This is a genomic window from Pantoea sp. V106_11 (assembly GCF_029967885.1).
Classification (GTDB): Bacteria; Pseudomonadota; Gammaproteobacteria; order Enterobacterales; family Enterobacteriaceae; genus Pantoea; species Pantoea ananatis.
Map to the genome: position 1 here is coordinate 115344 of NZ_JASCAK010000031.1, position 205308 is coordinate 320651.

The following is a 205308-nucleotide window of genomic DNA, read 5'->3' on the forward strand; positions in this document are numbered from 1 at the left end:
CCGCATCTTCCGTGCACGTGAGGCCATTGATAATAAAGTTCAACCGCTTATCCAACGTCAGTGATAACGGCTACTGGAAGGGTATTAGGCATGCAGAAAGAAAAACTTTCCGCTTTAATGGATGGTGAGGCTTTAGACAGTGAGCTGTTTTCAGCGCTGTCCAAAGACGCAGAATTACAAAAAAGCTGGGAACGCTACCATCTTATCCGCGATACCATGCGCGGTGACGTGGGCGAGCACCTGCATTTTGACATTGCTGCACGCGTCGCTGCTGCGATTGAAAAAGAGCCTCAGCGCAACGTCACAACCTTGATCCCCGAAGCACAGCCCGAACCTTCTCGCTGGGAAAAAATGCCGTTCTGGCATAAAGCTCGCCCGTGGGCGGCACAGATTACCCAGGTTGGTGTCGCCGCCTGTGTTTCCCTGGCTGTTATCGTTGGCGTTCAGCACTATAACCAACCGGGTAGCGGCAGCGTCGAAAGTTCTGATTCGCCGGTCTTCAACACCTTACCTGTCATGGGTAAAGCCTCTCCCGTGAGCCTTGGCGTGCCATCGGATGCCTTTGGCAACGGTAATGCGACTCAGCAGGTGCAGGATCAACGTCGTCGCGTGAATGCCATGCTGCAGGACTATGAACTCCAGCGTCGCCTGCATGCGGATCAGCTGCAGTTCGAAACCAATGCGCCTAAACAAGCGCAGGCCAATGTCCCTGGTAATCAGTCATTAGGAATGCAGCAGCAGTAATGAAGCCGCTATGGTATGCCGTCAGCCTTCTGGCAGGCAGCCTGTTGTGGTCATCTGCCGCCCCAGCGCAGGTTTCTGCGTCTGGGGCGTTATTGCAGCAGATGGAGCAGGCAAGCCAGACCCTCAACTACGAATTCGCCTACATTAACGTTTCCCGCCTTGGCATGGAATCTCTGCGCTATCGTCATGCGGTTATCGACGATCGCGTTTATGCGCAGGTGCTGCAGATGGACGGTCCGCGTCGTGAAGTGATTCAACGTGGCAACGACATCAGCTATTTTGAACCTGGCATTGAGCCTTTCTCGCTACCGGGCAACCACATTGTGGATGCGCTACCGTCCATTATTTACGCCGACTTTGGCAAGCTGGATACCGCCTACGATTTTATCACCGTGGGCCGTTCACGCATTGCCGACCAGATGTGCGACGTAGTGCGCATCGTTTCACGCGATGGCACGCGCTACAGCTACGTTGTCTGGCTGGACGTGGATACCAAGCTGCCGCTCCGGGTCGATTTGCTTGACCGGGATGGTGAAACGATGGAGCAGTTTCGCGTTATCAGCTTCGCGGTGGACGATGGCGTTCGCAATCTGATGCAGGGGCTGGAGAAAGCGAATTTGCCGCCATCGCTGTCGTTAACTAAAACCGATAACGTTTCGTTAGACTGGCAGCCCGCCTGGCTCCCCGCCGGCATGACGCTGGTCTCGCAAAGTCGTCGCACCATTCCCGCGTTAAATAAATCGGTTGAATCACGGCTCTACAGCGATGGCCTGTTTAGCTTTGCGGTCAATGTCACTCCGGCAGATAAAAACAGCACCGCACAGACATTGCGCACGGGACGTCGTACGGTGCAAACCGTAATACGCGATAATAACGAAATTACGGTCGTCGGCGAACTACCGCCCGTGACGGCCAAACGTATCGCAGACAGCGTCGAATTCGGGGCAAAAAAATGATGAGAGAATGGGCCACTGTGGTGGCATGGCAGGATGGCATCGCCACGCTGCACACTGAAGCTAAAACGTCCTGCAACAGCTGTCAGGCACGTAAAGGCTGCGGTAGCCATATGCTGAATAAGCTGGGGCCAAAGAACGCGCACGTGATGCAGATCGCCAGCAGCAAGCCGTTGACGCCGGGCCAGCGTGTTGAACTCGGTATCAAAGAGAGCAGCCTGCTGGGTTCCGCGCTGCTGGTTTATATGACGCCTCTGTTTGGCCTGTTCCTGTTTGCCGGCCTGTTTCAGGCGCTGTTTGGTAGCGACCTCGCGGCGGCCTGCGGCGCGCTGTTAGGCGGCGTGGGGGGCTTTATCGTGGCCAAAGGTATTTCGATGAAATTTGGCGATCGCGAGGCATTCCAGCCCGTTATTTTAAACATCGCTTTGCCGCCAGATGCACTGCGCGTTGAAAGCGAAGCCTGATCCTCACTCAAGCCGCACTTGCTGCGGCTTCTGTCATTATGGCGCCTCGCCAAAAACTGTTTCGCTTCCACAACGTTCCATTCTTTTATGCGCGGCCTTAACAGTGTAATATGCGTCGTCATTAATGAGGCTGACAGGATTGTGGGTTAAGAGCGATCTTCCTGAATGTGTCTGTGCTCAGGTTTCTAACTGATTCTCTACGTGAAGATATTCCTATAAATGAAGCACATAAGAAATTTCTCCATCATCGCCCATATTGACCACGGTAAATCCACGCTCTCTGACCGCTTAATTCAGATTTGCGGGGGATTAACCGATCGCGAGATGGCCGCGCAGGTTCTTGACTCAATGGACCTGGAGCGTGAACGTGGTATTACTATTAAGGCGCAGAGCGTAACGCTCGATTACAAAGCAAAAGACGGCGAAACTTACCAGCTCAATTTCATCGACACGCCGGGACACGTTGACTTCTCGTATGAGGTTTCCCGCTCACTGGCCGCCTGTGAAGGCGCACTGCTGGTGGTTGATGCCGGACAGGGCGTTGAAGCACAAACCCTGGCCAACTGCTACACCGCGATTGAGATGGATCTGGAAGTAGTGCCGGTGCTGAATAAGATCGATTTGCCAGCCGCCGATCCCGATCGTGCCGCGCAGGAAATCGAAGACATCGTAGGCATTGACGCGACCGACGCCGTGCGTTGCTCAGCCAAAACTGGCGTGGGCGTACCTGAAGTGCTGGAGCGTTTAGTTCGCGACATCCCGGCACCAGAGGGCGATCCGGACGCCCCTTTGCAGGCGCTGATTATTGACTCCTGGTTTGATAACTACCTCGGCGTTGTATCGCTGGTGCGCGTGAAAAACGGCACTATGCGCAAAGGCGACAAAATCAAGGTGCTGAGCACCGGGCAGGTCTACAATGCTGACCGTCTGGGTATCTTCACGCCGAAGCAGGTTGACCGTACCGAGCTGAACTGCGGTGAAGTCGGCTGGCTGGTGTGCGCCATCAAAGACATTCTTGGCGCACCCGTGGGCGATACGCTGACCACGGCACGCAACCCTGCGGATAAAGCCTTACCCGGCTTTAAAAAAGTGAAGCCGCAGGTTTATGCCGGTCTGTTCCCCATCAGTTCTGATGATTACGAAGCGTTTCGTGATGCGCTGGGCAAGCTGAGCCTGAACGATGCCTCGCTGTTCTACGAGCCAGAAAGCTCAACGGCGCTGGGCTTTGGTTTCCGCTGTGGCTTCCTTGGGCTGCTGCACATGGAGATCATTCAGGAACGTCTGGAACGCGAATACGATCTGGATCTGATTACGACCGCGCCGACGGTGGTGTACGAAGTGGAAACCACAAGCGGTGAAGTCGTCTACGTGGACAGCCCTTCGAAGCTGCCACCGCTTAATAATATTGAAGAGCTGCGCGAACCCATTGCCGAGTGTCATATGCTGCTGCCGCAGGAATACCTGGGCAACGTCATCACGCTGTGCATCGAGAAACGTGGCGTTCAGACCAACATGGTTTACCACGGCAACCAGGTGGCGCTGACCTATGAGATTCCGATGGCGGAAGTGGTTCTCGACTTCTTTGACCGTCTGAAATCAACGTCTCGGGGTTATGCCTCACTGGACTACAATTTTAAACGTTTTCAGGCCTCTGACATGGTGCGCGTTGACGTTCTGATTAACTCAGAACGTGTTGATGCGCTGGCGCTGATTACCCACCGTGAAAACGCACCTTACCGTGGACGTGATCTGGTTGAGAAAATGAAAGAACTCATCCCACGTCAGCAGTTTGATATTGCGATTCAGGCGGCAATTGGCAACCACATTATCGCTCGCTCAACCGTTAAACAGCTACGTAAGAACGTACTCGCCAAGTGTTACGGCGGTGACGTCAGTCGTAAGAAAAAGCTGTTGCAGAAGCAGAAAGATGGTAAGAAGCGAATGAAGCAGGTCGGTAACGTTGAGCTGCCGCAGGAAGCATTCCTCGCCATTCTGCATGTCGGAAAAGACAGCAAATAAGGATCTCAAATGGCTAATATGTTCGCCCTGATACTGGCGATAGCGACGTTGATTACCGGCATTCTTTGGGTGATCGATCGTATTAAGTGGGCACCAAAGCGCCGTGCGTTGCAGGCGGCGGCGCAGGCGCAGGCCGGCGGAACACTCGACAGCAAAGCGCTGGCGAAGATGGCCCCTAAGCCGGGCTGGATTGAAACCGCCGCATCGGTGTTTCCGGTGCTGGCCGTGGTGTTCTTTGTGCGCTCGTTTGTGTATGAGCCATTCCAGATCCCGTCCGGTTCCATGATGCCAACCCTGCTGATTGGTGACTTTATTCTGGTTGAAAAGTTTGCGTATGGCATTAAAGATCCCATTACGCAAACGACGCTGATCCCTACCGGGCATCCAAAACGGGGCGATATCGCGGTGTTTAAATACCCGAAGGATCCCAGCCTGGATTACATCAAGCGCGTGATCGGTCTGCCTGGCGATCGGGTGACCTACGATCCGTACAGTAAAACGCTGACCATTAATCCGGCCTGCGATAACGGCAAGCCCTGTAGCAAAGCGCTGCCCGTCACCTATAGCAATATTGAACCCAGCAAATTTGTTCAAACGTTTAGCGGGTTTGATGGTAACGAAGCGGGTAACGGTTTCTATCAGCTACCGCTGAATGACACCATGCGGGGGGGATTACGTCTGGCCACGCGCAAAGAAACCCTGGGCGATGTAACGCATGACATCCTGTTGGTGACAGAAGCACAAAGCCAGGCGAGCATGTACTATCAGCAGCCCGGCCAGCCGCAGGCCAGCTGGGTCGTGCCGCAGGGGCAATATTTCATGATGGGTGATAACCGCGATAACAGCGCCGACAGCCGCTACTGGGGCTTTGTTCCCGAGCGTAACCTGGTGGGTAAAGCGGTCGCCATCTGGATGAGTTTCGAAAAACAAGAAGGTCAGTGGCCAACCGGCGTACGACTCAGTCGTATCGGTGGTATCCACTAACCATAGCCTGACAGTCAGGTGAAAAGGGTGGCCCTCCAGGTGGGGGGCCACTGCACACCAAACAGAATGAGTTGGTTCTCCAGCCCTGTTTGGTATGCAGAGTGACAGACGCAAAACAGAACTGGAATCGCATGAACCCCATCTTGATTAACAAGCTTCAGCGCAAACTGGGCTACACTTTTACACATTCTGAACTTTTACAGCAGGCCCTGACCCATCGAAGCGCCAGCAGTAAACATAACGAACGTCTTGAGTTTTTAGGCGATTCCATTCTCAGCTATGTGATTGCTAACGCGCTCTATCACCGTTTTCCACGCGTGGATGAAGGGGATATGAGCCGTATGCGTGCAACCCTGGTCAGGGGAAATACGCTGGCAGAGATGGCGCGCGAGTTTGATTTGGGAGAATGCCTGCGTTTAGGCCCCGGTGAATTAAAAAGCGGGGGCTTTCGCCGTGAGTCCATTCTGGCGGACACCGTCGAAGCGCTGATTGGCGGCGTTTTCCTCGACAGTGATATTCAGACGGTGGAAAAACTGATCCTCGACTGGTATCAGACGCGCCTGGACGAAATCAGTCCGGGTGACAAACAAAAAGATCCCAAAACGCGCCTGCAGGAGTATCTGCAAGGCCGGCATCTGCCACTACCCAGTTACTTAGTCGTGCAGGTACGTGGCGAAGCCCACGATCAGGAATTCACCATTCACTGTCAGGTGAGTGGCATGGCAGAACCGGTGGTGGGCGTAGGCTCCAGCCGCCGTAAAGCCGAACAAGCAGCCGCCGAACAGGCGCTGATTAAACTTGGTCTGGAATAGTATTATCTCGGCGCTTTAACAGGCGCTAAAACCTCAGGATTCGAATGAGCGAAAACGTTACATACAGCGGCTTTGTCGCGATAGTTGGCCGACCCAACGTCGGTAAATCCACCTTACTGAACCAGTTGCTGGGGCAGAAGGTTTCGATTACGTCGCGTAAGCCGCAAACCACTCGTCACCGCATTATGGGTATCCATACGGAAGGCGCCTACCAGGCGATCTATGTGGATACGCCAGGCCTGCACATGGAAGAGAAACGGGCGATTAACCGCCTGATGAACCGTGCTGCCAGCAGTTCTATCGGTGACGTTGAACTCATCATCTTTGTGGTGGACGGCACGCGCTGGACGCCGGATGACGAAATGGTATTAAACAAGCTGCGCGATGGCAAAGTGCCCGTGCTGCTGGCGATCAATAAAGTCGACAATATTCAGGACAAAAGTATTCTGCTGCCGCACCTGCAGTTCCTGAGCCAGCAAATGAACTTTATCGATATTGTGCCGATTTCAGCAGAAACCGGTAAAAATGTGGATACCATCGCCGCCATTGCCCGTAAGCATCTGCCGGAATCTGACCATCACTTCCCGGAAGATTACATTACCGATCGTTCGCAGCGCTTTATGGCCTCAGAAATCATCCGTGAAAAGCTGATGCGTTTTCTGGGGGCTGAACTGCCTTACTCGGTCACGGTTGAAATCGAACAGTTCGTGTCGAATGCGCGCGGCGGTTATGACATCAACGGTCTGATTTTGGTCGAGCGTGAAGGGCAGAAGAAAATGGTGATTGGTAACAAAGGCGCCAAAATCAAAACCATCGGTATCGAAGCCCGTAAAGACATGGAAGAGATGTTCGATGCGAAAGTGCATCTCGAACTGTGGGTCAAAGTTAAATCCGGCTGGGCGGACGACGAACGTGCGCTGCGCAGCCTGGGTTACACAGACGATCTCTGATTAAATGGAAGGCTGGCAACGCGCCTTTGTGCTGCATAGTCGTCCTTTCAGCGAGACCAGCCTGCTGCTTGATCTGTTTAGTGAAAGTGAAGGCCGCGTACGTGTTCTGGCAAAAGGGGCACGTTCACGGCGTTCCCAACTGAAAGGCACCTTACAGCCTTTCACGCCTTTACTGGTGCGCTGGAGCGGGCGTGGGGAAGTCAAAACCCTGCGCAACGCTGAAGCGGTCTCCCTGGCATTACCTCTCAGTGGCATCACGCTATACTGCGGCCTGTACGTTAACGAGTTGTTATCTCGGGTACTGGAGCAGCACATTCCCTTCTCTGAACTGTTTTTCGACTACCTGCAATGCATTCAGATGCTGGCGGCAGGCGAAGGATCACCAGAGCCTGCGCTGCGCCGTTTTGAGCTGGCGCTGCTGGGTCATTTGGGTTACGGCGTAGACTTCCTGCACTGTGCGGGCAGCGGTGAACCGGTCAGCGAAGCCATGACCTACAGCTACCGTGAAGAGAAAGGCTTTATTGCCAGCCTGGTGCTGAACCAGCGTAGCTTCACCGGGCGTGAACTGCAGGCGCTGTTTACCCGAGAATTCCCGGATGCAGAAACCCTGCGCGCAGCCAAACGTTTCACGCGTATGGCCCTCAAACCCTACCTGGGCGGTAAGCCGCTAAAAAGCCAGGAGCTTTTTCGCCAGTTTACCCCGAAAAAAAAGCCCACTATTTCTGACGAGACAGAGCACTGACCGTAGCCTGGCCTTATCTCTGCGCGGTACACTCAACGCAATGACCATAATGAACCGAGGATTGTCATGGCTGAGTTACTGTTAGGCGTGAATATCGACCATATCGCTACCGTTCGCAATGCGCGTGGAACCCATTATCCCGATCCGGTACAGGCGGCGTTTATCGCCGAACAGGCGGGTGCAGACGGCATTACCGTGCACCTGCGCGAAGATCGTCGCCACATTACCGACAGGGATGTGCGCATCCTGCGCGATACCATTGAAACGCGCATGAATCTCGAAATGGCCGTGACCGAGGAGATGCTGGCTATCGCCTGTGAAATCAAACCGCATTTCTGCTGCCTGGTGCCGGAAAAGCGCGAGGAAGTCACCACCGAAGGCGGACTGGACGTCGCGGGCCAGCAGGAGAAGCTGAACGCCGCGGTGAAACAGCTCAGCGAAGCGGGCATTCTGGTGTCCCTGTTTATCGATCCCGATCACCGCCAAATCGAGGCGGCGGTGACCAGCGGCGCGCCCTATATTGAAATTCATACCGGTGCCTATGCTGAAGCGCCTGAAGGCCCAGCGCGCGACGCTGAGCTGGCACGTATCCGTCAGGCCGCCACCTTTGCTGCCAGCCGTGGGTTAAAAGTTAACGCCGGTCATGGGCTGACTTACCACAACGTACTGCCAATCGCCGCCCTGCCGGAAATGCATGAGCTGAATATCGGTCATGCGATTATTGGACGTGCCGTGATGAGTGGTCTGCCTGAGGCGGTGAAAGCCATGAAAGCACTGCTGCGAGAAGCGCGTCGCTAATGGCTATCCTGGGACTGGGCAGCGATATCGTCGAAATAGAACGCATTGCCGATGTGATTTCACGTTCAGGCGATCGTCTGGCGCGGCGTGTCCTGAGCGAGGCCGAGTGGCAGCAATATCAACAGCACCGTCAGCCGGTTCGTTTCCTGGCCAAACGTTTTGCGGTTAAAGAGGCGGCGGCAAAAGCCTTTGGTACCGGCATTCGGGGCGGGCTGGCTTTTAACCAGTTCGAAGTTTATAACGACGCGCTGGGTAAACCGCTGCTGCGTTTCTTCGATCATGCCGCCGAGGTGGCGCAACGTCTTGGCGTGCAGCATGTGCATGTCACGCTGGCAGATGAGCGTCACTATGCCTGCGCAACGGTGATCATCGAAAGTTAACCGTGCAGCTGCACAAACTTATCCCACAGCGCATCGCGTGATTCGATGTGCTGTGGATCTATGACGATCGTGTTATCAATCGGGCAAACGCGCTGACAGGTTGGAAGATCGTAATGACCCACGCACTCCGTGCAGCGACTCACATCAATTTCATAGATTGCCTCACCCATCGCAATCGCCTGGTTCGGGCATTCAGGTTCGCACATATCGCAGTTAATGCATCGTTCGGTAATCAGTAGAGACATCGCGGCTTCTTAATCGATAAATAATTTTTGTCGTTTATGCGTAGCCTGGCAAAGACGGCGATCGAGACAGCCTGCCATGACACTTTCATTTCCCGACATACCTTACAATATTGCCTTTTTAAGCTAGCAGACTGTGTCAATGACCTGCAAACTGGATTCGGCTGTGATAAACGTGGCGAACAGTATCATATTCTGTCTTAAGCAAAAATGACGGCGAGGGGCTAAAGTGACAAATGCTGCTACAGCATTGCATAACTCAATGTTTATAAATTTCTTTTTTTGTGGATGAAGTGCAGGGCTGAATTTTATGATGAATGATGGCTTTCTTTGAGCAGCAACCTGAGTGGTTAAAGAGAGAGAAGGCGTTAAAAGTGCCTCACGTCATCCCGTCCACCATTTGTAAGGATTTAGCAGGGAAAATGTTCAATAGAAATATTTTGTCATAGAAAATGCGAAGAACAGATGCGGGCTTAGGATTTTTCCGATAATATCTATTCATCAACAATATCGATGGATTGTGTCAGGTGAAAAAAAGAATTCTTTTGATTGTGGGCGTAGCTGTTCTTGCCGCAACAACCGCTTACGGAAGCCTGTCAGCGGGCGGATCTCGACCAGATTTCGTTGCGTCGGCAGAAAATAAAACGAATAATTTCCTGCAATACACCTATGGAAAGGGAAAATGTAAAGCGACACCTGGCTCGACTATTAGCTGGGACATGGAATGTAAGTATGAGGGTGGAAAGAAAGTCGTAAAATTCGCGCTTTATTCCGCAGATCACGCTCCGCATTCTTATGCTGACACCTTCTATCTGGTTGCTAAAAACAAGGCTGCTGTGGATTCTGCCAGCACCGGTATGAGCCAGTACCTGCCTATTTCGACGCAAGATACCAGCGGTAGCTAATCCGTTCATACCGGTTAACAGTTAAAGTTCTCTGAGAAGCCAGCGCGAATGCTGGCTTCTTTCGTTATGTTCTCGGCAAAATATCTGCGTTGAGCTTTCTGGCTAGATCAGTTTCTTAACCAGAGCTTCGCTGTGACGAATATGGCTGGATGCTCGCTCAGGATCGTTCTGCACCAGGGCCATAAACAGCAGGTCCGTCAACGCCAGCTGCGCGGTGGTAGATGAGATGGCGGCGCTGCGCGTGCTCTGCTCTTCTGCCACGGTGTACAGGCAATGGGTGGCGCACTGCTGCAGTGTGTTAGGCGTAAAGCCGGTAAAGGCCAGCACATCCGCCCCTACGCGAACGGCTTCCTGAGCGGCAAGGTTGATTTCACGTCTTTCGCCGGTGTAGGAGATCGCCAGCAGCACATCGCCAGATGACATAGCCTGAACACTGGCCAGCAGCGCGTGCATATCCTGTTCCGCCACCGCATTGATACCAATTTTCATCAGCTTCCATGAAAAATCCTTTGCCACCAGGCCGGACGCGCCAATGCCGACCAGCAAAATGCGGCGTGCGCGCTTGAGCAACTGCAGGACGGCGTTTAATTTCTCTTCACTGTTGATATCCAGCGTGGCGCGAATCGCAGAGAGCTTCTCCGTGAGTAATTTTTCACCCACGGCTTTGAGCGGATCGTCGCTCAGGATCTGGTTGTGCACGGTGATGGCATCTTTATCCGCCAGCGACTCACTCAGCGCCAGCTTAAGAGCCGGAAAGCCTTTGTATCCCAGTTTTTGTGCGAATTTAACCACGCTCGACTGGCTGACCCCGGATTCTTCCGCCAGCTTTTGTGAACTCAGATGCCGTGCCCGATCCGGTTGTGACAGTAAAAAATCCGCCAGCCGACGCTCGTTCAGCGCCAGAGAGGGATAAAGCTGGCGAATGCGCAGCAATGAACTCATGCTCAATCCTTATGATTTAGCGGATGTTCCGCATGGAATAAATGATTCTATGCGCATTGTAGTCACTGGAATAAAAAATGACAGCCATCGCCTCGTTGGACGAAGATGACTACAATAGAGGCTGTTGATGCCAATTAGGTAAAAAGGAGTGTTGTTTGACCAACGATATACAACGTCGCGTGGTGTTTTTCGACCTTGATGGCACATTGCACCAACAGGACATGTTTGGCACCTTCATGCGCTATCTGCTGCGCCGCAAGCCGCTTAATCTGCTGCTGGTGGTGCCGTTGCTGCCGGTTGTGGGCGCGGGTTTATTGTTTAAGGGACGCGCCGCGCGCTGGCCGATGAGTTTGCTGCTGTGGTCGATCACCTTTGGCCGCTCTGAAGCCACACTGCTGCGGCTGGAAGCCGAATTCGCGCAATGGTTTCGACAACGCGTTAAAGCATTTCCCGTGGTGCAGAAACGACTCAGTGAATACCTTAGTAGCGATGATGCCGATGTCTGGCTGATTACGGGCTCACCGCAGTCGCTGGTGGAGCAGGTCTATTACGACTCCGCATTTCTACCGCGGGTGAAGCTCATCGCCAGCCAGATGCAGCCCGGTTTAGGCGGACGCATATTGAAAATGCGCTGTCTCGGCCATGAAAAAGTGGTGCAGCTTGAAGAGCAAATCGGCACGCCCTTACAGCTGTATAGCGGTTACAGCGACAGCAAACAGGATAACCCGCTGCTGTTCTTCTGCCAGCATCGCTGGCGCGTCACCCCGGGTGGCGAATTACAACAGCTGGAATAACCGCTGTCACGCTTCGGTTTTACGGATTCGATGGTTATAATGCGCCGCTTTTTTGCTGCCGGGAGTGGTCTGCGTGACTCAAGAACAAGATGAATACTGGATGCGCCGGGCGCTTACGCTGGCGCAGCGCGCATGGGAGCAGGGCGAAGTGCCGGTGGGTGCGGTGCTGGTTCAGGGCGATCGGGTGATAGGCGAGGGCTGGAACCGGCCTATCGGGCAGCACGATCCCACCGCCCATGCGGAGATCATGGCCTTACGTCAGGGCGGGAAAGTGCTGGAGAATTATCGCCTGCTCAATACCACGCTTTACGTCACGCTGGAGCCCTGCATTATGTGTGCGGGCGCGATGGTGCACAGTCGCATTGGCCGTCTGGTTTATGGCGCGCACGATGTAAAAACCGGCGCAGCCGGCTCACTGATTGATATTCTGGGACATCCGGGAATGAATCATCAGGTGGCGCTGCATCAGGGAGTGCTGGAAGAGGAGTGCGCGGCAATGCTGAGCGACTTTTTCCGCATGCGCCGCCAGCAACAAAAAGCGCTGCGTCAGGCGCAGCGCGAAAGTTAATTCATTGCCACCTCAGGCGTGACGGCAGGATAACCTTTGCCCAGCTCTGCCTCCAGGGCCGCCTGTTGGGCAATGCGTTTTTCCTGCTCCTGCAAATAACCCACCAGGCTAATTTCATATTTGCGGATATTCTCCACGTAATTATAGGCTTCCTGCCCGCGTGCATAGCCATAGGTGGTTTGTGAGTAGTAGCGCTTCTGGCTCAACATGGGTAGCCGCAGTTTAACATCTGCCCAGCTGTCGGGATTTCCACCCTGTTTAGCCGTGAGCTTACGCACATCCAGCATATGCGCATAGCCCATGTTATAGGCCGCCAGGGCAAACCAGATACGCTCATCTTCCGGAATCGTTTGTGGCACCTTTTCCATCATGTTTTGCAGATACTCGCTGCCGCCACGGATGCTCTGCTCAGGATCGGTACGGTCACCTACGTCAACGCTGTCAGCGGTATTCCGCGTTAACATCATCATGCCGCGGACGCCGGTAGGCGACGTCGCCTGCGGATTCCAGTGCGACTCCTGATAGGAGATCGCCGCCAGCAGCCGCCAGTCGATATTTTTGGCGTACTTTTCAAACAGGGGTTTTATATCGGGCAGCACGTTGTCAATGGAGCGCAGGAAGGTGCGGGTATCCACGTAGTCGAAGGTGCCGACGTGACCGAGATATTTCTCTTCAAGTCTTGCCATCGCCCCTTCTTCTCCCATGCTGTTAAAGAAATCCAGCATGGCGGCGTTCAGGCTGTCATCGCTTTCGTGCGGTAAATACCACGTTACCGGTTCTTCATCGGTGACGTCGAAAGCCACAGCCAGTTGGGGATGAATGCGCTGAAGCAGGGCAATCGTCACGGAATCGCCAATCGTATAATCCAGCTTGCCTTCCGCCACGGCTTCCAGCAGGGCTTTCGGACTTTGATCGGTCGAAATGGCCCAGTCGAGATCGGGATAGTGATTCGCCCGGGCGTTTTTAAGCGTCGACAGATAAGCCGATCCAGAGGCAACAACCAGCCGCCCCTTTAAGTCACCCAGGTTTTTTGGCCGCGGTTTGTCCACGCGATAGACCAGCTGCTGCGAAACGCTGTAGTAGCCCGGACCGATCTGATAACGCGACAAACGCTCATCGTTATAAATCAGACCTGCCGCCAGCAGATCCGCTTTGCCGTCGTCGAGCGCATCGAACAGATCGCTGAGGTTGGCGCGCACCGTTATATCAAGCTTAACGCCCAGATAATCGGCAAAACGCTTCGCCAGCTCGTAGTCCATCCCGGCCGGTGCTTTATTCACGGTGTAGTAAGTCAACGGCGAGTTTACGGTACTGACGCGTAGCACTCCCCGTGATTTAATCTGTGAAATCGTATCTTGTCCTCCCCCGTACCAGGGAATAGACGGCCACAGTGCCAGAGCCAGCAGCACGGTAAGCAGACCGATAACCAGATAATTAAATTTTAGGCGTTTCAAATAGTTATCTCTCGATGGCTCCAAGGCCTCTGTCTTTTAAGGCAGTATTGATCTTGTTTTAACTCCCAGAGCGAGGGGCATTTTGCGCAACAAACACCGGCAGAGCAACTTATAAAGCAATTTTTGCGCAAATTTCAGGCAAATCTTGATGGCCATAAATTTTGCGCAAACGGTTTCGTCGCGGAGTGGGTTTCTTTATAATACGCCCCGTTTTCCCCTGTTGCGCCCAATGAAGCGTCGCCCGGCGCTTCGAAGACGAGAGATCTTATGATGGAAATTCTGCGTGGTTCGCCCGCCCTGTCGGCATTTCGTGTAAACAAATTGCTGGCCCGCTTTCAGGACGCTCATCTGCCGGTGAGTGATATTTACGCTGAGTACGTCCATTTTGCCGATGTCAGCGCGCCGCTGAGTGAGGATGAAAAATCCCGTCTGCAGCGCCTGCTCAAGTACGGTCCTTCTCTCGCTGAACATGCGCCACAAGGGCGTTTAATTCTGGTCACGCCACGTCCTGGTACGATATCGCCGTGGTCATCAAAAGCCACAGACATTGCTCATAACTGCGATCTTTCGCAGGTGCGTCGTCTGGAACGAGGCATGGCCTTTTATGTCCAGGCACCTCAGCTTTCTGAAAGCCAATGGCAAACACTCTCCGCACTGCTGCACGACCGCATGATGGAGACGGTTTACAGCGATTTCAGCGAGGCTGAGCAGCTGTTTGCTCACCATGAACCTCAGCCGGTCAAAAGCGTTGATGTGCTGGGTGAGGGCCGTCAGGCGCTGGTTCAGGCCAATATGACGCTCGGCCTGGCGCTGGCCGACGACGAAATTGACTACCTGCTGGCGGCCTTTACCCGGCTGGGACGCAATCCGAACGACATTGAACTTTATATGTTTGCCCAGGCGAACTCTGAGCACTGTCGCCACAAAATCTTTAACGCTGACTGGATCATCGACGGCGAAAAACAGCCTAAATCACTGTTTAAAATGATTAAGAACACCTTCGAGCAAACGCCGGATTATGTTCTGTCAGCCTATAAAGATAACGCGGCGGTAATGGAAGGCTCGGAGGTCGGTCGCTTCTTCGCGGACGCAGAAAAGGGTGAGTACGCCTATCACCAGGAAGCCGCGCACATTCTGATGAAGGTTGAAACGCACAACCACCCAACCGCGATTTCGCCCTGGCCTGGCGCGGCAACCGGCTCCGGCGGTGAAATTCGTGATGAAGGCGCCACGGGGCGCGGTGCCAAGCCGAAAGCTGGCCTGGTCGGGTTCTCGGTGTCGAACCTGCGCATCCCCGGCTTCGAACAGCCCTGGGAGGAGGATTTTGGCAAGCCAGCGCGCATCGTCAGCGCGCTGGATATTATGACCGAAGGCCCACTGGGCGGCGCAGCCTTTAACAACGAATTTGGTCGTCCGGCCTTAAACGGCTACTTCCGGACCTATGAAGAGCAGGTTAACAGCCACAACGGGACTGAACTGCGCGGCTACCACAAGCCCATTATGCTGGCTGGCGGCATCGGAAACATTCGTGCGGACCACGTTCAGAAAGGTGAAATCACCGTCGGGGCCAAACTGGTCGTGCTGGGCGGGCCGGCGATGAATATCGGCCTGGGCGGCGGTGCGGCATCATCCATGGCATCAGGCCAGTCCGATGCGGATCTCGACTTTGCATCGGTGCAGCGTGACAACCCTGAAATGGAGCGTCGCTGCCAGGAAGTGATTGACCGTTGCTGGCAACGGGGCGATGACAACCCGATTCTGTTTATCCACGATGTGGGCGCGGGCGGCCTGTCCAACGCCATGCCGGAACTGGTCAGCGACGGTGGACGCGGCGGTCGCTTCAACCTGCGCGACATCCTGAGTGATGAACCGGGAATGAGCCCGCTTGAAGTCTGGTGTAACGAATCACAAGAGCGCTATGTGATGGCCGTGGCCCCTGAAAAGCTGGCCGAGTTTGCTGCCATTTGTCAGCGCGAACGTGCGCCGTATGCGGTGATTGGTGAAGCCACCGAAGAGCAGCACCTGACCCTGAACGACAGCCACTTTGATAACAGCCCGATTGATATGCCGCTGGACGTCCTGCTGGGCAAAACCCCGAAAATGACGCGCGATGTGGTGAAACTGCAGGCGAAGGGCGATGCCCTGCAGCGCGAGGGCATTACGCTGACGGACGCGGTAAATCGCGTGCTGCACTTGCCAACCGTAGCGGAAAAAACCTTCCTGATCACCATCGGCGATCGCAGCGTAACCGGCATGGTGGCGCGCGATCAGATGGTGGGCCCCTGGCAGATCCCGGTTGCCAACTGCGCCGTGACCACGGCCAGCCTCGACAGCTATCATGGTGAGGCTTTTGCGCTGGGCGAGCGTGCGCCTGTCGCACTGCTGGACTTCGCCGCCTCGGCCCGCCTGGCGGTTGGTGAAGCGCTGACGAACCTGGCCGCGACGCCGGTCGGTTCGTTGAAGCGCGTGAAACTTTCGGCTAACTGGATGTCGGCCGCGGGCCATCCGGGTGAAGATGCGGGCCTGTATGACGCTGTAAAAGCCGTCGGTGAGGAACTGTGTCCGGCGCTCGGCATCACTATCCCGGTGGGTAAAGACTCTATGTCGATGAAAACCCGCTGGCAGGAAGGCACCGAACAGCGCGAAATGACCTCGCCGCTGTCGCTGGTGATCACGGCTTTTGCAAGGGTAGAAGACGTACGTCGCAATGTGACGCCACAGCTGGTCGCCGATCGGGACAACCTGCTGCTGTTAATCGACCTTGGCAACGGCGCTAACACCTTAGGCGCGACGGCGCTGGCTCAGGTTTATCGTCAACTGGGCGACAAGCCTGCTGATGTCCGTGATGCAACGCAGCTGGCTGGCTTCTTTAATGCCATTCAGGCCCTGGTCAGCCAGCAAAAACTGCTGGCTTACCATGACCGCTCAGACGGCGGCCTGCTGGTTACCCTGGCGGAAATGGCTTTCACTGGTCACTGTGGCATCGAAGTCGATATCGCGGCGCTGGGCAGCGATGCACTGGCTGCGCTGTTCACCGAAGAGCTGGGTGCGGTGATTCAAATCAACGCGGCGGATCGCGAAGCCGTGGAGCAGATTCTTGCTGAACATGGCCTGGCGCACTGCAGCCATGTGCTGGGCAGCGCACAGTCGGGCGATCGCTTTGTGATTCGCTCAGGCGACAGCGCGGTTTACAGCGAAAGCCGCACCACCTTGCGGACCTGGTGGGCAGAAACCACATGGCAGATGCAGCGTCTGCGTGATAATCCGGCCTGCGCCGATCAGGAACATCAGGCAAAGCAGGATGACACCGATCCCGGACTGAACGTTAGCCTGACCTTTAAGCCAGACGAAGACGTTGCGGCACCGATGATTGCAACGGGTGCGCGTCCACGCGTTGCCGTGCTGCGCGAGCAGGGCGTTAACTCGCATGTGGAAATGGCGGCCGCCTTTGATCGGGCAGGTTTTACGGCGGTTGACGTGCATATGAGTGACCTGTTGGTGGGCCGGATCGATCTGGAACCTTTCCAGGCGCTGGTGGCCTGTGGCGGTTTCTCCTACGGTGACGTATTGGGCGCGGGTGAAGGCTGGGCGAAATCCATTCTGTTTAACACGCGCGTACGCGATCAGTTCGAGTCGTTCTTCCATCGCCCACAAACGCTGGCGCTGGGCGTGTGTAACGGCTGCCAGATGATGTCTAACCTGCGTGAATTGATTCCGGGTAGTGAGCTGTGGCCGCGCTTTGTCCGTAACCAGTCTGAACGTTTTGAAGCACGCTTCAGCCTGGTTGAAGTAGCTGCCAGCCCGTCGTTACTGTTGGATGGCATGGCCGGTTCCCGTATGCCGATCGCCGTATCGCACGGCGAGGGCTTCGTGGAGGTGCGTGATGGCGCGCACCTTGCCGCACTGGAATCGAAAGGGCTGGTGGCGCTGCGTTATGTCGATAACACAGGCAAAGTGACGGAAGCCTATCCGGCAAACCCGAATGGCTCACCAAACGGTATTACTGCGGTGACCAATGAAAGTGGACGCGTCACAATTATGATGCCGCATCCAGAGCGTGTGTTCCGCACGGTCAGCAACTCATGGCACCCGGCTGAATGGGGCGAAGACAGCCCCTGGATGCGCATTTTCCGCAATGCACGGAAACAATTGGGTTAAGAACAGCGAAAAAAGACCGGGAGGCCTGAGTGCCTCCCTTTTTTATTCCCCACTTGTTGGCAAAAGGAGACATACGTCACCTTTTGTTGTCGCCGATTGGTGACATCTATCTTTATGATTTTTATAGATTGAAAGGGAAAGGCAAAATTGTGTTGGTATCTGGCGACACTTTTAGCGGACCAGACAGTCTGAAATGAGCGAAGTCAGCTGAATGGTTTTTCAAGATATTGATTATAAATGAATTTTAAAAACTGGCATGAACCTTGCTATACTATGCCTGTTGCTCATTCATCTGTTTATGATCGCCACCCCACAGCGGGCAGAGCTCATAAAATCCGAATGACGCACCAAACGGAGCCTGTCGTCCACCCAACCGATAATCGTATGTTCTGCATCGTTATCAAGCATCGGACGCAACGTTGAGTTAGGCTCCACCCATTCTCGCGTACTGCTATGGCGGTGCGTCAACGGCAGGCCGTCGCGCCTGCCGTTTTCTTTTCTGCCTCTTCCTTCTCTGGGCTGACTCCGCTAGCATCCGGTAAGCGTATCTTTAAGGAAGCCGTCGCGTGAAAAAATGGCGTTTATTTCCCGGGTCCCTGCGCCAGTTGGTGCTGATGGCCTTTTTGCTGGTGCTCCTGCCGCTGTTGGTGCTGGCCTGGCAGGCCTGGGAAAGTCTCTCAGCGTTAAGTAATCAGGCTGCCGACACTAACCGAAATACCTTTACTGACGTCAGGCGCAGCGAGGCGATGGCACGCACCGCTATCGAGCTGGAACGGAGTTATCGCCAGTACTGTGTGCTGGGCGATACGTCTCTGGCAAAGCTCTATCAGACGCAGCGTATCCGCTATGGTCAGATGCTCAGTTCCCATGCCGACAGCCTGCCCGATTTACCGGCGTTTAAAACGTTGCAGGCCATTTTGCCGCAGCTGGAAACCATGCAGTGCGATAACGGTAATCCTGTGACCGGTGCGTCACAGGCGCTGGAAAAATTTTCAGCGACAAACGTGCAACTGGTGCAGGATACGAGAGAAGTGGTGTTTGCACGTGGTCTGCAACTGCAACGTGAAATAGCCGACCGTGGTCAGTTTTTTGGCTGGCAGGCGCTTATCCTGTTCATTATCAGCCTGACGTTAACCCTGCTGTTTACCCGCATGATCATCGGCCCGGTAAAAAGCGTAGAGCGGATGATTAACCGACTTGGCGAAGGACGCGAACTGGGCAGCAGCATGGTGTTTCGCGGTCCGCGCGAGTTACGCTCTTTGGGGCAACGCATTATCTGGTTAAGTGAACGCCTGGCCTGGCTGGAAACCCAGCGACATGAATTTTTACGTCATCTTTCACACGAACTTAAAACGCCGCTTGCCAGCCTGCGTGAAGGTACAGAGCTGCTGGCTGATGAGGTTGCGGGCATACTGAATCCTGAACAGAAAGAAATCGTCTCAATACTGGATAACAGCAGTCGCCACCTGCAACGCCTTATCGAACAGCTACTTGATTACAACCGCAAACTGGCTGATGGCCCGATTACCCTGGAAACGGTGGATCTGACTGACATCGTGTATGACGTTGTTAATGCGCATGCACTCTCAGCCCGAACCAAGCTTATGCATGTCAATATCGATCTGAAAGCCACAGATTGCCTGGCAGAACCTATGCTATTGATGAGCGTGATTGACAACCTCTACTCTAACGCCGTGAACTATGGCAATGAATCCGGTAACATTTGGCTGCACAGCCAGCGGCAGGGCGATCGGATAATCATCGATGTCGCTAACAGCGGTACGCCCATTCCCGAAAATGAGCAGGAGATGATTTTTGAACCTTTTTTCCAGGGCAGTCATCAGCGTAAAGGGCCAGTCAAAGGCAGCGGACTGGGGTTAAGCATCGCAAAGGATTGTCTGCGCCGCATGCACGGTAGCCTGCAACTGGTTACCCGTGACGACGCTGATGTTTGTTTTCGCATCGAACTGAACACCACAGCCGGGAAAGTCTGAAGCATGAAATTTTTCACCGCCCTCGTGATAAGCGCACTGAGCAGCATGATGCTCAGTGGGTGTGCCTCATCCCCGGTCACCACAACAGCCCAGCCCGCTTCGGGCAGCGTTGTGGTGCCCGAAGCACGGCTGGTCGACTATCTCACTATGCGCTGCGTCGATATCTGGCGTATTGAGAATAGCGCCGCCATGACGAATCCCCTTTACTGGATGCGCAGTATAGACTGTGCCGAACGACTTTCTCCCGCTGAAGCACGAGCGGAGGCCCACCGCTGGCCGGTGGACAGCTGGTCGCGCGCCTTTAAGCAGGGGGTGTTAATGGCAAACGGCAATGTGACGCCACTGGAACGCCGCGACTACATCAACGTGCTTGATGGCTACAGCGAGCAGTTCCCCCCCAATATGCGTGCGTTAATTCAGCTCTGGCGCAGTAATCAGGTCGCCCAGCTTGAACTCAGCGCCATGCGGTCACGCTACGCCCATTTGCAACAGAGCAGCGATGCCCAGTCAGATTCGCTGCGTCAACAACAGATAAAACTGCGTCAGCAGCTCAGTGATACCCAGCGCAAACTGGAGCGGCTAACCGATATTGAGCGCCAGCTTTCGTCGCGCAAAACCTCTGATATGCCTGACGGCAGTCACGGAACGGCACTGCCACAAGAGGAAGATCAGTAATGGTGAAACAAGCGGCCCACCTGCTTTTAGTGGATGATGATCCCAGCCTGCTCAAACTGTTAGGTATGCGCCTGACCAGTGAGGGATATCAGGTGACGACCGCGGCCAGTGGGCCCGATGCGCTTCGGCTGTTGCAGAAAGAAAAGATCGAGCTGGTCATCAGCGATCTGCGCATGGATGAAATGGACGGCCTGGCATTATTTGCTGAAATTCAAAAGCGTCACGCGGGTTTACCGGTCATCATTTTAACGGCGCATGGTTCAATTCCGGAAGCCGTAGCGGCAACGCAGCAGGGCGTGTTCAGCTTCCTTACCAAGCCCGTGGATCGCGATGCACTGTATAAGGCGATAGACGAAGCCCTGGCGCAGCGAGCGCCAGTCAGCGACGACCGCTGGCGTGAAGCCATAGTGACCCGTAGCCCGCAGATGCTGCGCTTACTTGAACAGGCACACATGGTTGCCCAGTCAGACGTCAGCGTGCTGATTAACGGGCAAAGCGGCACGGGTAAAGAAGTCCTGGCAAAGGCTATCCATGCCGCCAGCCCGCGCGCGCAAAAGCCGTTTGTGGCCATTAACTGCGGTGCCTTACCTGAGCAGCTTCTGGAATCAGAGTTGTTTGGTCACGCCAAAGGCGCCTTTACCGGCGCGGTCAGCGCGCGTGACGGCCTGTTTAAAGCCGCAGAAGGCGGCACGCTGTTTCTGGACGAAATTGGCGATATGCCGCCTGCACTGCAGGTGAAGTTACTGCGCGTGCTGCAGGAGCGTAAAGTCCGGCCGCTGGGCAGCAATAATGATATCGATATTGATGTCCGGATTATCTCGGCCACGCACCGGGATCTGCCGAAAGCGATGGAAAAGAATGCGTTTCGCGAAGATCTCTTTTACCGCCTGAACGTGGTGAACCTGAAAATCCCCGCGCTGCATCAACGTACCGAAGATATCCCACTGCTGGCTAACCATTTGCTGCGTCAAACGGCAGAACGGCATAAGCCGCAGATACGCAGCTTCTCCGTCGATGCGATGAAGCGCCTGATGTCTGCCAGCTGGCCAGGTAACGTGCGTCAGTTGGTTAACGTCATTGAGCAGTGTGTCGCACTCAGCTCCTCGCCCGTTATCAGCGATGCGCTGGTAGAGCAGGCGCTGAGTGGCGAAAACAGCGCGCTACCGACCTTTGTTGAAGCACGGAATCAGTTTGAACTTAACTATCTGCGTAAGCTGTTACAGATGACCAAAGGGAACGTCACCAACGCCGCGCGTCTGGCTGGACGTAACCGTACCGAATTCTATAAGCTGCTGTCACGGCATGAACTGGACGCCAGCGACTTTAAAGAGTAATTTTTTGCCCCCATAGTCTGCGGCGCTGCCAGCGACATTTATACTTTAATAACCCTCTAACCATGGAGGGCTCGAGGAAAGGATCTGACATGAAAAAGATCGATGCAATTATTAAACCCTTCAAGCTCGATGACGTGCGTGAGGCACTTGCTGAAGTCGGCATTACCGGCATGACCGTGAGCGAAGTAAAAGGATTTGGTCGCCAGAAAGGCCATACGGAACTCTACCGTGGCGCAGAGTACATGGTGGACTTCCTGCCCAAGGTGAAAATCGAAATGGTTGTCGGAGATGATATCGTTGATACCTGCGTCGAAACCATCATGCGCACCGCACAAACCGGAAAAATCGGCGACGGTAAAATCTTTGTTTTCGATGTTGCCCGCGTAGTGCGCATCCGTACTGGCGAAGAAGACGAAGAAGCGATTTAATTCACTTTAGATGCAAAATCTTTAGCTGAAATCCCGGCGATGTTGGAAAAGTTTCATTCGTCGAGATCTCGCCCCGTCCTGATATGAGGGAGGGGCGAAAAGCTGTCTGTTTCACCACAAAGTGTTACCCCCGCCCGCGTTAACGCAGCACTGCACACCGAACGGCTGGCGCCACTGCTTCAAGGGCGCCGTTCGCAGTCGCCGATTCATATCTCTTTATGTGGACCGAACAGCTCATAGTGAATTCTGTCCGCCGTAATGCCGACCGCATGCAACTGCTTAACGATAAATTGCATAAAGCCAAGTGGCCCGCAGAGATAAAAGTGGGTATTCACATCCCGCAGCCGCGCTGACAGGGTCGCCAAATCCATCATACCTTGCGCATCGTAGCGGCCTGCATCGGGTTCGTCCGGCTCGCGATACCAGATGTGCTGTGCAAAATCAGGAAGCAGGGCACCGGTGGTGGTCACTTCGTCTGCGAAGGCATGCTGTTTGCCATTTTCGGCGGCGTGAAGCCAGTTGACGGGCGCCAGATGCCGCTGTGCAGCCAGCGCGTGGAGCATTGCCAGCATTGGGGTTTGTCCAACGCCGGCGGAAATGAGGGTGACCGGCGTTGTCGGGCTCACCTGCAGGAAAAAATCGCCGTGCGGGGCGGCCAACTGTACTTCACTGCCGACTTCTGCATGCTGATGTAGCCAGCCGGACAGGATTCCCTGCGGCGCCTGTTTCACCGCAATACGGTACATTTTCTCGTTGCTCCCTGTGGTTAGTGAGTACTGACGAATTTGATGATATTCACAACCTGCGGGCTGCAAGTGAAGCGTCAGATACTGACCGGGTTTAAAGGGGGCAACCGGACCCCCGTCCACAGGCGTAAAAGTAAAGCTTTTGATCACGGCACTCTGCTGCTCAATCGCGCTGATGCGAAACGGCCGCGTCCCGCGCCATCCGCCTTTTTGCTGCTCCGATGCCTGATAAATCGCTTCTTCGCGCTGGATAAACACATCCGCCAGTACGCCGTAAGCACGTCCCCATGCTGCCAGCACGTCATCACCGGGATTCAACAGGGTTTTGATGGTAGCAAGTAAATGCTCACCCACAATTGCATACTGCGCGGGCTGAATATTCAGGCTGGTATGTTTTTGCGCAATTTTTTCAACGGCCGGCAGTATCGCCGTCAGGTTTTCGAGGTTTGCGCCGTAGGCACATATCGCATTGAACAGGGCTTCACGCTGCCCGCCGTTACGTTGATTATTCATGTTAAAGACATTTTTTAGTTCAGGATGCTGAGCAAGCATGCGGTCATAGAAATGAGCAGTCAGATCGGGGCCGCAGGCGGCAAGGGCGGGAAGGGATGATTTCACGGTAGCAATAGTTTGAGCATCAAGCATGGCAACACCTCATTTAAAGTTGCATTTTAAATGCATCTTATGATCGTTTCTTTCATGCTGTAAATCTCATGCTGGGTATTACTGGCAGCAACTGGCCGGTTTTCGCGATAAAAGCGCAAAAAATCTTTTACAGAGTGAAAAAATGATATTGGCGGGCAATCGTTGCAAAAAAGGGATAAAAAGGCATGGCGTCTCGGTAGCCAAACGTTTGCGTAAAAAGAGGGAATTCACCCTACCTTACCCCGATAAAACGGTTTACACTGTCTGCCTTCGCCCTCAGGGGGCGTAAATTGCCGATTTAAAGATAGCCAGTCAGGAGATGCGGATGTTAAAGCGTGAAATGAACATTGCCGATTATGATGCCGAGTTGTGGCAGGCGATGGAGCAAGAGAAAGTGCGTCAGGAAGAGCACATTGAACTGATTGCTTCTGAAAACTACACCAGCCCGCGTGTTATGCAGGCGCAAGGTTCTCAGCTCACTAACAAATATGCCGAAGGCTATCCGGGCAAGCGCTACTACGGTGGCTGCGAATACGTAGACATTGTTGAACAACTGGCTATCGACCGTGCTAAAGCCCTGTTTGGCGCTGACTATGCGAACGTGCAGCCTCATTCTGGTTCTCAGGCTAACTTTGCCGTTTTCACCGCGCTGCTGCAGCCCGGCGATACCATTCTGGGCATGAACCTGGCACACGGCGGTCACCTGACACACGGTTCACCGGTTAACCTGTCGGGCAAACTGTACAACGTTGTGCCTTACGGCATCGACGAAACCGGTAAAATTGACTATACCGAACTGGCCGAGCTGGCACAGACTCATAAGCCTAAAATGATCATCGGCGGTTTCTCGGCGTATTCCGGGATTTGCGACTGGGCTAAAATGCGTGAAATCGCTGACAGCGTTGGCGCATGGCTGTTTGTGGATATGGCGCACGTTGCCGGTCTGATTGCTGCGGATGTTTACCCTAACCCGGTTCCACATGCACATATCGTGACCTCCACGACGCACAAAACCCTGGCTGGTCCGCGCGGCGGTATCATCCTGGCGCAGGGCGGCGATGAAGAGCTGTACAAAAAGCTTAACTCAGCCGTCTTCCCTGGTGGACAGGGCGGCCCGCTGATGCACGTGATCGCCGGTAAAGCCGTGGCCTTCAAAGAAGCCATGGAGCCTGAGTTTAAAGCCTACCAGCAGCAGGTCGCCAAAAACGCTAAGGCAATGGTAGAAGTGCTGATCGCGCGTGGCTATAACATCGTATCAGGCGGCACCTATAACCACCTGTTCCTGATCGATCTCGTCAGCAAAAACATGACCGGTAAAGAAGCCGATGCCGCACTGGGCCGCGCGAATATCACCGTAAACAAAAACAGCGTGCCAAACGATCCGAAAAGCCCGTTTGTCACCTCTGGTGTTCGAATTGGTACGCCTGCCGTTACGCGCCGTGGCTTTAAAGAAGCAGACGTACGCGAACTGGCCGGTTGGATCGCGGATGTGTTAGACAACATCAACGATGAAGCCACCATTGAGCGTACCAAGCAGAAAGTACTGGATATCTGTGCGCGCCTGCCGGTTTACGCATAATCCTTTCTGTTGAAAACACAGTCTGACAAGAGGATGGCCATGGCCATCCTTTTTTATTGCCTGCATAACCCGGCTCTGACAAAGTAACGACCACATATCATTGCCTGGACGCATCATTGCTGGAGGGAACATGGCAATCGGCTCCGCCAAGTGGCTTGGACTAAGCTACTTCACCTACTTTTTCTGCTACGGCATTTATCTTCCTTTCTGGGGCGTCTGGCTCAAAGGTGTGGGCCTGAATGCTGAACAAATTGGCCTGCTATTGGGGTGCGGCATGGTGGCGCGCTTTGTGGGCAGTTTATTCATCGCCTCTCAGGTTAAAAATCCCGGACAATTGATTACGGCATTACGCCTGCTGGCCCTGCTGACCTGCTTTATTGCGGCGGGCTATTGGGTTGGGCAGCAGTGGATGTGGCTGCTGTTAGTCATGACCGGTTTTAACCTGTTTTTCTCGCCGCTGGTTCCTTTAAGCGATGCACTGGCCGCCACCTGGACGCAGCAAATTGGCCTTGCCTACGGGCCCGTTCGCTTGTGGGGTTCGCTGGCGTTTGTGATCAGCTCAGCCCTGACCGGTATGCTGGTGAGCGCCATCTCTTCGCAGGCGATCTTAATGCTGCTGTCGGTTGGGTTGGTCAGTATGCTGGCAGGAATGCTGCTTACCCCGCGTACCCATCCCCAGGGCAGCGAAAGGCAGGGCAGAGTCGGTGGAGGCTGGCAGGCCTGGCGCGATCTGATAAAGGAAAACGCGGTCTGGCGCTTTATGGTGTGCGTGACGTTATTACAGGGTGCGCATGCGGCTTATTATGGTTTCAGCGCCATCTGGTGGCAGGAGAGCGGTTATTCTGCATCGGTAGTGGGTTATCTGTGGTCGCTGGGCGTGGTAGCGGAAATCATGGTGTTTGCCTTAAGCCATCGACTGTTTCACCGCTGGCGCGCACGGGATCTGCTGTTGCTGTCAGGCATCTGTGCGCTGGTTCGCTGGGGACTGCTCGGCGCCAGCACCGCGTTGCCGCTGCTGATTGTGGGGCAACTACTCCACTGCGGTAGCTTTACGGTATGTCACCTGGCCGCAATGCGCTTTATCGCTTCACGGCAGGGGGCGGATGTGATCCGTTTGCAGTCGCTCTATTCGGCGCTGGCAATGGGCGGCGGAATTGCCGTCATGACCATGATTTGCGGCGTACTCTTTACTCACCTGCACGGTCATCTCTTCTGGGTGATGGCGCTGGTGGCACTGCCCGCACTGTTCCTGCGGCCGCGTCAGGATTCCAGCAAATAGCGAATGCGTTGCTGATGGTATTCAGTCAGCGGCAGTTCGGCGTGGATAAGTGGGGGAGAGAAAAGGGGCAGCGAGGTGACATAAGGCGAAATAATGACATCGACTTCGCGCGGTGCGCCGTCGCGCTGGAAATCTTCAACGCGCTGATAGGTGATGTTAACAGGCAGCAAGGTGATCTCGCGGATTTGCTGCTCGACATCCTGTTCCAGTTCGGGATCGTCACCGGTAAGCAGCAGCACCTGTTTTTCCTGCAATGCGCTGCTTTGCATCAGCCACGCACCGAAAATCACCGTCACCAGGCTGACCTCTTCCGGCGCGAACTGAACCTGAAATGTCTGCTCGAAAGCGTCCAGTGCCTGCTGTGTGGTGCGCAGCAGGCGCGGATAAAGCCTGGTTACGTCTTGTGCCACACTGTCATCAATAGCCATTGTAAAGTAGGTGCGATCCAGCGCCTGTGTCAGGTGGGTATATAACTGCTGCTGGAGTTCGGTGCGGTCATGAAAAGTGGTGCCGGCGACGTGCTCAAAATCATCAATGAGCCGCTGTGTGGCGCGCATCAGTCGCTGCTCGCTGGGATGGTGGACACGGTTGGCGTCCGGAAAATGGATCAGGCTAAATAACAGTGTCCAGAAATCCGTTTCGCTGGCGTCCGGCGTCAGATGACAGCGCTTTTGCCAGTGATGAATAACATCTTTTGCGGCCTGACGTTCTGCTTTCGCTGACAGCCATGCCTGTTGCTGCGCCGTAAAGATCGCAGGCTGGCGCTGGCACAGGCCGTATTTCATAAATATTTGTAAAAAGAGTTGATCGCGCGTGCTGAACGGGCGATTAAGGCACAGGCTGCAGTGCTGGATCAGCGCCTGTAAATTGGTTTCATCGTACAGCGCTTTTTCAATTTTCATCTGCTTCAGACGCAGGCGTAAGGGCGCGGCAAAATGCTCGCAGACAAAGGCCTGCGACAGTCGCAGGCTGCGTCGCAAATTATGGATTAAGCAAATGCGTCGATCCAGCTCTGTACCTTGAATGCGCAGGCTGCCATCCACCATCTGATGAAGTTCCAGTCGATGATAGCGCTGTATCTCATCACCCACTTCCGCGAGGTCCTGTCTCGCGGTGGCGATGTCCACTCCGTTTAGCAGGCTTAATCTTTTAAGCGTCAGTGCGGGAGCGGGCAGAAACAGCAGTAACAACAGATGACAGCGACGCTGTGAACCGGTGAAGAGTGGTGCTGAAGATGTAGCAGAACTCATCAATCATTATTCCAGCAGGCTATTTTTAGCTAAGAATAGTCAACCTCCTGAACCCTTGAACGGTTTACCCGTTTTTTTGTTCAGAGGTTTAAGGCGGGTCACAAAATTTTGTTACTTAAGAAACCTTTTCATCAGGAACGTTACTTTATAACATTATGAGACGCATTTTTTTTGCACTATTTACCCTGGTCAGTTCGTCAGCGCTGGCACATCCACACAGCTTTATCGATATGAAAACCGAGCTGGTCACGAAGGACGATCGTTTTACCGGCCTGAAAATGACGTGGACCATGGATGAGATTACCTCCGCCGACCTGCTGTATGACGCGAGCGATGCCAAACCGGGAACGGTGGTATGGAAGAAACTGGCGGCGGGTGTGATGGCGAACGTGCTCGGGCAACATTACTTTTCCGAAATCTGGCATAACAAGCAGCGGGTGAAGTTCTTGAATTTACCAACGGAATACAATCTGTCGCGCAGCGGCAACAAGGCGGTACTGGAATTTGTTCTGCCGCTGGCCGAGCCGCCTTTACTCAAAAATGAACGCTTTGAGATTTTAACCTTCGATCCGACCTACTTCGTGGATATGTTCTACGACAAACCTGAGGCGTTAACTGTACCGCAAGCTTTACAGTCACGCTGTGCATTCACCTTACATACGCCCAAACCGGATGACTCTTTGAAACAGTATGCGCTCTCGCTCGACAAGGCAGATGCGCCGCCTGAGGATATGGATCTGGGAAGGCAGTTTGCACAAACGGTGATACTGACATGTCACTGACGCTCACGACCCAAGCCAAAAAACGGCTGTGGCCGCTGGCACTGTTTACGGCAGGGTTGGTTACTCTGGGCGCGGCCATCTGGCTGCACTGGCCCCAGATACTTCTGCAAAGCGTGCTCTGGCAAAAAGTGCTGCATCGCCAGATGACTCAGCTCCTGCAGCAGGTTGCCGAGCAGCCTCATCATGCCGGACTGTCGTTACTGGCATTCAGCCTGATCTATGGTGTCCTGCATGCCTTAGGGCCAGGTCACGGTAAAGTCGTGATCACGACCTTTCTGGCAACGCATCCGGCAAAACTGAAAACCAGCATGAAACTCACGCTACTGGCCTCGTTGCTACAGGGCTCAGTGGCTATCATCCTGGTCACGCTGATGCTGGTGGTGCTGAAAACCTCATCGCGGCAGCTGCACCTCAGCAGTTTCTGGCTGGAGAAGAGCAGTTATGTGTTGGTTATTGCCTTAGGTATCTGGATAGGCTACCGGGCGATAAAGGCGCTTTGGCTGCTGTTGCGTCCTCAGCCGACAATGAGGATTCATGCGCTGCGCCCTCATCATCAGCATGATGAACACTGTGGCTGTGGCCATGCGCATTTGCCCAGCGCACAGCAAATGGCGGGCGCCGTTAATGGCAAAACGCAGCTGTTGGTGGTGATCTCCATGGGGCTGCGTCCCTGTTCAGGCGCGATCATGATGCTGCTGTTTTCTAAAGTGATTGGCGTGTATCTGTGGGGCGTCCTTTCTGCCGCCGTTATGGCGGTGGGGACCGCCCTGACCATTTCTGCCATTGGCTTACTGGTGCAGCGTTCCCGCGCGCTGGCGCAGCGTCTTGGCGCGGACAGCCAGGTGGGTAAAGGTGCGCGCAGCCTGTTGCCTGTGCTGGCGTTAGTGGGCAGCCTGACGTTGATTGTTGTGGGCTGTGCGCTCTGGCAGTCTGCTCAGCCTGGTTTTACCGGCGGTATCCGACCCTTTTAATTTCTGCGGCGGCGGAAGATATTCCCCGCTGCCGGGATCCTCGCATTTTCGCATCGCAACTATTTTTATTTTCTCTTGCACGTTGAGTGGTGAAAATAGTTTTCACTGACTACGCTGTTTATAGTTATTGCGAACCCCTGTCTGGGAATGAAAAAAACGACACTCACCTGCTATGTGTTGCGAGGGAAATATCTCATGGCTGATACCCGTATTAATAATGGCTACAACGATCCGCTCGTCACCGGAGCGGCAGGCTTACCCCTTAAACGCATTTCCTGGAGTGCCGTTTTTGCCGGTGTAATTTGTGCTTTGATTATTCACATATTATTAACCTTGCTGGGTACGGCAATTGGTGCTACCACCATTGACCCTTTGCAGGAAGATAATCCATTTAAACATCTGGGAACGGGTGCCCTGGTCTGGACGGCCATTGAAATGCTGATCGCTATTGCCGCCGGTAGCTACGTCGCCGGTCGCCTGGCGCAGCGTGAAGGCGCACTGCACGGCTTGCTGATGTTTGGTATTAGTACCGTCTTAACTATTTACCTGGCCGTGAGCCTTGCCAGTAGCGTATTAGGCGGCGCCATGAATATTCTTGGTACGGGTTTCCAGGCAGTAGGAAGTGGTATTTCAGCCGCTGCGCCATCGGTTACCCAAATGGCTAAAGAAAAACTGCAGCAAAATAATATTAATTTAGACAATATGCAGCAAGAACTGGAAACGACGCTGCGTCAAACGGGTAAGCCTGAATTACAACCGGAAAATCTGAAGCAGGATGCGAATAATGAAGCGCAGAATGCCGAAAATCAGGCAAATAACACGGCTAATCATCCACAAACGGCAGACACAGATTTAGCAAACTGGTTTAAAGGCGTTATTGCTCGTCATTCAGATACTTTACAGGCCGCCGATCGTGATGCTTTAAAAAATATTATTAAAGCGCGGACCGGAAAAAGCGATCAGGAAGCTGAACAGATCGTCAATCAGGCAGAACAAAGCTATCAACAGGCTATGCAGAAATATCAGGAACTGAAAAAACAGGCAGAGCAGAAAGCGCGTGAAGCCGGCGAGCAGGCGGCGAAAGCAACCGCGAAAGCCAGCTGGTATGCTTTCTTTATCCTGATTATTGAAGCGGTACTGGCAGGCGTGATGGGAATGGTAGGACGTCGTACTCAGCCACGTCAGGTGTTAACGCACGAACGTCGTTAATCCCAAGGCAATAAGAAAGGGCGGCACGTTATCGTGCCGCCTTTTCTTTTAGCGCTTCAGCGCTTCGCTCAGCTCTTCGCGCATCGCCGATAACAGCGATTTCACCACGCGAGGGTTACCGGCAACGATGTTGCCTGAATGCAGGTAGCCGTGGTTGCCGGTGAAGTCAGTGACCAGTCCGCCCGCTTCGCGCACCAGCAGTTCACCCGCCGCGAAATCCCACGGTTTCAAACCAATTTCAAAGTAGCCATCAACGCGGCCTGCGGCGACGTACGCCAGATCCAGCGCAGCGGAGCCGGTGCGACGGAAATCGGCACACTGCGTAAACAGCTTGGTCATGATGTTCATATAAGCTGGGGCGTGCTGTTTGAGCTTGAAGGGGAAACCGGTGGCAAGAATGGTGCCATCCAGATCGCGAGCGATACTGCCGCGCAGGCGGTAACCATTCAGCTGCGTGCCCTGTCCGCGTACGGCGCTGAACAGTTCATTACGCATAGGATCGTAAACGACAGCCACTTCTGTACGGCCTTTAATACGAACGGCAATAGAAACAGAGAAGTGGGGCAGGCGTTTAATAAAGTTGGTGGTGCCATCCAGCGGATCGATTACCCATTGAATATCCTGATCTTCGCCCTCAAGCTCACCGCTTTCTTCAGTGATGATGGTATGTTTTGGGTAAGATTTACGAATGACTTCGATAATCAGGCGTTCTGCGTCGCGGTCAACATTCGTTACGAAGTCGTTGCTGCCTTTCTGGCTGGCCTCGACAGCGTCCGGGGTTTCATAATTCTTGGCAATTAAATTTCCGGCCTTGCGCGCTGCGCGCACGGCAATGTTGAGCATTGGATGCATCGGTATCTCTCGCTGGATGTTAAAGAACGGGGAAAACGGCGCGGAGTATAGCAGGGTGTTCGGTAAATGTCCTGCTTTATGTTAGAGTACGCGTCATCATTTTCTGACCGATCCCAACTCTTATGCTGCAAAATATTCGTATCGTGCTGGTGGAAACTTCTCATACCGGCAACATGGGCTCCGTAGCGCGCGCCATGAAAACCATGGGGTTAACTAACCTCTATCTGGTGAATCCGCTGGTGAAGCCAGACTCTCAGGCTATCTCTCTGGCAGCGGGTGCCAGTGATGTTATCGGTGAGGCAAAGATTGTAGACTCCCTGGATGAAGCCATTGCCGGGTGCAGCCTGGTGGTCGGCACCAGCGCCCGCTCGCGATCTCTGCCGTGGCCGATGCTGGACGCCCGGGAATGCGGCGTGAAAAGTATTGAAGAAGGGCAGCAGGCGCCTGTCGCGCTGGTGTTTGGCCGTGAACGCGTCGGACTGACAAACGACGAATTGCAAAAGTGTCACTACCACGTGGCCATTCAGGCGAATCCGGAATACAGCTCGCTGAATCTCGCGATGGCCGTGCAGATCATTGCTTATGAAGTGCGTATGGCCTGGCTTCAGGCGCAAGAGAACCAAACCCCAAAACCGCAGTACGACGCTTCCCCTTATCCGCTGGTGGACGATCTGGAACGCTTCTATCAGCACATGGAAAACATGATGCTGGAAAGCGGGTTTATCCGTGAAGCCAACCCGGGCCAGGTCATGAGCAAACTGCGTCGTCTGTATACGCGCGCCCGTCCTGAACGCGATGAGCTCAATATTTTGCGCGGTATGCTCTCGTCTTTCGAGAAGCGAAAAGGAACCAGAACGGACGGCGAATAATAGTTGAGTAAATTACCAGGTTAAATACTTGAGTAATTTACTTGGTTAAATAGTTGACCAAATTACTCAGGAATGTCAGACTTGCTGCCATCTTCGCTAATCCTCCGATAACCGGACGCTATTGAGGTTGTATGCTATGAGACTGACATCCAAAGGACGTTATGCTGTTACCGCCATGCTGGACGTTGCCCTTCACTCTCACCAGGGCCCGGTTCCACTGGCAGATATCTCTGAACGCCAGGGCATTTCGCTCTCCTATCTGGAGCAGTTATTCTCGCGTTTACGCAAGCATGGCCTGGTAGCAAGCGTCCGCGGGCCGGGCGGCGGTTATCTGCTAGGTAAAGAAGCCAATGCGATTGCGGTGGGAGAAGTGATCACGGCGGTAGATGAGTCCGTAGACGCCACCAAGTGTCAGGGCAAAGAAGGCTGCCAGGGCGGCGAACGCTGCCTGACTCACGTCCTGTGGCGCGATCTGAGTGTGCGCATTAGTGAGTTCCTGAACAACATTACGCTGGCTGAGCTGGTGAATAATCAGGAAATCCTGGATGTGGCCGACCGTCAGAACGCCAATGACAACCGCCGTTTCCAGAACTCCCGTTCTCAGGAAATCAACGTGAACCTTCGCGCCTCGTAATCCTCCTCTTCTCCGGCCCTTACTGCTAACGCGGTAGGGGCTGAATCTGCTATAAATACGTATGATTTTCTATACGGAGCTGTAGCGCAATGAAATTACCGATTTACCTGGATTACGCCGCTACCACGCCGGCCGATCCGCGTGTGGCCAGCAAAATGATGCAATTCCTGACGCTGGATGGCACGTTTGGTAACCCGGCCTCTCGTTCACACCGTTTTGGCTGGCAGGCCGAAGAAGCGGTAGACGTTGCGCGTAATCAGGTGGCAGAGCTGGTGAATGCTGACCCGCGTGAAATCGTGTTTACCTCCGGTGCCACCGAATCCGACAACCTCGCCATTAAAGGCGCAGCCCAGTTTAATCAGGCGCGCGGCAAGCACATCGTTACCAGCGTAACCGAACATAAAGCGGTGATTGATACCTGCCTGCAACTTGAACGTGAAGGCTTCGACATTACCTGGCTGACGCCCGCCGCCAATGGTCTGATCGCGATTGAGGATTTGCGTGCTGCACTGCGCGATGACACCGTTCTGGTGTCGATCATGCACGTGAACAATGAAATTGGCGTGATTCAGGATATCGCCGCGATGGGCGCGCTCTGCCGCGAACGTGGCATCCTGTTCCATGTTGATGCCACACAGAGCGTAGGTAAGCTCGCTGTCGATCTTAGTGAACTCCCTGTCGATCTGATGTCCTTTTCCGCCCATAAAGTGTATGGCCCCAAAGGGATCGGCGCGCTGTATGTGCGCCGTAAGCCGCGCGTTCAGATCGATGCACAAATCCATGGTGGCGGCCATGAACGCAATATGCGCTCGGGCACCTTACCTGTGCACCAGATCGTGGGGATGGGTGAAGCCTATCGCATTGCCCGTGAAGTCCGCGAAGAAGAGATGGCCCGCTTGTCTGCCCTTCGGGATCGGCTGTGGCAGGGGCTGCGCCAGACCGGCGGCGTCAGCGTAAATGGCGATTTGCAGCACAGCTGTCCCAACATTCTCAACGTAAGTTTCACTGACGTTGAAGGTGAGTCATTGATCATGGCGTTAAAAGATCTTGCGCTGTCGTCTGGATCGGCCTGTACTTCTGCCAGTCTTGAACCCTCCTATGTCCTGCGTGCGCTTGGCCTGAACGAAGAGCTGGCACACAGCTCGCTTCGCTTCTCGCTGGGCCGTTTTACCACGGAAGACGAGATCGATTATGCCATCGCGCTGGTGCAGAAGTCCGTTACGCGCCTGCGTGAACTCATGAAGTCATGATGCATTTGCCAGCCGAGGCTGACAAACTGTGCGCCGACAACATCTGCGGCGTGCAGCGTAACATCTGAATGAAAAAGCCGTCTTAAAACAGGCTGGATGAAACGAATAACGAATACGGAGCCCTACAATGAATACACAACCGATGAATATTACGCTCAGCAGCCAGCCCGCCGATGCGCGCTGGGGCGAAAAAGCGCTGTTAAGCAGCAATGATAACGGCATGACCCTGCACCTGCGTGAAGCGGATGCCTTGATGACCATTCAACGGGCCGCCCGTAAACTGGATGGCCAGGGCATTCGTCATGTTTCACTGGCTGGCGAAGGCTGGCACCTTGAGCAGTGCTGGGCATTCTGGCAGGGTTATCGCGGGCCTAAGGGCAAAAACCAGGTGGACTGGCCGCAACTGGGTGAACACGAGCAGGCGGAGTTCGATCGCCGCCGCAAAATTGTTGGCTGGGTGCGCGACACCATTAATTTACCAGCCGACGATCTGGGCCCGGAAACGCTGGCGCACAGCGCCATTGACTTACTCAGTGAGCTGGGTGGTGAGGCCGTCAGCTATCGCATCACCAAAGGCGACGACTTACGCGAACAAGGCTACATGGGCCTGCACACCGTGGGTCGCGGCTCTAACCGCCCGCCGGTCTTTCTGGCGCTGGATTTCAACCCAACCGGAGACAGCGAGGCGCCTGTTTACGCCTGTCTGGTGGGCAAAGGCATTACCTTTGATACCGGCGGCTACAGCCTGAAACCGAGCGCTGGCATGGACTCAATGAAGTCGGACATGGGCGGTGCGGCCACCGTCACCGGTGCGCTGGCGCTGGCGATCGCGCGCGGGCTGAATAAGCGGGTTAAACTTTACCTCTGCTGCGCGGATAACATGGTCAGCAGCAATGCCTTCAAACTGGGCGACATCATTCGCTACCGTAACGGCAAGTCGGTAGAGGTGATGAACACCGACGCTGAAGGCCGCCTGGTACTGGCTGATGGCCTGATTGATGCCAGCGAGCAGAACCCGACGCTTCTGATCGATGCGGCAACCCTGACCGGGGCCGCGAAGACGGCGGTCGGCAATGATTATCACGCGCTGTTTACCTTTGACGATGGCCTGGCGCAGTCAGTGATGGGCAGCGCAGTCAGCGAAAACGAACCTTTCTGGCGTTTGCCGCTGGCGGAATTCCATCGCAACCATCTGCCATCGAACTTTGCCGATCTGAACAACATTGCCAGTCCGGCGCATTCGGCAGGTGCCAGCAGCGCTGCCGCGTTCCTGTCGTACTTCGTCAGCCACTATCAGCAGGGCTGGTTACATATTGACTGCTCAGCGACCTATCGCAAAAGCGCGGTCGATCAGTGGGCTGCCGGTGCAACCGGTCTGGGTGTCCGTACCCTTGCCAACCTGTTACTGAAATAAGCGCAATCCAGCGGTGACCTGGTCACCGCTTTCTCAAGGTAGAAGTAAACTATGAACCGTCTTGAAGAGGTGCTGAAGCTGGCCGCGACCGAGCCTGCGCACCGGCCTGAATTTTTCCAGCTGTTGCTGGAAGCTGACGTCTGGGTGCCCGGCGAAAGCACCAGCCAGCAACTGGATGCCAGTACGCCGGTGGATCTCCAGCACTGGGAAAAAGAGGATGGCAGCAGCGTCATACCGTTTTTTACCTCCGAACAGGCGATGAGCGAAGCCGTTGAGAGCGAACAGGCGTATTTACGTTTACCCGTGCGCACCCTGTTTGACATGACGCGTGGCGAAACCCTGTTTTTGAACCCAAAACTGCCGACGGGAAAAGAGTTCTCCGCAGCGGAAATCAGCCATCTGCTGGGCGAAGAGGGCAGTGCACTCACTCAGCAAAGCGTGCTGGAAGGTGGGCAGTCACTGCTGCTGTCGGAAGTGGCAGAACCGCCTGCCCAGATGATTGACTCTCTGACCCAGCTGCTCAGCAAATATAAGCAGGTGAAACGCGCCTTTGTTGCCAGCATTCGTGAACGCGCGGATGAGGAACCTAACCTGCTGATTGGGATTGAAGCGGACAGCGATATTGAGGCCATTATTCAGGCCGCTGGCAGCGTCGCCAGCGACACGTTACTGGATGACGCACCCATTGATATCTGCGAGGTCACGGCAGACGATCGCGGCATCAGCCACTTCTTTACCGCCCACATCACGCCCTTTTATGAACGTCGCTGGGGGAGTTTCCTGCGCGAGTTCAAAGGCGGTCAGCGTATTATCTGACAACGCGCGCGGCCTCACCGGCCGCGCGTCTTCTTATTTCGCAATCGGCAAATCGTCCCGGCTTCCCCATTCGCCCCAGGAACCGTCATAGAGCGTAGCCTCCCGAACGCCCAGCGACGTCAGCGCCAGAATCAACACGACCGCCGTAACGCCTGAGCCACAGGTGGCGACAACGGGTTGCGTCAGGTCCACGCCCGCCTGGGCAAACAGGGCGCGCAGTTCGGACTCTGGCTTCAGTTGTCCCTGTTCAACCAACAGGTTCCACGGCAGATTCAGACTGTTGGGAATGTGCCCGCGATGTAAACCAGGACGCGGTTCATCTACCTCGGCATTGAAGCGGTTAGCCGCACGGGCATCCACAATCTGTGCGCCACCTTCATGGCTAATCAACAGCACGTCAGTCAGGCGTTTCACCAACCCGTCATCGAACTCAGCCTCGAATTCGCCCTCAGGCAGGCTCACTTCCCCCTCCGCCAGCGCAAAGCCTGCGGCTTTCCAGCCCTGCAAACCGCCAGCCAGAATGGAAACCCAGGCGACGCCGAAAGCGCGCAGCATCCACCAGGCGCGCGGGGCAGAAAACAGGTTGCCCTCATCATAAACAATCAGATGTTTATCACTGTTGACGCCAAGCTCGCGCATGGCCACGGCAAAGCTTTCAGCGCGCGGGAGCATATGCGGATAGGGGCTGGTGTGATCGGAAAGTGCTTCAATATTAAAGAAAGGTGCCTGGGGCAAATGACCCGCCAGGTATTCAGCCTGGATATTGCGAACCGCATCCATGCCTGGCGGCAGCATACGTGCGTCCAGTACCTGCAGCGTTTCATCGTTGTAGTGTTCTTGTAACCAGTCGGCGGACACAAACAGTGGCGTCGTCATAACAACCTCATCTCAGCAATCTGTCATGCCAGTGTCGGGTAATGTGCACACCATCTCAAGAGAAGCGTTGATTAAATGCGAGCGTTGATGTGAAATTGCCCAGCGTTATATAACAATTCCCCTGGGGCCCGGTGAAGGATTTACCATGAAAAAACGCATTAACCGGCTGCTGTTCAGCATGCTGATCGGTGGTTCGCTGCTGTCTGTCGCCACCTTACCTGTTTTTCCTGTCAGTGCAGAAACCCCTGCAGCCAGCGCGCAGGCCAGCAAACCACTCACCATTATCGATCTCTCTGAATTACAGCTTGATGGCGCGGCGGCGCTGGTTTTAACCTTTAATCAGCCGCTGGATGACAAGCAGGATCTGGCGCAAAAGGTCAGGTTGATCGACGATAAACACGGCAAAGTCGATGGTGGTTGGGAGCTTTCCAGCAATCGTAAAGCCCTGCGTTTTCGCCATCCTGAACCCTCTCGTCAGTTCACCGTGACCGTCGATTCGGGCTTGCGCGCCGCCAGCGGTGAGACGCTGACAACGGCCTACAGCAAAAAAATCACTACCCGCGACATTGAGCCGATGGTGGGCTTTGCCAGCCGAGGCTCCCTGTTGCCGTTGCGTATCGCGCAGGGGCTGCCGGTACTGGCGTTGAACGTAGACCAGGTGGATGTGGATTTTTTCCGAATCAAAAATGCGGGCCTGGCGGAATTCCTTTCCCAGTGGAATTACGGTAACAACCTCTCTACCTGGCAATCTCAGGAACTGCTGAAAACCAGCCAACTGGTGTATACCGGCCGCTTTGAACTCAACCCGGCCCGTAACACGCGGGAAAAACTGCAGTTGCCGCTGAAAGACATTAAGCCGCTTCAGCAGCCAGGGGTTTATCTGGCGGTCATGAAGCAGGCGGGCACTTATCACTACAGCATGCCTGCGACGCTGTTTACCCTGAGCGATATCGGCCTGTCGCTGCACCGCTTTCCCACCCAGTTTGAACTCTTCGCACAGAGTCTGGAAAACGGCGCACCGCTTTCCGGCGTCAGTATCAGGCTGTTGAATGATAAAGGCCTGGTGCTGCAAAACGGCACCAGCGACAGCAGCGGTCATTTGCGCCTTAATGCAGACGAAAAAGGCAAGTTCCTGCTGGCCATGAAGGGCGAACAAACTTCGCTGATCGACCTGGCGCGCCCTGCTCTGGATTTAGCCGAATTCCCCGTAGCGGGGCCCGAAGGCTATGACAAACAGCTCTTCGTCTTCGGCCCACGAGATATTTATCGGCCTGGCGAAACAGTGATCGTCAATGCGCTGCTGCGCGATGCGGACGGCAAGCCTTTACCTGCCCAACCGGTTAAGGCTGAGCTGGTACAGCCCGACGGCGAGGTAGTGCGCACGGTGGTCTGGCAGCCGCAGGACGGTTTCTATCAGCAGCGGTTTGCTTTACCGGCTTCGGCGATGACCGGCGGCTGGATGCTGCGGCTGAATACCGGTGATAACCAGCTGCGGCAGTGGCATTTCCGCGTTGAGGATTTTCTGCCTGAGCGCATGGCATTAACGCTGAAAAACGATGAACAACCCCAGCCTGCGGATGCCGATATTACGTTCGACATTGAGGGGCGCTATCTGTATGGCGCGCCTGCGGCAGGGAATCAGCTGCAGGGACAGCTCTATCTGCGTCCGGCCCGTGAGGCGGTTGCTGCGCTGCCGGGCTACCAGTTTGGTGACATCACCGAACAGGGCCTGAAGCGCAGTCTGGACGATGTCGATCTTAAGCTTGACGCCAACGGCAAGGCGCAACTGACCGTGGATAATCAGTGGGATCAGCTTCACTCACCGCTGAACCTGATACTGCAGGCCAGCCTGCTGGAAACCGGCGGTCGTCCGGTCACCCGACGTGCTACTCAGGCCATCTGGCCGGCGGACGCGTTGCCCGGTATCCGTCCGCTGTTTGGCAATAAGGCGATCTACGATTACCGCAGTGACAGCTATCACGATGAGCCGACCGTGCCGGAAAACAGCCTGGCAGAATTCGATATTGTTTATGCCAACAGTCAGGGCGCTAAGCTGGCGGCAGATAAGCTTGACGTACGCTTAATTCGTGAACGGCGTGACTACTACTGGAGCTTCTCGGACAGTGAAGGCTGGCAGTCACGTTACGATGCCAAAGACCTGCAGGAAGATGAGCAATCTGTCAGCATTCCCGCTGACGGCAGCACCAAGGTCAGCTTCCCGGTCGAGTGGGGCAGCTACCGGCTAGAGGTCCAGTCGGGTGAAAAAATCATCAGCAGCGTGCGTTTTCAGGCGGGCTATGACTGGCAGGATAATACCAATGGTACAGGCGCGCTGCGTCCGGACCAGGTCAAACTAAAGCTGGATAAAGCCGCGTATCAGCCGGGTGAAACCGTCCATTTGCAGGTCGAATCGCCCACGGCCGGGAAAGGTTATCTGATGGTGGAATCCAGCAGCGGGACGCTCTGGTGGCAACCCTTAACGGTGCCGCAGGGTGGAACCCAGGTGGACGTGCCGATCGCGGCCAACTGGCAGCGCCACGATCTCTATTTCAGTGCCATTGTGGTGCGGGAAGGGGACAAAACCAGTGGTGCCACGCCGAAACGGGCGGTCGGACTGTTACATCTGCCGATGGCGACCGAGGCGCGACGTTTAACGCTGACGCTGGACGCACCCGATAAGGTCCGTCCTGAGCAGAACCTGACGGTGAACGTTCAGGCCAGCCGTGAAGGCGGCCCGCTGCCTGACAAGGTGCACGTCCTGCTGTCAGCGGTAGACAGCGGTGTGTTAAGCGTGACGGATTATAAAACGCCCGATCCCTGGACGGCTTTTTTCGGTCGCAAGCGTTATAACGTCGATCAGTACGATGTGTTTGGTCAACTGATTGAAGGCGGTGGACGGCTGGCTGCTCTGCGCTTTGGCGGAGACGGTGAAGACGAATCCATGACGCGCGGCGGTAAAAAACCGGTCACCCACGTCAATATCGTGGCGCAGCAACTTCAGGCCGTTACGCTGGATAAAAACGGCAAGGGCGCCATTACGCTGCCCATTCCGGCCTTTAACGGCGAGTTGCGCTTAATGACGCAGGTCTGGAGCGATGACAGCTTTGGCGCTGCCGAACGTAAGCTGGTGGTGGCTGCCCCGCTGGTCAGCGAACTGGCCACGCCGCGTTTTCTGGCCAGCGGCGACAGCGCTTCACTGGCGCTGGATATCACCAATCTGACGGACCTGCCGCAAACGCTGAAGGTCGATTTGACTGCCCAAGGTCTGATAGCGCTGTCGGGCGCGGCCACACAAAATGTGACGCTGGCAAAAGGCGAAAGGACCACCTTGCAGGTGCCCGTGACGGCGAAAACCGGGTTTGGTGACGGCGAAGTGCAGGTGCAGATTTCAGGACTGAACCTGCCCGGTGAGACGGTGCGGCCCAGCCAGCAGACGTGGAAGATTGGCGTCAGGCCGCCTTATCCAGCGCAAACCCTCAATTTTGCCGCTGTGATTGACCACGATCGCCCTTGGCAGGTCACGGCGGCGGCGTTTGCGGGTCTGGATGCAGAAACCCTGAGTGGACAACTGACCCTGAGTAATCGTCCGCCTTTAAATATCGCCAGCTACATTAGTGCGCTTTATGCCTATCCCTATGGCTGTCTGGAGCAGACCACCAGCGGTCTCTGGCCGTCGCTCTATACCAGTCAGGCGCAGCTCAGCGCTATGGGGATAAAAACCAGCAGTGATGACGTTCGTCGGGCCGCCGTTGACACCGGCATCGCCCGTCTGGCCGGGATGCAGCGTGCTGACGGCAGCTTTGGGTTGTGGAGTAAGCAGAGTGAAGAGGAGTTCTGGCTCACACCTTACGTTACTGACTTTTTACTGCGCGCCAGCGAAGCGGGCTATGCCTTGCCCCCTGACGTGATTGATCGGGCTAACGCACGGCTGCTGCGTTATTTACAGGACCCTTCACAAATTACCGCTAGTGGCAGTGCCGACACCGATGCATTGCGTTTCAGCGTTCAGGCTTATGCCGGCCTGGTGCTGGCGCGTCAGCAGCGTGCGCCACTGGGCGCGTTGCGTGCGCTTTATGAAAAGCGTGACAAGGCCAAATCGGGGCTGGCGCTGATGCAGTTGGGTGTCGCGCTGAAGCTGATGGGGGATGGACAGCGTTCGCCGCTGGCTGTGATGCAGGGCGCCACGCTGTCACGACCTGAAAGCAGCTGGTTTGGCGACTACGGCAGTACGGTGCGCGATGAGGGGATGATGATCGCCCTGTTAGCGGAATATCAGCTGCAGCCGGAACTGCAAAACAGCCTGCTGCTCTCTTTGTCGAAAGAGCTGAACGGCAAGCGCTGGCTCTCTACCCAGGAGAACAATGCGCTTTACCTGGCGGCGCGCACGCTGCAAACCGCACAGGGTAAGGATTGGCAGGCGATATTACAGGGTGATCAACCGCCCGTAAGCAGCAGTGGGCCTGTGAATAAAGGGCTGGATAGTCAACAGCTGGCGCAAGGCGTTGACGTGAGCAATCCCGGCACGGCACCGCTGTATGGCAGCCTGAACGTGGTGGGTTATCCGCTGACGCCGCCGAATCCGGTCAGCCATATGCTGTCTGTTAAGCGAGAGTACTTCACCCTGGACGGTAAACCGGCGGATCTCAATAATCTTCGCAGCGGTGAATTGCTGGTGGTCCGTCTTACCGTGGCCGCGAAACGCCGCATCAGCGATGCGCTGGTCGTGGATCTGTTACCGGCCGGACTGGAGCTGGAAAACCAGAATCTGGCAGACAGCAGTGCCAGCCTGGGTGACAGTGCGGATGCGTTAAAAGAGAGCATGATGGATATGCAGCAGGCCAACATCCGGCATATTGAGTTCCGTGACGATCGCTTCGTTGCCGCGCTGGCAGTGGATACGTATCGTCCTGCAACCCTGATGTATCTGGCGCGCGCAGTGACGCCGGGCAGCTACCATATGCCGCCACCGCAGGTGGAATCGATGTACGTACCTGAGTGGCGGGCGATTGGTGCGACGCCGCAACAGCTGCATGTACAACAGTAGCCGGGCCGGGTTGTGATCAAAAACAGGCACATCAAAAAGCGGTGGGTAGCCCTGCCGCTTTTTATTCTGGCCTTACTGCTTATCCCGCTGATTCTGGATCGGTTATTCCCCTTGCCCCTTAAAGAGGTTCAGCCCGCACGTGTGGTGGTCGCCGAGGACGGCACACCCCTGTGGCGCTTCGCTGACGACCAGGGCATCTGGCGCTATCCGGTCACTCCCGCTGACGTGTCGCCGACGTACATACAGGCGTTGCTGACCTATGAAGATCGCTGGTTCTGGTACCATCCCGGGATTAATCCGCTCGCCCTGCTTCGCGCGGCCTGGCAGGACCTGCGTCATGGCAGCGTCATTTCGGGTGGCAGCACTTTAACCATGCAGGTGGCCAGAATCATCGACCCACAGCCGCGAACGCTGCGGGGCAAGCTGATTCAGGCTTGGCGCGCTCTGCAACTGGAGTGGCATCTCTCTAAATACGATATCTTAACGCTTTATCTTAATCGTGCGCCCTTTGGCGGCACGCTGGAAGGGATTGGAGCGGCAAGCTGGAGCTGGCTGGGTAAAGCGCCGTCACAGATGACAAGGGGCGAGGCGGCGCTAATGGCCGTATTGCCACAGGCACCCAGTCGTTTGCGGCCCGATCGCTGGCCAGAGCGGGCTGAAGCGGCACGTAATAAGGTGCTGGATCGGCTGGCGCAGTATCATGTCTGGTCGCCCCGACGGGTCGCTGAAATCCGCCAGGAACCGGTCTGGCTCCCGCCGCGCCAGATGCCGCAGATGGCGCCGTTACTGGCGCGGCGACTGTTATCGATGACTACGCACGATAAAATCGTCTCTACGCTGGATCCGTCGCTGCAGCGCGAGCTGGAAAGCATGGCGCTGAATGTGAAAAACCAGCTTCCTCCGCGCACCTCACTGGCGATACTGGTGGTGGATCACACCACTATGGCGGTGCGGGGCTACGTCGGTTCCGCCGATTTCGGCGACGACAGCCGTTTTGGTCATGTGGATATGATTGCCAGCGTTCGCTCGCCGGGATCGGTCCTGAAACCCTTTGTCTATGGTATGGCGCTAGACGAGGGGCTCATCCATGCCGAGTCTTTACTGCAGGATGTTCCGCGTCGTTTTGGCGATTACCGTCCGGGTAACTTCGATACCGGTTTTCATGGCCCGGTCAGCGCCAGCGAGGCGCTGGTGCGATCACTCAATCTGCCCGCCGTGCAGCTGCTGGAGGCGCTGGGCCCAAAAAATGTGGCCGCACGCCTGCGCAATGTGGGGCTAAATCTACGTTTCCCACCGGGTGCAGAGCCTAACCTGTCGTTGATTCTCGGCGGCACCGGAGCGCGCATGGATGATATCGTGGCGGCCTATAGCGCCTTTGCCCGACATGGCAACGCCGGTCAGCTGCGCTGGATGGCAGACCAGCCCTTACAGGAACGCCCACTGCTTTCGCCCGGTGCGGCCTGGATTATCCGCCGTATTCTGGGCGGTGAGGCTCAGCCTGCGGGTAATGGCAGCGCGCCTGCGGTGGTACCGCTGGCATGGAAGACCGGCACCAGCTACGGCTACCGTGACGCCTGGGCCGTGGGAATCAATCCGCGTTATCTGATTGGCGTTTGGGTCGGACGACCCGATGCAACGCCGGTTGCGGGGCAGTTTGGTTTCGCGTCTGCGGTTCCCGTCATGAATCAGGTTAACAACGTACTGATGAACCGCCTGGCCGGGCGGGCAATCCCCACCGATCCGCGACCGGCGTCGGTCAGCGTGGCAGGCATCTGCTGGCCCGGCGGGCAGCCGCTGCCCGAGGGAGACGAAAACTGCCGACAACGGCGGCAGAGTTGGGTGCTGAACGACACGCTGCCGCCGACCTTGCTGGCACCGGGGCAGGAAAGCCTGAGTGGATTGCACCTGCGTTACTGGCAGAACGAACAGGGCTTACGGGTTGCGGCGGATTGCCCGCGAGCCATCAGCCATGAACGTCTGGTGTGGCCTTTGCCGCTGGAAGCCTGGCTGCCGCCGCAGGAGCGTCGGGCGCAGCGCTTACCGGCGGTTGATCCCCGGTGTCCGCCCTTGCAGCAGGGCAGTAGCGCGCCGCTGATTGTGACTGGCGTTATTGACGGGCAGCGCGTTCAGCCGCTGCCGGGCAATACTACGCTGGTGATACCGGTTGCGGTGCAGGGCGGTCAGGGCGTTCAGCGCTGGTGGTTTTTAAACGGCGAGCCGCTCGAAACGCAAAGTCAGAACGGCACCCTGTCGCTACCTCTTGATCGGGCTGGGGACTATCAGCTGGTGGTCATGGATGAGGCCGGTCAGCTGGCCTCTGTCGTTTTTACCCGTGGGTGAGTGTTTTTTGCGCTAAATCAGAGTTGAAAAGTATTAGCTCCGACTCAGATCAAGATTTTTCAATAAATTATGGGTTCGGTGATAGGCAACGTCACACTCAACCCCTATAATCGGCGCCGTTTCTTAGCCGGGGCGCGCGCCCTCGGTTTCTTCAGAACGTCAAGACAGAGGTCATCATGGCAATCGAACGTACTTTTTCTATCATCAAGCCAAACGCCGTCGCTAAAAACGTGATCGGTGCCATCTACAACCGTTTTGAAAGCGCAGGCTTCAAAATCGTTGGCGCAAAAATGCTGCAGCTGAGCAAAGAGCAGGCTGAAGGTTTTTACGCAGAGCACCAGGGCAAGCCGTTCTTCGACGGTCTGGTTGAATTCATGACGTCTGGTCCGGTTGTGGTTTCTGTACTGGAAGGTGAAAATGCCGTTCAGCGTCACCGTGACCTGATGGGTGCAACTAACCCTGCTAACGCGCTGGCTGGCACACTGCGTGCAGACTACGCTGACAGCTTCACCGAGAACGCAACCCACGGTTCAGATTCTGCCGAATCAGCCGCCCGTGAAATTGCCTATTTCTTCGGCGAAAACGAAATCTGCCCGCGCACCCGTTAATTGCTTAACGACTGACGCGTACAGGGCTTTACAAAAATCTGCTGAACACGGGCAACTCTAGCCTGTTATCAGGCAGCAGATGTTGTACAATATTGCGCCTTCATTGAGCCAGCTTAGTGAAGGCGCAATTTTTTTCTTTTCCCAACAGCGCCATAACGTGTAACAACGAGGCCAGAGAACATTATGTCCGAACAGATTGTGACGTCCGCGTCCACCTCGCCTATTTCCGTCTCACCCAAAAGCCAAAAAATCAACCTGCTGGATCTCAACCGTCAGCAAATGCGTGAGTTTTTTGTCTCGCTCGGTGAAAAACCCTTCCGTGCCGATCAGGTGATGAAGTGGATTTACCACTACTGCTGCGATGATTTCGAGCAGATGACCGACATTAACAAGAAGCTGCGTAACCGGTTAATGGAACTCACCGAAATTCGCGCCCCGGAAGTGGCTGAAGAGATGCGCTCAACGGATGGCACCATTAAATGGGCTATTCGCGTCGGCGATCAGCTGGTTGAAACGGTGTATATCCCGGAAGGGGATCGCGCCACCTTATGTGTCTCCTCTCAGGTGGGTTGCGCGCTGGAATGTAAATTCTGCTCGACGGCGCAGCAGGGCTTTAACCGCAATCTGCGCGTGTCAGAAATTATTGGTCAGGTCTGGCGTGCCGCAAAAATCGTTGGTGCGGCCAAAGTGACCGGTCAGCGTCCTATCACCAACGTGGTGATGATGGGCATGGGTGAGCCGTTGCTCAACCTGAATAATGTGGTTCCGGCCATGGAAATTATGCTGGATGACTTCGGTTTTGGTTTGTCGAAACGCCGTGTCACCCTGTCGACCTCGGGCGTTGTGCCTGCCCTGGACAAGCTGGGCGACATGATCGACGTTGCCTTGGCGATTTCGCTGCATGCGCCAAACGACAAACTGCGTGACGACATCGTACCCATTAACAAGAAATACAATATTGAAACCTTCCTGGCGGCGGTTAAACGCTATATTGGTAAGTCCAATGCGAACCAGGGACGCGTCACGATCGAATACGTGTTGCTGGATCATGTTAACGACAGCACCGATGACGCGCATGAACTGGCGGCATTGCTGAAAGAAACGCCGTGTAAGATCAACCTGATTCCATGGAACCCCTTCCCCGGGGCACCTTATGGTCGCAGCTCGAACAGCCGCATTGACCGCTTCTCCAAGGTGTTAATGGATTACGGCTTTACCACTATCGTGCGCAAAACCCGTGGCGATGATATTGATGCCGCCTGCGGCCAGTTGGCCGGGGAAGTGATTGACCGTACGAAACGCACCCTGCGTAAGAAAATGGCGGGCGAAGCCATATCTGTGAAGGCGCTCTGAAAGGCTGACTAACAGGGTTTTCCATTCCGTCTCTGCGTGGCAGGCTGCTGCCAGCCACAGCGATAACAGGATGGAAAGGCGATGGGCAAAGGGATGTGCACGGCATTACTGGCCGTTTTTGTTGTAAGCGGTTGTGTCCGTTCGCCGACCCAACCGGGGGCAGCGGAGCTTCGTTTGCAACTGGGTATGCACTACCTCGCGGTAGAGGATTATCCTGCTGCGCGCCGTAATCTCTTACGGGCGCAGGCGGCCGCTCCCCAGGATTACCGCGTGCCCCTGGCATTGGCCCGGCTGGCTCAGCGGCAAGGGCACACTGCCGCAGCGCATTATCATTTTCAGCACGCGCAGCGAATTGCGCCACATAATGGTTACATCCCTAACAATTACGGTGCGTTTCTTTGCGCTTTAGGGCAGTATGATGAAGCGCATCAACAGTTTATCCGGGCGAAGGGTGCGCAGGAAGGAGACGCCCGTATCGATGCGTATGAACTGTCGGGGTATTGTTATCTGCGGGCAGGAAACAGAGAAGCAGCGCGTGCTGCTTTGTCGTATGCGCTCGATGCGGACCAGAGTAAAGGAGCGTCGCTACTAGCCGAAGCTGAAAGCGCGGTCGAAAATGACCAGTGGGCTAACGTAGCGCTATTATTAGAGCTTTACCAGCCGCTGCCGGAGACGGCACGCAGCCTGGCGTTACACATACGTTTCGCCGCGCAACAGGGAAATGCCGCAGACGTTTCACGTTATGGCGACCAGTTAGCGCGACGTTTTCCGCAATCGATACAGTACCAGCGTTATTTAGCTAATGAATACTGAAGCCACTCAAGAAAATTCTGCAGTTCATTCCACAGGTACACGCCTGCGTCTGGCCCGTGAACAAATGGGACTCACGCAGCAACATGTTGCTGAACGCCTGTGCCTGAAACTTACTACCGTACGTGATATTGAAGAAGACAAATCACCTGCGGATTTAGCCTCTACCTTCCTGCGCGGTTACATCCGTTCTTATGCGCGTCTGGTGCACATTCCTGAAGAGGAACTGCTGCCGATGATGGAAAAGCAGACGCCGGTTCGTGCCGCAAAAATTGAGCCGATGCAAAGCTTCTCCCTGGGCAAACGGCGTAAGAAACGCGACGGCTGGCTGATGATTTTTACCTGGCTGGTGGTCTTTGTCGTGATCGGCCTGACAGGCGCCTGGTGGTGGCAGAACCATAAAGCCTCACAGGATGAGCTGGTGTCGATGGCCGATCAAAACGGCAGTAACAGCGACAGCAGCCAGTCTATCCCCCTGGGACAGACGAACGGCGCATCAACCGATAACAGCACCAGCGTGCCGTTGAGCAATAATGCCGCCAGCACACCGGCGAACGCCGATGAATCCACCGGCACGGCGCCTGCTGAAAACAGTAACAGCACTGCCGCGGCTGCCCAGCAGGAAGAGAATAACGCCGTTGTTTCGCCTTCTCAGGCACCGACTTCGACCAGCCCCGCACCGGCCAGCACCAATACGGCGCAGCAGATGCCAGTGGGCGCGGCGGCGGTTAGCGAACCGGCGGCGGATCCGAATGCCGTGGTGATGACCTTTACCGGCGACTGCTGGCTGGAAGTCAGCGATGCAACGGGTAAGAAACTGTTTAGCGGTATCCAGCGCAGCGGTGGCAAGCTGAGCCTGTCTGGCACGGCTCCCTATCGTCTGAAAATTGGCGCGCCATCCGTGGTTCAGGTGCAATATCAGAATAAACCCGTTGATTTAAGTCGCTTTATCCGTAATAACCAGGTTGCTCGCCTGACGTTGGGTGCGCAATAACAGCGTATCGCGTGTACCGGGCAATTGTGGAGAAGAAATATGCATAACCAAGCACCCATTATCCGTCGTAAGTCTAAACGTATTTACGTCGGCCAGGTGCCCATTGGCGACGGTGCGCCAATCGCCGTTCAGTCGATGACCAACACCCGCACGACTGACGTAGCCGCGACGGTCAATCAGATCAAAGCCCTTGAGCGCGTAGGCGTCGATATCGTCCGTGTCTCGGTGCCCACCATGGATGCCGCCGAAGCGTTTAAGCTGATTAAGCAGCAGGTGAACGTCCCCCTGGTGGCTGATATCCACTTTGACTACCGTATCGCGCTAAAAGTCGCGGAGTATGGAGTGGACTGCCTGCGTATCAATCCGGGTAATATCGGTAATAACGAGCGTATTCGTGCGGTGGTTGACTGCGCCCGCGATAACAATATCCCCATTCGTATCGGTGTTAACGCCGGATCGCTGGAAAAAGATCTGCAGGAAAAATACGGTGAGCCTACACCGCAGGCCCTGCTGGAATCGGCGATGCGCCATGTCGATCATCTGGATCGTCTTAACTTCGATCAGTTTAAAGTCAGCGTGAAAGCCTCTGATGTTTTTCTGGCGGTTGAATCCTATCGTCTGCTGGCAAAGCAGATCGAGCAGCCGCTGCATCTTGGTATTACCGAAGCGGGCGGTGCACGTGCCGGTGCGGTGAAATCGGCGATTGGTCTGGGGCTGTTACTGGCCGAAGGCATTGGCGACACGCTGCGTATTTCTCTGGCAGCCGATCCGGTTGAAGAGGTAAAGGTTGGCTTTGATATCCTGAAGTCGCTGCGCATCCGCTCTCGCGGGATCAACTTCATCGCCTGTCCGACCTGTTCACGTCAGGAGTTTGACGTCATTGGCACGGTAAACGCGCTGGAGCAGCGACTGGAAGACATTATCACGCCGATGGACGTCTCCATCATCGGTTGCGTGGTGAATGGGCCTGGCGAAGCCACCGTTTCTACGCTTGGCGTGACCGGCAGTAATAAGAAAAGCGGCTTCTATGAAGATGGCGTGCGCCAGCGCGAACGTCTGGACAATGACGATATGATCGATCAACTGGAAGCGCGCATTCGTGCCAAAGCGGCCATGCTGGATGAAACCCGTCGTATTGACGTGCAGCAACTGGAAAAATAATCCGTTGCGTGTACGGCGTGCATGACTTTTTTAGCTGAACCTGTGCGGTTTCATCCTCATGAGGTATGATGCCGGACAGGTTTTTTTGCATTAAGAGATTTTAACGTGGCGAAGAATATTCAAGCGATTCGCGGGATGAACGATTTCCTGCCTGCGGATACGGCCATCTGGCAACGGGTTGAAGATGTACTGAAGTCAGTGCTGGCGAGTTATGGTTACAGCGAAATTCGCTTACCCATCGTAGAGCAGACTCCTCTTTTCAAACGCGCAATTGGTGAAGTCACCGATGTGGTTGAAAAAGAGATGTATACCTTTGACGATCGCAATGGCGAAAGCCTGACGCTTCGTCCGGAAGGCACGGCGGGCTGCGTGCGCGCAGGTATCGAACACGGTCTGCTTTATAACCAGGAACAGCGCCTGTGGTACATGGGGCCGATGTTCCGCTACGAGCGTCCTCAGAAAGGGCGTTACCGCCAGTTTCATCAGATAGGCGTTGAAGTCTTTGGTCTGCAGGGGCCGGACATTGATGCCGAACTGATCATGCTGAACGCACGCTGGTGGAAAGCGTTGGGCATCGCCGACCATGTTCGTCTGGAACTGAACTCCATTGGTTCGCCTGAAGCCCGTGCCAACTATCGCGATGCGCTGGTGGCGTTTCTGGAACAGCATAAAGAGGCGCTGGATGAAGACTGTAAGCGCCGTATGTACAGTAACCCGATGCGCGTGCTCGACAGTAAAAATCCTGATATTCAGACGCTGCTGAACGATGCGCCTCAGTTGGGCGATTATCTGGATGTGGAGTCACGCGAGCATTTTGACGGGCTGCGCGCGCTGTTAGACGACGCGGGTATTGCTTACACGGTGAATCAGCGGCTGGTGCGTGGGCTGGATTATTACAACCGCACGGTGATTGAATGGGTCACCGACAGCCTGGGTTCCCAGGGGACCGTTTGCGGTGGCGGTCGTTATGATGGGCTGGTAGAACAGTTGGGTGGCCGTGCCACACCGGGTGTCGGTTTCGCAATGGGAATGGAACGCCTGGTGTTGTTAGTGCAGGCGGTGAATCCGGAATTTGAACCCGCGCGCAATGTCGATGTCTATGTTATCGCTTCAGGTCAGGGCGTTCAGTCAGCGGCGATGCAGCTGGCAGAAAAACTGCGCGATCACCTGCCTGAAATGAAACTGATGACCAACTTTGGCGGCGGTAACTTCAAGAAGCAGTTCGCCCGTGCGGATAAATGGGGCGCCCGCATTGCCCTGGTGCTGGGCGAAGATGAACAGAAGGCCGGTCAGGTCGTGATTAAAGACCTGCGCAATGGCGAACAGCAAACGCTGGCGCAGGCGGACGCGGCTGCTGCACTGCGCACGCTGTTGCAGTAAGCGTGTCAAAGCACAACCATTGAAAGGAGAAGGATTGCGTGGAAGTTTATAGCAATGAGAACGAACAGGTTGATGCGCTGCGTCGCTTTTTCGCCAACAACGGTAAAGCCTTAGCCGTAGGCGTGTTTATCGGGATTGCTGCACTGGGCGGCTGGCGCTACTGGTCCAGCCATCAGCAGGATTCCGCGAAAACCGTATCGGCAGAATACCAAAAAGTCACCCGTGCGATGCAGGCCGGTAAGCCAGAAACCCTGGAAGCCGTCAACACGTTCGCCAGCGAAAACAGCAATACTTACGGTGCCCTGGCGGCCCTGGATCTGGCTAAGCAGTATGTCGACAGCAATCAGCTGGACAAAGCCGCCACCTTGCTGCAAAACGGATTGAAAGATACTAAAGATGCCAACCTGCAGGCGGTTATCAACCTGCGCCTGGCACGCATTCAACTGCAACAGAATCAGGCTGATGCGGCACTTAAAACCCTTGACAGTGTGAAGGGTGATGGCTGGACAGCCATTGTTGCTGACATCCGCGGCGAAGCGCTGCTCAGCAAGGGCGATAAGCAGGGCGCGCGCGATGCATGGAGCAAAGGCGTAGAATCTGACGCGTCTCCTGCACTGAAGCAAATGATGCAGATGAAGATGAATAACTTAAGCTAAGCCAGTCAAGAGAGAGCGCATGGAATTACGTAAATACCTGCTGCCGGGGCTGATCTCAGTCACCTTGCTCAGCGGTTGCTCGCTGTTCAGCGGCGAAGAAGATGTAGTGAAAATGGCCCCATTGCCGAAGGTGGAAAACCAGTTTACGCCTCAGACGGTATGGAGTACCGGCGTGGGTGATGGTATCGGTGATTTTTACTCCAACCTGCACCCCACCTGGCAAGACGGCACCGTTTATGCTGCTGACCGCTTTGGTATCGTAAAAGCGCTCGACGCGGCCGATGGTAAAGAAAAATGGAAAGTCGATCTCTCTGAGAAAACCGGCTTCTTCTCGAAAAACCGTTCTGCCATGCTGTCCGGCGGTATCACCGTGAGCGGCGATCGCCTCTATATTGGCAGCGAACGCGGGCAGGTCTATGCACTGAACACCAGCGATGGTGCCATTGCCTGGCAGGCGAAAGCGGCGGGTGAAGCCCTGTCGCGTCCTGTGGTCAGCGATGGTCTGGTATTGATTCATACCAGTAACGGCATGTTGCAGGGCCTGGATCAGGCCACGGGAGCGGTGAAGTGGACCGTCAACCTGGATATGCCTGCGCTGTCACTGCGCGGAGAATCTGCGCCGTCTGTGGCCTTTGGTGGCGCCATTGTGGGCGGCGATAACGGCCGTGTCAGTGCCGTTATCCTGAACCAGGGCCAGCTGATTTGGCAGCAGCGTATTTCACAGCCCAGCGGCGCAACGGAAATTGATCGCCTGAGCGATGTGGATACCACGCCGGTCATTGTCAACGGCGTGGTCTATGCGCTGGCTTACAATGGTAACCTGACCGCACTGGATTTACGCTCAGGTCAGATTTTATGGAAACGTGAAATCGGCGGCGTTAAAGATCTGATTGTCGATGCGGGTCGCATCTACCTGGTCGATCAGGACGATCGTGTGATTGCGCTGAATGCGGATGGCGGTGTCGCTATCTGGCGTCAAAGCGAGCTGCTGCATCGTAATCTGACTTCACCGGTTCTCTATAACGGCTACCTTGTGGTCGGCGACAGCGAAGGTTACCTGCACTGGATGAACACCACCGATGGTCGTTTTGTTGCCCAGCAAAAGCTGGACAGCTCAGGCTTCCAGACTGAGCCAGTCGTCGCCAGCGACAAGCTGCTGATTCAGTCAAAAGACGGTGAAGTTTACGCCATTACTCGCTAACGGGTAAGTTGTCAGGCAGGGTGGTTCCCTGGCACAACGGCTCCTGATTTCATCAGGGGCCGTTTCGTTTTTAGTCAGGCATGGTATCCTTAGCGCCTTAAGCCTGAACTGAGCGGCTAAAGCCGTTATAATCACGCCATTCGGGCGATTTAATACATTATTGAGGCATTGTTATGGTACCTGTGGTCGCGCTGGTTGGGCGTCCCAATGTGGGAAAATCTACGCTATTTAACCGTTTAACCCGCACACGAGATGCGCTGGTAGCGGATTTTCCTGGACTGACTCGCGATCGCAAATATGGTCGCGCCGAAGTGGAAGGGCGCGAATTTATTGTTATCGATACCGGCGGTATTGATGGCACCGAAGACGGTGTTGAAACGCGCATGGCGGAGCAGTCGCTGCTGGCGATCGAAGAAGCCGATGTTGTGCTGTTTATGGTCGACGCTCGCGCAGGCATGATGGCCGCCGATCAGCAAATTGCAAAGCATCTCCGCTCTCGTCAAAAAGCAACGTTTCTGGTGGCGAATAAAACCGACGGACTGGATCCGGATCAGGCGGTGGTGGATTTCTATTCTCTGGGCCTGGGTGAAATTCACGCCATCGCGGCCTCGCACGGTCGTGGCGTAACCAGCCTGCTGGAAACGGCGCTGCTGCCGTGGATGGAAAAGGTCGATCCGGTTGAGGTCACCGAAGAAGATGAAAACGAAGCTTACTGGGCAGCCTTAGCGGCAGAAGAAAACGGTGAGGAAGAGGAAGAAGAAGACGATTTCGATCCCACAACCTTACCGATTAAGCTGGCGATTGTTGGCCGTCCTAACGTAGGTAAGTCTACGTTGACTAACCGCATCCTCGGTGAAGATCGCGTGGTCGTTTACGACATGCCGGGCACCACCCGTGACAGTATCTACATTCCGATGGAACGTGACGGTCGCGAGTATGTGTTGATCGATACGGCGGGCGTACGTAAGCGCGGTAAAATTACGGATACGGTAGAGAAATTCTCAGTCATTAAAACGTTGCAGGCGATCGAAGATGCCAACGTCGTCATGCTGGTGATTGACGCCCGCGCCGGCATTTCCGATCAGGATCTGTCGCTGCTGGGCTTTATTCTCAACAGTGGACGCTCCCTGGTTATCGTCGTGAATAAATGGGACGGCCTGTCGCAGGAAGTGCGTGACGAAGTCAAAGAGACGCTGGATTTCCGCCTGGGCTTTATCGATTTCGCACGCGTGCACTTTATTTCTGCGTTGCACGGCAGCGGCGTAGGCAACCTGTTTGAGTCCGTTACGGAAGCCTACGACTGCTCTACAAAACGTGTCAATACCTCCCTCCTGACGCGCATCATGAATATGGCGGCGGAAGACCATCAGCCACCGCTGGTTCGCGGTCGTCGCGTTAAACTGAAATATGCCCATGCGGGCGGTTACAACCCACCGATTGTGGTGATCCACGGTAATCAGGTTAAAGACCTGCCGGATTCCTACAAACGTTATTTGATGAACTATTTCCGCCGTTCACTTAACGTGATGGGAACGCCCATCCGCATTCAGTTTAAAGAGGGTGAAAATCCTTATGAAGGCAAACGCAATCTGCTGACGCCGACGCAACAGCGCAAGCGTAAGCGTCTGATGGCGCATATGAAGAAGAATAAGCGTTAATTGATCGAGGGCCAGGTGGCCCTCTTTTTTTTGCCCTAAGATTGCGTTTATTTGCATAGTCGGATGAAAATATGCGCGCAACGTGTGAAAAATGTTATCAACCCCTGGCCCCTGACGAGATCGATCTTATCTGCACCGGGTGCGGTGTTCGTTATCGCTACCAGCCTGTCTGCCCCGACTGCCATCAGCCCCTTGAGCAACTCAAAAGTTGCGGCGCGACCGACTATTTTTGTCATCATAGTCACGGCTTAATTTCCAGACGTCGTCTCACTTACAGGATTTTTCCTGTCTGACGCCTGGCCACTTCAACCTGCAACACATGAAGATCCCAACGCTGCGAACCGTAACGGCGTAAAAATTTGTAGCGAAAATGCTATTGCTTCGTAACAAACCCGTTTAAACCTTCACGGGATAACGTACCAGGTGGTACAATTTTGCCGCGTCATGACGGGGGCGCCCCGTGCGGTCTGTCTCCGGAACACATCATTCATTTCATGAACGCGGGTCCGCTTTAATTGGAATAAAACAACGCTGCTTCTTTTACCTGCAACGTGACCGGCGATGAGCCGGGTCGCGCACAGGGCTGGAGCGGTTTTGTTTATCAGGAGAGTAAGTGTTATGGCTGAAACATCATCTCGATCCGGTAAAGGGTTGAGAATATGGTCCGTGCTGCTCGGGCTGGTGCTACTGGCAACCGGCCTGTTCTTTGCGGTTGGCGGGGGACAACTCGCGACGCTTGGCGGCAGTTGGTATTTTCTGGTTGCAGGCATCGTTACGGTGCTGTCAGCCATTCAGTTTTTCCGTGCGAAATCCTCCGCGGTTGTCCTGTTCCTGCTGGTGTTTGTAGGAACGTTAATCTGGGCCGTCATTGACGCCGGACTGCAATTCTGGCCTCTGGTTTCCCGCCTGATGGTGCCTGCAGGTCTGATGATTCTGGCGTTCATCACCTGGCCTGCGCTGCGCAAGCGCGAAAACAAGCCTTCGCTGGCAAAAGTGTCGTATGCCTTTTCTGCCGTGATTGCCGTAGGCATGGTCGCTACCTTAGTTCAGATGTTTCAGCCCCATCCTACCGTTGCCTCAACCGGTCAGGAACTGCCGCTGATTCCGGTAGATAAGTCAAAGCAACAGCAAAACTGGGATCACTACGGGAATACCGCAGGGGGAAGCCGCTTTGTTGCGCTGGACCAGATTACTCGCGATAACGTGAAAGATCTGCAGGTCGCCTGGACTTATCACACCGGCGATATCCCTGAAAGCCCAACCGGCAATGGCGCTGAAGATCAGCAAACGCCGCTGCAGGTGGGAAATACCGTTTATCTTTGCACCCCGCACAACAACGTGATCGCGGTGGAAGCCGACAGCGGTAAGCAGATTTGGAAACGTGAGATTAATGCTCAGGCAGAAGTCTGGCCGCGCTGCCGTGGTCTGGCCTATTTTGATGCGACCAAACCGCTTACCCAGCCGACCCAACCGGGTTCTACGCCGGTTCCTGGCGTTACGCTGGCGGCCGGAGACAGCTGCCAGCGCCGTATTCTGATGAATACCATCGATGCGCGCCTGATTGCCATTAATGCTGATAACGGCGAGTTCTGTGAGGACTTTGGTGACCACGGCATTGTGGATCTCAAAAAGGGCCTGGGCGATGCGCCCGATCCGCTTTATCAGCTTACCTCTGCACCCACGATTGCCGGTACCACCGTTGTCGTAGGCGGGCGCGTGGCTGACAACGTTAAAACAGATATGCCTGGCGGCGTGTTACGCGGTTTTGACGTGATCACCGGCCAGATGCGTTGGGCCTTTGACCCGGGCAATACCGATCCGAATGCTATTCTGATGCCGGGCAAGGACTATACGCGGAGTACGCCAAACTCATGGGCGCCGATGTCCTACGATCCGGCCATGAACACCGTGTTTATTCCGATGGGAAGCTCATCGGTTGACCTGTGGGGCGCAAACCGCAACGCACTCGATCATAAATACGGTGCCTCCGTACTGGCACTCGATGCAACAACCGGTAAAGAGAAGTGGGTTTATCAGACCGTGCATAACGATCTGTGGGACTTCGATCTGCCGATGCAGCCGAGCCTGATCGACTTCCCGATGAAAGACGGCAGCACCAAGCCTGCGGTCGTGATCGGCGGCAAAACCGGCATGATCTTTGTGCTGGACCGGATGACCGGCAAGCCACTGACCAAAGTGGAAGAGCTGCCAATGCCGCAGGGACATATCCCTAACGAGCAGTACACCAAAACCCAGCCGCATTCGACCGGTATGCCGATGATTGGTAATCAGACGCTGAAAGAGTCCGATATGTGGGGGGCCACGCCGTTCGATCAGCTTGCCTGCCGTATCGCCTTTAAATCTATGCGCTATGACGGCCTGTTTACCGTGCCGGGTACGGATAAGTCGCTGAGTTTCCCAGGTTCGCTGGGCGGTATGAACTGGGGCAGTATGTCCACCGATCCGAATAACAACCTGTTGTTTGTTAACGACATGCGTTTAGGATTGTGGGTACAGATGATTCCGGTTGATACCAGCAAGGTTTCCCGTGGCAGCAACGGCGGTGAGGCGATCAATACCGGCATGGGCGCCGTTCCACTGAAAGGTACGCCTTATGCGGTGAATAAGAACCGCTTTATGTCACCGCTGGGCATTCCTTGCCAGGCACCCCCGTTCGGTACCTTGTCTGCTATCGATATGAAAACGCAGAAAATCGTCTGGCAGGTTCCGGTGGGTACCGTGCAGGATACCGGTCCGTTCGGGATCAAAATGCGCGCGAAAATGCCAATCGGCATGCCAACGCTGGGCGGCACGCTGGCAACCCAGGGCGGCCTGGTGTTTATCGCCGGTACGCAGGATTACTATCTGCGTGCGTTTGATAGCGCAACGGGTAAAGAAGTGTGGAAAGCGCGTCTGCCCGTTGGCAGTCAGGGCGGCCCGATGAGCTACGTCTCGCCGAAAACCGGCAAGCAGTACATTCTGATCTCTGCAGGCGGCGCGCGTCAGTCACCGGATCGCGGTGACTACGTGATTGCTTATGCGCTGCCAGACAGCAAGTAACAGCGATAACGGGTAAAATAAAAGGGCCGCTCGCGGCCCTTTTTTTGTGCTTATTTTCCGTCCCGGAAGAGCGACACCAGCTCCGGCGGGGCCGACTGTTCCGGTATCAGGATCACCACCGTACCGGCCTCACGGCGCGTGGCGTACTGGATCTGGATACGAAAATAGCGCTGATCCCCGCATCCTACCTTAGTGGCTTTATCCTCTGACTCGCCCAGCGGCATCGCCTGCTCCAGCACTTTGCAGACGCGCTGTTTCTCTGGCGCAGGAAGTTCACCTAAGGGAAAACGACGCTCGCTGCGTAAGCCGGGGATAAAAGCAAAGCCACCTTCGCGCGTCACCACAATGGTGGCGTCGTCGGTAAGTTCGGGGAGTTGACTCATAATACGCCTACCTCTTTCCACGCCTGTTCAATTTTGCTGCCGACGGAACGATCAAAGCGCTTTTCACCGTGCTGCACGGTCAACTGTGCAAAGGTTTTGAAGTCAGCATCCTGATGCAAATTATCATCACACAAGGTGTCATACCACGCTTGCCCTGCCTGTTCCCAGGCAAAACCACCTAGTGCTTGTGCTGCCAGATAAAAGGCACGGTTAGGAATGCCAGAGTTCAGGTGCACGCCGCCGTTGTCTTCTCGCGTTTTAATATAGTCGTCCATATGGCCCGGTTGCGGATCTTTACCCAACATTGGGTCGTCATAAGCGGTGCCGGGGTGCGACATCGATCGCAAGCCTTTGCCATTGATGCCTTTCGCCAGCAGGCCTTCACCAATGATCCAGTCGGCCTTATCGGCAGTCTGTTTTTTACTAAACTGCTTCACCAGGGAGCCAAAGACATCGGACATCGATTCATTTAGCGCGCCAGCCTGTTCAAAATAGATCAAACCGGCTTCGGTTTCTGTGACACCGTGCGATAACTCATGCGCAACAACATCGATAGCGATAGTAAAACGGTTAAAGATCTCACCATCGCCATCGCCGAACACCATCTGCTGTCCGTTCCAGAAAGCGTTCTGATATTTTTCACCATAGTGAACGGTTCCCGCTAATTTCAAACCGTTATTGTCCAGAGAATTGCGTTTATATATCTGCCAGAAGAAATCGTGTGTGACGCCAAGATAGTTCCAGGCCTCGTCGGCGGCAACGTCACCATTTGAAGACTGGCCTTCTTTACGCACCAGGGTTCCCGGCAACGTTTCCTTGTTTTTGGCATCATAGATTTCACGCTCAATCTTCCCGGCCTGCGTGGTTTTCGGCGCAGCCGTCTTTTGCCAGTGCTCCGCCATCAGGTGCTGAACGTGGGTGAGGGTACGGCGCGCCTGCTCCTGCTGATGACCGGAACCGTGGGCGATAATCTTACGGAGAATATAGGGAGGGATAACGCTGAAAGCCATTGTAGACTCCTTGGCACGAGGGATGTACCAGGAAGTATAGTTAAGAAATGCTTTTCTTTCGTTTCGGTTTTTCGGGAATAAGCTGCGTGACCTGACTTTCTACCCAACCATCATCGAGACGGGTACGCAGTAAATCGCCTGTGCTCACCTGACGCGTTTTCTTCACCACCTGGCCAGCGTTGTCGGTCGTGACGCTAAATCCACGCGCCAGCGTGGCTAACGGACTGACGCCTTCCAGTTGGGCCGCAAGCTGACCGAAGCGGTTTTTGTCACGGTTAAGCAATTTTTCCATGCTTTGTTGCAGGCGATAGTGCCAGCTTTGTAGGCTTTTTTGCGTCAGATACAGGCGCTGCTGTGGCTGCTGCTGCGCCAGGCGCTGTGACAGGCGGTCCTGCTGGCGAGTGGCATTGCGAAGCCGCTGTTCCATCGCCTCGCCCAACCGCTGCTGCAGGCGAAACAGTGCGGTTTGCTGGCGGGCCAGACGCAGTTGAGGATGCTGCTGCTGCAGGCGATGATCCAGGCGACTGAATACCCGCTGCTGGCGCGCCAGATAATAATCCATTGCCATCTCCAGCCGCTGTTGCTGTGACTGCAGCTGGCGCAGGAGTTCAAGTTGATTACGGCTGACAATCTCTGCCGCAGCGGAAGGCGTTGGCGCGCGCAGGTCAGCAACAAAATCGGCAATGGTGACGTCGGTTTCATGGCCAACCGCGCTGACCACGGGAATGCGACTGGCAAAAATCGCACGCGCAACGCGCTCGTCATTGAAACTCCACAGATCTTCCAGCGAACCGCCGCCGCGACCCACGATCAGCACGTCGCATTCGGCACGCTGGTTCGCAAGCTCAATGGCGCGCACGATAGCGGCAGGCGCATCTACGCCCTGAACGGCAGTGGGATAAATCACAACGGGCAGTGAGGGATCGCGACGATGCAGCACGCGCAGAACATCGTGCAGGGCTGCGCCCGTCGCAGAGGTGACCACGCCAACCTGCTTAGCCGGCTGTGGTAAGGGCTTCTTGTGTTCGGGTTCGAACAAGCCTTCCTGCGCCAGCCTGGCTTTCAGTTGCTCAAACTGCTGCTGCAGCAGGCCTTCACCAGCGGGATGCATACTTTCAATAATCAGCTGATAATCGCCGCGCGGTTCATAGAGTGTGATATTTGCGCGAACCAGGACCTGCTGGCCGTGCTGGGGACGGAACGTCACACGACGATTACCGTTACGGAACATGGCGCAGCGGACCTGGGCGCCATCATCTTTCAGGGTAAAGTACCAGTGGCCAGAAGCGGGCTGGGTGAAATTGGAGATCTCGGCGCTGAGCCAAACCAGGCCCATCTCATTCTCCAGCAGCTGACGCACTGTCGTATTGAGACGGCTGACGGTAAAAATATTGGCGTTTGGCGGCAGCGACATGTGACGAAGATCAAATTCCAAATCAGTAGGTTAATCAGTCGATACTACATTGCTGATTGCGCGGATCAAGACTTTTTCTCAAATAATAGTGGAGGCAATCGATTACGGCCTGTATAATGCCGCGGCAATATTTTATCTATTCTCACGCACCCGAGGTGGAGTATTGCCATGTTAAGAATCGCTAAAGAAGCACTCACTTTTGACGACGTCCTGCTCGTTCCTGCACACTCCACCGTCCTGCCGAATACGGCCGATCTCAGCACTCAGCTGACCAAAAACATTCGTCTGAATATTCCCATGCTTTCTGCTGCAATGGATACCGTGACCGAAGCGGGTCTGGCTATTGCGCTGGCGCAAGAGGGCGGTCTGGGCTTCATTCACAAAAATATGTCGATTGATCGCCAGGCAGATGAAGTGCGTAAGGTTAAAAAGCATGAAAGCGGCGTCGTCACCGAACCGCAGACCGTGTTGCCCACCACTACGCTGGCGGAAGTGAAAGAACTGACCGAACGCAACGGCTTTGCCGGTTACCCGGTCGTGAACGCGGATAACGAGCTGGTGGGCATTATCACCGGTCGCGATGTGCGCTTCGTCACCGATCTTACCCAGCCCGTGACGGCCGTGATGACGCCAAAAGAGCGCCTGGTGACAGTGAAAGAGGGTGAAGCCCGTGATGTCGTCCTGCACAGAATGCATGAAAAGCGCGTAGAAAAAGCGCTGGTCGTGGATGACAGCTTCCACCTGCTGGGGATGATCACCGTTAAAGACTTCCAGAAAGCCGAACGTAAACCTAACGCCTGTAAAGATGCGCAGGGTCGTCTGCGCGTCGGTGCGGCTGTAGGCGCCGGTGCGGGCAACGAAGAGCGCGTAGATGCGCTGGTTGCTGCCGGTGTGGACGTACTGCTGATTGACTCGTCGCATGGCCATTCAGAAGGCGTACTGCAGCGTATCCGTGAAACCCGCGCTAAGTATCCTGACCTTGAAATCGTCGGCGGCAACGTTGCAACAGGTGCGGGCGCGCTGGCCCTGGTTGAAGCTGGCGTGAGCGCGGTTAAAGTCGGTATCGGCCCGGGCTCCATCTGTACTACGCGTATCGTTACCGGTGTGGGTGTCCCTCAGATCACCGCCGTTTCAGATGCCGTGGCCGCGCTGGAAGGCACCGGCATTCCGGTTATCGCGGACGGCGGTATTCGTTTCTCTGGTGATATCGCGAAGGCGATTGCCGCGGGCGCATCCTGCGTCATGGTGGGATCGATGCTGGCAGGTACCGAAGAATCACCGGGTGAAATCGAACTTTATCAGGGCCGCTCTTTTAAATCCTACCGTGGAATGGGCTCGCTGGGCGCCATGTCTAAAGGTTCGTCGGATCGTTACTTCCAGACCGACAACGCTGCTGACAAGCTGGTGCCAGAAGGTATTGAAGGCCGCGTGGCTTATAAAGGCCGCCTGAAAGAAATCGTGCATCAGCAAATGGGTGGCCTGCGTTCCTGCATGGGCCTGACCGGCTGCCAGACCATTGATGATCTGCGTACCAAAGCCGAATTCGTGCGCATCAGCGGCGCGGGCATCAATGAAAGCCACGTGCACGACGTGACTATCACCAAAGAGTCACCGAACTACCGCATGGGTTCATAACCCCGTAAGATTTCCCGCCCGGCAACAGCCGGGCGCTTTACTTTAAGTCACCGTTCTGGAAACCCCTCAATGACGACGGAAAATATCCATAAGCACCGCATTCTGATTCTCGATTTTGGTTCTCAATATACGCAGCTGGTTGCGCGCCGCGTACGTGAGCTTGGCGTGTACTGTGAACTCTGGGCCTGGGATGTTACCGAAGAGCAGATTCGCCAGTTCAATCCAAGCGGCATCATTCTGTCTGGCGGCCCGGAAAGCACAACCGAGCATGGCAGCCCGCGCGCGCCTGACTATGTGTTCACGGCTGGCGTGCCGGTTCTGGGTGTTTGTTATGGCATGCAGACCATGGCGATGCAGTTGGGCGGCAAGGTGGAAGGATCCAACGAGCGTGAGTTTGGCTATGCGCAGGTTGAAGTCAACACGGCAAGCGCCCTGATTCGCGATATTGAAGACGCCATCAGCGCAGCCGGTAAACCGTTACTGGATGTCTGGATGAGTCACGGTGATAAAGTGACCGCTATCCCTGCTGACTTTGTTACCGTTGCCAGTACAGAAACCTGTCCATTTGCCATCATGGCGAACGAAGAGAAACGCTTCTACGGCGTGCAGTTCCATCCGGAAGTGACGCATACGCGTCAGGGGCTGCGCATGCTGGAACGTTTTGTTATCGATATTTGTGAATGTGAAGCGCTCTGGACACCGGCAAAAATCATCGAAGATGCCGTCGAGCGTCTGCGCGTGCAGGTCGGCAACGACAAAGTGATTCTGGGCTTATCTGGCGGTGTGGATTCGTCAGTGACCGCCATGCTATTGCATCGCGCCATCGGTAAAAACCTGACCTGCGTATTCGTCGATAACGGCCTGCTGCGTCTGAACGAGGCCGAGCAGGTGCTGGACATGTTTGGCGACCATTTTGGTCTGAACATTGTTCACGTTGATGGCGAAGCGCGTTTCCTGGACGCCCTGGCCGGGGAAAACGATCCGGAAGCGAAGCGTAAAATCATCGGCCGCGTCTTTGTTGAAGTCTTTGACGAGCAGGCACTGCGCCTGGAAGACGTGAAGTGGCTGGCGCAGGGTACCATCTACCCTGATGTGATCGAATCGGCTGCCTCTGCTACCGGTAAAGCGCACGTGATCAAGTCGCACCACAACGTCGGCGGCCTGCCGAAAGAGATGAAGATGGGCCTGGTCGAGCCGCTGCGCGAGCTGTTTAAAGACGAAGTGCGCAAGATCGGTCTGGAGCTGGGCCTGCCTTACGATATGCTCTATCGTCATCCGTTCCCGGGGCCAGGCCTTGGCGTGCGCGTACTGGGTGAAGTGAAGAAAGAGTACTGTGACCTGTTGCGTCGTGCGGATGCCATCTTTATTGAAGAGCTGCATAAAGCCGATCTCTACAACAAAGTCAGCCAGGCCTTTACCGTGTTCCTGCCTGTACGTTCTGTTGGCGTTATGGGCGATGGCCGCAAGTATGACTGGGTCGTTTCACTGCGCGCGGTAGAAACCATCGACTTCATGACCGCCCACTGGGCGCACCTGCCGTACGACTTCCTGGGCCGCGTGTCCAACCGCATCATCAACGAAGTTAACGGTATTTCCCGGGTGGTTTATGATATTTCCGGCAAGCCACCGGCGACGATTGAGTGGGAATGATTTACAGCCTTTTGCTGACGATTGACACCGATTTGTAAAACCCTTGAGCCATCAGCGTTTGCTGGTGGCTTTTTCTTTTTATCGATTGATAACGATTGCTGAAAGCCACAATTTACCGTCGGTATTTTTGACGGTATGGCCGATCCGTTGTACGCTCCAGATCCTTTTTTACCGTTACCAGATTGGTAGCGGTGACGGTATTCGGAGCCGACCATGCTTACAGACACAAAGATAAAAAACCTCAAGCCGCGCGATAAGGCGTACAAAGTTGCAGACCGTGAAGGGCTCTATGTATCCGTGCTGCCGCGCGGCACGATCTCATTCCGCTATGACTATCGATTCAACGGGCGCCGCGAAACCCTGACGATCGGCAAATACGGGCCTGACGGTATTAGCCTGGCCGAAGCACGTGAGCAACTCAATACCGCTAAAAAGCTCATATCTTCTGGCGTGTCGCCGTCTGCGGCGAAACGTGACGGTAAAAAACAGATTGCCGGTGCGGACAGGCTGAACCATTTTACCGTCAAATACATGGAGCATGCCCGCCTGGCTGACAGCACACGCGCGATGAAACAGGCAGTTATCGACAGGGATATCCTGCCCGCGCTTGGCAATAAGTTGATGACGGAGATAAACACGGCTATGGTTCGTGACCTGTGCGACAGGATTGTGGCGCGTGGTGGCCGGGCAACAGCCGTTCAGGCCCGCGAGATAATCGCCAGCATTTACCGGTATGCGACTGACCGCGGGCATGAGTTCATTAATCCCGCCGAACGTATCCGGGCTTCATCGATCGCTACGTTTGAGCCGCGCGTCACCACGCTTACACCTGCAGAAATCGGACTGTTCTTCCGCGCGCTCGATAACGTCTCCACGATGGCCACGCTCAAACTGGCCGTAAAATTTGTCATGCTGACCATGGTCAGGAAAAGCGAATTCACGCACGCTGAATGGGATGAAATAGATTTCAAACGGATGTTATGGAAGATTCCGGCCGAGCGGATGAAGGGATCAAGAGAGCATGTAATCCCGCTTTCAACACAGGCTAATGATTTGCTGGTTGGCCTTAAAATGTGTGCTGGTGGCAGCCATTATCTTTTGCCTGGTCGATATGACATGGCTAAGCCGCTGTCAAATGCAGCGCTTAACAGGGTGTTGACGATAACTATTGAGGCTATAAGGGAGTCAGGGGAAAAGATAAAGGATTTTACAGTACACGACATCCGCCGGACGGCCAGCACGCTTTTGCATGAGGCGGGTTATCCGTCTGACTGGATAGAGAAGAGTCTGGCCCATGAACAGAAAGGCGTGCGCGCGGTTTACAACAAAGCGGAGTATCTCCCGCAACGCACGTTCATGCTGCAGCAATGGGCCGATATGGTGGATGGGTGGACAGAGGGGAGTATCGAAGATTTGGTGCCTTTCTCACCGTTAAAATTTGAGCAGTGGATGTCTCAGCGGTCAGGGTGATCGCCAAGCGTTTTATCTGCTAGGGTGGCAGAAAGGTAAACCATCCCCGCCGGAAGCCAGAAAATGCAGATCCAGAATGATGCGAGAGAGTGCGGCGGGTTTTCCAAGCGGCCTAGCAGGTAGGCGGCAACAATCAGATAAAGCGTAATTATGATCATGCCACCCTCCCGGCGATTAATTGCACACTGCTGTCGCACTGGTTTCCCCAGTGGTGCCAGCCCGGGGCCGCGCATCGGCTGAACAACTCAATGCGTGACACGTCACCATATAGCTGCTCAAGGCGGTGACGCACCTCCCAGGGTTTTTCGCTGTGTTCACCCAGGCAGGAGTAAACCACCTGCTTTACTGAGGCGCTGGCACGACTCAGGCCGTTCCCGCGTGTAGCAATCAGCACATCCTCAGTGTTTGCACGCGTATGGTTGCCGCCATTCATGCGGGTTTCTGCGTTCAGTATGTCCAGCAGATCGTTGAAGTCGTAAATTGTCTGCTCTTCAAGGTACCGGTTAATCCTTTGTTCAGCCAACTGGTTCAGCTTCACCCAGGTGAAGCCCTTCATTGTTCTGACGCGGAATCCCCAGGCCTCTGCCAAATCTCGCGCCTCCTGGTTGTGCGTGCCGGTGTACCACATCGCCAGCACTGCGTTTTCTTCTGCCAAATCCCATACGGGAAGGCGCTTGATATCAGCCAGGCGCATCGTCGAATAGTGATTACCGGCAGCGCCATTGCTGATTTTATTGCCGTATTCCCAAGGGGGATCGGCATAGATAAGCTTGTATTTCATGCTGCGATTCCTTTTTCCTTAATATTTGGACTGAGCCATAAACATTCGGTCTTAACTTTTGTACCTCTGCCAGCCGAAATACGAGATTCTTTGGTTTCTTTTCTCCAACCGCCAAGCATATCGTTGTATATCTCGCTGTCGTATCCGCTGATCATCACCATGCCTTTCAGCGTTCTTGCCACTGCAAGCAATTGCTCGTGGCCATTTGGCGTCATTTCATGGTTGTAATAGCGGTTACCCTTAACACGAGTTTCCGGCACATATGGTGGGTCAATGTAATGCAGGGTGCTATCAGCATCGTGGGAACGCATTATGGCCAGAGCATCTTTGTTTTCGATTATCACTCCCTGAAGTCGCTGGCATATGGCGCCCAAATTATCAGGATATCTCTCCCACAAATGGGAGGCAGTTGCGTACTTTCGCTTACTGTCGCAACGGAAACCGGAGTTTCCGCCTATACCAGCAGCAGATCCAAAACCCATGCATGCCCTGACAACCATTCTTCGAGCGCGCTCAACTGGATCAGAACTGAATTCCGCCGCGGCATAGAACTCATCACGTGCATAAGGGGTTAGTCGGCAAGCATCCTGAAGGCGCTGGTTCATTTCACTATTACGAAGTACCCGAAACAGATTTACAATTTCGCCGTCGAGGTCGTTATAGACTTCGGCATAGCTGCGTTTTTTTTGAATCAGAACTCCCGCAGCGCCGCCGAAAGGTTCTACATAACATGTATGCTCGGGCATAAATCCAATTACCCATGAAGCAAGGCGGAACTTACCGCCGTGATAGCGAATGACAGGATGTTTGATACTCATGCCCGCACCTCACGCAGCAGCTTGTCCATCTGGTAGATGTGACTGGTTTTGCGACACTCATCGAAAATGACATTTACGCTGTTGCATGGCGTCAGCCGGCGGTTAGAATTGCTCAGGCGGCGGTTAATCTCGCTGATTTCAAATTCCTGACTGGCATCATGCAGCCAGCAGATAAAATCGCGGCCATGTTGATGCCGGAAAACTATTCCGGCTTTATACAACTTGCTCAGTGCGCACATAGAGCTGTCACGGCGTAAACCCTGCTTTTCAAGGTGAGCATGTATATCGACGGAGCGCGCTGATCCTCTCTCTTTGAGGAAAGCGTAAATCAATTCTTTGGCTGTCATGGTTAACCTGCCATGCGCATCATGTCGCGCTGTTTCTGGTGGTTGGGATTGGCTTCAAACTTCGCGGCCAGTGACGGGTCACGCACGGCAGACGCCGCGTTACGCTGGCGCTCATCGAGCCACGCCTCTACTTCGTCCTCATTCCAGGCAACTGTGCGGTTGGTTAACGGGAAACGCTTGGGAAACTCGCCTTTGGCTTCCATCTGATTGATGGTGTACTCGGACAGTGGCACCTTCTTCAGCAACTGGTCCTTGCGGATTGCACCTTTCATAATTCTTTCTCCAAAGAAAAGGGCGCTCTGCGGCGCCCATAGGTTTTCACTGGTGTTGGTTAAACGTATTCGGCTTTCATGTCAGCCAGGGTGATTGAGAAGCCTTCGTGCAACTCATCTCCCAACTGGCCTTTGAGGCGCTGCAGGTCTGCTTCAACTTTCAGGAAGGTTTCTTTCGCATCGGGTGCGCTGGCGTCCAGGCTATTGATCGCGGCTTCAATCTTGCCGCGTGCGTCATGCTGTTTGTAGACTTTGCCAGCGCGTGAACGCAGAGACCGGAACGTTGATTCGCTCAGGGCTTCTTTGTGCTGGCTGATCTTCTCACCGATGGCCACAGCTTTTTCAAGCGTGTCAGCCTGCTCAATCTCTTCCTGCAGACCAGCAACAACAACGTCATCGTCGTGGTTATCTGCTGGTTGCACGTTATCGCCGCTACTACCGATCATGTTGTTCAGGTCGGCGGTGGATCGCGGGGTGATATCGCGCTCGCCGCGTGGGGTATCGTCGAGCTCATCTGGGGTGTAAACACCTAACAGAACGTCAGGAGCGTGCAGGCGCGCCCAGCGCTTGGTGCAGAGATAAGCAAGCTGCTGTTTCGGATCCTGTTCCCATAATGGCGAGTTACGCACACCAGCCTGCGCCATGCTGATAGTCAGATCGCGCGGCTCGGCCTCGCCTCTCAGCACAGCCGAAACGGTGACGGTAAGGTCTGGTGACTTATCGTTTTTTCCGCTGCACTTCGTCCAGTCGCCTGACCAGTTGTAATTTATGCGGCTAGCGAGCAGGGAAGAGGATGACACAACAGCATTAACCAGTTGCGCCTCATAGCCCAGCGTGCCGTTAACAATGTGTGTTTTCTGCGCTACTGCAAACGGGTTCATTCCCCACTGTGCAGCCTGCATAGTTACAGCCAGGCAGTCCGCCGTCTTTCCGCGAAGATGCTGGGGAACAGTTGCGGCACCCTCTGCCATTATTTGTGCAAACTGCTGCAGACGCATAAGTCCTTCCGGGCTAAAAATCGCCGATGCGGTGCTGACGTTTTCGGTGGTTGCTAACTGATTACTCATAACTGATTATCCTTTTTGCGCGCCCATGCCGGGCGTGAAAGAGATTCAACGCCGCCCCATGAATTGGTCAGGCGGCACTGGTGATAGGTTTGCAGGTCACGGCGGTAAAGCTCGTGGCCCACGGCAACATCTTCCTGCTCGAGCTGAAACACCCGGACCGGATAGCGGCCGCAGTCGATCGACTCGCTGACGGCGATAAAGACAAACTGCGGGTATTCGTTGAAGTGCTGATAGAAGCCATCGCGGTACATGGCGTCCTGTACGTGATACCGGAATTCCTCGACGTGACGCGTAAAGCGGTCCATGTCTGCCACTTTCTTCACGTCCACGATTACCGGCTGTTGTTTCAAAAACCGGTCAGGCCGGATCCGGCAAAGTTCTCCGGTCTGCTCGTCATCCCAGTAAATGGACGCTTCACAGTGGCCATCTGCTTCCAGGAAGAACCGCGCCGCCGGGTGGGCCATGGCGCTGGCCTGCATCAGCTTTAGTTTGCGGTGCTGCTCATGATCCAAAACCGTTTTACCGGTAAATGCGCAGTCTTTAAGGAATTCGGCTTCTGCGGCTTTACCCTCATTGCTGCGACGGTTGAACTGAGGCGCTTTGATGAATCGCTTATCGAATTCATCAGGCTCAAGCAGGACGCAGTGCAGCGCGGTACCCATATCGAGTGCCTGCAACTTTTCTTCATCCTGCGGCGCCTGTTTGCGCCACTGGTAAACAGCCGGGTTGATAGCGATATCGTCCAGTTGTGATTTGCTGACACCGGCGCCGGAGTGATAAGCCTCATTGCTGATGTCAAAATAAAGCCCCGGATCATTCGGGGCTAATGAGATTTCAGGGTTAGTTGTCATGGTGTCCAGTCCTCGCCAAGCCACTCCATGTCTCGCCAGTCGAGTTCAGCCTGTGCAAGGCAGATTTTGTCGACCATCTCTGCGTATGCATCCTGAGCCGCTTCGAGGTTCAGACCAGCCATGGTGTGATTTATGGAAGGGTGGCGGATCTCTTCAATACCTATCGGCCACTGCTCTTTGAGTGTTTCCGCTCTGTCGCGGATCCACTCATCTTTTTTTACTGACGCATCATGCTGTTGCCAGCGCGCTTCCTCGATGCGTTCGTGAACTGCATAAGCGCTCATAAGCACCTCAGTAGTTAATTGACACGGCGCTGATTTTTCCCAGCACGATTGCAGTGATGCACGCCTTTGCCTGATCTTCTGGTATTCCAGCTACAATCAGGTCTGCAACAGCCTGCGCGTTAATTACCCGGCGATGCTCTTTATCAGCGGCACGTGCGGCAACTTCATCAGCCTGCCTTTTTTCTTCAGCAACTCTCGCTGCTTCAGCAGCTGCGGCGCGCTGGCGTTCAGCTTCAACAGCTTCCTGTCTTTCACGGTCTGCCTTTTCTCGAGCCTCACGTGCTTCACGTTCTGAACGCTCAATGGCTGCCAGGCGGTCACGCTCTGCCTGTTCAGCCCTGGCCTTTAAATCGGCCTCGCGCCGCTTGGCTGCTTCCCGCTCATCCTTAGCTTTCTGCTCTGCAATGCGAGTAGCTTCTTCTGCCGCCTCGCGCTTTAACTGCTCATCGCGCTGGCGCTGTGCTTCAGCGGCCTGCTGCTGGCGCAGCCTTTCAAGCTCTGCCGCTGCTTCCTCGCGCTTTTTAGATTCAGCCAGCGCGGCCTCAAGCTTTTGCACAGTTGCGTCTTTAGCAACGCCAGCCTCTGTTGCCAGTTCCTGCCAACTGTCTCCCAACTCAACAGCTTTGGCTGAGATAAGCCGATCGCTGATGCTATGCGATGGCAGGTAGTTACCAACGTCGTCCACGACATAGGCCAGATCTCGCAGAGCAGCAATGCGATTTTGAAGTGCTTCTATGCGTGCCTTTTCGGCGTTTTCCCACTCGGTCAGAGGCTGGCGGGTTTCATCACGTATGCGATCGCACTCTGTTACGAACCGGCGCAGCTCAGCTTCAACAACCTTGGGTTGCTCCTTCAGGCGCTTAAGGTAGTCGCGTCCAGGCTTTTCAATAGCTGTTTTGCTGCGGGAAACCTTTGAAGCCAGAGAGGCGATTCGGTCACGGCCTTTTTTGGTGCTAAGGTCAGGCGTCTCGTTAACGGCCTGGCGGATTTTCTCGATGTAATGATCGAGACCGTTTTCGACGTAAAGCGCAGGGGCCTGTTCGTCGGAAATGTTGATAACGACTAATTCAGTGCCTTCAGACATATTTTTTACTCCATGTCAGCCGCGACGCTGGCGGCCATCTTTTGTGTGAATACCCATTCAACACCGGCTTTAAAGCTGCTGAACTGCTGTTCAATGCCCAGCACGCATGCGGTGAAAATGAACATCCCGTTTTGGTAACGATATTTCATAATTGAATCCAGAATTACCGTTTTGGTAATAGTTGATTGCACGACAAATTACCCTTCAGGCCATAAGCCTGGTGGGCGATCTTTCGGAACTGATCACGGTTTACGACCTGGGTGTAACGCTGCTGAATGATGGTCATTCGCCAGAGATACCCACATGCCATACGGACTATTACGAACGGCTCTCCCTTCTCATCAGTTAATTGCATAGCTGTCTCCGGAAGAGGAATAATCACTGTCACTTTCCAGGCAAGCATTCCGGTTTGACGGGTCAGCGTTGCCATCTGGTGGGCGGCCAGATTCAGGTTTGTGAATGCCCGTTGCGGATTGTTAAAGAGCGTCAATTACCAAATTGGTAACTATTGAGGCTAATAATAATCGCTTGTCTGAAGATGTCAATCGTTAACGAGAGAAAAAATTACCAAAAAGGTAATAGTAACTGCGGTGGTGATGCGATGGGGGTTCGGTATGCTGATTCTGTTTTGCGGATGGATCAGTTATCGCTGGTGCTTTTTGCCTGGCTGATAACGAATGACACAAAGCTGCTGATCTTCTCTTTATCGGAGGCATCCAGCTTTGAATAGGCATCACGGTCATAATCAATCATGCGATCGTCATGTGCCGGGATAAGCAGCTCGTAGCCGCGGCGCCCGAAACCTTTGGCAATCGAATTCACCGTGCTGATTGTCGGATCGATCTCCTGGTTGAGAACGCGCCCGATAGTGGACTGAGTAACGCCGCTGGCCTGGTGCAGTTTACCCTGGGTTCTCAGGCTTTCCGATTTATCCATCCAGACGCGAAGGTTGTTTGCCAGAACTTCACGGATCTCTACATCGGGATTGGCAGGCATGACATTATCGCGGTCATTGTCGAGCCAGTAATCTTCCAGCTTCAGCAGGCGCTCAATCTTGCGTGCTGCAGCGCTGCCCATAGGTTTGTCACGCGTCCACCTGCTGATGAGGTTTGGCAGCATGTTCAGGGCCTGGGCCATTTTGGTCTGATTTCCCTCAAATCGGGCTTCGAGCAAATAAATCAGATTCGCTTTACGGATCCCGGAGATAGGTTTCATTTTTTCCTGGTGCTCAGATTTAGGTTAGTGATGACTTAGTGCATTTAAACCGATGTTACCTTTCTGGTAAATGCACCAGATTGGTAATTAGTGTTGCGAAACGCTACCGCATAGGTAACAATTCGATGATTGAAATCGTTATCTGGAGGCCCACATGGAGCCGTTTGACTTCAAAGAGTTCTGGCAGGGTTTGTCGACTGAAGAAAAGAAGCAACTGGCTAAAGAGGCTGGTACCACAACGCATTACATCAGGACTCATCTGGTTTATGCTCGCCGCGTTCCGACGCGTAACTACATGACAGGGTTACAAAAAGCCTGCGCCAAAATCGATCCGGCTATTACCACTGAAAGGCTGCTATCCTTCTTCTACTCTGCTGCCTGACCTGTTACCCGCCACGCTTTAAAGCCGCCTTTATGGCGGTTTTTTCATATCTGCAACTTACTAAATTCCCTTACAAAACAACCAATCGTTACCAAATATGCAAATAGTACTTGATTAGTCTGAATAAAAGTTAAAAATAGTCGTAATAGTAAACGTAGGAGAAGTAATTAAATGAAAATCATTACTCGCATGGATGCCGCAAAAGCGGGTCTGAAGCGTTACTACACTGGCAAGCTGTGTAAGCACGGCCATAAAAGCGAGCGTTACGTTTATAACGGCCATTGCGTGGAGTGCGCGATGAATTCCAGCCTGCGTCGCCAGGCTGAGATTAAACAAATCATGGAGAGCGCCGCGGATAGTAATTCGCTGGGGGTGATTTGATGGCTGGAGACTGGATCAAGATGCGCGCCGACCTGCATACGCATCCGAAAGTTGTCCGCATGGCGTCCGCATTGAAAGCGGACAGATTGCGGATAGTTGGCGGACTACATTCCGCATGGTGTCTTTTCGATGTCCATTCTGTTGATGGTTTTCTCGAAGGATACAGTCCGGACACACTCGATGACCTGATCGGCTTCCCGGGGTTTTCTCGCGCAATGATTAACGTTGGCTGGCTTGAAGAATCCGACGAAAGCCTTGTCATGCCTCGCTTTGACGCCCATAACGGCCAGTCAGCCAAGCGCCGGGCACAGGATGCAGATCGCAAAAGAGAGCGGAGAAATGTCTCCAAAACGTCCGCATCAGAAGCGGACAAATTGCGGACCAGAGAAGAGAAGAGAAGAGAAGATAAAGATCAAACCCCTTATATAACGCGCGAAGAAAAATTTCCTACGAGTCAGGTTTCACATCCGTCACAGGTTCAACCGGTGAACGTCCCTTCTGGAAAATTCATGCTGACGCGTGACTGGGTTCCATCGCCTGACTTTTTCATGAAAGCGGCACAGTGGGGAGTGATTTTAAATCCTGATGAATTTAAGCCTGAGCATCTGACCTCGTTCCTCGATTACTGGATCGGGGAGGGCAAAGCATTCACTCACGTCCAGTGGGAGCAGAAGTTTGCCCGCCAGCTGGAACGCATCAAAAACGAAACGGCGAAGCAAAAAGGAAAAACCGGCCTCGACTTCAGTAACACCGACTGGATACACCCAATCAGAGACGAATACGCATGAATAACATCACAACGCACTTACAGAATTTCAGTTTTAACCAGCCAGCGCATTCAGCAATGGCATCAGGCCACAACTCTCGCGAAGAGTGGGATCATGCTGCCAGCCTGTTCAATGGCATCTTTGACCAGCTGCGCGCCGCGTTTCCGGCCAGCAGCACTACGTTCAGAGCGCAGTCTGATATCGATGCCTTCCGTCAGCAGTGGGTAAGATCGTTCATGGAGAACGGGATCACCACCATGCAGCAGATTGATGCAGGCATGCGGCATGCCCGCAAGCAGCAAACGCCGTACATGCCTTCACCGGGTAAGTTTGTCGCCTGGTGCAAAGACAGCTCGACAGTACTGGGTGTCACCACAGAAGAAGCCATGGCAGAGTTTCACCGTTACAACCGGGACCGCGGCCTGGCTAAGTCGCCCGAGCAATTCAACTGGTCAAATCCGGTTCTGTACTGGGTTATCACTGATGCGCGCCAGGCGATGATCCAGCGCTGCCTGAGCGAATCCGAGGTAGAGACGTTTATCACCCGCAAACTTAACGACTGGTCGAAGAAGGTGGCAGCAGGTGAACAGGTGCCCGATCCGGTGCAGATGATTGAATCCAAACCCAGGGCAGCAGCACATCAACCGTCGCCAAAGGATTACGAATACCAGTACATGCCGAACGCGGCGCATATGGGCAGTGTCACCCCGGCGCAATGGCTGCTGGAGGAATACAAAAGGCGTAAGGCAATGGGCCTTAAAACGTAGTCATGGGATAAATAATTACTGAAATGGTAATTAATCCTTCGCCAGCGCAACCAGATTCAATTGAACGGGGTAACAACGTACAAATGGGCTATGAGTTTTAAAAACGTCTCAGAACGCGATATAGAGCGTTTTAGAGGCATACGAGGAAAGCGCAAAAGTGCGCATTTTTTTACTTGCCAGTTATTACCAAATTGGTAATAGTAACCAGATAGGTAACACGATGCATAAAAGATTACATGCGCTGGGTCGACTCAGGACCGGCCAGATGAACAAGACCGAAAGCGCCTACGCAAACCACCTGGAGTTGCTCAAGCGCGCCGGGCAGGTCGTCTGGTACCGCTTCGAAGGGATCAAGCTGCGCCTCGCTGACAACTGCTTTATCACCGTCGATTTCGCCGTGATGTACGCCAGTGGCCAGCTTGAAATGCACGACGTGAAAGGCTCAAAGCGAATTTTCAGTGATGACGCCCGGGTGAAAATGAAGGTCGCCGCAGACGCGTATCCGTTCGTTTTCAAAGCCGTTTACCCAAAACCCAGGGCGACAGGCTGGGACGTAGAAGAGTTTTAAACAGGTTAACCAGAGAAGTAAAAAGCGTGTTAAGTGACAAAAACGTGATTTCTTATAACGGTCTGAGGTGAAAAATATTTATGCAAAATAACAAGTTAAGTGATGTTAACTCGAAAAGCGGTAGTGAGTTAATCGCTATTGCTCACGGCATAGCTGCCAACTTCGAATCGCCGGCCACTGAATTACTGCGTGAACTGGCCAGCCGCCTGGAGTGCGCCATCGTCCGTGGTGATGAGCTTGCTGTTAGCTGGTATATGGTCGGCGAATTTGGCGAACCAGACCTGCCAGTTGGTGAAAGCAAATCATATTGGGTTTGCTATCGCAGTAATGGCGACCAAAAGTTACGGGTTTCTCAAGCTGTTTGGTTCAATCAATCAAAGCCTGAAGGTTTGGATGAAGACGATGATGGAGATTGTGAGCTTTACACGCCAGATGGTGAACCCTACTGGCCTGTAGGTTGGCACGAGGCTTACTGCCATGAAGATTTCTCGACCTATTACCTCGGTTGGGATTGCGGCCAGATTCTTGCTTACGCTGAACTGAAATTGCCTCAGATTCCTGTGCAACTACTCTCCGGCACCCATGACGCTGCCAAGGATGGTGAGTGATGTCTATCGTTTGCGATAAACACCTGACCGATGAGGTTATTGCCAAGGCATTTGAAAACACCAATTTTGGACGTGAAGACCATCGCACTATCTTGGCTGAAACGGTGATGAAGCGTGCGGCTGGATATCACTCTGGATGGACAGCCACAACCATCTGTATTCGGCTGGGGCTGTTGACCGAAAAGAACCAGTCTGCCACAAAGCTGGGCATGACTATGGCATTCCACCACTATTACAGACAATCAGTTCGCGATGCGATCAATGCCGATCGCCTGCGTCACGGCACCCATGACACTGCGGATAAGGCGGGTCTCAAATGAAAGAGCGCCCAATCCTATTAAACGCCGAAATGGCTCGTGCAGTTCTGGACGGCAGGAAGACGCAGACGCGCCGCATGTTGACTCCGCGCCAACTGAAGATGATTGATGCCGCTGCCAGTATCGGTGAATGCTATCCGCTTGAGTCCGGCCATCAGCATGGAAACAGCCAAAGTTACTACCGCGAATGGTGCCCGTTCGGTGCAGTAGGTGATCGCCTGTGGGTGCGTGAGACATTTGCGACCCTGGCTTGCGGGAGTTACGAACCGGAAAAGCCTTCATGGAGCGGAAGTTGCCAAGAGGCTCGCTATCGTGCCACTGACAGGCTCGCTGACCTAAGTGCTGATATCCGTGGTTATGGCTGGCGTCCATCAATCCACATGCCGCGCTGGGCTTCCCGCATAACGCTGGAGATTACCGGCGTTCGTGTGGAGCGGCTGAACGCTATCAGCCAGGAAGACGCGCACGCAGAAGGCTTGGAGCTTACCGGATGGCGGCCAACATACTACGACCCAGATAGCGGCGGCGAGGTTATGACCCCATACGACAACTTTGCTGAGTTGTGGTCATCCATCTACGGCGAGGAAAGCTGGCAGGCTAACCCGTGGGTGTGGGTCATTGATTTTAAGCGTCTCGATAATGCGGATAAGGCGGGTTGATATGGATGTTCATCACGACGAGTGTGAAGCAGCTGGCGTTGACCCTGAAAAGTTAAAGCGCCTAGCAGCAAGGCTATCTAAATGCGGCAAAGAACTGAAAGAGATGGGGCTTGAGGTTTTTGGCGGCTCAGGTGCTGGTTCAATTAGAACCATGTCAGAAAATGAAGGTAAAGGTCAACTTATTCTAGCTGACATAGATGGTAATTTTGATGGTGGCGATGGTGCTGCACGTCATGATGAAGATGGCCTGCTAAGAGGGGAGTATTTCTGATGACAACTAATTTCCCCAATCCAGTTGATGGTGATGTGCAGGCGCTGATTGGTCTGTGCAAGATTGAAATTAAGCGCTGGAAAGCAGCATCAGAGGCCAACCCTAACATGAGTTATATGCTCACGTTGATGGAAACGTCACTCGCATCGCTGACGGCGGTTCCTTTAGCCTCAACTGAAAAGCATGAAATAAGCAACATGCGAGCAACGGGCCTGTACTTGCGTGCATGGCCTGTGGGTCGGGAAGAAAATGAGCGTGATGGATTCAATATTCATCTCTACACCGCCCCGCCCGCTCATCTTTTGCGCCCGGTGGAGTTGTCGCAATCATTTTACGGCGTGGTCCAAGATGGAAAGTCCGTGATGCTTGCTGCCGATGACGGTCAATGGCTCAACAAAACTGCCGTCATCGAAGCATTGCGCCAGCAGGGCTACGAGGTGAAATCATGATTAGTGAACGCATGAAGCGGCGCATTGAAGAAATGCCAGACGCTCAGCTTATCGACTGGATTTGCCTGTATTGCGTCGATGTGCGCGGCACGCATAGCGACGATGATGCGCAGGAGTTTATCAACGATATCCGGCAGGCTCTGGAAATGCGCCTTAACGCCACCGCACAGCCTGTAAGCGATGGGTGGGTGAAGTGTAGTGACAGGATGCCAGATAACGAAGATTATTATCTGACTTATTCAAACTCAGGTGTTGATGTCGAATATTTCGACGGAAGAGTTTTCAGTGATAAAAAATCAACCCACTGGATGCCTCTGCCAGCAGCGCCGGGAGGCCAGGATGAGTAGGTTGACGTTCGTTGTTGAGTTCGAAGATGGAAAAGAGCCTCCCGTGCATGCCCACATGGAAGCATTCGGCGGCAAGGTAGTTGCGGTTGCATTTTCTGATGCGCTGGCAGAGCAAGGAGAGGTAGACGAAGATGCCTAAATCCCCCGCCGAACGCAAAGCAGAGCAGCGCGCCAGACAGACCGCTGCCGGTGTCAGAAAGCTGGAGATTGTTCTCGATGAGCAGGAACTGGCGATGCTGGAGCAGAACTGTGCCACCCGCCGCCCAGGTCGCGAGCCCTACGAAATGGCAGAATATATCGCTCTGCTTATCCGCCAGGACGATGCGCGGTTCCGTAGCCGGTTCAAATCGATGAGTAAGCGCAAGTGCGGTAAGTGTGGTGATTGCCTTCCTGTGCAGGAATGCCCACTGAAAGAAGAGTCAGCCTGTTGGGTTGGCCTGGGCTGGCATGAAACCAAATTATCATTGTGACATGTCACGGCAATAAAACGCCTCGTCTATACTGGATTAAAGTATTCGACGGGGCTTTTTTATATGCGGACATTCATCAGCGGCGGCGTTAATTTTTACTTCCTGTCACCGGGCGACAAAGTGCCAGAACCGGATGGCGGTTTTATTGGTGCCTATGCCATCTGGCAGCGTGAAGATGACAAGTGGGATGTGCGCTGGTGTCACTTAACGAATAAGTGGGAAGAGATTACTAATCAGTATTTCGACACCGAAAACGAGGCTTTCAACTTTGCTTATGACCACTACGGGAAAAAAGAGGATGAAGGGTACCGGCTTGCGCCTGGCAGAAAGCCGGACGAATGATGACACGAACCTAAAGAAATCAGGCCACCAGTTTGGTGGTTTTTTTTTGCGTGGTATGATTACCAAAACGGTAATTATATTGCGAGGTGTTACCAGTGCCTAAGCCACAATCCACGAAGCCGCTGAACGAACAGATGGTGCGGTACTGCGAAGAGCGTATCAAGAACCCCGATGACCAGACAGGTTGCGCTATTGCCGCCGGCTACTCAGCAGCCACAGCAGCACAGGCCGCAAGTCGCCTTGAAGCCGATCCGCGCATTCAGGAGCGCATCGCACACCTGCGGCAGGCGCGAAGCCGCCGGACGAAGATTGATGCCGACTACGTGCTGAAAAGGCTGGTGGAGATTGACCAGATGGACGTGCTGGACATCCTAACAGACGAAGGCAGCCTGAAACCGGTAAGCCAGTGGCCGAAGGTCTGGCGAACGTCCCTCAGTGCCATGGACATTAACCGGATCCGCATGGCAGGCGCTGACGGTCAGGAAGATATCGAATCGACCATGCAGAAAGTGAAGTGGCCGGACAAAGTGAAAAACCTTGAGCTGATTGGTAAGCACGTAGGCGTTAGTGCATTCAAAGAGGTGCAGGAGCTTAACATCAACGTCAGCCTGGCGGACAAGCTGGCCGCCGCCCGCAAGCGTGCCGCCGTGGCTAAAGGTGGTGAAGATGAGTAGCGCCGCCCAGCTTGAGGCCCAACTGATAGAAGATATTGGCGCCTTCACGCATGACCCATACGGCTATGCGATGTATGCATTCCCCTGGGGAGAAGAGGGCACCGACCTGGCTTACTCGAAAGGCCCGCGCAAATGGCAGGAACAGGCGTTTAAAGAGATTGGCGAGCACCTGCAGAATCCCGAGACAAGGCACCAGCCGCTGATGATTGGGCGCGCATCCGGGCACGGTATCGGGAAATCTGCGTTTATCTCGATGCTGGTCAAGTGGGGCATGGATACCTGCGAGGACTGTAAAGTAGTGGTGACCGCCAACACCGAAAACCAGTTACGCACCAAGACGTGGCCAGAGATTGCCAAGTGGCAGCGCCTCAGCATCACACAGGACTGGTTCACCTGCACCGCCACAGCGATTTACAGCAACGATCCGTCGCATGCCAAGTCGTGGCGCGCTGATGCCATTCCGTGGTCTGAGAACAACACGGAAGCATTTGCGGGCCTGCACAACGAGCGTAAGCGCATCATCCTGATATTCGACGAGGCATCCAACATCGCCGATCTGGTATGGGAGGTTGCCGAGGGTGCGCTGACCGATGAGAACACGGAAATAATATGGGTGGCATTCGGTAACCCGACGCGTAACACCGGCCGTTTCCGTGAATGTTTTCGTAAGCTGCGCCACCGCTGGAAAACCGCGCAGATAGACAGCCGCACCGTGGAGGGAACCAACAAAGAGCAGATCCAGAAGTGGGTAGACGACTACGGCGAGGACAGCGACTTTGTGAAAGTGCGCGTGCGCGGCCTGTTCCCGTCGGCATCAGAGGCCCAGTTTATCCCTACAGGACTGACCGATTCGGCCGTAGGCAGGGTGATTACGCCAGGTCAGATAGCGCATGCGGCCACCGTTATCGGGGTTGACCCTGCGCACCAGGGCGGCGACCCGGCTGTGATCTACCTGCGACAGGGGCTGCACTGCAAAAAGCTGGGAGAGTACCAACGCACGACAGATGATGTGTGGTTTGCCAAAATCATATCGAGCTTTGAGGATCAGTATCAGGCCGACGCAGTATTCATCGATTACGGCTACGGCACGGGCGTTAAATCAGTTGGCGATAACTGGGGCCGCAACTGGCAACTGATACAGTTTGGCTCCGGATCCACCGACCCGCAGATGGCTAACAAGCGCGGCGAAATGTACAACGCAGTTAAGACTTGGCTGAAAGACGGCGGGCAACTGGACAGCCAGCAGGTGGCAGAGGAATTGTCAGCAGCGGAATACAAGGTAAGGCTGAAAGACAGCCGCATCGTTTTGGAAGACAAGGTGAGCATCAAAGATCGTTTAGGTAAATCCCCTAACGACGCCGACGCTCTGGCGCTGACGTTCGCCTTCCCTGTTGTGAAAAAGCTGCAGTATGTTGGCAGTCAGGATCAGGGCCGCAGCGAAACAGACTACGACCCCTATGCTTAAATCCGGTTGAAAGAAGTAATCCGGATATCTGAAACAGCAATTTTACTTTCTGTACTAATGATTTGAATGGACTCAATCATTGCCTTAGCTGGTGGCATACCGGCCGTTGATTGATAAATGATGGACCCAAAAATTGATTCACCATTACCGTTCTTACTGCGCCATGCTACAAAGTATGAATCTTTAGGTTCCTGAGCTTGAGACATATTTCCTCCCGAGGTTTAAAAATATTTTATCGGAGTAATCATAAAAAACTTTAAACAAAAAAATGCCCGCACGAAGCGGGCCAACCAGATTACAGACTCAGGATTGTGACTCTTCGGACACAGAGATAAACCCTCTCAAAGGCGTATGCCTGTATCAAAAAACTGGCGGCATCAACGACAAATTGGGTAAAACGTTGAGCCGCCCAAATACAACACAGCAATGACAGATCACGGTCTTAGGCACATCGGTGAGAGCACTCAGCGCCTATGTGGCGCGCCTGAACGCCCGCCAAATGCTCTCGCCTGATGTGTGCCGGGCTTTCACCGGCTCCCCGCCTTTACTTTTAAGCCCAATATACTGCTGCGGTAATCCGGGCTATGGCCGACGTGTCAGCGCTCTCCACGGCTTAACTATTACCATTATGGTAACTGATGTCAAATTATTTTCTGTATAGTGGTTAAAATAATGCGTATGTGGTTTAATTTTGGTAACTATCCAAAGGAGTTACCGACATGTGCGTGGGTTCTAAACCGTCAGTACCATCAGCGCCTGCGATTCAGGCTGCGCCACAGGAACAGGATACGGCTGTAGTCAACGCCCGCGATGAGGAAGAACGCCGCCGCCGCGCTGCTGCCGGACGCGCTTCCACTATCCTGACCGGTTCGCAGGGCGTCACTTCTCAGGCCAACACCAGCAGCAAAACGCTGCTCGGTCAGTAATAAACCGGGGCGATCATGGCTGAGCAAGAAACGCTGAAGCAGAGATTAAACAAACAGTTCGGCCTGTTGAATCAGGAGCGGACAACATTCGATCCCCACTGGCGTGACCTGTCTGATTACATCAGCCCGCGCTCCAGCCGCTTCCTTGTTTCCGATGCAAACCGTGATAACCGCCGCAACACGCAAGTTGTTGACCCGACCTGTACCCTGGCTGAGCGCACGCTCTCCAGCGGCATGATGTCCGGCATCACCAGCCCCGCGCGCCCGTGGTTCACGCTGTCAGTTTCAGATCCGGCAATGAAAGATTACGGCCCGGTCAAAGTCTGGCTGGAAGATGTTCAGCGCCGCATGAATGAGATTTTCAATAAATCGAATCTCTATCAGTCATTGCCGATCGTCTATGCGCAGCTTGGCACATACGGCACGGCGGCCATGGCGGTGCTGGAAGATGACGAGGACATTATCCGCACGTACCCGTTTCCAATCGGGAGCTACTACGTATCAAACAGTTCTCGCCTGAGCGTTGACACTGTATTCCGAAAATTCCGCATGACTACCCGCCAGCTGGTGGAGCAGTTCGGCCTGGATAACGTCAGTGAAACCGTTAAAGGCCAGTGGAATACGCGCTCAACAGAGACATGGCACGACGTCATGCACGCCGTTTATCCCAACGTAAACCGCGATACCGGAAAGCTGGACGCCAAAAACAAGCGTTACAGCTCTGTTTATTACGAGTGCGCCGGCGATGACAAGATACTGCGTGAATCAGGATTTGATGAATTCCCCATTCTGGTACCGCGCTGGGAAGTGAATGGCGAGGATGCGTATGGCAGCAACTGCCCAGGCATGACCGCATTAGGCCAGGTCAAAGCGCTGCAGCTGGAGCAGAAGCGTAAAAGCCAGCTCATTGATAAAGCGACAAACCCACCGCTGGTTGGGCCTTCATCGCTCAAACAGCAACGGATATCTCAACTGCCTGGTGCTGTGACTTATCTCGATCAGCTGACAGGGCAGGACGGTCTGAAGCCGCTTTACATGGTCAATCCGAACACCGGTGACCTGCTGAACGACATTCAGGACACGCGCGAAACTATCCGCAGCGCCTACTTTGTCGACCTGTTCCTGATGCTGCAAACCATCAATACCCGCTCCATGCCAGTGGAAGCGGTTAACGAATTACGCGAAGAGAAACTGCTGATGCTCGGCCCGGTGCTTGAGCGCCTGAATGATGAGTTTCTCGATCCGCTTATCGACCGGGTATTCGCCATCATGTCCCGCAAGGGCATGCTGCCACCTGCGCCGGAAGTTCTCCAGGGTACCGCACTGCGCATCGAATATATCTCGGTCATGGCCCAGGCGCAGAAGTCAATCGGCGTCAGCAGCATGGAGCGTTTCGTTGGATTCGTCGGCAGCATGGCACAGGCAAAACCGGAAGCGCTGGACAAAATCGACGTCGACAAACTCATCGACAGCTACGGCGACTCTATCGGCGTATCGCCAACCGTCATCGTTCCCGAAGAGCAGGTGCAGCAGATTCGTCAGCAGCGTGCGGAACAGATGCAGATGGCACAGCAGATGCAGATGGCCCGAGAGGCTATCGGAGGTGCCAAGGATTTAAGTCAGGCAAATCTTGAAGGACAGAACGGCCTGACCGCCGTAGCCGGAGCAGCACAGCAATGACTGATTTCGAGCAAAGCCAGGAACTGGCAGACCAGCAATTACAGCAGCGCCTAGCCGCAGAACGTGAGCGCGATGATCTGATTCACGTCATGGAAAGCCCGCAGGGCCGCCGCGTCATCTGGAAGGTTTTGGAAAGTGCTGGCGTGTTCTCAGTCACTTTTACAGGCGACAACAACTATACCAATTTCAACGAAGGGCGTCGCAATGAAGGCCTGCGACTGTTCACAGACGTTATGAAGCACTGCCCTGATCTCTATCTGACCATGGCTAAAGAAGCCGGAGAGGAACCTGATAAATGAATATTTTTGAACGTTTGCTAATGCGTCGCCTGTGTAGCGAATCCCCTGTAGATGGCGGTGACGCTGGCGCGCCAGCGGCAGAGCAGACAGCACAGAATGGAACTGAGCAGCCATCAGGCACAGAAGGCGCTAGCGCTGAAGATAATGATGGTCAGCCAGCGGAAGGTGAGACGGGTAAGGAAGGTGATGGCGAAGGCAAAAAACCTGAAGAACAGAAGAAGCCAGAAGGCGCGCCAGAAGCCTACGAGTTCAAGGCGCCTGAAGGCAGCGAGCTGGACAAAGCGGCTGTTGAACAGTTCGAGCCTATTGCCCGCGAACTGAACCTTTCACAGGAGCAGGCGCAAAAACTGGTCGATCTGTACGGCACCAAAGTCATGCCGCAGCTGATGAAGCAGCAGGCCGACACCTGGCAAAAGCAGGTGGCCGACTGGGGCACCGCGACCAAAGAAGATAAAGAGATCGGCGGCGAAAAATTCGAAGCCAATCTGACCCGCGCTAAACAGGCAATGGATAAATTCGCCACGCCTGAACTGCGTGAGTTTTTAGAGACAAGCGGCATGGGCAACCATCCAGAGTTGATCCGTGTGTTTGTGAAGGTTGGCGCGGCCATGTCTGAGGACAGCCTGGTCACGTCAAATGAGAAAGGCCAGCGTTCGGCGGCCGACGTACTTTATGGTTAAAACTGAGGAAATAAACTATGGCTGTTAAAGGCTTAATTGCGCTGACGCTGGCTGACTGGGGTAAGCGCATCGATCCCAATGGGAAGGTCGATAAAATTACCGAACTTCTCAGTCAGACTAATCCTATCCTGGACGATATGCCGTTCATGGAAAGTAATTCACCGACCGGTCACCGCACGACCATCCGCACAGGTTTGCCCGATGCATACTGGCGTATGATCAACTCCGGTGTGCCAAAGGGAAAATCCACCACAGTGCAGATCACTGACACCATGGGGATGCTTGAAACCTATGCAGAGATTGATAAATCTCTTGCTGATCTGAACGGTAACACCAATGAATTTCGACTGTCGGAGGATCGAGCCTTCCTGGAAGGTATGAACCAGCGCATGGCTACGACACTTTTTTACGGCGACACCTCCGTTAACCCACAGCAGTTTATGGGGCTATCCTCCCGTTACTCTCTGCTATCAGCAGGAAATGGACAGAACATTATCGACGCTGGCGGCACCGGAACAGATAACACATCTATCTGGCTGGTGGTGTGGGGTGAAAATACCGTTCATGGCATCTTCCCTAAAGGCCAGAAAGCTGGCTTACAGATGGAAAACAAAGGTCAACAAACGCTGCTGGACGGCAACAACAACCCATATGAAGGTTACCGCACCCACTACAAGTGGGATGCCGGACTGACTCTGCGTGACTGGCGCTATGTTGTCCGAATCGCCAACATCGATGTCAGCAACCTTTCTGATCCACAGACCGCAGCGAACATTGCAAAACTGATGGTCCGGGCACTTCATCGCATTCCTAACCGTGGCATGGGAAAACCAGTTTTCTACATGAATCGTACTGTTGCCCAGGCTCTTGATACACAGGCTATGGACAAATCTTCGCTGGCAATTTCCGTGAAAGAGACTGAAGGCGAATGGTGGACCACTTTCCGTGGCGTGCCGATCCGTGAAACTGATGCTCTGCTCGAAACAGAAGCGCGTGTAGTTTAACCCCTGACTAATCCGGCGGGCTGATACCTGGCCCGCCTAATGGAGAAATAAAGATGATCCTCGACAAACTGTTGATGTTCTCCGAAGCGCAGGCGGTGACCGCTTCTGCTGCTTCAACCGACGTTATCGACCTGGGCCCAATCGACGGCACACGCCGTGATATTGGTGTTGGCTACCCGCTTGAATTCTGGGCGACTGTTAACACCACTGCGGCCGCTGCCGGCGCCGCCACGATCAACATTCAGTTGCAGACCAGCCCTGATAACAGCACCTGGACCACGCTCACCTCTACAGGTGATCTGGCACTGTCCGCGCTGACTGCTGGCAAGCGTGTCATGTCACAGAAGGTTCCCCAGGGTGTTCAGCGCTATCTGCGCGTGAACTACGTTGTTGGCACCGGTCCGCTGACTGCTGGCGCATTCACCGCCGGTATTAACCTGGATGTGGATAACAACGCACCGTATCCGATCCGCTCTCGCATCACTGGTTAAGGGGCGCGTAAATGTCAGAAGTCACTAAAGAAAAGGCGAAGTATCGCGTTTTGCGCCTGTCTCACATTCACAACAACCTGTGGCCTGAAGGGTCAGAAGTTGAGTATGACGGCGAGCCGGGCACCGCGCTGGAACCTTTGAACGCTGCTGCCGAAGCAGCAAAGAAAAAGGCCGAGAAGAAAGGGAAGGCTGTTGAAGTCATCGTGCCAAACGGAATCGACAACCCGCCACCCACTGGCGGAAACGGTAACCAGCCAAACCCTGAAGGCGGCAATGGCGGAAACGGTCAGGGTGATGAAGATCTGGACAAACTCAGAGAAGAGTATGAAGGACTCTTTAACGAGAAGCCTCACTTCAACTTCAAAGCCGATACCCTCCGCGAAAAAATTGCAGCGAAGCGAATCGAACTCGGTCTGTGACCGGCGATAAGACAGGGGCCGGTTGGCCCCTTTTTTTCAGGAGCATTTTATGAAAGTCGTCAACATGAAAACCGGCACCGAGTCAGTGGAAGGTGAAAACGGACAGACTGAAACCCGCGACGAATACCCGTGGGGTTTACGTATTACGCTGAACAGCGATGCACTTAAAAAACTCGGTATCGATCTGCCAAAAGTTGGCGACATGATGGCACTGGGCGGACTGGCTAAAGTCGTTGGCGTGAGCGTTCGCGAGTCAGAAAACAGCGATTCTCACAGCCAGGTCGATCTGCAGATCACTGACTTTGGCATGGAAAAATCAGACGCGACGCCACCGAAAACAGCGGCCGACACGCTTTATGGATCGGAGGACGATTAATGGCATCGGTCATCGAAATCTGCAACATTGCACTCAGTCGCCTGGGCAACAGCCGCACGATCAACAGCCTGACTGAGAAAAGCAAAGAGGCGGGCCTTTGCGACCTGCACTATGAGTCTGCCCGCCTTGAGGTGCTTGCAGACTTTGACTGGAACTTTGCTATTAAGCGTGTCGCGCTGGCCGACACCGGCGCAGCCCCAAGCGACTGGCAATATGCCTACCGTTACCCAACCGACTGCCAGCGCATCGTCGATATCATGGTGCCCGGCATGCGTAACCCGCCGGAACGTTGCCGCATTGAATATCAGACAGGTTCGGATTTCGAAGGTACAGGACGACTGATTTACACGGATCAGCCTGATGCCTGGCTCCGTTACGTCAGTGATATTTCAGATCCCAATATGTTTGACCCGCTGTTCCGCAGCGCCCTGTCATGGAAGCTGGCCAGCGAAATCGGCATGCCCCTGGCATCAGCCCCCAATCTCGTTCAGAACTGCCTGACAATGTATTCGCAGATTATCCGCAGCGCGGGCAGCCACTCAATGAATGAGAGCCAAGAACCTGTCGAGCCACAGAGCGAATTCACCAGTGCGAGGTTAAGCTGATGTCCAACAGTATCATCCAGCCCTCATTTGCCGGTGGTGAGATTGCACCAAACGTTTACGGCCGCATTGACCTGGCAAAATATTCCGTATCCCTTCGCCGGTGCCGTAACTTCATTGTGCGCCAGTATGGCGGCGTTGAGAATCGCCCGGGCACGCGCTTTATTGCCGAGGCAAAATACCCAAACAAAAAGTGCCGACTGATCCCCTTCCAGTTTTCGACCGTTCAAACCTATGCGCTGGAGTTTGGTGACGGTTATATGCGTGTATTCAAAGACGGCGGCCAGGTGCTGAATTCTGCGGGTGCTGTTTATGAGATTGCCACCCCGTATCAGGAAGCCGATCTGTTTGAGCTCAAGTACACCCAGTCAGCCGACGTAATGACAATCTGTCACCCCAATTACGCGCCGCGCGAATTGCAGCGCTATGCGCACGATAACTGGGCTCTGGTTGAAGTCGTAACCAAAAACGGTCCTTTTGAAGACGTCAATATCAATAAATCCGTAGTGGTATACGCAAGTGGTGAAACAGGAACTATCACGCTTACGGCAAGCAGTTCTATTTTTGGATCTGAGCAAAACGGAAAACTTTTTTATCTTGAGCAATCATCCATAGACAACATCCCAGTATGGGAGACCGGAAAGCCAGTTACCGCTGGAATTGTTCGCAGGGCAGGCAATAATTATTACCGGGCCTCTTATGGTGGTACAACTGGCTCATTGCGCCCATCCCATACTGATGGTGTTTCTCTTGATGGATGGGGAGGAACAGGAGAGGGATCAACAGGTGTTCCCTGGGAATATCTGCATTCTGGTTTTGGAATTTGTCGTATTGTTTCTGCGAATGGCACTACTGCAACAGCAGAGGTAGTTTCACGCATTCCATCTAATGCTGTTGGCAGTGGTAACGGCTCATATAAATGGGCTCGCTTTGCATGGAACAGCGCTAACGGCTACCCTGGCACAGTTGTTTATTATCAGCAGCGCCTTTTTTTTGCTGCGTCACGCGCCGCACCTCAAACCATCTGGTCGAGCCGGTCTGGAGATTATAAGGACTTTGGCAAAAGCTCACCCATTGCTGACGATGATCGCATTACATACACCTATGCCGGACGCCAGGTAAACGAAATCCGCCACCTGATTGATGTAGGATCCCTGGTTGCACTGACATCAGGCGGCCAGTTCAAGATTAACGGCGACCAGAACAAGGTGCTTACGCCCAGTTCGTTCTCTTTCAGCTCACAGGGTGCTGACGGCGCCAGCTCAACACCGCCCATCACAGTCAGCAATATCGCGCTGTTTATCCAGGAGAAGGGCAGCGTTGTTCGTGATCTGGCTTATTCCTTCGACGTTGACAGTTATCAGGGAAGTGACCTTACCGTACTGGCCAACCACCTTTTTCAGGGTTATCAGCTTACTGACTGGTCATTCTCTGTTGTGCCGTATTCAGCAGCATGGGCAATCCGGAATGATGGCATGCTGTTGACGCTGACTTACCTGCGCGATCAGCAGGTTTTTGCGTGGGCACCACAGCCTACTGATGGGAAATTTGAGTCAACATGCAGTATCAGCGAAGGTACAGAGGATGCTGTCTATTTCACCGTGCAGCGGACCATCAATGGACAGTCACGTCGCTATATTGAACGGCTATCAACGCGGCAATTCAGTTCAGATGTTGATGCATTCTTCGTTGATTGTGGCCTTAGCTATGATGGCAGAAATACCGATCAATCACGCACCATGACCGTAGGCGCTACCGACAGCACCTGGAAATGGTCATCACCTCTAACGCTGAGTGCCTCGGGTTCAGCCTATTTCACATCGGCCAATGTCGGTGAAGAGATCCACATACCTTACCAGCAGGTTGAGGATGATGAGCTCGTTGATAAAGTCCTTCGGTTAAAAATCGGGGCCATTATTTCGTCCAACCAGGCTTCCGTCACCGCTAACCACGATATTCCCGTAATGCTGCAGAATTTTCCAGTTACGCAGTGGGGTAAAGCTGTATCTCATTTTTCAGGGCTTAATCATCTGGAAGGTAAAACAGTCAGCATCCTGTCAGATGGCAATGTTGAGCCTCAGAAAACCGTAACTGGCGGCGCTGTTGACATCAGTGCGCCGGGCGCAGTCGTCCATATTGGCCTCCCTGTGACAGCTGAGTTTGAAACCCTGGACGTTAATATTGCCGGACAGGAAACGCTGCTTGATAAAAAGATGATCATTTCTCAGGTTAGCCTGCTGGTCAACTCCAGCCGGGGAGTGTTTGCCGGTACTGACGGTAAAAATCTTTATGAGTATGCGCAGCGGGAATATGAGTTTTATGACAACCCCGTTGAGGATGCTACCGGAACGATCGATATCAGCATTGATGCTAACTGGGGAAAAGGTGGCCGCGTGTATGTTCGCCAGGAAGATCCGCTACCACTATCAATCCTGGCTGTTATTCCTTCAGTTTCTGTAGGGGGAAGATAATGCCAGAGGTTTCCATAGTTTCCGCCACGCCGGAGCATGCCGCTGAACTTGTCTCAAACGTGAGGCAGGCCGACATAGAGGAATTTGAATCAGGCTGGTCAATGACGCCTGCACAGGTGCTGGAATATGGCCTTAACCGATCTGCATTTTGCTGGGCCGGGCTGGTTGATGGTGAGGTGGTGGCTGTTTTTGGTGTGACGCCCGCGAGTATTTTAACCGGTTATGGAACGCCATGGCTGATTGCCTCGGACAAGCTTGAAACCCATTCCCGCGTTTTTATTCGCCACAGTCGGCCTTTGCTCGCTGGCATCCTTGAGTCATTCCCTCGTCTTGAGAATTATGTAGATGCCAGAAACATTGCGGCTAAACAGTGGCTGCACTGGCTGGGATTCAAAATTGATGAACCAGCACCGGCCGGACCAAACGGCATGCTGTTTCACCGCTTCACCCTGGAGAGAAAATAATGTGCGGACCCGTTGCTATCGGTGTGGCCATGCTTGCAGCTACGGCAGCATCTGCCTACAGCCAGCGCCAGCAGTCTAAATATCAGTCAGAGCTTGCCAACTACAACGCTGATCTGCAGGAGAAATCAGCCGACGCCGCAATAAATGCTGGTAACGCGCAGGCAGATCAGATGCGTGCCCGAGCCCGCCAGCTTTCAGGAACGCAGGCGGCGACTATGGCAGCCAGCGGTGTCGACCTGGGCGGTGGCACCGCTGTGGATATTTTTGGCGACACAGCGCAAATGGGTGAACTTGATGCGCTGACTACAGTGAACAACGCAAAAGCACAGGCGTATGGCCTCCAGACGCAGGCCGCTGGTAACCGTTCACAGGCATCAGCATATACCTCATTTGGGAATCAGCAAGTTGCGACAACCCTACTCAATGGTGCGATTGGTTCTTTTCAGGGTTATCGGGAAGCAGGTGGCAAAAACCCATTCGCCAATAGCGGTAATGGCAGTGTCAATTCAGGAGCTTTCGCCAGCCTGAAAAACAGCCGTTACGGCAGCAACAGCTTTACCTTTTAAGGACTGAAAATATGCCAACGGTACCTACGTATAACTCCAGGCAGGCCAGTGATCAGGGATTGCCAGCGCAACAGGTAAGCGTCCAGACCAGCCCTGATAATTTCGGGGCCGGGCTTGCAGAAACCGGTAACCGGATTGCCGGTATTTTTGCTGAAGAACAGCATAAGGCGAATGTCGCACAAAGCCAGAACGCTTTTCTTCAGTTTCAGTCTTTCGCTGAGGATCAGTTCAATAACACTGACAACGGTCTGTACACGAAGCAGGGCAAAAACGCTGTCGGTCAGTCAGAACTGGTCCTGTCTAATATCCGTGGTAAAGCTGAAGAACTTGCACAGCAGGTGCCGGAGTCAATGCGGCAGCAGTTTATTCAACAGATCGATCAGGCCGGTATGCAGTACAAGCGCCAGGCTAACATGTATGAGATTGGCCAGGTTAAAGAGTACGAGGAAGGCCAGTTTAAAGCGTTGCAGCAGGCCACAGTGACAACTGCCCAGGCACAGTACAACGACCCGCAGGCATTCACTTCGACTGTGAAGCAGGGCTTTACAGCGATAGATCAGTTTGCTGATGCTCATGGCTGGAGTGATGAAGAGCGTGCCAGCGCCAAAAACAAACTGAAGGAGCAATCTGCTGATGGTGCGCTTTCCGCTGCGTCAACGCAAAACTATATGGACTTCATCAGCCGGAACGGTGAGCCGGGGGATTATGCCGGCGCGGTCCGCGTTTCCGGTTCAACCGGTGATGCGCGGGGGCTGCGTAATAATAACCCTGGCAACATTGAAGCCGGTAAAAATACCTGGGACGGGCAGACCGGAAGTGACGGGCGCTTTGCAAAATTCGTTACCCCTGAACACGGTATCCGCGCGCTGGGTAAAAACCTCATGTCGTATGGCAGTCAGGGATACGATACTGTCAACGAGATCGTAAACCGATGGGCGCCCGCCAGCGACGGCAACAACACAGCGGCCTATGTGAAAGCGCTGTGCAGCCAGTTGGGGGTGAAGGCTGATGACCAGCTAAACCTGACAGACATAAACGTACTCAAGAGTCTGGCAACTGGTATCGTCAAACATGAAAACGGTAGCGTGCCATACAGCCCTGATCAGCTTGATACCGGGATCCGTGCCGCTCTTGGCCTTACCGCTCTGGATACACCAAAGCGTTACACCGGCAACGCTGCTTTTGATGCTGCTTCGCCAGAGGCGCAGGCCGCCTATCTGCGCCAGGCAAAATCAATGCAGGGTCAGGCGCAGACACAGCTTAAGGCGCAGCTTACCGATCAGCTTTCCGATGCGAAAGCCGCCTACATGAAAGGGGTAGAGTTCAGTAATCCACCATCACAGGAGCAGCTGATTGCCGCCTGGGGTTACCGCGAGGGCACACAGCGATTCAACGATCTGCAAAATGACCGTGTTGCCGGTCAGTATATCGGCTCTTTCCGTACCATGCCGACAGCCAGCATTCAGCAGTATGTTGCCGGGCTTAAAACCGAACTAGGCAACGGCGAAGGGTTTGCCAGCCGTTCAGGCGCTTATGACCACGTGGCCGCTGCGGCTAAGCAGGTCATTTCAATGCGCGAATCAAATCCCTATCAGGCTGCTATGGACATCGGAGCATACAAACCGATCACCGGCAGCAGCCCGGCGGACATTACCGCAGAAGTTAAAAACCGCGCAGCGGCATCGGGCCAGTTGCAGCAGATCGGCATTAATGCCCCAATCCTTTCACGGGAAGAGGCGGCAAACGTCAGTAATCAGGTACGGGGCACCACCGATGTCAACCAGTCAATCTCGCTGCTACAGAGCTTTGGCCGTAACCTCCAGCCTGACGCTCTGCGTAAAGTCGCTTCAGCTATAGCGCCTGACAGCGCAGCAACAGCTTATTCAGCGCTGATCCTTGGCACGCCTGATAATCAGTATGACAACCGCTCTCCTGTCATCCCGTACAGCCAGTTTGTGCCTTACAAGCCAACGATGAATAAGTATGACGTGGCTAAAACCATCCTCCAGGGCGACCAGTTGATAAACCCGACCAAAGCACAGAAAGAGGCTGGCATCAGCCCGGTCAGGTTACCGTCGGATGACAAGCTGAAACAGACCTTTGATGATGCTGTCGGATCATCGTTCTCGCATAATCCGCAGGCGCGCCAGATGGCATGGTCTATCTATAAATCTGCCTATGCCGGACTGGCCTACACCAATGGTGACAATGACGGCGTGAACACCAAAAACGTTGACAGTGACATTGCTGAAAAGGCCGTGCAGATGGCAACCGGCGGGGTGCTCAAAGGCTTCAACGGTGGTGATGTGGTGATGCCCTTCGGCATGGATAAATCGACGTTTAAGGATAAATACACCGCTGCAGCAGGCGAGGCATTAAAGTCCGCCGGACTCAATCCGGCCGGTCAGAACAATTTTATTCCGGTTAACGTCGGTGACAGTCAGTACCGGCTGGTGACCGGCAGCGGTCGCTGGGCCACAGACCCACGCACCGGCGCGCCTGTAACAGTGAGGATCCAGTAATGTCTGACTTATTTTCACTGGCCCCAGAGGGGCAGGCGTGGGCAGATAATCAGGCAGCGGCAAAGCCAGCACAGCCTGATGATTATGATCCACGGTGGTATGCGGGTAGTGGCTCCGCGCTTTTCCGTGGTGCTGCAGAGGGATCTATCGGCCTGTTACAGACCGGGGTTGAAGCCGCAAAGCTTTCCCCTACCTACAGCAGCCTGCGCGGCATCGTGCCAGATTTGGATGAGGTGGTAGACAAGAACTTTACCGAGATTCAGAAATCGCTCAACGATGCACGTGAGGCCGTCAAACCAGCGCCAAACAGCCAGGGTATCGCTGCTGATATCCTCGAGGGCCTGGGCCGCTTTGCTCCAGCCATTGGTGCAACTGTTGTTGCCGGACCGGTAGCGGGTGGCGCAGTTGCGTTCGGCAGCAGCCTGGAATCCACAAAGCAGGACTTTCTCGCCAAAGGGGTAAACGAAGATACCGCCGGAACGCTGGCCCTTGAACAGGCCAGCGCAGACGCGCTTGGGATGGCGCTACCCGCTGGGTTAGGTGCCAGACTGGCAAAGCGATTACTTTCCGGCGTGGCTATCAATACAAGTTTTGGTGCGGCTAACCGTTTTGCCCTGGGCGAGACACTGGAAGCCAATGGCTATGATGAACTGGCTAAGCAATATCGTGTATGGGATAAACAGGCCATGCTGGTGGATGGTGTGCTGGGCGCTACTTTTGGTGGCGTACATCACCTTACGGCACAGCGCGCGGATACTGCACTGGCTGATACGCAGTCAACATCGCCAGACACGATCAATACCGAATCGCCTACAACATCGGCTAACGACGCGCCGCCGGTTGCCGACACGGTGACCGCTCAGCCAGAAGTTACCTACGGGTCACGAATGGCAGAGCTACAGCAGCTTTCTGACCAGGTGATCAGTCGCGGTGACCGTAAGGCGCTTTCGCAGCAGGTTTACGACCTGCAATACCAGCATGACCAGGCGACTGCGCAACTGCAGCAGATAAAGGAAACGCCATTATCAGGCAGCGGCAAAGCACTGGCGCAGGCCCGCGCACAGCGAACCGCTCAGGTGAATGAACTGGATATGCGCATAGGTCTGCTTAAAGAGCAGATTGATCAGCGTGGCGCAACCCTGGCCGACAGCAGTCCGGGCGGCAGGTTCTACGATGCCCGCTCTGATTTGTCACGCATAGAACAGGGGCTAATCCCCGAAAGCATGCGCGGCCTGGTACCGGAAGCGGGTGTTAAACCAAGTGATGTAGATGCCGCTCATGTGATGAACGAGGGACTTTATTACGATCTTGAATCTTCCCCGGTGGTGCATGCAGATAACGCAAGCCTGAACAGCCATGTAGCAGCAATGGATCAGGCATCGCGTCAGCTTATGTCGGGTGAGCCTGTAAACGTATCAGAGCAGGTACGTTCTCTTGCCGGTGTTGCCCATCCTGACGCCATCAGCGCAGGCGAGGCGCAGCGCTCTACCATGGCAGAAATTTACCGCGATAACGGTATCCCCGAGACGACCCGTGCGCTACAGGACAATCCAGCACCCCAGGTCAGGGATGACAGCGCCTTCACTTCGGGCCGCCAGGCTGAAACTGTGGCCCCGGAGCAGGTCAGTATCGATCCTGACTCGGGTGAAACGCTTTCATCCAACAGCTTCGACCTGATGATGGCCCGTGACATGTCACGCCTTAATGATGAAATAACCGTAAGTCATCCTGATACAGGGGAGCAGGTAAGTCTGGCACAGGCACTGGCTGACCTGGATAATCAACTCGCTACTGTGCAGAAAGAATCTAACGTATACAGCGTGGCCGCCACCTGCTTCCTGAGGAACTCATAATGAAACAAGCCTGTGTTGATGCCATCACTCAGACGCTGGGCCGCCAGCCCAAAGCAGATGAGCTTAAAAACATCGAGGACCGGATTAAGGACGCGGTGCGGCAGGTATCACGTACCAATGCCAAAAATGGTAAAGGCGGTATCCCTGACGCTGAGACATACAAGCAGGCCGCAGATCTTGTTGCCCGCCGCGTAGTGCATGACGTTTTCAAAAAGCGTCAGCGCCTGGCACAGAACGCCATAGCCATTAACAATGTGACCGAGACACTTAACCGCAATGTGCCGCTGGCGGAACAGACGCCGCAAAGCCTTTCACAGTTTATCTTCGCTGGCCGAAAAGTTTCTGATGGTAAAGAGATTGATGTGGTGTCAGCCGAAGAGCTGGCAACAGGCGCTTATCAGGACTGGACGCGCCAGCTTACTGCTGAGATCACGGCAGCCGGTGACGATGTGCAGAAATTTTTTAATGTATTCGATCCTCGAATGGGCAAGTCCTATCAGTTGCAGCTGCTTAAAGAAATTTATGGTGAGGACACTGGCAACGCCGCGGCTAAAAAAGTTGCTAAGATTTGGGGCGATATCACTACGCGCGCCCGGCAGGAAATGAACGATAACGGATTTGATATTGGTTTACGTGATGACTGGCACCTGCCTTATGTCGATGACGCCGATATGATCCGTGCTGCAGGTCGGGAAGAGTGGCTGAATACCCTGCCACCAGCCGAAAGGCTACAGGCGCGAGTTGCTGGAAGGATGCCTCCTGGCGACTGGGCCCGCCGTAAGTGGGTAGACGATATTTATAACACCCAGGACAGAACGCAGTTTGTTAACCCTGACGGCACGCCAATGAACGATATGGAATACCGTGAGGCGCTGGAATACATCTTCGAGAGTAAGGCCACTGACGGCGCGCAGAAGCTGGAGCCCGGCGCGTTCGCCGGCACTGGAGGCATTAAAAATCGCGGTTCGCAAAGCCGCGTGCTGGCGTTCAAAGATGCCGACAGTCATTTCAACTACATGGAGAAATACACACAGCAACCTGTTGTTGGCGTGATGATGGGCCACCTGCAATCAGCCTCACGCGACCTGGGCGTGGTTAAAGCTTTTGGCCCCGATGCGGCCACTAACTTCCGGCTGATTGCGGATCGCATTTACCAGAAATCAGTGAGCATTGACGGTGCTGCCCGCCCGGTAGAGAAAATGAATAAAGAGCGCGAGCTGGTCCAGCGTATGTTTGATTCAATGGCGGGTCTTAACGGCGTAAACAGCACCAGCGTTTTCTCATCTGTTGTGGGTGGACTCCGTAATCTGATGACCTCAGCGATGCTAGGATCAAGCGTGATTACGGCCACATCGGATCAGGCTGTGATGCGGGCGGCTGCTCAGGCTTTAGGGTTTGATCGCAACGGGATGCGCCTGTCGACCACCACATTACGCAACCTTTTCAGCGGCGACGCCAAGCGCGCTAACGCCGAGATAGGGCTGATGGTTGACGCTCATTCTGCTGTGATATCGAAGATGGGCGGATTTGACCTGACGCGCGGTATTACCGGCTGGTTCGCTGAGAAGACACTGAAATGGTCCGGGCTGATTGCCATGGACCGGGCAAACAAGGCGGCATTCGGCCTGCTGATGTACAAAAACATCGGTGAGCTGACACGAAGGTTTGCCACAATTGACGACCTTAAGGGAAGTGATAAGGCTTTGCTGTCACAAAAAGGGTGGAGTGCGCAGGACTGGTCGATCATGGCTGCAGCAGATTTAAGGCCAATGACCACAGGCGGCCACATGGGGATGACCCCTGATGCAATCTATGCTGTGCCGGATGCCAGGGTTATGGAGATACTGGCCCCGCAGATTGAGCGCGTGCGCGCCGGTGCAGATGAGGCACTGGCCAGCCTGGGAGCTATGACAGATTCGCGTGCCAAAAAACTGCGCCAGGCATATGACGCCGAGGTTGAGCAGACAGTTAAGCGTATGGTCCGTAACGCGCGTGCTGAAGCGGCTCAAAAACTACTGGGCATAACCCATGGGGAAATGACACAGGCCATCACCACGGCCACAGGCATAGACACCTACGCCCGGGATCAGGGTGGTGAGCTGCTGAAAAGTTTTATGCTGTTCAAGACCACGCCTTTTGCAGGTTTCCGGCAGATGGTCACGCGTGCTCAGGATCTGGAGCGGGTACCGGCACTTAAATTTCTGGCAGCTTATATCGGCGGCACGACTCTGACCGGCATGTTTGCAAACCAGATGAATGCGCTGTTGTCAGGAAATGACCCTATCGATATGACAAAGCCCGGCGCATGGGTAGGGGCCACGCTGAAAGGTGGCGGTTTTGGCATCTATGGAGACTTCCTGTTTCAGGACCATACGCAATACGGTTCCAGTATTGCGGCAACGCTGGGCGGCCCGAGCCTTGGGCTGGCAGAGTCATTGATGAAACTGCTTATTACCAACCCGCAAAAAGCGTTGCAGGGTGAGGATACGACGTTCGGAGCCGATGCAATTAAAACTGCAAGGATGATTACACCATTTGCAAACCTGTGGTACACAAAGGCTGTGACGAATCATTTGATACTGCAACAACTCCAGGAAATGGCTAATCCCGGCTATAACGATCGCGTTAGAGACAGAGCGCAAAGCCAGTTTGACGTAACAAGCTGGTGGAATCCGGGCGATAGTGCGCCGCGCCGCGCGCCTGACTTAGAAAAAGCTGTGGGGCAATAATGGAAATTTTAATCAAGCTGATGACAATCTTAGGTTGGTTTTTTCTGGTGACGGCCTACGCGATCGTGGTGTGGATCGTGGTCATCAATCTTCTGAAAAAGAAAGTAATAGGTGGGGGAGGCGCTGGCGTTATCTGTGCTGTTATGGCTTTTCTGGCATTATGGATCACCCGTTAATCATAGCCCGCTTTTGCGGGCTTAGTATTACCAGATTAATGGCGATGAGGACGAAAAATATCGCACTGGTAACAATGCTAACTGTTTTTTGCGCATGCAAGAAGATACTCCAGATGCGTAACCATATCTGACTTAATTTTTTTTGATGACGAAACATAGTTGAGTAGAGCATTCACCTCATCCCTGGCACCTCTTACATTCTTCCCGTTCCTCTCTAACTCTTCAAGAAGCCTGATTATTTTTGAGTCTTCAGTAAGCTTCTTAATTCCTTCATCACTATAAAGTTTTTCGGTATACGCATCGTTTCCGGGGTAATGATAATCTGCATCAGTTTTCATAATAATCGCCCTCCTGATAACACTGTATATTTACACAGTGTTTAGCGCAAGTTTTTGGACTCCGTTCTGGTCAATAAATTTCATCAATTAAGCATATAACGAGTATTACCTATTATCCATATGTGCATTTAATGCGGTAGACTTGACTGATATTTCAACTCCAGGAGCACGCAAAGATGACCGTATCAACCGTGGTTAACCATGAGCAGTATGACGGCAACGGAACGACAACAACATTCCCTTACAGGTTTAGGGTATTAAAGAGCAGCCACATGGTTGTTACAGTTGTGGACACTGCGGGATTAGTCTCTACGCTACAGCTCGGGACTGATTATGATATTACCGGCGTCGGGCAGGTAAGCGGTGGGAACGTCATATTGAAATCGCCTTTACAGGACGGGTGGAAAATCTCCCTTGACCGAGATCTGCCTGCTGTACAGGAAACGGATTTACGCAACCAGGGCCGGTTTTTCGCTGAGACGCACGAAGATGCATTCGATTACCTGACAATGCTGATTCAGAGACTTGGCAGCCAGTTCAGCCTGTCGTTAAGAAAACCTACTTTCATTGCACCTTATTACGATGCCCTGGGCAATCTGATCCGTAACCTGGCAGATCCTGTAAATCCGCAGGATTCAGCCACTAAAAACTATGTTGATAGTCTGGCGCAGGGCAACCTCAACAAAACACTGAGAACTGATAATCCGATACCAGCCCTGCCGGGCATTAATCAGCGTAAGAATAAGCTGGTAGCAATGGATGATTCAGGTAATCCAATTATGGTTTTGCCTGCTTCAGGTTCTGCTTCTGATGTCATGATAGAACTGGCCAAGCCTACAGGGGCATCGTCTATCGGTTCGACAAATGGCAATGTACAAACTGATATTGACGCAATAAATTCTACGCTTACCAACAGAAACGCGTTCGCCTACATTGAAGATTATGCAAGCCTCGTTGTGTCTGGCGACTGGTCAGATGCAATTCAGGCAGCATTCAACACAGGTAAAGATGTCGTTGGTGTTGGTGGTAAAGTCTACCAGGTATCAAAGATCATCAATACTAAAGGGCAGCGCTGTCTGGGTGGGTGGAGCATGACCACAACCCGTTATGGCTTAGGTGCTGTAAAAGCTTGCGTTAATGGCCCCGACAGCCTCAGCATCAGGATGCTTTACCTTGAGAGCGCTTATGATTTATGTGAGTTATTATTTATTAAGGCAATGGGGTTTAATACTATAAATCATTATTGCTATTTCGCTAATAATGGAACTGTAGATGCTGCAGGCACAGCGGAGCAGTTGCTAAATAATGCTCTTACCGCTGGGCTTCAGGTAAATATCGGAACAGAGAGCGACAGAGCAAAAGCAAACTTGAGTGAATTTGTTAATGCCACAAAAAACCACCAGGCGACATTTGGATATTCCGTCTATGATGAGCCAGCATCAAGAAACATCAGCATAGCCGATCAGGATACAAAAATAAGTCAACTCAGGGCCTTAACATCAAGGCAGCTTAGTTTTGTTGATCTGGTTGCATCTGGGGCACCGTTCGTTAAACGATGGTCAACAAATTATGACTTGGCTTTCGTTGACTCATATTCTTTGTATTATGCAGGAAATAATAGCTATCCAGACAAGTTAACTAAAGACTTGAATAAAATGAGGTTTGATTTTGGTACAATTAAAGCCCACACGAACTTAACAAGAATAATACCAGTAGTAGCTACCTTTACGGATAAGGGTGGATATTATTGCCCTGACAAAGCACAAGTACTACCCGCATCAAAAATATTCGCTACAGTAGATCAAGGGAACTGGGGCGCATTTGTTTGGGATGGTGTCGGCGACTCCAATATCACATCACGTGTTAGGTCTGATTCTGATTTTCAAAATTTTTGCATAGATATAAATTCACAACCAGTCCGAGAAAAAAAGATTACAGATGCCTATATATTTGGCGGCACTGCTACGGATGGAAACTGGCCGATAACAAAGTTAATTGAAAAGATACCGTCTAAAGACACATCTACCACAGATCCTTATGTTTCTTCGAACGCATACCCTGTTCGCGTGGTGGCCGGTTCCACCAACTCTGATCGCGTAGTTAGTGGTATTTCAGGTGCGGATTACAGCGGAATAGGTTTCAGGGGGCCCTTCGCGAGTTTCCTGACCAGTATAAAAGCAAGAAAAAACACCCGGTGCTACATGGAATATTTCAACATACAGGGTGGAACATCTGGAAGTTTTAGTTTATTCACCAGCAACGATGGTGGATATAGTATTGTTTTAAGATATAACGATGCGTTATCAGGAAATAAAGTCTTGGACTTTAATACATCCACAGGAGATCCAGAGTCATACCTGGTTTTCAGGATTGAAAATACCGGTGATAATTATGCTTACTACAGGAAATTTTTGCGCGGGGGTGTTTACTGCTGTGACTGGTAAGTAACGTATAGCCGCCACAATAAAAGTGGCGGCTAAATTATATTATCTATTCTTCTTTAACAGAGAGAATATTGATGCTATTACTAAGAATACAGCCATGTCAAAGCTGAAGTTCATCCCAAAAAGATGCTTATCCATATCCCGATAACCTTCACCAATGAAAGAAATATAGAATTGAGAAATACCTAGCGAACTGCATAAGAATAACAGACCTGAAATTTTAGCGTTTCTGAGTGCCAGGCTAAACACCAAAGCAAGAACGAGTAAAAAGAATCTTATATTCTTAAATAATGCATCTTTAACATTAGTTATTTTTTCGTAAAAACCATTGTTATTTATTATTAATGGCATTGCTTTATAAACGTGGAAATAGTTCTCTGTTAACTGTGTTTTTACACCGTCATCAAAGGGTAGCTTTAACAGCATAGATGGATGTTTTAATATTTCATCTATCGTTTCCTTAAAGGTGGCGTCTTTGTGTTTATTAAAACACTCTTCACCAATTGATGTTGATACAACGCCTGATTTCAAATCAAAACGGTTGCCCCAGGAATCAATGCCTACGCAATTTTTATCGGCACCTTCAGGAAGTTCTATTCCGTTCATTCTTTCATATTCATAAACGCCGAAATATACTGAGTGATATTTGTTATATGCAACAGTCGATGTTGTAAACATCATGCAAAGAAAAGAAAGAGCCAAAGAAATTGCGACTAAAGGTATTTTTAAAAGCATGCCTTTACGGTCGTATATTAAGTAATAACAAAATAAAATCGCTGGGAAGTAGAAGAATTGACCTTTGGAACAGGCTATTATTGTAACGCTAAGAAATGTTGTTAAATATGCTTCAGTTGTTCTTTTATTTACAGACAGCAGAAGTAAAGGAAGTAAAATTAAAAGTACTTGCTCCTGATAAAAAGAGCCAAAAAATGCAAGGTTTGATGATGAAATTAATGGTGCAATACAAAGTAAATATGATACAAACAAAAGCTTTTTATCTTCTATTTCAGCAATCTTCAAGAATAAAAAAGATGCAATGATGACATAGAAGAATTTTAAAATAGATGAATAGAGAGTAATTGAAAAAGTATTGCTGAAAATATGAACTAATGAAGCATATGCATATATAATCAGGCTGTATGAACTTTTGTATTCATAAGAGTCTAAAGGACTGAACGACTCTTTTAATGGATAAGAGAATGGAAGGTTATTACTAAAGTTCGGTATGCTTTCAATAAACGGAAACACAGAACGGTAATAATCACCAGTGTTCATCATGATCAATGATGTAGATGTGAAAGCAACCAGTAGTGCTAACACTATCGGAAATGAAAACTTTGTTGTTAAAAACTTCATTTGATTCCCTTCTTTAGTAAATATCTTGGTCTGTCTTTTGTTTCAATATATATCCTTCCAATGTATTCGCCCAAAACTCCAATGCCAATTAGCTGAACACCGCCCAAAAATAGTATGGAGACCAACAAAGAAGGGTAGCCATGAACAGGGTTGCCGAAAGCCAAAGTATCAACGATCATCCATGCACCGTAAATAAATGACAGTGCAGCAATACCTAAGCCTAAATATGTCCACATGCGCAGCGGGAATGTAGAAAAGCTCGTGATGCCTTCTAACGCAAGGTTCCATAGCTTCCAGCCATTGAACTTTGAATTTCCTGCTATGCGTTCTGCTCTCGCATATTCTACAACCTCAACCGTTCCCCCCACCCATGAGAGGATACCTTTCATAAAGAGGTTACGCTCTGGCATCAGCTTTATGTGCTCGACAACTTCCCGCGACATAAGTCTGAAATCACCCACATTTTCTTCTATTTTGGGCGAGCTAATTTTGTTGTGTAATTTGTAGAACCATTCAGCACTCTTTCTCTTCATATGAGTATCTGATGCTCTGTCGTTTCTTTTAGCCAGAACAACGTCAGCGCCAGATTGCCACTTATCAATAAGCTTAGGAATTACGCAAACTGGATCTTGCAGGTCAACATCAATAGGTATAACTGCATCGCCAGTAGCATGCTCAAGCCCTGCAAAAAGCGCAGGTTCTTTTCCAAAGTTGCGTGTGAAGTTTAAATTTATTACGCGACTGTCAGAAACAGATAGTGCATTGATGATAGATTCAGTTGAGTCTGTACTACCATCGTTTATGAAAACGATCTCAACATCTAAATCAGAAAGTTCTTTCCTTACCTCTTGATAAAAGATAGGGATTGAATCTTCTTCGTTGTAGACAGGAACAATTAAAGATATTTTCATTTTTCATCCCGAAATACGATGAATTTAGAATAAAAGAAGCCCATGAAAAGACTTATTACAGAAAAAAGAATTAGAGTGATTATAGGGTTTAGGTTTAACTTATCACTCATTGAACCTATGGATGCCGCCATAGCACCCATAAACCCAATATATAGAAAATATTTGCTAGTTGAAACTTTGCTTTTGAAAGTCACCTTTGCGTTTGCAAAAAAAGAAAAAGTAACTGCTAAGCAAAACGCAATAAAATTCGAAATGCTCTGATTACCTGATTGTCCGTAAAGAACATAAAAGACGGTCCAGTGCAGCGCCGTGTTTATGATACCTACCGAGAAATATTTTGAGAATTTTTCAAGCATTGGCTGTTTATCGCATGAGGTTTAGCCAATCATACCACTTACCAATAAGGTAACAAAGCTAAGATTAACCCTAAAATTACCAATAACCCACATATGCATTATTGTGTATAGTATCGCCATTAACTACAGTGGAGGTGTGCTATGCACTATGCAGGTGGTTTCCATGACTGATCCTTTGTCCGTGACCGGCACAACCTCGGTGACAATTGGGTTGAGTGGATCGGCGTGGCTGGCTTTTTTTAATGGTGTCCCGCCTGAAGTTGTGCTTGGCGCGTTTTCTGGCTCGGTTATTTTCGTCACCGCTGCACAGGAGTACCCGATCAAGAAGCGGCTCATTCTTGCCCTTGTCAGCTTCATCGCAGGCGTAATTGTTTCCCGCCCAGCTGCTTCTCTCATTATCGCAATCATTTCTAAATGGGCGTCAGTTTCGCCAGATTCGATAGAGATTAAGTCAGCTTATGCAGGTGCCGCGCTGATTATGTCAGTCGTGGCTGTAAGACTTTTGATGCATCTCTATAAGCGGTCGGGTGATCCTCAGGCAGCCTTAAAGAGAGGCTCTGATGATGACAAGTTATGAAGTGCTCCAGGCAATAAACGCAATCCTGTGCGGCGTGATTGCACTCAGGCTGATGACGTTCCGCCGTGAGCGTTCAACGCATAAGCCAGCTGGTGGCTGGCTTGCTTACGCCATTATCGTAATCTGCGCTTCTGTTCCCATCCGTGTCGCCTACGGCTACCACGTCAGTACTGACTGGGCCGACCTCCTCATCAAAGTTCTGCTGTGTGGCGCGCTGCTGAAAACTCGCGGCAACGTCATGCAGCTTTTCACTATCGCTAACCGGGGAAAAAAACGTGAAAACTTCCGATAACGGCATTGCTTTGGTCAAAGCTTTTGAGGGGCTAGAAACGAAAGCCTATCCAGATCCTGCGACTGGCGGCGCACCATGGACAATCGGCTATGGCCACACAGGAAATGATGTGCGACCAGGCACAGTCTGGAATCAGGCGCAGGCTGAATCAGTACTGCGCTCTGACCTGGCATATTTTGAATCGCTCGTCTCTAATGCTCTTACCACTACCGTCAGTCAGAACCAGTTCGATGCGCTGGTCTCTTTTTGCTTCAACGTCGGACCGGGTAAGAAGGGCGTAAAAGATGGGTTGCTGGTTCTGAAAAATGGTAATCCGTCCAGCCTCCTGCGCCTTACCAATGCTCGCGACTTCGGCGGGGCGGAACGCCAGTTCAAATACTGGTGCAATGCGGCCGGCAAACCAATGAAAGGGCTGATCCGTCGCCGGGCTGCTGAAGCTGCTCTATATGGCGGGGCAACTGCTTTCGATGCGATAGCGACCGGCAAGGCGGCCGCATGATATCCGCCTTCATCAGAGCCTACTGGAAACCCCTGGCTGCCTTATTGCTGGTGGCAGGGGGGTTATGGCTGGTCCATCACCTCGGCTATTCGTCGGGTCAGGCTAATGCGAATCAGGCCTGGCAGGATAAATGGGATAAACGCGACAAGGCAGATGCTGAATCACGGCTGGTTTTCAGTCAGGAGCAGCGACGCACTGAGCTGGCCCGCCAGGCTGCCATTGATAAATTACAGAGAGAAGCCGATGAAGAGAATCGCAAAGCTAATGCCGATCGTATTGCTGCTCAGCGTTCTGCTGACAGGCTGCAACTCGGCATCGTCGAAGCCATCACCCAGTTACAGCAGCGACGTGGCGGCGATACCCGAACTGCCAGCAGCGGGAAGGTTAGGCCAGTCTCCGCCGATCTGCTTGCCAACCTGTACCAGGAAATTGACGCAACAGCGGGAGAACTGGCGGAGGAAGCTGACAGGCGAGGACGTATTGCCATGACCTGTGAAAGGGCTTACGATGCGGTACGCAATTCACGTCTCGACCCACCCGATAAACAGCCCAATAAATAGTCACTTCACTCCGGTGTCGGTATGGCAGACGGTATCGAGTAAATAGAAATCAATGTGCGTATTAATTATCAATTAGTTACGACGTCAGTACACGATTGAGTGGGAATGATTTAGCGTCCGGCTCAGACCGACAGTAAGCAGTGTAAAACGAAGCCCGCGTTATGCGGGCTTTTTGCATTTTAGCTCCCGCATTGTCTGGCCGATAGTCGCTTCGCCGGAACGGCGAGGGATATCACTGAATTTCGCCTGCAAAATGAGTTCGCGTTGAACAGCGCACGGCGCTGAAGCGAACTTAGGATCTACGCCAGGCGGCAGGCAGGAGACGTACGACGCGAAGCTCGGTGACGACAATCCCCACCAGGATTAGCGCCGCTCCTGCAAGTCTTTCCGGCGGCAAACGATCGCCCGCGAGAAAATAACCAAAAATCCCACTAAACACAGGTTCGCAAATCAGTATCAGGGCGACCTTTTCCGGGGCCAGCACAGCCTGAGCACGATTCTGAATGGCGTACGCCAGGGCTGTTGCGAACAGGGCCAGTGACAGGATTGTTAATGCTGTCGGCAGCGAGTGAGGTAAAGAAAACTGGTCACGGGCGACGCTCCATAACAAAGAAAGCACGCCAACGATGCCGAGTTGTATCGATGTTGATGCCAGGGAAATATCAGGCGTTGTGAAAGTCGACACGATGACGATGTGTACGGCGAAGCACACCGCACAACCCAGAATAAGTAAGTCACCATAGTGCACCCTGAACCCGTCAAGGCTGAGTAAGCCAAGCCCAAACACGGCAATGGCGGTTCCTGCTGCCTGTTTAGCACTGGGGCGTCCTCTGCCGATGAGATAGATACACAACGGCGTGAAAACGGTGCACAAGCCTGTGATGAAGCCGGCATTGGAGGGCGTTGTGTAAGCTGTGCCGGATGTCTGTAGGGAAAATGCAGCGAAGAGCACGATGCCCGCCAATACCGCACTCACCCAGTCACGTGGCTTCAGGTGGCGAAAAGAACGGATCGAAAAGGGGAGAAGCGCGAAAGCCGCCAGGGTAAACATCCACGCGTTCAGGGTGGATGCGGCCATGAAGCCCAGCGTGTCGTGCTTCGCAACGAAGCTCCAGCCCCACACCGCCGTGACGGCTAAAAGCGCGATTGACCAAAGGATGCGATATGACATAGTTGTCCCTTAGGCAGGCATTTATACCGAATGCCTGGCTCAGAATTGTATGTCAGCGGTACCCAAAGCGGCTTACGATAATTCAGTAAAAAGCTCCTGGCAATCCTTAACGCTGTTCCTGCGGCGGCTATCCGAAATTTCAACTGTTGATGACGCGAAGTAGCGAGTTAGAAGGGGTCAGTACAAGTTGCCAGCAACCGGGAATTTGATAAGGTCAGGGTTCTGTGGCTGGCGGTGGTCGGGATGAGCAATGAGCAGACGTTGATAACATTACTGCCTCGCTACAAGCCTGCTTAACGGCGGGTTTTTCCTTTCACTGGTCGAAGGCCGTTTTTGGGTGAAGGCATAAATACTTGCGCGGAGTGGAGAAGGGTGATCACGCCCTGATGCCTGTCAGCATTTAAGCCAGAAAAAATCAGCCGGTGCTATCCGGCTGATTTTATTTACCGCATGTCTGCACGAACAAAAAAATATGAATCCGCTGTCGGGCGATGTTTACTTAAGGTGTTCCTTCAATTCCGCTGACGCCTGGCCAATCGCCGTACGCACCGTAGGCTCTTTACTCAAGGCATTCAGCAAACCAAAGTCGTGGATCATGCCGTTATAGCGGGTCACCGTCACCGGTACACCGGCGGCATCCAGCTTACGTCCAAAGGCTTCACCTTCATCGCGCAGCACGTCGAGTTCGGCAGTCTGAATCAGCGTTGGCGGTAAACCGGCCAGTTGCGCCTCAGTGGCACGCAGCGGAGAAGCCAGAATGTTATTCCGATCTTTATCTGACGTGGTGTAGTTATCCCAGAACCACTTCATCATGTTTCGGGTCAGGAAATAGCCGTTGGCGAATTGCTGATAAGACGCATCATCAAAGCGGGCATCGGTAACGGGCCACAGCATCACATCGTAACGAATCGCCGGGGTTTTGTGTTGTTTGGCCTGCAGCGCGACGGCGGCCACCATGTTGCCTCCCACGCTGTTACCGACCAGCGCCAGGCGCTTACCGTCAACGCCAATTTCCGCACCGTGTTCGGCTACCCATTTTGTCGCTTCATAAGCCTGGGTAATCGCGACCGGATAATGGGCTTCTGGTGAGGGCTCGTAATTCACAAATACCGCCGCAGCGCCGGATTCGTTCACAAGGTCTCGCACCAGACGTTCGTGCGTCGGGAAGTCACCCAGCACCCAGCCGCCACCGTGGAAGAACATGAATACCGGGAGCACACCGCTGGCGTGTTCGGGTTTAACAATCGTCAGTTTGAGCGGCTTGCCCAATGCTGTGATGGTTTTTTCAGAAACCTGTGCGGGTGGCAGTGTGGCACCTTGCTGCGCGCCGGTGAGTACCGCGCGTGCTTCTTTAGGCGTTAAGGTCTCAATGGGCTTACCGCCGCCACTGTTCAGTGCTTTAAGAAAGGCGGCGACGCCAACGGTAGGTTCAGGCGCATTCTCCACAGGGCTGGCCCATGCTGATGTGATCTGGCTGGCTAACAATAAAGCACCTGCGGTGAGTTTCACGTTCATTTTGATTTCCTTGTGTTTGCGATTAAGTAGTGCGCTATTTAGTTTGGCTAAGATGGCAGGTATTTCTTAAGTTGTAAACTACTAAATAGTGCGCTATTTAAATTTCATGGCTGACGCGAGAACAATGCTGATGGCGAAAAAGCGCGGGAAGAGGCGTGGCGTCTGTATTGGATGGCATTTTTTACGATTTACCCGTGGGTTAATCAATTTCGTGCCAGTTGTTTTTTTGAGCGCTACACTCATCTCTGAACCGCAACGCTGTCAGCGTGTAAAACAGCCTGTGTGTGTCCATTTCACGGCATGATAGCGACGGGCAATCAGGCTTTTTGATGACTCAAACTCAAGGACTGAATTAACCATGTTTAAGCGTCTTCTCTCTTCTCTGCGCAATAAAAACCAACCCGCCGATACCGCACCAGACGAGCCCGCTCAAGAACGGGAGATGATTGTTGCTTACGATGCTCATGGACAGGAAATGCACATTGCACGCAATGAATGGCGTGAGAAGGTCTTTCTGCCGGATCTGGAAAAGAAGTGGGATGATGCGGACGCCTTGTACACCGCGATTCTGATGGGGTTGAAAGACGCCTTTGCTTCCGATCTGGTTGCGGCAGCGGAGCGCCTGGTGGACATTGACCGTAATCCTGAACGAAGTCATACCCTCCACGGCATTGTACTGATGGAAACAGGCCACCTGGATGCGGCTGAACAAACCCTGCGAGAGGGAATGGATAAATCAGGCGCGACAGGAACCTTACTCACCAATCTGGCGAAAGTCTTTGCCGAGCGCGGTGAGGACAAACGGGCAGATGACACGCTCTGGCAGGCTATTCAAACCGATCCGAACCTGGATAACGGCTTACTCTGGTGGGTGAGCATTCAGCGCGAGCGCGGAGGCGAGGACGCTTACATTGAGGGATTGCGCAGCGTTGCCGCGATGCCGGGAAGCTGGCGAGCACAGCTCTGGATGGCCCGTTTTTATCTGGAGCATAACGAAACCGACAAGGCTCGTGGACTTTATGAAGAGGTGCTGTCGGGTGGACGGTACGATGCTGAGGCGCTGTATATGATCTCTGGCGACCTGGGGAAAAATGGCGAGATTCCGCTTCTGATTTCGCTGGTTGCGCCCCATTACGATGTTCAAAAGCACGATCCTATGGCCGGTATAAATTTATTGCAGGCTTATCTTGAGTTGGGGCAGACGGATCAGGGGCTCACGCTTCTTAACCAGCTGTATGCACTCAATTTTGCCCCGATCAAGCAGCATCTTGATTATTACAGACAAGAGTTTGAAGAGAAACGCCGCCAAACGGAACCCGTTCAGCAGGTGGCGCCTGATGATGTGAAAATCACAACGTTATCCGTTACGCAGCCCATTTGGCATTACGGCTTATGTAAAGCCGACTGGCTGTTTAACCAAAAACCTGAAGAGACAGCGAAGATCGGTTTCTTTGCGTTATCAAAAATACCGGATGGCACCGCAGCCCAGGGCATACAGCGCGAAGATGAGCTTGGCCGACTGTCGCGCGCGATTCCGCTCTATCTCGCTGAAGCCGTACATTACTGGAGTGATTATGCGGCGTGCACCTATTTTCTGATGGCGGAGGGCCACGGTCCTGTTCTCACTGGCCAACCGATGGTGGGTGAGGATATTTATGAGATCCTGCCGCCTGACATGAAGTATGTGGTGACGGGGGAAATTGGCTGCACTGGCGAGGGCGAACAGCGTCGTTGGCAGATTGCGTTGTCGCTGTGGAACTGTAACACGCGCAGTAAACAGTCGACTGAAACTGAAGAGGTAACGGATGCCGGGTTAGGCAACGTGATGCAGGCGTTGGAGCAAAAATTACTGATGCAGGCCGGCCTGAAGCGTGAACAACCACTGGATGCCTTTTATCAACGTCCTCCGGCTGACGCGTTGCCTGTCTATCTGACCGGGCTGGGGCAATCGTTAATGCTGACGTTGCTGGCTAACCAACAGGTTCCGTATTCGGAGGTCTGGAATGAGCGCGCCATGTTGGACTGGCCGCTGAATATTCTCCGTCACTGGCCATCTCTGACTGCCGCTAAAATCATTTATCTTTCCGGGTTGGGCAAAGCTTTCGATTATCACTCGGAGGCACTGCCGGGCTACCAAACATCCAGCCTGGAATTGCTGAGAATGGAGAGCAGTCAAAGCAGCGTGATTGCAGGACTCGCGCCGCTGATGTGGAAAATATTTGGCATCGAAGGTGAGATAAACTCACGCAGCCAACCTGTCGCGCCGGAGGCGCAGCAGCGCTATGAAGCGTGGTTGCAACGTGTAGCGGAAAAGGCGATAACAGGCTAGTTTTCAGACGGCGGGTTCAAGATAACCTATGCTGTTGTTGAAATAGCCAGGCATGAAATGCATCTGAGATCTGTTATCTGCTTCGAGCATGGGTGAAGTGCAGGCTTCGCGTGCCTTCGGGATTGGCTCTGACGCCTTCTGTACTGACCGCAAAGCAGAGGGCAGCCCAGACCGGTCGCGCGCTGAATGCGCGCGGCGAGTATCCCTGCTTGCTTCCTGAGCCTGAGTCGAGGCGGGTTTCAGGCTGGCTGATTCTGCGTATAGCCCGCCTCTTAGCATACTGGTGGTGACAGCCATCACGGCCCCTTGACGTTGCGTGATGGCGGGCGTTGCGTCTGCAGCCACTCACCAGCTTGAGCAAATATTGCGATGACATCGCAGCATAGTTAGTGAATACAAACCTTCTATTTCATTGCAAAATCATCCCTTATCTTTTACCTGCAGGAACCGCGATGCTGCCTCTGAAAATCTTCAGTCTCTGTTTTCTCACCGTGATTTTGCTGTCGCTTGCGGCCAGCCTGGCACAAGCCACTCATGGCAACAACGCTACCGGCCAGGGTGGCTGGGCAACGGCCCGAAGGGATTCGGCTGGTGTCGCGCCGGATCCACAGGCCAACGCCAGTCAGGCCATCGTTCAGGTCTATGCCGCACCGACATACGGCTGGAAAGGCGCTATCGCGGTGCACCCGTGGATTATCTTTAAACGTGCAGGTGAAAGCCGCTATACACGTTACGAAGTCATTAGCTGGGGGAGCGGCGATAAGGTAAGACGTAATTCATCGTTGCCTGACGGCTACTGGTACGGGGCAAAACCGCGGCTGTTGGTCGAGCATCGTGGCCCGGATGCGCAAAAGCTGATCCCGCAGATTGAAGCCGCCATAAAATCCTACCCCTGGCCCACCACCTATCGCGCCTGGCCCGGGCCGAACAGTAATACCTTTATGGCGCACATTGGTCGCAATGTGCCGGATCTCAAGCTTGATCTGCCTGCCAACGCCCTGGGAAAAGACTACCGGCCATTATGGCGCCCCGTGGGCTTGCCGCCGTCAGGTCGTGGGGTTCAGGTATCAATACTTGGCGTCGCGGGCATTACGCTGGGGGCGGAAGAAGGGGTTGAAGTGAATCTTTTGGGACTGAGCGCGGGGATAGGCTTTGCGCCGTTTCGGCTGAGACTGCCTTTTATTGGCGGTTTAGGAAAAAATAATCTGCAGGAAAATAAAATCTGACAGCCGTTTGGTGGATGACGCGGCAGGCGAAACAGGTTACCCGAGTGTTGGGTTGCCGCGTAACCCCACTTCGGGTTGTCTTAACCGTTACGGTCTGCCTGAGTCACATCACCCGTTTTAACAGACGCCAAAATCGCCATCTTCATGGTAGAGATTTACGCTGTCCGCGTTAACTTCGATTTCTTTTTGAGTGGCATCGTCCACGCGAGCGCACCACAGCGTTTCTCCTTCGGCACGTAGCACCACCATTTTGGGGCCGCCCGTTTTCGATTGTACCAGGTCATCAGTTTTAAACATATTTCCTCCGTTGTGAGTATTGATTTTAGTCCATCACGCCAGACTGACACTTTTTTGCGTAACCTTTTCCATTTTAGCCGCAACCTGTTTTACCTGCTGCCCGACAACCCCCATGCTGCTCATCTACCGCATTAAGTATAAATAAGTTGTCAGTTGACAACCTATTAAAAACAAGGAATGATATGCACCATGGTGGACAGAAAGCGACATCCCAGCAAAGAGATAGAAGCCGCATTATGTTACGCAGAGTTCCATGGGTGGCTGGTGGTTGCTAAGGGCCATCACGCATGGGGCAAAATGTACTGCCCGGCAAATCTGTCGGCGTGCCGCTGTGGTGAATACTGTCTGACCTGTATCTGGCGCACCCCGAAAAGCGCGCAAAACCATGCCAAAGCGCTGCGGCGCGTGGTAGACAACTGTATCGCCACCCGTGAGTGGAAAAAGAGGGAAGGATTATGACGGACTATCATTTCACCCTGCGGTTTGAACTGCCTGAATCAGCCAAATCCATCGACGCATTACTGGAAAAACTGGCGGAGGCAGGATGCGACGACGCGCTGGTCGGTGCCGGTATGGCAGGTAAGCTGGCACTGGAGTTTACGCGCCACGCCGACTCGGCGAGTCACGCACTCGGCAGTGCGATAGAGGATGTGCAGTCTGCCATTCCGGGCGCAGTCATGGTTGAAGCCGCACCTGACTTTGTCGGCTTAACCGATGTCGCCGATCTTATCGGCGTATCCCGTCAGAACATGCGGAAACTGATGATCACGCACAGCAAACAGTTTCCGCTACCGGTTCACGATGGCAAAACGGCCATCTGGCATTTAGCCGATGTGCTGGAGTGGCTGGCGCAGCGTAATCACTACCAACTGCCTGCGGTCACCTGTGAGCTGGCACAGGTGACGCGTCGGCTTAACGTGATGGGATCCCTGCAGCGCTACGGTTATCAACATTCGTGATCAGTGCGGTATCAGAAAGATTGTCGCCAGGCCCAGAAAAATAAAGAAACCACCAGTATCGGTGATGGCGGTAATCAAGACGCTTGAGCCCACGGCGGGATCGCGTTTCATTTTCGTCATGACCAGCGGCACCATGACACCCATAACCGCAGCCAGCAGGAGATTCAGCACCATCGCCAGCATCATGACGCCGCCCAGCGCCATGTTATCGTACATGAGCCAGGTCACTCCGCCCATAATGGCGCCCCAGAACAGGCCGTTAATCAAAGCGACGCCGAGTTCACGCATAAACAGGAACGAAAAGTTGCCCGGCTCAACCTGATGCAGGGCCAGGGCGCGAACAATCATGGTGATGGTCTGATTACCGGTGTTTCCACCTATCCCGGCAATAATCGGCATGAGCGTAGCAAGGGCGACAATCTGCGAGATAGTGCCTTCAAACAGACCAATGACGCGTGAGGCAATAAATGCCGTACACAAATTGATTGCCAGCCATGCCCAGCGGTTGCGCACGGATTTGCGCACCGGCGCGAAAACATCTTCTTCCTGACTGATCCCACCCATTTTTCGGATATTGCTTTCGTTCTCTTTGTTAACCAGATCAACAACATCTTCAATGGTGATGCGGCCGATGAGTTTACCCTGCGCGTCAGTGACCGCCGCTGAGATCAGGTTGTAACGTTCAAAGGCACTGGCTGCATCTTCGGCTTTATCATCAAGCTGAAACGTGGTGGGATGCGAATTCATCACGTCGCTCACCATGGTCTTGGGTTTGTTCAGCAGAATAGCGGTTAACAGCAGTTCGCCCAGCAGTTGGTTGTTTTCATTGGTGATAAAGATTTTGTCTGTACCGTCCGGCATGCTTTTGCCTTTCCGCAAAAAGCGCTGCACTGTGGCTAAGGTCACATCCTCGCGCACCGTGAGGATATTGAAGTCCATAATCCGGCCCACGCGATCCCGGTCGAACTGCATCACGCTCAGGATGCGGGCGCGCAGGTTAGGCTCAAGCGAGGTCAGCAGGCGTCCGGTGAGGTCGCGTGGCAGGTAACGTACCAGCCAGGCCTGATCGTCAATGTCCAGGGGTTCCATGGCCTGCAGGATGGCGCGATCGCTCATCTCTTCGGTCAGGCTGTCCCAGACGGTTTCAGAGGCTTCAACCAGCACATGACCGCGTTTCTCACCCGGTACCAGGCTCCAGAGTGCCAGACGCGCTTCTTCAGGCAAGGCTTCAAGAATATCGGCAAGGTCAGCGGCATGAAGCTGGCTGATGTCTTGCTGCAGAATTTCACGATTTATCGCATTTTCACGTTGCTGCTCAGCGGTGAGATGGCTGGCTTTATCCAGCAATTCATCCACCAGATCGTGCTCATTGAGCAGCAGCGTCAGAATACGATGACGAATTTCACTTAAACGTTGCGTGTGTGAGGCAGACACATTGCATCCCTATAGTCTGAAAGCACTTGCACGAAGTGTAGCGTTTTGACCGAAAAAGGGATGTAAAAAATGGCGCTGATGCAGGAGATCGCGCGTCGATTAATCAGGTTATGACATCTTATGATTGACGGCTGTCAGAAAGCGTAGTGATCGCCGGAGGCGAGTCGGTTTGTTTTTGCTGATGATGCTCGAAAGCCGCGGGCAGGATAAAGACGAGGCGACTAAACAGAATGATAAAACTGATGAGTAAAACAATCCGCGTCATGCTGACGCTTTTTTTACGTCTTCGTGGAGAAAGGGCGCTGTTCACGCAGTGTAATTCCTGTAAAAACCCAAGACGGGCGACAGCAATATTTAGTCACAGTCGCCCGCTGAAATCAACCGCTGTTTAAAAAAAATACAACAATGTTAATAACTGGCTTTCTGCGCCAGGAGCGTCGCAAACCGGCAGTTTATCCGGTTGCCATTTTCATCTTTGCGGTGTAACTGACCCCAGTTTTCGTTGTACTTCACAATGTGCCAGTTGCGATAGTAATGACTTAACTCGCCGGATTTAAAGGCAAAAGGGAAGTCAGACGGACAGGGGGCATCCTCGGTATTCATGGCGGCAACAATCAGGTTGAAGCCATTTTTCACGGTGCAGGCCTGCATATCGGCAATCAGCTGGGGGATAGTTTCCGGCTGTAAAAACATCATCACCACCGTAGAGATCGCCAGCTGGTACGCGCCGTTGAAACGCACCTGGTTTAAATCCTGCTGCGCCGTATGAATGCCGGTCAGCCCTTCGGCGGTAATAATCTGATTCAGGCGTGCCAGGCTTGCCGGATTATGGTCCCAGGCAGTCACTTCGAATCCATGTTGATTCAGAAACAGCGTGTTGCGCCCGCTTCCGCATCCCAGGTCAAGCGCTTTGCCCGGCGTCAGCTTAGGCAAGGCGTCAACCACTTCAGAATGGGTGGGCGTTAAGCCGTAGGTATCGGCAAAATAATGTTCAGTTCGTAATGTCATCGTCATCGGTTCGGTGATGCGGGCAGTCAGTGCCCGCACAATCAGGCTTCTGCGAGAATCAGTTTCCAGCCGGTTACTTCATCCCAGTAGGTTTGCTCACGCTCCAGGTCGAGTTGCACCAGGTTATTCTGACTGAAATAGCCTGCCGGAAAAGTGAGCGTCCAGTGGCCGTCATCGCAGGTGAGTTTTAACGCGTCCGGGCGAGTCGTAGCCTGGCGCTGGTTATTCAGCAAGGTCCCCAGACGAAGCAGAAAGATAAGGGGCAAAAACTGCTTCTTCTTAAACAGCGTCACGCGCGGCAGCTCATCCACCTTCACCGCTTTACGGTGAAATCTGACCAGCGCCGCCAGCAGCATTTGCTGATCCTGATTGAAGCCTGGCAGGTTGGTGTTCTGCAGGATATAGGCTGAATGGCGCTGTAAACCACTGTGATTGATGGTCAGCCCCACCTCATGCAACATGGCTGCCCATTTCAGTAGCGCAGCCAACTGCGGATTCGCCAGTTTGGGATTTTGATCGCGCCACTGCAGATAGAGCTGTTCCGTCGTCTCCAGTACGCGTCGAGCCTGATCGCTGTCGATGGCGTAGTGATTCGCCAGGCTCTGAGCCGTACGGCTGCGAATATCCCGATGGCGGAAACGGCCTTCCATTTCGTACAGCACACCTTCACGAAGTGCGCCATCACTCAGCGTCAGTTCACGGATAGCCAGCGCGTCAAAGACGCCGCAGAGAATGGCCAGGCCCGGAACGAACACGCTTTTACGCTCCTCAGACAGGCCCGGCAGGCTCAGCGCAGCAAAGGACTTGTGCTTAATGACTTCGTCATACAGTTTCGTCAGGCGCTCAGGGGTAATCAGCTTCTCTTTCTCACCCATCGCCAGCAGCACCTCACAGGCGGCTTTGATGGTGCCAGACGCGCCCAGCGCATATTGCCAGCCGTGCAGACGGTACTGCCAGGCCAGCGTTTCCAGCTTCTGCGTGGCGGCCAGGCGGGCGCGACGAAAGTTCTCAACGCTGATTTCACCGCCGGGAAAATAAAGCTGGGCAAAACTCACGCAGCCCATGCGACGGCTTTCTACCAGCTGCGGCTCAAAATCTTCACCGATCACTAATTCCGTTGAACCGCCACCGATGTCGATGACCAGCTTGCGGCCTTTTTCCGGCTGCGTATGTTCAACGCCCATAAAAATCAGGCGCGCTTCTTCATGACCGGAAATCACCTCAATCGGGTAAGGAATAACGTCAGCCGCGCGCTGCAAAAAGGTTTCGGCATTCACCGCCTGCCGTAACGTATGTGTGCCCACGATCGTCACGTTGCTGGCGTTAAAGCCCTGCAGACGTTCAGCAAACAGCGCCAGGCAGTTCAGCCCGCGTTCCATCGCCTCTTCGCTCAGGTAATTTTTGGCATCCAGCCCATCGGCCAGATGTACCCGTTGTTTCAGACGCCCCAGAACCTGCAAAGCGCCATCCACCACGCGGGCAATTACCATGTGGAAACTGTTGGAGCCAAGGTCAATTGCCGCAAACTCTTGAGGTTTCGGCGTACTTTTTTGGGAGATAGGCATAGGCGTTATTCAGGTTGTTCCAGCTTCTTAATGTAATCGTAAATGGCCATCTGCGACCGTACTTTACGACGATTACCGCGCTGAACGTACTGGTTAGTCAGCTCTTTATCCACAACACGTGCTTTAACGGTGTCGCTAAGCTGAATAGCAATAATGTCCAGGATGCGCTGCTTTATCTGTGGATCAAGGATCGCCACGGCCACTTCGATGCGATAATCAATGTTACGCGTCATCCAGTCCGCGGACGAGAGAAACACTTTCTTATCACCACCGTTTTCAAAAATGTATACGCGGTCGTGTTCCAGGAAGCGGTCAACAATACTGATCACACGAATGTTTTCACTGATCCCGGGCAAGTCTGGAATCAATGAGCACATTCCGCGCACCAGTAAATTAACATTTACGCCAACGCTGGATGCGGTATAAAGCCTGTCTACCAGCCCTTTGTCCACCAGGTTGTTAATTTTCAGCGTAATCCCACTGGGGCGTTTTTGCTGCGCGTTGGCGATTTCGTTATCGATCAAATCATACAACATGCGACGCGAGTTTTGCGGAGAAACCATTAAATGGTCAAAGGTCACCGGGCGATAGGGATTTTCAATAAAGTTGAAGACCCGGCGCACTTCATTGGTGATACGCGCATCGGCGGTTAACAGGGAATAGTCCGTGTAAAGGCGTGCCGTTTTTTCATTGAAGTTACCCGTACCGATGTGGGCGTAGCGCACGATCTCCTCGCCTTCCCGGCGGGAAATCAAAAACAGCTTGGCGTGAATCTTCAGCCCGGGCGCGGAGAAAATAACGTGTACACCGGCTTCCGTCAGGCGTTTTGCCCAGTAAATATTGGCTTCTTCGTCGAAACGGGCCTGCAGCTCGACTACAACGGTCACTTTTTTCCCGTTATAGGCGGCATGAATCATCGCATCCATAATGCGCGAATGCTTGGCGACGCGGTAAATATTGATTTTGATCGCCAGCACGCTCGGGTCGAATGACGCCTGACGTAACAGTTCAAGAACATGCTCGAAGGTGTGGTACGGATAGTAAAGCAGCACGTCGCGATTACGAATGGCATCGAAACCGTTGCGGAAACCGTCAAAGCCAATATGGCGGATTTGCGGCATCGGCCGGTTAATCAGGTTGTTCTTCCCGACGTTAGGGAAGCCGATAAAATCTTTAAAGTTGTGGTAGCGCCCCCCCGCCAACACGGAGTCGTAATTTGAAATCGACAGCTTGTCGCACAGTAGCGCCACCATCGAATCCGGCATGTCGCGCTGATAAACAAAACGCACCGGTTCAGCGGTCAGACGCTGTTTCAGGCTGGATGACATCAGTTCCAGCAGGCTGGATTCCATTTCTGTCACCAGGTCGTACTCCGCATCACGCGTCATTTTCATCGAATAGGCGTTGAGCGTGTCGTAGTCATAGAAACCTTTAAAAATATCATCCAGACAATACCGCAGGATGTTATCAAGCAGGATCATAGGTTTACGGCGACGGGGAGGTTCGGCTGGCAGATTGATGAAGCGTGGCACTTTATCCGATGGAATTTCCAGCAGGGCGTACTGAATATCCTGACCGCGAATAATTTCAACCGCCAGGTAGGTGTAATCGTCTTTCAGAAACTCGGTTAAATCGGTTTCATGAGTAATCAAAATCGGCGTGATGTGCTGACGCAGCTCATGCTTAAAGTAGTGGCGCAGCCAGCTTTGCTGGTTAGGTGACAGCTGGCGTTCGTTTATCAGGAATATTTGATTACGCGCCATCTCCAGCAGCAGGTCGTTATACAGGGCGTCAAATTCCTGATCTGACTTCAGGACGCGCTGTTGAATCTTTTTTAACAAATGGCGTGGCGTGCTGGCGGAGCCTTGCTCTTCGCCAATCAGGATACGGCGTTTCAGATCGGCAAAACGTACCTTGTAAAATTCGTCGAGGTTGTTCGAGTAAATACCTAAAAAACGCATACGTTCAATCAGCGGATTACCTTTATCTGCCGCTTCCTGCAAAACACGTTCGTTGAAGCACAACCAGCTCATTTCTTTTTCGATATAAAGCTTTACCTGACCCATTCTCACTCCGTATGACGGTTGCAGGACTGACGACGATACAGTATCCAACAGCATTATGGCGAGAGTATGGCAGGGTTGTCCAACAGCAAAAGTTGTCTTATCAACCAGCTACGGGCAACATAGCGACTCATTTCCGCCGCATAACCAGGGCCGCATGAGCGTAAACCATATTCCTGTGCAGTTTAGCGATCGCCGACGTCGTGCTATTGACCGTTTCACGCGGCGCCTCGTCACGTGTTGCGGAGCGGCCATTCTGCTACTGATGATGCTGTTGTTCTTTTGGTTGCTTTGGGTGGTCCTGCCGTTATTCAGCGCGCCGGGCGTGCAAAGCGTCAGCAGCCAACGTCTGTGGGATTCGGCACCGGCTCTGGCGATCGGCAATCTGGGCGACGTAGGCTGGCGCATCAGCCGCGACGGAAAGGCGCGCTTTATTCCGCTGAACGGACAACCGGCAGCTCCGGCATTAGGGCTTTCGCCCGTGCCGGAGCAGATCGTAACCAGCGCAGACGACAAGACGTTGCTGCTTAATGCCCAGGGCAGTTTAACCCTGCTGCAACCGGTGATAAGCCAGGGCGAAGGCGAATGGCATTTCCCATTGGGCGATAAGGTGTTTCGCCTGCCACAGGGCGGAATAAAAAAGATGGCGCTGGCCACGATTAGCCCTGACCAGTGGCGCATCGCCGCCTCCGGTGAGTCCGGAGTAAACCTACTGACGCTGGGCACCGACCAGCAGGCGTCGCTGATTACGCTACCGGCCCAGCAACCTCAGCATCTGTTACTGTCACCCAAAGGCGACCTGCTGTATACCACCGAAGGTAACCTGCTGCAGGTCTGGCAAATTGATGACGGGCGAGCCTGGCTGCGTGAAACGCAGACGCTGGCTCAGCCGCCCCGGCAGTTGCTGTTACTGGCTGGCGGGCAAAGCCTGCTGATCCAGGATGACAGCGGCATTTCTCAGTGGTTCTCCATAGCGGGTCAACACGGCCTGCGCTTACACCGCATCCGGACCTTTGAGCACAGCGCCGGACAGGCCACGATGATCGGTGAGCCACAGCGACGGGTGTTTGCCACGGTTGATCAGACCGGCATGCTGAAGGTGTTTGCCAGTAAACAGAACGGGCCTATCCTGCAACGGCAACTGGCCGCTGGTATTCTTCAGGCCCAATTCTCCCCCCGAGGTGACAGCCTGCTGCTGGAGCGGCAGTCAGGCTGGGAAACGCTGAAGCTGACGAATCCCTGGCCGGATGTGACCTGGCGTAATTTCTGGCAAAAAATCTGGTATGAAAACTATCCCAAGGCTGACTGGGTCTGGCAATCCACCAATGCCGGAGACAGCTACCAGGCGAAATTCAGCCTGATCCCAATGGTCGTGGGCACGCTGAAAGCGGCCAGTATGGCTCTGCTGTTTGCCACGCCGCTGGCGCTGGCCGCCGCGATGTATACCGCGTGGTTTATGGCACCGGGCCTGCGTCGTTGGGTTAAGCCCGCCATTGAGATGATGGGGGCGCTGCCCAGCGTGGTGATCGGACTGATCGCCGGATTATGGTTAGCGCCGCACGTAGGCCAGGCGTTAGTGGGCGTGCTGCTGCTGCCCGTGACGCTTGCCGGCAGCCTGCTCGGCTGTGGCGTAGTGAGCCGTCGCCTGCCTGAGCGCTGGCGCCAGCCAGGACGAGAGGTGTTGTTGCTTCTGCCTGTGCTGCTGAGTGTCACTCTGCTGACGTTAGGGTTGCCGACCCTGATCGTACCCGATGCCGGCGACTGGCTACCGCATTACGCGCAACGTAACCTGTTGGTGGCGGCGCTGGCGATGGGGTTTGCGCTGGTACCGTTAATTTTTACCCTGGCTGAGGATGCCCTGTTTAGCGTGCCTGCCTCGCTGGGACAAGGATCGCTGGCGCTGGGTGCCACGCCCTGGCAAACCCTGACGCGAGTTGTGCTGCCGGGCGCGTCGGCGGGGATTTTTGCCGCCTTAATGATTGGCTTTGGCAGGGCGGTCGGCGAAACCATGATTTTATTAATGGCGACGGGTAATACGCCGCAAAGTGAAGGCGGCTTGTTCAGCGGCCTGCGTACGCTTTCCGCCAACATCGCGATCGAGATGCCTGAAGCGGCCGTGGGCAGCGCCCATTACCGAATTTTGTTCCTGAGTGCGTTTTTATTGCTGATATTTACGTTAATGATTAATACCCTGGCAGAACTCATCCGGCAGCGCCTGCGCCATCGCTTTAGTCAGTACAAGGAGCAGGCATGACGGTGATGCGACAAAACGACCGCTGGCGATGGTTAACGGCCGGGGCCGTGACGGTGTGCCTGTTGGCGTTTACCTTATTGATAGGATTGCTGGGATGGCAGGGGCTGCGTAACTTTTGGCCTCATAAGATTGAGCTCTATACCTTTACGCAGCCTGACGGCAGTCACACCCGGCTGCTGGGTGAAACCCTTGAGCGGCAGTCACAGTATCCGGCCTCGGCTGGCAATGCAGATGACCCGCACGCGACGCTGCATCGCTATTTGATTAAAACCGGCAACCGTGACTGGGCCGCACCGGATTTTCGTATTGCGCTCAGCAAGAATACACCGGCAGTCAGCCAGCCTGAGGCCATCATGGTGTTACAGCGCCGCAGTCACGGCAATGCTTACGGCTGGCTTGTGGGCCTGCGCGAAGACAATGAAGCGCTGACGGCCAAAAACATCAATGCACTTTTACAGCAGCGCCTTGAACAGGTGCAGATCCTGGTACGACAGTCCAACGAAATCCGTCGTGTTGATATGGCCCGGCTGAATCAGCAACTGGATCAGCTAGACGATCAGGCTGAACAGCAGCGTGAGGCAAAGCAGTTTGATTTGCAGGCGCAGTCAGAATATGACGCCAATCAGGCTGCACTTGAGCGTCGGCTTATTCAGCTCAATGACAGGCTGAACAATCTGCAAGAGGAAAGTCAGCGTGACGCCTTAATTCTGCGTGACGTTAACGGTATCGAGCACAGTATCCCGCTGTCGCAGATCGTGGCGGCCTGGCAACCCAATGCCATGACGTTGACAGAAAAAACAGGGCACTTTTTCCACCAACTGTGGCGCTTCGTCAGTGATTCGCCTGCCGAGGGCGAAAGCGATTTTGGCGTTTTCCCCGCCATCTTCGGCACGGTTCTGATGGTGCTGCTGATGTCCGTGGTTGTCATGCCGTTGGGGGTGATTGCAGCCGTCTGGCTGCATGAATATGCCGGACGCAATGCCTTGACCCGACTGGTGCGCATCGCGGTGGTAAACCTGGCGGGCGTGCCATCCATTGTCTATGGTGTGTTCGGACTGGGCTTCTTTGTCTGGCTGGTGGGCGGTTCGGTCGATCGGCTGTTCTACAGCAGCGCGCTGCCGAATCCCACCTTCGGCACGCCGGGCTTGCTCTGGGCATCGCTCACGCTGGCCCTGCTGACCCTGCCGGTGGTGATCGTGGCAACGGAAGAGGGCTTATCCCGCATACCGAACAGCCTGAGACAGGGATCGCTGGCGCTCGGGGCGACGCAGGCCGAAACCTTATGGAACGTGGTGCTGCCGATGGCGGTTCCGGCGATGTTAACCGGGCTGATTCTGGCGGTAGCGCGCGCCGCGGGCGAAACCGCGCCATTGATGCTGGTCGGCGTGGTAAAAATGGTACCGGAATTGCCGGTTGATGCGGTGTTTCCCTATCTGCACCTCGACAGAAAATTTATGCATCTGGGCTTTCAGATTTATGATTTAGCTTTTCAAAGCCCCAATACCGAAGCCGACCGGCCGCTGGTGTTTGCCACGGCGCTGCTGCTGGTGCTCATTATTCTGTTGCTGAACCTGCTAGCCATGGGCCTGCGTCACCGTCTGCGTGAACGCTATCGCCTGATGACTCAATAACTGACGATGACTACAATGCCCGAAACTGATATTGCGCTAACCGTTGATCACCTTTCGCTCTGGTACGGTGAGCGTCAGGTGCTTCAGGATGTCTCGCTGCAGCTACCTAAAAACCGTATTACCGCCCTGATTGGGCCGTCCGGCTGCGGCAAATCAACGTTGCTGCGCTGCTTTAATCGTATGAATGACGTGATCGATAACTGCCGCATCGACGGCGAGATTCTTCTGGAGCAGCAGTCGATCATGCGGCCTGCCCAGGATGTCTCTGCGCTGCGTCGCCGGGTCGGTATGGTTTTCCAGCGGCCCAATCCTTTTCCGAAGTCGGTCTACGAAAACGTGGTGTACGGATTGCGCTTGCAGGGCGTGCGCGACAAGCGGGTACTGAATGAGGCCTGTGAACGCGCACTCCGTGCGGCGGCGTTATGGGGAGAAGTGAAAGATCAGCTGGCACAGAATGCCCTGACGCTCTCCACGGGGCAGCAGCAGAGGCTGGTTATCGCCCGCGCCATTGCGATTGAGCCGGACGTGCTGTTACTGGATGAGCCGACGTCGGCGCTGGACCCGATTTCAACGCTGGTGATCGAAGAACTGATGAGCACCCTGAAACAGCACTTCACGCTGGTGCTGGTCACCCATAATATGCAGCAGGCCTCACGTGTGTCGGATTACACGGCCTTTATGCATCAGGGATCGCTGGTGGAGTTCGACACAACAGACAAGATTTTCACGACGCCGAAGGTGCGCCGGACGGAAGATTACATCACCGGACGCTATGGCTGAAAAGGGCAGGGAGCCTGGCTCCCTGCCTGTTACTCGTGGGCGTAGCCCTGAAGCGGTAACGGCTTACCATCCAGCCAGGCCTTTCCCTCACGCATGGCCAGGCGGCCTTCAACAAACCAGTTAATCACCAGCGGATAGATGGCATGTTCCTGATGTTGCACGCGCTCGGTAATGTCCGCTTCGCTGTCTTCGGCAAAAACGGGCACCTTGGCCTGCAGAATCACCGGACCACCGTCCAGTTCATCCGTTACGAAATGCACTGACGTGCCATGCTCCGCATCGCCATTTTCCAGGGCCTGGCGGTGAGTATGCAGTCCGGGATATTTGGGCAGGAGCGACGGGTGAATATTCAGCAGTCGGTCGCGATAATGCGCCACAAAACCCGGGCTTAAAATGCGCATATATCCTGCCAGCACCACAACATCCGGCGCACAGGCGTCGATCTCACGCATAAGCTGGCGATCAAAACTTTCACGGTCGCTAAAGTCACGGGCGTCCAGGGCAATAGCCGGAATGCCTGCCCGCTCTGCGCGGACTAAGCCATAGGCGGAGGCTTTATTACTGAACACGGCAGCGACGCTGCCGTGAATACGCCCGTTTGCACAGGCGTCAAGGATGGACTGAAGATTACTTCCGTTGCCGGAGATCAGCACAACCAGCTTTTTCATGACGTGATGACCACACGCTCTTCCGCTTCTGATGCCTTAATCACGCCGATTTTCCAGGCATTTTCACCGGCGGCGCGCATTAGTTCAACGGCTTTATCCGCGTCGGCAGGGCTCAGGGCAATCAGCATACCCACGCCACAGTTGAACGTACGGTACATTTCGTGACGGCTGACGTTACCGGCCTGCTGCATCCAGCTAAACACAGCCGGCCATTCCCAGCTTTTTTCGTCAATCACGGCCTGGGTGTTATCGGGCAGCACGCGTGGAATGTTTTCCCAGAAGCCGCCGCCGGTGAGATGCGCGATAGCATGCACATCGACCTGTTCGATCAGGCTCAGAATGTTTTTGACATAAATGCGGGTAGGTTCCAGCAAATGATCGGCCAGCGGTTTGCCTTCGAGCTGCTCAACCTGCGGATCGGTCCCGCTGACTTCCAGAATTTTGCGCACCAGAGAATAACCATTGGAGTGCGGGCCGCTGGAGCCTAATGCGATCAGGACATCGCCGTCCTGCACTTTGCTGCCGTCAATGATTTCTGATTTCTCAACGACGCCAACGCAGAAGCCGGCCACGTCGTAGTCTTCGCCATGATACATGCCCGGCATTTCGGCCGTTTCGCCGCCCACCAGTGCACAGCCTGACTGCAGGCAACCCTCGGCGATACCGGTGATGACCGCCGACGCGGTATCCACATCCAGTTTGCCAGTGGCGTAGTAATCCAGGAAGAAGAGCGGTTCAGCGCCTTGTACCACCAGATCGTTGACACACATCGCGACCAGATCAATGCCGATAGCATCGTGGCGCTTAAGATCCATCGCCAGACGCAGTTTGGTGCCTACGCCGTCGGTGCCGGAGACCAGCACGGGTTCACGGTATTTTTGCGGCAGCGCACAAAGCGCACCGAAGCCGCCTAGTCCACCCATGACTTCCGGGCGACGCGTCTTTTTCACTACGCCTTTAATACGGTCAACCAGAGCGTTACCAGCATCAATATCAACACCGGCGTCTTTGTAACTGAGAGAGGTCTTGTCGGTCACTGCGAGGTCCCCACGCGAGTTGCGGTTGGTGGTTTAATATAAAGCGCGGCAATTCTACCAGCGCAGGCAAACGTTTGCGAGTCTCAGATTGCGTCCCCGGCGATTTTCATCAATCCTTACTTTGCCATGACAAAATGCCTCTGATTGCGCAAGCACATGTGGCACTGCGGCGAAAAGGCGGTATAATCCCGCGATTTTTTTTTAGCTCAACTCACTCCGGGAGAACAACAATGAAGATCGTGGAAGTCAAACACCCGCTGGTCAAACATAAACTGGGACTGATGCGTGAGCATGATATCAGTACAAAGCGTTTCCGCGAGCTGGCCTCTGAAGTCGGCAGTCTGCTGACGTATGAAGCAACCGCCGATCTGGAAACCGAAAAGGTCACCATTGAGGGCTGGAATGGCCCGGTTCAGGTTGATCAAATCAAAGGTAAAAAAATCACCGTCGTGCCTATTCTGCGTGCCGGTCTGGGCATGATGGAAGGCGTACTGGAGCACGTACCCAGCGCGCGCATCAGCGTTGTTGGCGTCTACCGTGATGAAGAAACGCTGGAGCCCGTGCCTTACTTCCAGAAACTGGTTTCGAATATCGAAGAGCGCCTGGCACTGGTGGTTGACCCCATGCTGGCCACGGGCGGCTCAATGATTGCCACGATAGATCTGTTAAAGAAAGCGGGCTGCAGCAGTATTAAAGTGCTGGTGCTGGTTGCGGCACCTGAAGGGATTGCCGCGCTGGAAAAAGCGCATCCGGATGTGGAGCTTTACACCGCTTCTGTGGATCAGGGGCTTAACGACAAGGGTTATATCATCCCAGGCCTGGGTGATGCCGGTGATAAAATCTTCGGCACCAAGTAATGATGAAAATCCGCGGCGCCATGCATCACGCTGTTTTCAGCCTGCAGCAGCAGGCCGAGCCGCTTTTTTCTGTTGTAACACATAAAGAAATGAACCAGCCGACCAGAGAGTCGGCTTTTTTTTGCCTGAAAACAGACCACTCACTCAAGGGGACTTTTAATGACTCGTCGCGCTATCGGCGTTAGCGAACGGCCGCCATTACTGCAAACGATTCCGCTCAGCCTGCAGCATCTGTTCGCCATGTTTGGCGCCACCGTGTTAGTGCCAATTCTGTTCCACATCAATCCGGCGACGGTATTGCTGTTTAACGGTATCGGTACGCTGCTGTACCTGTTTATTTGTAAGGGAAAAATCCCCGCCTATCTGGGTTCCAGCTTTGCCTTTATTTCACCCGTGTTGCTCCTGCTGCCGCTGGGTTATGAAGTAGCGCTGGGCGGTTTTATTCTGTGTGGCGTGTTGTTCTGCCTTGTCGCGCTGATCGTTAAAAAAGCCGGAACAGGCTGGCTGGACGTGATGTTTCCGCCAGCAGCAATGGGGGCCATCGTTGCCGTCATTGGTCTGGAACTGGCTGGCGTGGCCGCGAATATGGCGGGGCTGCTTCCAGCCGAAGGCCAGTCGCCAAACGGCACAACCGTGTTGATTTCGCTGGTGACCCTGGCGGTTACCGTTTTTGGATCGGTTTTGTTTCGTGGATTTATGGCGATCATTCCTATCCTGATCGGTGTGCTGGCCGGTTACGCGCTTTCCGCCTTCATGGGCATCGTGGACTGGAGCGGCGTTGAACAGGCGCACTGGTTTGCCTTGCCGACGTTTTATACGCCGCGCTTTGAATGGATTGCCATGTTGACCATTCTGCCCGCCGCTCTGGTGGTCATTGCCGAGCATGTGGGCCACCTGGTCGTGACGGCGAATATCGTTAAAAGAGATCTGGTGCGCGATCCCGGACTGCATCGTTCCATGTTCGCCAATGGCTTATCGACGGTCATTTCCGGGTTTTTTGGATCAACCCCGAACACGACATACGGCGAAAACATTGGCGTCATGGCGATTACCCGCGTTTACAGTACCTGGGTGATTGGCGGCGCGGCCATTTTCGCGATTTTACTCTCCTGCGTCGGCAAACTGGCGGCCGCTATTCAGGCGATTCCGGTGCCGGTGATGGGCGGCGTATCCCTGCTGCTGTATGGCGTTATCGGCGCGTCAGGTATCCGTGTCCTGATTGAGTCCAAAGTGGATTACAACAAAGCGCAAAACCTGATTCTGACCTCCGTTATCCTGATTATTGGCGTCAGCGGGGCGAAAGTGCATATCGGGGCTGCCGAGCTGAAAGGCATGGCGCTGGCCACGCTGGTCGGCGTTGCGCTGGCCTTAATTTTTCGCGTCATTTCCCTCCTGCGTCCAGAAGAAGTGATTCTGGATGCGGAAGACAACCGCGAGTCGTAATCCCACCGTCAGCGGTCAAAAGTCGGGCAGGGATGCCCGATTCATCTCTGGCCGAAAACTATGATAGACTTGCCCCGATTTTTGCTTGTTCTCTTGCTGAGGTGCTTCTGAACACGCCGGCACAATTGTCATTGCCACTCTATTTACCTGACGACGAAACCTTCGCCAGCTTCTGGCCGGGTGAAAACCCCTCGCTTATTGCCGCGATTAAGGGTGCGCTTAGCCAGCAACATGGCAGCTATCTTTATTTCTGGTCTCGTGAAGGGGGCGGTCGCAGCCATCTGCTGCATGCCGCCTGCGCTGAAATGTCTGCACGCGGCGAAGCCGTGGGCTATGTGCCGCTCGATAAACGCACCTGGTTTGTCCCGGACGTGCTGGAAGGCATGGAGCAACTGCCGCTGGTTTGCATCGATAATATTCAATGCATTGCGGGAGAAGAGGCCTGGGAAATGGCGATTTTCGATCTTTACAACCGCATTCTGGAAACCGGCAATACCCGGTTGTTTATTACCGGCGATCGTCCTCCGCGTCAGCTCAATCTGCATCTGCCCGATCTGGCATCGCGCCTCGACTGGGGGCAGATTTATCGTCTACAGCCGCTCTCCGATGAGGATAAACTGCAGGCTTTACAGCTGCGCGCCGGACTGCGGGGATTTGAACTGCCTGAAGACGTCGGGCGCTTTTTGCTAAAGCGCCTTGACCGAGAAATGCGCACGCTGTTTGATACGTTGGATCGTCTCGACAGCGCATCCATTAGCGCCCAGCGTAAGCTGACGATTCCCTTCGTAAAAGAAACCCTTGGCCTCTAAAGGATTTCCAGTACCGCTTCTGGCGGACGTCCCAGGCGGGCGCGATCGCCGTTGATCACAATTGGTCGCTCAATCAGTTTGGGATTTTCCAGCAGCGCGTCCAGCAACGCGCTTTCCCCGATGTCAGGCCGATCCAGCCCCAGCGCCGCATAAAGCGGATCCTTACGACGCATTAACTCACGGGCACTTTGCATACCCAGCTTTTGCAGCAGGATCTGTAACGTCTGGCGATCCGGCGGCGTGTCCAGATAGTGCACGATCTCCGGGGCGATGCCGCGCTCTGCTAGCAGCGCCAGGGTTTCCCGGCTCTTGCTGCAGCGCGGATTATGATAAAAGGTCACCATACTGTTTATCCTCGTTGATACTGCTTAAAGCGTTGCTGGAGCTGGCGTAGCTGGTCGATGCGGGCATCGTAACGGGCCTGTTTCAGGCTGCCGAGCGGCACCAGTGAACTGGCCCGGCTTAGGGCGCTAATGGCCTGATCCAGCTGGCCGCTCAGCGCCAGACTTTCGGCGCGGGCAAAGAGCTCCTCATCTGTCAGCCCCTGCTGCGCGGAAGCCTGGGCCAGCAGATCCCATCCGTTGGTATCGTCTTTATGAGTCCAGGTATAGCGGTTGAGAATGCGGCTGGCGTTCGCCGGCTGTTTCGCTTCCACATAGGCATTAGCGAGGTTCAACTGGACGACCGGGCTGGTTTTTGACGCCTGGGTCGCGGTCAGCATCGCTATCGCCTGCTGCGGCTGATTCAGGCCGATATCAATGTCAGTCATCAGGTCCAGCAGCCAGACATTTTCAGGTTGTTTCGCCAGTAACGGTGCCACGATCCTTTTCGCCTCACCAAAGCTTTTAGCCTGCAGGAACTGCACAGCTTTACCGTACTGCGAGGCCAGCTGTTCGCGGGAATTACCGTTAGCATATTGCGTAAGCAGTTCGTCCGTTAACTGGTTACGGCCAGTCGAATACATGCCTAATGACCGCACTTTGGCCAGATAAAAATCTTGAGACGACTGCACCACCACCGGACGCATCTGGTTCGCACGGTTGCGCGCATCGGCAAGACGGCTGTCAGGCAGGGGATGGGTTAACAGGATTTCCGGAGGCTTCGAAGAAAAGCGGCTCTGATCGGCCAGTTTTTGCAGGAAGTTGGGCATGGCTTGCGGGTCAAAACCGGCGCGCTGTAACACCTGAATACCGATGCGATCGGCTTCCTGTTCATTATTTTGGGTAAAGCTGATAATCCCCTGTTGGGTGCCGGCCAGCGTGCCGGTCAATGCGGCCATGCCCATTTGTGGGCTGGCCATAGCCAGTAAAATTGAACCCAGCGCGCCCACCCAGGTGAGCGGTGCATTACGTTTTTGATCTTCCATTGCCCGCGCCAGATGGCGCTGCGTGACGTGGGAGATTTCATGGGCCATGACTGAGGCCAGCTGGCTTTCGTTATCCGTAAAACGGAACAGGGCCGCATGCAACACCACGTTGCCACCAAAGAAGGCGAAGGCGTTGAGCTCATCGTTCTGAATCAGGAAAAAGTGGAAGGGCGTTTTAACGGCGTCCGCATGCGAAACCAGCCGCTGCCCAAGTTGGTTGATGTACTGATTCAGCAAAGGATCGTTAATCAGCGGAGCACTGGCGCGGAGCTGGCGGACGTAGAAGTCGCCCATCTGGAGCTCCTGATTAATCGACAGGGTCGATCCTGCCGTGGTTCCCATATCCGGCAGCGAATCACTGATATCCGCACGGGCGGTCAACGGGCCGGATAACGTTAGTGCAGGGAGTAGCGCAGCAAGCAGCGTCTTTTTAAACCGGTTCAACATGCCTTAATCCTGTAATGAATCCCTGATTTGGACAGGTAAGCAGCGGAAATGTTCTGTTTTTTCATCAACAGCGCTACGGTCTTCGTATCTTAACCACAGCCAGGGAAGAATGAAATGGCGTTGTGGCAGCCGGGATCGGCGCATTGCCCCTTCCGGGCTTATCGGGTGCTTGCCAACCCCAACCGCCCTGTATCAGCAGTCAGCAAAAGGCATTCGTCGTGCTGCCCGCGCATTGACAACGTGGTGAACCGCTGTCACCGCAATGTCATCTTCCCGTGATGTTGATGTCACACAACCCCGTTAGGTTAAGCGCCAATGAGATCGATCTCATTATCGATTAACCGGGGGGGAAATGAGTGATTTAATCAGCGTGGCGGTTCTGGCCGGCGTTTCGCGAGCAACCGCGGCGCGTGCCTTTTCCGATCCCCATCTGCTTAAGCCCGGCACGCTGAAAAAAGTGCTGGAGGCCTCGGAGCAACTGGGTTTCAGACCTAACCACATTGCGCGCCAGCTCCGTACGCAAAGCTCCACGACGCTGGGCGTTTTGCTGCCTTCGCTCAGTAACCCGGTGTTTGCCTTGCAGCTTCAGGCCATGGAGCAACAGGCGCGTCTGGCGGGCTATGGCCTGCTGGTGGCCACGACCGATTACCAGCCAGAGCGTGAAGCCGCCATGATTGAACATATGCTGCGCCAGCGCGTCGCGGGCATGGTGCTGACCGTCTCCGACGCGGACAGCAGCACCGTATTAGCCCCGCTGGCAGAGGCGCGAATGCCCTTTGTTCTGGCGCATAACGTGCCGCAACAGCAAAACTGGCGCTGCGTCTATGTCGATAACCGTCGCGCAATGGCCGAAGCCACGGCGCACCTTATTGCGCTGGGTCATCAGCATATCGTGATGGCGGCGGGACCGATGCTGCAGTCGGATCGTGCCCGTCAGCGTTATCTTGGCTATTGCGATGCGATGCAGCAGGCAGGATTTGTCCCGAGGGCACTAATTGATATGCCCAGCCATACCCAATCCAGATTCGAGCCCCTTTTACCGCTGATCAACAGCCCGGACCCACTGACCGCCGTCATCTGCAGTAACGATCTCCTGGCGATCAGCCTGCTGGGCGCGGCCGCCCGTGCCGGCATTCAGGTCCCGCACCAGCTGTCGGTCATGGGGTTTGACGGCATTGCTATAGGCGAACAGCTTTCACCCTCGCTGGCCAGCGTGGTACAGCCCAGCGATCGGTTAGGTGCCTGTGCCATCGATATGCTTCTTCAACCCTCTCATGATGACTCGTGCCTGCTGGACCACTGGTTGCGTTCAGGCGAGAGCATCGCTGCAGTCTTTCATTCGTCAACATCAGGGAACCATCATGTCTACACACAATAAAATCACCGTGCTTGCCAGGGCGGCGCTCTTCACCGCCTGTGCATTTTCCAGCCAGCTGGTGCAGGCTGCTGAGAATGCTATCTGCTACAACTGTCCACCTGAATGGGCAGACTGGGCGACCGAGCTTCAGGCCATCAAAAAAGATACCGGCATTGTGGTGCCGCAGGACAACAAGAACTCCGGGCAGGCGCTGGCTCAACTGGTCGCCGAGAAAGATAATCCCGTTGCCGACGTGGTGTATTACGGCGTCAGCTTTGGTATTCAGGCGGCTCAGGCAGGCGTGATTGCTGACTATAAGCCGGCCAACTGGGATCAGGTGCCGGCAGGCATGAAAGATCCAGAAGGGAAATGGGTTGCGCTGCATTCCGGCACGATGGGCTTTATGGTCAACGTAGATGCGCTGGGCGGTGCACCCATTCCAACATCCTGGGACGATCTGCTGAAGCCAGAATACAAAGGGATGGTGGGCTATCTCGATCCGGCCAGTGCGTTTGTGGGTTACGTGGCCGCCGTGGCGGTGAATCAGGCCAAAGGCGGCAGTATGCAGGACTTCACTCCCGCGCTGACCTGGTTTAAAAAGTTGCAGGCGAACAAGCCTGTCGTGCCGAAACAGACGGCCTATGCCCGGGTGATCTCCGGCGAGATCCCCATTCTGCTGGATTACGACTTCAACGCTTATCGCGCCAAATATAAAGATCATGCCAATGTGGTGTTCGTGATCCCGCAGGAAGGGACGGTCACGGTGCCTTATGTCATCAGCCTGGTGAAAAACGCCCCGCACGCCGCTAACGGCAAAAAAGTCATGGACTACGTGCTGTCGGATAAAGGCCAGGCCATCTGGGCCAATGCCTATCTGCGCCCGGTACGGCCTTCAGCCATGTCTGCCGAGGCCAAAAAGCGCTTCCTGCCAGACAGTGATTACGCGCGCGCGCATACCGTGGACTATCAGCAGATGGCCGATGCACAGAAAGCCTTCTCTGCCCGCTATCTGAGTGAGATTCGGTAATGGCAGCGTCTGACGCCCGCAGCGATTTACCGGTCGCAACGCGCCACCGGTCACGCCGACGCGAGCAGGAGGCAAACTGGCCATGGATGCTGCTGCCAGCCTTACTGTTTTTTGCCGCGTTCTGGCTGTTACCTTTTGCCCGATTATTACAGATGGGCATGACGCCGGATCGCAGCACACATCACAGTGGCTACTGGACGGTAATTACCCAGCCGCAGTATCTGCAAAGCCTGGTGAATACCGTGCTGCTGTCGCTGACGGTAACGCTACTGACGTTGGTCATCGCCACCGTCGTAGGGTGCTTCCTCGCTCGCCAGCGTTTCACCGGACGCGGCACTCTGCTGGCACTGCTGACCTTTCCTCTGGCGTTTCCCGGCGTGGTGGTGGGGTTTTTAGTGGTGATGCTGGCAGGACGACAGGGCGTGCTGGCGCAGATCAGCCTGAGCCTGTTTGATGAGCGCTGGACGCTGGCCTACTCACTCACAGGGCTGTTCATTGGTTATCTCTACTTTTCGCTGCCGCGCGCCATTGTGACGTTGGTGGCCGCGAGTGAAAAACTGGATCGCTCGCTGGAAGAAGCCGCCCGTTCGTTAGGCGCCAGCCAGTGGCGCATTATCTGGGATGTGATCGTGCCGGGACTTAAACCGGCGCTGCTCTCCAGCGGTGCGCTCTGCTTTGCCACCAGTATGGGCGCATTTGGCACCGCGTTTACCCTGGGAACCGACCTGAGTGTGCTGCCGCTGACCATTTATGGCGAATTCACCAACTACGCTAACTTCGCCACGGCGGCGGCGTTATCGGTGGTCATGGGCGCTGTCGCCTGGGCTGGCTTAATGCTGGCGCGCGTACTCACCCAGTCAAAACAGGAGCCGTCATCATGAAGCGCCGTGGGCTGTTTTACCTGCAGGTCGCGATCACCACACTGACTGCACTGTTCATGATTGTGCCGGTGATCCTGTCGATGCTGGCGGGCGTGACGCAGAACTATTTTGTTGGCCTGCGCAGCGGACTGACGCTGAAATGGGTGGCGCAGGTTTGGGAGATGTACAGCGACACCTTTTGGCTGTCGTTGCTCATTGCTGTCAGCTGCTTGATCGTCACCGTGGCGATCGGCGTACCGGCCGCCTGGGGCTTACTGAAATCGCCCTCTCGCTGGGCATCGCGCATTGAAGAGTGCCTGATGTTGCCGGTGGCGCTTCCGGGCCTGGCCACCGCACTGGGCATTATCCTGCTGTATGGCCAGTTCAGCAGCCTGCGTGACAGCTGGGTGTTTATCCTAATTGGTCACGTCCTTTTTACGCTGCCGTTTATGATCCGCCCGGTACTGGCGGTGATGCAGGCGATACAGCTGCCCCGACTGGAGGAGGCTGCCGCCAGTCTCGGGGCCGGCTTCTGGCGTCGCTTTTTCACTGTGGTGGTTCCCAACTGCCGCAACGGCATTCTCGCCGGGGCCTTTATGGTAATTACGTTATCGGTAGGCGAATTTAATATCACCTGGATGTTGCATACGCCACTGACCAAAACCCTGCCAGTGGGCCTGGCCGACAGCTACGCCTCGATGCGGCTGGAAGTCGGTTCTGCTTATACCCTGATCTTTATTTTAATGATTCTACCGCTGCTGTTGATGCTCAACGCCTGTAATCACTGGCTTGAACGCCAGTCTCGCCAACAACCAAGGGAGGAAAAAGCATGATTGTTGATGCGGTTAACGTCACGCTACGCGGCTGTGCGCGTCGCTTTCATCACCATCAGGCGCTGCACCCACTGGATCTTAGCGTACGCGCAGGGGAAACCCTGGTTCTGCTGGGCCCGTCCGGCTGTGGCAAAACGACCACGTTGCGCATTATCAGCGGGCTGGAGAGCACTGACGCGCCGGGTGAAGTCTGGTTTGACGATCGCAACGTGACCGACCTGCCTATTGAGAAGCGTAACGTAGGAATGGTGTTTCAAAACTACGCCCTGTTTCCCACGCTTAACGTGGCGCAGAACGTAGCCTATGGGCTGAAAGTGCAGGGCATTCCGCGCCACGAGCGTGAGGCCCGGGTCAACGAGATGCTGGAACTGGTCGATCTCACGTCACTGGCACATCGTCATATCGACAAGCTCTCCGGCGGGCAGAAACAGCGCGTGGCGCTGGCAAGAGCGCTGGCGGCGCGGCCTAAAGTGCTGCTGTTTGACGAACCGCTGGCGGCGCTGGATGCCAAACTGCGTGAGCGTCTGCGTCTGGAAATCGGGGGCCTGTTAAAAAAGCTGGCTATCACCGCCGTGTATGTCACTCACGATCAGCAGGAAGCTATGGCGCTTGGCGATCGTATCGCCGTCATGGAGCAGGGGCGCCTGGTGCAGATCGATACGCCGCAGGCCATCTATCAGCGTCCGGCCTCGCGTTTTGTGGCGGATTTCGTTGGCGCGATTAACTGCATCGCACGTGACGATCAAGGCCATCCGGTGCGTTTTTGTCGACCAGAGGATGTGCTGCTGGCAGACGAAGGCCGCTATGCGCAGCACGGCTGCATTGTTGCCAGCACCTTTCTCGGCGCGTCTCAACGTCTGATGATTGATATCGGGCTGGACAAGCCGATTCAGGTTGAACGTCACGCACGGGAAACCTGGCACGCCGGGCAGCGAGTGAGCTGGTCGCTGGCTGAGCAGGCCGCACTCGAATTTACCCTTTAAGGAGTCAACGTTTGTCCGTTAAACCTGTGCTGATTGCTCAAATCAGCGACTTGCATATTAAAGCGCACGGTCGTCTGTCGTATAAAAAAGTCGATACGTATAATGCCCTGTTACGGGCGATCGCAACCCTGAATGGCCTGACGCCCCGGCCCGATGCGGTGGTCATAACCGGCGACCTGGTGGATTTTGGTACGGCAGAAGAGTATCAGACGCTGCGGCAGGCGCTGGCCACCCTGGCGTTGCCGTTTTACCTGATGGCGGGAAATCATGACGATCGCCAGGCGCTACGGGCGGCGTTTCCCGATCATCCCTATCTGCAACAGGGCCCGACGCTCAACTGGCAACGGGAGGTTAAGGGGGTTCAGCTACTGGCGCTCGATTCCAGCGTGCCGCAGCAGCCGTGGGGCGAGCTTGATGAACAGCAGCTTGACTGGCTGGATGCCGCACTGACCGCGTCACCGGACAGCCCCGCGCTGGTGATGCTGCATCATCCGCCCTTTGTCTGCGGTATCGATCATATGGATCGCCAGCGTTTACGCGCCCCTGCTGCGCTGGCGGCGATCGTCAGTCGTCATCCGCAGGTCGAACGTGTGCTGTGTGGCCATGTACACCGCGCGATTCAGACCCGCTTTGCCGGTACGCTGGCCTGCATTGCCCCCGGCGTGTCTCATCAGGTTGCGCTGGATCTGCAACCGGATGGCCCGGCAAACTTCATGCTGGAACCGGCAGGATTTTTACTGCATCGCTGGCATCCGCAGCAGGGAATGACCACGCATCAGTGTGCGATTGGAGACTATGATGGCCCCTGGCCCTTTTATGATCAAAACGGGTTAATCGATTAAAAGCCATACGGGCTGACTTTTTGGTTAATGCCGCGCTTAAACCTGCTCAAATTGTCCTACAGCGTGTAAACTTACACGCTGTAGGACCGCAATCACGATAAAAACAACAGAGTCAGGCACAGCAAAATGAATCTTTGCACTGTGGCGTTCCCGCCATGCTCATAAATTTCCGTCCCCGGGCGGACTTACGCACGCTTATTGCGCTGCTGGTTATTGCCAGCATAGTCATCACGCTTGCCAATAATTTATATGCAACCTGGCGCGTGCAACGCATGGTGCTGATCGACAGCACCCTGGAAGCCAACCGCGCTTACGCTGCCAAACTGGCCTCCACCAGCGAAGTCTTTTTCCGGCTGGCGCAGTCCCAGTTGCACTTCAGTGCTAATTTACTGGGAAAAGATTTCAATAATGAGGCACTGCTCAAAGCGGAAGTGAACCGTCTACGTGAGCAGACCGACAGTTTTAACTCGGTCGCCGTGGTGGATGAAACGGGTACGGTGCGCGCAATATCTCCCGAATCGCTGACCTTGACCGGGATGCATCTGACCAGCGATGCGGCCCGCGAAGCGCTGCAGACCCGGCAACCGCTGATTAGCAGACCGACACTCTCTGCCGCCAATAACCTGCTGATTTTTGTCTCATGGCCCATCTGGAATAACCAGGGACGCTATCTGGGCTATATTGGCGGGACGATTTACCTGAAAAAGAAAAGTATTCTGAATGCGCTGCTGGGTGAACAGTTTTATCGCGACGGCACCAGCGTATTTGTTCTCGACGGCGATAATCAGGTGCTGTATCACCAGAACCGCCAGATGGTGGGCAAAACCATGTCGCCACTGATGAGCGATCGGGAACGTCAGGAAAAAGATAACGGCTCGCTGGTCTTAACTGAGCCCGACAAACCGACCCGGCTGGCCGGCTACGCCATCGTCCCCACGACGGGCTGGATGGTGGTGGCGTTGAAACCTGTCGACGTCACGCTGCAACCGCTGTCGGGGTTGCTCCTGAAAGTCCTGAAGCATTCAGTGCCCTTTGCCTTGCTGACCTTGCTGGTGGCGGTCATTCTGGCACGAATGATTGCCATGCCGCTCTGGCAACTGGCCCGCAAGGCCAGCAAGATTGATGCCTCAAGCGCCACCTACGAAATTGGCGGCATTCGGGCATGGTACTTTGAGGCCGCCCAGGTTAAACGGGCGCTGTTAACCGGTATTGGGCTGGTACAGGACAAAATTGGTCGGCTGAGTTCGGAAGCGCAGACCGATTCGCTAACGCTGTTACTCAACCGCCGCGGGCTTAACGCGGTACTCGATTACTACCAGACGATGCGCCAGCCTTTTGCCGTGCTCGCCCTGGATATCGATCATTTCAAAAGCGTCAATGACAACTGGGGACACGACGTCGGCGATCGGGTGATTCGGCAGGTGGCGCAGACGCTACGACAGAGCGCCCGGCAGTCGGATGTGGTCTGCCGTAACGGTGGTGAAGAGTTTTTAATGCTGTTGCCTAACACGCCTCTGAAAGAGGCTGAGGCGACGGCCGAGCGCATTCGCATCAGCATCGCGGATAACGCTATCGAGGCGGTCGGCCATATCACGATTTCCATCGGCGTAGCGGAGTGGGATGCCCGGCGGCCGCCGCTGGAAAGCAGCCTGAAGCGGGCTGACGATGCCCTGTATCAGGCTAAGAACAGCGGTCGCAACTGCACCGTGGTTGCCAAACGCGTAAAAGCCTCTTGATCAAGACTGTGCGCTAACGGTTTCTGGCCCGCCCGGCAATCCGGGCGAGCCATCAGGAATTGATATGCTCGCGGCAGTAGCGTCGCTTCCAGCTGGCAGGTGTTAAGCCTGTATGCTTACGGAATATCTGACGGAAATAGCCCACATCATTGAACCCACACTGACGCGCTACCTCGGTTAAGGGCAGCTTATCGCCGATCAGCAGCTTTTCTGCCATTAATACGCGCTGCCGGTGAAGGGCTTCCGTCAGCGTCAGGCGAAACACGCGCCGGTAAACACGTCCCAGATAATCGGCATTGCAATGCAGCGTTTTCGCCAGCGTGGAGGTTGAAAGCGCCAGGTGATACTGCGTGCGAATAAGCTGATTGGCTTTCCAGGCCAGGTCAACGCCGGGGCTGTCGACAACATCCTCGTGCAGCGCCGGAGCCGCGAGCTGCTGCAGTATAAGCAGTAAAATACACTCCAGTGCGACGCTGCGATGAATGTTTTCCTGCTCGCTGAGGAACTGCCGGAACAGGGCGATGATATAGGCCGGATCGCCAACGCGCGTATGCTGGGGAAGGTGGAGCAGTGCCTGGTGTAAGCCATGCTGCTCAGGCTGTTTCTGCCAGTCAAAATGCAGCCAGTAAAATTTCAGATCGGCCGGAAAAATCCCTTCTCCCACATGCAAATGCCCTGGCCTCAGCAGCAGGCTTTCGCCCGCCTGCACGCTGAACAGCTCGCCATCCTCCCGAATCGTTAACTGCCCGCGTTCAACGAAAATGATCTCCCAGGAGGTCAGCCTGCGTGCAGGATGGGTTCCCACGCCGCGCGAAATAAACAGCCCGCCATTTTGCACCTGTATCGGAAACGTTATGGATAATTCGAACATCGTTATTCATTTTCCCGCTGCTACGGAGGTAATTGATGTCTTTCTCTCTGATTATTAACTAAAAAAAAGACATGTACCTGATCCAGTTCACACTTTGCTTCACAGGTCGGAATTACCCCGTTTTTATACTTTTTTGTGCTCTTGTTGGTGAACGGATTCCTGACAAAATAAATCGGGTTAAGCGCTAAAACACCAATAAGCCCGGCATAAAGCGGGCAATCCTCTCTGTCCTGCATGAGGCATTTTAAATGACTTCTACGACTATCGCTCAGGCCGATCTTAGCCCGTCGGCTACGCAGAGTGCGCTGTCCCTGCGAGAGAAAATAGGTTACGGCTTGGGTGACGCCGGTGGCACGGTGATCACCTGCCTGATCACCAACTTCCTGACGTTTTTCTACACCGATGTGTTTGGCTTAACGCCCGCGCTGGTCGGCACCCTGTTTATGGTGCTGCGCGTGTTTGACGCGGTCTCCGATCCGGTGATGGGCGTCATTGCCGACAGAACCCATAGTCGTTGGGGGCGCTTCCGCCCGTGGCAGCTCTGGGTGGCCGTTCCCCTTGGCCTCATTGGTGCGCTGACGTTCACCGTGCCCGCCGTCAGCATGGACATGAAAATTGTTTGGGCGTTTGCCACCTATCTGCTGCTCTCTGTCAGCTATACCGCCATCAACGTGCCCTATTGCGCGCTGATCAACACCATGACCACCCGCCACACAGAAGTGCTGGCCTGCCAGTCATGGCGCTTTGTATTGTGCGGGGTGGCCGGGTTTCTGGTTTCGGTAGGGCTGCCGTGGCTGGTCGCGGTGTTGGGTAAGGGTAATGCGGCCCTGGGCTATCAGTCTGGCGTCGGTATCCTGTGCGCTCTGGCGGTCGTGATGTTCCTGTGTTGCTTCTTTTGGGTCCGCGAGCGCGTACCGCTGGACAGCCTGGGCAAATTTACCCTGCGTGAGCATCTGGCCGGGCTACGCAAAAACGATCAGCTGTTGCTGATGCTGGTGATGTCTTTTTTGCTGATTAACGTGTTTAACATTCGCGGCGGCGGCTACATGTACTTCATTACCTATGTGTTACAGGGCAGCACGGCTTTCACGTCGCTGTTTTTTACCATGGTGACGTTAGCCTCCATTGTAGGATCGGTGATCGTGAACCCGCTTTCCAGGCGGATTGACACCGTCCGGCTGTATTACTGGACCAACCTTGTGCTGGCCGCACTCGCAGTCATGATGTGGTTCCTGCCGGTCGGGCCGTCATGGCAGATATTGTGGCTGGTGGTGATCCTCAGTAATGGCATCATCCTCGGGTTCACTCTGCCGCTGCATTTTGCCCTAATGGCCTTTGCTGATGACTACGGCGAATGGAAAAACGGTGTCCGCTCGTCGGGCATGAATTTCGCGTTTAACCTGTTCTTTATCAAGCTTGCCTGGGCCTCCAGCGCCGTCATTATCAGCCTGCTGTTTGTCATCGTGGCTTATAAGCCAGGGATCGGCAATCAGACGGCTGCCTCCCTGCACGGTATTACCGCCACGGAAACCCTGTTACCGGCGCTGTTCCACCTGTTGCTGGCATTCACCATCCGCGCCTGCAAGCTCACTAACCCGATGATGGCGCAGATCGCCCACGACCTGCGTATTCGCCATGTTCCGTCTTGAGGAGAGTAAGATGTCTGTCAATGAAGTCGATCTGCATAAGCTGACTATCCACGATCCGTTTCTCGGTAAGTATCAACAACTGGTGCGGGAGGTGGTCATTCCTTATCAGTGGGAGGCGCTTAACGATCGGATCGAGGAAGCCGATCCCAGCCATGCCATCGAAAACTTTCGCATCGCGGCTGGCCAGCAGGACGGGGAATTCTATGGCATGGTGTTTCAGGACAGCGATGTAGCGAAATGGCTGGAGGCGGTGGCCTGGTCGCTTTGCCAGAAGCCTGACGCGGAACTGGAGAAAACGGCCGATGAGGTGATTGAGCTGATCGCGGCGGCGCAGTGCGAGGATGGCTATCTCAACACTTACTTCACCGTGAAAGCGCCGCAAGATCGCTGGACCAACCTTGCTGAGTGCCACGAGCTTTACTGCGCCGGGCACATGATTGAGGCGGGCGTGGCATTTTATCAGGCGACCGGCAAACGCCGTTTACTGGAGGTGGTGTGCAGGCTCGCCGACCATATCGACAGCGTGTTTGGCCCTGAGGAGCATCAGCTGCACGGTTATCCTGGCCATCCCGAGATCGAGCTGGCGCTGATGCGGTTGTATGAAGTGACTCAGCAACCACGCTATCTGGCGCTGGTGAATACGTTTGTCACGCAGCGCGGCACCCAGCCTCACTTCTATGATATTGAGTACGAGAAACGCGGTCAGACTTCCTACTGGCATACCTATGGCCCGGCATGGATGGTGAAGGACAAGGCTTACAGCCAGGCGCATCAGCCTCTTGCCGAACAGCAGCACGCAGTGGGCCACGCGGTGCGGTTTGTTTATCTGATGACCGGCGTAGCGCACCTCGCGCGTCTGAGTCAGGACGAAGGAAAGCGTCAGGACTGCCTGCGGCTGTGGCACAACATGGCTCAGCGGCAGCTTTATATTACCGGCGGAATCGGCTCCCAAAGCAGCGGTGAGGCGTTCAGCAGCGATTATGATTTACCCAATGACACGGTATATGCCGAAAGCTGCGCGTCCATTGGCCTGATGATGTTTGCCAGACGTATGCTGGAAATGGAAGCCGACAGCCAGTACGCCGACGTAATGGAGCGCGCGCTGTATAATACGGTACTGGGCGGTATGGCGCTGGACGGGAAACATTTCTTCTACGTCAATCCACTGGAGGTGCAGCCGAAAACCCTGCATTTCAACCATCTTTACGATCATGTGAAACCAGTGCGCCAGCGCTGGTTTGGCTGTGCCTGTTGCCCACCGAACATCGCGCGTTTACTGACCTCGCTCGGTCACTATATCTATACGCCGCACGAGAATGCGCTCTTTATCAATCTCTACGTCGGCAACCGGGTTGATGTGCCCGTCGGCGATCGCACGTTGGGTATCCGTATCAGCGGTAACTTTCCCTGGGAGGAAACGGTCACGATTTCTGTCGATGCCACCCAGCCCGTAAAACATACGCTGGCGTTACGATTGCCTGACTGGTGCGAGGCGCCGCAGGTGAGCTGTAACGGTGAGGTGGTGACGGATCGCGCCCGCAAAGGCTACCTGTACATTGAACGGATTTGGCAGGAGGGCGACACGCTCACGCTAACGCTTCCGATGCCGGTGCGCCGGGTGTACGGTAATCCGCTCGTGCGTCACGTGGCGGGTAAGGTGGCTGTCCAGCGCGGGCCGATAGTCTACTGCCTGGAGCAGGCCGATAATGGCGAGCAGTTACACAATGTATGGCTGCCTGCGTCTGCGGCGTTCAACACCTTTGAAGGGAAGGGCGTCTTTGCGCACAAGGTAGTAATCCAGGCTGAAGGGGTGAAAAAGACCGCCCACGAGCCAGCGCAACAGCCGCTGTGGAACTACGACCGCGCACCGGCTGCACCGCAGAGCCAGACGTTAACGTTTATCCCCTGGTTCTGCTGGGCGAACCGGGGAGAAGGGGAGATGCGTATTTGGGTAAACGAAGCCTGACCCAGAACATTGACCGACAGCGGGCCGGAAAGGCGTTCGGCCCGCTGTGAATAGAATCGGTGGCGATTCGCCTGCCAGTGGACCGCCTCAGCCAGGTTCAAACTCCCGTTAACAGGGCCGTGCAGGCCCGCCATCGCCGGGTCAACGAAAGCTGTCAGGCCACAGACTGCTTTTCACATCTTTCCCGCACCAGAATATCCGGTACAATCATGGCCCTTTTTGACGTTATGGACCCAACGGCATGCTGGCTTTATTGATTCAATGGTACAAACGCCGTTTTAGCGATCCGCAGGCGATTGGCCTGCTGGTGATTCTGCTGGCGGGATTCTGCATTCTTTTCTTTCTGAGTGGGTTGCTGGCGCCCTTGCTGGTGGCGCTGGTTCTCGCTTACCTGCTTGAATGGCCGACGGTACGGCTGCAACGCATTGGCTGTACGCGGAGCTGGGCGACCAGCATCGTGTTGGTGCTGTTTGCCGGGATTCTGCTGGTTCTGGTCTTGATTGTCGCCCCCGTCGCTTGGCAGCAGGGCATCAACCTGACGCGGGATCTGCCCAACATGCTGAACAAGCTCTATCTGTATGCGGCGGGTTTACCCCGACGTTTCCCCGCCCTGGTCGATGCGGGCATCATTGACGTCATCGTTGAAAACCTGCGCGGTCGTCTTAGCGGGGTAGGCGATTCGCTGGTGAAATATTCCCTGGCCTCGCTGGTAGGCTTGATGACCCTGATGATTTATCTCGTGCTGGTGCCGCTCATGGTGTTCTTCCTGCTGAAGGACAAAGAGCAGATGCTGAACGCCGTTCGGCGCGTGCTGCCGCGCAATCGCGGGCTGGCAGGGGAAGTGTGGCAGGAGATGAATCAGCAAATTACTAATTACATTCGCGGCAAGGTGCTGGAAATGGTGGTGGTCGGGATCGCCAGCTGGCTGGCTTTCATGTTCCTCGGCCTTAACTACTCGCTTTTGCTGGCCGTATTAGTGGGGGTTTCGGTTCTGATCCCCTATATCGGCGCGATGCTGGTCACCATTCCGGTTATTGGCGTAGGGTTGTTTCAGTGGGGGCTTGATAGCGAGTTCTGGACGCTGTTAACCGTCTATCTGGTGATTCAGGCACTGGACGGCAATGTGCTGGTGCCGATTTTGTTCTCAGAAGCGGTCAATCTGCATCCGCTGGTGATCATCTTGTCAGTGGTGATCTTTGGCGGAATGTGGGGATTCTGGGGCGTGTTTTTTGCGATTCCGCTCGCCACCCTGGTCAAGGCGGTGGTGCACGCGTGGCCTGAAGCCCCGCTGGATGAAACGCTGAGTCGCTAAACGTTCAGGGCGCGGACGATGCCGCGCCCTGAAGACATCAGGCTGACTTGAGGTAGTCCATCACGATGTCGTGGTGGTTTGACGTTTTGAAATCGTCGAACACCTTTTCGATTTTGCCATTCGCATCCACCAGGAAACTGATGCGATGAATGCCGTCGTAGGTTTTCCCCATAAAGGTTTTTTCACCCCAGACGCCAAACTGCTCGCAAACCTGATGCTCCTGGTCCGACAGCAGCGTGAAGTTAAGCAGCTCTTTTTCTGCAAAACGTGACAGCTTTTCGGGTTTATCCGTGCTGATCCCCAGCACCTCGACGCCAGCTTTTTTAAGTTCATCCATGTTGTCACGCAGACCGCATGCCTGCACGGTACAACCCGGCGTCATGGCTTTTGGATAGAAATAGACCAGAACACGCTGCCCCTGGAAGTCGGCTAAATTTACTTGTTCGCCATCCTGATCGGGCAAGCTAAATTTCGGTGCGGTATCACCGGCTTTCAGTGGATTCATCACATCTCTCCATTTTGAGTTCATGCTGTGGTTAATACACCAAGAGGCGAGAAACTGCCAAATGGAAAATTATCTGTTTCAGACGTATTCCTCACCTGACTGCACTTTTAACGTAGCAGAACAGTCACGGGGGCGCTCGTCTTTACCTGCCAGGTGCGGCCAGTTCACGATTATCGGCATCGCTCAGGCTGTAGAGACGCAACGAACCCTGCGCGTTAAGCTCCTGGCATAATTCATTAAAGGCCTGTTCAAAGGCCGGACCATCGCTCCGCGTCGGGCTGTGCGCCGTCATCTGAATATAGAGCGTAGCGGGCCTGTCGTGCTGGGCTGGCTGAATGCGTGACACCAGTTCAGCGATGTTCATCAGGTGCTTGTCCGTTAAATCCGTAAAGCGCTCAATAATATGCGGTGAGTCAGCGACTTCGACCTGAATAAACGCCGTATCCGGCATCGGAGGGCGGGCGGTCGCATGGGTGCGTTTCATCACGATGAGCAGCTCCAGCTCTGCGCCTTTAAGCGGCAGCGTTGACTCAATCAGCGTAATGGCGTTCCAGCTACCGGACAGCAGCATAATGAACGTGAATTCATCCCCAAGCATGGCAAGGCGACTGTCTTCGATGTTGCAACCGCAACTGCTGACGTGACGGGTAATCGTATTGACGATACCCGGGCGGTCAACACCCAGTGCGGTGATCACCAAGTGGTGGGGTTGAGATTGCTGCAAAATAGGATTCCCTGTGCATTTGCTAATAACCATAAGGTAAACATAAAAAAAACTGCTGACAAGCGCGGGAATAGCGGAGCTTGCTTGCTTTTCCCTAAGTGTAAAACGTACCATGAAGCACTTGTTTGTCGAGGGGATCGCCAATGTTTACGGGAAGTATTGTTGCACTCGTTACGCCGATGGATGACAAAGGTAATGTCTGCCGTGCGAGTTTGAGAAAACTGATTGATTACCATGTCGCCAGCGGTACGGCGGCGATCGTTTCCGTCGGCACCACCGGCGAGTCTGCCACGCTGAGCCATGACGAACATGGTGATGTCGTGCTGCAAACCCTGGAACTGGCGGATGGGCGTATTCCCGTGATTGCCGGAACCGGTGCGAATGCCACCGCTGAAGGCATCTCTCTAACCAAACGCTTTGAAAATTCTGGCGTTATTGGCTGCCTCACCGTCACACCTTACTATAACCGCCCCACGCAGGAAGGCCTGTTTCAGCACTTTAAAGCGATTGCCGACAGTACCAGCCTGCCACAAATGCTGTATAACGTACCTTCGCGCACCGGCTGTGATATGTTGCCGGAAACCGTTGCCCGCCTCGCCGAAATCAAAAATATTATCGGAATCAAAGAGGCAACGGGGAACTTATCCCGTGTCAGCCAGATCCAAGAGCTGGTTAATGATGAGTTCATCCTGGTGAGCGGCGACGATGCCAGCGCACTGGACTTTATGCAACTGGGCGGCAAAGGCGTCATTTCGGTGACGGCTAACATAGCAGCACGCGAAATGGCCGAGCTGTGCAGGCTCGCACAGCAGGGTAATTTCGTTGAAGCTCGCCGTCTCAATCAGCGTCTGATGCACCTGCACCAGACGCTTTTCTGTGAACCTAATCCAATCCCGGTTAAATGGGCGGCAAAACAGCTAGGATTAATCGCTAATGACACGCTGCGTCTGCCAATGACACCACTGACTGCGGTTGCACAGCCGAAAGTGGAGCAGGCGCTGGTGAAAGCGGGTTTGCGATAATTTAGGGAGTTTGAATGAATTACTCAGTAAAGCGGTCAACGATTGCAACAGTGGTGGGGCTTTCCACCCTGATGCTATTGTCGGCCTGTTCGAACGATCAGCGTTACAAACGCCAGGTCAGCGGTGATGAGTCCTACCTGCAGGCCAGTGGTCTGCGGGAGCTGAAGGCACCGTCGGGCATGATTCTGCCTGTCCAGAACGGGGAATACGATATTCCGCCTTCAACCAGCAAAGCGCCGGTTGGCAAGCAGCTGGATATTCGTCCACCGGCCCAGCCTCTGGCTCTGATGAACGGCTCACGCGCCCAGTTCAGTAATAACACTGGTGTGCTGATGTTTGATAACAGCCGCGGATCGATTTGGTCGCAGGTTGTGGGTGTCGTCCAGTCTAATAACTTCCCGATCGCTTCCCGTAATGACGCCGGACAACAGCTGACCACCGACTGGGTACAGTGGAACCGTGCAGACGAAGATAAGCAGTACCGTGGTCGTTACCAAATCAGCGTTCAGTCGCAGAGTTATCAGCAGGTCCTGACCGTCCGTCTGCTGGAGCTGCAGCAGGAAGGCAACAGCGTGACCTCGCCAGTGCAGATTCAGCGTTATACCGCGCAGATGCTGAACGACATCGCCGCAGGGATGGACAAGATCGCCACCGCGAATGAAAACGCTGCCGCCGGCCGCGTCAGTGGTGCGATTGATGTGCAAAGCGGTGCCGACGACACCGGCCTGCCTATGCTGGTGTTACGCACGCCGTTCAATGTTGCCTGGCAGCGTCTGCCTGCGGCCATGAGCCGTGTAGGAATGGACGTCACCGACAGCACGCGCTCAACCGGCAGCATGAAAGTGACCTACAAAGCGCCGGGCAGCAGCACCTGGGACAGCGTGGGCGCCAAAGATCCTGAGTTGCCAAACGGCGATTACAAGGTTCAGGTTGGCGACCTCGACAACCGTACCAGCCTGCAATTTATTGATCCTAAAGGCCATGTGCTGACGCAGGCGCAAAACGACGCGCTCGTGGCAGTGTTCCAGGCCGCAATGAACAAATAAAAAATTACCCCAGGCCGGAGATTCTCCGGCCTTTTTATTTCGTTTTTTGGCATAATAGCGCGAGACGAGGTAATCGATTGCGTCACGGCAATCAACGCAAAATGCCTGCCTCAGAACCGGATCTTTCATGTTTGGAGTTAAATAAGATGCAAAAGCGAGCTGAGTTGTATCGCGGTAAAGCGAAAACCGTATACAGCACCGATAACCCGGATCTGCTGATACTTGAATTCCGCAACGATACATCAGCAGGCGACGGCGCCCGCATTGAGCAGTTTGATCGCAAGGGCATGGTGAATAACAAGTTCAACCATTTCATCATGACGAAGCTGCAGGAAGCGGGCATCCCGACACAGATGGAAGCCCTGCTGTCAGATAACGAAGCGCTGGTGAAAAAGCTGGACATGGTCCCGGTCGAGTGCGTAATCCGTAACCGTGCGGCCGGTTCGCTGGTGAAGCGTCTTGGCGTCGAAGAAGGGATTGTGCTGAACCCGCCGCTGTTCGACCTGTTCCTGAAGGACGATGCTAAACACGATCCGATGGTTAACGAATCTTACTGCGAAACCTTTGGTTGGGTCAGCAAAGAGAATCTGGCCCGTATGCGTGAGCTGACCTATAAAGCCAACGACGTACTGAGCAATCTGTTTGATAAGGCAGGTTTGATTCTGGTGGACTTCAAGCTGGAGTTTGGCCTGTTCAACGGCGAAGTGGTACTGGGGGACGAATTCTCACCCGATGGTGCGCGCCTGTGGGACAAAGAAACCCTGGATAAAATGGACAAAGACCGTTTCCGTCAGAGCCTGGGTGGCCTGATTGAAGCCTATGAAGCGGTAGCCCGTCGCCTGGGCGTCAAACTTGACTGAGTAACGCTCAGCAAGTCACGAAAAGGAGAGCGCAGGCTCTCCTTTTTCATTTTGGTGTAAAGCTGGTGATTGCGCCGTCCCGCATCTAAAATCATGCCATCTGAGTTAATACGCCACAGGGAGCAAAAACCATGCGCTGGCAAGGACGTCGCGAAAGCGACAATGTCGAAGATCGCCGTAATCAGTCATCCGGTAACCGGGGAGGACGCATTCCTCTGCCACGCGGCAAGGCGGGCATTATCATGCTGATTTTGGTCGCGGTGGCGGGTTATTACGGTTATGACCTGACCCCGTTGCTGACCGGGGGCGAGGTGACATCGGGCAACCAACAGCAGCAGCGCACCGCCAACCCGAATCAGGATGAGGCGGCAAAGTTTACTTCGGTCATGCTGGCGACAACCGAAGATACCTGGGACAAGTTGTTCAAACAGATGAACAAACAGTATACGCCGCCGAAGCTGGTGATGTATCGCGGCGCTACGCGCACCGGCTGCGGCACCGGACAATCTGTTATGGGGCCCTTTTACTGCCCGGCAGACCAGACTGTCTATATCGATCTGTCATTCTATGACGAAATGAAAAACAAGCTTGGGGCAGGCGGCGATTTTGCCCAGGGCTATGTCATTGCGCATGAAGTCGGCCACCATGTGCAGAAGTTGCTGGGCATTGAACCCCGGGTACGTCAGATGCAGCAGGGGGCCAGCCAGACTCAGATTAATCAACTGTCCGTGAAAATGGAGCTTCAGGCCGACTGCTTTGCGGGCGTCTGGGGCCACTATATGGAACAGGAAAAAATCCTCGAAGTGGGGGATTTACAGGAAGCGTTAAACGCAGCCGAAGCCATTGGTGACGATCGTCTGCAGCAGAAAACCCAGGGCCGGGTTGTGCCGGACAGCTTTACGCATGGTACGTCCGCGCAGCGGTATACCTGGTTCAAACGCGGATTCGACAGCGGTAACCCTGGCCAGTGCGACACCTTTGCTCTTAAAGGATGAACCTGAAAGCAGCGACCTGTGCCATGCAGGCCGCCGGTATACGGCGGCTGGCCGTGATCGGCGGCGAAGCCGACTGGTGCCGGGACACCGCGCTCTCATGGAGCCAGACGCTGGAAGGCGACTGGCTGTGGCTGAGCGATAACCCGCCGGAAACCGGCACGCACTGCGCCCCGACCGCATTTCGTACGCTGCTGGGGCGTGAATTCCATCATGCCGTGTTTGATGCCCGTCAGGGGTTCCATGCCGAGGCGCTGGCGGCGCTGGCCGGAACGCTGACGGCCGGTAGCTGGCTGCTTCTGTTAGTGCCCCCCTGGGCGCGCTGGGCGCAGCAGCCCGATGCGGACAGCCTGCGCTGGGCTGATGTCAGCGAGCCGATTGCCACGCCCCATTTTGTCCATCACCTGCAACGCCTGACGGAAGACGATAAGCAGGCGCTGTTGCATCAGCAGCCGCAGCCGCTCGCGCTGCCCAACTGGTCGTCACGGCCGGCCTGGCACTGTCAGGCCGCGAGTCAGCAGCAAAGCATTCTGCAAGAGCTGACGCATTTTTCCGCTGGCGTGGCGGTCATCACCGCCGCGCGCGGCAGAGGCAAATCGGCGCTTGCAGGCATGCTGGCGCGACAGAATACGCGCTGCCTGGTAACCGCGCCGGCAAAAATTACCACCACAGTGTTAGCTTCTTTCGCCGGAGAACATTATCGGTTTATGGCACCGGATGCGATTCTGGCGCTGCCCGACCAGCCTGAGTTTGACTGGCTCATCGTGGATGAAGCCGCGGCCATTCCCGCTCCGCTGCTCCATGCGCTGGTAGCACGTTTCCCGCGCGTGTTGCTGGTAACGACCATTCAGGGTTACGAAGGCAGCGGCCGTGGCTTTATGCTCAAGTTCTGCGCTGAGCTGCAGCAGGTGCGCTACTTTACGCTGGACGAACCGCTACGCTGGGCTCGCCACGATCCCCTGGAACACTGGCTCAACCAGGCTCTGCTGTTTGAGGATGCCGCTGAAACCCCGTCCCTGGAGGAGCGTGCGCCCCGGCGAGCAGAGGCGTCTGATTTCGCCGCCCAGCAGGCGGCTTACCAACTGCTGACCAGTGCGCATTACCGCACCTCACCGCTGGATCTGCGTCGCCTGTTGGATGCGCCAGGCATGCATCTGTGGCTGGCGGGCGAGGTTCCGGCGCTACAGGGCGCGCTATGGCTGGTAGAAGAGGGCGGGCTGACGGATGAACTGGCGCAAGCGGTATGGGCGGGCCACAGGCGGCCTCGCGGTAATCTGGTGGCGCAGTCGCTGGCCGCGCACGCCGGGCTGACGGAAGCCGCCACGCTGCGCGCCTTGCGAATTAGCCGGATTGCCATTGCCGCACCTGCGCGCCGCCGGGGAATCGGCCAGCAGCTGGTGGCCGCCGCCTGCGCGGATGCCGCCGGATATGATTACCTCTCGGTCAGCTTTGGCTACACTGAACCTCTCTGGGCTTTCTGGCAAGCCTGTGGCTTCACGCTGGCGCGAATTGGCAGTCAGCGAGAAGCCAGCAGCGGTTGTTATGCGGCGATGGCCGTGCTGGGGCTGACGACGGCCGGCAAAGCGCTGCAGCAGAAGGCGGAGGGAAGCCTGGCCCGTGACTGGCCGCTGCTCAGAGCGCATATTCCGCTGGACCTGCCGCTACCGGCAGCCTGTGACCACGCGTTTACCCGGCGCGATGCCTGGCTGGCCGCCGGTTTTGCCTGGGCGCAACGCCCGCTGGAAGCAAGCCTGGCGGTACTTCAGCGGCTGGTTGGCATCAGCCAGCAGCCTTTGCCGCTCCTGCGACAGGCGGTGAACGCCGACACCAGCCTGGCTGAACTGGCTCAGTCTGCCCGGCTGAACGGACGCAAGATGCTGATTACGGCCTTACGCGCTGAAGCCGCCGCTGCGCTACTGGCGTTACCCGGCAGAGAAGGCGAAGCGTTGCGCGAGCAATTGCAATAAATCCACCAAGACATTCAAATATTCCCACTATCATCCTGCGCCCGGGGGCGTAGAGTAGTCGCAGGAGGTCGATATGACACTGAAATATGTAATTGTTCAGCAGCCCACTCAGGCTGCCCAGCTGTTTCTGCTTTATCATGCCGTGGGGGACAATCCCGACGCGATGGGCCAAATTGGCAGCTGGTTTGCTAAAACGTTTCCGGCGGCGCTGGTGGTGTCGGTGGGATCGCCGGGGCCGGGCGGTCAATGGTTTAACGAAGCCGGCCTGCATGATAAAAGCGAGCAGGCCTGTGTAGACAGCAGCATGCCGCAGTTTGTCGAGTCGGTGCGTCACTGGCAGCAGAAAAGCGGGGTGCGTCCCGAAGCCACGGCACTGGTGGGGTTTTCGCAGGGGGCCAGCATGGTGCTGGAAGGCATCAAAGCCCACGACGATCTGGCTGGCCGGGCGGTTGCCTTTAGCGGTCGCTTTGTGACGCTACCGGAAAAGGCCAGCACGCGGACTACCGTGCATCTGATCCATGGTGATTATGATGACCATATCCCGCTGATGCAGGCGCAACAGGCGGAACAGCGTTTAACCGCGCTGGGCGGTGATGTCACGCTGAATATCGTAGAGGATTTGGCGCATGCCATCGATCAGCGCAGCATGGATTTTGCGCTGCATCATTTGCAGTATACCGTGCCGAAACGTTACTTCGATGAAGCCTCAGGCGGGGCAAAACCTGGCGATGACGATGTCATTATGATGATGTAACCGCGCGCCCTCGCGATGGCGGGGGCGCATGACCGTTATTTTTTCTTCGGCCAGTTGTCGTCCTCGTCCCACTTGTCGTTGAAATCACGATGAGGCGGGAGATCGGGTTTGTTATCCATAAATTTTTTATGATCGATGCGTTTCAGATCTTTATAGACGTTCATTAACACGCCCACCATCAGCAGGATCACCAGGATCCACCAGTAATCTTTAATAAACTCCATAGGCCCGCTCCTTCCCTCGCTGTCAGGCGATCAATTGTTCCATGATGCGTTGATACATCCGACTCAGCATTTGTAAGTCTGATGCTTTCACGCATTCGTTAATTTTGTGAATCGTGGCATTCACCGGACCCAGTTCCACCACCTGCGAGCCCATACGAGCGATAAAACGTCCGTCAGAGGTTCCACCAGAAGTCTGCAACTGCGGCTTAATTTCATTATAGTGCGTAACGGCGTTGACCACGGCATCAACCAGCTTGCCGCGTGAGGTCAGGAATGGCTGGCCGGAAAGCTTCCACTCAATGGTGTAACGCAACTGATGGCGGTCCAGCAGTTCTGCGACACGCTGCTGAATCAGGGTATCGGTGAGTTCCGTACTGAAACGGAAGTTGAACTGCACAAACAGCTCGCCGGGGATGACGTTGTTACTGCCGGTTCCCGCCTGAATGTTGGCGATCTGCATGCTGGTGGCCGGGAAAAAGGCGTTACCCTGATCCCATTCCGTGGCGACCAGCTCGTTAAGCGCCGGCAGAGCACGGTGCACGGGATTATCCGCCAGTTGCGGATAGGCTACATGGCCCTGTACGCCATGCACGGTCAGGTTCGCGGTGATGGAGCCACGACGACCATTTTTCACGACGTCACCCACGACTTCGTTGCTGGAAGGTTCTCCGACCAGGCAATAATCCAGACGCTCGTTACGCGCCATGAGGCGCTCAACCACTTTTACCGTTCCGTTCGCGCCGCTGGCTTCTTCGTCAGACGTAATTAAAAAGGCCAGACGCCCCTTGTGATGAGGATGAACGGCGACAAACCGCTCGGCGGCAACAACCATGGCGGCCAGCGATCCTTTCATATCTGCTGCACCGCGCCCAAACAGCATGCCGTCGCGGATGGTGGGTTCAAACGGGGGATTAATCCAGCGGCTGGCATCGCCCGGGGGAACAATATCGGTGTGGCCGGCAAACGCCAGGGTTTCGCCTTCGCCGCGCGTGGCCCAGAAATTCAGCGTGTCGTTGATGTTCATGGTTTCGATGTGGAAACCTATCGCTTCCAGGCGTGCGATCAGCAGCGCCTGACATCCGGCGTCATCGGGGCTGAGAGAAGGGCGACGAATAAGCTGCTGCGTCAGCTCAATGACCGGACAAAACATATTATGACTTCTCCTGAAGACGATTCTGGTAAAGAGATTCGCTGAAGCCCAGCAGCAGCGAGCCGTCGGGTGCGCGCAGGACAGGGCGCTTGATGATAGCAGGCTGGGCCAGCATCAGCGCTTTTGCACTGGCGGCATCGGTGATGGCCTCGCGCTCTGCCTCGGGTAGCTTACGCCAGGTCGTGCCGCGCGTGTTGAGCAGATCCTGATAGCCCAGTACGTCGATAAACTGCTGCAGCTGGTCACCGGTCAGGCCGTCAGCACGATAATCATGGAAGCGATAGTCCACGCCCGCCGCCTCTAAACAGCGACGTGCTTTTTTAATCGTGTCGCAATTTTTAATCCCAAACATGACCCACTGCGCGCTCATCGCCTGCTCCTGTCATTAAAATTAGCTCTGGAGTTTACCATAGTGTGATCTGATGCAGCATCCGCCCGATCGCGCCTGTATCGAAAAATACCCTGCACAGAGGCGTTTCCCGTCGGGGGTAAACGGTTTCAGTTTTGCCTCTAATGATTTCGCGGTTTATCATTTCGGAATTAAGAATTTCCTTAATTGTGATTTTTAGGCTACGTCCTGGTCAAAACCGCATTAAAACCTGTCAGCTTAGGCCCTTGCTGAAGTGTGCGTCAGCCAGCAAATCAGAAAATACTCAGCTTTTTGTCGCCTTTGCCGATAGTAATGACAGGTGTAAACGTATTCACCAGGCGAAAAAAAAGGCGTAATATTGCCACTACAATAAGAGAGGGTTCTATGATTGACACCGAAATGGGGAACTGGAAAGAATTCATCGAAGCGATGTTACGCAACAAGTAACACGTGAGGAGAAAAGCAGGGCACTTTCCCCTCTGCTGTAATTCTGACCACACACACGAATAAAACGGCCGCTGCGAACAGAGGCCGTTTTTTTTGCCTGATTGAGGCGCCGTCAGGAAAGCGGGTTAATCAGTCCCGATGCTTCTCTTTCAGGGGAAAGCGGCGACGCACCAGCACAAAGAACAGCGGCACAAACAGAATGGCCAGAATCGTGGCAGAAATCATCCCGCCCATCACGCCCGTTCCCACAGAATGCTGACTGCCGGAGCCTGCGCCGCTGCTGATCGCCATCGGCAGCACACCGAAGATAAAGGCCAGCGACGTCATCAGGATCGGACGCAGGCGCTGGCGTGACGCCGCCAGCGTCGATTCAATCAGTTCACCTCCCTTACTGTTAAGCTCGTTAGCAAACTCGACAATCAGGATGGCGTTCTTGGCCGAAAGCCCGACCACGGTCAGCAAGCCCACCTGGAAATAGACGTCGTTCTCCAGCCCGCGCGTCCAGGTGGCAATCAGCGCACCGATCACGCCAAGCGGGACGACCAGCATGACAGAGAACGGGATCGACCAGCTTTCATACAGAGCTGCCAGGCAGAGGAAGACAACCAGCAGTGAAACCACATACAGCGCGGGTGCCTGAGAGCCCGATAACCGCTCCTGATAGGATGCTCCCGTCCACTGGAAACCCACGCCAAGCGGCAGGGATTCGACCAGTTTCTCCATTTCATTCATCGCTGTACCGCTACTCACGCCCTCTGCGGCTTCCCCCACGATTTCCAGGGAGGAGTAGCCGTTATAGCGTTCCAGACGCGGTGAACCGGTTTGCCAGCGGCTGGTGGCAAATGCCGAGAAGGGCACCATGGTGCCACTGCTGTTACGCACGTACCATTTATCGACATCGCCGGGCAGCATGCGGTAGGGCGCATCAGCCTGCACATACACTTTTTTTACCCGTCCACGATCCAGAAAGTCGTTCACGTAGCTTGAGCCCCAGGCAGTGGCTAGCGTGTCGTTAATGGTATCCAGTGATACGCCCAGCGCCTGGGCTTTGCGCTCATCGATATCAATTTGCAACTGCGGGCTGTCATCAAGGCCGTTATGACGGACACGGGACAGGAGCTTATCTTTGCTGGCCTTGTCGAGCAGCATGTCGCGCATCGCCATGAGCTTGTCATGCCCGATGCCGCCATGATCCTGTATTTCCAGGTCAAAGCCCGATGAGCTGCCCAGACCGGTAATCGCCGGCGGACTGCTCGCAATGACCGTGGCCTCATTGATGTGTTTGAACGCTTTTCCGGCGCGCTTAATGATGGCGAACGACGTGCGATCGGCCCCGGGTCTGTCACCCCAGTCTTTCAAACGAATAAACAGACGCGCGACGTTCTGCCCGTTCCCGCCGGGGCCGGAACCAATCGTTGAGAAGACCGACAGCACGTTATCTTTCTCTTTCGTCAGGTAGTACTTTTCCACTTTTGCCACTACCGCCGAGGTCTGATTCATGCTGGAACCGGCGGGAAGCTGGACCTGGGTCAAAATCATGCCCCGATCTTCCTGGGGCAGAAAAGACGAAGGCAGATGAAGAAACAGGAACGCCATGATGCCAATAATCCCCACATACAACAGCAGCCAGCGGCCCCCCGTGCGCAGAATGTGGGCGACACCACGCTGATAGCGGTCGGCGTTGCGGTTGAAATGGTGGTTAAACCAGCGAAAGAAGCCGCGCTCGCCGTGATGTTCCCCTTTGGCGATGGGCTTAAGCAGCGTGGCACACAGGGCGGGTGTCAGGATCATCGCGACCAACACCGACAGGATCATGGCGGAGACAATAGTCACCGAAAACTGGCGGTAGATTGCCCCTACGGTGCCACCAAAAAAGGCCATAGGAATAAATACGGCGGAGAGTACCAGCGCAATTCCGACCAGTGCCCCCTGGATTTGCCCCATCGATTTGCGGGTGGCAGCGCGCGGCGAGATCCCTTCCTCGCTCATGATACGTTCAACGTTCTCCACGACCACAATCGCATCGTCCACGAGCAGGCCTATCGCCAGCACCATAGCGAACATGGTCAGGGTGTTGATGCTGTAGCCGAAGGCAAAGATCACACAAAAGGTGCCAAGCAGCACGACGGGCACCGCGATGGTAGGGATTAACGTGGCCCGGAAGTTCTGCATAAACAGATACATCACGCCAAATACCAGCAGAATAGCTTCCAGCAGGGTTTTGACCACGTCGGTGATAGAGGCTTTAACAAAGGGCGTGGTTTCATACGCGATTTTCGCTTCCAGCCCGTGCGGAAAATAGTGTGATAATTCATCCAGCCGCGCCCGCACCAGTTTATCGGTGTTCATCTCGTTGGCACCGGAGGCCAGTTTTATGCCCAGGCCGGAGGCGGACTGGCCATTGTAGCGGCTGAGGGAATCGTATTTTTCAGCGCCGAGCGCCACCGTTGCGACATCGCCTAGCGTCACCACGGAGCCATCGGGATTATTCTTCAGGGTAATCGCTTTAAACTGGTCGGGGGTTTGCAGCATCGCCTGCGCGTTCACGGTGGCGTTCAGCGCCTGATTATTGACGGCCGGTAGCCCGCCCACCTGGCCCACTGCAACCTGGGTATTCTGGGATTTGATGGCATTGACCACATCATCGGTGGTCAGGGCATAGGCGGTCAGCTTGTAGGGATCGAGCCAGATGCGCATAGCATATTGCGTACCGTAGGCATCCACTTCACCCACCCCATCAATACGGCTTAAGGGCTCCTGAATATTACTGGCGACATAATCAGCAATATCTTGTTTGTTCATGCTGCCGTCAGTTGAGACAAACGCCACCATCAAAATGTTACTGTCGCCGGTTTTATTGACGGTCACCCCTTGTGACTGCACCGGTTGAGGTAACTGGCGCAGGGCCGACTGCAACTGATTCTGAACCTGCTGACGGGCTTCATCAGGATTGGTACCTGCGGTAAAGGTGAGGGTGATTTGCGCCTGGCCGGTATTACTGCTGTTGGAGGACATATACATCAGGTTATCGATACCGGTCATGTTCTGTTCGATAACCTGGGTGACGGTATTTTCCAGCGTTTGCGCTGAGGCGCCGGGATAAGTGGCGGTAATACGCACGTTGGGCGGGGCGAGATCGGGATATTGTTCAACAGGAAGTGAAATAATGGCGAGCGTGCCGCAAAGACACAATAAAATAGCCAAAACCCAGGCGAAAATTGGGCGGTCGATAAAGAAATTCGACATTGAACCGACACTCCTCACTGCTTTTATTATTAATATGAGCGATGCAGCGCGTGACGCACAGGAAAATCCACGCAAACCACGCACGGGTAGGACTCTACTTTACGTGCGAGGCGGGTTTGAAAAGTGGAGAAATTGTAGAGAATGTGTAAGTTTGCGCGTTTTTTATCAACTGTTTCGGCGCTCAATCCACATAATTGTTGCAGCAACGCGTGAACGTACATCAAGTTTGCGCAGGACATTACGAATGTGGACCTTCACCGTTTCTTCCGAGATATGAAGTGCATGAGCCACGTCTTTATTGGACAAGCCTCGCGCCACTTCCTGCATCACGCCGCGTTCGCGTTCGGTCAGCAAGCGGAAGGGATCGTCACTGTTATGTCGCATGGACAGAGCGTGCCTTACCGCATCGCTAAACACCGTCTCACCCTGTAGGGCCTGCATGATCTGGCGCAACAAGATTTCGGGTTCGCTGTCTTTGAGTAAATAGCCGTCCGCTCCTGCATCCACCAGGGCGTAAATGTCACTGCGCGCGTCAGAGACCGTCAGCACCAGAATACGTGAGCTGATGCCTTCATGACGAAGCGCTTTTAACGTATCCAGCCCTGACATCCCTTTCATGTTGAGATCGAGCAGGATGATATCCGGTGTCAGACGGCGGGCTTCCGCCAGCGCTTCAGTCCCGTTACTGGCTTCAGCGATGACCTGCAACTGCGGCTCCAGCGCCAGTAGCTGGCGGATGCCGCGGCGCATAAGGGGATGATCGTCCACGATCATAATGGTTAAAGCAGGTTGTGCCATGTTAGCTCCCTGTGCCCTGGATGCCAGACGGCGGTACGGGCAGTGCGAACGATCGGCTTTCCAGACCGTTCCAGAATGGTGATGCGCAGAATGTTGATTGTAATGGTTAATTCTGCCTTCAGGTGTTTATCTGCCACATCTTGTATGATCTCAGGATGGTATTAAAATACACAATGGCGGGCAACAGCACTACTCACGCGGCAGCGCCGGACGCGATGGAAAGCGCAGTGTGACACGTGTTCCGCGTGGTTGTGCCGTAATCTGTAAGGATCCGGCTAGCCGTTCAGCCCGCTCCGTCATGGTCGTCAGCCCGTAATGCCCCTGGGGTTCCTCTGTCGTGCCGATCCCAATACCATCATCCGTCACGCTCAGTATATGTTCGCCTTCATCTGAGTGCTGATAGTCGAGGGTAATCATCTGTGCATTTGCATGGCGAATGGCGTTAAGCAGCGCCTCGCGGGCAATCTGGAGTACGTGTACCTGCTGTTGAGCATCCAGCGCCTCAAGCCCTGGCTGGCAGGTGAAATGGATGTCGGCCTCAGACTGCTTCTGCAAGGGGGCGATCATTGCGTGCAGTGCGGCCATCAGATCGGATTTTTCAATCGTTAAACGGAAGGTGGCAAGCAACTCACGGAGCTGACGGTAAGCTTCGGCCAGCGCAAGATCGAATTCGGCAATAATGTCATGTGCTGCCCGATCGCGCGCATCGACAGTGCGCCGCAGCAGCGTCAGTTGAATACGCAGGTAGGTCAGTGCCTGAGCCAGCGAATCATGCAGCTCGCGTGCAATGGTGGCGCGCTCTTCAATCAATAGCATCTGCTGCTGCTGTTTTTGGGTCTGCCAGATCCAGACTGACCGGGCCAGCATTGCCGCCAGGCTCTGCATTAATGCTGCAGGCGGCGTCGTAACGGTCGTTTGCCAGTGCAGGGTGCCAATAGGGTGATCGCCCTGCTGCAAGGGTAACTGATGCCAAGCCTGAGAAGGGGCGATTTGCCCGGACTCAAAGGTAAACTGCTCGCCTTCCAGGCGGATAAACGCAAGCTTTTCTCTGGCAAGCACGCTGGCTAACACGCTGTCGAACAGAGCCGGATGCAGGGGGCCGCGCGTTAAAATCTGAGAGCTCTGATAGAGCAGCGAAAGCGTGCGGTTTGCCTGGGTCAGATCCCGGGTTTTATCGCGGACCCGCTGCTCCAGAAGCTGATAGTGCGCGTGCAACTGGGCGGCCATGCTGCTAAAGGTGTGTGACAGCACCTTAAGTTCATTCTGCTGCTGGACGTGCAGAGGCGGGAACGCAAAATTGCCCTTTTCTACATAACGACTGGCGGTGACCAGCGCGTTCAGCGGCTTAACGACCTGCTGACGGGTAAAGCGTATCGTCATCAACGCCAGCGCCACGATCGCCACCAGGCCCGTCAGGCTACTGATCGCCACCACCCGCATTTTCAGTTCAGCATAACGCTGCAGTTCCAGGACAAAGCGGTCAATTTCCCCCACGTAGACGGGCATTTGAAGCTGCCAGGCTTCTGCTGCATCGGCATCAAGATGCTGAGCTAACTCCGGCCAGCCCGCGCGCAAACGTTGATAGTGGTTAATAACTTTATGTGGCACCCAGGGGCGGTCGAGGCCTTGTAAAACGGGGGCATCAAGGGTGTGCTGGAACTGCGCCAGATGCGCTACCAGCAGGCGAGGCTCCAGCCTGGCATCCCAGGCCAGCCGGTAACTCTGCATCCGTAGCGAACCGGCCAGATTAATGGCTTCCGCGTCACGCAGGCTGCTGGAAAGGGTGAGCAGAGCCAGGCCGGTTGTCAGCAAAGCCAGCAACACAATCAGCGTTAAAGACTGCGCAATACTTCGGGTAACAGAGCGTTTAACAATCACAACAAATAACCCCTTCAGTAACAGGGAAGGATAAAAGAGGTGGCAGAGGACGCCTGGTGACCTGTCATGAAATAGCCCGAAATGAGACCGTTCAGCAGCTTTACTCACCCGGATTGACGTTTCCCAGGAATCCCGACGTCAGACCGACCATTACTCGCACAGCTTTACAACTCACAAAGGTTGGCTTGCATTGTCTCGCCAATAATCAATAACGTGTTTAACCACAGCGACCAACGCGAGTACAGGAGTATTTATGAAACGATTACCTGCTTACCTCACCGCCGCCCTGTTGGCCACTGCGTCATTTTCTACCTTGGCCGCCACGGCGGTGGACCAACGCGAGGCACAGGATCTGCAAAAAATCGGCAGCGTCTCTGTTTCCAGCGTAAATGGTTCACTTGACGATGTGACTCGCCAGCTTTCACAACAGGCGAAAGCCGAAGGCGCCAGCCATTTCCGGGTCATCGGTGTGAACACGCCGGGTGATTCCAGCCTCTGGACCGGCACCGCAGAGATTTACCGCTAAACCCTCTCTATTCCATCCCTGTAGTGTTTACCGGCCAGCCAATGGCCGGTTTTTTTGTGATCTCAGAAAAATTTTTTACAAATCGTCCCGCATATCCCCTCGGTATATTTTGCTTCGATGTTACATAACGGTTAGGATTCATCGCCGTAAATTCCCGCGCCGCTTTCCGTAAACTCACAGGCGGACGCACAGAGGAAGACAACCCATTTCGCAGTGCTGAACGCAATCGTTTGGATGCGCTATGACTTATGGTCAGGACAAACAGGAAGGCTATGAAATCTACAAAGAAATCCGCAGCGGACATGCGCGCTGCGAAACGACGCTGGCTCAATTCCCACGACTCCGGCTATAAGAAGGCCATGGGCAATCGTCACGTGCAGATGATTGCCATCGGGGGAGCCATCGGTACGGGGCTGTTTCTGGGCGCAGGCGCCCGTTTACAGGCGGCAGGTCCGGCCCTCGCCATCATCTATCTGGTCTGCGGTATCTTCTCATTCTTCATCCTGCGCGCACTGGGCGAACTGGTTTTACACCGTCCCAGCAGCGGAAGCTTTGTCTCCTATGCTCGTGAGTTCATGGGCGAGAAAGCCTCTTATGTGGCAGGCTGGATGTACTTTGTTAACTGGGCTATGACCGGGATTGTGGATATCACTGCCGTTGCGCTTTATATGCATTACTGGGGCGCGTTTGGTGATGTGCCGCAGTGGGTATTTGCGTTAGGGGCGCTGGCGATTGTCGGTACCATGAACATGATCGGCGTAAAGTGGTTCGCCGAAATGGAGTTTTGGTTCGCGCTGGTCAAAGTGCTGGCGATTGTCATTTTCCTGGTTGTCGGTGTCGTGTTCCTCGGCACGGGTAAACCGCTCGATGGAAATGCAACCGGCTTCCACCTGATCACGGATAACGGCGGCTTGTTCCCGCACGGTCTGTTGCCGGCGCTGGTGCTGGTTCAGGGCGTCGTATTTGCCTTCGCCTCGATTGAACTGGTCGGTACGGCAGCAGGCGAGTGTAAAGATCCGGAAACCATGTTGCCGAAGGCGATCAACAGCGTTATCTGGCGTATTGGTTTGTTCTATGTCGGTTCCGTGGTGCTGTTAGTGATGTTGTTGCCGTGGAATGCCTACCAGGCTGGGCAAAGTCCGTTTGTGACCTTCTTCTCTAAGCTGGGCGTGCCTTACATTGGCAGCATTATGAATATTGTGGTGCTGAGTGCGGCGTTATCCAGCCTGAACTCCGGTCTCTACTCGACGGGCCGTATTCTGCGCTCAATGTCGATGGGCGGTTCCGCACCGAAGTTCATGTCTAAAATGAGCAGCCAGCAGGTGCCCTATGCCGGGATTCTGGTGACCGTCGGCGTCTATATCATCGGCGTGGTGCTTAACTACTATGTGCCGTCTCAGGTGTTTGAGATCGTATTAAACGTGGCGTCACTCGGCATTATCTCTTCCTGGGGCTTTATCGTGCTTTGCCAGCTACGCCTGCGTAAAGCGATCAAAGAAGGCAAGGCAGACGACGTCAGCTTCAAGCTGCCAGGCGCGCCTTTTACCTCATGGCTGACGCTGCTGTTCCTGTTCAGCGTACTGGTATTGATGGCGTTCGACTATCCAAACGGCACCTATACTATCGCCTCCATTCCGTTGATTGCGGTGATTCTGGTACTGGGCTGGTTTGGCGTGCGTAAGCGTGTGAACGCCATCGCAGCGACCGAACACGATCATCACGAGCACGACGGTAAATCGTCGTAACCGAGACGTTTCGCATAGAATGCCAGCCAGCGTGCTGGCATTTTTTTTGCCTGTGAGGATGGACGATGACGTGCGCAAGGCCCGTAATTCAGATAGTTTTCTTTTAACGTACGTCCTATTATCTCAGGCTCCCTTCCTGTCGCTGCGGAGCGTCCATGTCCTTCAAGATCAACATCATCAAAGATAAGCTGCTGTCAGAGAACTGGTTTGTCCTGCGTAATATCACTTATGAGATTACCGACAACCGGGGCGAACTCGTGCGTCACAAGCGTGAAGTTTACGACCGCGGCAACGGTGCCACCATTCTGCTGTATAACCGTGACAAGAACAGCGTGGTACTGACGCGCCAGTTCCGCATTGCCACCTACGTTAACGGTAATGAAGACGGTATGTTGATTGAAGCCTGTGCAGGCTTGCTGGATGATGACTCGCCTGAAGACTGCATTCGCAAAGAGGCCATTGAAGAAACCGGCTATGCGGTGGGCGAGGTGGAAACCCTCTATTCGGTTTACATGTCGCCGGGCGGCGTGACCGAGCTGGTGCATTTCTTTGCGGCTGAATACCACGACGCGCTGCGGGAAAATGCGGGCGGCGGCGTAGAGGATGAAGCCATCGACGTGCTGGAAATCACGTTTCCTGAGGCCATGCAGTGGGTGAAAGCGGGGCGCATCCGCGATGGCAAAACCATTATGTTATTGCAGCATGCGCTTATTGCAGGCTGGCTCACGCTCTGATGGAGTACAGAGCAGACGCGCCACCAGGCGCCTCTGCCTGAATGTTACGCGCAGGCCAGCACGCTTTCGGCCACGCATTCCGGGTGCGCCTGCAGGCGTGCCAGTGCATCGGCATAAGCGGGCATAGCATGAGCGGCTCCCTGTCGTTCAACGCACAGGGAGGCAAACGCTGCGGCGAACAGTGCAGCCTGTTCCAGAGAAACGCCGGCGGCCAGCCGGGCAGCCAGCGCACCGTTAAAGGCATCGCCCGCGCCGGTTGTATCAAGCGGCGTGGCGGGAAACACCGGAATATGCAGCAGCTGTTGCCCGTCAGACAGTAAGGCCCCCGCCGTACCCAGGGTAATAATTACCTGACGTGCGCCCTTGCGGTGCAGCACAAGGGCGGCCTGCCGGGCGCTGGCGAGGTCCGTGACCTTCACGCCGGTCAGCAGCATGGCTTCGGTACTGTTGGGCGTCAGCAGATCGACCTTTGCCAGCAGAGCGTCACTGATTTTTTGAAACGGTGCCGGATTAAGGATGACAAAGGTATTTGCCGCCCGGGCATGATCGATCATGCGCTGAATCGCGCTCAGATTATTTTCCAGCTGTACCAGCAAAATATCCGCCGCGGCAACAGTCGGCCTGCAGCGCGTCACTTCCGCTGCGCTGACGGTGAGATTCGCCCCAGGATAAACAGAAATCATATTCTCAGCGTCATTACCGGCCACGTAAATCAACGCATTGCCGGTGGGTTTCTCTTTGCAGGTGAACAGCGTAATGGCATCAAAGCCGGTTTTTTCCAGATGCCGGCGGGCAAATATGCCGAAGTCGTCGTTGCCCACTTTGCCGATGTAGTGCACCCGGGCGCCCGCACGAAGCGCGGCGGTGGCCTGATTCGCGCCTTTGCCGCCGGGCCCCATCATGCTGTGCTGGGCAATTAACGATTCACCCGGTAGCGGAAAGCGGGCCATGCCTGCCACGATATCCAGGTTGAAGGAACCGAACACGCACACTTTGCCTTTCATTTTTTCCCTCCAAAACAGCGCTCGGCGGCCAGACAGGCACCGCGACAGCCCGTGTGATCGGTTGCATGGCTGAAAACGATTTTTAAACCCTGGCGCGTAACAGGCGGTCGCAGATGTTGCTGAATGGCGCTGCGCAACTGCACCAAGGGAAAATCCGCCATCGACAGTACGCCACCGCCCAGAATCAGGTACTCGGGATCCAGAATGTTCATTTCGCTGGCGATCAGCTGTGCCAGCCGCTGCACAAACGCCCGCAGATCAGGGTGATCGCCATGCCGGGTAAAGAGTTGCGAAATCCCCGTATCCGGCTGTTGTGCTGCCGCCCAGGTGCTGAGCCAGTGACCGGATATCAGGGTTTCGGCACAGCCCCGGTTGCCGCACGGGCAGGGCAGGTCGTTGTTCGCCAGCGGAATATGGCCCAGCTCGCCTGAGCCGCCATGATGACCATGATAAAAGCGGCCTTCCAGCCACAGGCTGTTACCCAGACCGGTGCCGGGATATAACCCCACGGCATTATTGGGTAACGTCTCCAACTGCAGCAAATCCCACAGCATCAGGTGGTTCACATCTTTATCCATGGCAACCGGAACGCCAAGGCGCGCGCTGAGCCGTGCCACGACGGGTTGTTGATCCAGCGCCTGAATAAAGGGCAGCGAGATCACCTGCTGGCGGTCACGGCTGAGAATGCCGGGCAGGCCAAGCATCACCCCGCTTACCGGCTGCGCCTCCAGCGTTTCGCAAATCAGATCGCCAAGCGCGACCAGCGCATCCGCCTGTTGCGACCAACTGGCGGTCGGCACTTTACGGAAGCCGCACCAGTTCCGGCCTTCTTCCATCAGCTGCAAACGGGTGCTGGTGCCGCCAATATCAATGCCAAGCCAGCGTGATTTCATGCAGACTCCTGCGCCAGTCCCTGCGCGGCATCAATACTGTCGCGCATCATTGTCCAGGCGGTGGAGAGATCGTCATGCAGGTTGAACAGGCCCGAGGTGCCGACAATCAGCACTTCCGCTCCGGCTTCCAGCAGGGTGCGATAAGTGCGTTGATTACAGGAGCCATCGATCTCAATCAAATAGTGGTAGCCGTGGGCGCGTTTTAACGCACTGAGTGCCCGAATCTTCTCCACCATTTCCGGTATGAAGGGTTGCCCGGCATAACCCGGATCCACCGTCATCACCGTGATCTTATCCAGCAGATGCAGGTAATGATGAATAAAGGACACCGGCGTGGCGGGGTTCAATACCACGCCCGGTTTTTTCCCCAAACTGCGAATCAGGTTGATCACCCGGAAGGCATCCCGATTGATCGTCTCTGCGTGCGGGCAAATATAGTCCGCTCCGGCGTTGGCGACTGCCTCAATAAAATCGGTGGGCTGCTCAACCATCAAATGCACATCGATAGCCACTGGCGTGTGCGGGCGAATTTGCTCAATAAAGAACGGTGAGAGCGTGATATTTTTGACGTAGTGACCATCCATGATATCAACATGCAGGAAGTCAGCGCGGGTGTTCAGCACAGCCAACTGCTGCTTGATCTCCATCAGGTTCATACACATCAACGACGGGGAGATTTGAATTCGCATCATACTTCCTTTTTCTCAGTCAGAGGATTCAGTACCGCACTCAGGCGCTTGCTGCGCTTCATGGCACGGCGTTCATTGAGTCGGGCTTTACCCTGTTTCACGGCCAGCACCACAATCAGCACTGCGCCCCACATCGCCAGGCTGACGTGCTGGCTGATATTCATCAGGTTGAAGCCAGTTGAGAGGATCTGCAGGGCAATCAGCGCCAGCACGACGCCGGTCACACGGCCAAAACCGCCGTTGGGATCGGTGCCGCCAAGAATAATGGCCAGCACGGTCAGCAGCAGGTACGCATCGCCATAGCCCATACGCGCAGAGTTAAATCGCGCCATCATCACGAGCCCCGCCAGCACGCATAGCAGGCTGGAAATCACATACACCAGCACGATCATGCGATGCGTATTAATTCCGCTAAACCAGGTGGCATTAATGTTGCTTCCGCCCATATAGATGCACTTACCTGCACGGGTTTTCCCCAGGAACACCGCCAGCAGCGCCGCGGCCACGAAAAAGACCCACAGCGGCAGAGGAATGCCCAGCAGCGTGTCGGCGCCCAAAGCGCGCACCACCGGCGGCATGCCGCTCACCGCGGCGCCTTTTGTCAGCCAGATGCCGATGCCGTTGAGGGTAATCATGGTGGCCAGGGTCACCAGAATGGGATGGGCACCGATGCGGGTTACCATCACGCCGGTGATCAGGCCAATCAGTGCAGCAATCAACATGGCACCCAGCACCGCTAGCAGCAGCCAGGCCAGCTGCTGACCGGTTCCCGCCCCGTCTGGCAACATGCCGAGTAGCACCCAGGCGATGAACAGGCTGGTCAGATTGGCGGTGGTAATAATCGCCAGGTTTAATCCGCCACTCAGAATGGCAATAAACATCGCCAGGGTGAGCAAGCCCAGCTCAGGCAGTTGAAAGGCCATGCTGAGAAAGGTGGAATCGGTAAAAAAACGGCCGGGCAGCAGGATGCTGAACAGCGCCAGCGCAAACGCGATGAGCAGCAGCAGGCCGGTATTGGTACCGTCAGGTTTCAACGCAGTTAAAGGTTTCATGTGTGCTTCTCCCATCAGACAAAGCTGACGTCAGTCTCTTTGCGCTTTTTATAGTGCGTGACGGCGATGGCGACCATAATCACGCCACCGACCACGATGTTCATGAAATAGTTGGATACGCCAATCAGGTTGAGGCCGTTCTTTAAAATGGCGATCAGGAAAACCCCCATTAAGGTGCCGCTGACCGTGCCTTTCCCGCCCATCAGGCTGGCACCACCCAGCACGGTGGCAGCCAGCACATCCAGTTCACCGCCGACCAACGCGTTTGGCACCACTTCACCCATGCGATAAACCTGCACCAGTCCGCCAATGGCCGCCATCGCCCCCAGCCAGCCGTAGGCAAAGAGGTGAATCAAACCAACGCGAATCCCGATGCGCCGCGCGGACTCCGCATCACCGCCCACGGCATAAAGCTGGCGGCCCAGATGCGTTTTGTTGAGTAACACGGCCGTCAGGGTGGCGATGACCAGCAGGACGAGCAGGGGCAGGCCAAGCTGAAACGTCTGGCCCTGCCACTCAAACGGCAGCACGCTGCGAAGGGTGATCCACCATTCAGGCAACTGATAGAGGCTGCGTCCGCCGGTTGACCACATCAGCAGCCCAAACAGCAGCGACTGCATGCTGATCGTGATGATGATGGAGACCACCCGCAGCCAGGTAATGAGCCAGGCGTTGATCATGCCGAACAGCGTGCCGCAGGCCACCGCCAGGCCAATACTCAGCAGGGCGTGATCAAACTGATAGCGTATAAACAGGGTGGCGATGAAGTACTGCACCACCGAGGCCACGGCAGCAAAGGAGATATCGATGCCGCCGGTGACCAGCACCACAAAGAGCCCAAGTGCGAAGATGCCGGTGACCGCATAGCTTTCGGCTAAATCCAGCAGGTTTTGTACGCTGAGGAACTGGTCGCTGGACAGCGAAAACACCCCAATAAACAGCAGTAAAACCCAGGTCAGCCAGCCCTGGCTGGAATGAGGACGTAAACGGGATAAGTCAGGCATTGATGACCTCCGCCAGTTGCTGTTCTTGCACTCGGTCTGGCTGGTATTCGGCATGGATCGTCCCCTCACGGAAATGCAAAATGCGGTCGCAGTTGTGCCAGACCTCTGGGACTTCATCGGAAATCAACATAATCGATAAGCCTTCTCGCGCCAGTTCGTGGATCAGCTGGTAAATACTGGCCTTCGCGCCGACATCGACGCCGACGGTGGGCGAGTCAAGAATTAACAGGCGAGGTTGAGTGAGTACCCACTTGGCTAAAACAATCTTTTGCTGGTTGCCGCCGGAAAGCGTGGAAATTGCCTGCTCGGGATCGGCAACCCGGACGCCAAGCTGCTGAATCCACTGCAAGATCAGCCTGTTCTTACGGTATTCATCAATCAGGTGAAAGCGGTTTTGCAGCTTATCGAGAATCGGCAACACCATGTTATCGGCCACCGACTGTTGCTGAACCAGCCCCAGCGTCAGACGGTCTTCTGAGACATAGCCAATACCGGCTTTGATGGCGTCTTCATGGCTACGGAAGCGTACCGGTTTCGTGTCCAGCCAAATCTTGCCGCTGTCGGGCTGGGTCATACCAAATAGCGACAGAGCCAGCTCGGTACGACCCGAACCCAGCAGGCCACAGAGCCCCAGCACCTCGCCTTCGTACAAACGAAAATTCACGTCGTGGTACTGCCCGCTCCGGCTGAGGTGTTCGACTTCCAGCAACACGCGATCGCGCCTGCGCGTGACGTTTTTCAACGGATATTCCAGCTTCTGTCCGGTCATCAGTTCTGTCAGACGGTGCGGCGTCATGTCCTGTGCTGGCCAGCTGCCAACCCTGCGGCCATCGCGAATAACCGTCACCCGATCGGAGATTTCCAGTACTTCATCCAGTCGATGGCTGACAAACACCACACAGATGTTTTTCTGTTTGAGATAGCGCACCGTGCGCAGCAGCTGATTCACTTCTGTACGGGTTAGCGAGGCTGTGGGTTCGTCCATGATCACCAGCCGGGCATCGGCAACCAGTGCCCGGCAAATCGCGACCTGTTGCCGCTGGGCAATGGAGAGGTGCGCCACTTTCTCGTTGAGATCGAGTTCAAACTGAAGCTCGTCAACGATACGTCGGGCGCTGGCATGCAGCCTTTTACGCTGATGCCAGCCGAACAGGCCACGCAGGTTGTGTTCAAACGCAATGTTTTCGGCCACGCTCAGGTTAGGGAACAGAGACAGATCCTGATAGATCACCTGTATACCAAAGTCTCTGGCCTGCTGGGTTGAGAGGCGGGGCAAAATTTCCCCTTCGCCCAGACGGATCTCGCTGCCCTCATCCGGCGCATGAACGCCTGAAATCACCTTAATGAGCGTGCTTTTGCCACAACCATTGGTCCCGGCAAGGCAGTGCACTTCTCCGGCCAGCAGCGTCAGCGAAATATCGCTCAGCGCACGATGACCACCAAACGTTTTCGACAACGCATCTAACGTCACGAGCGTCTGCGGTGCGACAGGTCTCATCTCTACAGCCCCAGCTTAATCAGTTTCGGCAGGTTGGCTTTATCCAGGCTTTCGGTGTTATTGCCCAGAAGGGTATGCGTCGTGTCATCGACCCGGACCTTGCCTAATCCCTCAATGGTCATGCCATCTTTAATGGGCGTGTTTTTCTCCATCATCTCGGCAAGACGGACAAACACTTCACCGGCCGTATGGGGATTCCAGATATAGCCGCCTTTGATCGCGCCCCGATTGACGAGCTGCGCGCCCTGGCCCGGACTGAAGGCTCCGATGACGCACACTTGGTTAACCTTATTGCGGTTCATTACGGCCCGGCCTGCGCCGATAGGGCCCTGTGAGCCAAAGGCTAAAATCCCTTTCAGATTGGGATATTTAGACATCAGCTCGTTGGTGGTACGGATAGAATCATCCAGCGATTCGCCTACGCCAAATTTGTCGGTGACCAACTGCATTTTGGGATAATGCTGTTTTTGATACGCCAGCGCGGCGTCGGTCCACTGCTGGTGGAGCGGCACCGTCAGGCTGCCAACGTACATGGCGTATTGCCCTTCATCGTGCATACAGGCTGCCAGCGCTTTCATATGGTTGATGCCGTGCGTGGCTGCATCCACTAACTCAAAGTCCCAGTTGGCGAATTTCTGACCCGGTGATTCATGGGTAATCACTTTGATGCCCGCATCGCGCGCCCGCTGTAAGACGGGCTCCAGGACTTTAGGATCGTTGGGAACCACGCCAATGATATCGACTTTCTGCGCAATCAAATCCTCAATAGCGCGAACCTGCAAGGCGGGATCGGCTGCGGTGGGTCCGACCATCCATGCATCTATGCCGCTTTTCGCCGCTTCACTTTTAATCCCGGCTTCCATCGCGTTGAACCATGGAATACCGCCAATTTTCACCACGATGCCCATACGTATTTTTTCTGCTGCCTGAGCCTGGAATGCGAATAACGCGATCAGGGAGCAGGCGATAAGCTGTTTTTTCATAGTGACTCCATTTATTGATTAATAAGCTGCACGGACTGAGGCCGTTGTGAACAGTCGATAATATTTACCCCGTTCCACGCCAGTTCCTGTTCCAGCTCTTTATCTTTTAACTGGTCGGTAATAAGAAAATCCACATCGCGATAATGACAAACACGCGCGAATGAGGGCCGAAGAAACTTAGAGCTATCCATTAATAAATGTTTGCGTTCAGCTGCCAGAATGAGTTGTTGTTTTAAATGTGCATTATGTTCATTCCCCTCGCGTAAATAACCGTCGTTGCCCAGGCTGCTACAGGAAAAAAAGATTTTATTTATTTGAAACTCTTTTAACGGTTGTTCAGTTACGATGCCGTGAAAATCTTCATAGCGATCGGAATATTCGCCACCCAGGCAGATCGTGCGAATACTGCTGCGCGCCGCCAGGGTCTGCACAATGCGTAAAGAATTAGTTAATACAGTTAATTCAATATCCGGTAACTGTCGGGCCAGATAAAAACACGTGGTACTACTATCGAGTAATAAACAATCACCTGGGCTAATAAACCCCAGCGCCCGCTTAGCAATGGTCATTTTGGCATCGACATGTTCATTAATTCGCTGCCGGAAAGATAATTCATACTCATTAATGGCCCGGTTATTTATCTGAATGGCTGCATTATATTGTTTAACCGGAACAGCGCCGCCATGGCTTCGCTGGAGTATGCCTTTCTTTTCCAGTTGCGCTAAATCCCGACGAATCGTTTCCTGCGAAACCTGACATAAGGCGGTCAGTTCAGCGACAATCACGCGTCCATTACGCATTAATTCATCAATAATTCTCTGCTGGCGTTCAATCGGCAACATGCTGGCCTCCGAGGGTTATAAAGTACTGGAAGGCACGCGGCAAAAATGTGGCCTGAGCGTGGCTACGCAGGTCACTCTTCTCACAGCGTGCGTAAAGAGATATTTGTTGGGTTTTTATGAAAAACTATGTAATAGGTATATTAAAGACGTGACTGATATCACTAAATTAGGGTTATTTAACCGTAAGAAACAGGGCTGACAGGCTTTTATGCCTGCACCTGTGGCGACTATAACATGCCTGTTTTTGACCGTTTATGTGTATTTGACCGATTCGACTGGCGGGAATGTCCGACGAATCCGATTGAGCGCAACAGAGTGAAACAGCATGATGACTATTCTGCAGAGATCACCGCCTTTCTTTTGTTGTAAAGCGGATGTTTTTTAGTCGGTTAGCTGCGCTTGCTGAGCACTTCACAGAATGCGGCCCTCGTGACGTGCGCTATTGCGCTATCATCTTCCACTCAAAGAAGTTGGGGTTCGATTTTCTTAATGTGGTATGGGATGAAATCGCTGTTTGCGTTGTCTGTTTTTATGGTTGCCGCTGCTCAGGCTGATCCGGTACAGAAGCTGTTTTCTGACTGGCAACTCACCTGCAATAATGCGGCGCATTGCGTTGCGCGCAGCATACCTGGCGACCAGGGCTTGGTTATGACGCTTTCCCGCAGTGCGGGATCCGATGACAAACCGTTACTGCGCATCGATTACGGCAGCGCATACAGCGGCGCGCTGCCCGGCCCGGCGCTGCAAGATAATCTTTTAGTCGATCAACGTCGGCTGCGGCCTGACTTCAAGCACTGGACGGTTGAGCCACACCATCTTGCTACCAGCAATCCTATCGCCATTAACGAATTTCTTGAACTGACCATGGATGCGAAAAGCCTGCAGCTGACGTTCAATGCCGGTCCGCAGATCTCGTTGCGCGGTATGAAAGCCGCGTTGTTATTTATGGACGATGTGCAGGGCCGGGTGAATAGCATGAGTGCCTGGGTCAGGCGCGGAGGAAGAACCGGCGTCCCGGCCGCACCGGCCGTACCGCAACTGCCGCCGGCGATGGCTGCGCCTGCGCCACTGACGCGTGACGAGACCAGCGGGCTGATCGACTACGGAACGTGGCGGGTGAATTCGGATACCTGTTCCCTTGATCCCCTGCGCCGCGAAGTCAGCGTCTCGCCGCTGACAGACAAAAAAGCGCTGCTGCTGGTCAGCTGTGAAATGGGCGCCTATAACGTGATCGATCTGGCTTTTGAAGTAACGCGTGCGCCGCCCTATGTGGCGCGTGGGATTACGCTGACCTTGCCTTTTACCCCGCCGGGCGCATCAGAGCGCCAGCTGGAGCTGATTAACGCAGATTATGATGCGGCAAGCGGGCAGCTCTATACCTTTGGCAAAGGACGCGGACTTGGCGACTGTGGTACCGCGACCCGCTGGCAGTTTGACGGCGAGCATTTTGTTTTAGCCGAGTATGCCGAGGAGTCAACCTGCGATGCCTGGCACAGCAGTGACGACTGGCCCACGCTTTGGGTGAGCCAGTCAGCCTCATCAGCGGTGAGCGGTTAAGGAATCGCCTGGACCATCATCGGCGAGCCGTTCTGATTGCCCACCAGCTCAGCGAGCAGGTTGTTTACGCCGTCACTCATCGGCGTAAAGCGCGTCAGAGGCGAGCGGGTAACGACCACAAAAACCCCGACGTTTTGCTGGGGAACCATCGCCATATAGGTGATGAAGCCGCCGCCGCCGCCGGTTTTCTGGATAATGCCAGGGCGACCGTTGGCCGGCCCCATATAAACCCACCCCATTCCCAGCGCGTCGGCTTTGCCCGGCACGTCCATGCCGTCAACTTTATGCAACTGGTCGCGACGGTAGATCAGCGTCTGCAGGCGGTCGATCTGTGGCGTACGGTGATTTACCGAGGAGTTGAGGAACTGCTGCATCCAGCGGCCCATATCATCAGGCGTCGAATATACGCCACCGCTGCCGATGGCCGCCAGCGTGTTATTACAGGGGCTGGCGCCTTTTTCCGCCACCATCAGGCGTGCGCACTGCTCAGGTGACGGCGTAAAGGTGGTGTCTTTCATCCCCAGTGGACGGGTAATTAACTGCTGCAGCAGGGCAGGATAAGGCTTACCGGCCGCGCGCGACAGCGCATCGCCCAGCAGGTCATAACCGAGATTGGAATAGGCCGCATTGGTGCCGGGGGCGGCTTTCAGGCTGGCCGTGTTTAACCAACGCCAGCGTTCACTCTGTGTCGGCCAGACAAACACCGGACGATGGGGTTTGCCGCCGGGCTGCTCTCGCGGCAGACCGCTGGTATGGGTAGACAGGTTAATCAGCCGAATGGGCTGACCATCAAAACTGGGCACCCGCTTTCCGGGCGGTGCATATTTACTGAGCGGATCGTCAAGGCGAATCTCCCCGCGCTCGGCCATCTTCACCATGACTTCACTGGTCATCAGCTTGCTGAGTGAGGCAATACGAATTAACGAATCCTTTTGGGGACGAATATTGTTTCCTGGCCGCGTGTCACCAAAGCTGGCGAAAACCCGCTGATTACCATCTATTGCGACCAGCGCCATGCCTGTCGCACCGCTGGCATAGAAGATATGCTCCGCATAGCGGTCAACAATTTGGGATGCCAGCAACGGATCGGGCGCAACCTGCGCCATGCTTTTAAGGGGAAGCAAAGAAACCAGTAGAGCCAGTACGTAAGGAGTGCGCATTTTCAACGGAGAGGGCTTCGCTATAGGAATCGGGTGAAAACCTATAGTAATCAGTTTGCGGATGACGGGAAGAGCAAAGGACAGTTTTTTTTGTTTCGGATTACAGCATGCGGGCCAGACGTACCGGTGACGTCATGGGATTGGCGCCGCATTTTGCCCCTGAAAGCCACCTGACTGAACCGGCGCAGGGCGAGCACGGGACACCCGTTCGGTCAGGTGCGTTTGTACATGCGCCGGGGATGGCCCACCTTGCCATACAGCATTTCGACCGTCAGAAAGCCGGTTTCCACGCAGTGCTCCAGGTAGCGGCGGGCGGTCGTTTTACTCAGCCCGGTTTCTGTCATCACCTCATCGACCGAAAAAAGGCGCGTTGTGGCGGGCGTAAACAGTGTCTGAACCCGGGCCAGGGTATTTTCCTCAATGCCTTTGCTGCCGTTATCGTGCGGGTAGTTCTTCGCCTGCAACTGATACAGCACATCGACATTTTTCTGATCGACAATTTTCCATGTGCGCTGTTGGTCTGCAAAGGCGATGAAGTTGGCAAGCGAGCGGTTAAGGCGTTTCCAGGATACCGGTTTAAGCACGTAATCAAAGGCACCGTTGCGAATGGCCTGGCTGCAGGTATCCATATCACTGGCCGCCGTAATAAAAATAATGGAGCAGTTCGCGTTGGCCAGCAACGGATCGCCAATCAGGGTGATGCCTTTGCCATCAGGCAGGTAGTTATCGAGCAGCACCAACTGTGGCGCGGTCAGTTCAAGCTGCTGTCTGGCTTCTGCCAGGGAGCTGGCTATGCCGACCAGCCTGAGCTCAGGGTGCTTACCAATCAGTTCTGCATGAAGCTGAGCCAGTTCAGGCTCATCTTCAACAATCAGGACGGTAACAGGATCATGTTGCATCGCGGATTTTCTCCGTTTCCGTTACGGGACAGCTGTTGGTTTGCGCACAGGGGATAAACAGCGAAAACACCGCGCCACGGGGCACGTTGTCGCTGACCTCAATGGTTCCCCCTGCACGGGTAATATAGCTTTCGGTTAAATACAACCCGATGCCGTGATCGCCTCGGGTTTTGGTGGTCATGCCACGTTCAAACATGCGCTCGCGGATTGCCGGCGTAATGCCCACGCCGCGATCCGCCACTTCGATGATCAGCTCACGGGTACTGAGTTTAATCAGTACTTCAACAGGTTCATGAGGCAACGGGGCGCGCTGGGTGGCTTCAATGGCGTTGTCAAGCAGGTTGCCAATCACCGAAATCAGTTCGGCATCGGAAAGCGCGGGAAACGGCTTATCCATCAGGCACGCGGGATCAAAGTGGAGAATGACGCCTTTTTCTCTGGCGCGCGCGGCTTTGCCCAGTAATAAGCCGCACAGCAGAGGCGAAGTGAATCGAGCCGAGACAAAGTCCAGCAACTCCTGCTCGTGCTCGGACTGCGCTTCAATGTAACCAATCGCTTCGTCAAAACGCCCCATGTGCAACAGCCCGGAAAGCGTGTTCATGCGGTTAAGCTGTTCATGACGCATGATGCGCAGGTTATCGACATAACGTTTCACCTGGCTGAGTTGGGCGCTGAGGGAATCGATGTCGTTAAAATCGCGAAAGGTGATCACCCATCCCATTAGCGCGTCCTCCAGCATGATACGCACCCGGCTGGCGATGACGGTCAGCGAGTTAAATTGGCAAATCTCATCGTGGGTATCTTTTTCCAGCATTACGGGCTGCGATAAAAAGGGCACCGGGGAGACGATCTGGCTGACAGACTCGCCGCGCAGCGCCTCGGCGGACTGTGACAGTCCCAGCAGCTTGCGGGCAGCCTGATTAATCACTTCGATCCGCAGTTGTTCATTGATAACAATGACGCCTTCATAGATCGATTCCATCATGGCTTTTTGCTGGCGGACCATCAGGCCGATCTCGCGCGGTTCCAGCGAGAAAATCTGTTTTTTAATATTACAGGTAAAAAACCAGGAGAAAATAAACAGGGCAATAAGCACCAGCGCCGCCACGATCAACAGGTTGATCATGTTGCTAAAGGTGATGGCATCCAGATAGCGGGCGAGGTAGCCAACAGAAACAATACCGACGACCTGGCCGCGATCGTTGAGGATAGGCGCCTTACTTCGCAGTGACATTCCCAGGCCGCCTGTCCGAATGGTGGTGATACTTTTCCCTGCCAGCACCGCTGCGTTATCGCCGCCCACCAGCGGTTTGCCAATTCGGTCCGCCGTCACCGAGTGAAAAAGATGCAGGGCCTGGTTATCGCCAATCACAATAAAACTGGCATCGCTTTTCCGGGCTATAGCCTTCATCAGCACATTGATGGTCGTGATATCACGATCCGCCACCGCTTTTTTCAGTTCCGGAATCAGCGCGATCTCGTCTGCCTGAACCTTCGCGCGCATGCTCATCGCCTGATAAAGCTGCCGGGTGATGCTGACGTAATAATAGCTTCCCAGTAACACGAACAGGACAGACGAAAAAACCACGAGCGAAAGAAACAGCTTCGTTTGAAATGACAACTTCATGACTGTCACACGTATTTTGGAATAATAACTTCAATGTATCATCTTTTTAACAATAGGAACTACATCGGTTTAATTATTTGATAAATAGTGATTTTTATCGATTATCTAGGCTAAAAAAGCCCCTTGAAAGGCTGAATAACGGCAGCGGGGAATAAAAACCATAAACACCACGGCGATTATCACGATGCGGATCACGCTCTGGAAATAACACCATTAAAACTTTATGCCAGATACCTTCTTCTTCACGTAATTCCGCCTTTTTTCCCGGCATCCTGAAAAAAAACGATGACGCAAAGAGGATAATAATGAGCTCACCTGATAATTCTTTTCTGTCTGACACGCTGACCCGTTCACCGCGCAGGAAAACCCTGAAAGAGCAGTGGTGGCATATTATGGATAACTGGAAAGTCGGGATTATTCCTCTGCCGCTGTTTGTGCTGGCCGGTGCGCTCATTGCGGTAGACTGCCTGAGTGGAACGCTAAAAAGCGATATCGTGGTCATGGTCGCCACGCTGGCCTTTTTTGGCTTTGCCTGCGGAGAGTTTGGCAAACGCCTGCCCGTGGTGGGGCGTTTAGGGGCAGCGGCTATCTGCGCCACCTTTATTCCTTCTGCGCTGGTGTACTACGGTTTGCTTCCCGACATCGTGGTAACGTCCACGACGCAATTCTACAAATCGACCAATATTCTCTATCTTTACATTTGCTGCATCATTGTTGGCAGCATCATGAGCATGAACCGCACGGTGCTGATCCAGGGCTTTCTGCGCATCTTTTTCCCCATGCTCTGTGGTGAAATCGTGGGGATGATTGTCGGCATGGGCGTGGGTTTAGCGCTGGGGCTGGAACCCTTCCAGATTTTCTTTTTCATCATTCTGCCCATTATGGCGGGAGGCGTCGGTGAAGGTGCCATTCCGCTCTCCATCGGCTATGCGGCATTGCTCCATATGGATCAGGGCGTGGCGCTGGGCCGCATCCTGCCCATGGTTATGCTGGGTGGCGTGACCGCCATTATTATCTCCGGCTGTCTGAACCAACTGGGTAAACGTTATCCGCACCTCACCGGGGAAGGCCAGCTGATGCCAAACGTGACCAATGTTGAACCCGAGCCGCTGCAGTCCGTTTTCTCCGGTAAAGTTGACGTGACGGCGATTGCGTCCGGGGCGCTGCTGGCGGTGCTGCTCTATATGGTAGGGATGTTAGGGCAGAAGCTGACAGGACTGCCTGCGCCGGTAGGGATGCTGTTCCTGGCCGTGCTGGTAAAACTGGTGAATGGGGTTTCTCCGCGTATTCTGGCCGGTTCTCAGGTGGTCTATCGCTTCTTCCGCACGGCGGTAACCTATCCGGTTCTGTTTGCCGTCGGCGTCGCCATCACGCCCTGGCATATTCTGGTTACCGCGTTTACGCTCACTAACCTGCTGGTGATTATCAGCACGGTCAGTGCGCTGGTCGCAACGGGCTTCTTTGTCGGGAAAAAGATTGGCATGCATCCCATCGATGTTGCCATTGTTTCCTGCTGCCAGAGTGGGCAGGGCGGTACGGGCGATGTGGCGATTCTTACCGCCGGTAACCGCATGGGCCTGATGCCGTTTGCGCAGATCGCCACGCGCATCGGCGGGGCCATTAACGTTTCGCTTTCGTTGTTATTACTGAGCCATTTTCTCAAGTAAACCTGTTACGCCGACTGAAGCGCTCGCAAAGCAGCATGGCTCCCGAACGGTGCAGGCGTGAGATAGCCTGAATCCCTTGCCGGGAGTAGGGCTGAGAAAGCGGGAGAGGCTGAGAGAGACGAAAGCAGGCGTTCAGAAAAGCGACGTGCCAGCGCAGGGCTGGCACGTCGTGTTGGCCAGGCGACCTGACGCAAAGCAGCAGGTCGCTCAGCAGCAAGTGGATTATGCGGGTTTCAGCAGTGCTTCTGCATGGCTGACGATGTTTTCCACCGTAAAGCCAAATTCAGCAAACAGCTTCTCGGCCGGCGCCGACTCGCCGAAGGTCGTCATGCCCACAATGGCACCGTCCAGGCCAACATATTTATACCAGTAGTCGGCGATGCCTGCTTCTACCGCCACGCGCGCTTTAACCGCAGAAGGCAGCACCGACTCACGGTAAGCGGCATCCTGTGCGTCAAACAGGTCAGTGGAGGGCAGTGAAACCACGCGCACCTTGTGACCGCCAGTTGTCAGCTTCGTCGCGGCACCCAAGGTTATTTCTACCTCGGAGCCGGTCGCAATCAGGATGATGTCTGGCGTGCCGTCGCACTCCTTCAGCACATAACCGCCGCGCTTGATGTTAGCCACCTGCTCTGCGGTACGCTCAGGCTGAGCCAGGTTCTGACGCGACAGGATCAGCGCTGTCGGGCCATGGTGGCGCTCAATCGCTGCCTGCCAGGCGATTGCCGTCTCCACCTGGTCACAGGGGCGCCATACGCTCATGTTTGGCGTCACGCGCAGGCTGGCAATTTGCTCAACCGGCTGGTGGGTTGGGCCGTCCTCGCCCAGGCCAATGGAGTCATGGGTATACACCATGATCTGCCGGGCCTTCATGAGTGCCGCCATGCGCGCCGCGTTACGGGCGTACTCAACGAACATCAGGAAGGTGGCGGTATAGGGCACAAAGCCGCCGTGGTGGGCAATGCCGTTACCGATCGCCGTCATGCCAAATTCACGCACGCCGTAATGGATGTAGTTTCCGGCCGGATCGTCTTTGATGGATTTTGAGCCAGACCAGATGGTGAGGTTGCTCGGTGCCAGGTCGGCAGAACCGCCCAGAAACTCTGGCAGCAGTTTGCCATAGGCTTCCAGGGCATTCTGCGAGGCCTTGCGGCTGGCAATTTTTTGCGGATTGGCCTGCAGCTCGGCAATAAACTTCGCGGTTTCCGCTTCCCAGTTTGCCGGCATGCCGCCGTTCATGCGGCGCTCGTACTCGGCCGCCAGCTCTGGATAAGCCTGCTTATAGGCCGCCAGTTTGTTGTTCCAGGCTTTTTCGCGCTCAGCGCCGGCCTGTTTGGCATCCCACTGCTGGTAAATCTCTTTGGGGATCTCAAACGCCGGATAGTTCCAGCCCAGTTGCTTACGGGTCAGCGCCACTTCTTCTTCGCCTAACGCCGCGCCGTGGGCTTCTTCTTTACCGGCTTTATTCGGTGAGCCGAAGCCAATGACCGTACGGCAGATGATCAGTGACGGCTTGTCGGTGACGCTCTGCGCTTCCTGAATCGCGGCTTTAACCGCATCGGCGTCATGACCGTCGATTTCACCCACAACGTGCCAGTTATAGGCTTCAAAGCGTTTGTGCGTATCGTCGGTAAACCAGCCTTCGGTTTCACCATCAATAGAAATACCGTTGTGATCGTAGAAGCCAATCAGTTTGCCCAGGCCCAGCGTACCGGCCAGCGAGCAGACTTCATGAGAAATGCCTTCCATCAGACAACCGTCGCCCATGAAAACATAGGTGAAGTGATCGACGATATCGTGATCGGGACGGTTAAACTGGGCCGCCAGCGTGCGCTCAGCAATCGCCAGACCAACGGCGTTCGCCAGGCCCTGGCCCAGCGGACCCGTGGTCGTTTCCACGCCTGGCGTATAGCCAATTTCCGGGTGGCCCGGCGTTTTAGAGTGGAGCTGGCGGAAGTTTTTCAGTTCTTCAATCGGCAGATCGTATCCGGTCAGGTGCAACAGGCTGTACAGCAGCATGGAGCCGTGGCCATTTGAAAGGATAAAGCGATCACGATCCAGCCAGGCGGGGTTGGTTGGGTTGTGCTGGAGGAAATCGCGCCACAGAACTTCGGCGATATCAGCCATGCCCATTGGCGCACCAGGATGACCTGATTTTGCTTTTTGTACCGCATCCATACTTAATGCGCGAATCGCATTAGCCAACTCTCTGCGTGAGGACATAAAGGGTCTCCCTTGTTAAGCATCAGGGCGGGAGTGCTCCCGCCCGGTAAAAGAGGGGGAAAACTACAGGCGCGCTGCCAGCACATCTTCCAGTTTTTGCTGGTCAACGGCGAACTGACGAATACCGTCTGCCAGTTTCTCTACCGCCATCGGGTCCTGATTATGTTCCCAACGGAATTCGGCTTCGGACAGCGGGGAAGGCTGGTGGAAACATTCGGTTGAGGGTTCGAGCTTGCGCTCTACGGGCTCCTCACTGTTTTGCAACTCTTCCAGCAGGTTAGGCGAAAGCGTCAGGCGGTCACAACCGGCCAGGGCAAGCACCTGCTCAACTTTACGGAAGCTGGCACCCATTATGATGGTGTCATAGCGGTGCTTCTTGTAGTAATCGTAAATGCGGCGTACGGATTTCACGCCGGGATCTTCATCCACGTGATACGGGTCCATCGGTTTGCGGGTGTTGTACCAGTCGTAAATACGGCCCACAAAAGGTGAAATCAGGTAAACACCGGCTTCGGCACAGGCACGGGCCTGCGCGAAGGAGAACAGCAAGGTCAGGTTGCACTGGATACCATTTTTTTCCAGTTCTTCAGCCGCCTTAATGCCTTCCCAGGTGGAAGCCAGTTTGATCAGGATGCGTGAGCGGTCAATGCCGTGTTCTTCATACATGCGAACCAGCTTTTCCGCTTTCGTGACGCACATGCCACGATCGAAGGAGAGGCGCGCATCCACTTCGGTCGAAACACGGCCCGGTATGCTTTTCAGGATTTCCATACCGAGATTGATTGCCACTTTGTCGCTGGCGTTGATGATCTGCGTCTCTTTGCTGCCGCCCTGCTTTTTCGCATAGTCGATGGCGTCATCAATCAGGTGTTTGTAAGGCTGGAGAGCAGATGCTTTCAGAATAAGCGAGGGGTTGGTGGTCGCATCTTGTGGGTGATAATTTCGAATCGATTCGATATCGCCACTGTCAGCCACCACGGTAGTGAACTGTTTAAGGGCTTCAAGCTGGTTCATTTCTACACTCCTTGAAAAAAACGTTGTAACGAAAGGGAACACCTCTGGCCTCGTGCCCTAATCAGTGCAGACATTACCGGTCGCAGTAACGCCGACTCACCACCTTGCAACAGACTGGGTGCAGTGAAAATGCGTTTTCTCTGAATGTTGTGCGATGAGGGTAGCGCGCAATCATCCGAGATGACATTTCAGCGGATAACGACTGCCCGGTTATTAAGAATAGCAGCCATGACAAATGACGCAGACCAGACTGTAACAATCTGTGCCTTAAGAAATGAGGTTCTTTGAAGCGCCTCACCGCTTTGCGGTTGTCTGCTTTCTATACTGGGCGTTCACTTACCTGGCGAAGAAGGATGTCAAATGGATGACCAACTGAAGCAAAGTGCGCTCGATTTTCACCAGTATCCCACTCCCGGCAAGATTCAGGTCTCGCCCACTAAACCGCTGGCCACTCAGCGCGATCTGGCCCTGGCCTATTCACCCGGCGTCGCCGCACCCTGCTTAGAAATTGCCGCCGATCCCCTGGCCGCCCATAAATACACCGCACGCGGTAATCTGGTGGCGGTCATTTCTAACGGCACGGCGGTGCTGGGCCTGGGCAACATTGGTGCGCTGGCCGGTAAGCCGGTGATGGAAGGCAAGGGCGTTTTATTCAAGAAGTTTGCCGGTATTGACGTCTTTGATATTGAGGTCGATGAGCACGATCCCGATAAGCTGATTGAGATCGTCGCGGCGCTGGAACCCACCTTCGGCGGCATCAACCTGGAAGATATCAAAGCGCCAGAGTGTTTCTACATTGAGCAGCAGCTACGGCAACGCATGAAAATCCCGGTGTTCCACGACGATCAGCACGGCACGGCGATTATTTGCACGGCGGCGGTGTTAAACGGATTGCGTATTATCAAGAAGGCGATTTCCGACGTGCGGCTGGTGGTCTCCGGCGCGGGCGCCTCGGCGATTGCCTGCATGAATCTGCTGGTCGCGTTGGGTTTGCAGAAGCACAATATTCAGGTGTGCGATTCAAAAGGGCTGATCTACCGTGGGCGCGAGCCCAATATGGCGGAGACCAAGGCCGACTATGCGGTTGAGGATCAGGGAAAACGTACGCTGGCCGAGGTTATTGAAGGCGCCGACATTTTTCTGGGCTGCTCTGGCCCGGACGTCCTGACGCCTGACATGGTCAAAACCATGGCCAGCGATCCACTGATTCTGGCGCTGGCGAATCCGCAGCCAGAAATTCTGCCGCCGCTCGCTAAGGCCGTGCGGCCCGACGCCATTATCTGCACCGGCCGTTCTGACTATCCTAATCAGGTGAATAACGTCCTGTGCTTTCCGTTTATCTTTCGGGGAGCGCTGGATGTTGGCGCAACGGCCATCAATGAAGAGATGAAGCTGGCAGCGGTGCACGCGATAGCCGAGCTGGCGCAGGCGGAGCAGAGCGATGTGGTGGCTTCGGCCTATAGCGATCAGGACCTGAGTTTTGGCCCGGAATATCTGATCCCCAAACCCTTCGATCCCCGGTTAATTGTGCAGATCGCCCCGGCGGTGGCGAAAGCGGCGATGGATTCCGGTGTGGCGACCCGGCCCATTAGCGACTTCGACGCCTATCGCGAACAGCTCACGGAATTCGTCTATAAAACCAATCTGTTTATGAAACCGATTTTCTCTCAGGCGCGCAAAGCGCCGAAGCGCGTGGTGCTGGCAGAGGGGGAAGAGGTTCGGGTGCTGCATGCGACGCAGGAATTAGTGTCGTTGGGGCTGGCAAAACCTGTTCTGATAGGCCGCCCGAACGTTATCGCGATGCGCCTTGAAAAGCAGGGGCTGAAGATTGAAGCCGGAAAGGATTTCGAAATCGTCAACAACGAATCCGATCCCCGTTTTAAAGCATACTGGAACGAGTATTACCAGATGATGAAGCGGCGCGGCGTAACGCCCGAGCAGGCACAGCGCGCGGTGATCGGTAATCCGACGCTCATTGGGGCCATCATGGTTTATCGCGGTGAAGCGGATGCGCTCATCTGCGGCACCATCGGGGATTACAACGAGCACTACGAGATTGTGGAGAAAGTGCTGGGCCTGCGTTCCGATGTGAAAGTGGCAGGGGCCATGAATGCCTTGCTGCTGCCGCATGGCAACACCTTTATTGCGGATACCTACGTAAATGAAGATCCCACACCCGAGCAGTTAGCGGACATCACGTTAATGGCGGCCGAAACTGTGCGGCGATTTGGTATTGAACCGCGGGTTGCCCTGCTGTCGCACTCCAGCTTTGGCACCTCAAATTCTCCTGGCGCTCGAAAAATGCGTGACGTACTGGCGCTGGTGCAGCAGCGCGCACCTGAGCTGGAAATTGACGGCGAGATGCACGGCGATGCGGCACTGGTAGAGAGCATTCGTCGGGAGATCATGCCCGACAGCCCGCTGAAAGGCAGCGCCAACCTGTTGATTATGCCCAACGTGGAGGCGGCACGAATCAGCTACAACCTGCTGCGCGTCTCGCACGCTGACGGCGTGACGGTGGGGCCGGTGCTGATGGGGATGACCAAACCGGTGCACGTACTCACCCGCATCGCCTCCGTGCGGCGCATCGTTAATATGGTGGCGCTGGCGGTGGTAGAAGCACAAACCCAGCCGCTGTAACACAACGGGGCCGGATGCAGCCCCAATTTTCACCTTCGCGCATGAAAGCGCTGTTAACTTTGTCTTCCTGCCCGTTACGCGGGGCAGGAAGACGAACGTCACTCGGGCAGGTTAAGCCAGTTCTTCACCGGCAGAAAATCGCGGTAGAGCGCGGCCTCTGGCGAATCCGGCTCAGGATGATAATCATATTCCCAGCGTACCAGAGGCGGCAGAGACATCAGAATCGATTCCGTTCTGCCTCCGGTTTGCAGGCCAAACAGCGTGCCGCGATCCCACACCAGATTAAATTCCACGTAGCGACCACGACGATAGAGCTGAAACTGACGTTCACGCTCGCCAAACGGCAACGACTTGCGGCGCGCCACGATGGGCTGATAGGCGTCCAGGAATCCCCGGCCCACCGCCTGAATCAGCGCGAAGCTTTTTTCAAAGCCAGGCAGATGAACATCATCGAAGAATAGCCCACCAATCCCGCGCTGCTCGTCACGGTGTTTTAGGTAGAAATAGTCGTCGCACCACTTTTTAAAGCGCGGGTACACGTCCTCGCCAAAAGGCTGGCATAGATCAAAAGCCGTCTGATGCCAGTGCAGCGCATCCTCTTCGAAACCGTAAAACGGTGTCATATCGAAGCCGCCACCAAACCACCAGATAGGCTCGGCACCCGGTTTTTCGGCAATAAAGAAACGGACGTTGGCATGGCTGGTCGGCACATAGGGATTGTGCGGATGAATCACCAGCGACACGCCCATGGCTTCAAAACTGCACCCGGCCAGTTCAGGCCGATGCGCGGTAGCGGACGCGGGCATCTGATCGCCATGAACGTGCGAAAAGTTGACGCCGGCCTGTTCAAAGACGGCGCCATCACGCAGCACGCGGCTTCGTCCGCCGCCGCCGCCGGGGCGCTGCCAGCTGTCTTCAATAAAATGGGCACCGCCGTCTTCGGCGGTCAGCTTGCGACAAATCTCATCCTGCAAATCCAACAGGAACGTTTTTACACGGGAGATATCTGGCATGTGATGAGCTTCTCTTGGTAAAAATTGGACGTGATTATAGCTGATTCATTATGACATTCGGCGATCGTACTCATCAAAGTAGTTGATTATTCCCGTGGCGATAGCCGACGCGATTTTTTGACGAAACGCGCTGGTGCCCAATAGCTGCTCTTCCCGTGGGTTGGTGATAAACGAGGTTTCCACCAGTACCGAGGGAATCGACGGGGATTTTAATACGGCAAAAGCGGCCTGTTCGGTGTGCTGACTGTGAAGGTGGTGCACCGGCCGGATCTGATCCAGCACATGTTTACCCAGCGTCAGGCTGTTCTTAATGGTATCCGTTTGCACCAGGTCAAAGAGGATCTGCTGCAGATAGTGATCCTGCGCTTCCACCTTTGCGCCACCGACCTTGTCGGCATCGTTCTCTCTGTTCGACAGATAGCGCGCCATGCTACTGCTGGCACCGCGGTTGGACAGGGCGAAGACTGAGGCGCCGTTGGCATCGGGGCTGGTGTAGCCATCGGCATGGATGGACATAAACAGATTCGCGCCATGCTGATGGGCAATTTCCACGCGCTGATAAAGCGGAATAAAGTGATCGCTGTCGCGCGTCAGCCGCACTTCAATGCGGGGATGGGACTGCAGCTCACGGCGCACGTTATTGGCAATTTCCAGGACGATATGTTTCTCTTCCGCGCCTTCTTCGCCCACCGCACCCGAATCAATCCCGCCGTGCCCCGGATCGATCATCACAATGCGTTTACCGTTACTGGCGGGTGGCTTGGGTGAGGAGTGACGGGAAGAGAGCGAAGCCTGCTGTTCTTTCGCCTGTACGGCGCGCGGGGACAAAACAGCCAGCGCCAGTCCTGACAGCAGAAGCTGGCGGCGGTGAATCAAACGTTTAAGCAAATGCATGTGCAGGTCCATAAGCAACAATCATGCAAAGTGTTATAGCGTAACGTTAGCGCCAGGGCGATCTTTCAAGCATTTCAGGTTATTACTTTGTATTTCAGCCCACTAACAGCCAAATCCCTTTTTTTTAACGTTGCCGCCAGTGGGGAGGGTTGCGCCCGACGAAGAAAGCGTGATAATCAGCAAATTGTGGTAAATAGCAGGAAAAGAAGATGGAAATCCGCACCTTCCGCCAGGAAGACTTTGAAGAAGTAATCACGCTCTGGGAACGCTGTGATTTGTTACGCCCGTGGAACGATCCGGAACTGGATATCGAACGTAAAATGCATCACGACGCCGATCTTTTTCTGGTGGCTGAAGTGGGCGGTGAAGTTGTCGGAACGGTCATGGGCGGCTACGACGGGCATCGCGGGGCGGCCTACTATCTGGCCGTGCATCCTGATTATCAGGGGCGTGGTTTTGCCAATGCCTTGATGAACCGGCTTGAAAAAAAACTCATTGCGCGCGGCTGCCCAAAAATCCATTTGATGGTACGTGAAGAAAACGATCAGGTCGTCGCCTTCTATGAAAAACTCGACTATGAAACGGTCGATGTGGTGTTGCTGGGTAAACGTTTAATCGAAGATCGTGAATATTAATTCCGTCTGGCCGCCTGAAGAGTACGACGATAAAGGTCAGCTGCGTCTGCCGTTTCTTTTTTGGCTGATTCTGCTGCTGCAGTCGCGTACCTGGCTGTTGCTGATCATGGCTGGCGCCTCACGCCAGCAGGGAAACGATCTTCTGGCGCTCTTTTATCCCGATCGCCAGGCCTTCTGGGTAGGGCTGGCGCTTGGCTTACCGGCGCTGGCGGGCCTGCTGCTGACCGGCTATCGTTCGCGTTTGCCCCGAGTGTGGCGCAGCTGGCGTCAGGTGTTGATGCTTTCCGTAGCAATTAACCTGATTTGGCAAGGCGTACAGCTGTATCTGGCGGACTTCCTCAGTTCACCGCTTCCCCTGTTACTGACGCTATTCGATCTGCTCGCGCTGCTCTGGTTATTCAGCAGCGTTCGGCTTCGCGCCTGCTTTTTACCCCAACCGCATGCTGAATAAACTTTTTGCCGCTTTGCGACTCCAATCAGTTCTGCCTTAATGTTCTTTTATTAACAGGAGTTTTCATGAAAGCTGTTCGTTACACGTTACTGACTGTGGCCATGCTGGTCAGTGGGTGTGCCAGTTCCTCCGGTACTGATGCTAACAGCAGCCAGCAGGTAAGCTGGTGGAATCCACTGAGCTATCACTGGTCTGCCGCGCTGCCGTGGAACTGGTTTGGTTCCTCGCTTACGGCCACAGAGCAGGGCGTGGGCGGCATCAATGGCTCAACGACCATGACCGAAGCCGCCATAAAAGAGGGGTTGAAAGGCAAGTACGATCTGCGTCAGGGCATGCGCGGCCATAACGGCCAGGTGGTGTCGTTCTGGCAGGCTATGGATGACGGCAAAGTGATGCTGGTGATTTATGGTCAGACGCAGGTCGATCGCGTTGAGGTGCTGGACAGCCGTATCGCCAGCGCCGATGGCAGCAAAATCGGTGACGCGTTCAGCGCCAAATTCGACAAAGCCTTCAACAACTGCGTGCTGGCGAGCGGACTGGACAACCGTGACGTGGAGTGCCGCGCGCCCAACAGTCAGCATCTTCGCTATGTCTACAGCGGAACCTGGCACGGGCCAGAAGGGTTGATGCCGTCGGATGACACACTCAAGAGCTGGACGCTCAGCAAAATTGTCTGGCAGCGCTAAGTCTTTTTTCACACTGCTCAACCGCAGGGCATAACCGGCCCTGCGCGTCCAATTCTGTTTTTCGTCTGTCTTTTCCCGCCGCCTTATGCCTTTTTCGACTTTGAAATCAGCAAACGATATATAAAACCGTTACGGGTTTACGCTGAGTTATAAATAAACTGCTGTATCTGCAGATGAGATCTGCATCAAATTTCCTCAGGGTGAACCATGACCTTACCAGCGATGAAAAAAATCGTGAGCGGACTCGCACTGTCGCTGAGTCTGGCCGGTGCCGCAAACGCGACCGAGCTGTTGAACAGCTCTTACGATGTCGCACGTGAATTATTTGTCGCCCTGAATGCGCCTTTTGTCAGCCAGTGGGATGCCAGCCATCCTGACGACAAGCTGACCATTAAGATGTCCCATGCCGGGTCATCCAAACAGGCGCTGGCGATCCTGCAAGGCCTGCGTGCCGATGTGGTGACCTATAACCAGGTCACCGATGTGCAGGTGCTGCACGATAAAGGCAAACTGATCCCTGCCGACTGGCAAACCCGCCTGCCGAATAACAGTTCGCCGTTTTACTCCACCATGGCGTTTCTGGTGCGCAAGGGAAACCCAAAGCAGATTCACGACTGGTCCGATTTAACCCGTGACGATGTGAAGCTGATTTTTCCTAATCCCAAAACCTCCGGCAACGGACGCTATACCTATCTTGCTGCCTGGGGCGCCGCCAGCAACGCTGACGGGGGCGATCAGGCTAAAACCCGCGCTTTTATGACAAAATTTCTGAAAAATGTTGAAGTCTTCGATACCGGTGGCCGAGGTGCTACGACCACCTTTGCTGAACGCGGTCTGGGTGATGTGTTGATCAGTTTTGAGTCTGAAGTGAATAACATCCGCAACCAGTACGACAAAGACGACTACGAAGTCGTGGTGCCTAAAACCGATATTCTCGCGGAGTTTCCCGTTGCCTGGGTGGATAAAAACGTTGAGCAGAATAAAACAGCCGATGCAGCGAAAGCCTATCTGACCTGGCTGTATTCTCCTGCGGCGCAGAAAATTATTACGGATTTCTATTACCGCGTGAACAATCCGCAGTTAATGGCGCAGCAAAAAGCCCGTTTTCCTGCCACAAACCTGTTTCGTGTTGAAGACATTTTTGGCGGCTGGGATAACGTGATGAAAACCCATTTCGCCAGCGGTGGCGAGCTAGACCAGTTATTAGCGGCGGGGCGGTGATCATGTTTGCAGCCAGCCAAAAACGCGTCCTGCCCGGTTTCGGTCTCAGCCTGGGCACCAGCCTGCTCTTTACCTGTCTGGTGCTGCTGCTGCCAATCAGCGCACTGATTATGCAGCTGTCGCAGATGACGTTGCAGCAATACTGGGACGTGGTCACCAATCCGCAGCTCATCGCAGCCTATAAGGTCACGCTGCTGTCGGCCGGTGTGGCCTCACTGTTTAATGCCGTATTCGGCATGTTAATGGCGTGGATCTTAACGCGTTACCGTTTTCCGGGCCGCACGCTGCTCGATGGTCTGATGGATCTGCCGTTTGCGCTGCCGACCGCGGTTGCTGGCCTGACGCTGGCCGGTCTGTTTTCCGTGAACGGCTGGTACGGACAGTGGTTCGCGCATTTTGATATCAAGATCTCCTATACCTGGATCGGTATCGCGCTCGCGATGGCCTTCACCAGTATTCCGTTTGTGGTGCGCACCGTGCAGCCGGTGTTGGAAGAGCTGGGGCCTGAGTATGAGGAAGCGGCTCAAACGCTGGGCGCCACGCCCTGGCAGAGCTTCCGCCGGGTCGTTCTGCCTGAAGTGGCACCGGCCTTACTCGCGGGCACCGCGCTGTCGTTTACCCGCAGCCTGGGCGAGTTTGGTGCGGTAATCTTTATTGCCGGCAACATTGCCTGGAAAACCGAAGTGACCTCGCTGATGATCTTCGTGCGCCTGCAGGAGTTTGACTATCCGGCAGCCAGCGCCATTGCCTCGGTCATTCTGGCGGCATCGCTGCTGTTACTTTTCGCTATCAACACCTTACAAAGCCGCTTTGGTCGTCGTCTGGGAGGCCATTAATGGCAGAGATTTCGCAACTCAATCATGCCGACCGCCAGCCTGTTAACTGGGCCAAGTGGCTGCTTATTGGTATCGGTGCGCTGATATCCTTGCTGCTGCTGGTCGTGCCGATGGTGTCCATCTTCTGGGAGGCCCTGCATAAAGGACTGGGCGTCACCTTAAGCAATCTGACCGACAGCGACATGCTCCATGCCATATGGCTTACGGTGCTGGTCGCATTGATTACCGTGCCGGTGAATTTAGTGTTCGGCACGCTGCTGGCCTGGCTGGTGACACGCTTTACCTTTCCGGGACGTCAGCTGCTTTTGACGCTGTTCGATATTCCCTTTGCGGTATCGCCTGTGGTCGCCGGTCTGATGTATCTCCTGTTCTGGGGCATTAACGGCCCGGCGGGTGGCTGGCTGGATGCCCATAATATTCAGGTGATGTTCTCCTGGCCTGGCATGGTGCTGGTCACCGTCTTCGTTACCTGTCCGTTTGTGGTGCGCGAACTGGTGCCGGTGATGCTGAGCCAGGGCAGTCATGAAGATGAAGCCGCGGTGCTGTTAGGTGCCTCGGGCTGGCAGATGTTCCGTCGCGTGACGCTGCCGAATATTCGCTGGGCCATGCTGTATGGCGTCGTGCTGACCAACGCCCGCGCGATTGGTGAGTTTGGCGCGGTTTCCGTGGTTTCGGGTTCTATTCGCGGTGAAACCTACACCTTACCGCTTCAGGTTGAATTACTGCATCAGGATTACAACACGGTGGGCGCCTTTACTGCCGCAGCCTTACTGACCGTGATGGCAATCGTGACGCTGTTTCTGAAAAGCATTGTGCAATGGCGTTTAGAGCAACAGCACAAACGCCTGCAACTGGAGGACAATCATGAGCATTGAGATTAACCAGATCAACAAATCCTTTGGTCGCACAGCGGTGCTGAACGATATCTCACTGGATATTCCGTCTGGCCAGATGGTGGCCTTACTGGGGCCGTCCGGTTCCGGTAAAACCACGCTGCTGCGCATCATTGCTGGACTGGAACATCAGAACAGCGGTCAGATTCGTTTTCACGACCACGATGTCAGCCGCCTGCACGCCCGCGATCGCCAGGTCGGATTTGTCTTCCAGCACTATGCGCTGTTCCGTCATATGACGGTCTTCGACAATATTGCCTTTGGCCTGACCGTGCTGCCGCGCCGTGAGCGTCCGTCCAGTGCGGAAATTAAAAAACGCGTCACGCGCCTGCTGGAGATGGTGCAGCTTTCCCATCTGGCGAACCGTTTCCCGGCCCAGCTTTCGGGAGGGCAGAAGCAGCGCGTCGCGCTGGCAAGAGCCCTGGCCGTGGAACCGCAAATCCTGTTGCTGGATGAGCCCTTTGGTGCGCTGGACGCTCAGGTGCGTAAAGAGCTGCGCCGTTGGTTACGTCAGCTGCACGAAGAATTGAAGTTCACCAGCGTGTTCGTCACCCACGATCAGGAAGAGGCGATGGAAGTGGCCGATCGCGTGGTGGTGATGAGCCAGGGCAGCATCGAACAGGTGGGGACGCCGGATGAAGTCTGGCGCGATCCCGCCACGCGCTTCGTGCTGGAATTCCTGGGTGAGGTTAACCGCTTCGACGGTGAAGTGCATGGTTCTCAGTTCCATGTCGGGGCGCACCACTGGCCGTTAGGCTATACCTCTGCACATCAGGGCGCGGTCGATCTGTTCCTGCGCCCGTGGGAAATCGACGTTTCGCGCAGAAGTAGCCTGGAAACGCCGCTGCCCGTTCAGGTCTTAGAAGTGAGTCCTCGTGGTCACTTCTGGCAGCTGGTGGTGCAGCCAACGGGATGGCAGAGCGAGCCCTTCTCGCTGGTCTTTGACGGTGAACAGACCGCGCCGTTGCGCGGCGAGCGCCTGTTCGTGGGGCTGCAGCAGGCCAGACTGTACCAGGGCGCGACACCGTTACGGGCGGTTGCCTTTGCACACAGCGCCTGATATTTTCTTTTTTCACGCAGGGCGGGACAGTGTCCCGCCTTTTTAATGACCTGAATACCGCGATAACCCGGGCTGTGGCCTGGATCAGGGCGGAGAGGGTTTTGCCAGGAAATGCATCGTGACCACTCTGGAAGACACCATCGGCAATACGCCGCTCATCAGATTACAGCGCCTGGCGCCTGACAACGGCAGTGAAGTCTGGCTTAAGCTGGAAGGCAATAACCCTGCCGGTTCAGTGAAAGATCGGGCCGCCTGGTCGATGATCCACCAGGCCGAGTTGCGCGGCGACATTACGCCGGGCGACCAGTTGATCGAAGCCACCAGTGGCAATACCGGCATTGCGCTGGCGATGATTGCCGCGATGAAGGGTTATCGGCTGCGGCTGCTGATGCCCGACAACATGAGTCAGGAGCGGCAGGATGCGATGCGCGCCTACGGCGCAGAACTGGTGCTGATTAGCCGCGAGCAGGGGATGGAAGGCGCACGCGATCGGGCTCAGGAGATGGCGGCACGGGGCGAAGGAAGGGTACTGGACCAGTTCAATAACCCGGATAACCCGCTCGGCCATTACCAAACCACCGGGCCTGAGCTGTGGCAGCAGTCGAAACAGCGAATGACCCACTTTGTTTCCAGCATGGGTACCACGGGAACCATTACTGGCGTAGGCCGGTTTTTAAAGGATCACCAGACCGGCGTTAAAGTGATTGGCCTGCAGCCTACCGAAGGCAGCAGCATTCCCGGCATCCGCCGCTGGCCCCAGGCTTACATGCCGGGCATTTATCGCCCTGAGTTGGTGGATGACATCATTGATATGGGACAGCAGGAAGCCGAAGAAACCATGCGCGCGTTAGCGCGACGTGAAGGCATCTTCTGCGGCGTCAGTTCCGGCGGTTCGGTTGCTGGCGCACTGCGCATCGCCCGGGCGAATCCGGGGAGTGTGGTGGTGGCTATCGTCTGCGACCGGGGCGATCGCTATCTCTCAACCGGAATTTATCAGTAGCGTCCTCCTCAATACCGATGCGTTAAAAAAGGCGTGTGTTGCCCACCAGGGCGCATAAGCCTTTTTTATTTACCGGAGTTGGCACTATGCTTAGTCGCATCTGTAAGGATCGCGTAAAACCGGCTGCGCATTACGCTGGCTCGGTTCAAAATAGCGCCAGTTACGCATGAGAGATAACAATGAAAATCTTGCTGGTAGATGACGACGTAGAGTTAGGCACCATGTTAAGCCAATACCTGATAACAGAAGGTTTTGACGCTCAGCTGGTGTTAACCGGCAGTGCCGGGGTTCAGGGAGCGCTGTCGGGGGAGTTTAGCGCCATGATACTGGACATTATGTTGCCCGATATGAGTGGCACCGACGTGCTGCGCCAGGTACGTCAGCAAAGCCGCCTGCCGGTAATTATGCTGACCGCCAAAGGCGATAATATTGATCGGGTCATCGGGCTGGAAATGGGCGCGGATGACTATATGCCCAAACCCTGTTATCCCCGTGAACTGGTTGCGCGTTTGCGCGCGGTCCTGCGCCGGGTTGAGGAGCTTGCACCGCAGCAGGACAAAAAAGAGATACTGCAGTGGGGCGAGCTCACCCTTAATTCTGCCAGGCGGATTACGGAGTGGAAGGGCAAAACGTTTGACCTGACCGCCTCAGAATTTAACCTGCTCGATTTGCTGCTGCGTTCACCCGACCGGGTAGTGACGAAAGACGAACTGTCAGAAAAAGGTCTGGGCCGACCGCGCGAAGCTTACGATCGCAGCGTGGATGTTCACATCAGTAATATTCGTCAGAAGCTCAGTGCGCTCACGGCGGAGAGCATTACGATTGAAACCGTTCGCAGCATTGGCTATCGCATTCGATGAGTCACAGCTATCGCGGACGCATGTTCTGGAAAATCCTGCTGGGCTTTTGGCTGGTATTTTTCATCATCAGCCAGCTTATCTGGCTGGGGTTTTCACTTTCCGGAACCCGCCACCATCCGCCTGAACTCCAGGTAACACAGCGTCTGGCGGATGTGTTAATGGCATCAGCCACGTCCGTGCTGGAACGTGAAGGGCCAGCCGCACTCAAGGTGATGACAGCAGAGTGGACGCCTGAGGAACGCCAGTTCCTCAGCATAAGTCCTGTTGATGACCTTCAGCCCGCCGTCAGCGCGCCGCCGCCGGTTTCCGATACCACTGATAAATCGTTTTTCCCCAATCGGTTGGTGCGTCAGGTAAAGGGTGCAGACGGCAACGATTATGAACTGATGTACGACCTCAGAGGAATGCGTGAGCTGAGTCGGGAAGGGCGACCACACAACTTTCTGAACATACCTGAACCCATGTTTATTTTTGCTGGCTCGGTAGGGCTGCTGTTCAGTTTGCTATTGGCCTGGAACCTGACCCGGCCAATGCGACAGCTACGCGAAGGGTTTTCGCGCGTGGCTAATGGGGATTTACGCGTCCGGCTTTATCCGGCACTGCGTAAACGCCACGATGAGCTGTCGAGCGTGGCTCAGGCATTCGATGCCATGGTAGAACGGCTGGATACGCTTGTGAAGGCGCGTGAGGCGCTGCTTCATGATATCTCTCACGAACTGCGCTCACCGCTTGCTCGCCTGCAGTTGGCCACCGGGCTGGCACGTCAAAGGCCAGAGAATGTCAGTACCTCACTGGATCGCATTGACGAAGAAGCGCAACGACTTGATAAGATGATCGGCGAGCTGTTGACTCTGGCGCGTGCAGAACACGAAAGCATGCCGGGAGAACACTATTTTGACCTTGCGGGATTGCTGGAGGCGGTGGTGACAGACTTACGTTATGAAGCGCAGATCCCCGGTGTGGATGTCGTGTATGACGTTGATGAGCGCGCCGATCATACGGTGCGTGGTAATGCGGAACTGTGCCGCCGTGGCATTGAAAACGTATTACGTAATGCCCTGCGCTTCTCGCTGCCGGGACAACGTATTCATGTGAGCCTGAAGGTGGAATCGCAGTGGCTGGCTATTCACGTACGTGACCAGGGGCCGGGTGTGGAAGAAACCAAACTTTCCAGTATCTTTGACCCGTTTGTACGCGTGAATTCTCCGCTGATGGGCAAAGGTTACGGGCTGGGGTTGGCTATCGTACGTAAAGTGGTGTTGGCGCATCATGGGGAAGTGCACGCCGTTAACCGACCGGAAGGCGGGCTGGAGCTCACGCTGCGTTTGCCGCGCTGGCAGCCGGATTAACGCGGAAAACGAACATAAAAAAACGGCACCCTCAGGTGCCGTTTTTCGTTTACTTCCTGATGCGAATCACAGGGGTTTCACCCACAATGACCTGACCAGAAAGCTTCGTCAGATCTTTGATTTCATCCATGTTGGAGATGACAACAGGCGTCAAGGTTGATTTCGCTTTCTCTTCCAGCAGCGCCAGATCGAACTCAATAACCACGTCGCCTTTTTTAACCTTCTGACCTTCTTCAGCGATACGTTTGAAGCCTTCGCCTTTCAGTTCAACGGTATCAATACCGAAGTGAACAAAAAGCTCAATGCCGTTATCTGATTCGATTGAAAAGGCGTGGTTGGTTTCGAAAATCTTGCCGATAGTCCCGTCAACCGGAGCAACCATTTTGTTGCCGCTTGGTTTGATCGCAATACCGTCACCCACGATTTTTTCTGCAAACACCACATCTGGTACGTCTTCAATGTTCACGATTTCGCCTGACAGAGGCGCTACGATATCAATTGTCCCAGCGCTATCTGTTTTTTCGCCAAAAAGTTTAGAAAACAAACCCATGATCTTCTCCTAAGCAGTAATTTGGGGCCAGCATCTCGTGGATCAGCAGAGCGTTTTTTCTTTAATGAACTTGTTAACCAGGTTCATTAAGTCTTCCGCCGTAGGTTGAGCCAGTGCCTGCTCTGCCAACGCCTTCGCATCTTCGAAATGTGTATTACGAATAATTTTCTTGATGCCAGGGATAGAAATGGCACTCATGCTGAATTCGTCCAGCCCCATTCCCAGTAACAGTAGTGTAGCACGTTCGTCACCTGCCAGCTCACCACACATGCCAGTCCATTTACCTTCAGCATGAGACGCATCAATAACTTGCTTGATGAGGTTCAGCACTGACGGTGTCATTGGGTTATACAGGTGCGAAATCAAATCATTACCACGATCTACTGCGAGAGTATACTGCGTCAAATCGTTTGTCCCAATGCTAAAGAAGTCGACTTCTTTAGCCAGGTGGCGGGCAATCACGGCTGAGGCAGGCGTTTCGACCATAATGCCGACTTCGATTGACTCATCAAACGCTTTGCCTTCTTCGCGTAACTGCGCTTTAAGCATGTCCAGCTCGGCTTTCAGACTGCGGACTTCTTCGACCGAAATAATCATCGGGAACATGATACGCAGCTTGCCGAACGAGGAGGCACGCAGAATGGCGCGCAGCTGAGCATGCAGGATCTCTTTACGATCCATCGCGATACGAATAGCACGCCAGCCGAGGAAGGGGTTCTCTTCTTTTGGCAGATTCATGTAAGGCAGGTCTTTATCACCGCCAATGTCCATGGTACGCACGATAACGGCCTGCGAGCCCATCGCTTCAGCAACGGCTTTGTACGCCTGGAACTGCTCTTCTTCGGTCGGCAGCGAATCGCGATCCATAAACAGGAACTCGGTGCGATACAAACCGACACCTTCAGCGCCGTTACGCTCTGCGCCGGCGATATCACGCACGGTGCCGATGTTGGCGCAGACTTCAACCTGATGACCATCCAGAGTTACCGCGGGCAGATCTTTCAGCTTAGCCAGTTCATGTTTTTCGGACAGGTACTGGTTCTGAACCGCTTTCAGCTCTTCCTGAACGGCGTCAGACGGATTGACGTGAATCGCATTGTTCACGCCATCCAGAATGATGAAGTCACCGTTCTTAATGGAGGTGGTCACGTTACCGGTGCCGACGATCGCAGGGATTTCTAACGAACGCGCCATGATGGACGTGTGCGACGTCCGACCGCCCAGGTCGGTAATAAAGCCCAGCACCTTTTTCAGGTTTAGCTGTGCGGTCTCTGACGGCGTTAAATCTTTCGCCACCAGAATAGATTCGTCCTGGATTGCGCTCAGATCGACAATGTGCAGACCTAAAATATTTTGCAGCAGGCGTTTACCGATGTCGCGCACGTCCGCCGCACGCTCTTTCAGGTATTCATCATCCAGCTCTTCCAGCGCTTTAGCCTGAGCGTCAATCACGGAGTTCACCGCGGCATCGGCAGTTGCGTGATCTTTTTTGATCAGGTCGGTGATTTCCTGCTCCAGCTCTTCATCTTCCAGCAACATGATGTGGCCTTCGAAGATCGCTGCTTTTTCTTCACCCAGGGATTCGCTGGCTTTGATGCGAATGGCTTCCAGCTGTTCAGCCGCTTTGCCGCGGCCCTGAAGAAAGCGCTGGATCTCCTGCTCAACCTGATCATCTGAAATCTTTTTACGGTTGATGACGATCTCGTCTTCTTTCAGCAGCAGAGCTTTGCCGAAAGCGATACCTGGTGATGCTAAAATGCCTGAAATCATAACCCTACCTTTTAATCACGATGGCTGACTGGACTCGTTGCATTGCCATAGTCGTGGGACACGTACTCTACGAAAGCAATAACGCGGACAGTTTGTCCGCGATCAAGATGTTGCACGCAATGGCGCAGAAGAGTCGTTTTAAAGCGGTGCAGAAAGGAGATTACTCCAGTTCCGCCATCAGCTTAACTAAATGCTCTACGGCTTTTTGCTCATCTTCACCTTCCGCAGAAAGGGTCACAACGGTGCCCTGGGTCAGACCCAGCGTCTGCAGCTTAAACAGGCTTTTAGCGCTGGCAGATTTACCATTGGAGGTGACAGTGATTTCTGACTGGAAGGCTTTAGCTTCTTTGACAAATTGCGCAGCAGGGCGAGTATGCAGTCCGTTTGGTGCGGTAATGGTAACTTCTTGCTGGAACATTCTATTTCCCCAACTTTTTCAGGATTAGTGTTATGGATCTAAAGTCTAGCCTGGAGCCCTAACTTTAGCCTGTGAAGGTGCGCGGGTATACATCTTACTGTCTAACAATGCGCTTGAATGAGTCTTTCATTCCCGCTGAGTGTCAAAAAGCGATTTGAGCACGTCACCGGTTAATTATGCCGTGATTTGCCCTTTCACTAAATCTGAATCTTGACTCAGCTTGATCCACTTCAAAGGAGGATTAATTTCAGGCTTCGAAATAATTGGCAGTCTAAATACCAGAGCCACGTGAGTGAAATCAATCTGCGACATGGTGAAAGTGAGATCTGCGCCACAAAAAAGCACCCATCCGGGTGCTTTTTAGGCATTCATCCGCACCCGTTTCGGGCTATTGCAGCTCTTTTTCGGTAAAGAGATCGGCAAACAGGGCGGTACTGAGATAGCGTTCGCCGGAAGAGGGGAGAATCACGACGATATTTTTATTGGCGTAAGCTTCATCTTCCTGCAGCTTCAGCGCGGCGGCAACGGCGGCGCCAGATGAAATACCGGCCAGGATGCCTTCTTCTTCCATCAGACGACGTGCAGTGGAGATAGCTTCTTCGTTGGTGATAGCCACTGCCAGGTCAATCAGCGACAGCTCCAGGTTGCCTGGAATAAAGCCAGCACCGATCCCCTGAATCTTGTGGGGGCCGGGTTTCAATTCTTCGCCCGCCATTGCCTGGGCAATGACCGGTGAGTCGGTTGGCTCAACCGCGACCGTGATCAATTCTTTTTTGCCTTTGGTGTTTTTTATGTAACGACTTACCCCGGTCAGGGTACCGCCGGTACCCACACCGGCGATGAACACGTCCACTTCGCCATCCGTATCTTCCCAGATTTCCGGGCCGGTGGTCTTTTCATGAATTTCCGGGTTAGCCGGGTTGCTGAACTGCTGCAGCAGCAGGAATTTGTCTGGATCGCTGGCAACAATCTCTTCAGCTCTTGAGATGGCACCTTTCATGCCTTTTGCGCCTTCGGTCAGCACCAGATTTGCGCCTAACGCTTTCAGCAGCTTGCGCCGCTCAACAGACATGGTATCCGGCATGGTGAGTGTCAGTTTATAGCCGCGTGCCGCCGCCACGTAGGCCAGCGCGATGCCGGTGTTGCCGCTCGTCGGCTCAACCAGTTCAATGCCAGGCTTAAGAATACCGCGTTTTTCCGCGTCCCAAATCATATTGGCACCGATACGGCATTTCACACTGAAGCTCGGGTTACGGGACTCCACCTTCGCCAGGATGCGGCCGTTACCGATGCGGTTCAGTCGAACCAGCGGCGTATGACCAATTGTTAAAGAGTTGTCTTCATAAATCTTGCTCATAGCCTGTCCTTAACTGTATGAATTATTGGGAACCCTCAGAGCATACCTGTTCTTCTTTCTGGCGGAAGGAAAGAAATCATATATCTATATGTCTCATGGCAATAAGACCTGCCAAAAATTGCATAAGGATAGTTGATGTTTTAGCTCAGGTGCCACGAGCAAGCTTCGCACGATAACGATCGACCCACATTGCCGTTGCGCCACAAACAGCTACCGGCATAATGGCCAGATTAACGACCGGAATCATCGTAAACAGGCTGACCAGTGCACCAAACTGCATGTTTGCCGTCTTGTGCTGACGCAGCGCCTGGCGCATCTGCTGAAAACCCACCTTGTGGTTATCGAAAGGATAGTCACAGTACTGAATCGATAACATCCACGCGCTGAACATAAACCATAAAACGGGCGCGACAGTCTGCCCAAAGCCCGGAATAAAGTAGAGCAGCAGTAAGCCCAGCGCGCGTGGCAGGTAGTAGCCCAGCTTCTGCAATTCGCGTTTCATAATGCGGGGAACATCTTTGAGCAGGCCTACCCAGCCGCTGTCAGGTAATGGTTTCCCGGTCAGGCGCGCTTCCAGTTGTTCGGCCAGTAGCCCACAAAAGGGGGCGGCAATCAGGTTGGCAAGGGTGGAAAAGAAGTAACTGAACACCAGTACCACGGAAATCACCGACAGCGGCCACAGCAAATAGCTCAGCCACTGTAGCCAGTCGGGAACGTGGGACATTAACTGCGGGATCCAGCTATCAAGCTGGTAAAAAAGCCACACGAAAGCCCCGCCCAGCAGAAGGATGTTGACCAGTAAAGGGATAATCACAAAGCGTCGAATACCGGGCAATCTGACCAGCTTCCAGCCCTCGCTGAAGTAATGCAAACCGTTAAAAGCGGAAACCGAATTGTTGACAACCATAAAGCCCGTTCTCCTGAAGATGGTAAGGCGCGTCTACTATAACCTGGCTTTTTCACCTCTCCAGGTGCCGTTTGGGTAAAAAAACAGCGAAAAAGCGTGGGTGGTCTATCTTATTTGTGAGAAAATACTGCACAGACTTGCACTTATCTGGCAGGGCAAATACAGTTAGAGAATAAAGTTTGCCGCGGTGGCAAGGTATTGGAACAACAGAGAATACAATGATGCAGGATTTGCGTCTGATATTAATCGTTGTTGGCGCGATCGCCATTATAGCGCTTCTTATTCACGGACTGTGGACCAGCCGTAAAGAGCGCTCTTCAGTGTTCCGCGATCGCCCGCACAAACGTTTGAAACAACGTGATGAACATGATGATGAGACGCTTACCGACGACGTTGATGACGGCGTGGGTGAAGTGCGTGTGCGCCATGCCCGCGACCATCAGGAACCTCACTTCGATGATATTCGCGATACGCAGCCAGACGAGCAGCACGCGCCTGTAACGCCACAGCGTGCACGTCAGCCTGCCACATCAGCGCCGGAAAGCGATCCCCTGTTTGCGCCAGCACCTAAGCCTGAATCCGCACAGCCGCGGCCAGCGCCTGCACGCCAACAGCCCGCGCCTCAGCCAACCTTTGTTGCGCCACCGGTACAGGCAGATCCTCTGCTGGATTCTGACCCGCTGGATAGCGTTCAGCCCAATCCCGTTTATCAGGCTGAGCCTGAACCCGCGCCTGAGGTCGTCAGCCCGCCGCCGCCTAAGCAACCTGAAGCGCGCCCTGCAACCAGCAGCAAGCCGAAAGAAGCGGTGCTGGTTCTGCATGTCGCCGCCCATTCCGGTGGTCAGCTAAATGGTGAAGCCCTGTTACAGGGGATTTTGCAGGCCGGTTTTCAGTTTGGTGAAATGAATATTTTCCATCGTCACCTCAGCCCGGCGGGCAGCGGCCCTGTGCTGTTTAGCCTGGCCAATATGGTGAAACCTGGCTCGTTCAATCCGGATGAAATGACTGATTTCACCACGCCCGGCGTGTCTATTTTTATGATGGTGCCGTCGTATGGCGATGCGAATCAAAACTTTAAGCTGATGCTACAGTCCGCACAGCGTATTGCGGACGATGTGGGCGGTGTGGTTCTCGATGACGAGCGCCGTATGATGACGCCACAAAAACTGGAAACCTACAAAGCGCGTATCCGCGATGTGGTTGAATCCCGGGACTAATCCACACTTTTTCAATTTGTTATGATAAACCCCCGCCTGTCGGGGGTTTTTTATCTGATGGGGTTATATGAAATCCGTCCAGGAACACATCACCGAACTGCGCACGACGCTGCGCCATCATGAATACCTTTATCACGTCATGGACGCACCGGAAGTACCGGATGCGGAATATGACCGCCTGATGCGCGAGCTGCGCGAGCTTGAAGAACAGCATCCTGACCTGATTACGCCTGACTCACCTACGCAGCGCGTCGGGGCGGCTCCCTTAATGGTGTTTGAGCAGGTCCGCCATGAAGTGCCCATGCTGTCACTGGATAATGCCTTTGACGAAGCCAGCTTCAGAGCATTTAACAAGCGCGTGCAGGATCGGCTAAAAAGCAGTGACGATCTGGTCTACTGCTGTGAACTCAAACTGGATGGCCTGGCCGTGAGTCTGTTGTATGAAGACGGACTGTTAACCCGTGCGGCAACCCGCGGTGACGGCACAACCGGCGAGAATATTACAAGCAACGTGCGGACAATCCGCGCCATCCCACTGCGGCTCAAAGGCGAGAACATTCCTGCCCGCGTCGAAGTGCGGGGCGAGGTGTTTATGACGCAAAACGGCTTTGAAAAGCTGAATGCGGAAGCGCGCCGCACCGAAGGCAAAGTCTTTGCCAATCCGCGCAACGCCGCGGCAGGTTCACTGCGCCAGCTCGATCCCCGTATTACGGCAAAACGACCACTCACGTTTTTCTGTTATGGCATTGGCCTGCTGGAAGGCGGCGAGATGCCGCGCAGCCATATGGCGCGTCTGCAACAGTTTAAAGCGTGGGGCTTGCCGGTCAGCGATCGTATTCGTCTGGTTCATAACGTGGATGAAGCGCTGGCCTTTTACCACGAGGTTGACGCGCAGCGTGCAGAACTGGGGTTTGACATCGACGGCGTCGTGATCAAAGTCGATTCTCAGGATCTGCAGGAGAAGCTGGGCTTTGTCGCCCGTGCGCCGCGTTGGGCGGTAGCCTTTAAGTTTGCCGCTCAGGAGCAGATGACCGTCGTGCGCGACGTTGAATTCCAGGTGGGCCGCACTGGCGCGATTACGCCTGTGGCGCGCCTGGAGCCGGTGCAGGTCGCTGGCGTAATGGTCAGCAATGCGACCTTGCATAACGCCGATGAGATAGAACGTCTTGGTTTGCGTATTGGCGATAAAGTTGTGATTCGCCGTGCCGGTGACGTGATTCCTCAGGTGGTGAATGTCGTTGTCAGCGAACGCCCTGAAGACGCGCGTGAAATCCTGTTCCCTTCCCACTGTCCGGTATGCGGATCCGATGTTGAACGCGTCGAAGGCGAAGCTGTCACACGCTGTACCGGCGGGTTGATCTGTGGTGCTCAACGTAAAGAAGCGCTGAAACATTTTGTCTCGCGCCGCGCCATGGACGTCGAGGGGATGGGCGATAAGATTATCGATCAACTGGTAGAAAAAGAGTACGTCAAGACGCCGGCAGACCTGTTTCGATTAACCCGTGAAACCTTAACCGGCCTGGATCGGATGGGGGCGAAATCGGCGCAGAATGTGGTCGACGCCCTGGAAAAAGCCAAATCCACTACGCTGGCGCGTTTCCTGTATGCGCTCGGTATTCGCGAGGTTGGCGAAGCGACCGCGGCTAACCTGGCTAACCACTTTGGCGAGCTACAAAAGGTAATGGATGCCGATCTGGACGCGCTGATCGCAGTGCAGGATGTGGGCACCGTGGTGGCGAAGCACGTACGTCACTTTATGGAAGAAGAGAGCAATCGCGACGTGATTCGCCAGTTGGTTGAAGACATTGGTATCAACTGGCCCCAGGTGATGGTGGTTAAAGCGGAAGAGATTGACAGTCCGTTTGCAGGCAAAACCGTGGTGCTCACCGGCTCGCTGTCACAGATGAACCGTGACGACGCGAAAGCGCGCCTTACCGAACTCGGCGCGAAAGTCAGTGGAAGCGTATCGAAGAAAACCGATCTGCTTATCGCGGGCGAAGCGGCCGGTTCAAAACTGGCGAAGGCGCAGGAACTGGGCATCGAAGTGATTGATGAAGCTGAAATGATTCGTCTGCTGGGAGCCTGACATGGACAAACAGTATCTGGTTGAAATAGCTAACACGGTCATGCCGTTTGGCAAATACAAAGGCCGGGTGCTGATTGATTTGCCTGAACCTTACCTGCTGTGGTTCGCCCGCAGTGGCGACTTTCCTTCAGGACGTTTAGGTGAGCTGATGCAACTGACGTTGACGATTAAAATTGAAGGGCTGGAAGGCCTGGTGAAGCCCCTGAAGCGCGGTGAGTAATTACGCTGCCTCGTTATATTGAGCAAACGAGGCAGCGATTTCCTACGCGTTTCGGTTATTTCTGCGATTCCACCACGGCGGCTTTATCTTTTTTAGCCTGCAACGCATTGGTTTTCTTATAACGCCCGGCAATAAACGAACACACCATCAGCTGCACCTGATGAAAGATCATCAGTGGCAAGACGATAATGCCCACGGCGCTGGCGGGGAACAGAATGTTCGCCATCGGCACACCGTTTGCCAGACTCTTTTTGGAACCACAGAACAGGACAACGATCTCATCCTGACGGCTGAAGCCAAACAGGCGAGAGGCAAAGTAGTTAATCAACAGAACGATAGTCAGCAGCAGTAGACATCCCGCCAGAATCCACAGCAGCGTATCAACGCCAACCCGTTTCCAGATGCCGTTTACCACCGCTTCACTGAAGGCGGAATAGACCACCAACAGAATAGAGGTTTGATCCGTAATACCAATCAGACTCCGGTTTCTTTCCACCCAGCCGCTGATCCAGCGACGTGACAGATGGCCTAAAACAAAAGGCACCAACAGCTGCAGCATGATTTTACCCACCTGCTCAAGGCCATCACCCGGTCCGCTGTTGTTAACGTCCATAACCAGATTCACCAGCAGGGGGGAGATAAATACGCCCAGCAGGGAAGATGCCGAGGCGCTACAGACCGCGGCAGCAACGTTTCCGCCCGCCATTGAGGTAAAGGCGATAGCTGACTGTACCGTGGCCGGTAAAATACACAGATAGAGGAAGCCGGTATAAATCTCGGCACCAACTTTCACCGGATGCCACCAGACAATTAACATACCGATAGCCGGGAACAGCACAAAGGTACTGCACATAATCCAGAGATGGAGCCGCCAGTGGCTGCTACCGGCAATGATTTTTTCCCGCGACAATTTGGCGCCATGCATAAAGAAAAGCAGCGCAATCGCGGCGGTGGTCAGGTACTGAAAAAAGTCAACAAAATGACCTCTGGCAGGAATAAAAGAGGCCAATAATACGGTGATGATAAGCTTTATCATCATTGGGTCTATACGTAAAAATCCCATCGTTAAAATCCGGTTAAATTTAGGCTGAGGTGATTGTGCGCGATGTGGGTTTAGAAATAAAATTGATTTATTAGATTAATCTATGTGAGAAATCGATGAATTACTCTTTGCGTCAGCTACGCACCTTTGTTGCTGTAGCGCATTACGGCGGTTTTAGTCAGGCAGGGCAGGCTATTGGTCTGAGCCAGTCGGCCGTAAGCCACAGCATAAAAGAGCTGGAAAATGAAATTGGCGTTCGCCTGCTGGACAGGACGACGCGCGAAGTCGTGCTGACCGAGGCCGGCCAACAGCTGGCCTCCCGCATGGAAAGGCTGCTCGAAGAGATAAACACAACGCTGCTTGATATTCGCAGCTACGGTGAACAGCGCAGTGGCACGGTGCGAATCGCGGCCAGTCAGACCATCTCTGCGCACCTGATGCCGCAGTGCCTTGCTGCCAGCCAGCATAGCTATCCGGACATAAAAATCATTTTGCACGACCGCGTACAGCAGTGGGTGTTAGAAAGCGTCCGCAATGCTGAAGTGGATTTTGGCATCGTGATCGGACCGCTTAACGACACCGATTTTGACGGCTGCGCTATTCTGGATGAACCTTTTTTGCTGTTATGTCGTGAGGACGATCCGCTTGCCGACGTTGCTCAGGCAAACTGGTCTCTGTTAGATGGGCGAACGATGGTGCTGCAGGATTACGCGTCAGGTAGCCGGGTATTAATTGATGCGGCTTTACGCCAGCAAAATATCAACGTTAATGTCGTTCAGGAGATCGGCCATCCCGCGACGCTGTTTCCTATGGTCGATGCCGGCATTGGGATTAGCATTTTACCGGCGCTAGCGTTACCGCTTCCGGCAGGACGGGCGCTGACGGTGCGCCGTCTTTATCCGGAGATCAATCGCACCCTGACTTTAATTAAGCGTAAAAATCGCTCATTAACGCCAGCGGCCGAAGCGATCTGGCAGGAGGTGCGTCAGCAGGCAAGATTGCTGACGCAACAACGCGAGTCAAGACCGGCGTTTTAGATATAGACATCGAGTTGATTGGTCTGCGTCGGGCGGTTAACGCCATCTGCAGATGCAGTATTACCTTCTTTTTGCGCCTGCTTTGCTTCAGCTTTCTGTTGCTCTTTGCGTTGTAACTGCTGGATTTGCGCTTCTAAAACCTGGATTTGTGCCTTAATCGTATCTTGCTGCTTCTTTTTCTGCTCTGTGGTCATCGTCTTATCGTCACCCAAACTTTTCAGTTGGTCGTTGAGACGAGAAATCTGCTTATTCAGGCTGGCGATTTGTGATGCGGTATCACTTGAGTTGGTTGTGTCTGATGAACTGCTGCTTCCGATACTCGGCGTGCTGGTTAATATCGTTGTCATTATGATCTCCTTGCAAATAGACGTTTTAGGTTATCGGACGCTTGCCGCAAAAGCTTAATGCCCCAAAATGTTAATTTTACGGAAAGATTCTTACAGTCTGGCGTCAGGACGGATAAATTTGGTGGCTCGTGCAGGATTGCCTCGGCCTGGTGGGCCTCGCCCTGCGGGTGATGCTGGCGCATCAGCCTGAATCGCTTTGCGATTCAGTCGAACCTGCGGCAGGTTCTCATCCCCGCACGTTTTACGCATAGCAAAAAGGCGCCTTTAGGGCGCCTTTCAACATTGGTGGGTCGTGCAGGATTGCCTCG

The 205308-nt window shown here is 54.4% G+C and carries 200 protein-coding genes and 1 other RNA gene (1 of these 201 cut by a window edge); 130 read left to right on the forward strand and 71 right to left on the reverse strand.

Annotated elements, in window-relative coordinates:
* The 11 genes from rpoE to acpS all read left to right on the forward strand — a co-directional run.
* On the forward strand, window positions 1-64 hold the end of the coding sequence (rpoE, locus tag QLG08_RS15805) for an RNA polymerase sigma factor RpoE (RefSeq protein ID WP_006120509.1). Its footprint begins 515 nt before the window's first position; the window shows 64 of its 579 coding nt (coding positions 516-579); its start codon lies off the left edge, out of view; it ends in the stop codon at window positions 62-64.
* Between the two features lie 26 nt (window positions 65-90).
* A complete protein-coding gene (rseA, locus tag QLG08_RS15810) occupies window positions 91-744 on the forward strand; it encodes an anti-sigma-E factor RseA (protein ID WP_014594339.1) in 654 nt (217 codons plus the stop codon).
* On the forward strand, window positions 744-1700 hold the full coding sequence (gene rseB / locus QLG08_RS15815) for a sigma-E factor regulatory protein RseB (RefSeq protein WP_013026771.1): 957 nt from the start codon (window positions 744-746) through the stop codon (window positions 1698-1700). The genes rseA and rseB overlap by 1 nt, the downstream gene beginning before the upstream one ends.
* Window positions 1697-2161, forward strand: coding sequence for a SoxR-reducing system protein RseC (gene rseC / locus QLG08_RS15820; protein ID WP_013026770.1), 465 nt, complete (start codon window positions 1697-1699; stop codon window positions 2159-2161). The genes rseB and rseC overlap by 4 nt, the downstream gene beginning before the upstream one ends.
* Window positions 2162-2380: 219 nt before the next feature.
* Window positions 2381-4180: a translation elongation factor 4 gene (gene lepA, locus QLG08_RS15825; protein WP_013026769.1), complete on the forward strand. Its 1800-nt coding sequence runs from the start codon at window positions 2381-2383 to the stop codon at window positions 4178-4180.
* Between the two features lie 9 nt (window positions 4181-4189).
* The gene (gene lepB / locus QLG08_RS15830; RefSeq protein ID WP_014594337.1) at window positions 4190-5164 is read left to right on the forward strand and encodes a signal peptidase I; all 975 of its coding nucleotides are present in this window, start codon (window positions 4190-4192) and stop codon (window positions 5162-5164) included.
* A gap of 131 nt (window positions 5165-5295) precedes the next feature.
* Window positions 5296-5976, forward strand: coding sequence for a ribonuclease III (rnc, locus tag QLG08_RS15835; protein WP_014594336.1), 681 nt, complete (start codon window positions 5296-5298; stop codon window positions 5974-5976).
* A gap of 44 nt (window positions 5977-6020) precedes the next feature.
* Window positions 6021-6926 (forward strand): GTPase Era, encoded by a 906-nt coding sequence (era, locus tag QLG08_RS15840; protein ID WP_013026766.1) that lies wholly within the window; start codon window positions 6021-6023, stop codon window positions 6924-6926.
* 4 nt (window positions 6927-6930) lie between these two features.
* Window positions 6931-7668: a DNA repair protein RecO gene (gene recO, locus QLG08_RS15845; protein ID WP_013026765.1), complete on the forward strand. Its 738-nt coding sequence runs from the start codon at window positions 6931-6933 to the stop codon at window positions 7666-7668.
* A gap of 66 nt (window positions 7669-7734) precedes the next feature.
* Window positions 7735-8466 (forward strand): pyridoxine 5'-phosphate synthase, encoded by a 732-nt coding sequence (gene pdxJ / locus QLG08_RS15850; RefSeq protein ID WP_014605257.1) that lies wholly within the window; start codon window positions 7735-7737, stop codon window positions 8464-8466.
* On the forward strand, window positions 8466-8846 hold the full coding sequence (gene acpS, locus QLG08_RS15855; RefSeq protein ID WP_006120525.1) for a holo-ACP synthase: 381 nt from the start codon (window positions 8466-8468) through the stop codon (window positions 8844-8846). The genes pdxJ and acpS overlap by 1 nt, the downstream gene beginning before the upstream one ends.
* Here the strand turns inward: acpS and QLG08_RS15860 are convergent.
* Window positions 8843-9091 (reverse strand): YfhL family 4Fe-4S dicluster ferredoxin, encoded by a 249-nt coding sequence (locus QLG08_RS15860; RefSeq protein WP_013026763.1) that lies wholly within the window; start codon window positions 9089-9091, stop codon window positions 8843-8845. The two genes, acpS and QLG08_RS15860, sit on opposite strands and share 4 nt — an antisense overlap.
* 524 nt (window positions 9092-9615) lie before the next feature.
* Here QLG08_RS15860 and QLG08_RS15865 point away from each other — a divergent pair.
* A complete protein-coding gene (locus tag QLG08_RS15865) occupies window positions 9616-9993 on the forward strand; it encodes a hypothetical protein (RefSeq protein ID WP_014605259.1) in 378 nt (125 codons plus the stop codon).
* Between the two features lie 102 nt (window positions 9994-10095).
* On the opposite strand, the gene QLG08_RS15870 is transcribed toward QLG08_RS15865, so the two are convergent.
* Window positions 10096-10935 (reverse strand): MurR/RpiR family transcriptional regulator, encoded by an 840-nt coding sequence (locus QLG08_RS15870; RefSeq protein ID WP_014594334.1) that lies wholly within the window; start codon window positions 10933-10935, stop codon window positions 10096-10098.
* Between the two features lie 155 nt (window positions 10936-11090).
* On the opposite strand from QLG08_RS15870, the gene yfhb reads away from it, so the two are divergent.
* Entirely contained in the window at window positions 11091-11729 is a 639-nt protein-coding gene (gene yfhb, locus QLG08_RS15875) for a phosphatidylglycerophosphatase C (RefSeq protein WP_013026761.1), read from the forward strand.
* Window positions 11730-11802: 73 nt separating this feature from the next.
* Complete coding sequence (gene tadA / locus QLG08_RS15880; protein ID WP_014605260.1) at window positions 11803-12297, forward strand: tRNA adenosine(34) deaminase TadA; 495 nt, start codon at window positions 11803-11805, stop codon at window positions 12295-12297.
* On the opposite strand, the gene mltF is transcribed toward tadA, so the two are convergent.
* Window positions 12294-13751, reverse strand: a complete 1458-nt coding sequence (mltF, locus tag QLG08_RS15885; protein WP_014605261.1) for a membrane-bound lytic murein transglycosylase MltF — start codon at window positions 13749-13751, stop codon at window positions 12294-12296. The genes tadA and mltF overlap by 4 nt on opposite strands.
* A 267-nt stretch (window positions 13752-14018) precedes the next feature.
* On the opposite strand from mltF, the gene purL reads away from it, so the two are divergent.
* The 5 genes from purL (at window position 14019) to glnB (ending at window position 22340) form a co-directional block, all read left to right on the forward strand.
* On the forward strand, window positions 14019-17909 hold the full coding sequence (gene purL / locus QLG08_RS15890; RefSeq protein ID WP_282472989.1) for a phosphoribosylformylglycinamidine synthase: 3891 nt from the start codon (window positions 14019-14021) through the stop codon (window positions 17907-17909).
* A 566-nt stretch (window positions 17910-18475) separates the two neighbouring features.
* Entirely contained in the window at window positions 18476-19903 is a 1428-nt protein-coding gene (locus QLG08_RS15895; protein WP_042677230.1) for a HAMP domain-containing sensor histidine kinase, read from the forward strand.
* 3 nt (window positions 19904-19906) lie between these two features.
* A complete protein-coding gene (qseG, locus tag QLG08_RS15900; protein WP_015699730.1) occupies window positions 19907-20578 on the forward strand; it encodes a two-component system QseEF-associated lipoprotein QseG in 672 nt (223 codons plus the stop codon).
* A complete protein-coding gene (gene glrR / locus QLG08_RS15905) occupies window positions 20578-21912 on the forward strand; it encodes a two-component system response regulator GlrR (RefSeq protein WP_116197355.1) in 1335 nt (444 codons plus the stop codon). Before qseG ends, glrR begins: the two co-directional genes overlap by 1 nt.
* An 89-nt stretch (window positions 21913-22001) precedes the next feature.
* Window positions 22002-22340 carry a nitrogen regulatory protein P-II gene (gene glnB / locus QLG08_RS15910; protein ID WP_003848647.1) on the forward strand — a complete coding sequence of 113 codons (339 nt, stop codon included), beginning with the start codon at window positions 22002-22004 and terminating at the stop codon, window positions 22338-22340.
* Window positions 22341-22546: 206 nt separating this feature from the next.
* Here the strand turns inward: glnB and hmpA are convergent, their stop codons facing one another.
* On the reverse strand, window positions 22547-23731 hold the full coding sequence (gene hmpA / locus QLG08_RS15915) for an NO-inducible flavohemoprotein (protein ID WP_105088635.1): 1185 nt from the start codon (window positions 23729-23731) through the stop codon (window positions 22547-22549).
* A gap of 325 nt (window positions 23732-24056) precedes the next feature.
* Between hmpA and glyA the strand changes: the two genes are divergently transcribed.
* Window positions 24057-25310 carry a serine hydroxymethyltransferase gene (gene glyA / locus QLG08_RS15920; protein WP_015699732.1) on the forward strand — a complete coding sequence of 418 codons (1254 nt, stop codon included), beginning with the start codon at window positions 24057-24059 and terminating at the stop codon, window positions 25308-25310.
* Window positions 25311-25440: 130 nt separating this feature from the next.
* Window positions 25441-26589: a 3-phenylpropionate MFS transporter gene (locus QLG08_RS15925; RefSeq protein WP_282472990.1), complete on the forward strand. Its 1149-nt coding sequence runs from the start codon at window positions 25441-25443 to the stop codon at window positions 26587-26589.
* Here QLG08_RS15925 and csiE read toward each other — a convergent pair.
* Window positions 26571-27839, reverse strand: coding sequence for a stationary phase inducible protein CsiE (gene csiE / locus QLG08_RS15930; protein WP_282472991.1), 1269 nt, complete (start codon window positions 27837-27839; stop codon window positions 26571-26573). The genes QLG08_RS15925 and csiE overlap by 19 nt on opposite strands.
* Window positions 27840-27994: 155 nt before the next feature.
* On the opposite strand from csiE, the gene QLG08_RS15935 reads away from it, so the two are divergent.
* From QLG08_RS15935 to QLG08_RS15945, 3 genes are all read left to right on the forward strand, one after another.
* On the forward strand, window positions 27995-28621 hold the full coding sequence (locus QLG08_RS15935) for a DUF1007 family protein (RefSeq protein ID WP_238493901.1): 627 nt from the start codon (window positions 27995-27997) through the stop codon (window positions 28619-28621).
* Window positions 28612-29592 carry a nickel/cobalt transporter gene (locus QLG08_RS15940; protein WP_013026748.1) on the forward strand — a complete coding sequence of 327 codons (981 nt, stop codon included), beginning with the start codon at window positions 28612-28614 and terminating at the stop codon, window positions 29590-29592. Before QLG08_RS15935 ends, QLG08_RS15940 begins: the two co-directional genes overlap by 10 nt.
* A gap of 195 nt (window positions 29593-29787) precedes the next feature.
* Window positions 29788-30801, forward strand: coding sequence for a YrzE family protein (locus QLG08_RS15945; RefSeq protein WP_014605268.1), 1014 nt, complete (start codon window positions 29788-29790; stop codon window positions 30799-30801).
* A gap of 48 nt (window positions 30802-30849) precedes the next feature.
* On the opposite strand, the gene suhB is transcribed toward QLG08_RS15945, so the two are convergent.
* Window positions 30850-31653, reverse strand: coding sequence for an inositol-1-monophosphatase (gene suhB / locus QLG08_RS15950; RefSeq protein ID WP_013026746.1), 804 nt, complete (start codon window positions 31651-31653; stop codon window positions 30850-30852).
* A 122-nt stretch (window positions 31654-31775) separates the two neighbouring features.
* On the opposite strand from suhB, the gene trmJ reads away from it, so the two are divergent.
* The 5 genes from trmJ to sseB all read left to right on the forward strand — a co-directional run bounded on the left by trmJ (window position 31776) and on the right by sseB (window position 36636).
* Window positions 31776-32522 carry a tRNA (cytosine(32)/uridine(32)-2'-O)-methyltransferase TrmJ gene (gene trmJ, locus QLG08_RS15955; protein WP_013026745.1) on the forward strand — a complete coding sequence of 249 codons (747 nt, stop codon included), beginning with the start codon at window positions 31776-31778 and terminating at the stop codon, window positions 32520-32522.
* A 136-nt stretch (window positions 32523-32658) separates the two neighbouring features.
* Complete coding sequence (gene iscR / locus QLG08_RS15960) at window positions 32659-33156, forward strand: Fe-S cluster assembly transcriptional regulator IscR (protein WP_014594322.1); 498 nt, start codon at window positions 32659-32661, stop codon at window positions 33154-33156.
* Window positions 33157-33245: 89 nt separating this feature from the next.
* Window positions 33246-34406, forward strand: coding sequence for an IscS subfamily cysteine desulfurase (locus QLG08_RS15965; RefSeq protein ID WP_015699735.1), 1161 nt, complete (start codon window positions 33246-33248; stop codon window positions 34404-34406).
* Window positions 34407-34533: 127 nt separating this feature from the next.
* Complete coding sequence (gene pepB / locus QLG08_RS15970; protein ID WP_013026742.1) at window positions 34534-35820, forward strand: aminopeptidase PepB; 1287 nt, start codon at window positions 34534-34536, stop codon at window positions 35818-35820.
* Window positions 35821-35871: 51 nt separating this feature from the next.
* Window positions 35872-36636 (forward strand): enhanced serine sensitivity protein SseB, encoded by a 765-nt coding sequence (sseB, locus tag QLG08_RS15975; RefSeq protein WP_013026741.1) that lies wholly within the window; start codon window positions 35872-35874, stop codon window positions 36634-36636.
* Between the two features lie 33 nt (window positions 36637-36669).
* Here the strand turns inward: sseB and sseA are convergent, their stop codons facing one another.
* Window positions 36670-37512, reverse strand: coding sequence for a 3-mercaptopyruvate sulfurtransferase (gene sseA / locus QLG08_RS15980; RefSeq protein WP_282472992.1), 843 nt, complete (start codon window positions 37510-37512; stop codon window positions 36670-36672).
* A gap of 145 nt (window positions 37513-37657) precedes the next feature.
* Between sseA and QLG08_RS15985 the strand changes: the two genes are divergently transcribed.
* From QLG08_RS15985 to QLG08_RS16045, 13 genes are all read left to right on the forward strand, one after another.
* Window positions 37658-42556, forward strand: coding sequence for an alpha-2-macroglobulin (locus QLG08_RS15985; RefSeq protein WP_282472993.1), 4899 nt, complete (start codon window positions 37658-37660; stop codon window positions 42554-42556).
* Window positions 42557-42568: 12 nt separating this feature from the next.
* Window positions 42569-44896 carry a peptidoglycan glycosyltransferase PbpC gene (pbpC, locus tag QLG08_RS15990; RefSeq protein WP_014605272.1) on the forward strand — a complete coding sequence of 776 codons (2328 nt, stop codon included), beginning with the start codon at window positions 42569-42571 and terminating at the stop codon, window positions 44894-44896.
* 176 nt (window positions 44897-45072) lie between these two features.
* Window positions 45073-45504 carry a nucleoside-diphosphate kinase gene (gene ndk / locus QLG08_RS15995; protein WP_003848684.1) on the forward strand — a complete coding sequence of 144 codons (432 nt, stop codon included), beginning with the start codon at window positions 45073-45075 and terminating at the stop codon, window positions 45502-45504.
* Between the two features lie 183 nt (window positions 45505-45687).
* The gene (locus QLG08_RS16000) at window positions 45688-46857 is read left to right on the forward strand and encodes a bifunctional tRNA (adenosine(37)-C2)-methyltransferase TrmG/ribosomal RNA large subunit methyltransferase RlmN (RefSeq protein WP_013026737.1); all 1170 of its coding nucleotides are present in this window, start codon (window positions 45688-45690) and stop codon (window positions 46855-46857) included.
* Window positions 46858-46938: 81 nt separating this feature from the next.
* On the forward strand, window positions 46939-47670 hold the full coding sequence (gene pilW / locus QLG08_RS16005) for a type IV pilus biogenesis/stability protein PilW (protein WP_015699740.1): 732 nt from the start codon (window positions 46939-46941) through the stop codon (window positions 47668-47670).
* Window positions 47660-48661 carry a cytoskeleton protein RodZ gene (rodZ, locus tag QLG08_RS16010; RefSeq protein ID WP_019106080.1) on the forward strand — a complete coding sequence of 334 codons (1002 nt, stop codon included), beginning with the start codon at window positions 47660-47662 and terminating at the stop codon, window positions 48659-48661. Before pilW ends, rodZ begins: the two co-directional genes overlap by 11 nt.
* 39 nt (window positions 48662-48700) lie before the next feature.
* A complete protein-coding gene (ispG, locus tag QLG08_RS16015; RefSeq protein ID WP_014594315.1) occupies window positions 48701-49822 on the forward strand; it encodes a flavodoxin-dependent (E)-4-hydroxy-3-methylbut-2-enyl-diphosphate synthase in 1122 nt (373 codons plus the stop codon).
* A gap of 105 nt (window positions 49823-49927) precedes the next feature.
* Complete coding sequence (gene hisS / locus QLG08_RS16020) at window positions 49928-51202, forward strand: histidine--tRNA ligase (protein WP_104933555.1); 1275 nt, start codon at window positions 49928-49930, stop codon at window positions 51200-51202.
* Window positions 51203-51240: 38 nt separating this feature from the next.
* The gene (locus tag QLG08_RS16025) at window positions 51241-51858 is read left to right on the forward strand and encodes a YfgM family protein (protein WP_282472994.1); all 618 of its coding nucleotides are present in this window, start codon (window positions 51241-51243) and stop codon (window positions 51856-51858) included.
* A gap of 19 nt (window positions 51859-51877) precedes the next feature.
* Window positions 51878-53059, forward strand: coding sequence for an outer membrane protein assembly factor BamB (bamB, locus tag QLG08_RS16030; RefSeq protein WP_013026731.1), 1182 nt, complete (start codon window positions 51878-51880; stop codon window positions 53057-53059).
* 173 nt (window positions 53060-53232) lie between these two features.
* Window positions 53233-54717 (forward strand): ribosome biogenesis GTPase Der, encoded by a 1485-nt coding sequence (gene der / locus QLG08_RS16035; protein ID WP_013026730.1) that lies wholly within the window; start codon window positions 53233-53235, stop codon window positions 54715-54717.
* Between the two features lie 71 nt (window positions 54718-54788).
* Entirely contained in the window at window positions 54789-55010 is a 222-nt protein-coding gene (locus tag QLG08_RS16040) for a zinc ribbon domain-containing protein (protein ID WP_014605275.1), read from the forward strand.
* 325 nt (window positions 55011-55335) lie between these two features.
* Window positions 55336-57777: a glucose/quinate/shikimate family membrane-bound PQQ-dependent dehydrogenase gene (locus QLG08_RS16045; RefSeq protein WP_014605276.1), complete on the forward strand. Its 2442-nt coding sequence runs from the start codon at window positions 55336-55338 to the stop codon at window positions 57775-57777.
* A gap of 50 nt (window positions 57778-57827) precedes the next feature.
* Here the strand turns inward: QLG08_RS16045 and QLG08_RS16050 are convergent, their stop codons facing one another.
* The 3 genes from QLG08_RS16050 to xseA are packed head-to-tail and all read right to left on the reverse strand — an operon-like array spanning window position 57828 to window position 60584.
* Entirely contained in the window at window positions 57828-58160 is a 333-nt protein-coding gene (locus tag QLG08_RS16050) for a protealysin inhibitor emfourin (RefSeq protein ID WP_015699744.1), read from the reverse strand.
* Complete coding sequence (locus QLG08_RS16055) at window positions 58157-59170, reverse strand: M4 family metallopeptidase (protein WP_013026727.1); 1014 nt, start codon at window positions 59168-59170, stop codon at window positions 58157-58159. Before QLG08_RS16055 ends, QLG08_RS16050 begins: the two co-directional genes overlap by 4 nt.
* 40 nt (window positions 59171-59210) lie before the next feature.
* Window positions 59211-60584 (reverse strand): exodeoxyribonuclease VII large subunit, encoded by a 1374-nt coding sequence (gene xseA, locus QLG08_RS16060; protein WP_029568387.1) that lies wholly within the window; start codon window positions 60582-60584, stop codon window positions 59211-59213.
* A gap of 168 nt (window positions 60585-60752) precedes the next feature.
* On the opposite strand from xseA, the gene guaB reads away from it, so the two are divergent.
* The 3 genes from guaB (at window position 60753) to QLG08_RS16075 (ending at window position 65339) form a co-directional block, all read left to right on the forward strand.
* The gene (gene guaB / locus QLG08_RS16065; protein WP_013026725.1) at window positions 60753-62219 is read left to right on the forward strand and encodes an IMP dehydrogenase; all 1467 of its coding nucleotides are present in this window, start codon (window positions 60753-60755) and stop codon (window positions 62217-62219) included.
* Between the two features lie 69 nt (window positions 62220-62288).
* Complete coding sequence (gene guaA / locus QLG08_RS16070) at window positions 62289-63869, forward strand: glutamine-hydrolyzing GMP synthase (RefSeq protein WP_013026724.1); 1581 nt, start codon at window positions 62289-62291, stop codon at window positions 63867-63869.
* 213 nt (window positions 63870-64082) lie between these two features.
* Window positions 64083-65339, forward strand: a complete 1257-nt coding sequence (locus QLG08_RS16075; protein ID WP_282472995.1) for a site-specific integrase — start codon at window positions 64083-64085, stop codon at window positions 65337-65339.
* On the opposite strand, the gene QLG08_RS16080 is transcribed toward QLG08_RS16075, so the two are convergent.
* The 12 genes from QLG08_RS16080 to QLG08_RS16135 form a co-directional block, all read right to left on the reverse strand.
* Window positions 65324-65497: an MFS transporter permease gene (locus QLG08_RS16080; protein WP_282472996.1), complete on the reverse strand. Its 174-nt coding sequence runs from the start codon at window positions 65495-65497 to the stop codon at window positions 65324-65326. The two genes, QLG08_RS16075 and QLG08_RS16080, sit on opposite strands and share 16 nt — an antisense overlap.
* Window positions 65494-66120 carry an MT-A70 family methyltransferase gene (locus tag QLG08_RS16085; RefSeq protein WP_282472997.1) on the reverse strand — a complete coding sequence of 209 codons (627 nt, stop codon included), beginning with the start codon at window positions 66118-66120 and terminating at the stop codon, window positions 65494-65496. Before QLG08_RS16085 ends, QLG08_RS16080 begins: the two co-directional genes overlap by 4 nt.
* On the reverse strand, window positions 66117-66938 hold the full coding sequence (locus tag QLG08_RS16090; protein ID WP_282472998.1) for a DNA adenine methylase: 822 nt from the start codon (window positions 66936-66938) through the stop codon (window positions 66117-66119). Before QLG08_RS16090 ends, QLG08_RS16085 begins: the two co-directional genes overlap by 4 nt.
* Complete coding sequence (locus QLG08_RS16095; protein WP_282472999.1) at window positions 66935-67285, reverse strand: hypothetical protein; 351 nt, start codon at window positions 67283-67285, stop codon at window positions 66935-66937. Before QLG08_RS16095 ends, QLG08_RS16090 begins: the two co-directional genes overlap by 4 nt.
* 2 nt (window positions 67286-67287) lie before the next feature.
* Window positions 67288-67557, reverse strand: coding sequence for an AlpA family phage regulatory protein (locus QLG08_RS16100; protein WP_282473000.1), 270 nt, complete (start codon window positions 67555-67557; stop codon window positions 67288-67290).
* Between the two features lie 59 nt (window positions 67558-67616).
* Window positions 67617-68624, reverse strand: a complete 1008-nt coding sequence (locus QLG08_RS16105; RefSeq protein WP_282473001.1) for a RecT family recombinase — start codon at window positions 68622-68624, stop codon at window positions 67617-67619.
* Window positions 68621-69475 carry a PD-(D/E)XK nuclease-like domain-containing protein gene (locus QLG08_RS16110; protein ID WP_282473002.1) on the reverse strand — a complete coding sequence of 285 codons (855 nt, stop codon included), beginning with the start codon at window positions 69473-69475 and terminating at the stop codon, window positions 68621-68623. The genes QLG08_RS16105 and QLG08_RS16110 overlap by 4 nt, the downstream gene beginning before the upstream one ends.
* Entirely contained in the window at window positions 69472-69759 is a 288-nt protein-coding gene (gamL, locus tag QLG08_RS16115) for a host nuclease inhibitor GamL (protein WP_282473003.1), read from the reverse strand. The genes QLG08_RS16110 and gamL overlap by 4 nt, the downstream gene beginning before the upstream one ends.
* Window positions 69760-69766: 7 nt before the next feature.
* Window positions 69767-70843, reverse strand: a complete 1077-nt coding sequence (locus QLG08_RS16120; RefSeq protein ID WP_282473004.1) for a hypothetical protein — start codon at window positions 70841-70843, stop codon at window positions 69767-69769.
* A 5-nt stretch (window positions 70844-70848) separates the two neighbouring features.
* The gene (locus QLG08_RS16125) at window positions 70849-70992 is read right to left on the reverse strand and encodes a hypothetical protein (protein WP_164482445.1); all 144 of its coding nucleotides are present in this window, start codon (window positions 70990-70992) and stop codon (window positions 70849-70851) included.
* A gap of 14 nt (window positions 70993-71006) precedes the next feature.
* On the reverse strand, window positions 71007-71273 hold the full coding sequence (locus QLG08_RS16130; protein WP_259232689.1) for a hypothetical protein: 267 nt from the start codon (window positions 71271-71273) through the stop codon (window positions 71007-71009).
* A 209-nt stretch (window positions 71274-71482) separates the two neighbouring features.
* The gene (locus tag QLG08_RS16135; protein ID WP_210466968.1) at window positions 71483-72058 is read right to left on the reverse strand and encodes a helix-turn-helix transcriptional regulator; all 576 of its coding nucleotides are present in this window, start codon (window positions 72056-72058) and stop codon (window positions 71483-71485) included.
* A 154-nt stretch (window positions 72059-72212) separates the two neighbouring features.
* Between QLG08_RS16135 and QLG08_RS16140 the strand changes: the two genes are divergently transcribed.
* The 16 genes from QLG08_RS16140 (at window position 72213) to QLG08_RS16215 (ending at window position 80525) form a co-directional block, all read left to right on the forward strand.
* A complete protein-coding gene (locus QLG08_RS16140; protein ID WP_164482443.1) occupies window positions 72213-72440 on the forward strand; it encodes a hypothetical protein in 228 nt (75 codons plus the stop codon).
* 171 nt (window positions 72441-72611) lie between these two features.
* Window positions 72612-72821 (forward strand): hypothetical protein, encoded by a 210-nt coding sequence (locus QLG08_RS16145; protein ID WP_210487290.1) that lies wholly within the window; start codon window positions 72612-72614, stop codon window positions 72819-72821.
* On the forward strand, window positions 72821-73609 hold the full coding sequence (locus tag QLG08_RS16150) for a DnaT-like ssDNA-binding domain-containing protein (RefSeq protein ID WP_282473005.1): 789 nt from the start codon (window positions 72821-72823) through the stop codon (window positions 73607-73609). The genes QLG08_RS16145 and QLG08_RS16150 overlap by 1 nt, the downstream gene beginning before the upstream one ends.
* Window positions 73606-74355 carry a replication protein P gene (locus tag QLG08_RS16155; RefSeq protein ID WP_282473006.1) on the forward strand — a complete coding sequence of 250 codons (750 nt, stop codon included), beginning with the start codon at window positions 73606-73608 and terminating at the stop codon, window positions 74353-74355. The genes QLG08_RS16150 and QLG08_RS16155 overlap by 4 nt, the downstream gene beginning before the upstream one ends.
* A 220-nt stretch (window positions 74356-74575) precedes the next feature.
* A complete protein-coding gene (locus tag QLG08_RS16160; RefSeq protein ID WP_282473043.1) occupies window positions 74576-74923 on the forward strand; it encodes a DUF1064 domain-containing protein in 348 nt (115 codons plus the stop codon).
* Window positions 74924-75003: 80 nt separating this feature from the next.
* The gene (locus tag QLG08_RS16165; protein ID WP_282473007.1) at window positions 75004-75531 is read left to right on the forward strand and encodes a hypothetical protein; all 528 of its coding nucleotides are present in this window, start codon (window positions 75004-75006) and stop codon (window positions 75529-75531) included.
* The gene (locus tag QLG08_RS16170; RefSeq protein WP_282473008.1) at window positions 75531-75851 is read left to right on the forward strand and encodes a hypothetical protein; all 321 of its coding nucleotides are present in this window, start codon (window positions 75531-75533) and stop codon (window positions 75849-75851) included. Before QLG08_RS16165 ends, QLG08_RS16170 begins: the two co-directional genes overlap by 1 nt.
* Complete coding sequence (locus QLG08_RS16175; RefSeq protein ID WP_282473009.1) at window positions 75848-76507, forward strand: morphogenetic protein; 660 nt, start codon at window positions 75848-75850, stop codon at window positions 76505-76507. The genes QLG08_RS16170 and QLG08_RS16175 overlap by 4 nt, the downstream gene beginning before the upstream one ends.
* A gap of 1 nt (window position 76508) precedes the next feature.
* A complete protein-coding gene (locus tag QLG08_RS16180) occupies window positions 76509-76778 on the forward strand; it encodes a hypothetical protein (protein ID WP_282473010.1) in 270 nt (89 codons plus the stop codon).
* A complete protein-coding gene (locus QLG08_RS16185; protein WP_282473011.1) occupies window positions 76778-77227 on the forward strand; it encodes a hypothetical protein in 450 nt (149 codons plus the stop codon). The genes QLG08_RS16180 and QLG08_RS16185 overlap by 1 nt, the downstream gene beginning before the upstream one ends.
* Window positions 77224-77574, forward strand: coding sequence for a DUF551 domain-containing protein (locus tag QLG08_RS16190; protein WP_282473012.1), 351 nt, complete (start codon window positions 77224-77226; stop codon window positions 77572-77574). Before QLG08_RS16185 ends, QLG08_RS16190 begins: the two co-directional genes overlap by 4 nt.
* Entirely contained in the window at window positions 77567-77713 is a 147-nt protein-coding gene (locus tag QLG08_RS16195; RefSeq protein WP_282473013.1) for a hypothetical protein, read from the forward strand. The genes QLG08_RS16190 and QLG08_RS16195 overlap by 8 nt, the downstream gene beginning before the upstream one ends.
* Window positions 77706-78044, forward strand: coding sequence for a hypothetical protein (locus QLG08_RS16200; RefSeq protein ID WP_282473014.1), 339 nt, complete (start codon window positions 77706-77708; stop codon window positions 78042-78044). Before QLG08_RS16195 ends, QLG08_RS16200 begins: the two co-directional genes overlap by 8 nt.
* A gap of 63 nt (window positions 78045-78107) precedes the next feature.
* Complete coding sequence (locus QLG08_RS16205) at window positions 78108-78386, forward strand: hypothetical protein (protein WP_282473015.1); 279 nt, start codon at window positions 78108-78110, stop codon at window positions 78384-78386.
* A 95-nt stretch (window positions 78387-78481) separates the two neighbouring features.
* The gene (locus QLG08_RS16210) at window positions 78482-79060 is read left to right on the forward strand and encodes a terminase small subunit (protein WP_282473016.1); all 579 of its coding nucleotides are present in this window, start codon (window positions 78482-78484) and stop codon (window positions 79058-79060) included.
* Window positions 79053-80525 carry a terminase gene (locus QLG08_RS16215; protein WP_282473017.1) on the forward strand — a complete coding sequence of 491 codons (1473 nt, stop codon included), beginning with the start codon at window positions 79053-79055 and terminating at the stop codon, window positions 80523-80525. The genes QLG08_RS16210 and QLG08_RS16215 overlap by 8 nt, the downstream gene beginning before the upstream one ends.
* On the opposite strand, the gene QLG08_RS16220 is transcribed toward QLG08_RS16215, so the two are convergent.
* The gene (locus QLG08_RS16220) at window positions 80522-80731 is read right to left on the reverse strand and encodes a hypothetical protein (RefSeq protein ID WP_282473018.1); all 210 of its coding nucleotides are present in this window, start codon (window positions 80729-80731) and stop codon (window positions 80522-80524) included. The two genes, QLG08_RS16215 and QLG08_RS16220, sit on opposite strands and share 4 nt — an antisense overlap.
* A gap of 513 nt (window positions 80732-81244) precedes the next feature.
* On the opposite strand from QLG08_RS16220, the gene QLG08_RS16225 reads away from it, so the two are divergent.
* The 16 genes from QLG08_RS16225 to QLG08_RS16300 are packed head-to-tail and all read left to right on the forward strand — an operon-like array spanning window position 81245 to window position 97783.
* Window positions 81245-81451, forward strand: a complete 207-nt coding sequence (locus tag QLG08_RS16225; protein ID WP_210466980.1) for a hypothetical protein — start codon at window positions 81245-81247, stop codon at window positions 81449-81451.
* Window positions 81452-81466: 15 nt separating this feature from the next.
* Window positions 81467-83131, forward strand: a complete 1665-nt coding sequence (locus tag QLG08_RS16230; RefSeq protein ID WP_282473019.1) for a portal protein — start codon at window positions 81467-81469, stop codon at window positions 83129-83131.
* The gene (locus tag QLG08_RS16235; RefSeq protein WP_282473020.1) at window positions 83128-83430 is read left to right on the forward strand and encodes a hypothetical protein; all 303 of its coding nucleotides are present in this window, start codon (window positions 83128-83130) and stop codon (window positions 83428-83430) included. Before QLG08_RS16230 ends, QLG08_RS16235 begins: the two co-directional genes overlap by 4 nt.
* Window positions 83427-84110, forward strand: coding sequence for a peptidase (locus QLG08_RS16240; RefSeq protein WP_282473021.1), 684 nt, complete (start codon window positions 83427-83429; stop codon window positions 84108-84110). Before QLG08_RS16235 ends, QLG08_RS16240 begins: the two co-directional genes overlap by 4 nt.
* Before the next feature lie 17 nt (window positions 84111-84127).
* On the forward strand, window positions 84128-85114 hold the full coding sequence (locus tag QLG08_RS16245; RefSeq protein WP_247103756.1) for a major capsid protein: 987 nt from the start codon (window positions 84128-84130) through the stop codon (window positions 85112-85114).
* A gap of 53 nt (window positions 85115-85167) precedes the next feature.
* Window positions 85168-85605 (forward strand): Bbp16 family capsid cement protein, encoded by a 438-nt coding sequence (locus QLG08_RS16250; protein ID WP_282473022.1) that lies wholly within the window; start codon window positions 85168-85170, stop codon window positions 85603-85605.
* Window positions 85606-85616: 11 nt separating this feature from the next.
* Window positions 85617-86024, forward strand: coding sequence for a hypothetical protein (locus tag QLG08_RS16255; protein ID WP_282473023.1), 408 nt, complete (start codon window positions 85617-85619; stop codon window positions 86022-86024).
* Between the two features lie 49 nt (window positions 86025-86073).
* Window positions 86074-86400, forward strand: coding sequence for a capsid staple protein (gene gp10, locus QLG08_RS16260; protein ID WP_164482424.1), 327 nt, complete (start codon window positions 86074-86076; stop codon window positions 86398-86400).
* Window positions 86400-87005: a hypothetical protein gene (locus QLG08_RS16265; protein ID WP_282473024.1), complete on the forward strand. Its 606-nt coding sequence runs from the start codon at window positions 86400-86402 to the stop codon at window positions 87003-87005. Before gp10 ends, QLG08_RS16265 begins: the two co-directional genes overlap by 1 nt.
* Entirely contained in the window at window positions 87005-89473 is a 2469-nt protein-coding gene (locus QLG08_RS16270; RefSeq protein ID WP_282473025.1) for a hypothetical protein, read from the forward strand. The genes QLG08_RS16265 and QLG08_RS16270 overlap by 1 nt, the downstream gene beginning before the upstream one ends.
* Window positions 89473-89937, forward strand: coding sequence for a hypothetical protein (locus tag QLG08_RS16275; protein ID WP_282473026.1), 465 nt, complete (start codon window positions 89473-89475; stop codon window positions 89935-89937). The genes QLG08_RS16270 and QLG08_RS16275 overlap by 1 nt, the downstream gene beginning before the upstream one ends.
* Entirely contained in the window at window positions 89937-90503 is a 567-nt protein-coding gene (locus QLG08_RS16280) for a hypothetical protein (RefSeq protein WP_282473027.1), read from the forward strand. Before QLG08_RS16275 ends, QLG08_RS16280 begins: the two co-directional genes overlap by 1 nt.
* Window positions 90504-90514: 11 nt before the next feature.
* Entirely contained in the window at window positions 90515-93025 is a 2511-nt protein-coding gene (locus QLG08_RS16285) for a hypothetical protein (protein ID WP_282473028.1), read from the forward strand.
* Window positions 93025-94878 (forward strand): hypothetical protein, encoded by a 1854-nt coding sequence (locus QLG08_RS16290; RefSeq protein ID WP_282473029.1) that lies wholly within the window; start codon window positions 93025-93027, stop codon window positions 94876-94878. The genes QLG08_RS16285 and QLG08_RS16290 overlap by 1 nt, the downstream gene beginning before the upstream one ends.
* Window positions 94878-97607: a hypothetical protein gene (locus QLG08_RS16295; protein WP_282473030.1), complete on the forward strand. Its 2730-nt coding sequence runs from the start codon at window positions 94878-94880 to the stop codon at window positions 97605-97607. Before QLG08_RS16290 ends, QLG08_RS16295 begins: the two co-directional genes overlap by 1 nt.
* Complete coding sequence (locus QLG08_RS16300; protein ID WP_282473031.1) at window positions 97607-97783, forward strand: hypothetical protein; 177 nt, start codon at window positions 97607-97609, stop codon at window positions 97781-97783. The genes QLG08_RS16295 and QLG08_RS16300 overlap by 1 nt, the downstream gene beginning before the upstream one ends.
* 77 nt (window positions 97784-97860) lie before the next feature.
* Here QLG08_RS16300 and QLG08_RS16305 read toward each other — a convergent pair whose 3' ends face one another.
* Window positions 97861-98121: a hypothetical protein gene (locus QLG08_RS16305; RefSeq protein ID WP_282473032.1), complete on the reverse strand. Its 261-nt coding sequence runs from the start codon at window positions 98119-98121 to the stop codon at window positions 97861-97863.
* A 176-nt stretch (window positions 98122-98297) separates the two neighbouring features.
* On the opposite strand from QLG08_RS16305, the gene QLG08_RS16310 reads away from it, so the two are divergent.
* On the forward strand, window positions 98298-100565 hold the full coding sequence (locus QLG08_RS16310; RefSeq protein WP_282473033.1) for a hypothetical protein: 2268 nt from the start codon (window positions 98298-98300) through the stop codon (window positions 100563-100565).
* 42 nt (window positions 100566-100607) lie between these two features.
* Here the strand turns inward: QLG08_RS16310 and QLG08_RS16315 are convergent, their stop codons facing one another.
* From QLG08_RS16315 to QLG08_RS16325, 3 genes are read right to left on the reverse strand one after another with little or no spacing between them, the layout of a single operon-like run.
* Entirely contained in the window at window positions 100608-101921 is a 1314-nt protein-coding gene (locus QLG08_RS16315; RefSeq protein WP_282473034.1) for a hypothetical protein, read from the reverse strand.
* Window positions 101918-102832: a glycosyltransferase family 2 protein gene (locus tag QLG08_RS16320; RefSeq protein ID WP_282473035.1), complete on the reverse strand. Its 915-nt coding sequence runs from the start codon at window positions 102830-102832 to the stop codon at window positions 101918-101920. Before QLG08_RS16320 ends, QLG08_RS16315 begins: the two co-directional genes overlap by 4 nt.
* Window positions 102829-103188: a GtrA family protein gene (locus QLG08_RS16325; RefSeq protein WP_282473036.1), complete on the reverse strand. Its 360-nt coding sequence runs from the start codon at window positions 103186-103188 to the stop codon at window positions 102829-102831. Before QLG08_RS16325 ends, QLG08_RS16320 begins: the two co-directional genes overlap by 4 nt.
* 163 nt (window positions 103189-103351) lie before the next feature.
* On the opposite strand from QLG08_RS16325, the gene QLG08_RS16330 reads away from it, so the two are divergent.
* Genes QLG08_RS16330 through QLG08_RS16345 form a run of 4 tightly spaced genes read left to right on the forward strand, consistent with a single transcriptional unit; the run spans window position 103352 to window position 105116 of the window.
* The gene (locus QLG08_RS16330; protein ID WP_164482412.1) at window positions 103352-103765 is read left to right on the forward strand and encodes a putative holin; all 414 of its coding nucleotides are present in this window, start codon (window positions 103352-103354) and stop codon (window positions 103763-103765) included.
* Window positions 103749-104057, forward strand: a complete 309-nt coding sequence (locus QLG08_RS16335; RefSeq protein WP_246871098.1) for a phage holin family protein — start codon at window positions 103749-103751, stop codon at window positions 104055-104057. Before QLG08_RS16330 ends, QLG08_RS16335 begins: the two co-directional genes overlap by 17 nt.
* Window positions 104041-104556 carry a lysozyme gene (locus QLG08_RS16340; protein ID WP_282473037.1) on the forward strand — a complete coding sequence of 172 codons (516 nt, stop codon included), beginning with the start codon at window positions 104041-104043 and terminating at the stop codon, window positions 104554-104556. The genes QLG08_RS16335 and QLG08_RS16340 overlap by 17 nt, the downstream gene beginning before the upstream one ends.
* The gene (locus QLG08_RS16345; protein ID WP_282473038.1) at window positions 104553-105116 is read left to right on the forward strand and encodes a DUF2514 family protein; all 564 of its coding nucleotides are present in this window, start codon (window positions 104553-104555) and stop codon (window positions 105114-105116) included. The genes QLG08_RS16340 and QLG08_RS16345 overlap by 4 nt, the downstream gene beginning before the upstream one ends.
* A 292-nt stretch (window positions 105117-105408) precedes the next feature.
* Here the strand turns inward: QLG08_RS16345 and QLG08_RS16350 are convergent, their stop codons facing one another.
* Window positions 105409-106287: a DMT family transporter gene (locus tag QLG08_RS16350; RefSeq protein ID WP_014594304.1), complete on the reverse strand. Its 879-nt coding sequence runs from the start codon at window positions 106285-106287 to the stop codon at window positions 105409-105411.
* A 495-nt stretch (window positions 106288-106782) separates the two neighbouring features.
* Window positions 106783-107802, reverse strand: coding sequence for an alpha/beta hydrolase (locus tag QLG08_RS16355; protein ID WP_014605280.1), 1020 nt, complete (start codon window positions 107800-107802; stop codon window positions 106783-106785).
* Window positions 107803-108160: 358 nt separating this feature from the next.
* On the opposite strand from QLG08_RS16355, the gene QLG08_RS16360 reads away from it, so the two are divergent.
* Both QLG08_RS16360 and QLG08_RS16365 read left to right on the forward strand, forming a co-directional pair.
* Complete coding sequence (locus QLG08_RS16360) at window positions 108161-110131, forward strand: hypothetical protein (protein WP_019106073.1); 1971 nt, start codon at window positions 108161-108163, stop codon at window positions 110129-110131.
* A 452-nt stretch (window positions 110132-110583) separates the two neighbouring features.
* Entirely contained in the window at window positions 110584-111357 is a 774-nt protein-coding gene (locus tag QLG08_RS16365; protein ID WP_015699750.1) for a DUF3750 domain-containing protein, read from the forward strand.
* A gap of 117 nt (window positions 111358-111474) precedes the next feature.
* Here the strand turns inward: QLG08_RS16365 and QLG08_RS16370 are convergent, their stop codons facing one another.
* Window positions 111475-111654 carry a hypothetical protein gene (locus QLG08_RS16370; protein ID WP_013026715.1) on the reverse strand — a complete coding sequence of 60 codons (180 nt, stop codon included), beginning with the start codon at window positions 111652-111654 and terminating at the stop codon, window positions 111475-111477.
* Between the two features lie 189 nt (window positions 111655-111843).
* Between QLG08_RS16370 and QLG08_RS16375 the strand changes: the two genes are divergently transcribed.
* Complete coding sequence (locus QLG08_RS16375) at window positions 111844-112113, forward strand: hypothetical protein (protein WP_015699752.1); 270 nt, start codon at window positions 111844-111846, stop codon at window positions 112111-112113.
* Window positions 112110-112613 (forward strand): DNA-binding protein, encoded by a 504-nt coding sequence (locus QLG08_RS16380; RefSeq protein WP_072404098.1) that lies wholly within the window; start codon window positions 112110-112112, stop codon window positions 112611-112613. The genes QLG08_RS16375 and QLG08_RS16380 overlap by 4 nt, the downstream gene beginning before the upstream one ends.
* Here the strand turns inward: QLG08_RS16380 and mgtE are convergent, their stop codons facing one another.
* From mgtE to ppk1, 5 genes are all read right to left on the reverse strand, one after another.
* The gene (gene mgtE, locus QLG08_RS16385; protein ID WP_013026712.1) at window positions 112614-114047 is read right to left on the reverse strand and encodes a magnesium transporter; all 1434 of its coding nucleotides are present in this window, start codon (window positions 114045-114047) and stop codon (window positions 112614-112616) included. It lies immediately after the preceding gene.
* Window positions 114048-114165: 118 nt separating this feature from the next.
* A complete protein-coding gene (locus tag QLG08_RS16390) occupies window positions 114166-114357 on the reverse strand; it encodes a YfgG family protein (RefSeq protein ID WP_282473039.1) in 192 nt (63 codons plus the stop codon).
* 98 nt (window positions 114358-114455) lie between these two features.
* Window positions 114456-115094: a tellurite resistance methyltransferase TehB gene (gene tehB, locus QLG08_RS16395; protein ID WP_013026710.1), complete on the reverse strand. Its 639-nt coding sequence runs from the start codon at window positions 115092-115094 to the stop codon at window positions 114456-114458.
* A gap of 2 nt (window positions 115095-115096) precedes the next feature.
* Window positions 115097-116620 carry an exopolyphosphatase gene (gene ppx / locus QLG08_RS16400; RefSeq protein WP_014594297.1) on the reverse strand — a complete coding sequence of 508 codons (1524 nt, stop codon included), beginning with the start codon at window positions 116618-116620 and terminating at the stop codon, window positions 115097-115099.
* A 5-nt stretch (window positions 116621-116625) separates the two neighbouring features.
* Complete coding sequence (gene ppk1, locus QLG08_RS16405) at window positions 116626-118686, reverse strand: polyphosphate kinase 1 (protein ID WP_014605285.1); 2061 nt, start codon at window positions 118684-118686, stop codon at window positions 116626-116628.
* 154 nt (window positions 118687-118840) lie between these two features.
* Between ppk1 and QLG08_RS16410 the strand changes: the two genes are divergently transcribed.
* Genes QLG08_RS16410 through pstB form a run of 3 tightly spaced genes read left to right on the forward strand, consistent with a single transcriptional unit; the run spans window position 118841 to window position 123348 of the window.
* A complete protein-coding gene (locus QLG08_RS16410; RefSeq protein WP_019106069.1) occupies window positions 118841-120937 on the forward strand; it encodes an ABC transporter permease subunit in 2097 nt (698 codons plus the stop codon).
* Window positions 120934-122568 carry a phosphate ABC transporter permease PstA gene (gene pstA / locus QLG08_RS16415; RefSeq protein WP_282473040.1) on the forward strand — a complete coding sequence of 545 codons (1635 nt, stop codon included), beginning with the start codon at window positions 120934-120936 and terminating at the stop codon, window positions 122566-122568. Before QLG08_RS16410 ends, pstA begins: the two co-directional genes overlap by 4 nt.
* A 6-nt stretch (window positions 122569-122574) precedes the next feature.
* Window positions 122575-123348 carry a phosphate ABC transporter ATP-binding protein PstB gene (gene pstB, locus QLG08_RS16420; RefSeq protein WP_013026705.1) on the forward strand — a complete coding sequence of 258 codons (774 nt, stop codon included), beginning with the start codon at window positions 122575-122577 and terminating at the stop codon, window positions 123346-123348.
* Window positions 123349-123377: 29 nt separating this feature from the next.
* Here the strand turns inward: pstB and purN are convergent, their stop codons facing one another.
* Together purN and purM are read right to left on the reverse strand one after the other, a co-directional pair.
* Complete coding sequence (gene purN, locus QLG08_RS16425) at window positions 123378-124016, reverse strand: phosphoribosylglycinamide formyltransferase (protein ID WP_014605288.1); 639 nt, start codon at window positions 124014-124016, stop codon at window positions 123378-123380.
* Window positions 124013-125053, reverse strand: coding sequence for a phosphoribosylformylglycinamidine cyclo-ligase (gene purM, locus QLG08_RS16430; protein ID WP_013026703.1), 1041 nt, complete (start codon window positions 125051-125053; stop codon window positions 124013-124015). Before purM ends, purN begins: the two co-directional genes overlap by 4 nt.
* A 230-nt stretch (window positions 125054-125283) precedes the next feature.
* Here purM and upp point away from each other — a divergent pair, with 230 nt between their 5' ends.
* From upp to hda, 4 genes are all read left to right on the forward strand, one after another.
* Window positions 125284-125910: a uracil phosphoribosyltransferase gene (upp, locus tag QLG08_RS16435; protein ID WP_013026702.1), complete on the forward strand. Its 627-nt coding sequence runs from the start codon at window positions 125284-125286 to the stop codon at window positions 125908-125910.
* Complete coding sequence (locus QLG08_RS16440; RefSeq protein ID WP_019106067.1) at window positions 125910-126095, forward strand: hypothetical protein; 186 nt, start codon at window positions 125910-125912, stop codon at window positions 126093-126095. The genes upp and QLG08_RS16440 overlap by 1 nt, the downstream gene beginning before the upstream one ends.
* Window positions 126070-127353: a uracil permease gene (uraA, locus tag QLG08_RS16445; RefSeq protein WP_013026701.1), complete on the forward strand. Its 1284-nt coding sequence runs from the start codon at window positions 126070-126072 to the stop codon at window positions 127351-127353. The genes QLG08_RS16440 and uraA overlap by 26 nt, the downstream gene beginning before the upstream one ends.
* Window positions 127354-127454: 101 nt before the next feature.
* The gene (gene hda / locus QLG08_RS16450; protein ID WP_026021027.1) at window positions 127455-128162 is read left to right on the forward strand and encodes a DnaA inactivator Hda; all 708 of its coding nucleotides are present in this window, start codon (window positions 127455-127457) and stop codon (window positions 128160-128162) included.
* Here hda and arsC read toward each other — a convergent pair.
* Complete coding sequence (gene arsC / locus QLG08_RS16455; RefSeq protein WP_013026699.1) at window positions 128159-128506, reverse strand: arsenate reductase (glutaredoxin); 348 nt, start codon at window positions 128504-128506, stop codon at window positions 128159-128161. The genes hda and arsC overlap by 4 nt on opposite strands.
* Window positions 128507-128511: 5 nt before the next feature.
* Window positions 128512-129975 (reverse strand): M48 family metallopeptidase, encoded by a 1464-nt coding sequence (locus QLG08_RS16460; protein WP_013026698.1) that lies wholly within the window; start codon window positions 129973-129975, stop codon window positions 128512-128514.
* A 109-nt stretch (window positions 129976-130084) separates the two neighbouring features.
* Here QLG08_RS16460 and QLG08_RS16465 point away from each other — a divergent pair, with 109 nt between their 5' ends.
* From QLG08_RS16465 to QLG08_RS16500, 8 genes are all read left to right on the forward strand, one after another.
* Window positions 130085-130222 (forward strand): hypothetical protein, encoded by a 138-nt coding sequence (locus QLG08_RS16465; RefSeq protein ID WP_157179226.1) that lies wholly within the window; start codon window positions 130085-130087, stop codon window positions 130220-130222.
* Between the two features lie 105 nt (window positions 130223-130327).
* Complete coding sequence (locus QLG08_RS16470) at window positions 130328-131353, forward strand: substrate-binding domain-containing protein (protein ID WP_013026697.1); 1026 nt, start codon at window positions 130328-130330, stop codon at window positions 131351-131353.
* Window positions 131337-132359 carry an ABC transporter substrate-binding protein gene (locus QLG08_RS16475; protein WP_014605289.1) on the forward strand — a complete coding sequence of 341 codons (1023 nt, stop codon included), beginning with the start codon at window positions 131337-131339 and terminating at the stop codon, window positions 132357-132359. The genes QLG08_RS16470 and QLG08_RS16475 overlap by 17 nt, the downstream gene beginning before the upstream one ends.
* Window positions 132359-133240, forward strand: coding sequence for an ABC transporter permease (locus QLG08_RS16480; protein ID WP_282473041.1), 882 nt, complete (start codon window positions 132359-132361; stop codon window positions 133238-133240). The genes QLG08_RS16475 and QLG08_RS16480 overlap by 1 nt, the downstream gene beginning before the upstream one ends.
* Window positions 133237-134052 carry an ABC transporter permease gene (locus tag QLG08_RS16485; protein WP_014605291.1) on the forward strand — a complete coding sequence of 272 codons (816 nt, stop codon included), beginning with the start codon at window positions 133237-133239 and terminating at the stop codon, window positions 134050-134052. Before QLG08_RS16480 ends, QLG08_RS16485 begins: the two co-directional genes overlap by 4 nt.
* On the forward strand, window positions 134049-135035 hold the full coding sequence (locus QLG08_RS16490) for an ABC transporter ATP-binding protein (protein ID WP_019106065.1): 987 nt from the start codon (window positions 134049-134051) through the stop codon (window positions 135033-135035). Before QLG08_RS16485 ends, QLG08_RS16490 begins: the two co-directional genes overlap by 4 nt.
* An 11-nt stretch (window positions 135036-135046) precedes the next feature.
* A complete protein-coding gene (locus QLG08_RS16495) occupies window positions 135047-135877 on the forward strand; it encodes a phosphodiesterase (protein WP_013026692.1) in 831 nt (276 codons plus the stop codon).
* A gap of 155 nt (window positions 135878-136032) precedes the next feature.
* Window positions 136033-137613 (forward strand): sensor domain-containing diguanylate cyclase, encoded by a 1581-nt coding sequence (locus QLG08_RS16500; RefSeq protein WP_014594286.1) that lies wholly within the window; start codon window positions 136033-136035, stop codon window positions 137611-137613.
* 52 nt (window positions 137614-137665) lie between these two features.
* Here QLG08_RS16500 and QLG08_RS16505 read toward each other — a convergent pair whose 3' ends face one another.
* Window positions 137666-138484, reverse strand: coding sequence for an AraC family transcriptional regulator (locus QLG08_RS16505; RefSeq protein WP_013026690.1), 819 nt, complete (start codon window positions 138482-138484; stop codon window positions 137666-137668).
* Between the two features lie 248 nt (window positions 138485-138732).
* Here QLG08_RS16505 and QLG08_RS16510 point away from each other — a divergent pair, with 248 nt between their 5' ends.
* The 3 genes from QLG08_RS16510 (at window position 138733) to QLG08_RS16520 (ending at window position 143411) form a co-directional block, all read left to right on the forward strand.
* Window positions 138733-140133, forward strand: coding sequence for an MFS transporter (locus QLG08_RS16510; RefSeq protein ID WP_028715448.1), 1401 nt, complete (start codon window positions 138733-138735; stop codon window positions 140131-140133).
* Between the two features lie 10 nt (window positions 140134-140143).
* Window positions 140144-142099 carry a glycoside hydrolase family 127 protein gene (locus QLG08_RS16515; RefSeq protein WP_105088641.1) on the forward strand — a complete coding sequence of 652 codons (1956 nt, stop codon included), beginning with the start codon at window positions 140144-140146 and terminating at the stop codon, window positions 142097-142099.
* Between the two features lie 241 nt (window positions 142100-142340).
* Window positions 142341-143411, forward strand: a complete 1071-nt coding sequence (locus QLG08_RS16520) for an AI-2E family transporter (RefSeq protein WP_013026686.1) — start codon at window positions 142341-142343, stop codon at window positions 143409-143411.
* Window positions 143412-143448: 37 nt separating this feature from the next.
* On the opposite strand, the gene bcp is transcribed toward QLG08_RS16520, so the two are convergent.
* Together bcp and QLG08_RS16530 are read right to left on the reverse strand one after the other, a co-directional pair.
* The gene (bcp, locus tag QLG08_RS16525) at window positions 143449-143916 is read right to left on the reverse strand and encodes a thioredoxin-dependent thiol peroxidase (RefSeq protein ID WP_014605294.1); all 468 of its coding nucleotides are present in this window, start codon (window positions 143914-143916) and stop codon (window positions 143449-143451) included.
* 142 nt (window positions 143917-144058) lie between these two features.
* Window positions 144059-144640 carry a glycine cleavage system transcriptional repressor gene (locus QLG08_RS16530; protein WP_089517136.1) on the reverse strand — a complete coding sequence of 194 codons (582 nt, stop codon included), beginning with the start codon at window positions 144638-144640 and terminating at the stop codon, window positions 144059-144061.
* Between the two features lie 143 nt (window positions 144641-144783).
* Here QLG08_RS16530 and dapA point away from each other — a divergent pair, with 143 nt between their 5' ends.
* From dapA to ypfH, 6 genes are all read left to right on the forward strand, one after another.
* The gene (gene dapA, locus QLG08_RS16535) at window positions 144784-145662 is read left to right on the forward strand and encodes a 4-hydroxy-tetrahydrodipicolinate synthase (protein ID WP_014594282.1); all 879 of its coding nucleotides are present in this window, start codon (window positions 144784-144786) and stop codon (window positions 145660-145662) included.
* 14 nt (window positions 145663-145676) lie between these two features.
* A complete protein-coding gene (gene bamC, locus QLG08_RS16540) occupies window positions 145677-146708 on the forward strand; it encodes an outer membrane protein assembly factor BamC (protein ID WP_015699760.1) in 1032 nt (343 codons plus the stop codon).
* Between the two features lie 146 nt (window positions 146709-146854).
* Complete coding sequence (purC, locus tag QLG08_RS16545) at window positions 146855-147568, forward strand: phosphoribosylaminoimidazolesuccinocarboxamide synthase (RefSeq protein ID WP_014605296.1); 714 nt, start codon at window positions 146855-146857, stop codon at window positions 147566-147568.
* A gap of 131 nt (window positions 147569-147699) precedes the next feature.
* Entirely contained in the window at window positions 147700-148563 is an 864-nt protein-coding gene (locus QLG08_RS16550; protein WP_014594278.1) for a neutral zinc metallopeptidase, read from the forward strand.
* The gene (locus QLG08_RS16555) at window positions 148560-150527 is read left to right on the forward strand and encodes a GNAT family N-acetyltransferase (protein WP_282473042.1); all 1968 of its coding nucleotides are present in this window, start codon (window positions 148560-148562) and stop codon (window positions 150525-150527) included. Before QLG08_RS16550 ends, QLG08_RS16555 begins: the two co-directional genes overlap by 4 nt.
* Before the next feature lie 73 nt (window positions 150528-150600).
* Window positions 150601-151281, forward strand: a complete 681-nt coding sequence (ypfH, locus tag QLG08_RS16560) for an esterase (RefSeq protein WP_014605298.1) — start codon at window positions 150601-150603, stop codon at window positions 151279-151281.
* Window positions 151282-151316: 35 nt separating this feature from the next.
* On the opposite strand, the gene QLG08_RS16565 is transcribed toward ypfH, so the two are convergent.
* From QLG08_RS16565 to narQ, 6 genes are all read right to left on the reverse strand, one after another.
* A complete protein-coding gene (locus tag QLG08_RS16565; protein WP_013026677.1) occupies window positions 151317-151505 on the reverse strand; it encodes a YpfN family protein in 189 nt (62 codons plus the stop codon).
* A 22-nt stretch (window positions 151506-151527) separates the two neighbouring features.
* Entirely contained in the window at window positions 151528-152655 is a 1128-nt protein-coding gene (gene dapE, locus QLG08_RS16570) for a succinyl-diaminopimelate desuccinylase (protein ID WP_013026676.1), read from the reverse strand.
* A 1-nt stretch (window position 152656) separates the two neighbouring features.
* On the reverse strand, window positions 152657-153025 hold the full coding sequence (locus QLG08_RS16575) for an ArsC family reductase (RefSeq protein ID WP_014594275.1): 369 nt from the start codon (window positions 153023-153025) through the stop codon (window positions 152657-152659).
* A 576-nt stretch (window positions 153026-153601) separates the two neighbouring features.
* Complete coding sequence (acrD, locus tag QLG08_RS16580) at window positions 153602-156718, reverse strand: multidrug efflux RND transporter permease AcrD (protein WP_014594274.1); 3117 nt, start codon at window positions 156716-156718, stop codon at window positions 153602-153604.
* Window positions 156719-156883: 165 nt separating this feature from the next.
* Window positions 156884-157516, reverse strand: a complete 633-nt coding sequence (locus tag QLG08_RS16585) for a response regulator (protein WP_013026673.1) — start codon at window positions 157514-157516, stop codon at window positions 156884-156886.
* A gap of 189 nt (window positions 157517-157705) precedes the next feature.
* A complete protein-coding gene (gene narQ, locus QLG08_RS16590) occupies window positions 157706-159394 on the reverse strand; it encodes a nitrate/nitrite two-component system sensor histidine kinase NarQ (protein WP_228225595.1) in 1689 nt (562 codons plus the stop codon).
* A gap of 253 nt (window positions 159395-159647) precedes the next feature.
* Between narQ and QLG08_RS16595 the strand changes: the two genes are divergently transcribed.
* The 3 genes from QLG08_RS16595 (at window position 159648) to nudK (ending at window position 162399) form a co-directional block, all read left to right on the forward strand.
* Window positions 159648-159920, forward strand: a complete 273-nt coding sequence (locus tag QLG08_RS16595; protein WP_013026671.1) for a DUF1471 domain-containing protein — start codon at window positions 159648-159650, stop codon at window positions 159918-159920.
* Between the two features lie 272 nt (window positions 159921-160192).
* Window positions 160193-161665 carry an L-asparagine permease gene (gene ansP, locus QLG08_RS16600; protein WP_014605303.1) on the forward strand — a complete coding sequence of 491 codons (1473 nt, stop codon included), beginning with the start codon at window positions 160193-160195 and terminating at the stop codon, window positions 161663-161665.
* 155 nt (window positions 161666-161820) lie between these two features.
* Window positions 161821-162399 carry a GDP-mannose pyrophosphatase NudK gene (gene nudK / locus QLG08_RS16605; protein ID WP_013026669.1) on the forward strand — a complete coding sequence of 193 codons (579 nt, stop codon included), beginning with the start codon at window positions 161821-161823 and terminating at the stop codon, window positions 162397-162399.
* 44 nt (window positions 162400-162443) lie between these two features.
* Here the strand turns inward: nudK and QLG08_RS16610 are convergent, their stop codons facing one another.
* Genes QLG08_RS16610 through QLG08_RS16645 form a run of 8 tightly spaced genes read right to left on the reverse strand, consistent with a single transcriptional unit; the run spans window position 162444 to window position 170364 of the window.
* A complete protein-coding gene (locus tag QLG08_RS16610) occupies window positions 162444-163403 on the reverse strand; it encodes a ribokinase (protein ID WP_015699767.1) in 960 nt (319 codons plus the stop codon).
* Entirely contained in the window at window positions 163400-164296 is an 897-nt protein-coding gene (gene alsK / locus QLG08_RS16615; RefSeq protein WP_088900722.1) for an allose kinase, read from the reverse strand. The genes QLG08_RS16610 and alsK overlap by 4 nt, the downstream gene beginning before the upstream one ends.
* Window positions 164293-164985 carry a D-allulose 6-phosphate 3-epimerase gene (alsE, locus tag QLG08_RS16620; RefSeq protein WP_014605304.1) on the reverse strand — a complete coding sequence of 231 codons (693 nt, stop codon included), beginning with the start codon at window positions 164983-164985 and terminating at the stop codon, window positions 164293-164295. The genes alsK and alsE overlap by 4 nt, the downstream gene beginning before the upstream one ends.
* The gene (locus QLG08_RS16625) at window positions 164985-166037 is read right to left on the reverse strand and encodes an ABC transporter permease (RefSeq protein ID WP_072138199.1); all 1053 of its coding nucleotides are present in this window, start codon (window positions 166035-166037) and stop codon (window positions 164985-164987) included. The genes alsE and QLG08_RS16625 overlap by 1 nt, the downstream gene beginning before the upstream one ends.
* Before the next feature lie 14 nt (window positions 166038-166051).
* The gene (locus QLG08_RS16630) at window positions 166052-167041 is read right to left on the reverse strand and encodes an ABC transporter permease (protein WP_024471243.1); all 990 of its coding nucleotides are present in this window, start codon (window positions 167039-167041) and stop codon (window positions 166052-166054) included.
* Window positions 167034-168539 carry a sugar ABC transporter ATP-binding protein gene (locus tag QLG08_RS16635; protein ID WP_013026664.1) on the reverse strand — a complete coding sequence of 502 codons (1506 nt, stop codon included), beginning with the start codon at window positions 168537-168539 and terminating at the stop codon, window positions 167034-167036. The genes QLG08_RS16630 and QLG08_RS16635 overlap by 8 nt, the downstream gene beginning before the upstream one ends.
* A gap of 2 nt (window positions 168540-168541) precedes the next feature.
* Window positions 168542-169522, reverse strand: a complete 981-nt coding sequence (locus QLG08_RS16640; RefSeq protein ID WP_019106056.1) for a substrate-binding domain-containing protein — start codon at window positions 169520-169522, stop codon at window positions 168542-168544.
* Between the two features lie 11 nt (window positions 169523-169533).
* Window positions 169534-170364, reverse strand: coding sequence for a DeoR/GlpR family DNA-binding transcription regulator (locus QLG08_RS16645; RefSeq protein WP_013026662.1), 831 nt, complete (start codon window positions 170362-170364; stop codon window positions 169534-169536).
* Between the two features lie 489 nt (window positions 170365-170853).
* Between QLG08_RS16645 and QLG08_RS16650 the strand changes: the two genes are divergently transcribed.
* Complete coding sequence (locus QLG08_RS16650) at window positions 170854-171921, forward strand: DUF1176 domain-containing protein (RefSeq protein WP_014605307.1); 1068 nt, start codon at window positions 170854-170856, stop codon at window positions 171919-171921.
* On the opposite strand, the gene ampH is transcribed toward QLG08_RS16650, so the two are convergent.
* From ampH to QLG08_RS16665, 3 genes are all read right to left on the reverse strand, one after another.
* Complete coding sequence (gene ampH / locus QLG08_RS16655; protein WP_014594262.1) at window positions 171918-173081, reverse strand: D-alanyl-D-alanine-carboxypeptidase/endopeptidase AmpH; 1164 nt, start codon at window positions 173079-173081, stop codon at window positions 171918-171920. The genes QLG08_RS16650 and ampH overlap by 4 nt on opposite strands.
* Before the next feature lie 212 nt (window positions 173082-173293).
* Window positions 173294-173980 (reverse strand): response regulator, encoded by a 687-nt coding sequence (locus QLG08_RS16660; protein WP_013026659.1) that lies wholly within the window; start codon window positions 173978-173980, stop codon window positions 173294-173296.
* A complete protein-coding gene (locus QLG08_RS16665; RefSeq protein ID WP_064374164.1) occupies window positions 173970-175607 on the reverse strand; it encodes a sensor histidine kinase in 1638 nt (545 codons plus the stop codon). The genes QLG08_RS16660 and QLG08_RS16665 overlap by 11 nt, the downstream gene beginning before the upstream one ends.
* Window positions 175608-175912: 305 nt before the next feature.
* Between QLG08_RS16665 and QLG08_RS16670 the strand changes: the two genes are divergently transcribed.
* Window positions 175913-177274, forward strand: coding sequence for a 2-hydroxycarboxylate transporter family protein (locus tag QLG08_RS16670; RefSeq protein ID WP_014594259.1), 1362 nt, complete (start codon window positions 175913-175915; stop codon window positions 177272-177274).
* A gap of 222 nt (window positions 177275-177496) precedes the next feature.
* Here QLG08_RS16670 and tkt read toward each other — a convergent pair whose 3' ends face one another.
* Both tkt and tal read right to left on the reverse strand, forming a co-directional pair.
* Window positions 177497-179497, reverse strand: coding sequence for a transketolase (gene tkt / locus QLG08_RS16675; protein WP_019106053.1), 2001 nt, complete (start codon window positions 179495-179497; stop codon window positions 177497-177499).
* Between the two features lie 63 nt (window positions 179498-179560).
* On the reverse strand, window positions 179561-180511 hold the full coding sequence (gene tal, locus QLG08_RS16680; RefSeq protein ID WP_014594257.1) for a transaldolase: 951 nt from the start codon (window positions 180509-180511) through the stop codon (window positions 179561-179563).
* A gap of 360 nt (window positions 180512-180871) precedes the next feature.
* Between tal and maeB the strand changes: the two genes are divergently transcribed.
* Complete coding sequence (maeB, locus tag QLG08_RS16685; RefSeq protein ID WP_013026654.1) at window positions 180872-183151, forward strand: NADP-dependent oxaloacetate-decarboxylating malate dehydrogenase; 2280 nt, start codon at window positions 180872-180874, stop codon at window positions 183149-183151.
* A 98-nt stretch (window positions 183152-183249) separates the two neighbouring features.
* Here maeB and hemF read toward each other — a convergent pair whose 3' ends face one another.
* Both hemF and amiA read right to left on the reverse strand, forming a co-directional pair.
* On the reverse strand, window positions 183250-184164 hold the full coding sequence (gene hemF, locus QLG08_RS16690; RefSeq protein WP_013026653.1) for an oxygen-dependent coproporphyrinogen oxidase: 915 nt from the start codon (window positions 184162-184164) through the stop codon (window positions 183250-183252).
* A 48-nt stretch (window positions 184165-184212) separates the two neighbouring features.
* Entirely contained in the window at window positions 184213-185058 is an 846-nt protein-coding gene (gene amiA, locus QLG08_RS16695) for an N-acetylmuramoyl-L-alanine amidase AmiA (RefSeq protein WP_029568366.1), read from the reverse strand.
* 209 nt (window positions 185059-185267) lie between these two features.
* On the opposite strand from amiA, the gene QLG08_RS16700 reads away from it, so the two are divergent.
* The 10 genes from QLG08_RS16700 (at window position 185268) to QLG08_RS16745 (ending at window position 194049) form a co-directional block, all read left to right on the forward strand.
* A complete protein-coding gene (locus QLG08_RS16700) occupies window positions 185268-185693 on the forward strand; it encodes a GNAT family acetyltransferase (RefSeq protein WP_006117810.1) in 426 nt (141 codons plus the stop codon).
* The gene (locus tag QLG08_RS16705; protein ID WP_109706557.1) at window positions 185683-186144 is read left to right on the forward strand and encodes a DUF2919 family protein; all 462 of its coding nucleotides are present in this window, start codon (window positions 185683-185685) and stop codon (window positions 186142-186144) included. The genes QLG08_RS16700 and QLG08_RS16705 overlap by 11 nt, the downstream gene beginning before the upstream one ends.
* 65 nt (window positions 186145-186209) lie before the next feature.
* Window positions 186210-186830 (forward strand): RpoE-regulated lipoprotein, encoded by a 621-nt coding sequence (locus QLG08_RS16710; protein WP_029570411.1) that lies wholly within the window; start codon window positions 186210-186212, stop codon window positions 186828-186830.
* A gap of 207 nt (window positions 186831-187037) precedes the next feature.
* Window positions 187038-188051, forward strand: a complete 1014-nt coding sequence (locus QLG08_RS16715; RefSeq protein WP_210449668.1) for a sulfate ABC transporter substrate-binding protein — start codon at window positions 187038-187040, stop codon at window positions 188049-188051.
* A gap of 2 nt (window positions 188052-188053) precedes the next feature.
* Window positions 188054-188887, forward strand: a complete 834-nt coding sequence (cysT, locus tag QLG08_RS16720) for a sulfate/thiosulfate ABC transporter permease CysT (protein ID WP_014594252.1) — start codon at window positions 188054-188056, stop codon at window positions 188885-188887.
* Window positions 188887-189762 carry a sulfate/thiosulfate ABC transporter permease CysW gene (cysW, locus tag QLG08_RS16725; RefSeq protein ID WP_013026647.1) on the forward strand — a complete coding sequence of 292 codons (876 nt, stop codon included), beginning with the start codon at window positions 188887-188889 and terminating at the stop codon, window positions 189760-189762. Before cysT ends, cysW begins: the two co-directional genes overlap by 1 nt.
* Entirely contained in the window at window positions 189752-190840 is a 1089-nt protein-coding gene (gene cysA / locus QLG08_RS16730; RefSeq protein ID WP_013026646.1) for a sulfate/thiosulfate ABC transporter ATP-binding protein CysA, read from the forward strand. Before cysW ends, cysA begins: the two co-directional genes overlap by 11 nt.
* 118 nt (window positions 190841-190958) lie before the next feature.
* A complete protein-coding gene (gene cysM / locus QLG08_RS16735; RefSeq protein ID WP_028725107.1) occupies window positions 190959-191840 on the forward strand; it encodes a cysteine synthase CysM in 882 nt (293 codons plus the stop codon).
* Window positions 191841-192019: 179 nt separating this feature from the next.
* Window positions 192020-192700, forward strand: a complete 681-nt coding sequence (locus QLG08_RS16740) for a response regulator transcription factor (RefSeq protein ID WP_013026644.1) — start codon at window positions 192020-192022, stop codon at window positions 192698-192700.
* On the forward strand, window positions 192697-194049 hold the full coding sequence (locus QLG08_RS16745) for an ATP-binding protein (RefSeq protein WP_013026643.1): 1353 nt from the start codon (window positions 192697-192699) through the stop codon (window positions 194047-194049). Before QLG08_RS16740 ends, QLG08_RS16745 begins: the two co-directional genes overlap by 4 nt.
* A gap of 49 nt (window positions 194050-194098) precedes the next feature.
* On the opposite strand, the gene crr is transcribed toward QLG08_RS16745, so the two are convergent.
* The 5 genes from crr to cysZ all read right to left on the reverse strand — a co-directional run bounded on the left by crr (window position 194099) and on the right by cysZ (window position 199051).
* The gene (crr, locus tag QLG08_RS16750) at window positions 194099-194599 is read right to left on the reverse strand and encodes a PTS glucose transporter subunit IIA (RefSeq protein ID WP_013026642.1); all 501 of its coding nucleotides are present in this window, start codon (window positions 194597-194599) and stop codon (window positions 194099-194101) included.
* A 42-nt stretch (window positions 194600-194641) separates the two neighbouring features.
* Entirely contained in the window at window positions 194642-196369 is a 1728-nt protein-coding gene (gene ptsI, locus QLG08_RS16755) for a phosphoenolpyruvate-protein phosphotransferase PtsI (protein WP_013026641.1), read from the reverse strand.
* A 160-nt stretch (window positions 196370-196529) separates the two neighbouring features.
* Window positions 196530-196787, reverse strand: coding sequence for a phosphocarrier protein Hpr (gene ptsH / locus QLG08_RS16760; RefSeq protein WP_003848868.1), 258 nt, complete (start codon window positions 196785-196787; stop codon window positions 196530-196532).
* Window positions 196788-197175: 388 nt separating this feature from the next.
* On the reverse strand, window positions 197176-198144 hold the full coding sequence (gene cysK / locus QLG08_RS16765) for a cysteine synthase A (RefSeq protein ID WP_013026640.1): 969 nt from the start codon (window positions 198142-198144) through the stop codon (window positions 197176-197178).
* Window positions 198145-198289: 145 nt separating this feature from the next.
* Window positions 198290-199051, reverse strand: coding sequence for a sulfate transporter CysZ (gene cysZ, locus QLG08_RS16770; protein WP_013026639.1), 762 nt, complete (start codon window positions 199049-199051; stop codon window positions 198290-198292).
* A 218-nt stretch (window positions 199052-199269) separates the two neighbouring features.
* Here cysZ and zipA point away from each other — a divergent pair, with 218 nt between their 5' ends.
* From zipA to QLG08_RS16785, 3 genes are all read left to right on the forward strand, one after another.
* On the forward strand, window positions 199270-200268 hold the full coding sequence (zipA, locus tag QLG08_RS16775; RefSeq protein WP_014594250.1) for a cell division protein ZipA: 999 nt from the start codon (window positions 199270-199272) through the stop codon (window positions 200266-200268).
* Window positions 200269-200335: 67 nt separating this feature from the next.
* On the forward strand, window positions 200336-202354 hold the full coding sequence (gene ligA, locus QLG08_RS16780) for an NAD-dependent DNA ligase LigA (protein ID WP_014594249.1): 2019 nt from the start codon (window positions 200336-200338) through the stop codon (window positions 202352-202354).
* A gap of 1 nt (window position 202355) precedes the next feature.
* A complete protein-coding gene (locus tag QLG08_RS16785) occupies window positions 202356-202574 on the forward strand; it encodes a DUF3820 family protein (RefSeq protein WP_013026636.1) in 219 nt (72 codons plus the stop codon).
* A gap of 55 nt (window positions 202575-202629) precedes the next feature.
* Here QLG08_RS16785 and QLG08_RS16790 read toward each other — a convergent pair whose 3' ends face one another.
* Window positions 202630-203637 (reverse strand): bile acid:sodium symporter family protein, encoded by a 1008-nt coding sequence (locus QLG08_RS16790; RefSeq protein WP_013026635.1) that lies wholly within the window; start codon window positions 203635-203637, stop codon window positions 202630-202632.
* Between the two features lie 95 nt (window positions 203638-203732).
* On the opposite strand from QLG08_RS16790, the gene QLG08_RS16795 reads away from it, so the two are divergent.
* Window positions 203733-204653 carry a LysR family transcriptional regulator gene (locus QLG08_RS16795; protein ID WP_013026634.1) on the forward strand — a complete coding sequence of 307 codons (921 nt, stop codon included), beginning with the start codon at window positions 203733-203735 and terminating at the stop codon, window positions 204651-204653.
* Here the strand turns inward: QLG08_RS16795 and QLG08_RS16800 are convergent.
* Together QLG08_RS16800 and QLG08_RS16805 are read right to left on the reverse strand one after the other, a co-directional pair.
* Window positions 204650-205000 carry a FlxA-like family protein gene (locus tag QLG08_RS16800; RefSeq protein ID WP_013026633.1) on the reverse strand — a complete coding sequence of 117 codons (351 nt, stop codon included), beginning with the start codon at window positions 204998-205000 and terminating at the stop codon, window positions 204650-204652. The two genes, QLG08_RS16795 and QLG08_RS16800, sit on opposite strands and share 4 nt — an antisense overlap.
* A 119-nt stretch (window positions 205001-205119) precedes the next feature.
* Window positions 205120-205252, reverse strand: a non-coding RNA gene (locus QLG08_RS16805) — RtT sRNA.
* Window positions 205253-205308: the final 56 nt, after the last annotated feature.

Coding starts and splice junctions, on each gene's coding strand:
- rseA (WP_014594339.1), top strand. CDS start 91: ATGCAGAAAGAAAAACTTTCCGCTTTAATGGATGGTGAGGCTTTAGAC.
- rseB (WP_013026771.1), top strand. CDS start 744: ATGAAGCCGCTATGGTATGCCGTCAGCCTTCTGGCAGGCAGCCTGTTG.
- rseC (WP_013026770.1), top strand. CDS start 1,697: ATGATGAGAGAATGGGCCACTGTGGTGGCATGGCAGGATGGCATCGCC.
- lepA (WP_013026769.1), top strand. CDS start 2,381: ATGAAGCACATAAGAAATTTCTCCATCATCGCCCATATTGACCACGGT.
- lepB (WP_014594337.1), top strand. CDS start 4,190: ATGGCTAATATGTTCGCCCTGATACTGGCGATAGCGACGTTGATTACC.
- rnc (WP_014594336.1), top strand. CDS start 5,296: ATGAACCCCATCTTGATTAACAAGCTTCAGCGCAAACTGGGCTACACT.
- era (WP_013026766.1), top strand. CDS start 6,021: ATGAGCGAAAACGTTACATACAGCGGCTTTGTCGCGATAGTTGGCCGA.
- recO (WP_013026765.1), top strand. CDS start 6,931: ATGGAAGGCTGGCAACGCGCCTTTGTGCTGCATAGTCGTCCTTTCAGC.
- pdxJ (WP_014605257.1), top strand. CDS start 7,735: ATGGCTGAGTTACTGTTAGGCGTGAATATCGACCATATCGCTACCGTT.
- acpS (WP_006120525.1), top strand. CDS start 8,466: ATGGCTATCCTGGGACTGGGCAGCGATATCGTCGAAATAGAACGCATT.
- QLG08_RS15860 (WP_013026763.1), bottom strand. CDS start 9,091: ATGTCTCTACTGATTACCGAACGATGCATTAACTGCGATATGTGCGAA.
- QLG08_RS15870 (WP_014594334.1), bottom strand. CDS start 10,935: ATGAGTTCATTGCTGCGCATTCGCCAGCTTTATCCCTCTCTGGCGCTG.
- purL (WP_282472989.1), top strand. CDS start 14,019: ATGATGGAAATTCTGCGTGGTTCGCCCGCCCTGTCGGCATTTCGTGTA.
- qseG (WP_015699730.1), top strand. CDS start 19,907: ATGAAATTTTTCACCGCCCTCGTGATAAGCGCACTGAGCAGCATGATG.
- glrR (WP_116197355.1), top strand. CDS start 20,578: ATGGTGAAACAAGCGGCCCACCTGCTTTTAGTGGATGATGATCCCAGC.
- glnB (WP_003848647.1), top strand. CDS start 22,002: ATGAAAAAGATCGATGCAATTATTAAACCCTTCAAGCTCGATGACGTG.
- hmpA (WP_105088635.1), bottom strand. CDS start 23,731: ATGCTTGATGCTCAAACTATTGCTACCGTGAAATCATCCCTTCCCGCC.
- glyA (WP_015699732.1), top strand. CDS start 24,057: ATGTTAAAGCGTGAAATGAACATTGCCGATTATGATGCCGAGTTGTGG.
- QLG08_RS15925 (WP_282472990.1), top strand. CDS start 25,441: ATGGCAATCGGCTCCGCCAAGTGGCTTGGACTAAGCTACTTCACCTAC.
- csiE (WP_282472991.1), bottom strand. CDS start 27,839: ATGAGTTCTGCTACATCTTCAGCACCACTCTTCACCGGTTCACAGCGT.
- QLG08_RS15935 (WP_238493901.1), top strand. CDS start 27,995: ATGAGACGCATTTTTTTTGCACTATTTACCCTGGTCAGTTCGTCAGCG.
- QLG08_RS15940 (WP_013026748.1), top strand. CDS start 28,612: ATGTCACTGACGCTCACGACCCAAGCCAAAAAACGGCTGTGGCCGCTG.
- QLG08_RS15945 (WP_014605268.1), top strand. CDS start 29,788: ATGGCTGATACCCGTATTAATAATGGCTACAACGATCCGCTCGTCACC.
- suhB (WP_013026746.1), bottom strand. CDS start 31,653: ATGCATCCAATGCTCAACATTGCCGTGCGCGCAGCGCGCAAGGCCGGA.
- trmJ (WP_013026745.1), top strand. CDS start 31,776: ATGCTGCAAAATATTCGTATCGTGCTGGTGGAAACTTCTCATACCGGC.
- iscR (WP_014594322.1), top strand. CDS start 32,659: ATGAGACTGACATCCAAAGGACGTTATGCTGTTACCGCCATGCTGGAC.
- QLG08_RS15965 (WP_015699735.1), top strand. CDS start 33,246: ATGAAATTACCGATTTACCTGGATTACGCCGCTACCACGCCGGCCGAT.
- pepB (WP_013026742.1), top strand. CDS start 34,534: ATGAATACACAACCGATGAATATTACGCTCAGCAGCCAGCCCGCCGAT.
- sseB (WP_013026741.1), top strand. CDS start 35,872: ATGAACCGTCTTGAAGAGGTGCTGAAGCTGGCCGCGACCGAGCCTGCG.
- sseA (WP_282472992.1), bottom strand. CDS start 37,512: ATGACGACGCCACTGTTTGTGTCCGCCGACTGGTTACAAGAACACTAC.
- QLG08_RS15985 (WP_282472993.1), top strand. CDS start 37,658: ATGAAAAAACGCATTAACCGGCTGCTGTTCAGCATGCTGATCGGTGGT.
- ndk (WP_003848684.1), top strand. CDS start 45,073: ATGGCAATCGAACGTACTTTTTCTATCATCAAGCCAAACGCCGTCGCT.
- QLG08_RS16000 (WP_013026737.1), top strand. CDS start 45,688: ATGTCCGAACAGATTGTGACGTCCGCGTCCACCTCGCCTATTTCCGTC.
- pilW (WP_015699740.1), top strand. CDS start 46,939: ATGGGCAAAGGGATGTGCACGGCATTACTGGCCGTTTTTGTTGTAAGC.
- rodZ (WP_019106080.1), top strand. CDS start 47,660: ATGAATACTGAAGCCACTCAAGAAAATTCTGCAGTTCATTCCACAGGT.
- ispG (WP_014594315.1), top strand. CDS start 48,701: ATGCATAACCAAGCACCCATTATCCGTCGTAAGTCTAAACGTATTTAC.
- bamB (WP_013026731.1), top strand. CDS start 51,878: ATGGAATTACGTAAATACCTGCTGCCGGGGCTGATCTCAGTCACCTTG.
- der (WP_013026730.1), top strand. CDS start 53,233: ATGGTACCTGTGGTCGCGCTGGTTGGGCGTCCCAATGTGGGAAAATCT.
- QLG08_RS16040 (WP_014605275.1), top strand. CDS start 54,789: ATGCGCGCAACGTGTGAAAAATGTTATCAACCCCTGGCCCCTGACGAG.
- QLG08_RS16045 (WP_014605276.1), top strand. CDS start 55,336: ATGGCTGAAACATCATCTCGATCCGGTAAAGGGTTGAGAATATGGTCC.
- QLG08_RS16050 (WP_015699744.1), bottom strand. CDS start 58,160: ATGAGTCAACTCCCCGAACTTACCGACGACGCCACCATTGTGGTGACG.
- QLG08_RS16055 (WP_013026727.1), bottom strand. CDS start 59,170: ATGGCTTTCAGCGTTATCCCTCCCTATATTCTCCGTAAGATTATCGCC.
- xseA (WP_029568387.1), bottom strand. CDS start 60,584: ATGTCGCTGCCGCCAAACGCCAATATTTTTACCGTCAGCCGTCTCAAT.
- guaB (WP_013026725.1), top strand. CDS start 60,753: ATGTTAAGAATCGCTAAAGAAGCACTCACTTTTGACGACGTCCTGCTC.
- guaA (WP_013026724.1), top strand. CDS start 62,289: ATGACGACGGAAAATATCCATAAGCACCGCATTCTGATTCTCGATTTT.
- QLG08_RS16075 (WP_282472995.1), top strand. CDS start 64,083: ATGCTTACAGACACAAAGATAAAAAACCTCAAGCCGCGCGATAAGGCG.
- QLG08_RS16080 (WP_282472996.1), bottom strand. CDS start 65,497: ATGATCATAATTACGCTTTATCTGATTGTTGCCGCCTACCTGCTAGGC.
- QLG08_RS16085 (WP_282472997.1), bottom strand. CDS start 66,120: ATGAAATACAAGCTTATCTATGCCGATCCCCCTTGGGAATACGGCAAT.
- QLG08_RS16090 (WP_282472998.1), bottom strand. CDS start 66,938: ATGAGTATCAAACATCCTGTCATTCGCTATCACGGCGGTAAGTTCCGC.
- QLG08_RS16095 (WP_282472999.1), bottom strand. CDS start 67,285: ATGACAGCCAAAGAATTGATTTACGCTTTCCTCAAAGAGAGAGGATCA.
- QLG08_RS16100 (WP_282473000.1), bottom strand. CDS start 67,557: ATGAAAGGTGCAATCCGCAAGGACCAGTTGCTGAAGAAGGTGCCACTG.
- QLG08_RS16105 (WP_282473001.1), bottom strand. CDS start 68,624: ATGAGTAATCAGTTAGCAACCACCGAAAACGTCAGCACCGCATCGGCG.
- QLG08_RS16110 (WP_282473002.1), bottom strand. CDS start 69,475: ATGACAACTAACCCTGAAATCTCATTAGCCCCGAATGATCCGGGGCTT.
- gamL (WP_282473003.1), bottom strand. CDS start 69,759: ATGAGCGCTTATGCAGTTCACGAACGCATCGAGGAAGCGCGCTGGCAA.
- QLG08_RS16120 (WP_282473004.1), bottom strand. CDS start 70,843: ATGTCTGAAGGCACTGAATTAGTCGTTATCAACATTTCCGACGAACAG.
- QLG08_RS16125 (WP_164482445.1), bottom strand. CDS start 70,992: ATGAAATATCGTTACCAAAACGGGATGTTCATTTTCACCGCATGCGTG.
- QLG08_RS16130 (WP_259232689.1), bottom strand. CDS start 71,273: ATGGCAACGCTGACCCGTCAAACCGGAATGCTTGCCTGGAAAGTGACA.
- QLG08_RS16135 (WP_210466968.1), bottom strand. CDS start 72,058: ATGAAACCTATCTCCGGGATCCGTAAAGCGAATCTGATTTATTTGCTC.
- QLG08_RS16140 (WP_164482443.1), top strand. CDS start 72,213: ATGGAGCCGTTTGACTTCAAAGAGTTCTGGCAGGGTTTGTCGACTGAA.
- QLG08_RS16145 (WP_210487290.1), top strand. CDS start 72,612: ATGAAAATCATTACTCGCATGGATGCCGCAAAAGCGGGTCTGAAGCGT.
- QLG08_RS16150 (WP_282473005.1), top strand. CDS start 72,821: ATGGCTGGAGACTGGATCAAGATGCGCGCCGACCTGCATACGCATCCG.
- QLG08_RS16155 (WP_282473006.1), top strand. CDS start 73,606: ATGAATAACATCACAACGCACTTACAGAATTTCAGTTTTAACCAGCCA.
- QLG08_RS16160 (WP_282473043.1), top strand. CDS start 74,576: ATGCATAAAAGATTACATGCGCTGGGTCGACTCAGGACCGGCCAGATG.
- QLG08_RS16165 (WP_282473007.1), top strand. CDS start 75,004: ATGCAAAATAACAAGTTAAGTGATGTTAACTCGAAAAGCGGTAGTGAG.
- QLG08_RS16170 (WP_282473008.1), top strand. CDS start 75,531: ATGTCTATCGTTTGCGATAAACACCTGACCGATGAGGTTATTGCCAAG.
- QLG08_RS16175 (WP_282473009.1), top strand. CDS start 75,848: ATGAAAGAGCGCCCAATCCTATTAAACGCCGAAATGGCTCGTGCAGTT.
- QLG08_RS16180 (WP_282473010.1), top strand. CDS start 76,509: ATGGATGTTCATCACGACGAGTGTGAAGCAGCTGGCGTTGACCCTGAA.
- QLG08_RS16185 (WP_282473011.1), top strand. CDS start 76,778: ATGACAACTAATTTCCCCAATCCAGTTGATGGTGATGTGCAGGCGCTG.
- QLG08_RS16190 (WP_282473012.1), top strand. CDS start 77,224: ATGATTAGTGAACGCATGAAGCGGCGCATTGAAGAAATGCCAGACGCT.
- QLG08_RS16195 (WP_282473013.1), top strand. CDS start 77,567: ATGAGTAGGTTGACGTTCGTTGTTGAGTTCGAAGATGGAAAAGAGCCT.
- QLG08_RS16200 (WP_282473014.1), top strand. CDS start 77,706: ATGCCTAAATCCCCCGCCGAACGCAAAGCAGAGCAGCGCGCCAGACAG.
- QLG08_RS16205 (WP_282473015.1), top strand. CDS start 78,108: ATGCGGACATTCATCAGCGGCGGCGTTAATTTTTACTTCCTGTCACCG.
- QLG08_RS16215 (WP_282473017.1), top strand. CDS start 79,053: ATGAGTAGCGCCGCCCAGCTTGAGGCCCAACTGATAGAAGATATTGGC.
- QLG08_RS16220 (WP_282473018.1), bottom strand. CDS start 80,731: ATGTCTCAAGCTCAGGAACCTAAAGATTCATACTTTGTAGCATGGCGC.
- QLG08_RS16225 (WP_210466980.1), top strand. CDS start 81,245: ATGTGCGTGGGTTCTAAACCGTCAGTACCATCAGCGCCTGCGATTCAG.
- QLG08_RS16230 (WP_282473019.1), top strand. CDS start 81,467: ATGGCTGAGCAAGAAACGCTGAAGCAGAGATTAAACAAACAGTTCGGC.
- QLG08_RS16235 (WP_282473020.1), top strand. CDS start 83,128: ATGACTGATTTCGAGCAAAGCCAGGAACTGGCAGACCAGCAATTACAG.
- QLG08_RS16240 (WP_282473021.1), top strand. CDS start 83,427: ATGAATATTTTTGAACGTTTGCTAATGCGTCGCCTGTGTAGCGAATCC.
- QLG08_RS16245 (WP_247103756.1), top strand. CDS start 84,128: ATGGCTGTTAAAGGCTTAATTGCGCTGACGCTGGCTGACTGGGGTAAG.
- QLG08_RS16250 (WP_282473022.1), top strand. CDS start 85,168: ATGATCCTCGACAAACTGTTGATGTTCTCCGAAGCGCAGGCGGTGACC.
- QLG08_RS16255 (WP_282473023.1), top strand. CDS start 85,617: ATGTCAGAAGTCACTAAAGAAAAGGCGAAGTATCGCGTTTTGCGCCTG.
- gp10 (WP_164482424.1), top strand. CDS start 86,074: ATGAAAGTCGTCAACATGAAAACCGGCACCGAGTCAGTGGAAGGTGAA.
- QLG08_RS16265 (WP_282473024.1), top strand. CDS start 86,400: ATGGCATCGGTCATCGAAATCTGCAACATTGCACTCAGTCGCCTGGGC.
- QLG08_RS16270 (WP_282473025.1), top strand. CDS start 87,005: ATGTCCAACAGTATCATCCAGCCCTCATTTGCCGGTGGTGAGATTGCA.
- QLG08_RS16275 (WP_282473026.1), top strand. CDS start 89,473: ATGCCAGAGGTTTCCATAGTTTCCGCCACGCCGGAGCATGCCGCTGAA.
- QLG08_RS16280 (WP_282473027.1), top strand. CDS start 89,937: ATGTGCGGACCCGTTGCTATCGGTGTGGCCATGCTTGCAGCTACGGCA.
- QLG08_RS16285 (WP_282473028.1), top strand. CDS start 90,515: ATGCCAACGGTACCTACGTATAACTCCAGGCAGGCCAGTGATCAGGGA.
- QLG08_RS16290 (WP_282473029.1), top strand. CDS start 93,025: ATGTCTGACTTATTTTCACTGGCCCCAGAGGGGCAGGCGTGGGCAGAT.
- QLG08_RS16295 (WP_282473030.1), top strand. CDS start 94,878: ATGAAACAAGCCTGTGTTGATGCCATCACTCAGACGCTGGGCCGCCAG.
- QLG08_RS16300 (WP_282473031.1), top strand. CDS start 97,607: ATGGAAATTTTAATCAAGCTGATGACAATCTTAGGTTGGTTTTTTCTG.
- QLG08_RS16305 (WP_282473032.1), bottom strand. CDS start 98,121: ATGAAAACTGATGCAGATTATCATTACCCCGGAAACGATGCGTATACC.
- QLG08_RS16310 (WP_282473033.1), top strand. CDS start 98,298: ATGACCGTATCAACCGTGGTTAACCATGAGCAGTATGACGGCAACGGA.
- QLG08_RS16315 (WP_282473034.1), bottom strand. CDS start 101,921: ATGAAGTTTTTAACAACAAAGTTTTCATTTCCGATAGTGTTAGCACTA.
- QLG08_RS16320 (WP_282473035.1), bottom strand. CDS start 102,832: ATGAAAATATCTTTAATTGTTCCTGTCTACAACGAAGAAGATTCAATC.
- QLG08_RS16325 (WP_282473036.1), bottom strand. CDS start 103,188: ATGCTTGAAAAATTCTCAAAATATTTCTCGGTAGGTATCATAAACACG.
- QLG08_RS16330 (WP_164482412.1), top strand. CDS start 103,352: ATGACTGATCCTTTGTCCGTGACCGGCACAACCTCGGTGACAATTGGG.
- QLG08_RS16335 (WP_246871098.1), top strand. CDS start 103,749: ATGATGACAAGTTATGAAGTGCTCCAGGCAATAAACGCAATCCTGTGC.
- QLG08_RS16345 (WP_282473038.1), top strand. CDS start 104,553: ATGATATCCGCCTTCATCAGAGCCTACTGGAAACCCCTGGCTGCCTTA.
- QLG08_RS16350 (WP_014594304.1), bottom strand. CDS start 106,287: ATGTCATATCGCATCCTTTGGTCAATCGCGCTTTTAGCCGTCACGGCG.
- QLG08_RS16355 (WP_014605280.1), bottom strand. CDS start 107,802: ATGAACGTGAAACTCACCGCAGGTGCTTTATTGTTAGCCAGCCAGATC.
- QLG08_RS16360 (WP_019106073.1), top strand. CDS start 108,161: ATGTTTAAGCGTCTTCTCTCTTCTCTGCGCAATAAAAACCAACCCGCC.
- QLG08_RS16365 (WP_015699750.1), top strand. CDS start 110,584: ATGCTGCCTCTGAAAATCTTCAGTCTCTGTTTTCTCACCGTGATTTTG.
- QLG08_RS16370 (WP_013026715.1), bottom strand. CDS start 111,654: ATGTTTAAAACTGATGACCTGGTACAATCGAAAACGGGCGGCCCCAAA.
- QLG08_RS16375 (WP_015699752.1), top strand. CDS start 111,844: ATGGTGGACAGAAAGCGACATCCCAGCAAAGAGATAGAAGCCGCATTA.
- QLG08_RS16380 (WP_072404098.1), top strand. CDS start 112,110: ATGACGGACTATCATTTCACCCTGCGGTTTGAACTGCCTGAATCAGCC.
- ppx (WP_014594297.1), bottom strand. CDS start 116,620: ATGCCTATCTCCCAAAAAAGTACGCCGAAACCTCAAGAGTTTGCGGCA.
- ppk1 (WP_014605285.1), bottom strand. CDS start 118,686: ATGGGTCAGGTAAAGCTTTATATCGAAAAAGAAATGAGCTGGTTGTGC.
- QLG08_RS16410 (WP_019106069.1), top strand. CDS start 118,841: ATGAGCGTAAACCATATTCCTGTGCAGTTTAGCGATCGCCGACGTCGT.
- pstA (WP_282473040.1), top strand. CDS start 120,934: ATGACGGTGATGCGACAAAACGACCGCTGGCGATGGTTAACGGCCGGG.
- pstB (WP_013026705.1), top strand. CDS start 122,575: ATGACTACAATGCCCGAAACTGATATTGCGCTAACCGTTGATCACCTT.
- purN (WP_014605288.1), bottom strand. CDS start 124,016: ATGAAAAAGCTGGTTGTGCTGATCTCCGGCAACGGAAGTAATCTTCAG.
- upp (WP_013026702.1), top strand. CDS start 125,284: ATGAAGATCGTGGAAGTCAAACACCCGCTGGTCAAACATAAACTGGGA.
- QLG08_RS16440 (WP_019106067.1), top strand. CDS start 125,910: ATGATGAAAATCCGCGGCGCCATGCATCACGCTGTTTTCAGCCTGCAG.
- uraA (WP_013026701.1), top strand. CDS start 126,070: ATGACTCGTCGCGCTATCGGCGTTAGCGAACGGCCGCCATTACTGCAA.
- arsC (WP_013026699.1), bottom strand. CDS start 128,506: ATGGTGACCTTTTATCATAATCCGCGCTGCAGCAAGAGCCGGGAAACC.
- QLG08_RS16460 (WP_013026698.1), bottom strand. CDS start 129,975: ATGTTGAACCGGTTTAAAAAGACGCTGCTTGCTGCGCTACTCCCTGCA.
- QLG08_RS16465 (WP_157179226.1), top strand. CDS start 130,085: ATGAAATGGCGTTGTGGCAGCCGGGATCGGCGCATTGCCCCTTCCGGG.
- QLG08_RS16470 (WP_013026697.1), top strand. CDS start 130,328: ATGAGTGATTTAATCAGCGTGGCGGTTCTGGCCGGCGTTTCGCGAGCA.
- QLG08_RS16475 (WP_014605289.1), top strand. CDS start 131,337: ATGTCTACACACAATAAAATCACCGTGCTTGCCAGGGCGGCGCTCTTC.
- QLG08_RS16480 (WP_282473041.1), top strand. CDS start 132,359: ATGGCAGCGTCTGACGCCCGCAGCGATTTACCGGTCGCAACGCGCCAC.
- QLG08_RS16485 (WP_014605291.1), top strand. CDS start 133,237: ATGAAGCGCCGTGGGCTGTTTTACCTGCAGGTCGCGATCACCACACTG.
- QLG08_RS16490 (WP_019106065.1), top strand. CDS start 134,049: ATGATTGTTGATGCGGTTAACGTCACGCTACGCGGCTGTGCGCGTCGC.
- QLG08_RS16500 (WP_014594286.1), top strand. CDS start 136,033: ATGCTCATAAATTTCCGTCCCCGGGCGGACTTACGCACGCTTATTGCG.
- QLG08_RS16505 (WP_013026690.1), bottom strand. CDS start 138,484: ATGTTCGAATTATCCATAACGTTTCCGATACAGGTGCAAAATGGCGGG.
- QLG08_RS16510 (WP_028715448.1), top strand. CDS start 138,733: ATGACTTCTACGACTATCGCTCAGGCCGATCTTAGCCCGTCGGCTACG.
- QLG08_RS16515 (WP_105088641.1), top strand. CDS start 140,144: ATGTCTGTCAATGAAGTCGATCTGCATAAGCTGACTATCCACGATCCG.
- QLG08_RS16520 (WP_013026686.1), top strand. CDS start 142,341: ATGCTGGCTTTATTGATTCAATGGTACAAACGCCGTTTTAGCGATCCG.
- bcp (WP_014605294.1), bottom strand. CDS start 143,916: ATGAATCCACTGAAAGCCGGTGATACCGCACCGAAATTTAGCTTGCCC.
- dapA (WP_014594282.1), top strand. CDS start 144,784: ATGTTTACGGGAAGTATTGTTGCACTCGTTACGCCGATGGATGACAAA.
- bamC (WP_015699760.1), top strand. CDS start 145,677: ATGAATTACTCAGTAAAGCGGTCAACGATTGCAACAGTGGTGGGGCTT.
- purC (WP_014605296.1), top strand. CDS start 146,855: ATGCAAAAGCGAGCTGAGTTGTATCGCGGTAAAGCGAAAACCGTATAC.
- QLG08_RS16550 (WP_014594278.1), top strand. CDS start 147,700: ATGCGCTGGCAAGGACGTCGCGAAAGCGACAATGTCGAAGATCGCCGT.
- QLG08_RS16555 (WP_282473042.1), top strand. CDS start 148,560: ATGAACCTGAAAGCAGCGACCTGTGCCATGCAGGCCGCCGGTATACGG.
- ypfH (WP_014605298.1), top strand. CDS start 150,601: ATGACACTGAAATATGTAATTGTTCAGCAGCCCACTCAGGCTGCCCAG.
- QLG08_RS16565 (WP_013026677.1), bottom strand. CDS start 151,505: ATGGAGTTTATTAAAGATTACTGGTGGATCCTGGTGATCCTGCTGATG.
- dapE (WP_013026676.1), bottom strand. CDS start 152,655: ATGTTTTGTCCGGTCATTGAGCTGACGCAGCAGCTTATTCGTCGCCCT.
- QLG08_RS16575 (WP_014594275.1), bottom strand. CDS start 153,025: ATGAGCGCGCAGTGGGTCATGTTTGGGATTAAAAATTGCGACACGATT.
- acrD (WP_014594274.1), bottom strand. CDS start 156,718: ATGTCGAATTTCTTTATCGACCGCCCAATTTTCGCCTGGGTTTTGGCT.
- QLG08_RS16585 (WP_013026673.1), bottom strand. CDS start 157,516: ATGGCACAACCTGCTTTAACCATTATGATCGTGGACGATCATCCCCTT.
- QLG08_RS16595 (WP_013026671.1), top strand. CDS start 159,648: ATGAAACGATTACCTGCTTACCTCACCGCCGCCCTGTTGGCCACTGCG.
- ansP (WP_014605303.1), top strand. CDS start 160,193: ATGAAATCTACAAAGAAATCCGCAGCGGACATGCGCGCTGCGAAACGA.
- nudK (WP_013026669.1), top strand. CDS start 161,821: ATGTCCTTCAAGATCAACATCATCAAAGATAAGCTGCTGTCAGAGAAC.
- QLG08_RS16610 (WP_015699767.1), bottom strand. CDS start 163,403: ATGAAAGGCAAAGTGTGCGTGTTCGGTTCCTTCAACCTGGATATCGTG.
- alsK (WP_088900722.1), bottom strand. CDS start 164,296: ATGAAATCACGCTGGCTTGGCATTGATATTGGCGGCACCAGCACCCGT.
- alsE (WP_014605304.1), bottom strand. CDS start 164,985: ATGCGAATTCAAATCTCCCCGTCGTTGATGTGTATGAACCTGATGGAG.
- QLG08_RS16625 (WP_072138199.1), bottom strand. CDS start 166,037: ATGAAACCTTTAACTGCGTTGAAACCTGACGGTACCAATACCGGCCTG.
- QLG08_RS16630 (WP_024471243.1), bottom strand. CDS start 167,041: ATGCCTGACTTATCCCGTTTACGTCCTCATTCCAGCCAGGGCTGGCTG.
- QLG08_RS16635 (WP_013026664.1), bottom strand. CDS start 168,539: ATGAGACCTGTCGCACCGCAGACGCTCGTGACGTTAGATGCGTTGTCG.
- QLG08_RS16640 (WP_019106056.1), bottom strand. CDS start 169,522: ATGAAAAAACAGCTTATCGCCTGCTCCCTGATCGCGTTATTCGCATTC.
- QLG08_RS16645 (WP_013026662.1), bottom strand. CDS start 170,364: ATGTTGCCGATTGAACGCCAGCAGAGAATTATTGATGAATTAATGCGT.
- QLG08_RS16650 (WP_014605307.1), top strand. CDS start 170,854: ATGTGGTATGGGATGAAATCGCTGTTTGCGTTGTCTGTTTTTATGGTT.
- ampH (WP_014594262.1), bottom strand. CDS start 173,081: ATGCGCACTCCTTACGTACTGGCTCTACTGGTTTCTTTGCTTCCCCTT.
- QLG08_RS16660 (WP_013026659.1), bottom strand. CDS start 173,980: ATGCAACATGATCCTGTTACCGTCCTGATTGTTGAAGATGAGCCTGAA.
- QLG08_RS16665 (WP_064374164.1), bottom strand. CDS start 175,607: ATGAAGTTGTCATTTCAAACGAAGCTGTTTCTTTCGCTCGTGGTTTTT.
- QLG08_RS16670 (WP_014594259.1), top strand. CDS start 175,913: ATGAGCTCACCTGATAATTCTTTTCTGTCTGACACGCTGACCCGTTCA.
- tkt (WP_019106053.1), bottom strand. CDS start 179,497: ATGTCCTCACGCAGAGAGTTGGCTAATGCGATTCGCGCATTAAGTATG.
- tal (WP_014594257.1), bottom strand. CDS start 180,511: ATGAACCAGCTTGAAGCCCTTAAACAGTTCACTACCGTGGTGGCTGAC.
- maeB (WP_013026654.1), top strand. CDS start 180,872: ATGGATGACCAACTGAAGCAAAGTGCGCTCGATTTTCACCAGTATCCC.
- hemF (WP_013026653.1), bottom strand. CDS start 184,164: ATGCCAGATATCTCCCGTGTAAAAACGTTCCTGTTGGATTTGCAGGAT.
- amiA (WP_029568366.1), bottom strand. CDS start 185,058: ATGCATTTGCTTAAACGTTTGATTCACCGCCGCCAGCTTCTGCTGTCA.
- QLG08_RS16700 (WP_006117810.1), top strand. CDS start 185,268: ATGGAAATCCGCACCTTCCGCCAGGAAGACTTTGAAGAAGTAATCACG.
- QLG08_RS16710 (WP_029570411.1), top strand. CDS start 186,210: ATGAAAGCTGTTCGTTACACGTTACTGACTGTGGCCATGCTGGTCAGT.
- QLG08_RS16715 (WP_210449668.1), top strand. CDS start 187,038: ATGACCTTACCAGCGATGAAAAAAATCGTGAGCGGACTCGCACTGTCG.
- cysT (WP_014594252.1), top strand. CDS start 188,054: ATGTTTGCAGCCAGCCAAAAACGCGTCCTGCCCGGTTTCGGTCTCAGC.
- cysW (WP_013026647.1), top strand. CDS start 188,887: ATGGCAGAGATTTCGCAACTCAATCATGCCGACCGCCAGCCTGTTAAC.
- cysA (WP_013026646.1), top strand. CDS start 189,752: ATGAGCATTGAGATTAACCAGATCAACAAATCCTTTGGTCGCACAGCG.
- QLG08_RS16740 (WP_013026644.1), top strand. CDS start 192,020: ATGAAAATCTTGCTGGTAGATGACGACGTAGAGTTAGGCACCATGTTA.
- QLG08_RS16745 (WP_013026643.1), top strand. CDS start 192,697: ATGAGTCACAGCTATCGCGGACGCATGTTCTGGAAAATCCTGCTGGGC.
- crr (WP_013026642.1), bottom strand. CDS start 194,599: ATGGGTTTGTTTTCTAAACTTTTTGGCGAAAAAACAGATAGCGCTGGG.
- ptsI (WP_013026641.1), bottom strand. CDS start 196,369: ATGATTTCAGGCATTTTAGCATCACCAGGTATCGCTTTCGGCAAAGCT.
- ptsH (WP_003848868.1), bottom strand. CDS start 196,787: ATGTTCCAGCAAGAAGTTACCATTACCGCACCAAACGGACTGCATACT.
- cysK (WP_013026640.1), bottom strand. CDS start 198,144: ATGAGCAAGATTTATGAAGACAACTCTTTAACAATTGGTCATACGCCG.
- cysZ (WP_013026639.1), bottom strand. CDS start 199,051: ATGGTTGTCAACAATTCGGTTTCCGCTTTTAACGGTTTGCATTACTTC.
- zipA (WP_014594250.1), top strand. CDS start 199,270: ATGATGCAGGATTTGCGTCTGATATTAATCGTTGTTGGCGCGATCGCC.
- ligA (WP_014594249.1), top strand. CDS start 200,336: ATGAAATCCGTCCAGGAACACATCACCGAACTGCGCACGACGCTGCGC.
- QLG08_RS16785 (WP_013026636.1), top strand. CDS start 202,356: ATGGACAAACAGTATCTGGTTGAAATAGCTAACACGGTCATGCCGTTT.
- QLG08_RS16790 (WP_013026635.1), bottom strand. CDS start 203,637: ATGGGATTTTTACGTATAGACCCAATGATGATAAAGCTTATCATCACC.
- QLG08_RS16795 (WP_013026634.1), top strand. CDS start 203,733: ATGAATTACTCTTTGCGTCAGCTACGCACCTTTGTTGCTGTAGCGCAT.
- QLG08_RS16800 (WP_013026633.1), bottom strand. CDS start 205,000: ATGACAACGATATTAACCAGCACGCCGAGTATCGGAAGCAGCAGTTCA.